Below are 193,102 nucleotides of genomic sequence, written 5' to 3' on the forward strand. Positions count from 1 at the left end.
CGCCTTGTATTCGCCGAAATACTTCGTGATCGCTGCCGTCAGCGACGTCTTGCCATGGTCGACGTGGCCGATCGTGCCAATGTTAACGTGCGGCTTATTGCGCTCAAATTTGCTCTTTGCCATGGGGTCAAGTTTCCTGTGATCAATGAGAATGCACCATACCGGCGGCGCCGGTTTGGGGAGGCGTTTAAGGGTTTCGGGCGGAATGCGCAAGACTTAATTATTTTGCGCGCCGTAAGGCCCTTTGGGGCCTGATGATGCCTATGTGGGGATGATGGCACCCAATTCCAATGCCCGTCACGCCAAATGCGGAAATGGGGCCGAATCAGCGACTTACCGGAAGCGCTTAAAGCAGAGCGATAACGTAACAAGGTATTGGGAGCTTTTTGATGGAGCGGGTAGCGGGAATCGAACCCGCGTATTCAGCTTGGAAGGCTGCTGCTCTACCATTGAGCTATACCCGCGGGTCAAGATCCGTCTGACAGAATGGTGGAGGGAGTTGGATTTGAACCAACGTAGGCTGAGCCAACGGATTTACAGTCCGTCCCCTTTAACCACTCGGGCATCCCTCCATTATTCTGTCGGGATCAAGCGACCAAGCTTTGCAGATCGAAGTGTTGTTTGCCGGGGCAAGTCAGCCCTTCAATCTGCGCCGGGTATATGACGGTCCCGTTTCATCCTGTCAACACAGCGCCTCAGAAAAAGTTGGGAAAATCGCGATAAAGATCGCCAGCGGCCGATTTCGCTAAAAACGGTTCCACGCGAACCGCATCATCAGTATAAGACAGACATGAGCAAAGATAATCCGGGCGATAAGAACGCCAAAGACACCCATTACGCCACTCTTCGCCGCGCGCATCGCGATGGCAAACGCGAACGCGGCGAAATTCCGACACCTGTGCAGGACAAGCGCAAGAGAAGCGCTGCACCAGACTGGAAGGCGCCGCAATTGGCACCAGACCAGGTGCTGCTTTACGGCATCCACACGGTGCGCGCAGCGCTCGACAATCCCGAGCGCAAGATCACCAAGCTTTCGGTGACGCAGAATGCGCTGGTGCGCCTGGAAACCGGTCCGGTCGAAGAACTTGGATTTCCGGTGGAAATCGTCACCCCGCAGGACCTAGACAAGATTCTCGGGCCTGATGCCATCCACCAGGGTGCGATGCTGGAAACCGTTCCCCTGCCCGTCCGCCGTCTTTCGGCGTTGAATGACAGTCCGCTGATTCTCGTGCTGGACCAGGTGACCGATCCGCACAATGTCGGCGCCATCATGCGGTCCGCCGTTGCCTTCGATGCCGGCGCAGTGATCACCACGCAGCGTCACAGCCCAACCGAATCAGGCGTCATGGCCAAATCGGCCTCCGGCGCGCTGGAAATGATCCCCTATATCCAGATCACCAACCTCGCCGACGCGCTGGAAGAGTTGCACAAGCTCGGCTTCGTCTCGATCGGCCTTGATTCGGACGCACCAGCACCACTCGAGCAGACGCTCACCGGCGCCAAGATTGCACTCGTTCTCGGTGCAGAGGGCAAGGGATTGCGGCAGAAGACACGCGACACCGTGAATGCGCTGGCGCGACTCGATATGCCGGGAGCCATCAAATCGCTGAATGTGTCAAATGCTGCAGCGATCGCCATGTATGCCGCGCGCGGCCATCTGGCCAAAGCCTGAGCGGCTACTGCGTCAAAGACATGATGCCAATCGATAACCGGGCTTCGGGACAACCATCCCGAAGCTTGCGCCATGTGGTGACATTGAGCTCCATTTCACAACGCGCCAGATAGGCGACGTCGCCGACGCGAATGCAGGCTGTCTGTCCAAGTTCGAGTTTCGAACCGTCACGATTCCTGCAGGTGCATTGCGCATCAGGCGGGGCTGAAAGCGGCGCAGCCGTAGAGGTTCCGGCAACGACCGAAACAAGCGCTGCCATCACAAGAGCCGGAACGCTTTTCATAAGCAGAGTGTAATACAAAAATACCGGCCGTCCAGCCCGCCGGACGTCTATAGCGCTTCGCGCTCGCTCAGGCCTTCTTCAGGAACTCCGTGCGCAACACCAGGCCCTTGATCTTGGCATGACGGCATTCAACCTCGTCCGGGTCTCCCGTCAGGTGAATGCCCTTGATCATCGTTCCGCGCTTCAAGGTCTCGGACGTGCCCTTCACCTTGAGGTCCTTGATCAGAGTGACATTGTCTCCCTCGATGAGAATCGTTCCGTTGCTGTCCCTGACATCCGTCATTTGCCATTCCAATCTGTATTCTGCCGCCCGAAGCCGCGTGTTCCGGGCTCTATCTCCTCACGGCAGATGTGTCCAGCTTGCGTTGCAACACGCCAAAACAGGTCACGAAAAAGCCGGGCGCGAGTGCCCGGCTCTCCAATCACACTGACAAAGCCAGATGATCAGGCGGCGATATCGAAATGTCCGCGGCCGGCAATGGCCTTTTCTGCCTCAGCGATCGCCGCATCCTTCGAGTCCGGGCTGATGGCCAGGCCTTCGGCACGAACGAACTCGATATCGGTGATGCCGATGAAGCCGAATACCGTGCTCAGATAGGTTTCCTGGTGATCCATGGCACTGATCGGGGACGCGCCGGAGTAATGGCCACCACGGGTCGAGGCAACGATCACCTTCTTGCCTTTGGCAAGGCCTTCGACGCCTGCCTCGGTGTAGCGGAAGGTGGTTCCGGCCACGAGAATGCGGTCGATCCAGGTCTTCAGCTGGCTCGGAATTGCAAAATTGTACATCGGCGCGCCGATAACGACGACATCGGCAGCGAGGAATTCGTTGAGCGAAGCGCGGCCGGCATCGAGCTCGGACACCAGCGTCGCATCGAGACCTTCCGGATTGGCGGAAGCCGCCATCAGGTGGGACCCATTGAGGTGGGCAAGCGGAGCAGCGGCGAGATCGCGGTAGGTGACGCTATCGCTTGGGCGCTCAGCCTTGATCCGTGCAACGATCGATGCCGTCAGGCGACGTGAAACGGAGTGATCTCCGAGAATGCCGGAGTCGATATGAAGAATATTCATGGTGGGCACCTTCATGTGCTTGTGTGGCGTTTGGGTGCATCACATATGAATTTAAAACAATCGGCCGATAAGTCGCCCCTTTTTCGACAAGCCGTTTCCTGATAGAAACAATGAAAGCCAGTCATCGATGAAACTGAAGGTGTGACATGCAGGACCTGAATGATCTCGCGCTGTTTGCGGCGGTGGTGAAATACAAGGGGTTTTCCGCGGCTGCCCGCGTTCTCAATGTCCCCAAATCCAAGCTCAGCAAGCATGTGGCGCGGCTGGAGCAGCAACTCGATGTCCGCCTTCTCGAACGCTCGACCCGCAAGCTGCGGGTGACAGAGATCGGACAGGCCTTCTATGAGCGCTGCGAAACGATCCTGTCCGGTGTGGAGGCTGCCGAAGCGGTGGTCGCTGCCGCAAAGAGCGAGCCGGCCGGTGTCGTGCGCCTCGCATGCCCGATCGGGTTCACACCCATGGTCGCAGCCATCCTGCCCGCGTTCCACCGGCGTTATCCGGGTGTCCGCCTGCTGATCACCGCCACCAATCGCCGCATCGATCTGGTCGAGGAACGCATCGACATTGCGCTGCGAGCACGCGACCAGCTTGATACCGACAACAACCTGATCATTCGCAAGCTGGGCGAAGCGCGCCAGTTTCTCGTGGCAAGCCCGGCTCTGATGGCGCGGATAGGCAATGTCACGATTGATACCCTGGGCACCATGCCGACGCTGTCGATGAACGAGCAGCATCTTTCCGATACTTGGCATTTAAACCACACCGATGGCGCCACACGCGACATCAGCCATCAACCCATTATCGGCTGCGGTGATTTCGGCATTCTCGAACGGGCTGCCATCGAAGGCGTTGGTATTGCGCTTCTACCGGATCATCTTTGCGGACGGGGGATCAGGACCGGCGTGCTGGTCCCGGTGCTGCCGGAATGGTGTTCGAACGCCACCATCGCCCATTTGGTCTTCACGTCGCGCCATGGCATGCTGCCGTCGGTCCGCGCGCTCATCGACTTTCTTGCCGACAATCTGCCAAGCGCAATGTCCCGTTGCACGGAAATCGACCCCAGCCCGGCAATGCTGGACGCTGCAGAATAACACCAGAGACACCCCGGCAGGCAAATACGCGCAGCGTCAGGTTCAAGCGTACCGAAAAGCCGAATCGGTGAAAACGAAACCAGCCGGTATCTGCGCCAACACCTTGTCCACAGCCTGCCGAACAAAAGGCCGTTGCCAGCAAATATCGGCCTTGCAGCGCAAATCATTTGCGGGACGACGAAAAAGCGGCGGAAAGTCTGCATTTTTGCTTTACACACGATCAGAATATGCTAATTCCCTGCCGCAAGTGCTGCCCTTATAGCTCAGTTGGTAGAGCACCTGATTTGTAATCAGGGGGTCTCGGGTTCGAATCCTGATGGGGGCACCATTTTTTTTCATAAATTCAAATTCTCATTTATCGAATGTTTAGACACACTGTCTGGAGATTTTCTCCGGTGAGTCGGCGCATTCGGAGGATTTGCACGCCGTAACCTGGAATCAGATCGCCGCAAGTCTATATGCACTCGACATCCCGCGGGAATGAGCTTGAACGCCGAAGCGACAAGGCCCGGCGCGAAATGAGGAATGACAAGCATGATGGCAGACGTTCTGGCGGCAAGCGGTGGCGTGAAGCAGGTAATTTGCATCAATTGGGGCACGAAATACGGCGCGCCGTTCATCAATCGGCTCTACGCAATGGTGGCCCGTAACATCACCCCTCCCTTCACCTTCACCTGCTTCACCGACAATCGGGATGGTCTGCATCCGGAAATTCTCCTGGAGGACTTGCCGCCGCTGGACATCGAAAAGATGCCGGTCAAGACCAAAGGCATCTGGCCGAAGGCGCGCCTCTGGGGTCCGAAACTGGGCAACCTCAGCGGCCCGGTCCTATTTCTCGACCTCGACCTCGTGATCGTCGGCTCCCTGGATTCTTTCTTCGAAGCCGGTGGGCCAGATGACGTGATGATCGCCCGGAACCAGACCACGCCATTCGAGCGCCTCGGCCAGACGTCTCTGTTCCGGTTTCCGGTCGGAAAGCTTGTTCCCCTGCTGGAAAAATTCCGCGCCGACCCGCAAGGCGTCGCTGACAAATATCAATTTGAACAACGGTTTGTTACTCGCAATGCTCCCGGTGGGGTCAAATTCTTCCCGCGCCGCTGGGTCCTGCATTTCAAGCAGGACTGTCGCTGGCCGATCCCGCTGAACTATTTCCTGGTACCCCGCCTGCCCTCGAATTCCAAGGTCATCCTGTTTCCCCGCAACTTTTTCCCGCAGCATGCGATTGACGGTCAGTTCGGCATTAGAGGACGTCCAGCGAAACCACTCGATCACATTCTTGGCTTGTTTGACCCCGCCCAGCGAAAGGGAAACGAGCCGTTCAAATACCTGCGCCAATATATTCTCCCAACACCGTGGGTCGCCGACCATTGGCGGGAATGAGGTTCGATCCTCCCTTCCCCGCGATGTTCTTTTGTGCATGATAATGTCTGTATTCTCTCAAGCGGCGCCTTCTGTCGGACGCTCGAATGAACCATATTCGGGGCCTTTCCGCAGGAAACGACCCTTTTTATAAAGCAGACAGGCATTTCATGGCTCGCACGTTCAACACCATCGCCTTTGCCGCTTCCGCCACCGACGAAGCACAGGCGGCGGAGACGGAATTGATCGCTCTCTACGGCCAGGAAGATCCGGAGGAAGCGGATGTAATCGTGGCACTCGGTGGCGATGGATTCATGCTGCAGACGCTCCACAAGACGATGAATTCCGGCAAGCTGATCTACGGCATGAACCGCGGCTCGATCGGCTTTCTGATGAACCGCTACAGCACGGAAAATCTTCACAAGCGGCTGGCGGATGCCGTTGAAAATACATTCCGGCCGCTGGAAATGCAGACCATTGATGCCGACGGCAACAGTTTCAAGGCGCTGGCGATCAACGAGGTCTATCTCTTTCGCCAGTCCTATCAGGCAGCCAAGCTAAGAGTGGCCGTCGATGATCGCGTAAGGCTGGAGGAGCTCGTCTGCGACGGCGTGCTGCTCTCCACGCCCGCCGGCTCAACGGCTTATAATCTCTCTGCCCATGGCCCGATCCTGCCGCTCGAGGCCCCGCTCCTAGCCTTGACGCCGGTCAGCCCTTTCCGGCCACGACGGTGGCGCGGCGCACTGCTGCCCAACAAGGTCACCGTCGACATCACCATTCTTGAGCCGGAAAAACGGCCGGTCAACGCGGTTGCCGATCATGTCGAGGTGAAGTCGGTGGTTCAGGTGCGGATCGCCGAATCGGAAAACATCACTGCGCATATTCTGTCAGATCCTGATTATTCCTGGTCAGACCGTATCCTTGCGGAACAGTTTTCCAACTAGAAGCTGCAGCCGCCCTCGCCGCTCCCTGCCGCAATGCTTTGATTTCGAATCGATTTCAGCCAAAAATTGTGGCAGAGTTAAGCGTGCCTTGATGCCCCAAACGGATCGAAGCAACAGAGCATCCAGCTTTTCACACGAGTTTACCTAAGGCGAAGACGATGCTCCCTAACCGACGTTTCCGCGTGCTTTCGCTTGAGCGGGGGCTGCTGCTACAACCGCAAAGGTTTGAGGTCCAGCCGCGTGCCGCCTCGCTTTTCGTTCAGTCCCTGACTGCGCTTATTCTGATGCTGCCTCTTGTTGCGGGATCACCTGCCCGCGCGGACGAGACTGTCCTGATGCCGTCCAACATCATTTTCGTGACGAGTACGGGGTACTGGGAGGAAAGCGGCGATCCATTGGCAGTCCTGGATCCAAAGGTTGGCACGACAGCAGGCAATCAACCGGCAACGGTACCGCTGGCTCAGCGGGGTTATTACAAGCTCGTTGCGGTGCGTCAGCCCGAGGGCAACGCCCACATCTTCCTGCAGCAGGTGGCGCTGGATGCCGCAGGACCCAAGGTGGTGTCATCAGCGGAGCTCGAGGAGTTTTCCGCTATGAAGGCCTATGTCACGGATATCAGACCGGAAACGTCAGATGGCGTCGCAGCCCAACCAGGGCTATTCGCTACGGTCTATCTGAAGACCGATCCGGCAGCCGGCGAACCTGAGACCTGGACCGTGCTGATCGACGACATCGGCGACATTAAGGTCGAGCGGGAAACAAACTGACGGCTTGAAAGCAGTTCAAAAGAAAAGCCGGGCGATCGGTGCCCGGCTTTTGAATTTTCAGAACATCTGAGAACCCGGCTTACGCCAGATCGTCGACCACGGCATCGGCGCCGCCATTGACGCGGTGGGCGAGCGCCGCTTCCATGAACTGGTTCAGGTCACCATCCAACACATCGTCGGGCGCTGTGCTGGAAACTCCGGTGCGCATGTCCTTGACCAGCTGGTAGGGTTGCAGCACGTAGGAGCGGATCTGGTGTCCCCAGCCGATATCGCTCTTTGACGCCGCTTCGATATTGGCCGCGTCTTCGCGCTTCTTCAATTCGGCTTCATAGAGGCGGGCGCGCAGCATGTCCCAGGCCTTGGCCTTGTTCTTGTGCTGCGAACGCTCCTGCTGGCACTGCACAACGATACCGGACGGCATATGCGTGATGCGCACGGCCGAGTCGGTGGTGTTGACGTGCTGGCCGCCGGCGCCGGACGAACGGTAGGTGTCGATGCGGCAATCGCTTTCGTTGATATCGATCTGGATCGAATCATCGATGACCGGATAGACCCAGATCGACGAGAACGAGGTGTGGCGACGGGCATTGCTGTCGAACGGCGAAATGCGAACGAGGCGATGGACGCCCGATTCCGTCTTCAGCCAGCCATAGGCATTGTGCCCTTTGATCAGCAGCGTTGCCGACTTGATGCCTGCTTCTTCGCCATCATGAACTTCGAGCAGCTCGACCTTGTAGCCCTGGCGTTCGGCCCAGCGCGTGTACATGCGCAACAGGATATTCGCCCAGTCCTGGCTCTCGGTACCACCGGCACCGGAATGAACTTCAAGATAGGTGTCGTTGCTGTCGGCTTCGCCAGACAACATCGCCTCCACCTGGCGGCGGGCCGCCTCGGTACGCAAGACGCGCAACGCATCCTCGGCTTCCTTGATGATGTCAGCGTCGCCCTCTTCCTCACCCAATTCGATGAGATCGATGGCGTCCTGCATCTGCTGCTCGAAGGCGCGGACGCTACTGATACCATCATCGAGATGCTGGCGCTCGCGCATCAGCTTCTGGGCTTCGGCTGCATCATTCCAGAGGTTTGGATCCTCCGACTTGTTGTTCAACCAGTCCAGCCGTCTTACCGCCTGATCCCAGTCAAAGATGCCTCCTCAGCAGGCTTATGGCCTGCTTGATTTCGTCGACAATATTTTCGATTTCAGTCCGCATGGTTCCGCTTCTTGCGTTCGTATGGAATGTGCGCCGTGAATAGCGACGCCTGCCGCTTGTGTAAAGACCGGCAGGCGTCAGCAAAGTGGAAGGATGGGGTTAGAACAGCCCGCTGGAGCCGCGGTTGATGGCGTCGTTTGCCTGCGGCGAAGCCTTCAGGATCTCTTCCGGCGGGATATACTGGTCGGCGCCACCGATGACCGAGAAGGTATCAGCTGGACCGGTGCCGGGCTTGAAGGCTTCGATGATCGTATCCGGATCGCCTTCAGCGGCAGCCATACCAGTCTTGCGGCTGACCGGGATCAGGCTCATGCCTTCAGGAACAACGAACTTGCTCGGGCGCGTGCCCTGCGTTGCGGCTTGCATGAAATCGTTAAACACGGGAGCTGCAAGACCGCCACCGGTCGCACCGCGGCCAAGCGGCGCCGGGCTGTCGAAGCCAAGATAGAGGCCGGCGACCATGTCCGGTGTATAGCCAACGAACCAGGCGTCCTTTTCGTCATTGGTTGTCCCGGTCTTGCCGGCCACCGGACGATCCAACTTGATCTTGCCGGCAGCGGTGCCCCGGGAAATCACGCCCTCCATCATCGAGGTAATCTGATAGGCGGTCATCGGATCGAGGACCTGCTCGCGGTTGTCGGTGAGAACCGGCTCTTCCTGACCTTCCCAATCGGCAGCATTACAATTGTCGCAGGTCCGCTCTTCGTGACGGAAGATTGTCTTGCCGTAGCGGTCTTGAATGCGGTCGATCATCGATGGCTTGATCTGCTTGCCGCCGTTGGCAAGCACGGAATAGGCGGAGACCATGCGCAGCACCGTCGTTTCGCCTGAGCCGAGCGACATCGCCAGAACCGGCAGCATCTTGTCGTAGATGCCGAAACGTTCGGCATATTCGGCCACGAGGTTCATGCCCATATCGTTGGCAAGACGGACCGTCATCAGGTTACGCGACTTTTCGATGCCAAGGCGCAGCGTCGAGGGACCAGCCGAACCGCCGCCATAGTTTTCCGGACGCCAGACCTGACCGCCGGTGACGAGTTCGAACGGCGCATCGAGAATGACGGACGCGGGCGTATAGCCGTTGTCGAGCGCTGCCGCGTAGACGAAAGGCTTGAAAGAAGATCCCGGCTGACGCATCGCCTGCGTTGCGCGATTGAATTCCGACTGGCCGTAGGAAAAACCGCCTGCCATGGCGAGAACGCGCCCGGTATGCGGATCCATGGCGACAAGACCGCCCTGCACTTTCGGCGGCTGGCGCAGGCGGTATTCGCCCGATTCCGTTGTCGCTTCGACATAAACAACATCGCCCGGACCAACGACACCTTCCGGTGACTTTGCCGATTTGCGGTCGCCGGTCGAGGAACGGTAGGCCCATTGCATGTTCTTCGCTGTGATATGGCCGGTCAGGCGATCAGCGCCGACCTTGCCGCCCGCATCCTTTTCCGGCTGGATGCCGATATCGGCGCCGTTGCCATCGACGGCCAGAACGACTGCGAGTTTCCACTCGGGAACATCCGACAGCGCATTCAACTTGCCGAGCGGGTCGCCCCAGTCGCCACCGATCTCGATCGACTTCATCGGACCGTGGAAACCACGGCGCTCGTCATAGGAGACCAGTGCATTCTGCAGCGCCCGGCGGGCTTCCACCTGAATCCGCGGGTCGAGCGAGGTGCGAACGGAAAGACCGCCTTCATAGAGAGCGTTGTCGCCGTAGCGCTGGATGATCTGGCGGCGGACTTCCTCGGCGAAATAGTCTGACGCGAACAGATGCGATCCGCCACGGCGAACGCTGACGCCGAGCGGCTGCTTCTTGGCTTCCTCACCATCGCTCTTGGCGACGTAACCATTTTCGACCATGCGGTCGATGACCCAGTTGCGGCGCTCGATTGCGGCCGGGGCCTTGCGGAACGGATGATAGTTGGCCGGCCCCTTCGGCAGGGCTGCCAGATAGGCCGTTTCCGCAATGGTCAGTTCAGTCACCGACTTGTCGAAATAGGTCAGTGCCGCGCCAGCGATACCATAGGAGTTCAGGCCGAAGAAAATCTCGTTGAGATAGAGTTCGAGAATGCGGTCCTTGCTGTAGGCCTGCTCGATGCGGAACGACAGGATCGCTTCCTTGACCTTGCGGTCGATCGTCTGGTCGGCGGACAGAAGGAAGTTCTTGGCAACCTGCTGGGTAATGGTCGAGGCACCAACCGGACGGCGGCCAGAGCCGAAATTCTGCAGGTTGACGAAGATAGCGCGGCCAAGACCAGTGATGTCGACGCCCGGATGCTGGTAGAAATTCTTGTCTTCGGCCGAAATGAAGGCCGCCTTGACGCGATCGGGAATGGCCTGGATCGGCAGATAGAGGCGCCGCTCGCGGGCATATTCGGCCATCAGCGCACCGTTACCGGCATGAACGCGCGTCGTTACCGGCGGCGCATAGCTGTTGAGGACCTCATAGTCTGGCAGGTCCTTGGTCACATGGCCAAGATAGATGGCAGCCGCTGCGGCAACGCCGAGCACCAGAAATGCGCCAATACCGAAGAAATATCCAATCAGTCTGATCATCAGCCAGGTACCGGTATCCAGTTATCGTTTATCTATGCGGAGAACACGCTGCCGGTGGGCCTAACCCGCACCTTGCCCGAATGCAATCACGCCAACGAATTAAACAACGAATGAATAGCGTTCCGGATGGCCGGTGACGCTTCTCCACGCTGCATGTTTACGACTGGCCATCGTCTTTCAGATCACCCGCCGTGCAATTCAGGTTTCCGGATAGCGACCGGATTGTGAGGAAAATAGGGCTTGCGGCCGATTAAACACAGGTCATCCCCTTGAAAACGATATCGCTGTTACTCTGGCGACACAAATCACAAGAGCCACTCTTGCCAGTCCAAACCGCGGGCTAGCAACGGATGAAGCCCGTCCAAACCGTGGTCAACCGCCGTTTGCAACCGCCTCGCCGCGATAGCGGCGCACGGCAACGGCCAGCAGATCGGCAACCTTGCTGCGCCAAACCGGATCGACGAGGAGCTTTTCATCCTCCTTGTTGGACAAGAAACCCAGTTCCAGCAAGATAGATGGCACGTCCGGCGCCTGTAGCACACGGAATCCAGCATGGCGGTGGGGATTGTTGATCAGGTTGATCTGTCCCTCGAATGAAGAAACGACAGACCGTGCCAGGTTGACCGAGAACGCCTGCGTTTCGCGGCGCGTCAGATCGATCAGAATGTCGGCGACTTCAGCCGGTTCACTTTTGAATGTGACGCCAGCGATCTCGTCCGACAGATTTTCGCGTGCCGCGAGGTTGGCTGCCAGATGGTCGGAGGCCTTGTCGGAGATGGTATAGACGGTGGCGCCGCGAATATCGCGCTGCTTCAATGTATCGGCATGGATGGAGATGAACAGATTGGCGCCGTGCTGGCGGGCGACCTGCACGCGTTCCGGCAGCGACAGGAACTCATCCTTGTCGCGCGTCAGGAACGCCTTGACACCATTCTCCTTGTTGAGCGTCTCGACCAGCTGGGTGGCGAAGGCGAGCGTCACACTCTTTTCCTCCATCTTGGTCTCGCTGCCGATAGCGCCGGTATCGATACCGCCATGGCCTGCATCGACGGCAACGACAAATGCCCCTGGAGCTGCGGGCTCGACCAGGCGATCGGTTTTCGCAGCAGTGACGCTACCGGTCCACTTCTGCTCTTCGATCAGGCTGGAGAACCGCGCCTCGCTCACTTTTTCAGTATCGAGAATAAGGCGAAAGCCCTTCCCTTCTTCGTCTGGCTTGACGTCAGCGACAGTGACAGCGACGGGCTTGCTTGCCGTGAGCACGACACGAGCGCTGCCCGGTCCCATGGCTCCATAGCGAATTTCAGTGAACAGGCCACGCGCCTTCAAGTCGTCTGGCTTCAGGCCGAAGGATGTTTCCGGCAGATCGACGATGACGCGAGGCGGATTAGCAACATAGTGGACGAAGAATATCGGCTTGCGATCGAAATCGATCACGACCCTTGTGCGGGCATCGTCACCGGCGATCCGGGCGCCGTAGGCGAGCAAAGGTGCGTCGGCAGCATGAGCGACCGGCGCCGCAGAGACAAGTAAAAGGCCCAGCAGGCACCGTCGTATCATCGCTGACAGGATCAAATCCGCTCTTCCTTAGTTTCACACGCCAGCCGGAACCCCGTGGTAGCGTTTCCCGCCATCCGGTCCTGGCGTTTCATTTCGGGACATAGCCCTACACCTGGCGCGTTTCTGCCTGTAGCATCCATGACGTCATATGGTTAACTAAACCTTGCTTTCCCCACCCTTAAGATGCGCCGCCTCGCCTCTCCCACCACAGCTAAAGCGCATAAAGATGGCTGGAAACCGGCCCTCCCGCAGTACACACCCAGACAAGCGAATCAATCAATATTATGGCGGTTCCGGCTTTTCCCTTGCCATTGTGACATAGAAAACATAAAAGCCTTGCAGGGAGAAAGTGTTGACGGGATAGAATCGACGACCGGCAGCCAGAGGGTTTTTTAAGCCCTGGCGCCAGAGCGTGATCGGGACGGGTAATACCGCTTCAACGCAGATCACGTCTCGGACAAGCAGTCGCGCTTCATCCGCCGTCGCTCCACTTTTTCTTCGTATGCTGAATCGAGAAATTCCGGCGGTGGCCGGAGCGTTTATGGTGACGATCACCGCAGGCCCGTGACCGGGCACATTCATCGGGCTTCAGGGCCTACTACATTGGCATTCTTGTTTGGTCATTAACGTTGTCCCAGCAGTATCGGTCAGAAGTAAACAGGCCCCGGAACAGACTAGTTCCGGCTGCTGTCTGGCTGTTGGACGATCTCCCCAACCATACAGGAACATTCACATCCGGCGAAAAACCTGAGCTGCATGGAAAGTCTCTTCCGGGACGCTATTTTCCTGCCGTTTTCAAGGTGCGCCGAGGAGCACCACTTACATGGCAGAGAAAATGCTTATCGATGCGTCTCACGCTGAAGAGACGCGCGTCGTTGTCGTACGCGGAAACCGCATAGAAGAATTCGACTTCGAATCCGAACACAAGAAACAGATCCGCGGCAATATCTATCTCGCGAAAGTAACGCGCGTAGAGCCGTCGCTGCAGGCGGCCTTCGTCGATTACGGTGGCAACCGCCACGGCTTCCTGGCCTTCGCCGAAATCCACCCCGATTATTACCAGATCCCGCTCGCCGACCGGCAGGCCCTTCTGCGGCAGGAAGCCGAAGAAGCGCGCCGTGACGACGACATCGAGCATGTCGAAACCGGCACGGATCTCGGTCCTGATTCCGATGAGGAAACAGATGAGACGACTGTTGAAAACGTTGTCGAGATCATTGAGACGGCTGCCGAGCCGGTCGAGACAGTAGAAACAGCTGTCGCGGCTGAAGAAAAGCCGAAGGCAAAAGCCAAGCGCCCGCGCCGGACCAAAAAGGCTGCTGCCGCCGAAGCAGATGCAACCGTTGCTGACGGCGACGAAGGCAATGGCGGCGAAATGGCTGCCATGGTCGATACCGACAGCATTTCGGAAGACACCCGTGGCGGACGCCGTGGTCATGATGACGACGATGATGACGATGGTCATCACGAAGAAAAGGAAGTCATTGAATCCGTCGGCGCAGAAGACGCGATGGAAGAAGTGCCGGACCGCCAGGTCAACCGCCGCCCGCGCAAGCAGTATCGCATCCAGGAAGTCATCAAGCGCCGGCAGATCCTGCTCGTGCAGGTGGCCAAGGAAGAACGCGGCAACAAGGGCGCTGCCCTCACCACCTATCTGTCGCTGGCTGGCCGCTATTCGGTTCTGATGCCAAACACCGCGCGTGGCGGTGGCATTTCCCGCAAGATCACCAACCTGCCGGACCGCAAGCGTCTGAAGGAAATTGCCCGCGCGCTCGACGTGCCGCAGGGCATGGGCGTTATCCTGCGCACCGCCGGTGCCAACCGCACCAAGGTCGAAGTCAAGCGCGACTTCGAATATCTGATGCGCCTGTGGGAAAACGTCCGGACGCTGACCCTTTCTTCCACGGCCCCTTGCCTCGTCTATGAAGAAGGCAGCCTGATCAAGCGCTCGATCCGCGACCTTTACAACAAGGATATCAGCGAGATCATCGTTGCCGGTGAAGAAGGTTACAAGGAAGCCAAGGGCTTCATGAAGATGCTGATGCCGAGCCACGCCAAGGTGGTTCAGCCTTACCGCGACGTGCACCCGATCTTCTCGCGCTCGGGCATCGAAGCCCAGCTCGACCGGATGCTTGTACCGCAGGTGACGCTGAAGTCCGGTGGCTACATCATCATCAACCAGACCGAAGCGCTGGTGGCGATCGACGTCAACTCGGGCCGTTCGACCCGCGAACACTCGATCGAAGACACGGCACTTCAGACCAACCTTGAAGCTGCCGAAGAAGTGGCTCGCCAGTTGCGCCTCCGCGACTTGGCCGGTCTCGTGGTCGTCGACTTCATCGACATGGAAGAGAAGCGCAACAACCGCTCGGTTGAAAAGCGTCTGAAGGATCACCTGAAGAACGACCGCGCCCGCATCCAGGTTGGCCGTATCTCGCATTTCGGTCTGCTCGAAATGTCGCGCCAGCGCATTCGCGCTTCGGTGCTTGAATCGACGATGCAGGTTTGCTCGCATTGCAACGGTACGGGCCACGTCCGGTCGCAGTCCTCCGTTGCCCTGCATGTCCTGCGCGGCGTCGAGGAATATCTGCTGAAGAACACCACGCACAACATCACCGTGCGCACGACGCCGGATATCGCGCTCTACCTGCTCAACCACAAGCGCGGCACGATCATCGATTATGAAGAGCGCTTTGGCGTTCAGATCATCATCGAAGCGGACGCCCATGTCGGCGCCCAGCATTTCGCCATCGATCGCGGCGAAGCTGTCGAAAACCCGGTCAAGATCGAGCAGATCCTTCAGTTCGAGCCGGAAATCGATGAAGACGACGATATCATCATCGAAGAGGACATCGAGGACGAAGAAGAAGTCGTGGCAGAAGCCAAGCCGGAACGCACTGAGCGGGCCGAGCGCAGCGAACGGGCACCTGCCGAGCAGACTGACGAACAGGGCAACCGCAAGCGCAAGCGCCGCCGGCGCCGGCGTGGTGGCCGCCCGGGTGGCGATCAGGGTGCAGAAGCCGGTGCTACTTCCGAGGATACATCCGATGAGGATGGCGACGAGGACGAAGCCGATGACGTCGCTGCACAGGCCGCTGGCGAAGATGCACAGGATGCAGGCCTGAGCGAAGAAGAACGCCAGAAGCGCAAGCGCCGCCGTCGCGGCAAGCGTGGTGGCCGCCGTAATCGTCCGGACGAGGCAGAGGGTGAAAACCTGGAAGCTGACGGCGAAACCAATGGCGAAGACGTTTCGACGGTTGCGCCAGAAGCAGAAGCTGCCGAAGCCGTTGTTACCGCGGTTGCCGTCGAGGTCGTTGCTGAAGCCCCGGTTGTTGCCGCGGAAGAGGTAAAGCCCGCCAAGCCGAAGCGCAGCCGCAAGAAGGCTGTCGCTGCAGTCGAAGAGGCAGTTGCCGAACAAACTCCTGTAGCGACCGCCGATGCGGATGCTCAGGCTGCTGTCGAAGCAAAGCCGGAAGTGGTTGCCGTCGCAGAAGAGCCAGCTGTCGAAAAGGCAGCGGCAGACCTCGACGAAACGAAGCTGGAGGAGATCAAGCCAGTCCGCGCCAACCGCGATATCGAAACGATCGCCAGCGAACCGGTGATCAAGTCGTCATCCACCGTCCAGAAGGACGACGGCGACGCGGAGCCGGCAAAGCCCAAGAAGGGCGGCTGGTGGCAGAAGCGCGGCTTCTTCTGAGCCAAGACTGACACTTAAGAGATGAAAAACCGGCCAAGTGATTGGCCGGTTTTTTTCGTTTCAAGGCCTGTTCCATCCGTAACTGTGAAAATATCACGGCTGTAGCAGAGTGTGTTTCGCTGGACGAGATGGGCTCGCCCCGCATCTGCCAGAGGAGGCAATCATGCGACGTTTTCTGGTCGCAGCGGCTCTTGTCGCCATTCCCACGATTTCGCTTGCAACCCCATCACAAGCCGACGGTAGGAGCCGCCAGCGCTATAATGATTTTTATTACGGAAGATATGACACGGCCTTTGAACCTGTCTGTGTGGTCAAGACGGTTCGGACGACGGACGCGTACGGCAACCGCATCATCCAGAAGGTTCGCATCTGCCACTGAGGTCAGCGGTTTGACATGCGTTGCAGGCATGCGCGTTCGATGAGCGCGCATGAGACACCGTTTCCGCCGTAGACCCACCTGCCAATCGGATTCACGACCGTAACAGTTTGATTCCGGAAAGTCCTTTAACAGACTGAAATCGTTAAAGCGTCACGCCAACCAACGCGCGATGCGATCCATTGCATCAACCATATCCGCTTGCGCGCCCGCATAGGAAAACCGCATCGTGCGATGCCCCTCGAGCGGATCGAAATCGAGGCCCGGTGTTGCTGCAACACTGATCTCAGCCAGCATCTTGCGGGCAAAATCCATGCTGTCATTGGTGAAGCGGCTGACATCGGCATAGGCATAGAAGGCACCATCCATCGGCGAGGCGATGGAAAAGCCGATCTCCGGCAGGCGCTTCAGCAAGAGGTCGCGATTGGCGCTATAGGATGCCTTGTAGACATCCAGTTCGGCCTCGCAGCCGAGCGCTGCCTCTGCGGCGATCTGCGACAATTCCGGCGGCGAGATATAGAGGCTCTGGGCGATCCGCTCGAAGGCGCGAACTTTGGCTTCCGGCAAAACCATCCAGCCGATCCGCCAGCCGGTCATGCAATAATATTTCGAGAACGAGTTGATGATCACGGCCTCATCGGTGACTGCAAGCGCCGTCGTCTCGTCGCCTGCAAATGTCAGGCCGTGATAGATCTCGTCCGAGATGAAGGCGATGTCATTGTCATGGCAATAATCCGCCAAGGCCTTCAACCCCGCCCTGCCGGTGACCGTGCCTGTCGGGTTGGCCGGGCTGGCAAGCAAGACGCCGTTCAGCGGTTTGCCAGCTTTTACAGCGGCGGCTTCCAGGCTTTTCGGTGTCAGCGTAAAGCCGCTCTCGGCATCCGCTTCGACCTCAACCACGGTCAGTCCGAGGGCCGACAGAATGTTGCGGTAAGCCGGATAGCCCGGGCGGGCGATGGCAACACAATCGCCGGGATCAAACAGCGCCAGGAAAGCCAGATTGAAGCCCGCCGACGAGCCTGTCGTGACCGCGACGCGCTGCGGATCGATATCAATGCCGTAGCGGGACCGATAGTGGCGGGCGATGGCGATGCGCAGCGACATAGTTCCCAGCGCATCGGTATAGCCGAGACGGCCATGATCGAGCGCCGTTCGTGCGGCCTCCAGAGCCGCCTTCGGCGCGGGATGACTGGGCTGGCCCACGGCCATCGAGATCACCGGATAACCGGCCTCGCGGCGTTTGGTGGCCTCGGCCAGAACGTCCATGGCATGAAATGGCTCGACAGCGCTGCGAACGGAAAGGGGCTTCATCGGCACATCCTCGATATATTTGACGTGACAGGCATGTGCCCGATCGCAAAGGCCTTCACAAGTGCGCGAGCGCCGTATTTCCGCCGATTTTGCGGTTTCGTTTGGCGCCGCGCCACCCTATGGTCGGCGACGATATTCTGTTGTCCTTCAAACAAGTCTGTTGACGCGGCCTTAGCACTTGAACGACAGACTGCAGCAACGAAAGACAACGAGGACCATCATGGCATTCAACGCTCGCAAGATCATCGCAGCTTCGCTTATCCTTTTGACGGCGAGTGCTGCTGCCACTCCCGCAGCCTACGCGCTGGATGCCAAGCAGAAGCAGGAAATCGGCGATTTCATCAAGGAATACCTCGTCGCCAATCCGGAAGTCCTGCTCGAAGCCCAGAAATCGCTGAAGCAGAAGCAGGCCGACGAACAGTCGGCGCAGGCGCAGGCCGCCATCACCGGCAATGAAAAAGCGATCTTCCAGTCTGCCTACGACGTGACGCTCGGCAATCCGAATGGCGACGTCACCATCGTCGAGTTCTACGATTATAATTGCGGCTACTGCAAACGCGCTCTGTCCGACATGGAAACCATTCTGGAAAAGGACAAGAACGTCCGCTTCGTCCTGAAGGAACTGCCGATTCTCGGACCGGATTCGATGGCCGCACATAAGGTCAGCACCGCATTCCGCGCAATCGCGCCGGAAAAATACGGCGACTTCCACCGCGCCCTTTTGGGTGGTGAAGACCGCGCCAACGAAGAAACAGCAATGGCCGTTGCCACCGGTCTTGGCGTTGCCGAAGCCGATCTGCGCAAGAAGATGGCCGAGAACACCCAGGACGACGCCGTCAAGGAAGTCTACACACTTGCCAACGATCTCGGCATCACCGGCACGCCGTCCTATGTCATCGGCAAGGAAGCCGTCTATGGTGCCGTCGGCGCCGAAGAGATTGAAACTAAAGTCACCAATGTCCGTACCTGCGGCAAGACCGTCTGCTGAGCCCACTTTTGGCTAAAGCAGCACGTTATGGCTTGTGGACAAATGCCGAGGGGGGCCAAAGGGCTTTTCCTTGGCAGTCCGCCGGTCTATAGGTAGCGCTCGATTATCGGACCGGACCTCTTATGCCATCGACCATTTTCGTGCTGAACGGCCCCAACCTCAACGCGCTCGGAAAACGCGAGCCCGGTATTTATGGGGGGCAGACGCTGGCCGACATCGAGGCAATGTGCGTCGAGCATGGCAATGCACTGGGCCTCAACGTCGTTTGCCGTCAAAGCAACCACGAAGGCGACCTCATCGACTGGTTCCATGAGGCAGGCAGTGTGGCACAGGGCATCGCCATCAATGCCGGCGCCTATACCCATACATCGATCGCATTGCACGATGCGGCAAAGGCGATCGGCATTCCGGTCGTCGAAGTGCACCTGTCCAATGTTCACGCCCGCGAGGAATTCCGGCATAAATCGATGCTGGCACCAGCGGCGAAAGGCGTGATCTGCGGCTTTGGTGCCGACAGTTACATTCTTGCGCTCAATGCGCTAAAGACACTCACACAACACACGAAATAAAAAGAACACGAGGCTCCTATCATGGCTGACAAGAAACCCGGCATCGACCAGACGCTGATCCGCGATCTCGCCAACATCCTGAACGAAACCGATCTCACCGAAATCGAAGTGCAACAGGACGACCTGCGTATCCGCGTGTCGCGCGCCGGTACGCCGCAATACGTGTCCGCTCCGGTTCCGGTCGCCGCACCGGTCCAGGTCGCCTCCGCTGGCGTTTCCGCCGTCTCGGCTGCGGAAACAGCAAAGACCTCCAAGAACGCCCTCACCGCACCGATGGTCGGCACGGCCTATCTGTCGCCGGCTCCCGGTTCGCGCCCCTTCGTTGAAGTCGGCGCCACCGTCAAGGAAGGCCAGACCATCCTGATCATCGAAGCCATGAAGACGATGAACCAGATCCCGGCGCCCCGCTCCGGCAAGGTTACCCAAATCTTCGTTGAAGACGGCGCGCCGGTTGAGTACGGCGAAGCGCTTGTCATCATCGAATAGGCCGCGCAGATGATTTCAAAAATCCTCATCGCCAATCGCGGCGAAATCGCCCTTCGGGTGCTGCGTGCCTGCAAGGAACTCGGCATCGCCACCGTCGCCGTCCATTCGACCGCTGACGCCAATGCGATGCATGTGCGTCTTGCCGACGAAAGCGTCTGCATCGGTCCGCCGCCGTCGCGCGACAGCTATCTGAACATCCACCAGATCGTTGCTGCCTGCGAAATCACCGGCGCGGATGCCGTGCATCCGGGCTACGGCTTTCTGTCGGAAAATGCCAAGTTCGCCGATATTCTCGACGCGCATGGCATTACCTTTATCGGACCGACCGCCGACCACATCCGCATCATGGGTGACAAAATCACCGCGAAGGAAACCGCCAAGTCGCTTGGCATTCCGGTCGTTCCTGGTTCTGCCGGCGAAGTGAAGCCGGAGAACGCGCTGGAGATTGCCCGCGAAATCGGCTTCCCCGTGCTGATCAAGGCCACTGCCGGTGGTGGTGGGCGCGGTATGAAGGTCGCCAAGAACGAGGAAGAGCTCTCCGAGGCTGTGTCCACGGCCCGTTCCGAGGCGCTTGCCGCTTTCGGCAACGAAGCCGTCTACATGGAAAAGTATCTCAGCAAGCCGCGCCATATCGAAGTTCAGGTCGTCGGCGACGGTGAAGGCAATGCCATCCATCTCGGCGAACGCGACTGCTCTTTGCAGCGCCGTCACCAGAAGGTCTGGGAAGAAGCCAACTCGCCGGCACTCAATGTCGAGCAGCGGATGAAGATCGGCGAAATCTGCGCCGATGCCATGCGCAAGCTGAAATACCGCGGCGCCGGTACGATCGAGTTCCTCTACGAAAACGGCGAGTTCTTTTTCATCGAGATGAACACCCGCCTGCAGGTCGAGCATCCGATCACCGAAGCCATTACCGGCATCGATCTGGTGCATGAGCAGATCCGCGTCGCGTCCGGCGGTGGTCTGTCAGTGACGCAGGAAGAGGTCGTCTTTTCCGGCCATGCCATCGAATGCCGCATCAATGCCGAGGATCCGCGCACCTTCGTGCCGTCCCCCGGCACGATCACGCATTTCCATGCGCCCGGCGGTCTCGGTGTTCGCGTCGATTCAGGTGTCTATCAGGGCTACAAGATTCCGCCTTACTACGACAGCCTGATCGGCAAACTGATCGTGCATGGACGCACTCGCGTCGAATGCATGATGCGCCTGCGCCGCGTGCTCGATGAATTTGTCATCGACGGTATCAAGACGACCTTGCCTCTGTTCCAGGACCTGATCAACAATCAGGACATCGCCAACGGCGACTACGACATCCATTGGCTGGAAAACTACCTGGCCAAGTCGGCCGAATGAGGTTTTGAATGAAAGGGACCCGCAGCAGGCAGCCGGACATTACACCGGATTTGCTGTTGCGGGCCTATTCCATAGGCCTGTTCCCGATGGCCGACAGCGCTGATGATCCCGAACTGTTCTGGGTCGAGCCTGAATTGCGGGGCATCATCCCGCTCGACAATTTCCACGTCTCCAAAAGCCTTGCGAAGACAATCAAGCGCGCGCCTTTCGATATCCGTTATGACACGGCCTTCGAACAGGTGATGGAGGGCTGCGCCGCCCCTGCCCCGGATCGCCCCACCACCTGGATCAACGCAAAAATCCGCTCGCTCTATGCAACGCTGCACAGCATGGGCCATGCCCATTGTGTAGAAGCCTGGGAGGGTGATGAACTGGTCGGCGGCCTATACGGCGTTTCGCTTGGATCGGCCTTCTTCGGCGAAAGCATGTTTTCGCGCCGCACGGATGCCTCGAAGATTTGCCTCGTGCATCTGGTGCAGCGCCTTCGCAAACAGGGCTTTGTCCTGCTCGACACGCAATTCACCACCGAACATCTGAAAAACTTCGGCGCGATCGACGTGCCGAAAGCGCGATATGAAAAAATGCTGGCGCGCGCCATAGCAACAGTCCATCTGAGGTTCTAGACGCAAGCGCGTCGTCGGCTTACCGGATAGGGAATCTAAAAACCTATCGCAGCTTCATCACGCCCGCTTCGGTGGGGCTGAAACCGCAGTTGCGATAGAACGTGGCCAGATGTCCTTCGAAATCGACATGCAGCCACACGGCGCCCCGCTCGCGGGCAAGCGTCTCTGCCGCCTTTACCAGTCGGGTTGCGATGCCCTTGCGGCGTTTATGGGGATGCACGCAGGTATCCAGAATGAATGCGTGGATACCGCCGTCCCAGGCGACGTTGACGAAGCCGATCAGCTGCTCGTCGTCATAGGCGCCGACATGGGCAAGGCTGTGCGACAGAACACCTGAAAAATCTCTGGGCACGTGTTCGCCCCAGGCGGCGGCCCACAGCGTATTCATCTGGTCATTGGCGGGAAAGGGATCGGAGCGGAACTCTATGGTCAACGCGATCCTCGAAGCATTACTGCTTGGCCGCAGAATCCGGCGGCGGCAGGTCTGACTTCGCCTTGCAGCTGTTCAACCAGACGTCATAGACCGGATGCTCGACGGCGTTCAGGCCAGGGCTGTCGGCAAACATCCAGCCGGTGAAGATGCGGCGGATCTTGCGGTCGAGCGTGATCTCATCGACCTCGACAAACGTGTCGGTCTTCGGCGCTTCCGTGTCGTCACGGCTGTAACAGACGCGCGGCGTCACCTGCAGGGCGCCGAACTGGACGGTCTCGCCGATATAGACGTCAAAGGTGGTGATGCGGCCGGTGATCTTGTCGATACCCGAAAAGACGGCAACCGGATTGGTGATCCGTGCAGCCTGTGCCGATGCGATCATGGACAGAAACGAGGTACCGGCAATCGCGGCCAGCGCAGCAGCCGCAAACATCCGGCGCTTCTGAACTCGCTGATTTGAAACTACCATTAATGCCCGTCTCCCGCGCAATCCCGATCAAAGTGCCGGTATCAGGCGCTAAACATCAAATGTGGCCGAGACATGATGCCCGGGGTGCAATCAACAAGACAGGAAGGCCTGCTCGCCAATCGGTTCAGGAGCGCGGCGTCCAGGCATCATAGTCGCCCGTCACCCGCGGACGCTCGCCGGCAGCATTGATCGATCCCGGCGGCCGGTAGGCCTGCGCGGAACCGGTGCCGTTTGGCTGGTGCGGCTTCTGCCACTCGCGCGCCTTGTAGCTTTCGTCGGCCGGCGAAACGTCGGTGCGGTGATGCATCCAGCCGTGCCAGCCCGGAGGAATGGCGGAGGCATCGGCATAACCGTTATAGATTACCCAACGGCGGGTGCGGCCCTCGGAGTCCTTGCCGCCCTGATAGTAGACGTTGCCGGCCGCATCTTCACCGACCCGGGTGCCGAAGCGCCAGGTGTGAAAGCGGGTGCCGATCGTCTGTCCATTCCACCAGGTAAAAATCTGCAGCAGAGACTTCATGATGTCCGTCCTTGACCGCGCCAAAAGACTGCGCGGGATATCCTAGAGTGATGCTCCGCTTATGCCGCGCAGCCTGCCGATTGTCCAGCGATTCCGTTACGGCGCGGTTATTTCAACCGAATCTTGAAGCCAAGATGGGAGGGCTCGAACCCCACCCGCTCATAAAACCGGTGGGCATCCCGGCGCTCCTTGTTCGACGCCAGTTGCACTTTTGAAAAGCCTTGTGCGCGGGCCACATCGACGGCAAACCGCATCATCGCCTCGCCGATGCCTTTTCCACGCATGTCGGCACGGGTCTGAACGGCTTCGATCATCATGTTGGAGCTGCCCCGGCCGACAAGCGTTCTCAAAGCTGTTGTCTGGAACGTACCGACGACCTCGCCGTCCAATTGGGCGACATAGAGCGTTTCGTTCGGTGCAGCAATGATCTGCTCAAATGCCGCGAGATAATCAGGCAAAGCCTCAGGATCCGTCGTATCGCCATGACCGCCGACCGTATCGGAGGCGAACAGGGCGATAATGTCAGCAAGGTCTTTGCGGTTGGCCTGCCTGATAGACACGTTTAATCTGGGTGCGTGCATGTCTTCCGATTCCCGATTTCTGACCGTGGCTTGCCAGCGGATGAAGAAGGAAATGTGACAAAAGCGCGTGGCTGCACCCGGTCAAGCCTCAGTTCAGAGGCTTTTCCATGGCGATGGTCGCAATGCCCCAGGTCGCAGCACCTGCGCCCACCTTGGTGAAGCCGTGCGTTTCATAGAAAGCGATGGCCTTGGCGTTGTTCTCCTCGACCTCAACGCGCATCGTGCCCGCATAGGGAAAGCAGGTCTCAAGCTCGGCGAAGATGTCGCGTGCAATTCCCTGCCGCTGAAATTGCGGCAGGACATAAAGCTGGTGCAGCACGGCCGTTTCATGCAGCGTTTCTGACATGGATGCAAAGCCCATGCCGCCGATCATCTTGCCATCGTCGGCAACGAGAAATTCGCCGTTCTTGCGCTGAAGATTGGCCTTCAGCACCGCCACCGAATGCCATTTCGCGGTCATCTCGTTGATCTTGTCGGCACCGTACTGCACATCATAGGTCGCATGCGCGGTCTCACCCAGAAGCGCGCTGACTTTCGCCAGATCGCGCTCGGTGGCTGTGCGGACGAAGAACATCATTGAGCCCTTTTCAATAGCAATTCCGGACGGAAAACCGCCTCACATTTTTCCTGGAATTGCTCAGTCCTCGATGCCAAGCTTGGCCTTGACCAGTGCCTGTACAGCTTGCGGGTTGGCCTTGCCGCCGGTCGACTTGATTACCTGGCCGACGAACCAGCCTGCAAGCGACGGCTTGGCCTGGACCTTGGCGACCTGATCGGGGTTGGCAGCGATGATCTCGTCCACGGCCTTTTCGATGGCGCCGGTGTCGGTCACCTGCTTCATGCCGCGGCTTTCGACCAGTTCAGCCGGATCGCCACCTTCGCTCCAGACGATTTCGAAGAGATCCTTGGCAATCTTGCCCGAGATGACTTCCGACTTGATGAGGTCGAGAATGCCACCGAGCTGGGCGGGGGAAACCGGAGTCTCTTCAATGCCTTTGCCGGCTTTGTTCAAGGCGCCCAGGAGGTCGTTGATGACCCAGTTGGCGGCGATCTTGCCGTCGCGGCCAGCGGCAACGGCTTCGAAATAATCGGCAATCGCCTTTTCCGAGACAAGTACGGACGCGTCGTAGATCGACAGGCCGAGATCGCGTACGAAGCGCTCCTTCTTGTCGTCGGGCAATTCCGGCAGACTGGCCTTCAGCGCTTCGACGAAAGCATCGTCGAACTCGAGCGGCAGCAGATCCGGGTCCGGGAAATAGCGGTAGTCATGCGCATCTTCCTTGGAGCGCATCGAGCGGGTCTCGCCCTTGTTCGGATCGAACAGACGGGTCTCCTGATCGATGGAGCCGCCATCTTCGAGAATACCGATCTGGCGGCGGGCTTCGTATTCGATCGCCTGACCGATGAAGCGGATGGAGTTGACGTTCTTGATCTCGCAACGCGTACCGAAACCCTCGCCCGGGCGGCGCACGGAGACGTTGACGTCAGCGCGCATCGAGCCCTCGTCCATATTACCATCGCAGGTGCCGAGATAACGCACGATCGACCGCAGCTTGGTCACATAGGCCTTGGCTTCATCAGACGAGCGCATGTCCGGCTTCGAGACAATCTCCATCAGCGCCACGCCGGAACGATTGAGGTCGACATAGGACATGGTCGGGCTCTGGTCGTGCATCGACTTGCCGGCATCCTGTTCCAGATGCAGACGCTCGATGCCGATTTCGATATCCTCGAACTGGCCCTGACGATCCGGACCGACCGAAATCACGATCTTGCCTTCACCGACGATCGGGTCCTTGAACTGGGAGATCTGATATCCCTGCGGCAGGTCCGGATAGAAATAGTTCTTGCGGTCGAAGATCGAGCGCTTGTTGATCTGCGCCTTGAGGCCGAGACCCGTGCGCACGGCCTGGGCCACGCATTCCTCGTTGATCACGGGCAGCATGCCGGGCATCGCCGCATCGACCAGCGAAACGTTGGAGTTCGGTGCATTGCCGAATGTTGTCGAGGCACCCGAAAACAGCTTCGAATTGCTGGTCACCTGAGCATGGACTTCCAGGCCAATGATGACTTCCCAGTCGCCTGTGGCGCCCGGAATATAGCGTTTCGGTTCGGAGATGCGGACGTCGACGAGGGTCATGGAATGCTCTTCTGTAAGCTCGAATTCGTGTGTCTCTGGGTAGAACAAATGGCTTTGGGGTGCAAGGCTTGTCGCATTCAGCGCCGCGTATTGATGCCTAAGAGGCCGGCGTTTGCGATCTGTTCAAGTTTTTGCGACACTCTATCCGAATGACCATCTGTCTCACGCTCCTTGTCCTGTTTCTTGTTGTCAACATCGTGACGTTCTGCGTCTTCTGGTGGGACAAGACGGCTGCGCGCGATGGAGGGTGGCGCGTTGCCGAAAGCAAGCTTTTGAGCCTGGCGTTTTTCGGCGGTAGTCTCGGGGCATTTGCCGCCCAGCGCCTGTTGCGGCACAAAACCCGCAAGGAACCCTTCCGAACCCGGCTGACAGCAATCCTCATCCTGCACGCCGCCGTTGTCTCCGTTGGACTTCTGGCGTTGCCATGGGTGCTTGCCGGTTACATTTTCCACTCCTGACGCACGACAGACCGTTCGCTGGGTTTGCGAACCGCACGTTGCGACTTGACTCACGCAAAGATTCGTAACTATTATTATTACATGAAAAGAAACAGCCGCCTCTCCGCAGTGCTGCACGCGCTGCTGCATATGGCAGAACGCGAACGCCCGATGACATCGGACGAGCTCGCCCTCTGCCTCCAGACAAACCCCGTCGTCGTCCGGCGCACCATGGCCGGACTGCGCGAGGCGGGCCTTGTAACCTCCGGCCGTGGCCATGGCGGCGGTTGGACGCTTGTCCGGCCGCTGGAGGATGTCACCATGCGCGACATCTACACAGCCCTTGGCGAGCCGATGCTGTTCCAGATGGGCAATGCCACGGAAAGTCCGGGCTGCCTCGTCGAACAGGCCGTCAACCACGCGCTCGACGACGCCTTTCGCGATGCCGAAGCCATGTTGATCGCGCGCCTTGGCGAAGTGACGCTCGCCACGCTGGCAGACGATTTCAAGCGGCGCTTTGCCGAACACAGGGCCACGCTGAAACAGCCCGGCTAACATTCACATCAACACAATGTCCCTCGCCCAAATCCCTAAACGTTTCCGGAGGGCGGAGCTATGGAAGGAAAGACCATGCAACAGGATGCAGTCATCATCGGCGGCGGTTTTGCCGGACTGTCGGCCGCCTACATTCTCGCCCGCGCCCGGCGTCATGTGACGATCATCGACAGCGGCACGCCGCGCAATCGTTTTGCCGCACACTCCCACGGCGTACTGGCGCTCGACGGTAAATCCGGGCTGGAGATATTGGCCGATGCGCGGGCACAGCTCACCGCCTACCCCACGGTGACCTTCGTGGAGGGCGAGGCTCACGCGGCGGAAGGCACAATCGATGACTTCCATATTGGCGTTACCGGACACGGTTCGATTGCCGCCAGGCGGCTGCTTCTGGCCAGTGGCATCGAGGACCGCCTCCCCGATATTCCGGGCCTTGCCGAGCGTTGGGGGAAAACCGTTCTTCATTGCCCCTATTGCCATGGTTACGAAATCGGCGGCGGCCCGATCGGCGTTCTGGCGACACACCCGATGTCTGCGCATCAGGCAACCGTCGTTGCCGACTGGGGCGATGTCACGCTGTTCACCAACGCAATGCCTGAACCGGACGAGGCAACGCTAGCCCTTCTCGAAAGACGCAATGTCAGCCTCCAGCCGGGCGCGGTCAGCATGATCGAGACCGGCACCTGCGACAGGCTGCGGGTGCGGCTGGAGAATGGCCGGACCTTCGACGTCAAGGCGCTGTTCGTCGCCGCTGATCTGCATCTGCGCGGCACGATTGCCCAAAGCCTGGGCTGCGAGCTGCAGGACACGCCCGCTGGCAAGATCCTCACCACCGACGCCATCAAGGCGACCAGCATCCCCGGCGTCTATGCCGCCGGCGACAATGCCCGCGCCTTTGGCAATATCACGCTTGTGTCCGCCGATGGCGTCATGGCCGGTCTCGGCATGCATCAGTCATTGATGTTCACAGCACATTCTTGACGATGCGGTCATCCTTCGCATAAAAGCGACCGTCCTATGGAGTTTTGATGTTCTCGATATCTGAGATTGCCTGAAGGCCCTGCCTGCAAACGTCTTTTGCGGGCATGGGCCGGAAAACGAAGCCCTGACGTTCGACAGAACGGCAGACCCGTTTTCATGCGTTCAATCGAACGCTTTTCGGATCTCATCACAAATGGACATTTCACGCGAAGAACAGCGTATTCTACATCTTATGGCTCAAGGCGGCCGCATCGAAATCCTCCGCTCGGACGGCAAGGTGATCGACGAGGCCCGATGCTTCAGCCGCGACGGTTGGCTCTATCCCGGCTTCGGCCTTGATATGTTTCGCAAACTGAAGCGGAAGAAAGCGATCTCCTCCTCCGGCGGGAAACCGTACCGGATCACCCAACGCGGCCTCGTTCTCGTGCGCGCGCAGTTGAACAACCGCTAACGCGAAAACCGGCGAGACCGAATGAGCGGTCTCGCCGGTTTTTCATACTGGGAGTTCAGCTGTAAGGCCACCACTCAGAACCACTGCTGGTCCTTTGGGACTGCAGGCTCTGCAAACATTTTCGTCATACCGACCGATTCGACATCCCGGTCGAGCTTCGGCGCATAGGCTGTCGATAGCGAACTGATCGCATATCCGTGCTTGCGGAAAAAGCCAATGGCCGGGGCATTCTGTGCATGCGTCTTGATCACGGCGGCCTCAAAGCCGTCAGCCAGAATCCTGTGCTCCAGATCAGCAAGCAACGATGAGCCGAGGCCGTTTCGCTGCAGCGACGGCTCGATCCAGAGATCAGAGATCGCCCCGTCATTGTCCTCACGCGCCGCCCAGCCGGTAACGATGCCGCTGTTTTCGACGACACTCACCGAAAACCACCTGGATCTCAGAAAAGACAGGAAAGACAATTCGGCCACACGGCGCATGGCCTGCGCATCGGCCACGCCGGACACCGCTCTTTCCCAGGCATTCAGCCCGATTGCCGCCAGAACCGGAACTTCATTTTCGCGTGCAAGGCGGACGATCATCATGCAACGGATCCTTTCCGCTGCAAGTAGAGCATCACAGGAGCGGCTTTTCCAGACGCACCTTAATATGATCGAGGCCCAGCGACGGCGAAAAATCTGTACCTTGCCAGATCTCGCTAAAACCAAGTTTCTTGTAGAGAGAAAGTGCCGTTTCGTTGGATGCATCAGTCTCGATGCTTGCAACGCCCAGATTTTCAAAGCGCATCCGCGCAAGAAGCTCGCCGATCAGCACTGAACCGACCCCCTTGCCCTGCCAGCGCGGAGCAATCCAGATATCGGAGATGTAATCCCAGCCGCGTGAGCGGTCACCGGGATGTTCCCGGCTGTCGCGGGCACCCCAGCCGATAATCTCACCCGCCGCAACGGCCACCACGACTTCAGCGTCTGGCCGGCTGGCAAACGTCAGAAATGCATCTTCAACCCGCGTTTCGACAGCCGGGGCAAACCAGCTCTGGTGAATACGGTTCGATTTCCAGGCTTCAAATCCGATGCGTGCGACTGCCTCGGCGTCCGAGGCAGTCATGTCGCGAAGACGGAAACCCGTCTTTACCACCACTTGGCTGGCTGGAATTTTCCAGCAGCCTGCTCGATGACATACGCCGTCTTGAACAGCGTTTCCTCCTCGAACGGCTTACCGATCAGCTGCAGGCCGAGCGGCAGGCCCTTGTGGTCAAGACCGGCGGGAACGGCGATGCCCGGCAGGCCGGCCATGTTCACCGTCACCGTGAAGATGTCGTTCAGGTACATTTTCACCGGATCCGACGCCAGATCCTCATCGGCGATGCCGAAGGCAGAGGAAGGCGTGGCCGGTGTCAGGATCGCATCGACGCCGGCGTGGAACGCCAGTTCGAAGTCGCGCTTGATCAGCGTGCGAACCTTCTGGGCCTGCAGATAATAGGCGTCGTAGTAACCAGCCGACAGCACATAGGTGCCGATCATGATGCGGCGCTTGACCTCGGTACCGAAGCCTGCAGCGCGAGTTTTTTCGTACATGTCGGCAATGTCCTTGCCGTCGACGCGCAGGCCGTAGCGAACGCCGTCATAACGGGCAAGGTTGGACGAGGCTTCAGCCGGGGCGACGATGTAGTACGCCGGCAGCGCATATTTGGTGTGCGGCAGGCTGATATCGACGATCTCGGCACCGGCGTCCTTCAGCCAGGCAATGCCCTGCTGCCAAAGGGTTTCGATCTCTTCCGGCATGCCATCGACGCGATATTCCTTCGGAATGCCGATCTTCATGCCCTTCAGCGACTGGCCGAGCGAGGCTTCGTAATCAGGCACCGGCAAATCGACGGAGGTGGTGTCCTTGGCATCGACCGATGCCATCGACCTCAACAAGATGGCCGCATCACGCACATCGCGGGCGATCGGACCAGCCTGATCGAGCGACGATGCGAAGGCGACGATACCCCAGCGCGAGCAGCGGCCATAGGTCGGTTTGATGCCGACGGTGCCGGTGAAGGCTGCCGGCTGGCGGATCGAGCCGCCCGTGTCGGTCGCGGTAGCACCGGCGCAAAGGAATGCGGCAACGGCTGCGGCCGAACCGCCGGAAGAACCACCCGGCACCAGATCGAGGTTCGAGCCGGTGGCGCGCCAGGGGTTTTTCACCGGGCCGTAATAGGAGCTTTCGTTCGATGAGCCCATGGCGAACTCGTCCATGTTGAGTTTGCCGAGCATGACCGCGCCGTCGTTCCAGAGGTTCTGGGTGACGGTGGATTCGTAACGCGGCTTGAAGCCGTCGAGGATGTGGCTGCAGGCCTGGGTGTGAACACCCTCTGTGCCGAACAGGTCCTTGATCCCCAGCGGAATGCCTTCGAGCGCACCGGCGTTACCGGCGGCGATACGGGCATCCGATGCCTTGGCCATCTCGCGCGCCTTGTCCGGCGTGGTGACGACATAGGCATTCAGCGCACCATTGGCTGCGTCGATCGCACCGATATAGGCCTCGGTCAGTTCGACGGCAGAGATTTCCTTGGAGCTCAGCTTGGTGCGCGCTTCAGCGATGGTCAGGCGGGTCAGGTCGGTCATGGCAGGCTTTCAAAATCGGGTGCGTTCGGACGGCGGCAGCGGCAAGGCTTATTCGACAACCTTCGGGACGAGGAAGAAATTGCGATCCTCGTTCGGCGCATTGGCGACGATATCGTCGGCTTTATTGCCATCGGTCACGACATCGACGCGCTTCTTCATTGCCATCGGGGTCACGGATGTCATCGGCTCGACGCCATCGACATTGACCTCGGAAAGCTGCTCGACGAAGCCGAGGATGCCGTTCAATTCGCCGGTCATGCGCTGCGCTTCCTCTTCGGTGACGGCAATGCGGGCAAGGCGCGCGACGCGCTTTACGGTGGCGAGGTCTACGGACATGGGTGTCTCCGGTCTTCAAGGAACTTTCCCCCGCTATAATGGCCGGAGTGCTGCCACGCAACGGGGGAATGCACGCAGAGCCGCTTAGACGGCAACAATGCCACTGACTGCAGGTGCCTCGACCTTCGCCGATGCGCCGTCCATGCCGGTGATGAACAGGTCCGGCGTCTGGTCGATAATGCCGAACGAACCATAGTGACAGGGCATCACGGTTTTGAACTTGAAGAAACGCTGGCAGGCGAGTGCTGCCACGGCACCGCCCATGGTGAACCGGTCGCCGATCGGTACAAGACCGATTTCCGGCTGGTGCAGTTCGTGGATCAGCGCCATGTCGGAGAAGATGTCGGTATCGCCCATATGATAGAGCGTCGGCTCGTCCTCGAAATGCAATACTAGCCCGTTGGCACTCCCCAGCGAATGCGACACTCCGTCCTCGGTCAACTGCGCCGAGGAGTGCAGTGCATTGACGAAGGTGGTGGAAAAGCCGTCGAGATGGATCGTGCCCCCGGTATTGCCCATTTCGAGCGCCTGAACGCCTTTGGATCCCAGCCACGCCGCCAGATCGGCATTGGCAACGACGGTCGCACCGGTTTCCTTCGCCAGCGCAATCGTATCGCCGACATGATCGCCATGGCCGTGGGTCAATAGAATATGGGTCAGCCCGGCGGCGGCATCCTTACGGGATGATTCATCGAAGGATGGATTGCCGGTGAAGAATGGATCGATGAGGATTTTCGACTTGGCGGTTTCCAGATGGAACGCGGAATGTCCGAGCCACTTGATCTTCATGACAATACTCCTTGATTTACAGCGGGGATGCTTTGGCCGCAGGATGGGGATATGGATCACCCGAGTAATCCTAAAAGACCGAATCGGCAAATCACATGGCTGTTCTCAGCATCGAAGACCTCGCATCCACCCTCCTGCCCAGTCAGGCCATCGCAGGCCTTGATCTTGGCACCAAGACGATCGGCATTTCAGTATCTGATCTCGGACGCCGGTTCGCCACGCCGCGCGAGGTGATCAAGCGGGTCAAGTTCGGCCTCGACGCGCAGGCGCTGCTGGCCATGGCCGCCAAGGAGCGAATCGTCGCCTTCGTCATTGGTCTGCCGATCAATATGGATGGTTCGGCTGGTCCCCGGGCTCAGGCGACCAGGGCTTTCGTCCACAACATGGCGCAGAAGACGGATCTGCCGTTCATCTACTGGGACGAACGGCTATCGACCGTGGCGGCCGAGCGGGTGTTGATCGAGATGGATGTTTCCAGAAAGAAGCGGGCCGACCGGATCGATTCGGCGGCCGCCTCCTTCATTCTTCAGGGCGCGCTCGACAGGTTGGCATCTTTGGCGAAGGCTGCGGCACCGGAGTCGTCCTTCTGAACGGATGGAAAACGCTTGCTATACCAGGCGCGGATTTCACGGCGTTTGCGGTATGCGATGATCGCAAACACGATGAAACTGTCGAACACGATGGCGCGGGCGACCAGCGGAGGAATGGTTTCCGGCGGAATACCCAGCACGTTGCCATAGATCGCGAAGACGAGATCGTGCGCCTGCCGCGTCAGCATGAAAATGCCGAAACTCATGTCGTAATAGGAAAGACCGTACCAGCCGGTAAGCAGGATGACCGGGCAGGCCCAGAGGATCAGGAACCACTTCATGCTGTTCTCCCCTCAAGGAACGCGCCCTGCTTGAACTGTCCCGATAGCCAATCCAGAGCGAGCAAGCTCACGAGGATGACAGCCGGAACCGTCAGATCGAGCGCAAGGCTCGCAAAAAACATCGTCATGATGATGACCAAGCCAGTTCTCACCGAACGTGCTCCATTCCGCAAAGCGTTAACATTGTCTTGACGTCACTCTTGCCCGTTAACCCTGAGCGCGCAACGTAAACCATTTGTTAAGGTTAATTTCCGGGCGGCGCGGTTGCCGTGCTGTGGACAAGGGTCTATCGATGGGCTCCCCTCCTTCAGGCCTTCCTTCCCATGACGATCATCTTCGAAAGCATCCTGCCGATCTTCCTGCTCGTGTCACTGGGCGTCTGGCTCAAGCGCTCGCCGCTGGTTGATAATACGCTATGGGAAGGACTGGAGCAGCTCGGCTACTATATCCTGTTCCCCGCCCTGCTCTTCTCGACGCTGGCAACGGCCGACTTTGCCGGCATGAAAACGGATGCGACGGCACTGGCAACGATCGGCAGCATCACCCTGATGTCCGGCGCCCTTTTGTTGCTCTGGCCGCTGCTGCGCGCGCGTCACGTTTCGTCGGCAGCCTTCACGTCTATCTTCCAGACCTCTACGCGCTGGAACGGCTTCATGGCGCTGGCCATCGCGCAAAAACTCTATGGGCCGCTTGGGCTGAGCCTGACAGCGCTGGTGATGACCCTGATCATCATTCCGATCAATCTCTACAATATCGGCGTGCTCATCAGCTTCAACGGTGGACAGAAGGGACTGAAATTCTTCGCCTTCAAGATCGCCACCAACCCGCTGATCGTCGCTTCGGTCTTCGGTATTTTGCTGAATTTCTTTCAGTTGCCCGTCTATGGGCCGGTTCTGACCGCCGTCGAGATGCTGGCGAGTGCCTCGCTCAGCCTCGGGCTGGTCATGGTCGGTGCTGGTCTGAAGGTTTCGGACGCGCTGCGGCCGAGCATGGCCGCCTTGCTCGCGGTCTTTCTGAAACTGATCGTAATGCCGGTTTTCATGGTCGGCACCGCCTATCTGCTTGGCATTCGCGGCGATGCGTTGCTGGTGATCGCGCTTGGTGCCAGCGTGCCGACAGCCATGAACGGCTATCTGCTCGCCAAACAGATGGGCGGCGACGCGCCGCTCTATGCCGCCGTCGCCACCGTTCAGACGGTCGTGTCGTTCTTTACCATTCCGCTCGTCTTGACCGTGACCGGCTATATTGCTGCCGGGTAGAGCAGATCGACGATATAGGCGGAATCAAACCGCGAATCGAGCATGCCATAGGTCGAGCGCCAACCGGCCGCCAACCGCGACTCGAGGAACGCATCGGCAATCCGCCCGGCCCCCAGCCGGTAGAGTTCGGCAGCCGCAGCAGCCAGCGCCAGCTGTTCGACCAGCATGCGGGCAGCCCCCTCGTCACGCTCGCAGAGCGACGCTGCCGCTCGAAGCACATCGACAGTCTTTTTGGCGGATGGGCCAAGATCGCGGCTGATCACCTGGAACAGCAATTCAAACAGATCTTTGCCGCGTGTCAGGACCCTCAGAACGTCCAGCGCCATGACATTGCCGGAGCCTTCCCAAATTGCGTTGACCGGGGCCTCGCGATAATGCCGTGCGATCGGCCGCTCCTCGACATAACCGCTGCCGCCGATGCACTCCATCGCCTCGGCGATCAGCCCGGGCGCGATCTTGCAGCTCCAGTATTTGGCAACCGGCGTCATGATCCGCGCATAGGCCGCATCTTCAGCACTGTCGCGTGCCTTGTCGAAGGCTTCGGCAAGGCGGAACGACAATGCGCTGGCGGCGGCGACATCGAGCGCCATATCCGCAAGTACCCGCGTCATCATCGGCTGTGCCACCAGCGCTTTGCCGGAGACCTTGCGGCCGCGCACATGATGCACGGCTTCGGCCAGCGAGGCGCGCATCATGCCGGCGGAGGCCAGCGAGCAATCGAGGCGCGTCAGCGTCACCATGTCGAGGATGGTGCGGATGCCGGCATCAGGCGAACCGAGCACGAAGCCGAATGTATCGGAAAACTCGACCTCGGAAGATGCATTCGAGCGGTTGCCAAGCTTGTCCTTCAGACGCTGGAACCGCAGGCCATTGGCCGAACCGTCTTCCAGCAGACGCGGGACGAGGAAACAGCCGAGACCGTCGCGGGTCTGCGCCAGCATGACGAAGGCATCGCTCATCGGCGCCGACATGAACCACTTGTGGCCGTTCAGCCGATAGATCCCCTCGCCGACCCGTTCAGCCGTCGAGGTGTTGGCGCGCACATCCGTGCCGCCCTGCTTTTCCGTCATGCCCATGCCGATGGTCACAGACGCTTTCTGCATCCAGGGCCGGTTGGACGAATCATATTTCCGCGACAGAATCTTTGGCGCCCATTCTTTCTGGACGGCCGGAGACGCCGAGATCGCAGCCACGGAGGCGCTGGTCATGGTCAGCGGGCAGAGATGGCCGCATTCAAGCTGCGCCGTCAGGTAGAACCGCAACGCCCGCGCCTTGTGCGAGCGGCCCCGTTCATCGGCTATATTTTCCCAGGCAGACGCGTGCAGGCCCGATGTCACCGAACGGCGCATCAGGGCATGCCAGGCGGGATGGAATTCCACCTGATCAAGCCGCTCGCCGCGTGGCCCGTGGGTGCGCAGCTTCGGCACGCCCTCGTTGGCCATGCGCGCCAGATCCTGTGCCTCGGGCGAGGTCACATAGCGGCCGATCGTCTCGAAATCGTCGCGCAATGTACGCGGCATCGACGCGGCGATGTCGACCAGCAGCGGGTCGGAGCGGAAAGCATTGATCCCCGACCAGGGTTTCGGCTGGTTCAGATCGGCGAGTTTCTGTTCGGTACGGTTCAGAGTCATGTGGCGTTTCTAACCCAAGTCCGAATGCTTAGGAACAGCACCGGGACGGGATAAGCGCTGCTTCCCGCAACATTTTACGCAAGGTGCGCAATCGCCACAAAAGCCGGGGGATGTCACCGGTTTGCGCCGCCTCTGCCTTGCCGCGTCGCCCTGCAGTCATTATAGACCCACGCAACTTCACCAAATGAGGCGGCTTCCCCATGGATTTCTTTCCGCATCGCCACCTGCTCGGCATCAAAGGCCTGAACGAACAGGACATCACACTCCTGCTCGACCGGGCCGACGAAGCCGTCAAGATTTCGCGTCAGAGAGAAAAGAAGACCACGACGCTGCGCGGACTGACGCAGATCAACCTGTTCTTCGAAGCCTCGACCCGGACGCAAGCCTCCTTCGAACTCGCCGGAAAACGGCTTGGCGCCGACGTGATGAACATGTCGGTCAGCAATTCTTCGGTGAAAAAGGGCGAAACGCTGATCGATACGGCGATGACGCTGAACGCCATGCACCCGGATGTGCTGGTGGTGCGCCACGCGTCGGCCGGTGCCGCAGCCCTGCTCGCTCAAAAGGTTTCCTGCTCCGTCGTCAATGCCGGCGACGGCCAGCATGAACATCCAACACAGGCGCTGCTCGACGCGCTGACCATCCGCCGCGCCAAGGGCAAGCTGTCGCGCATCATCGTCGCCATCTGCGGCGACGTGCTGCATTCGCGTGTTGCCCGCTCCAATATCCTTCTCCTCAACCAGATGGGCGCCCGCGTCCGCGTGGTCGCTCCTGCAACTCTGCTCCCCTCCGGCATCGCCGACATGGGGGCGGAAGTCTATCATTCGATGGAAGAAGGCCTGAAGGACGCTGACGTGGTGATGATGCTGCGCCTGCAGCGCGAGCGCATGGCAGGCTCCTTCGTCCCGTCGGTGCGCGAATATTTCCGCTATTACGGCCTTGATGCCGAAAAACTGAAGGCGGCAAAGGAAGACGCACTCGTCATGCATCCCGGCCCGATGAACCGGGGCGTCGAGATCGCCTCGGAAATTGCCGACGGTCCGCAGAGCGTGATCGAGCAACAGGTTGAAATGGGGGTTGCCGTGCGCATGGCGGTCATGGAAACGCTTCTTCTCTCGCAGAACCAGGGGCCGCGCACATGAGCAACTCCGTCGTCCTGAAAAACCTGCGCATCATCGACCCCTCGCGCAATCTCGATGAAACCGGCGATATCATCGTCAAAAACGGCCTGATCGTTGCCGCCGGACAAGCAGCCCAGAACCAGGGAACTCCTGACGGTGCCGAGGTCAAGGACTGCAACGGCCTGCTCGCCGTTCCCGGCCTCGTCGATGCCCGCGTCTTCGTCGGCGAACCCGGCGGCGAATATCGCGAAACCATCGAATCCGCATCCCGCGCGGCAGCTGCCGGCGGCGTCACCTCGATCATCACCATGCCGGATACCGATCCCGTAATCGACGATATCGCGCTGGTGCAGTTCGTCCAGAAGACAGCGCGCGACAAGGCACTGATCAATGTCTATCCGGCAGCAGCGCTCACCAAACATCTCGACGGTGAAGAGATGACCGAGTTTGGCCTGTTGCGGGAAGCCGGTGCCGTCTGCTTCACAAATGGCCGCCGTCCGGTTCACGACACGCTCGTCCTTCGCCGCGCCATGACCTATGCCCGCGAATTCGGCGTGGTCATTTCACTGGAGACCCGCGACAAATATCTCGGTGCCGACGGCGTGATGAACGAGGGGCTGCTCGCCAGCTGGCTCGGCCTTTCCGGCGTCCCACGCGAAGCCGAAATCATTCCGCTGGAGCGCGACCTGCGCATCGCCGGGCTGACCAAGGGCGCCTATCATGCTGCAAAGATCTCGCTGCCGGAATCGGCCGAAGCGATCGCCACCGCCCGCAAGCGCGGCGCCAACGTCACCTGCGGCATCTCGATCAATCACCTGACATTGAACGAGAACGACATCGGCGAATACCGGACCTTCTTCAAGCTCTCGCCGCCCCTGCGCGGCGAAGACGATCGCGTCGCGATGGTTGAGGCGCTGGCCAATGGCACGATCGATATTATCGTTTCCTCGCACGATCCGCAGGACGTCGACACCAAGCGCCTGCCGTTTGCCGATGCCGCCGATGGTGCGATCGGGCTGGAGACCATGCTTGCGGCGGCTTTGCGCCTCCATCACAGCGGCACCGTGCCCCTGATGCGGTTGATCGACGCCATGTCGACCCGGCCGGCACAGATCTTCGGGCTTGATGCAGGCACGCTGAAACCGGGCGCCAAGGCGGACATCACGGTGATCGATCTCGAAGAGCCGTGGATTTTTGGAAAAGACTCCATCATATCCCGCTCGAAAAACACGCCGTTCGAAAATGCCCGCTTTACCGGCCGGGCCGTTCAAACCTATGTTGCGGGAAAACTGGTCCACGCCATCTAGGCGCCATGGACGACGGGAGGGGAACCGGTGGAACTTTTTGTCTGGCAACTCGGGCTGGCGCTGACAGCCGGTGCTGCGATCTTTGGCTACCTGCTCGGCTCCATCCCCTTTGGATTGATCCTCACCCGCATGGCCGGGCTGGGCGATGTGCGCAAGATCGGCTCTGGTAATATCGGAGCAACCAATGTGCTGCGCACCGGCAACAAGAAGCTTGCTGCCGCCACGCTGCTGCTTGATGCTCTGAAGGGAACTGCTGCGGCGGCAATCGCCTCACGCTGGGGCATCGAAGCCGGCATTGCTGCTGGCTTTGCAGCTTTCCTCGGTCACCTCTATCCCGTCTGGCTCGGTTTCAAAGGCGGCAAGGGCATTGCCACCTATATCGGCGTGCTGCTCGGGCTGGCACCCATCATGGTTCTGCTGTTCGCCGCAATCTGGCTGGCGATGGCCAAGATCACCCGTTACTCCTCCCTTTCAGCACTGGTTGCAACGCTTGTCGTTCCGGTTGTATTGTTGGCAACGGGCTATGGAAAGATCGGTCTGCTGTTCGCGGTGATGAGCATCATCACCTGGATCAAGCACCGGGCCAATATCCAGCGGCTCTTGGCCGGTACGGAAGGCCGGATCGGGGAAAAAGGATAGGGCAACATGTCGGACGGCGGCGCAGAAAGAAACGGGATTGCGCTTTCGGAACGACAAAAAATTGCCTGGCTGAGGCTGATCCGCAGTGACAATGTTGGTCCTGCGACCTTCCGCGATCTCATCAATCATTTCGGCTCGGCCGAAACCGCGCTCGACATGCTCCCGGAACTGTCGCGGCGCGGCGGCTCAACCCGTGCGATCCGCATCGCCTCTGTGGCTGAGGCGGAAAAAGAACTCATTGCCGCCCATCGGTTCGGCGCCCGTTTCATCGGCATCGGCGAGCCTGATTATCCCCCTGCCCTGCGCCAGATCGACGGCGCTCCGCCATTGCTGGCTGTCAAGGGCAACACGGCCATCGGCACGATCCCTTCCCTCGGTATTGTCGGTTCGCGCAATGCCTCGATCAGCGGCGCCAAATTCGCGGCGATGATCGCCCGCGACGTTGGACGCGCCGGTTACTCCATTATATCCGGACTTGCGCGCGGCATTGACACGGCAGCGCACCGCGCCAGCCTGGAGACGGGAACGATCGCAGCGCTGGCCGGTGGCTTGGACCAACCCTATCCTCCTGAAAACATCGGCTTGCTGGAGGAGATCACGCAGGGCAATGGCCTGGCCATCAGCGAAATGCCGTTCGGCTGGGAACCGCGTGCCCGTGACTTCCCGCGGCGCAATAGGTTGATTGCAGGCGTCAGCCTCGGGCTTGCCGTCGTTGAAGCCGCGTCCCGTTCAGGTTCTCTGATCACCGCACGCTATGCCGCCGATTTCGGCCGGTTGGTCTTTGCTGTGCCGGGCTCGCCGCTCGATCCACGCTGTCATGGCACCAATGGTCTTTTGAAGGACGGCGCGATCGTCACGACCGAGGCGCAGGACATCTTGCAGGCACTGGCGCCGCTTAGCCGTATTGATCTGTTTGCACCACCGCAGGCGGAGGAGCCGGGCGAACGCGATGTTGGGCCAATGGCACCGCCGCCGAGCGAGAACGATCGCGGACGGATCACCGATGCACTGGGGCCGACACCCGTCGAGATCGACGACATCATCCGGCACACCAGCCTTTCAGCCTCCGCCGTTTACCTGGTACTGCTAGAACTGGATCTTGCCGGCCGGCTTCACCGGCATCCCGGCGGTCTTGTTTCCCTCAACATTGGAGAATGACAGCTGCCGCTTGCCGGACAGGATATCGCCCGCCTCCACAAAGGCCATTTCGATCAGGTAGCACAGCATATCGGCCCCTTCGTTGGCGGCAACGCCGCGAAGTTCTCCGAGCATCTGCCGGATATAGGCGACCTTTTCGCGGGCCTGGGCTTCTTTCCTGCCGGCCCCGGTTGAATTCGGAATCATCGGTTTTCCCTGTGGTGTCTTCAAAATCCGCCCGTAGACAGGCACGTATTGGTCGAGCGGAACGCGATACAAAACCGATCAGTCGTGTCGGTTCCCACCTCAAGGCACGGGTCCAAAAGCATCGCTTTCTGCCTGTGCCCTGCGAGATCGAAACTACACTTCAAAGACGATATCGCATTTATCTTTAATTGCAATACACACGTAATCCCTTATAGGTTGCATAGCGTTGTGGTCGCTTATTTTGGGCGCAGCACTTGACCGCAGGCGAATCCCTGTCCATGTCGGGGCATCGATATTTCCCATTGTGCCGCCTCTCCCCGGCCTGGCACAGCTTTGAACGGTTGCTTTGAGAATATGACCATGAATGTCGTCGTCGTGGAATCGCCTTCAAAGGCGAAGACCATCAACAAGTATCTGGGTCCCGGCTACAAGGTGCTCGCTTCCTTCGGTCACGTTCGCGACCTACCGGCCAAGGATGGCTCGGTGCTTCCGGATGACGACTTTGCCATGCTGTGGGAAGTGGATACCAAATCCGCCAAGCACATGAAGGACATCAGCGATGCCCTGAAAACGGCTGACCGCCTCATTCTCGCAACCGACCCGGATCGCGAGGGAGAAGCGATTTCCTGGCACGTACTCGATCTACTGAACAAGAAGAAGCTGATCGGCTCAAAGCCCGTCCAGCGGGTCGTGTTCAACGCCATCACCAAGAAGGCCGTGCTCGACGCGATGGCCAATCCGCGTGATATCGATATTCCGCTGGTCGATGCCTATCTGGCGCGTCGGGCGCTCGATTATCTCGTCGGCTTCAACCTGTCGCCTGTGCTGTGGCGCAAGCTGCCTGGCGCCCGTTCGGCCGGCCGCGTGCAATCGGTGACACTGCGTCTTGTCTGCGACCGCGAATCGGAAATCGAGCGTTTCGTTTCCGAAGAATACTGGAATCTCTCGGCGCTGTTGAAGACACCGCGCGGTGATGAGTTCGAGGCGCGGCTGGTATCTGCCGCCGGCAACCGGCTGGCACCGCGCGCCGTGACCAATGGAGAAGACGCCGGCAAGCTGAAAGCTTTGCTGGAAGGTGCCGCCTATACGGTCGACAGCATCGAAGCCAAGCCGGTCAAGCGCAACCCTTCCCCGCCCTTCACCACCTCGACGCTGCAGCAGGCCGCTTCCTCCAAGCTCGGCTTTTCAGCATCACGCACCATGCAGGTTGCACAGAAGCTCTATGAAGGTATCGATATCGGCGGCGAGACCGTCGGTCTCATTACCTATATGCGTACCGACGGCGTTCAGATGGCAGCGGAAGCGATCGACGCTGCCCGCAGTGCCATCGGCGACCAGTTCGGCAGCCGCTATGTACCGGACAAGGCCCGTATCTACACGACCAAGGCCAAGAATGCCCAGGAAGCGCACGAGGCGATCCGGCCGACCGACTTCACCCGCATTCCCGACCATGTGCGCAAATTTCTCGATGCCGACCAGCTGCGTCTCTACGACCTGATCTGGAAGCGTGGCATCGCCAGCCAGATGGCATCGGCCGAAATCGAGCGCACCACCGCCGAGATCACCGCCGACAACAAGGGCGAGAAGGCCGGTCTGCGGGCTGTTGGCTCGGTTATCCGTTTCGACGGCTTTATTGCCGCCTATACCGACGCCAAGGAAGACGGCGAGCAGAGTGATGGCGACGACGAAGATGGCCGCCTGCCGGAAATCAACGCGCGCGAAAACCTCGCCAAGCAGAAGATCAACTCGAGCCAGCATTTCACCGAACCGCCGCCGCGCTATTCGGAAGCATCGCTGATCAAGAAGATGGAAGAGCTCGGCATCGGCCGCCCGTCCACCTATGCTGCGACGGTGACGACGCTTCTCGACCGCGAATACATTATCAACGACAAGCGCAAACTCATCCCCGAGGCCAAGGGCCGGCTGGTGACAGCGTTCCTGGAAAGCTTCTTTGCGCGTTATGTGGAATATGATTTCACGGCGTCGCTTGAGGAAAAGCTCGACCAGATTTCCGCTGGCGAACTGAACTGGAAAGATGTTCTTCGCGACTTCTGGAAGGACTTCTTCGCCCAGATCGAGGGTACCAAGGAACTGCGCGTTACCAACGTGCTCGACGCGCTCAACGAAGAATTGGCACCGCTGGTCTTCCCGAAGCGCGAGGACGGTAGCGATCCGCGCATCTGCCAAGTCTGTGGCACCGGCAAGCTGTCGCTGAAACTCGGCAAATACGGCGCCTTCGTCGGCTGCTCGAACTATCCGGAATGCAACTTCACCCGCCAGTTGTCCTCGGACAGCAATGGCGGCGACGAAGCTGCAGTTTCGAACGAGCCGCTGGCACTCGGCAAGGATCCGCATACGGGCGAGGAAATCACCCTGCGTTCCGGCCGTTTCGGACCCTATGTCCAGCGCGGCGATGGCAAGGAAGCCAAGCGCTCGAGCCTGCCCAAGGGCTGGACGCCAGCGACCGTCGATCATGAAAAGGCGCTGGCCCTTCTGTCGCTACCGCGTGATATCGGCGCGCATCCCGAAACCGGCAAGATGATCTCGTCCGGCCTTGGCCGCTATGGACCGTTCATCCTGCATGACGGCAAATATGCCAATGTCGAAAGCATCGAGGACGTGTTTTCCATCGGCCTCAACCGTGCCGTCTCCGTTCTTGCCGACAAGCAGGCAAAGGGACCGGGCGGACGCGGCGCTACAGCTGCTCCACTGAAGGAAGTGGGCGACCACCCGGATGGCGGACCGATTACCGTCAAGGACGGAAAATACGGTGCTTACGTCAACTGGGGTAAGGTCAATGCGACCCTGCCGAAGGGCAAGGACCCGGTATCGGTAACCCTGGAAGACGCGCTGCTGTTGATCGCCGAACGGATCGCCAAGGGCGGCATCAAGCCAGCCAAGGGCAAGGCAACCAAAGCCGCCGCCAAGCCGAAGGCCGCAGCCAAAACCGATACTGCAGCCGCCAAGTCAGCCAAGCCTAAAGCGGCTGCGAAACCGAAAGCCGCAGCAAAGCCGAAGACAGCTGCAAAAGCGAAGAAAGACTGAACGTGACCAGAAACCCGCGCGATCGAACCGAACGGCCCGGAAAACCCGCAGTCCGGATCGGACGCGCGGGCAAGAACGTCAGCATGCCGGCAGACGGCACCGTCATCATTCACGGCGCCGTGCCCCCACGCGACGTGCTGATGCGCTTCATTTCGGAAAATCCGGACAAGGCCTCCAAACGTGAGATCTACAAGGCTTTTGGCCTGAAGGGCGAAACCCGAATCGAGCTGAAATCCCTGCTGCGCGACATGGAACAGGACGGCCTCCTGGAAAAGAAGCGCAATTCACTGGTGCGGCCCGGTGCCCTGCCCCCCGTTACCGTTCTCGACATCACCACCCGCGACAAGGACGGCGAACTGATCGGCCGTCCAGCCGAATGGCCGGATGACGCGGGTGTTGCACCCGCCGTGTCGATCCGTCAGTCGAGCGTCGGCCAGTCCAAGGGCAAGATGCCCGTCGGCGGTATTGGCGACCGGGTACTAGCCAAGATTTTCCCGGCCAAGGATCGCGGCGGCCCGGCCTATACCGCGCGGATCATCAAGGTGCTCGACCGCAAGCGTAACAACAACGCTGCACTCGGCGTCTTCCGGGAAATGCCGGATGGCGGCGGGCGAATCATGCCGATCGAGAAGCGCGGCGAGGAAATGCAGGTCGATGCCGAGCATCAGGGACCGGCAAAGGACGGCGATCTCGTCGAAGTCGAAATCGTCCGCTCCGGCCGTTTTGGTCTCCCCCGCGCCGCGGTCAAGAACGTCATCGGATCGGTTGCCACCGAAAAAGCGATCTCGATGATCGCCATCCATGCCCACAGCATTCCCTATATTTTCCCCGACAGCGTGATCAAAGAAGCGGATGCGGCCGGTCCTGCAACCATGTCGCACCGCGAGGACTGGCGCTCGCTGCCGCTGATCACCATCGACCCTGCCGACGCCAAGGACCATGACGACGCGGTTCATGCCGAGCCCGACCCGTCGCCCGACAACGAAGGCGGCGTCATCGTCACCGTGGCGATCGCCGACGTCTGCTGGTATGTGCGGCCAAAATCAGCGCTCGACCAGGAAGCGGCCAAGCGCGGCAATTCCGTCTATTTCCCCGACCGCGTTGTGCCAATGCTGCCGGAGCGGATTTCCAACGAACTCTGCTCGTTGAAAGAAGGCGTCGACCGGCCGGCTCTGGCCGTGCGCATGCGGTTTTCGAAAGAAGGCCGCAAGGCTGGCCACACATTCCACCGCATCATGATGAAGAGTGCCGCCAAGCTCTCCTATAATCAGGCGCAGGCAGCGATCGACGGCAATCCCGATGATCAGACTGGGCCGCTGCTGGAGCCGATCCTGAAGCCGTTGTGGAACGCTTACGCTATCCTGACGCGCGGCCGAGACCGGCGCCAACCGCTCGAGCTCAACATGCCCGAACGCAAGATCGTGGTTAAGCCCGATGGAACCGTCGACCGCGTCCTCGTGCCGGACCGCCTCGATGCCCACAAGCTGATCGAGGAGATGATGATCCAGGCTAACGTCGCGGCTGCCGAGACGCTGGAGATCAAGCGTCAGCCGCTGGTCTACCGCGTCCACGATGCGCCGTCGCTCGCCAAGCAGGAGACGCTGCGCGAATTTTTGGCAACGCTCGACCTTTCGCTCGTCAAGGGCGGCAACCTGCGGTCCAATCATTTCAACGGCATTCTGTCGCAGGCCGTGGACAAGCCCTACGAGACCATGGTCAACGAGATGGTGCTGCGGTCGCAGAGCCAGGCGATCTACAGCCCGGAAAATATCGGCCATTTCGGCCTCAACCTGATGAAATATGCCCATTTCACCTCGCCGATCCGCCGCTACGCTGATCTGATCGTGCACCGCGCGCTGGTCGGTACGCTGGGTCTTGGCGAAGGCGGCATCACGCCGGCCGAGGAAGCAGCCCTCAACGATATCGCGGCTGAGATTTCCACCTTCGAGCGCCGGGCTATGGCCGCCGAACGCGATACGGTCGACAGGCTGATTGCCCATCATCTCAGCGGCAGGGTGAACGAGGAATTCGACGGACGCATATCAGGTGTGACCAAGGCGGGACTATTTGTCACTCTTCCGGCCTATGGTGCCGATGGGTTCGTGCCTATATCTACGCTTGGACGCGATTACTTCATCTACGACGAAGCCCATCAGGCCCTTTCCGGCGAAAAAACCGGACTTGGATATCGTCTTGGCGACCAGATCCGCGTCAAACTGGTGGAAGCCGTGCCGCTTGCTGGTGCGCTCCGCTTCGAGATGATCAGCGAAGGACGCAAGATGCCGACGGCAACGCGCTCCTTCCACAAGTCCGGCCGCCGGGATCACGGTGGCGCTCGCAAGATGCCGGGAACGCGACCACCGCGCGGCAAGCGATAAAGGATGTGAGGCTTTGCCTCGCGTCCGCAGATTGAGGATATGGACATGCAGGCAACTGGCAGCACTCCGGAAACAGTCCGCTTCGAGCAGACACGCGAAGCCGATCGTCCGGTTGGACAATCGATCAAGCGCGGGCTTTTGAACAAGTGCCCAGCCTGCGGCAGCGGCAAGCTGTTCGGCCGTTTCCTGAAGACCGTGCATGAATGCTCGGCCTGCGGTGAACAGCTCGACCAGCATCGCGCTGATGACTTTCCGCCCTATATCGTCGTCACCATCATGGGGCACGTCGTACTCGGCGGCTTCATGGCAACGGAAATGCTCCTGCCGATGTCCAACTGGGGCCACCTGGCAATCTGGGTCCCGATCACCATCATCGGCTCGCTCGCTATGATGCAGCCGGTCAAGGGCGGTGTTGTCGGCCTGCAATGGGCCCTGAAGATGCACGGCTTCGGCGAGCACGATGACGAACCGGCGGACGCGCTGCCGGTCACGGACCGGGCTGCGTGACCACCAGTAGTGACGGGCCGGTCAACGGCCCGCCCCTCGATAGCGGCAAAATGCGCTCGCCGCGGCCGCGCGATGCCGCCTCGATCATGCTGCTTGATCGTTCGCAGGCTCATGTGCGCGTGCTCGTCGGCCGCCGCAACAAGGCACATGTGTTCATGCCGGACCTGCATGTTTTTCCGGGCGGGCGCAGAGATCCCGGCGACCACAGGCTCGCTTTTCGCGGCGATATCCACCCAGCTGTGCTGGAGCGCCTGAAAGCCGGTTACAAGCACTCTGCCTCCGAAAGCAGGCTTCGCGCCATTGCGCTTGCGGCTGTTCGTGAACTGCACGAAGAGGCGAGCATCGCAGTCGGCAGCACAGACTGCGGAAACACTCCGTTACCTTTCCTTCCCGATCTGACAAACTTGCGCTATATGGCACGGGCGATTACGCCGCCGGGACATCCGCGCCGGTTCGACACCCATTTCTTCGCCCTGTTCACGGACGAGGCGGGCGTCAATCCGGACGATATCCGCGACAGCCGGGAGCTCGAAGATTTGAGATGGATTGATGTAGACGATGTTTCGGCGGTGCGGTTGCCGGACATTACCAAGATCATCCTTGGAGATTTGAGGGCAAACCTTCAATCCGACGCATCTCTACCCTTCGGGAGACCGGTACCGTTCTACTATATGCGTCATGGGCGATTTGTCCGCGACCTCCTTTAGGGAATTACTTTACATGTCACAGCCGCCGTCCGGCACGCCTGCGCCGGTTGAGGAAATACACTGGCCATCGCTGGTTGCCGCCATTGCCGCCATTTCGGCCGTTGGCATCGCGATCGGCCTCGGCCTGCCGCTGCTCAGCATTATCATGGAAAAGCGCGGCATCTCCTCGACGATGATCGGGCTCAACTCGGCCATGGCTGGCCTTGCCTCGATGGCGGCTGCGACGGTCACGGCCAAGATTGCCCACCGATTCGGCGTTGCCAACACGATGCTGCTCGCCATTGTCTTTGCCGCGATCAGCGCACTCGGCTTCTATTACATCGAAAATTTCTGGCTGTGGTTTCCTCTGCGCGTCGTCTTTCACGGCGCCATCACCGTGCTGTTTGTCCTTTCCGAGTTCTGGATCAACGCCACGGCGCCGCCAAGCCGCCGCGGGCTCGTTCTCGGCATCTATGGCACGGTCCTGTCGCTCGGATTTGCAACCGGCCCCCTGCTCTTCTCCATCCTCGGCAGCGAAGGGATCCTTCCGTTTGCCTTTGGTGCCAGCGTCATCCTGTTGGCGGCCATCCCGATCTTCCTTGCCCGCAATGAAAGCCCGGAACTCAACGAGAAGCCGGAGCTGCATTTCATGCGCTATGTGTTCCTGGTGCCCACCGCCACCGCCGCCGTCTTCATTTTCGGCGCAGTCGAATCGGGCGGCCTTTCGCTCTTTCCGATCTACGGCACCCGCAGCGGTTTCACCGAAGCGCAGGCAGCATTGCTTTTGACAGTGATGGGCATCGGCAATGTGATTTTTCAAATTCCGCTGGGCATGTTGTCGGACCGTATGAAGGACCGTCGCAACCTGCTGGCCCTGATGACCGTTGTTGGCTTAATCGGCGCGCTCTGTCTGCCCCTCCTGCAGGGCAACTGGTGGCTGATGGCGATCGTGCTGCTGTTCTGGGGCGGCAGCGTCTCAGGCCTTTATACGGTCGGCCTGAGCCATCTCGGCTCCCGCCTCACCGGCGCCGATCTTGCGGCCGCCAATGCCGCCTTCATCTTCTCCTATGCGGTGGGAACAGTTGCTGGTCCCCAAGCCATCGGCGCTGCCATGGATATTTCGGGGAATAACGGTTTTGCCTGGGCAATTGCCGGATTCTTCGGGCTTTATGTGCTACTTTCCGTGGTGAGAATCGTTTTCAATCCAAAACGGACTTGACTTTTCGGGCGCGATTTGTAGTTTCGCGCCAAGTTTGCCGGGACCCTTCCTCTGGAAGTCCGCGGCTTTGTTTTTTTATAAAGGCAGGACGACCATGGCGAAAGCTGCAAAAATCAAGATCAAGCTGCTGTCGACGGCCGACACAGGTACTTTCTACGTGACCTCGAAGAACAGCCGTACGAAGACGGACAAGATGTCCTTCACCAAGTACGACCCGGTCATCCGGAAGCACGTTGAATTCAAGGAAACCAAGATCAAGTAAGATCTGGTTCTCCTTGTGGAATTAGGAAGGCGCCGGCTGAAAAGCCTGGCGCCTTTTTCTTGTCGTTGATTTTGGTTCGTCCGGGACGATGATCTCACCGGGAAGAAGCCCAAAACAAAAAACGCCGTCCCCATGACAGGGACGGCGTTTTAATGGGCGTCGGCTGACCGCGACCGCGGCACGAGGAACCGCATTGGCAACAAATCAGCCGACAAACCCCACGACCCAGGAGATGCGGCGGACCTGACATCATGGGGTAACTGTTGAGAGTTTTTTCTCTCTTGGGCTGAGAGTTGACCAAAACTAAAAAAAAATCAATGCATTCTTAACTACGGCACAACACAACACGCAGGCATGGTTAATCTCACCACTCCCTAATATACTATCCGTCACCGTTTCCGCAGTCAGCCGATCCTCGAATGTAAATTTTTGTAAAGCAATATTATTGTTTCACAAATTTTCGAAATAGCAATGTGACAAGCCTCATTAAGCCACCGCACATATATAAACGTATGAATTTATTACTTTAAATCGATATCCATGGAATCTTGATGGACATTTTCCGATCCGACAGGGCAATATCTACCGGTTCACCTTGCTACCATCACACGAGCACAACCACGAAAGCACGCTTTCCGGTTAACTTCCGGCGCTAGATTGATCGCATTTTCTTTTCCTGTGGAAAACCTAGGGAAAGGCCGAAATCGCAGGCAGCTCCCGCTCACGCAGCGGCGGCAACCACCTGGTTACGGCCATTGTTCTTGGCCTGATAGAGCGCCATATCCGCGCGTTTCAACAGAGCCTCCGCCGTATCACCTTGCGGGTTCAGCGTCGCAATACCAAGCGACGCAGTTATCGACAGCGGCGTCCCGGAATTCGGCAGAGCAAAACTCCTGTCCTCGACAATACTGCGCAGGCGCTCAGCAATCGCTGCGGCCGCATCCGCCGATGTGTCCGGCATGACGACGACAAATTCCTCGCCGCCAAACCGGCAAGCAAGATCGGCGCCACGTACCGTGGAACGGACGCGATGGGCGAATTCACGCAGAACCTCGTCTCCGGCATCATGCCCATGAGTATCGTTGACGCTCTTGAAGCGATCGATATCGGTGATGCAGATCGATAGCGGGCGGCCGCGCGCCAGAGCACGGTCAATGAGCAGCTTCAGATGGTTGTCGAGATAGCGGCGGTTGTGCAGGCCGGTCAGCCCGTCCGTAACCGCCAGCTCTATGGTCTGCTTAACGCTGGCACGCAGCCGGTCATTGCAATGCTTGCGGCGGATTTGCGTCAGGCTACGGGCAACGAGCTCATTCGGGTCGACAGGTCGCATCAAATAGTCGGTAACGCCAAGATCGAGCGCCCGAACCACCATCTCGTCATGCCCCTGCTCGGCGATGATCAGGAGCGGAATGTAACGTGTGCGCTCCAGTGAGCGCAGCTGCGAGCAGAGCCGCAGCGGATCGTAATCGTCAAAATTCGAGTTGACGATGACCAGATCGAAACTGTTTTCAGCGGCCTCGAACAAGGCTGCCTGCGGGTCCGACATCGCCGTCACTTCGGCGACCGGCTTCAAGGCGCGGATGATGCGTTCCTGCGAGCTGCCTCTGCCATCGACAAGCAGGACATTACCAAACTCGTCCGGGCGGTCGGTCGAACTCAGATCCTGCAAGCCGACATTGTGGGCAGTTTCGGCGCGAAGCCGCAGTTCGTCGCTGACATTCTTCAGCCGAACCAGGCTTTTGACACGCGACATCAGTTGCAGATCGTTGACCGGCTTGGTCAGAAAATCATCGGCGCCGGCTTTCAGCCCCCTCACCCGGTCCGACGGCTGATCAAGAGCTGTCACCATCACGACGGGGATATGCGCGGTGCGCGGGTTCGACTTCAGCCGCTCGCACACTTCGAACCCGTCGATGCCCGGCATCATGATGTCGAGCAGGATGAGATCGACCGGGTGCTTCTCGCAGATTGCCAGAGCCTGATAGCCATCGGCCGCCGTCAGAACGTCAAAATACTCGGCCACAAGACGCGCCTCGAGCAACTTGACGTTGGCCGGTATGTCATCAACGACAAGGATCCGTGCAGTCATGCAATCTTTCCTGCCAATAAGCGCCTGAAACAGAAAGCCGGTTCAACTTTCATATTCGTTTCACGCGCAAGAATATCGTTGAGGGGCATTTTTGTCGAAAGCCCCTGGCGCCGCATCAGGCATCGCCCAAATAAGTTTTGATCGTTTCAATAAATTTCGGCACAGAGATCGGCTTGGAAACATACGCTTCGCAGCCCCCCTGCCGGATGCGCTCTTCGTCACCCTTCATCGCAAACGCCGTAACGGCGATGACCGGAATGACATGCAATTCGTCGTCTTCCTTCAGCCATTTGGTCACCTCGAGCCCGGAAACCTCCGGAAGCTGGATGTCCATAAGGATCAGGTCTGGCCGATGTTTTCGTGCAAGATCAAGGGCTTCCATACCATTTCTGGTTTGAATCGTCGTATACCCGGACGCCTCGATCAGGTCACGAAAGAGCTTCATGTTCAGCTCGTTGTCTTCAACAATCATAACCTGTTTGGGCATTTCGATCCCTTGATTTGCGGTTCCGGCTTGCATGGCCGTCGCATCGCTATAAGTTGCGGCACGGTTGGACTCATTCATCCCGGAAGCTTGAAGCTACAGTGATTTGGTTGAAAAACCGGTAATATTCCGTAGAAAATTACCGGAATGCGATAAGGACGAATGACAGTGACCCCATCCGAAGAAACAGCGATTGCCATCCTCGGCTGGCTTGCAAACGAGCCCGAATTGCTCGGACGTTTCCTGGCATTGACGGGCACCGATCCATCGTCCTTGCGCCATGCAGCAGCCGACCCCGGTTTTCTTGCCGGCGTCGTCGATTTCCTGATGGGCCATGAGCCGACGCTGCTGGCTTTTTGCGAGGCGACCGGCACGCGGCCCGAGGATGTGGTGCGCGCCCATGCCATGCTGTCTGGCCCGGACAATCCGGGAGATTTCTGACCGTGGCGGATACGCTTGATCTCGACCATATCCGGCTGACGGATCGCCCGTTGATCGTCTGCGATATCGACGAAGTGGTGCTCGAATTCCTCACGCCGTTTCGCAACTTCCTGCGCGCCTCGGGGCGTGATCTCTTGCCCCGCTCCTTCCGCCTGCATGGCAATGTCGTGGCGCTTGATACCGGTCTGCCAGTCGATGACGGCATGACGAGCGAACTGCTGGAGACATTCTTCCGGCTGCAGGACCAGTGGCAGACACCTGCCGATCTCGTCGTCGAGACCTTGGCCGGGCTTTCCGTCGATGCGGACATCATCTTCCTGACCGCGATGCCGCCGCGACATTCCGGCGTGCGCCGCTCGCTGCTTGACCGCCATGGCTTGAGCTACCCGCTGCTTGCCAGCGAAGAGCCCAAGGGGCCGATCATCAAGCGCTTGCACGAGGCCCGGGATGTGCCGCTGGTCTTCATCGATGATATCCTGCGCAATCTGCAGTCCGTTCAGACCCATACGCCGGATTGCCTGCTGATCAATCTGATGGCCAATGCAGAATTCCGTGCGCTGGCGCCAGATCCGGGCGATGGCATCACCAAGGCGGACAGCTGGACGGATGTGGCCACCATCATCCGCACGCATTTCCTGCGCTGAACGACAGGCGGAAAACCGATGCCGGGCAAAAATACCGCTGAAGATCACCTTTCCTGGGAAGGTCATCAAGATTGCCTTTCCATGCCTTGAGACTCGTCAGTTTAGGGCGTATCGTGAAAATGTTCAACTTTTGTTCTGATCGATGCAAACAGACGCGCAGCAACTTCCAGGGTTTTGCCGAGACTGCCTGACAGGCCAACCGGCCGGCATTCGCCGTTGCCGGGCCTGCGGCAGCCCGCGCCTGCTGTTCCACTCCGAACTCTATCAGCTGACGCTCGCCCATATCGATTGCGATGCCTTCTATGCCTCGGTGGAAAAACGCGACAATCCGGAGCTGGCCGACAAGCCGGTGATCATCGGCGGTGGCAAACGTGGCGTCGTCTCCACCGCCTGCTACATTGCACGTATCCACGGCGTGCGCTCCGCCATGCCGATGTTCAAGGCATTGGAGGCTTGTCCACAAGCCATCGTCATCAAGCCCGACATGGAGAAATATGTGCGGGTCGGACGGCAGGTGCGCACGTTGATGCAGGAGTTGACGCCACTGGTTCAGCCACTGTCGATTGATGAGGCGTTTCTGGAACTGAAAGGCACCGAGCGGCTGCACCACGATCCACCTGCCCGCACACTGGCAAAATTCGCCCGCCGGGTCGAACAGGAGATCGGCATTTCCGTTTCGGTCGGCCTGTCCTATTGCAAGTTCCTCGCCAAGGTGGCGTCCGACCTGCAAAAGCCGCGCGGCTTTTCCGTGATCGGGGCTGCAGAAGCGCTGGACTTTCTGAAAGACAGATCGGTGACACTGATCTGGGGCGTTGGCAAAGCCTTTGCAGCGACACTGGAGCGCGACGGCATCCGCACCATAGGCCAGTTGCAAACAATGGACGAAACAGACCTGATGAAGCGTTATGGCACGATGGGTCAGCGCCTCTATCGCCTGTCGCGCGGCCAGGACGAGCGCACCGTCGATATCGATGGCGAGGCCAAGAGCGTTTCCTCGGAGACAACCTTCAACGACGATCTCTGCAATTATGACGATCTGGTCACGCATCTGCGGCGGTTGAGCGAACAGGTGGCGCACCGGCTACGCAAGGCCGACATTGCCGGGCAGACCGTCGTGCTCAAGCTGAAGACCGCCGATTTCAAGAGCCGGACGCGCAACCGCCGCCTCGACAGCCCGACCCGGCTTGCCGACCGCATTTTCCGCACCGGCATGCAGCTTCTCGATAAGGAAACCGACGGCACGAAATTCCGTCTGATCGGCATCGGCGTCTCAGACCTGTCCAATCCCGATCTTGCCGATCCGCCGGATCTCGTCGACACGCAGGCAACCCGGCGCGCAGCGGCCGAAGCCGCAATCAATACGTTGCGCGACAAGTTTGGCAAGGCGACAGTCGAGACCGGCTATACATTTGGCAAAGGCCGGCGAAAGTAGCCGGCTTCACATTCCCGTGTTCGCGCATGACCGCAAAGTTTCCTTAAACCTCTCAGGTTAGGCTCATCCTGTGTTTCTTGTGTCCGGATGTTCCTATGGTTTTGCGTTTTACATTTGGCCTCGGCTTCGCCATTGCCCTGTCTGCCAGCGTCGCGTTTGCCGGCGAGCAGGCTCCCCTGCAGATCGTCGTGTCCAGGGATCAGCAATCGCTGGTGGTCTATGACGGTGATACGGTCGTTGCCACGTCCAATGTTTCGACGGGCAAGGCTGGACATTCGACGCCGACAGGCATTTTCTCGATCCTTGAAAAACGCCGGTTCCATAAATCGAACATCTATTCGAACGCACCGATGCCGTTCATGCAGCGGCTGACATGGTCAGGCATTGCGCTGCACGCCTCCAATCATGTTCCGAGCTACCCGGCTTCACATGGTTGCGTGCGGATGCCCGATGCCTTTGCCAAACAGCTGTTCAAGATGACCGGGCGCGGCCTGCACGTGCTGGTGTCTGACCGCCAGCTGACACCCGTCGCCATCTCCGATCCGTTCCTGTTCCAGCCCAAGGGCAAAGAGCCGGAACTGCTGTCGGACGCGACACTGCGGCCGAGTGTTTCGCAGATACAAACCCAGTCCGTCGAAGTTGCCACGATCGAGCCCACACCGGAAAAGCCGGTTGCCGCCGAGATGGAAAAGCTGCCGCCAATCCGGATGCTGATCACCCATCGCGGCACACGCGAAATCACGATGGATATCCAGAACCTGCTCGACGAGCTTGGTTATGCGGCCGGTCTAGCCGATGGATATGCCGGTGTTCAGACTGCCGATGCCATCAAAGCCTTCCAGGCCGCGGAGAAGCTGATTGTCGATGGCAAGCCGACCCCGGCCTTCATCGAAGCGCTTTATGCCAAGGCAGGCAAGGGCAAGCCACCGAACGGTCAGCTTCTGGTTCGCCGTGACTTCGAACCTCTGTTCGAAACGCCAGTGGTGATCGACAAGCCGGAAATCGCACTCGGCACGCATTTCTTCCAGTTTCAGGATATCGACGTTTCCACCGGCAAAGGCGCTTGGTTCGCCATGACGCTCGACAACGCGCTGTCCGGGCCGATGAAGAAACGCCTTGGAATCACCAGCGAAGAAGACCCGACTGCTTTCAATGCCGCCAACCGTACGCTGGACCGTATCACGGTGCCGGACGAGACGCGCCAGCGGATCGAGGAATTGCTCGCCGAAGGCTCGTCTCTCACCATCTCCGATATGGGGCTTGGCCAGGAAACGGGCGCCGGCACGGACTTCGTGACCGTCACACGAAGCCGATCGAAACCCTGAACAGCCCGGCGCTATACCAGTTCGATATCGATGACACCCGGCGCCGTCCGCAGCGCCGCAGCGATCTCGGGCGAGATCCGGTACCGCTCGTTCAACTCCACCTCAATCTCGCGTTGGCCGTTGTCTTTGATGACGATAAACGACACCAAACCATCACCACGCGTATTCAAATGCGTAGCCACGGAGCGCAACGGCCCTGCATCTCGGACATAGACGCGCAGCGCCTTCTGCATCTGCAGTGACCGTTCTTCCAGCGATTGCAGCGTCTGGATACGCATGCCGATGCCTTCCGGCCGCTCTTCGGCCTGCACCGTCATGACAAGCGATTTACCGGGCTCCAACAGATCGCGGTATTGATTGAGCGCTTCCGAAAACAGCACGGCCTCGAACTGGCCGGTCGAATCGGAAAAGGCGATGATGCCCATCTTGTTGCCGGTGCGAGTCTTGCGCTCCTGCTTCGAGGTTACTGTGCCTGCGAGCCGGCCGGCGGCGGCCCCTTTTTTCACCGACGCGGCGAAATCGGCGAAGGTCTGGACACGAATTTTGCTGAGCAGTTCGTTGTAGCTGTCCAGCGGGTGGGCGGACAGATAGAAACCCAGAACCTGAAACTCGCGATGCAGCTTTTCCGATGCCAGCCAGGGGGAATATGGTGGCAGGTTGATCTTTTCCGGCCCCGTCGCCGCACCCGCGCCGAACATGTCGCTCTGACCGCTGATCTTGTTGGCCTGGGCGATCTGTGCGAAGCCGAGAATACGGTCGAGACCACCCACCAGCTCCGCCCGGTCGTAGCCAAAGCAATCGAAGGCACCGGCGCAGATCAGGCTGTCGAACACCCGCCGGTTCAAAAGCTTCGGATCGATCCTGAGGCAGAAATCCTCAAGATCGGCGAAAGGCTCGTCACCGCGCACCTCGACGATATGATCGACGGCTGCTTCGCCAACGCCCTTGATGGCTGAGAGCGAATAGTAAATGCGGTTGTCGCCGGTCTCGAAACGGCGGAACGAGGTCTGTACCGATGGCGGGATGACCTCGATGCCGAGCCGCTTGGCATCCTGGCGAAAGTCGTTGATCTTGTCGGTGTTCGACATGTCGAGCGTCATCGACGCCGCGAGGAACTCGACCGGGAAATGCGCCTTTAGATAGGCGGTCTGGTAGGAGACGATGGCGTAGGCGGCGGCGTGCGACTTGTTGAAGCCGTAGTTGGCGAACTTGGCCAACAGATCGAAGATCAGGTCCGATTGCGGCTTCGAGACGCCGTTGTCGACGGCACCCGTGACGAAACGGGCCCGCTGCTTGTCCATCTCCTCCTTGATCTTCTTACCCATGGCGCGGCGCAGAAGGTCGGCTTCGCCGAGCGAATAGCCCGACAGAACCTGTGCGATCTGCATCACCTGTTCCTGGTAGACGATAACGCCCTGGGTTTCCTTCAACAGGTAATCGATCTTCGGATGGATCGATTCGATCTCTTCTTCGCCGTGCTTGCGGGCATTGTAGACCGGGATGTTTTCCATCGGGCCCGGTCGATAGAGCGCCACCAGCGCAATAATGTCCTCGATGCAGTCTGGCCGCATGCCGATCAGCGCCTTGCGCATGCCGGCACTTTCCACCTGGAACACGCCGACCGTGTCGCCCTTGGACAGCATCTCGTAGGTAGTCTGGTCATCGAGCGGCAGCGCTTCGAGCTTGACCTCGATATCGCGTTTTTTGATGAAATCCACCGCGACCTTCAACACCGTCAGCGTCTTAAGTCCGAGAAAGTCGAACTTGACGAGGCCGGCCTGCTCGACCCATTTCATATTGAACTGGGTAACCGGCATGTCGGAACGCGGATCGCGGTACATCGGCACCAGTTGCGACAGCGGCCGGTCGCCGATGACGATACCGGCGGCGTGGGTCGAGGCGTGGCGATAAAGCCCCTCGATCTTCTGGGCGATATCGAGCAGGCGGCCGATCACCGGCTCCTTGTCGACCTCTTCCTGAAAGCGCGGCTCTTCCTCGATCGCCTTGGCGAGCGTGGTCGGATTGGCGGGATTGTTCGGCACCATCTTGCAGATCTTGTCGACCTGGCCATAGGGCATTTCCAGCACGCGGCCGACGTCGCGCAAGGCGGCACGCGCCTGCAGCGATCCGAACGTGATGATCTGCGCCACCTGCTCGCGGCCATACTTGCGCTGCACGTAGCGGATCACCTCTTCGCGCCGGTCCTGGCAGAAGTCGATGTCGAAGTCGGGCATCGAGACGCGGTCGGGATTGAGGAAGCGTTCGAACAGCAAAGAAAAGCGCAAGGGGTCAACGTCCGTGATGGTCAGCGCATAGGCGACCAGCGAGCCTGCACCCGATCCGCGGCCCGGGCCGACCGGAATATCCTGAAGTTTTGCCCATTTGATGAAGTCGGCAACGATCAGGAAGTAGCCCGGAAACTTCATCTTCTCGATGACGGAGAGCTCGAAATCCAGACGCTCGCGGTAATCGGTTTCGGTATAGCCGGCCGAAAGCCCGAGCTTCCGCATCCGGTCTTCCAGCCCCTCGACGGCCTGGCGGCGTAGCTCTAGTTCCTCTGCACGCTCGGATTCCTGCGGATCGTCCGATGCACCGGTGAAACGAGGCAGGATCGGCCCACGCGTCTTCAGGACGAAGGAGCAGCGCTTGGCGACCTCTATGGTGTTTTCCAGCGCCTCCGGCAGATCGGCAAACAAGGCCGCCATGTCCTTGCGGCTCTTCAGATAATGATCCGGCGTCAACCGGAAGCGTGTGTCGTCTGAGACCATCGCATTGTGCGCCACCGCCATCAGCGCATCATGCGCCTCGAATTCGGCCGGAGACGGAAAGAATGGCTCGTTGGTTGCCACGATCGGCAGTTCGAGCTTGTAGGCGAGATCGACGACGCGGTTTTCGTGGCGGCGGTCATATTTGCCATGACGCTGAAGCTCGACATAGAGACGGTCGCCGAAGACATCCGCAAGCGCCTTCAGGCGCGTTTCCGCCAGTGCATGCTGCCCAGACTTCAAGGCCATGTCGACCGGCCCGCCCGAGGCACCGGTCAAGGCGATCAGTCCTTCCGCTCCACCTTCCTGCAGCCAGGACAGTGCAATGCGAACCGACTGGTTTCCTTCGCTGCCGAGATAGACCCGGCTGACGATATCGACGAGGCGGACATAGCCAGCATCTGTCGCCGCGATCAGAACGATCGCCGGGAGTTTTGCCAGATGCTGCGCGTGGCCACGCTTGTCGCCCTCGCCTTCATCCTCCATGTCGATCGACAGCTGGCAGCCAATCAGCGGCTGCAGGCCATCGTCCATGCATTTCTGCGAGAATTCCAGCGCGGCAAACAGATTGTTGGTATCGGCAATACCGATGGCCGGTTGGCCGTCGGCAACAGCTTTGCCGATGATCTTCTTGATCGGCAAAGCGCCTTCGAGAAGCGAAAAGGCGGAGTGCACCCGAAGATGAACGAACTGGGGAGATGCGCCGCCCTGAGCGGAACTATCCTGCCGCTTGCCGTTTACTGCATCTGCCATGGCACACCCCGATTCCCGTGAAGGCAGCAGGATATCCCGTTTCCGTCAGTAGATGTCTAGTTTTCATCCGCCACATGGCAGCATTTTCAAACCAGATCCACCTTGTCCACAGTCCAGCACTCCTTTCATTTTCGCGAGACGGCAAACGCGCAAAAATGACCGGCGGATTGCGCCGCTCTTACATCCCGATGACGATGATTGAAAAGCTGGCGATAAACATGGCGATGGAGGCCAAAGCGGCGAGATCACGAATGAAGTCAGTCATTGGTCGGCTCCCTTTTCCGTTATGTTCTTATAATGTTCTATTTATGTTCATGCGTCAAGTAGCAACGGCAAATCTTCGACCGGCGAGAAACGGAGATGGTAAACACTTTTCACCCAGCCTTGCGGCCCGGCAATCTGGCATCTGGACGCAGGCCGGGCCGCCGATTAGTCTGCGTCTCAAATGCAAATCAGGGGATGATTGATGAAGATGTCACTGGCCGTCATGACGGCATTACTGGGCCTGACTGCCTCCACAGCGCAGGCGGCGGAAACCATCGATCCGGGCCGCATTGTCTCCGCCGCGACAGGCGATTGGGACAAGGACGGCCGGTCAGACCTCGCCATGCTGGTGGCGCCGGCAGAGGGCATAGATGAAGATCACGCTGTTTATATCTATCTCAATGACGGCGATACTGACCGGTTGAAACTGAAGACCGTGGTGCCGAACAAGGTGTGGGGAGATCTGACCATGGCCGGGCGTGCGCCATCGATCACCGCTCTTGAGAACGGCTCGATCCTGATCACCACCCACAATGATTCCGTCGGCCGGGATCGCTGGGAACAGAAGCTGACGGTCGCCTATCGCAATTTCGACTTCGTCGTGGCCGGATATACCTACACGTCCTACGACACGCTCAACCCCGACAACTCCGCAGAATGCGATCTCAATGTGCTGACCGGCAAAGGAAAGAGCAGCGGCAAGCCCGTCGCCACAATGGGCGAAATCGTTCTACTCAAGGATTGGTCCGACGATCGCGGACAAACGGTCTGTGGTATCGACTAGCCACAAGCAGCCCGCCCTAAATGAGGCGGCGGCTGTTGGAACAATTCCAGCAAAAGTGCGTAGCGATTTTGCTGGAATTGCTCAGAAACAAAAGGATGGAGTGCTTTTTCGAGGCAGCCGTTAAAGCTCGACAACCTTGCCGTCCTCAATGGTGACGCGACGGTCCATGCGTGCTGCCAGTTCGTAATTGTGCGTGGCGATCATCGCCGCGAGGCCGGACTGGCGCACCAGCGCTTCCAATGCTTCGAAAACATAACCGGCGGTTTCGGGGTCGAGATTGCCGGTCGGCTCGTCGGCCAAGAGCACCAGTGGCGCATTGGCGACGGCGCGGGCAATGGCGACACGCTGCTGTTCGCCGCCGGACAGCTCCGATGGGCGATGCTCGGCGCGGTGGCCGATGCGCATATAATCCAGCAATGCTGCCGCACGTACCCGCGCCTCGGCCTTGTTGAGACCGGCGATCAGCTGCGGCATCATGATGTTTTCGATTGCCGTGAATTCGGGCAGCAGGTGATGGGCTTGATAGACAAAGCCGATTTCATTGCGGCGGATCGACGTGCGTTGCTCGTCACTGAGCGTACCGCAGGACTGCCCCTTGATCAGCACTTCACCTGCATCTGGCCGCTCAAGCAGGCCCGCTAAGTGCAGCAGTGTCGACTTGCCGGTGCCAGACGGCGCCACAAGCGCCACGGTCTGACCGCCAAACAGCGAAAAATCCGCGCCCTTCAGGATCGACAGAGTTTCGTCGCCCTGGCTGAAATGACGTTCGACGCCGGAAAGCTGCAATGCCACGCGCGCATTCATCGTGTCTGTAATCCCTCGTTATTCGTAGCGCAGAGCCTGAACCGGATCGAGGCGCGAAGCACGCCAGGCCGGAAAGATCGTGGCAAGAAAGGACAGGCCGATGGCCATGAGCACGACCGAAGTCGTTTCGCCCAGGTTCATATCGGCCGGAAGCTGGCTTAAGAAATAGAGTTCGGGATTGAACAAGGTCGTGCCCGACATCCAGGAGAAGAACTGGCGGATAGACTCGATGTTGAGACAGACCACAACCCCCAGAAGCACACCTGCGATGGTACCGACGATACCGATCGCCGCCCCTGTCATAAAGAATATCCGCATAATGGAACCTGATGAGGCGCCCATGGTGCGCATGATGGCGATGTCGCGCCCCTTGTCCTTCACCAGCATGATCAGGCCGGAGACGATGTTGAGCGCCGCCACCAGAATGATCAGCGTTAGGATCATGAACATGACGTTGCGCTCCACCTGAAGGGCGGAGAAGAAGGTCTTATTGCGGTCACGCCAGTCGCTGATCAGCACCGGCCGGCCGGCAGCATCCTCGATCGGCTGGCGCAAATCATCAACAGTGTCCGGATTGGTGACGAACAGTTCGATCGATTGGGCAATGCCCTCGGCGTTGAAATAGAGCTGGGCCTCTTCAAGCGGCATGAAGATGATAGAGGCATCATATTCCGACATGCCGATCTCGAAGATCGCCGACACGGTATAGGACTTGACCCGCGGCGTGACGCCCATCGGCGTGATATCGCCGTCCTGCGACACCAGCGTTATCGTCCCGCCAGCCGTGATTCCCAGTTGCTGGGCCATGCGCGAACCGATCGCGACACCGGTTCCAGCGGCATAACCGACGAGATCACCGGACTGGATATGATCGGAAATCGACTTCATCTTGACGAGATCGTCGGCACGCACGCCACGAACCAAGGCACCAGTGCTGGCTCCCCCTTGGCCGGAGGCCAGCGTCTGGCCTTCGATCATCGGGATTGCCATGGTCACGCCCTTGACGCCGGAAAACTTGGTCGCAAGGTCGGCATAGTTATCCAACGGCCCATCCAGCGGCTGGACGATCATATGACCATTGATGCCAAGGATTCGCGAAATCAACTCGGTGCGGAAACCGTTCATGACAGCCATGACGATGATCAGCGTTGCCACACCGAGCATGATGCCAATGAAAGAAAAGCCGGCGATCACCGAAATGAACGCTTCCTTGCGGCGCGAGCGCAGATAGCGCCAGGCCACCATGCGCTCGAATGTGGAAAACGGACGGCTCGACGGCGCCTTGGCGGTCGCTGCCTTTTCCTGTTCTAGCGTCGCAGCGCTCATTCCTTGGTCCCTTATTTCGAGGCTGTCAGCTTGTTGATGGCAGCCTCGATCGTCAATGTTTCGCGGGCGCCGGTCTTGCGGTCCTTGAGCTCGACCTCACCATTAGCGACCGAGCGCGGACCGGCAATGATCTGCACGGGAACCCCGATCAGGTCGGCAGTGGCAAACTTCGTGCCGGCGCGGTCGTCCTTGTCGTCATACAGTGTATCGAATCCTGCGTTGTTGAGTGCAGCATAGATGGTTTCGCACGCCGCGTCGCATGCTTCGTCGCCGGATTTCATGTTGATCACAACTGCATCGAATGGCGCGATCGAGGCCGGCCAGATGATGCCGTTCTCGTCATGCGAGGCTTCGATGATGGCGGGAACCAAGCGGGTCGGGCCAATGCCGTAGGAGCCCATGTGCACCGTGTGTTCCTTGCCGTCGGGGCCCTGAACCTTGGCGCCCATGGCTTCGGAATACTTGGTGCCGAAATAGAAGATGTGGCCGACTTCGATACCGCGTGCCGAAACCTTCGAAGCGTCATCGATAGCGTTAAATGCCGCTTCGTCATGCATCTCGGAGGTGGCGGCGTAGAGCGACGTCCACTTGTCAAAGATCGCCTTCATCGCGGCGGCATCCCAGAAATCCGTATCGTCGGATGGAATGTCGAAATCGAGGAAGTGCTTGTGGCAGAAGACTTCCGATTCACCGGTATCGGCAAGGATGATGAACTCGTGGCTGAGATCGCCACCGATCGGACCGGTATCAGCCCGCATCGGAATGGCGCGCAGGCCGAGCCGCGCAAAGGTGCGCAGATAGGAGGCGAACATGCGATTGTAGCTGTCCACCGCGCCTTCGCGGTTGAGATCGAAGGAATAGGCATCCTTCATCAGAAACTCGCGCGAACGCATGGTGCCGAAACGCGGACGGCGCTCGTCACGGAATTTCAGCTGGATATGATAGAGATTGAGCGGCAGGTCCTTGTAAGACTTGACGTAGGACCGGAATATGTCCGTGACCATTTCTTCGTTGGTCGGCCCATAGAGCATGTCGCGCTTGTTGCGATCCTTGATCCGCAGCATTTCGTCGCCATAGGCGTCGTAGCGGCCACTCTCCTGCCAGAGCTCGGCCGATTGCAGCGTCGGCATCAAAAGCTCAACGGCGCCGGCGCGGTTCTGTTCTTCCCGGATGATCTTGTTGACCTTGTCGAGAACCCGCTTTCCAAGTGGCAGCCATGTATAGATGCCCGCGGACTGCTGGCGCACCATGCCGGCACGCAGCATCAGCCGGTGCGAGACAATTTCCGCTTCCTTCGGGGTTTCCTTCAGAATGGGCATGAAAAAGCGGGACAGGCGCATGAACAGGTTCCAGAAGTTAAAAGCACTTCGCACTATCGTTGGATTCGGGCGAAATAACGTTGAGCCTGCAGGCCGCGCACGCACCAGGCGCACAAACCGGACACTGCCGTTTGACTGTTTGCCGCGATCATCCGGCCAGCTGATTCCAGAAGGGGATGCACCGCGCTCAAGCGTTCATAGACGCTTCGCGGCAGGAAGAAAACCCGTCATCTTCTTTGGCAGAACACGTGAAGGAGCAGTGGATTTCAAGACCGGGAAAAACAAAAATACCTGCGTCAAAAAGGCACGGTAGTAACAGGATTTTGACAGAAGTTGTCAACGGAAAAATTTTACTAGAGTGTAGCAAAAATGCAAAAAAATCGGATGACAACGCATAATGTTTGGGCTAGTTTTGGCCCACAAAAGAGGCAGGGAGATTAAATTCTTGTCGATTTCGCGGTCAAGTCTTGGGAGGATAAGATCTTAGGCGCGTTTACACGCAGCCACCGGTAACGGATAAGGATCACGCGATACTTTAAAGAACAAGGCTTTTAGCCTTGTTTTTTTTTGACTTTTATACTGGACGCATCGGCAGAAAATGCGATCGCGGCCTGAATCGCGGCAATTCTGTGGCGTCAATATCAGATTGCCCGCCCCGAAGCCGGGTAAGCCGCTGCTATCGCAGCCGCAGTAACACCGATCATCCCCTCAATAGAACTTCGGCGCAAATTGCGGGATTGAGTCCAGGCCGTAGCCCATACGGACCGAAAGAACATACCAGATGGCATGGATCACCGCAGCGAGCACCGAGGTCATCAGAAAGACCCAAAGGGCGCGAAACCGCGCAGGCGCACTTTCAACACTACCCGGCACGACTTCGTTCTCTTCCGCCTGCGTGCGCAGGCCGATCGGCAGAACAATGAACAGTGTCAGCCACCAGATGATGAAGTAGATCGCGAAGGTGGAAAAGATCGGCATGGTGGTCTCTCATTACGAAGGGAGATGGATGTCTCGCCTCTTGGCATTGCGCGCTGGAGCGACGTTATAGCGCTTTCGCATCTGCCCGACAAATACTGCGCCCGATAAATACCGGCGCGCGGTCTTCTGTCACACCTGTTCGAGTTCGATCAACGTGCCGAAGAAATCCTTCGGATGAAGAAACAGCACGGGCTTGCCGTGGGCGCCGATCTTCGGATTGCCATCCCCAAGCACCCTGCCCCCGGCGGCAACAAGGCTATCGCGCGCAGCCAGGATATCGTCAACCTCGTAGCAGATATGGTGCATACCGCCCGCGGGGTTTTTCGCAAGGAACGCCGCGATCGGCGATTCAGCGCCGATCGGCTCCAGCAGTTCGACCTTGGTATTCGCAAGCGTTACGAACACGACGTTGACGCCGTGTTCCGGCAATGTTTCCGGCTCGGTCACCGACGCCCCGAGCACCGACCGGTACCGCTCCGCCGCTTCGGCAAGATCCGGAACGGCAAGAGCGATATGGTTGACACGTCCAAGCATTGGAGCTGATCCCGGCTATCAGAGCTTGTTGATGAAGACGGTAACGACCGGCTTCTTACCCCAGACGTCATTGGCCGTGCCGCGGATAGCCCGGCGGACGGCTTCCGTCACCATGGCGATATCCTTGCGCTTGCCGCGCGGGATGCTTTCGACAGCACCCAGGACCGCATCATAAAGCGTGTCGTTCATGTCTTCGCCTTCGTCGTCGAACTCCGGCAGGCCGATTGGAACGACGATCGGATCAGCAGCGAAATCGTAGCGTGCGTCCAGAACCACATTGACTGCGACATGACCGGCAAAGGACAGCTTGCGGCGATCGCCGATCCCCATCTCCTCGAAATCACCGATCAGGCTGCCGTCCTTGTAGATGCGGCCGTGTGGCGCGGTGCCGATCACGGTTGCCGGTCCCGGCGCAAGGCGGAGAATGTCACCGTTGCGAACCCGTGGAACGGTCTTGATACCGGATTGCAGGCCAAGTTCGGCCTGCGCGCTCAGATGTGCCGCTTCACCATGCACGGGCACCAGCATCTGCGGGCGCGTCCACTGGTACATCTGCTGCAACTCGTTGCGGCGGGGATGGCCGGAAACGTGGACCAGCGCTTCATTATCGGTGACGATATGAATGCCCTGCTCGACGAGGCCGTTCTTGATATCGTTGATCGCCTTCTCGTTGCCGGGAATGGCGCGCGAGGAAAACACGACGGTATCGCCAGCAGTCAGCGCCACATTCCGCATCTCGTCGCGCGAGATCTTGGCGAGTGCAGCGCGGGATTCGCCCTGGCTGCCGGTCAAGATCACCACGACCTTGTCACGCGGGATATAGCCAAATTCGTCTTCGGCGATGAACGGGTTCAGCCCTTCCATCAACCCGACATCGCGGGCGACGTCGCAGACGCGTTTCATCGAGCTGCCCAGAAGCAGCACTTCGCGGCCGGCAGCAGCCGATGCCTTCGCAATCGAGCGGATGCGGCCGACATTCGACGAAAAGGTGGTGATGGCCACGCGACCCTTGGCGTTCTCAATGATCTTGGTGAGGCTGGTCGAAACTTCCTCCTCCGAAGGAGAGACACCATCACGCATCGCATTGGTGCTGTCGCACATCAGCGCCAGCACGCCCTCGTCGCCAACGGCACGGAACCGCGCTTCATCGGTGAAAGGCCCGAGCGACGGCGCGTGATCGATCTTCCAGTCGCCGGTGTGGACGACATTTCCCAGCGGCGTGCGAATGACCAGCGACATCGGCTCGGGAATCGAGTGGTTGACACCGACGGCTTCGATCTCGAAAGGCCCGACATTGATGCGGTCGCCTTCCTTGAAGATGGTGATCGGCACCTGGGCGCGGCTGCGCTCGTAGGAGCGTTTGGCTTCCAGCATGCCCGCCGTAAATGGCGAGGCATAAACCGGCACGTTCAGACCCGGCCACAGATCGGCCAGCGCGCCATAATGGTCTTCATGGGCGTGGGTGATGATGATGCCCTTGAGGTTCTTGCGCTCTTCGGCAAGGAACCGGATATCGGGCAGCACCAGGTCAACGCCGGGCAGATCGAGGCCCGGGAAGGTTACGCCGCAATCGACCATGATCCACTGGCGGTGGGCGGGCGAACCATAGCCGTAAAGGGCCAGGTTCATGCCGATTTCCCCCACTCCGCCCAGCGGCAGGAAGACGAGTTCGTCTTGTTTGCTCATTGATTGATTGCGCCTTATGTCACCCGAAATGGGGTCTATCCAAAAAATACATCGCCTGCGGCGATGCGTTGAACCGCGCCTGCTCCGAGATCGAGCATCAGCCGGCCGTCTTCATCTATGCCTTCGAACCGTCCGGAAAGCGAGCGATCCGGCAGGTTGACTGTAATCTTCTGGCCTATGCCGCCTGCCGCGGACCGCCATTGTGCGATAATCTCTGCGATGCCGTCGCCATGGTTCCAGGTGTTCAAAGCGTCGGCCATGCTGCGAAACAGATGGGCAAACAGTTCGTCCGGTGAAACGGCGGCACCTTCAGCCTGCAGGCTGGTCACAGGATAGAGCCCATGATCCGGCGCCAGCGCGACATTGATGCCGCAGCCGATCACCAGTGCATGATGCCCGTCCGGCAGCCCCTCGCCTTCCAGCAGGATACCGCAGCACTTCTTGCCTGCAATCAGAATATCGTTCGGCCATTTGATCGAGACCGGATTGGTCCCTGCCGGCATCACCGCCTGGATCGCGCGGTGGACTGCAACGGCGACCGCAAGCGGCAGCGATTGCAGTTTTGCCATTGGCGCCGGATCGATCAGCAAAAGCGAGGCGTAGAGATTGCCCGGTTCCGATGCCCAGCTGCGGCCACGCCGGCCACGGCCGGACATCTGCCGCGCTGCGGTGATCCAGTGAAGTCCCGGATCACCCGCACGCGCCCGGATCAGGCATTCCGTATTCGTCGATCCGACATCGCCAAGCGCCGTATGCCGGAAGTTATCGAGCGAAACCCTGCCGATCCGGTCCTGTCCTATCAAAAGAACGTCCGCGCTGCGACTTCGGCCGCAGTACCGATCGGTCCACCGATCAGAACATAGGCAAGAACGAACAGACCGGAAAGGCCGTAGACCAGACGCAGCACGCCGGACGGACGTGCAAACTCGCCCTTCGGATCATCGAACCACATCAGCTTGATGACGCGCAGATAATAGTAAGCACCGACGACGGAGGCGAGAACGCCGATGATTGCCAAGGCATAAAGATGCGCTTCGATTGCCGCCATGAACACGAAATACTTGGCAAAGAAGCCTGCCAGTGGCGGGATACCAGCCAGCGAGAACATCATCACCGTCAGGACCGACGCCATCAGCGGATTGGTCTGCGACAGGCCAGCGAGATCGTCGACGCTTTCGACGTGATTACCGTCTTTGCGCTTCATCGCCATGATGCAGGCAAAGGTGCCAAGCGTCATGACCACATAGACCAGCATATAGATCAATACGCCGCGCACACCGGCCATCGAACCGCTGGACAGACCGACGAGCGCATAGCCCATGTGGCCGATCGACGAATAGGCCATCAGCCGCTTGATGTTCTTCTGGCCGATAGCCGCAAACGAGCCGAGCAGCATTGAGGCAATCGAGATGAAGACGATGATCTGCTGCCAGTCGGTAACGATCGGCTCGAACGGCATGATCACCAGCCGGATCAACATCGCCATCGCAGCAACCTTCGGAGCGGCTGCGAAGAATGCCGTCACCGGGGTCGGTGCGCCCTCGTAAACGTCCGGCGTCCACATATGGAACGGAACCGCCGAAATCTTGAAGGCGACGCCCGCAAGAATGAAGACCAGACCGAAGACCAGGCCGAGCGAACGGCCCTCTGCCGACAGGGCGGCCGCGATGCCTTCAAAACCGGTATGCCCGGTGAAACCGTAGACCAGAGACATGCCATAGAGCAGCATGCCGGAGGACAGGGCGCCGAGGACGAAATATTTAAGACCCGCTTCTGTCGACCGCAGATTGTCGCGGTTCATCGCAGCGACGACGTAGAGTGCCAGCGACTGCAGTTCGAGTGCCAGATAGACCGAGATCAGGTCGTTGGCGGAAATCATCAGCAGCATGCCAAGCGTGGCCAGAACGATCAGAACCGGGAATTCGAACCGGTCGATACCGCTCGAACGCGCCTCGCCCGCCGCCATGATCAGCGCCACGATGGAGCCGAACAGCGTCAGAACCTTCATGAACTTGCCGAACGGATCGGAGAGGAAAGCGCCGTTATAGGCCTGACCGTCGCCGGTCTGCCAGACCAGCCAGACGCCGGAAACGGCGAGCAGGCCAACGGCAAGCCACGTCACCAGACCGGACGATTTCTCGCCGGAAAAGACGCCGATCATCAACAACACCATGGCGCCAACCGCAAGGATCAGCTCGGGCATCGACAGGTGCAGGCTCAGAAGGAATGTTTCAGTCGTCATTTCAATCCCGTCCTGTCGTCATTTCGCCGAAAGCGCAACATTTTGCGCTGCCTGCACGGCCGCAGTGTAGTTGTTGATAAGCACGTCCACCGAGGCTGCCGTCGCATCGAATACCGGAGCCGGATAGACCCCGAAGAAGATGGTCAGCACGATCAGCGGATAGAGCAGCGCCTTTTCACGGCCGGAGAGATCCAGCAGCGATTTCAGGCTGTCCTTGTCGAGTGTGCCGAAGATTACCCGGCGGTAGAGCCACAGAGCATAACACGCCGACAGGATAACGCCGGTGGTGGCGAAGAACGCAACCCAGGTGTTGGCCCGGAAGGCGCCGACCAGCACGGTGATTTCACCGACGAAGCCGGACGTGCCCGGAAGGCCGACATTGGCCATGGTGAAGATCATGAAGGCTACCGCGTATTTCGGCATGTTGTTGACGAGGCCGCCATAGGCACTGATCTCACGTGTGTGGGTACGGTCGTAGACCACGCCGACACAAAGGAAGAGTGCGCCGGACACGAGGCCGTGCGACAGCATCTGGAAGATCGCACCCTGCACGCCCTGCGTATTGGCGGCAAAGATACCCATGGTCACGTAGCCCATGTGGGCGACCGACGAATAGGCAATCAGCTTCTTGATGTCCGACTGCATCATCGCCACCAGCGAGGTGTAGATGATCGCGACGACTGAAAGCGTGAAGACGAAAGGTGCGAAATATTCAGACGCCAGCGGGAACATCGGCAGCGAGAAGCGCAGGAAGCCGTAGCCGCCGAGCTTCAGGAGAACCCCAGCCAGAATGACCGAGCCCGCCGTCGGCGCCTGAACGTGCGCGTCGGGAAGCCATGTATGGACCGGCCACATCGGCATCTTCACCGCGAACGAGGCGAAGAAGGCGAGCCATAGCCATGTCTGCATCTGGGCCGGGAACTGGTAGGCAAGCAATTCAGCGATATCGGTCGTGCCGGCCTGCCAGTACATCGCCATGATGGCGAGCAGCATCAGCACCGAGCCGAGCAGCGTGTAGAGGAAGAACTTGTAGGCTGCGTAGACGCGTTCCTTGCCACCCCAGACACCGATGATGATGAACATCGGGATCAGGCCAGCTTCGAAGAACACATAGAACAGCACGATATCGAGCGACACGAAGACGCCGATCATGAACACTTCCAACAGAAGGAAGGCGATCATGTACTGCTTCAGGCGCTTTTCGACGGAGACCCAGCTGGCCACGACGCAGAACGGCATCAGGAAAGCCGACAGCACGACGAACAGCATGGAAATGCCGTCGATGCCGAGATGATAGGAAATGCCGGTACCAAGCCAGGCATGCTTCTCGACCATCTGGAAGCCTGGGTTCGACTGATCGAAGCTCCACCAGATCCAGCAGGATACCAGGAAAGTAACAATCGTCGTCAGCAGCGAGATGTTCAGGATATTGCGGCGGCCGGAGGCGCTGTCTTCACGCGTCAAAAGCAGAAGAGCAACACCGACCAGCGGCAGGAAGGTGACCGCGGAGAGAATGGGCCAATCGGTCATCAGAAGGAGCTCCCGAGCATCATCCAGGTAACGAGCGCCGCAATGCCAATGAGCATCACGAATGCGTAGTGATAGAGGTAACCGGTCTGCAGACGAACGACACGGTCAGTCACGTCCATGACGCGAGCGGCAATGCCGTTCGGGCCATAGCCGTCGATGACGCGGCCATCACCTTCCTTCCAGAGGAAAGTACCAAGCCGTTTGGCCGGACGCACGAACAGGAAGTCGTAAAGTTCGTCGAAATACCACTTGTTGAGCAGGAACTGGTAGAGACCGCGGTGCTGCTCGGCCAGGTACTTCGGTGTCTCCGGCGAGCGGATATACATGTACCAAGCGGTGACGAAACCAAGGATCATGGCAATGAACGGGCTGAGTGCGACCCATGCCGGAACGTGATGGAATTCATCGACAAGCTCGTTGCCCGGCAGCGTGAACAATGCGCCCTGCCAGAACTCAGTATATTCATGGCCGTAGAAGTATCCCTCACCGAGGAAACCGGCAACCACTGCACCGAAAGCCAGGATGTAGAGCGGGACCAGCATGACTTGCGGCGATTCGTGCACGTGGTGCATGACCTCGTGGGACGCACGCGGCTTGCCGAAGAAGGTCAGGAACATCAGGCGCCACGAGTAGAAACTCGTGAACAGCGCCGCAATGACCAGAAGCGTGAAGGCGAAGCCGCCAACCGAGGAATGCGATGCGTAGGCCGCCTCGATGATCACGTCCTTGGAGAAGAAGCCAGCAAAACCAAACGACGTGAACGGAATCCCGACGCCGGTGATCGCCAAGGTGCCGATCAGCATCATGGTGAAGGTCACCTTGATGTGCGGACGCAGGCCGCCCATGTGGCGCATGTCCTGCTCACCATCGACGGCATGGATGACCGAGCCGGCGCATAGGAACAGCAGTGCCTTGAAGAAGGCGTGCGTGAACAGGTGGAAGATAGCAGCGCCATAGGCGCCTGTTCCGAGCGCCACGAACATGTAGCCGAGCTGCGAACAGGTCGAATAGGCGATAACGCGCTTGATATCGTTCTGGACGAGACCGACGGTCGCCGCGAAAAATGCGGTGATCGCGCCGATGACGGTGACGACCATCAGAGCCGTATGGGACAGTTCGAACAGCGGCGACATGCGGGCGACGAGGAAGACACCGGCAGTGACCATGGTCGCGGCGTGGATCAGCGCCGACACAGGCGTCGGGCCTTCCATGGCGTCCGGCAGCCAGGTGTGCAGCAGGAACTGCGCCGACTTGCCCATAGCGCCCATGAACAACAGCAAGCAGACGCCGGTGATCGCATGGGCCTTGTCGAGATGCATGCCGAACAAGTTGATGACGACTTCGCCACCTTCGACCGCGCCTTCGGCGGGCAGATAGCTGGCAGCAGCGGCAAAGATGGTTTCGAAGCTGATCGAGCCGAACAGGACGAAGACGCCGAAGATGCCGAGCGCAAAGCCAAAGTCACCGACGCGGTTGACGATGAACGCCTTCATTGCCGCAGCCGATGCCGATGGCTTCTTGTACCAGAAGCCGATCAGCAGATAGGACGCGAGACCCACGCCTTCCCAGCCGAAGAACATCTGCAACAGGTTGTCCGACGTCACCAGCATCAGCATGGCGAAGGTGAACAGCGACAGATAGGCAAAGAAGCGCGGCCGATGCGGATCGTGGTGCATGTAGCCGATCGAATACAGGTGAACCAGGCAGGACACCGTGTTGACGACGACGAACATGACGGCTGTCAGCGTATCGACCCGGAAGGCCCATTCGGCATCGAAGCTGCCGGACTGGATCCAGCGCATCACGGTAACCTTGATCAGCTCCGTCTCGCCAAGCGCGACGTGGAAGAAAACGACCCAGGACAGGACCGCGACAATAATCATGAATCCGGTTGTGACGTATTCCGAAGCCTTGGCACCGATCGAGGTGCCGAACAGGCCCGCGATCAGGAAGCCGATCAGCGGCAGGAAGACGATGGCTTGAATAATCGTATTCATTGGCCGCTCAGCCCTTCATCATGTTGACGTCTTCCACGGCGATGGAGCCGCGGTTACGGTAGAAGACGACGAGAATTGCAAGACCGATGGCAGCTTCCGCAGCCGCAACGGTCAGAATGAACAGGGCGAACACCTGGCCGGTGATGTCGTTCAGGAAGTGCGAGAACGCGACCATGTTGATGTTGACCGCCAGCAGAATGAGTTCCACCGACATCAGGATGATGATGACGTTCTTCCGGTTGAGGAAGATGCCGAAGACGCCCAGTATGAACAGGATGGCGCTGACGGTCAGATAGTGGGAAATACCGATTTCCATGATGTGTTCCTTGACCTCGCGTCCGTCTTAAAGGCCCTGCCCCGACTTCACCTTGACCACTTCAACAGCGGTCTTGGGCGAACGGGCAACCTGTGTGGGAATATCCTGGCGCTTGATGTTGTCGCGATGGCGCAACGTCAGAACGATGGCGCCGATCATGGCGACCAACAGAACCAGGCCGGCAATCTGGAAGAAGTAGACGTAGTGCGTATAGAGCACGTCGCCGAGCGCTGCCGTGTTGGTCCGATCCGTGATCGCCGGGATCGGCATCGAGATCGACTTGGCAATTTCCGGCGAGAACGAGCTGCCACCGACCACGATGATCAATTCAGCGGCAAGTACCAGGCCGATCAGCGCGCCGACCGGCGCATAGTCAAGCACGCCCGATCTCAGCTGCGTGAAGTCGATGTCGAGCATCATCACCACGAAGAGGAAGAGAACCGCAACCGCGCCGATATAAACGACCAGCAGGATCATCGCCAGGAACTCGGCGCCCGTCAGAAGAAACAGGCCAGCCGCGTTGAAGAACGTCAGGATCAGAAACAGCACGGAATAAACGGGGTTCCGCGCAGAAATCACCATGAACGCCGACGCAACCGCGACGAATGAAAAAAGATAGAAAAAAAGAGCCTGCAGACCCATGATCGGTGCCTTTTTCGTCTTCCCCGGGCAGGCATGGCCAAGAGCCATCCTTCCCACTGGCGCACCGGTCATGCCGGCCACGCCCAAGATCAGTGTAACGCCTGCCGCAAATGGCAGACGCAGTCCCCATGCAAAGTCTTACCGGTAAGGCGAGTCTATTGCGATGTTGCGGGCAATTTCGCGTTCCCAACGGTCGCCGTTGGAAAGCAGCCGGTCCTTGTCGTAGTAGAGCTCTTCGCGCGTCTCGGTGGCGAACTCGAAGTTCGGGCCTTCCACGATCGCGTCTACCGGACAGGCTTCCTGGCAGAAACCGCAATAGATGCACTTCACCATGTCGATGTCGTAACGGACCGTACGGCGCGTGCCATCGTTGCGGCGCGGGCCAGCTTCGATGGTAATCGCCTGGGCAGGACAGATCGCTTCGCACAGCTTGCAGGCGATGCAGCGTTCTTCGCCATTCGGATAACGGCGCAGAGCGTGTTCACCACGGAAGCGAGGGCTGACCGGCCCCTTTTCAAACGGATAGTTCAGCGTCGACTTCGGTGCGAAGAAATAGCGCATCGACAGGAAAAACGCGTTGACGAATTCCTTGAGGAACAGCGAACTGACGGCTTGCGACAGACTTGCCATCATCAACCTCCAAACGTGCCGGCCTGGGAGGCGCCGGCTGATTTTGCGAAACGGTGATCGGACATCAGGCCCACACCACCAGTTTCAACGTGACTGCAACAATAAAGACCATGGCGAGCGACAGCGGAAGGAAGACCTTCCAGCCGAGGCGCATCAGCTGGTCGTAGCGATAGCGAGGTACGAAGGCCTTCACCATGGCGAACATGAAGAACACCATCGAGGACTTCAGGATGAACCAGATGATGCCCGGAACCCAATTGAGGAACCATACATCGACCGGAGGCAGCCAGCCACCGAGGAACAGGATCGTCGTCAGCGCACACATCAGGCAGATGGCTGCGTATTCGCCGAGCATGAACATCATGTACGGGGTCGAGCCATATTCGACCATGAAGCCGGCGACCAGTTCCGATTCCGCTTCCACGAGGTCGAAGGGCGGACGGTTGGTTTCAGCGAGCGCCGAGATGAAGAAGATGATGAACATCGGGAACAGCGGCAGCCAGTACCAATCCAGGAAGGATCCTGGCAGGCCCATCATCGTTCCGAGACCATCGCGCTGTGAATCGACAATATCCGTCAGATTGAGCGAACCGGCGCAGAGCAGCACGGTGACGATGACGAAGCCGATCGAGACTTCGTAGGAGACCATCTGGGCCGCCGAACGCAGCGCCGAGAGGAACGGATACTTGGAGTTCGATGCCCAGCCGCCGATGATGACGCCGTAAACCTCTAGCGAGGAAATGGCGAAAACATAGAGAATGCCGACATTGATATTGGCCATGACCCAGTTGTCGTTGAGCGGGATAACCGCCCATGCTGCCAAGGCCAGCGTCACGGAAACCAGCGGCGCTAGCAGGAACAAAATTTTGTTCGAGCCGGCTGGAATGACCGGTTCCTTGAAGACGAACTTCAAAAGGTCGGCGAAGGACTGGAAAAGTCCCCACGGGCCTACCACATTCGGTCCACGGCGCATCTGCACCGCGGCCCAGATCTTGCGGTCAGCCAGCAGAATGTAGGCGATGAAGATCAGAAGCGCGACCAGTAGCAGCAGCGACTGGCCGATCATGATGGCCGTTGGCCAGACATAGGTCGAAATGAAAGCGTCCATTTTCGTCTTATTCCTTCGCGCTCATTCCGCCGCAGCTTTGAAATTGTTGCGTGCCAAAGCCGAACATTCGGCCATGACGGCAGATGCGCGTGCTATCGGGTTCGTCAAATAGAAGTCTTTGACCGGAGACGCAAACACCGATTTGCCCATCTCACCGGCTTTTTGTGCAAGTGCGGCAATTTCACCGCTTGCGCTCGTTGCAATCATGTCGATCGCAGCGAAATGCGGATGCGCCGCGTAGAGCTTGCCGCGCAATTCTGCAAGCGAATCAAACGGCAGCTTCTTGCCAAGCACGTCAGAAAGCGCGCGAATGATCGCCCAGTCCTCGCGGGCGTCGCCCGGTGCAAAGCCTGCACGGTTGCCCATCTGGACACGGCCTTCGGTGTTGACCCAGATACCGGACTTTTCGGTATAGGTCGCGCCCGGCAGCACAACGTCGGCGCCATGCGCACCTTCGTCGCCATGTGAACCGATATAGACGGTGAAGCCAGCGGTCTTGCCGGAGAAATCCATCTCGTCGGCGCCGAGCAGGAACAGAACGTCGGTTCCAGTCAACATCTCCGCGGCAGTCTTGCCCCCCTCACCCGGCACGAAGCCGAGATCGAGACCACCGACGCGCGACGCTGCTGTGTGGAGAACGGCAAAACCGTTCCAGTCTGCGGTCACTGCGCCAACGGCACCAGCGAGCTTGGCAGCGGCGGCCAGAACCGAAGCGCCGTTGCCGCCGGAGATCGCGCCTTGGCCGATGATGATCATCGGGCGCTCTGCCTTTTTCAAGACACTGAGGAACTTGCCTTTACCGCTGACCAGTTCGGCCAGCGAATCCGTGCCTGCACCGAGATACTCATAAGAGTAGCGCAGCTCAGCCTGTTCGCCGATCACACCGATCGGGAAATTGGCCATCCGGAACCGCTTGCGGATACGGGCGTTGAGAACTGACGCTTCAAAGCGCGGGTTCGAACCGATGATCAAAAGCGCATCGGCGTTTTCGATACCCTGGATCGTCGGGTTGAAGAGGTAGCTTGCACGGCCGAACGAAGGATCGAGCGCTGCGCCATCCTGACGGCAGTCGATATTCGTCGAACCCAGCGAGGAGATCAGTGCCTTCAGCGCGTACATTTCCTCGACGGAAGCCAGATCGCCCGCGATAGCGCCGATCTTGTCGCCGCTGGTCTTGGCAACAGCGCCCTTAATTGCCGCAAAAGCCTCGTTCCAGCTGGCGGGCTGCAGGCGTCCGTCCTTCTTCACATAGGGGCGGTCGAGACGCTGCGTCTTCAGGCCATCCCAGATGAAGCGGGTCTTGTCGGAGATCCACTCTTCGTTGATCTCTTCATTGACGCGCGGCATGACGCGCATGACTTCGCGGCCACGAGTATCGACGCGGATTGCCGAGCCGACGGCGTCCATGACGTCGATCGATTCGGTCTTACCGAGTTCCCACGGGCGGGCGTTGAAAGCGTAGGGCTTGGACGTCAGAGCGCCGACCGGGCAGAGATCGACCACATTGCCCTGAAGCTCCGACGTCATCGCCTGCTCGAGATAGGTGGTGATCTCGGCATCTTCGCCGCGGCCAATCAGGCCGAGTTCGGCAATACCGGCGACTTCAGTGGTGAAGCGGACGCAACGCGTGCAGTGAATGCAGCGGTTCATCACCGTGCTGACCAGCGGGCCGATATACTTGTCTTCGACAGCCCGCTTGTTTTCGGTGTAGCGGGTCGAATCGACGCCGAAGGCCATCGCCTGGTCCTGCAGGTCGCATTCGCCGCCCTGGTCACAAATCGGGCAGTCGAGCGGATGGTTGATCAGCAGGAACTCCATCACGCCTTCGCGGGCCTTTTTGACCATTGGCGTGGTCGTGAAGACTTCCGGTGCTTCGCCGTTCGGGCCGGGACGCAGGTCGCGCACACCCATGGCGCAGGAGGCTGCCGGTTTCGGCGGCCCTCCTTTCACCTCGATCAGACACATGCGGCAGTTTCCGGCGACCGACAGCCGCTCATGGAAACAGAAGCGCGGAACCTCAGCGCCGGCCTCTTCGCACGCCTGCAGCAGCGTGAAATGATCCGGGACCTCGATCTCTTTTCCGTCGACTTTCAGCTTTGCCATCTTCGCACTCAATCCTGTCGTTCATTCGCCAGCCAAAGCGGCGAACAGATATTATAAAGGCACGCTAACCTGTTGAACGAAAACCACCGGGCCTCGCTCGAAACTCAATCTCAGCCCTTCATCAGGGCCTTTGCCTGGGCGACCCAGCCGTCCCGCGCGATGCGACCACCAAAACCCAGCTGGTCGTCGATACGCTGCACGTCCTTATCGCTCCATAAAGCGACATCGGCATAACGCCGCACGCCCATTCCATTCAAAACCTGCTCCAGCTTCGGGCCGATGCCCGAAATCCGCTTCAAGTCGTCCGCCTGCGTTTCAACAACGCGGACGGTTTTGTGCAGCTTCGGCTTTTCAGCCTTCGCCGGAACAACCGAAACCGGTTCGTTCGCAACCGGCCTTGCCTTTATCGGCCGAGCCTTGCCCGGAGCCTTGGCGAGCGCCTTCGCCCCTGGTGCGGCCTTCGCCACAACAACCGGCTTCTCTACCGGTTCAACTGCCTTTACCGCCGGCTCTTCATCCGCCACGACGCCGGTCTTCTGCGCCGTATCGGCCAGCCCCTGCATCGCACCGAGCATGAAGCCGGCGATCTGGCTGGTCATACCAAAACCGATCGCCGTCACTGCTGCCATTGCTGCCGCCGGATGCTGCATCAGCGGATACAGCTCTACCTTTGGCATGTCCTTCAACCATTCGGCCATGCCGAACGGATCGTTGCTGGCCGGAGAACCGGTCGAGGTTCCGGCAGATCCTGCCTGTGTCCCCTTCCCCGTTTCGTTTTCCGGCCGAGCCATATCGTTTACTCCGCCGCGGCCAGCACCGCGCCATGCGATGATGAATTGCGGGTGTATTCGTCGATGCGTGCTTCCATCTCTGGACGGAAGTTGCGGATCAGGCCCTGGATCGGCCATGCGGCCGCGTCGCCGAGCGCGCAGATGGTGTGGCCTTCGACCTGCTTGGTGACATCGAACAGCATGTCGATTTCGCGCTTCTGGGCGCGTCCCTGAACCATGCGCTCCATGACGCGCATCATCCAGCCGGTGCCTTCACGGCACGGCGTGCACTGGCCGCAGCTCTCATGCTTGTAGAAAGCAGCGAGGCGCCAGATGGCCTTGATGATGTCGGTGGAGCGATCCATGACGATGATGGCGGCGGTACCGAACGACGACTTGACGTCGCGCATGCCGTCAAAGTCCATCGGTGCGTCAATGATGTCCTCGGCCTTGACCACCGGACAGGACGAACCGCCAGGGATGACGGCCAGAAGATTATCCCAGCCGCCGCGGATACCACCGCAATGGCGCTCGATCATCTCGCGGAACGGTGTGCCCATCGCGTCTTCGAAGGTGCACGGCTTGTTGACGTGACCGGAAACCATAAACAGCTTGGTGCCGACATTGTTCGGACGGCCGATAGCCGAGAACCAGGACGCACCACGGCGCAGGATGGTCGGGGCAACGGCGATCGATTCGACATTGTTGACCGTCGTCGGGCAGCCGTAGAGGCCCATATTGGCCGGGAACGGAGGCTTCAGGCGCGGCTGGCCCTTCTTGCCTTCGAGGCTTTCGAGAAGTGCTGTTTCCTCGCCGCAGATATAGGCACCGGCGCCGTGATGGACATAGATCTCCATGTCCCAGCCGAGCTTGTTGTTGATGCCGAGAAGACCGGCGTCATAGCATTCGTCGATCGCAGCCTGCAGCGCTTCGCGTTCGCGGACGTATTCGCCGCGCACGTAAATATAGGCAACATGTGCGCCCATGGCGAAGCTCGCGATCACGCAGCCTTCGATCAGCGTATGCGGATCGTGGCGCATGATGTCGCGGTCCTTGCAGGTACCGGGCTCCGATTCGTCGGCGTTGACGACGAGATAATGCGGGCGGCCGTCGCTTTCCTTCGGCATGAAGGACCACTTCAGACCTGTTGGGAAGCCGGCACCACCACGTCCACGAAGGCCGGAAGCCTTCATTTCGTTGATGATCCAGTCACGGCCCTTTTCCAGGATCTGCTTGGTGCCATCCCAGTGGCCACGGCCCATGGCGCCCTTGAGCGACTTGTCATGGATGCCGTAGATATTGGTAAAAATGCGATCTTTATCGTCGAGCATGGTTCACCTAACTTATCGCGGCTTCTTGCCGAAAACTTTGATGTATTCGGCTTCGCCGCCCTTGGCCAGCGCCTTGGCTTGCTTGACCCAATCGTCGCGTTCGATGCGGCCTTTGAAATTCAGATAGCCGTCCACCCACTCGCGCTCGGCCTTCTTCCAGCCCGCAACCTGCGTGAAGGTGAAGATGCCGAGTTCGTGCAGGGTGATTTCGATCTTCGGGCCAACGCCGGAGATCAGCTTCAGGTCATCCAGTGCATCCGGCTTTGCAATGCCTGCGGGACGGTTCTTGTCCTCGAGCGACGGCTTGGCCGCCGAAGCGGCTGGCTTGGCGCCGCCTTCAGCCTTGGTCTCGCCGGAAACCTTGTCGTTTGCAGCGGATTCGGACTTTGCCGTCACCGGCGTCTTCAAGGTCGGATCGGTTTCCGGAGTATCGGTCTTGGCACGCGCAGCGTTCGATGGCGGTACGCTGACGGCTGCGTCATCGCTGACCTTCTTGGCGCGCGGAGCGGTTGGCTTCTTTTCCGGGGTCGTCAATGTGCTGAGGCCACCGACTGGGGCCGAGAAGATACGGTCGATCTGCGGACCCGGCTTGACGTCGGCACCCTTGCCTGCGTCGAAACGGTCGATGATGTATTCCAGCTGCGGAACCGTGAGGTCTTCATAGGTATCCTTGAAGATCATCACCATCGGCGCGTTGACGCAGGTCCCCTGACACTCGACTTCTTCCCAGGACAGCGTGCCTGCTTCGTTCGGCGTCAGCGGATTGGGATGAATGCGTTTCTTGCAAAGACTGATCAGCTCTTCCGAGCCACGCAGCATGCACGGCGTCGTGCCGCAGACCTGAACGTGGGCGCGCGTGCCGACCGGCTTCAATTGGAACTGGGTGTAGAAGGTCGCGACCTCAAGGGCGCGGATATACGGCATGGTCAGCATGTCGGCGATGCTTTCGATCGCCGCCTTGGTGACCCAGCCATCCTGCTCCTGCGCGCGCATCAACAGCGGAATGACCGCCGATTGCTCGCGGCCCTTCGGATATTTCTTGATGGTGGCCTTGGCCCATACGGCGTTATCCTTGCTGAACGCAAAGGCCGCTGGCTGGACATTTTCTTCGGCTAGTCGACGAACGGACATTCTTCCCGCACCTTATCAGTTAATCGAACCGCACCGCGATGTCGTCAGGGTGACGAATTCGCAGGCATAGGCTGACTGGTCTTTTTGCAAAAATACGATGTAGCGCGTGCCGTTCGGCACTGCGGCCCTGATCTCATAACCCTGGCTCAGAAGCCTGCCCATGCCGCTGCCGGACGAACCGCTCATCGCAGGTTCATCGGACTTCGGGGCGGTTTCCTGCGCAAAAGCAGGAGCCGCAGCAAGCATCGAGGCCAAAAATGTCAGGGCCACCCTGCGCATCAACGATCAACCTCGCCGAACACGATATCAAGCGAGCCGAGAATAGCGGAAACGTCCGCCAGCTGGTGGCCGCGACAGATATAATCCATGGCCTGAAGATGGGCGTAGCCCGGCGCGCGGATCTTGCAGCGATACGGCTTGTTGGTGCCGTCGGAGATCAGATAGACGCCGAACTCGCCCTTCGGCGCTTCGACAGCCGCGTAAACCTCGCCCTCCGGCACGTGATAGCCTTCGGTATAGAGCTTGAAATGGTGGATCAAGGCTTCCATCGAGCGCTTCATCTCACCGCGCTTCGGCGGCACGATCTTGCCGTCGAGCGACGAGACCGGACCGACCTTGGCGTCGCCCAGCAAGCGATTGACGCACTGGCGCATGATCTTTGCGGACTCACGCATTTCGATCATGCGGATCAGGTAACGGTCGAAGCAGTCGCCGTTCTTGCCGATCGGGATATCGAAATCCATGTCGGCATAGCATTCATAGGGCTGTGACTTGCGCAGATCCCAAGGCGCACCCGAGCCACGAACCATCACACCGGAGAAACCCCAGGCCCAGGCATCGTCCAGCGTCACGACGCCGATATCCACGTTTCGCTGCTTGAAGATACGGTTGCCGGTGAGCAATTCGTCGATATCGTCAACGGTCTTCAGGAACGGATCGATCCACTTGCCTATGTCTTCGACCAGTTCGTGGGGCAGGTCCTGGTGGACGCCGCCCGGACGGAAATAGGCCGAGTGCATGCGCGCGCCGCAGGCCCGCTCATAAAACACCATCAGCTTTTCGCGCTCTTCAAAGCCCCAGAGCGGCGGCGTCAGCGCGCCGACGTCCATGGCCTGCGTCGTAACGTTGAGAAGATGCGACAGGATACGGCCGATTTCCGAATAGAGAACGCGGATCAGCTGGCCGCGGATCGGCACCTCGGTCGCGGTCAGTCTTTCGACAGCCAGCGCAAAGGCATGCTCCTGGTTCATCGGCGCGACGTAATCCAGCCGGTCAAAATAGGGCACGGCCTGCAAATAGGTCTTGGTCTCGATCAGCTTTTCAGTACCGCGATGCAACAGGCCGATATGCGGATCGACGCGTTCGACGATTTCGCCGTCGAGCTCCAGCACAAGACGCAACACGCCGTGCGCCGCCGGATGCTGCGGGCCGAAATTGATGTTAAAATTCCGGACGTTATGTTCGTTCATGCCGCTTGCTCCGAGCCGAAACACCTTCACGATAAGCGTAGGTGCCGGCCTTCCTTGTTCTTACTGCTTTGCCTTCTCGTCGCCAGGCAGAACGTAGTCCGTTCCTTCCCAGGGCGACATGAAGTCGAAGTTTCGGAATTCCTGCTTCAGTTCGACGGGCTCGTAGACGACACGCTTGACTTCGTCATTGTAGCGAACTTCGACGAAACCGGTCGTGGGGAAGTCCTTGCGCAGCGGATAGCCTTCAAAACCATAGTCGGTCAGGATGCGGCGCAGGTCCGGATGGCCGGTAAAGAGGATGCCATACATGTCGTAGGCTTCCCGCTCGAACCAGTCGGCGCCTGGATAGACGGCGCAGGCTGACGGCACCGGCTGATCTTCGCCGGTCGCGATCTTAATGCGGATGCGCAGGTTCTGCTTCGGCGACAGCATATGATAGACGACATCGAAACGATCCGGACGCTGCGGCCAGTCGACGCCGCAAATATCCGTAAAGTTGATGAAGCCGCAGCGGGCGTCATCCCGCAGGAATGTCAGCAGCGCAATCAGATTGTCCGCTGTGGACATCAGCGTTAGTTCGCCATAGCTGATGACGGCATCCGAAATCAAAGCGCCGCGTGTTTCGCGGATATAAGTAGCAAGTCCGTTCAGGGCTTCACTCATGTTCAGGTCCCCTGCCCTTACCGTTCGATCGTGCCTGTGCGGCGGATCTTCTTCTGCAGCAGCAGCACACCGTAGAGGAGCGCTTCTGCCGTGGGAGGACAGCCTGGCACATAGATATCGACCGGCACAACGCGGTCACAGCCGCGCACCACCGAATAAGAATAGTGATAGTAACCGCCGCCATTGGCGCAGGATCCCATCGAGATGACGTAGCGCGGCTCGGGCATCTGGTCATAGACCTTCCGCAGAGCCGGAGCCATCTTGTTGGTCAGCGTGCCAGCAACGATCATCACGTCGGACTGGCGCGGTGAGGCGCGCGGTGCAAAGCCGAAACGCTCGGCGTCGTAACGCGGCATCGACATCTGCATCATTTCGACGGCGCAGCAGGCCAGACCAAAGGTCATCCACATCAGCGAGCCGGTACGGGCCCAGTTGATCAGCTCGTCGGTCGAGGTGACCAGAAACCCCTTGTCGGCGAGCTCATTGTTGATCTCGCCGAAATACTTGTCATTGCTGCCGATAAGCTGGCCAGTCGAGGGATCGACGATCCCCTTCGGCTTAGGCGCAACGAGCGTCGTGCTGGATGTCAGTTCCATTCCAGCGCTCCCTTCTTCCATTCATAGATAAAGCCGATAGTCAGCACGCCGAGGAACGACATCATCGAGAAGAAGCCGAACCAGCCCATGTCCTTGAACGACACGGCCCAAGGAAACAGGAACGCCACTTCGAGGTCGAAGATGATGAAGAGAATCGACACGAGGTAGAATCGGATGTCGAATTTCATGCGGGCGTCGTCGAATGCGTTGAAGCCGCACTCATAGGCCGAAAGCTTTTCGTCGTCAGGCGCCTTGTGGGCGACGGCGAACGGCGCGATCAGCAGCGCGATGCCGATAACCAGCGAAATACCGATGAAAATCGCGATCGGAATGTAGGAGCCGAGAAGGTCTGTCATTGTATCCGTCCCTGCCTGCGAGGCGCGCTGGAGAAGCGCAAAACAAAGGCTCACAGGCCGAAAAATATGTTGCAACGCCAAAGTGGTTAGCGCAGCCAGCGCCGCTGTGCAAGCCTTCAGAACGGTTTTCACCCCCTTGTGTGGCGGGAATGAAGACCCGCCAAAAGCTACCATCTCCAGCAGGCAGGCGCAAATATCGCGGAATCCCGGCCGCCCCATGCAAGACAGGCCGCCAAGCCCTTGCGCGGCAACGCCGGGGACATATGGTCGCGCTGGCTAAAATCGATTTAAATCCGGCTGCGAAAAACCCGGAAGAGCGACACGGCGGCGCACCCGGCATACCGGCGGGAGCTGCAACAAGACTGCATGGCCCCTATCCGCCTTTTGCATGGGTAGCGATGCACACATGCCGTTGTGTCCGAAAAACCCGAGACCAAGAGCGAAACACCAAAGGCTGTCTTCAGCGCGATGTGCAACCCTGGCGGATAAGCGCAATCCTCGCGCAAGCTTCATTGGGTAATGTTCTGCTAATAGAGGGAGAGCTCATGGATGATATTCCCTGGCATGAAAGTGTTTCACTCGAACTGAACGACCGCCAAGACGTGATCACCGTCTCCAGCTCGCTGGAGGCAGCGGATCTCTTGCTCAACAAATGGCCGAAGAAACGCGGCCCCAGTTACAAGCTGGCGGTTATGACCTGCCTCGATTCCTTCCGCGGAAAACAACCACCCGAACTTGTCCGTCAGGATCTCATCGCAGCAGCGATCGAAGCGCATATCTATGTAAAGCCGCGCTCCATCAGCATCTCACAAGTTGACCGTCAACACATGTGAATGACCGCCGGATATCGGCCGCCACAGATACAAGCGTTTTGGCAATTGCCTGCAACGGAACAGAGGAAGGTCTGTGTGCCGTGAAAAAGATTGCGCATCATCGCTCTCCCCTCTTTGCGGGGATGAGACCACCAGCATTGCGGCACACACCGGATATCCTCGAACGCGACACATGGCGCGCTGGGCAGGCCGCCACATGCACGCCGCACACCGTGCGGATCAGCCAGCTGTGCGAGAGAGAACGCACCGGCGAATCCACACCACTGACGGCGGCAGGCCTGCATGACATGCTCTCTTTGACCTTCGGGCTGGATGAGGCAACAGTGCGCTTCGTCTGCAGTCAGACGGAGGACGCTGGCGCATGCGAGCTGCGCGATGAGTCGGGAACCTCGAGTTATCTGATCGAGAGAATCATGCACGCCTGATGCGGCAGGCATCAAAGCCCCTTGATTGACGCATGACACCCAGAAGACGGCAAGAACCGACCGGGACCAAAGGTCCCGTCGGCTTTCAAATCACACTTGCATTTGAAATCTTAGCGGAAAATGGCGCGAGTGACGGGGCTCGAACCCGCGACCTCCGGCGTGACAGGCCGGCACTCTAACCAACTGAGCTACACCCGCGCATTATGTTACAAAGTACCCGGACATAAGCAGAAACTGCTATTCTTGAAATGGCGCGAGTGACGGGGCTCGAACCCGCGACCTCCGGCGTGACAGGCCGGCACTCTAACCAACTGAGCTACACCCGCGCATTTCATTTCAAGTCGTCCGGATGTTTTTGCATCCGCTCGAACCGGCTTGCCGTTTCGATGAGCGGCTAACTACGAGGTTCGTCTTTGGGTGTCAAGCAGGTTTGGAGACAAAACAGTGACAGCCATCGAATTGTTTCCACAGGCATGAAAAAGCGTCCTCAAAAATCCAGGTGACTTGGCGAACCCTCTCCTCTTCCATCATATTTTGTCTCTTCAGCCCTCCCCTTTGCTGCCCATCGTGGACCTGAGAGTTTTCCACATCCGATTTACAGGCGGCGGCCAGCATTCATGGGACTTTGCAAAAAAATCAAAAAAATCTTCCATTCCGCTCTTGCGGTTTTCTGCCGATACGCATAGATCACGGCCACCGACGCGGCAGACATTGCTTCTGCTTCGCGAAGGGCGATTAGCTCAGTTGGTAGAGCGCCTCGTTTACACCGAGGATGTCGGCGGTTCGAGTCCGTCATCGCCCACCATTTTCTTTTTCCTGTAAAATCTGCTTCTAAATTACCTTCTCAAGTGTTTTTGCACGCTTCCTTAAACAGCGGCATTGAGGGCTCTTGCGATAGAGCCAATGCATTGCCATCTGTTTGCGAGCGAAACAGCCAGCCTCCATAGAATGGCAGGCCGGGACCGGCGATCAGGGCGTTGAGAGGGAAATATCACATGAGGACAGCAATTCTGGCAGCGATACTCGCTGCAGGTCTAACCGCCTGTAACGCAATACCGGAAATAAGCCCGATCCCCGGCAGCATCACCTATGGCGGCCAACCGGCGACCAAGCTGACCAAGGCCCCCGTCGGCAGCGTCGTGCATCACCAGCTGGATGATCAATACGGCAAACGTGCCGAGGAAACATATATTATCGAGCCTGATCGCTCATTGCGGCTGGTGCGCAGGCAGCAGATAGTCGACCCAAACTAAAGCGCCTCATTGTTAAACCCGCCCGCATCAGCGGACGGGTTTCATGCGTATAGACTAGACTTCTTCCTTTTTCCGAACCGGCGCCTTGCGCTTGGGCTCTTCCGGGGCATCCGGCGTATAGGGCTTTTCGCCCTTCGGGGTCGGTGCCAAAAGGTTTTTCAGAGCCGACAACCGGTCTTTCAACAACGGGCGAAAGCGCGTTGCGCGAAAAGGCATATCGGCGGCGCCATATCCCTCCGGACCATCGTCATTGCCCCTGTCGATTTCCGCAAGTTTCACGCCGATGAATTCGCCGTCGATGTAATGGCTGTAGGGGCCGACCCAGCGGATCGTATAAATCTGCCCTTTGCGGATGCCCTGATCGATCGAGACGTTCTTGAACTTGTCGTCGATACAGACGACCTTTTGTCCAACATGAAAATTGTTCATCGGCAAAACCCTTAAGCGGCAGTCTGTGGGCAAATGCCGCCGAGACCGTAAATCCTTATCGTCAAATAGCGGTGTTCAGCCGCCCATTGCAACGCGGAAACGGCAAGAATCACGTATCCCTGCCGCAGCTCGCTGCTGCCGGAACTCATTTCGTCTGATATTGCTCGTCGCTCACCAGCTCCATCCAGTCGACAGCCTTGCCGTCAAGTGCCTCCTGGATGGCGATGTGGGTCATGCCTGTCGTGGCTGTAGCACCGTGCCAGTGTTTTTCGCCCGGTGGGAACCAGATGGTGTCCCCTGCCCTGATTTCGCGAACCGGTTCGCCCCAGGCCTGGGCAAGGCCGCTGCCAGCAGTGACGATCAGCGTCTGGCCAAGCGGATGGGTGTGCCAGGCCGTGCGGGCACCCGCCTCGAAGGTGACCGACACACAGCGGATACGAGCCGGTTCGGGCGCGTCGTGTATCGGGTCCTGCCGGACACTGCCGGTAAAATAGTCTGCCGGCGGCCGAACCGACGGACGTGATCCACAGGCTTTAATCTCCATGGCGATAGGCTCCCTTGTGTTTGCCGCCAACGCAGCGGGCATGCTGAATGATGGACATAGCGTCTTTCAGCCTGATGTCTCCCCCTGCCTGTCCGGCAGGGGCATCCCAGCTCAGGCCCAACCTGCCATCGCAACGATCACAGCGTATGGATCGTCACGTCCGGGCAGGCCTTGCGGGCGATGTCGCAGAGATGCTGGTGGTGGGTCAGATAGATCACCTGTCCAACCCCGGCCATATCGGCCATCAGCGAGAAGGCGTGCTCTGCGCGTCCATCATCGAAGGTTTCCATGATGTCGTCAGCGATGAACGGCAGCGATTCGCGCGTTGCGGCAATCTCGTGATAACCGGCCATGCGCAGCGCCAGATAGAGCTGGAAGCGCGTGCCCTTGGACAAATCCCGCGCCAGTTTCGATCCGCCACCGGCTGCGTTGGCGATCAGGAACTCCTCGCCCTTCTCGGCCTGTGTCGTCAGTCCCTCGTAATCACCGCCGCTGATGACGCTGAAGGCCGTGGACGCGCGGCGCATCATGGCGCTGCGATGACGCTCGCGATACAGCCTGAGCGCCGTTTCACCGGCAAGGATGCCCATGCGCAGCCGCAGATAGGTCGTTGCCCGCTCCTCGATCTCCGCAAGCACCGTGCGGCGCTTTTCCTCGATATGCGCCGCTGCATCACCGCCACCGATGGCGGCCAGTGCTTTTTCGGCATCGCGTCGTTCCGCATGCAATTCAGCCCCGTCCCGGTCGGCCTGTTCCAGCCGGGACTGCAGGGCAGCCATTTCCAGGCGCAGTCCGTCCGTATCGACGGCGCTCAGCAGCATTTCCGCCTCGTCGGCGCGGCCAACGCCGAGCCGGGCTGCCAGATCGGCTTCAGCCTCGGCAATCCGTTCGCGCAGACGCTGCCGCGCCTTGACCGTTTCCAGATGCGCACCAACCTCCAGCAACGAGCTGCTTTCGAACAGATCCAGCATGCCGCGCTTCTGCGCATCGTGGCGTTCCTGCGATTCGCCCAACACGCGTCGTTCGGCGGTGCGTGCATCATTCTCGTCTGAAAGGCGCCGAAACAGCACGTCCTGCCGCTCGGCACCGGCCAGCCGGTCGCGAATCATCTGAATGGCAAGAAGGGGTTCGTCGGATGCTGCGATGGCAAGCTGACCTGAGAGCGTCTGGACAATGGCTGCGAGGGCCAGCTGGTCCTTTCGCATACCATCGATTCGGTGATCGAGATCCGCCTTGCGCTGGATGAGCTTGTCCAGATCCTGAAGGATGGTCAGGACAGGCACGATCTCCTGCGGCGACAAAGGCGCTGTCGCTTCAGCGAGCCAGGTGGCGCCAACGGATTCCTGCCAGAGCGCAACCCACTCTGCCATTTCCGCATCGGCTGACGACCACGCAGCCGTCCGCGTGCGCAGGACCGCCCCGGCCCGCTCAACCGCTTCCGCAGCCGTGGCATGCGTTCGATGGGCTGACTGCAGATCGGCGATGATGCGCTCGGCAAACGCGATGGCATCCTCAAGCCTCACGGGCATGCCCTTTGACACACCGCTGGCCTCCAGCGCCCGTGTCAGACGATCCATCGCCTTGGTTTCATCCGCCACGGCAAGCCGCGCATCCTGCCGCGCTGCGCGGAGCTGGTTACGAACCTCCAGAGCTGCCAGCCGTCGCGCAAGCCATGCCACCAGCTGATTCAGCTTGGTATCCTCGGGCATTCCGCAGGCAATCGCAGCCGTCGATATTTCCAAACGTAGCGCCGCAAGCCCGGCATGCGTTGCTTCATGCTGCTGGCGAAATGCCGAAAGCTTGCCGTTCCGCTCCGCGATCGACAGCGAAAGCCCCCTTGCCTGCGCAAGGTCCTGCGACCGCGCCAGCCTGAGCGCCGTCGCCTCATCGTCTCTCTTCAGCACCGTTTCGAAAGCACGCACGCTGTCGCCGTCCAATTGCCCCGCATGCGCCTGCCAGGCGCGGTCACGCTCCTGCCGCAGCGCCAAGGCGGCATCATCAGCGGCAAAGCCTCCCGTCCGCGTCAGCTCCAGAAGCTTCGCCTCGTCAGCCGCCGTCAACGCCGTTTCTTCGGCGATCCGCTCATCGAGCCGCTTCAGCTGTTCGCTCAAGGTTGTCCGCCGCGCCGTCCATTCAGCGAGATCGGTTTCTTCGGGGATAAAAATGGCTGCCAGGGTGTCCGCATCCAGTTGCGCGGGCAACAGCGTTGCAAGTTTGTCGGCCAGGAGGTCTTCCAGCGTGGCAATCTGACGGTTGGCCGTCTGTTGCCGCAGCAGGCAATCGTTCTGGCGCAGCATTCGCAGCAGATCGGTCAGTGGCGCCGAATCGGCGGCAAGCGGTGAGCCTTCCGAAGCAAGTGCCACCTGCCCCCTAATTGCCTCAGCATTTTCCGTCTCGGCAAGCGTCTTTTCCCTGTGGGCAGCAATCAACCGCTCGCTCAGAGCCGCATGTTTTTGCGCCAGATCCTGCAGGCGGCCGGTGACGGCGGCTGGCAGAATGAGCGTGGCGGCGTCAGGCACGTCAGCCCGGTCAAGGCGGCCAACGCGGACAGCAATGTCGGCGACGATCTTGGCGCGCTCGTCGAGGCGATTCGGCATATCGCTGGTCGCCGTCCTGTGGCGCGCTTCGAGACCGGAACTCTCAAGATCGCGGATATCGGCGGCCAGTGCCAGCACCGCTTCATCCCGCTCGATACCAGCGATTTCTGCGGCTCTCCGGTCAATGTCGCCGTCCAACTGGGCCAGGCGGGCATCGATTTCGGTTTCCTCGCGCTGCAATTGCGACAAAAGAGTATGCCAGGCGGCCGGTGGTTCCGGCAGATCCGCGAAACCGGCAAGCTCGGAGCGCAAACCGCGCAATCGCGCCAGAAGAGGCAGCGCCTCGATGCGGTCACGGGCATGATCGAGAGAAACGCGCAGCTCCGCCCGCGCCCTCACGGCAACGTCATGTCGCTCGGCAGCCACGTCACGCACCTTGCGCAGACCGGCAAATTCGCGGGCATTGATATCGATAGCGGCTTTTTCGTCCTTCAGCGCCTCAAGCTCAGCCTTCAATTCCGCCAGCTTATGTTTGCGGCCCTGCGGCTTGTAGAAGGCATCAGCCTGAGCCTTCAGGCCGGACAGGATGGCACTGCTGTCCGGCAGGCCGGAGCTGGCCGAAAACAACAGGGCACCGAGTTCGCCTTCACTCTTCAGGATGCTTTCGCCACCTTTTTCGATGCTGTCATCATCGAGCGAGAACATCATCTGGTAGGTTGCCCGGTCGATCGAACCGAGTGCCGCCGAAAACAGATTGTCCGGCAGGGGCTGGTCGTCGGGGCCGAGAAGCGAGTTCTGATTGCGTTTGACACGCGAAACCGCATGCACCCTGCCGCCGGTCTCGATGACACCACCAACACGCATCGTCGCGTAGGGATGCAGGAAGCCGTAGCCGCTCAGCCGCTCGATGCCGAACAGCAGATCGAGGAAAGCGGAAAACAGCGTCGATTTTCCAGCTTCGTTCGGGCCGTAGACAAGATGAAAATCCGCTTGCCCTGGGCGAGCCTCGCCAAAATCGAGGCTGCGTCCGGTGAATTTTCCATAGCGAAGCAGATCGAGACGGTTAAGGCGCATCAGCGGTCAACCTCCGCGCCATGCAGATAGGCGAGGACATCATCGCTACCGGCCAGCGCCATGGCCTCGGCCAAATCCCCGGCTGCCTGCTCATCACCTGCCAGACTTTCACGCAATTCGCGCGGCAGCTGCAGTAACAGTTCATCGAGCACGACACCCGCTTCCTGGCGAAAGGCGTGGGACGCCAGCACATCGGTGCGGATCAGGCTGGCCAGTTCTTCCACAGGATCGGGGCCGGTCAAGGCTATCCCCGCATCCATGCCCCGGCAATCGATATCGATCTTCTCGACCCAGCACCCGGTGAGGCCTGCGGCAAGATTGGTGATTTCGGCCAGCAGGAAATCGGGATCGCGGCGAAGTTTCCACGCGAGCGGCGTTAGACCTGTCAGCGCGATTCGGAGAATGAGATGGTCGGCACCCGCCTCACTTCGCAGCGACGACAGCGTTTCGCCCACCCTCTCCAGCATTTGGCGCCAGTCCTGCGCTCCGCTCAGATCGATGGTAACACGCTCGAACACCGCCTGTCCTATCTGATGCTCCCGGTATCCGAGCGACCCGTCGTCGCCGACAGTGACCAGTGTCACCGTCTTTGGCCCAGCCTCGTTGATATCGCGGCCCTGTGGCATGCCGGGCATGACGATCAACGGTGCCTCGGAGTGAACCTGGCGCATGTGAACATGACCGAGAGCCCAATAGTCGAAACCGTGCCGTGCAAGCTCGGCCACGCTGGTCGGCGCATAGGGATCATGCCCTGGTGTTCCGGCCAGGCTGGTGTGCAGCATGCCGATATTTACAGCATCGGCGACCGGCGGCTGGAAGGATGGCAACAGGCTCTCGGGCGCATGCGGATTGGCAAAGCTGATACCGTGGATATGGACGTCCCGCCCATCGCCGAGAGACTTGGCAAGCACCGGCTTCGCCCGGCCCGAAAACACATGCACATTGGCCGGGAATGTCAGCTCGCGGGTCATTGCCGACTGCGAATCGTGATTGCCACGGATGAGGAATACGCCGATCCCGGCCGTCTCCAACCGGCGCAACTCGCTCGACAGATAGAGCGCCGTGTTCATCGAGGTCTGCGACCCATCGTAGAGGTCGCCCACAATCAGCAGGGCATCGACACTCTCTGACAGACACAGGTCGACGATCCTGGCGAGTGCGGTCCGGGTCGCGCCGCGCACCAGCTCGGCAAGTTCCGGATTTTTCAACGCAAGACTGCGCAAGGGTGAATCGAGATGAAGGTCGGCGGTATGAACGAAGCGAAATGGCATAGCCGACCATGGCCTGCCGTCCGGCCTTGCGTCAATGCCGCGCGTGCCCTGCCAACGGGTCTATTCAGCCCTTTCAGCACAGCAACATTATTGGGGAGATGCGGGACCTTGGCGCAAGGGTCCCGAATTAGACTTGACTACACCGTCAACAATACCGTCATTTGACATGGCCCCTCATAATATCCATATGAAACATCATGAAATCCACATTCGAAGTCTCCGACAAGCTCTTTGAGCTTTACCATCGCGTCCACCGCCTCATCAACGAATCGATGACGGAGGAAGGCGTGTCGCTGGCGCGCAGCAAGTTCCTGTTTTTCCTGAGCAAGCTTGGCCCCTGTCGGTCGACCGATATCGCCGGGGCGCTGAATTTTGCACCACGGACGGTGACGGAAGCCATCGACGGGCTGGAGCGCGATAAGCTTGTCGTACGCAAGCCCGATCCAGAAGACCGCCGGGCCAAGATCGTCTCGATCACCGATGTCGGCCGCGTCGTTCTCGAAGCAGCCGAACACCCGCGAAAGCAGCTGATCGAGGAAATCTTCTCTGCACTCGACGATCAGCAGCTCGACCAGATGCACGATATCGTCAGCCGTCTGGTGGCCAAGGCGGATGAAATCCGCAAGCGCAAGGAAGCCGAAGGGGCGAACGAAACGGCCGCTCAGTAGCGTGCCTTTCGCCGGTCTTATCAGGTTAAATTAAAAAAGGCCGGAACATCATGTTCCGGCCTTTTCCGTTACCAGTAGAGAAGCGCTTACATCGCGTTCATCGTACCGATCGAGAAGAACAAGGTTTCGCCCGACGAGTCGTCAACGCCATCATTGTCGGTGACGACGAAGCCATTGCCGGCCGCATCGACGGTGAAGCCTTCAACCTTGTCGATGACGTAGCCGTTCAGTGCCTTGAGGTCGGGAATGAGGTCACGGACCTCTTCCTTTTTGACCACGGGCAGTGCGCCACCCAGCTTGGCCGGCTTCAGGTCGGCCAATGCTACGCGGTAGAGCTTCTTCAGCTTGGCAGCCTGACCGATCAGGTTGTCACGCTCGATGATATAGGCGTAGTCGCCATAGGCCGTGATTTCGGACAAGCCAACCCAGCCACTTTCCGTCTTTTCGAGCGGGTAGCGCACGGCGCCCCATTCTTTGGACGACGGCTTGTAGGAGACGAGCTTCACAAAACCCTTCTCGTCGTCGCCCCATTCGCGCTGAACGGCCATCCACAGCATCATGTCGTCGCCTTTGCCGACGCTGGTGATGCCTTCAAAGCCGAAGCGCTTCTCACCGGCACGCAGCTCGGCGGGAATGGCGATTTCCTTTTCGATCTCGCCCTTCTTGTTCACGTGGATGATCGCGTGGCTATAGAGCTTGTCGGCGTCACCTTCATTGGCGAGCCAGAAGCCGCCCTCACCGTCTGGCGTCAGGCCTTCACTGTCGAGCTTCTGGGCCGCGGCGCCATTGCGCGTGATGCGCAGGGCATCGACGATCTTCGCAGGCTTTGCGGTAGCGTCGATCGTGAAGATCGTCGGCTGCGACGCGTAGAACGAATCGTTGACCGCATAGAGCATGCCCGGCTTGTCCTTGACAGGAGCGAGACCCGAAAGCGCGCCAAAGCCGATCAGTTCGCCGTCCTTCTCGGTGGAGACGATCTGCGGATAGGCGGGTACGCCTTCCGCACGTTCATAGATCATGACGTGCGAGCGACCGCCGCCGTCTTCCACGAGGTCGGCTTCGTTGGCAGTGACGAACAGGTTGCGGCTTGGAATGGCAACGGCGCCTTCCGGAGCGATACCCGAGGGCAGGAGCTGAAGAAGCTCAGGCTCGGCACCGGTGTCCTTGAACACGCCGACGATAGACGCGCGCTCGGCAAGCACGAAGAACAGGTTGTCATCACCGAACTTGGCTGCTTCCAGGCCTTCCGGTTCGACACCCTTCTTGTTGCGCTTGTCCGGGTAGTGGCCGATCTTGGCGATCTCGCGCTCGAAAGCAGCACCGTTTTCGTAAAGAACCTTGCCGGTCTTGTCGAAGATGGTGAAGCCGCGTGCGCCGCCCTTCCAGTCGCCTTCATTGGCGACGACGAGACGGTTGTCGTCCAGCCACTTAACAGCGTCAGGCTCGCGGGCGACATCCTTCATCTCGCCGGTGAACTTCAGCGCGCCGTCCTTCTTGGTATCGATGCCTTCGAGGCTGACAGTACCGGCCGAGAAGTGCGACTTCACGGCGCCGGTCTTGCCGTCGACGATGACGACATAGTTGTTTTCCTGAAGGGTAACTGCAACCTCATCGAGGCTGTTGAAGGAAACGAACTCCGGTTCCGGATCATCACCAGCAACGTCGGCAAGTCCGGTCAGCGTGACGTGCTTGATCGAACCGCAATCGACAACGCCGTCCTTGAGCGAAAGGAGGACCAGATCACCAGCCGGCATCTGCGGGATGGCACCGTCGTTGACCTCTTCATCACGCTCGTTCTCGATGGCGATCGCAGCGAGGGTCTTGTCCTTGTTGAGGGCGATCGAATCAGGCTGGCCGCCGAGGTCGCATGTCGTGTCGATGGCCTTTGAAGCGAGATCGACCTGAGCAAGCATGCCCGACGGCTTGACGAAGCTTTCGCGGGTGTTGATCGCCACGAGCGCCTTGCCGGCAGCGAAAGTGACCGAGGTTGGCTCGCCGTCGAAAGCAACGGAACCACCGGCCTTCGGGGCCTTTGCATCGGTAATGTCAATGAAACCGATCGCCTTGTTCGGGCTGTCGGAATAGACGAGCGTATTGCCGTCCTCGCTGGCGGCGACAATTTCAGCCGAGGTCACGGAGTTCTTGTCAGTGCCCTCAGGCAGATTGTCGGCGACGGCGAACGAGGCAATACGATTAAATACGGGTTCTGCGCTGACGGCCGACACGGTCGAAGCAGCGAGCACGGCAGCGAGTGCTGCGGTGAGCGAAAATGTCTTCACGGGATGTCCCTCCTGATCAATGAATACGGAGGGGTTTTGATCGCGCAGTGTAACACCCGCATGACAGCCAGCGTATATTAGACAACAGCAAGGCGAGAGACAAAAGCCATAGACTCAAACGAAAAGAGGCCCGGGAAAACCCGGGCCTCAAATCAACCTGCTATCGAACCGTTGGCGTCTTCGCCACGGTGCTGCAGACGAAACATGAAACTTAGTTCACGGCGTCCTTGAGACCCTTACCGGCCGAGAACTTCGGCACGTTACGGGCAGGGATATCGACTTCTGCGCCGGTGGACGGGTTACGACCCTTAGATGCTTCGCGGCGGCTGACCGAAAAGTTGCCGAAGCCAACGAGGCGAACGTCGCCGCCGTTCTTCAGTTCTGCCTGGATAACGTCGAAGATTGCATCAACTGCAGAAGATGCATCTGTCTTCGAGAGTCCGGCCTTCTCGGCAACTGCGGACACGAGCTCATTCTTGTTCATGTTTCCACCCCTTTCAATACTGGTTCGAAACGACTCAATTTTCAAGCCGGGAGCAGCATACGCGCGACCCCCGCCTTGGCAAACCCAATCGCTCCGAATCCCATGGAATGCAAGGCTTTGCGGGAGGTTTTACATAAAAAAGACCGGCAAAAATGCCGGTCTTCCACTGTTTCCGTTCCAAATCAGTGCACAACCTGCGGCAGGCACCAGTTCGAACTCAAGTCAAGTCCAAACGACACCGGCCCGAAAATCGGAATGATTTTCGGGCCGGTGCGTAGAGACAAAGTCTAGTGCGTTCTTTGTGCGTCCATAAAGACGCACGGCGCGTTAGTGGGCAATCGACGCGCCGGCATCATCGGCCGGATCGGCTGCCGCAATCGGCACGGCCTGCTTGGCAGGATCCCATTCGATTGCCACCGGAACCCGCAACAGAGCGTGCTGCAGAACCTCGCCAATATGCGAGACCGGAACGATCTCCATATTGTTCTTCACGTTGTCCGGAATATCCGCCAGATCCTTGGCGTTTTCTTCCGGGATCAGCACCTTCTTGATGCCACCGCGAAGGGCTGCGAGCAGCTTTTCTTTCAGGCCACCGATCGGCAGGACACGGCCGCGCAGGGTGATTTCACCCGTCATCGCCACATCCTTGTTGACGGCAATACCGGTCATGATCGACACGATCGCGGTTGCCATGGCCACACCGGCGGACGGACCGTCCTTCGGCGTCGCGCCTTCCGGCACGTGCACATGGATATCGCTCTTGTCGAACAGTGGCGGCTCGATGCCGAAGTCGATCGCACGCGAGCGGACATAGGATGCCGCAGCCGAAATCGATTCCTTCATCACGTCGCGCAGGTTACCGGTCACCGTCATGCGGCCCTTGCCGGGCATCATGACGCCTTCGATCGTCAGAAGCTCACCACCAACTTCCGTCCAGGCGAGACCAGTGACGACACCGACCTGGTCGGTGCGTTCGGCTTCGCCGTGGCGATAGCGTGGAACACCAAGATAGTCGTTGATGTTCTCGGCAGTCACTTCAACCTTGTCGGTGCGACCCTTCAGGATTTCCGTGACGGCCTTGCGGGCAACCTTCATCAGCTCGCGCTCAAGGCTACGCACACCGGCTTCGCGGGTGTAGGTCTGGATGATCGCCGACAAGGCACCGTCGGTGATCGAGAACTCCTTCGGCTGAAGCGCGTGGTCGGCAATCGCCTTCGGCAAAAGGTGCCGCTTGGCAATTTCCAGCTTTTCTTCTTCCGTGTAGCCGGCAATCCGGATCACTTCCATGCGGTCCATCAACGGTGCAGGGATGTTAAGCGTGTTTGCCGTGGTGATGAACATCACGTTCGAGAGATCGTATTCGACCTCCAGATAGTGGTCCATGAACGTCGAGTTCTGTTCTGGATCCAAAACCTCCAGGAGAGCCGATGACGGGTCGCCGCGGAAATCCTGGCCCATCTTGTCGATTTCATCGAGCAGGAAGAGCGGGTTGGACTTCTTTGCCTTCTTCATCGACTGGATGACCTTGCCGGGCATCGAACCGATATAAGTGCGGCGGTGACCGCGGATTTCGGCTTCGTCACGGACGCCGCCGAGTGCCATGCGGATATATTCGCGGCCGGTCGCCTTGGCGATCGACTTGGCAAGCGAGGTCTTGCCGACGCCTGGAGGACCGACGAGGCACAGGATCGGCCCCTTGATCTTCTGCGAACGCGCCTGGACCGCCAGATACTCGATGATCCGTTCCTTGACCTTGTCGAGGCCGAAGTGATCCAGCTCCAGCACCTTTTCGGCGTGGTTGAGATCGGTCTTGACCTTGGACTTTTTGCTCCACGGAATGCCGAGCAGCCAATCCAGATAGTTGCGCACGACGGTGGCTTCCGCCGACATCGGGCTCATCTGGCGCAGCTTCTTGACTTCCGCGTCGGCCTTTTCACGGGCTTCCTTGGAGAGCTTGGTCTTGGTGATGCGGTCTTCCAGCTCGGCCATCTCGTCGCGGCCTTCCTCGCCGTCGCCGAGTTCCTTCTGGATCGCCTTCATCTGTTCGTTCAGGTAATATTCGCGCTGGGTCTTTTCCATCTGGCGCTTGACGCGCGAGCGGATGCGCTTCTCGACCTGCAAAACCGAGATTTCGCCTTCCATGAAGCCGAGCGCCTTTTCAAGGCGCAGCTTGACGCTGGTCGTCTCAAGCATTTCCTGCTTTTCGACGATCTTGATGGAGAGATGCGATGCAACAGTATCGGCCAACTTCGAATAATCTTCGATCTGGCTGGCGGCGCCGACGACTTCCGGGGAAATCTTCTTGTTGAGCTTCACATAGCTCTCGAATTCCGACACCACGGAACGGCTCAGCGCTTCGACCTCGATCGGATCTTCTTCCGGCTCGGAAAGCGGATGTGCCATTGCTTCATAAAATTCTTCGCGGCCGGTATAGCCGTCGATCTCGGCGCGCGCGCGACCTTCGACCAGAACCTTGACGGTCCCGTCGGGCAGCTTCAGGAGCTGCAGCACATTGGCAATGGTGCCGATCTGATAGATCGCAGCCGGTTCCGGATCATCGTCGCTGGCATTGATCTGGGTGGCAAGCATGATCTGCTTGTCGGTGCCCATGACTTCTTCCAGCGCGCGGATCGACTTTTCACGGCCAACAAACAGCGGCACGATCATGTGCGGGAACACCACGATGTCGCGCAGCGGCAGCACCGGATAGGTCGCGCTCTCGATTGCCGGAGACGTTTTGCTCGTCATGTCATTTCCTTTCCGTCCCGTTTCCGGGCCCGTTACCCGAAGCGTTCAAGGGCGCTTCCGGTCCTCATTCTTTCCACTGTCAGGTGGAGTGTGTGACGTCTGTTTTCAACCCTTTGCCGACTACCGATCTGGGAGGCAGCGTAGCCGGATAGTAAACGGCATCTGACTGTTGCGAGCCTTGCCGCGGGAGTTAACGCACACGCTTCGTGCCGGGACACATCGACACAGAATCGTTACATAATCGCGTTGTTGACCGCTTTTAGCAATCGCTGATTCTCTCGAATTTTCATTCAGCGGCTACCTCCAGCGATCAAGCTTTCTGCAGCTGGATATCCGCAAAATATGCAGGGCAGACCTGCACTTATTGCTTATGCGCGCCCTGCCCGGCAGGCACGGACCAAGCCTTTCAGCATATTTTCGCATAAAAAAGGCCCGCACATGGCGGGCCTCTTTGAAAGATACCGATCCGATCAAGCCGAAACGTTGGCCTTTTCCTCGGAACGTTCCGAGTAGATGTAGAGCGGACGGGCCGAACCCTTGACCACCTCGTCGGAGATGACAACTTCGCGAACGCCTTCCAGCGTCGGCAATTCGAACATCGTGTCGAGCAGGATCTTTTCCATGATCGAACGCAGGCCGCGAGCACCGGTCTTGCGGATGATGGCACGCTTGGCGATTTCGCGCAGCGCATCCTCGTGGAACGTCAGTTCAACGTCTTCCATCTCGAACAGGCGCTGGTACTGCTTGATCAGTGCGTTCTTCGGTTCCGACAGGATCTGGATCAGGGCCGGCTCATCGAGATCCTCGAGCGTCGCCAGGACTGGCAGACGGCCGATGAATTCAGGGATGAGACCGAATTTTACCAGATCTTCCGGCTCCAGTTCGCGCAGGACTTCGCCGACGCGACGATCTTCCGGAGACTTCACCGAAGCGCCGAAGCCGATCGAGGTCTTTTCGCCGCGCGCCGAAATGATCTTGTCGAGACCGGCAAACGCGCCGCCGCAGATGAACAGGATGTTGGTCGTATCAACCTGCAGGAACTCCTGCTGCGGATGCTTGCGGCCACCCTGCGGAGGAACGGATGCGACCGTGCCTTCCATGATCTTCAGCAGTGCCTGCTGCACGCCCTCGCCCGAAACATCGCGGGTGATCGACGGATTGTCGGACTTGCGCGAGATCTTGTCGACTTCGTCGATATAGACGATGCCGCGCTGCGCACGCTCGACGTTATAGTCCGCCGACTGCAGGAGCTTCAGGATGATGTTCTCGACGTCTTCGCCGACATAACCGGCTTCGGTGAGCGTCGTGGCATCCGCCATAGTGAACGGCACGTCGATGATACGGGCGAGCGTCTGCGCAAGATAGGTCTTGCCGCAGCCGGTCGGTCCGACGAGCATGATGTTCGACTTTGCAAGCTCGATGTCGCTTCCCTTAGCGGAATGCGCCAGACGCTTGTAGTGATTGTGGACGGCAACCGACAGGATGCGCTTGGCCTGTTGCTGGCCAATGACGTATTCGTCGAGAACCTTGATGATCTCCTGAGGCGTCGGAACGCCATCGCGGGACTTGACCATCGATGTCTTGTTCTCTTCGCGGATGATGTCCATGCAGAGTTCGACGCATTCATCGCAGATGAACACTGTCGGTCCAGCAATCAGCTTGCGGACCTCGTGCTGGCTCTTTCCGCAGAAGGAGCAGTATAGGGTATTCTTGGAGTCACCGCCGTTGCTACCGCTGACCTTGCTCATATCACTTTCCTTCCAGCACGCCGGACACCCCTTGCAAGGTGAAACGGACTACTCAACCCGCTCCGCACATTTTCCGCGTTCATGCGCAAAATGACGGCGCCTTCGGGAGTACGAACCGGCTTCAAACAACCATGTTTGATGTCCGGCAGCAACGAATCTCCCACCGAATACCGAATGCTAGGACTTCAAACTTCAACATAGCATTAACGGTCGATATTAACGGCTTTGGCCTGCGGATAAAGCCCTATGAGAGTTACAATTGTGTCACAAATGCATCTATCCGCACACAAAAGCTTGATTTCATGCCTCAGCAGCAGCTTCCATGGCCTCACGTGACGTGATGACCTTGTCAAGGACACCCCAGCTCATCGCTTCATCAGCAGTCATGAAGTGGTCACGATCAAGCGTCTGTTCAACCTCTTCCAAGGTCCGGCCAGTGTGCTTGACGTAAACTTCGTTCAGCCGGCGCTTCATTTTCAGAATGTCGCGGGCATGCCGTTCGATGTCGGACGCCTGGCCTTGGAAACCGCCCGATGGCTGGTGAACCATGATGCGGGCGTTCGGCGTGGCAAAGCGCATGTCCTTGTGGCCGGCGGCCAGAAGCAGCGAGCCCATGGAGGCGGCCTGACCGATGCACAGCGTCGAAACGGCAGGCTTGATGAACTGCATCGTGTCGTAGATCGCCATGCCGGCGGTGACGACGCCACCCGGCGAATTGATGTAGAGGGCGATTTCCTTCTTCGGGTTTTCAGCTTCCAGGAAGAGCAGCTGGGCGCAGATCAGCGTCGCCATGTGATCTTCGACTGGACCCGTCAAAAAGATGATGCGCTCTTTCAGGAGACGCGAAAAGATATCGTAGGAGCGCTCGCCGCGATTGGTCTGTTCAACGACCATCGGCACCAGAGCCATAGCGGTATCAACGGGATTTCTCATGTCAAACCTTTGTCTATCTGGCGCGCAAACCCTTTTGCACACCGGGAATCATCGGGAATATCTCTTGTCCATACATAGAGTGTCCAAGTACCCGACTTCAAGTCGCGAAGTCTTCATAACGTTAATACCCGTTCCGGGCCGGAACGTTGCCACGCAAAGCATCCAGGTGATCCTTTAGCGGCTTCTAACTGTCAGGATAGAGGCAATCGGCCATTTCTCCTTTTCCACACAGGCTTTGGAGCATTCTGAGTGAAAAATCGGTAAATGCGGATCAAAGTTGCGATTCGATCGGCAGAACACCAATGACGCCAGCAATCAGGCGGCGCCAGAAACCGGCTTCCGGCTCGCGGCGAAGGACCCGCGCTTCATCGCCTTCGCGGTCATGCCAGCACAGACGTCCCTTTTCGAGCGACAGACGGAAGCTGTTTTCAGGACTGGTTTCCGCGTCAAAAATCGCCTCGACCTCCCTCACCAGAGCAGGGTGGGTAAAGAGCACCCCCATTTCCGTATTCAGGGATGCCGAGCGGGGATCGAAATTCATCGAGCCGACAAAGCCGGTTTTACCATCGACGGTGAATGCCTTGGTATGCAGACTGGCGCCCCGCGAGCCGAACAGCGACATCCGCTGCGGATCGCCGAATTCGTGCGTTGCCTTCAGTTCGAACAGGACCGCCCCGCCCCTCAGCAGAGCCTTGCGGTAGTTTGCGTAGGCGCCGTGAACGGCAGCAACGTCGGTGGCAGCCAGAGAATTGGTCAGCACTTCGACCTTGACCTGCCGCTGCACCAGCCGCGCGATTTCGGCGATGCCCTGTGTACCGGGGATAAAATAGGGTGAAATCACCCGGACACCATGCTGCGCCGATGTCAGGGCCGGCATCAACTCGCGCATGACCCAGTTGTTGCGTTTCTGCAGAAACGCTTTTTCCGGTGGATCCGACACCAGCATGGCTGCGCTCGTCCAATGCAGCACGGCGTTGCCCGGCAAGAGGACGCCATCCGGTATCATCTTATCGACATGAGCCAGGTAATGCCGGCCGCCTGACGTCGCCGCGATTGTTTCCAGCTTGGCTCTGAACGCCGGCAAATAGTGCGCACGCGGCGTGCGCAGCGCGCCGATCGGCACGACGACAGGGCTGTTCCAGTAGCGATCGAAGACAACGGATGCTTCGTCGGCGACGGGGCCTAGCATCCAGACATCGAGATCGCGAAAATTCGATTGTTCATCCGCATCGAAATAAGCGTCGCCGATATTGCGGCCGCCAGCGATCACCAGGCGGCCATCGGCAATCCATTGCTTGTTGTGCATGCGCCGCGTGGCACGGAAAGGCCGCATCATCATTTCCAAGCCGCGCTTTAAACGATCGGTGCGCGCCCGGCTTGGATTGAACAGCCGAACCTCAATATTGTCATGACCATCCAGCGCCAGACACATGCGGTCGTGCAGGCCGGCATTGATATCATCGAGCAGGAGCCGCACCCGGACGCCGCGATCGGCCGCAGCCAACACTTCGCGGATCAGCATCCGTCCAGTCAGATCGTTCTTCCAGTAGTAGTACTGCAGATCGAGGCTACGGCCCGCCCTGCGCGCCGATACGGCCCTCAGCGCAAAAGCAGCCATGTTATCGGAGATCAGCGAAATTCCGTTGAGGCCGGTGTGTTCCTCCAGAAGAGGCGCGGCCAGCCGGTCAAGTTCCGTCTCGCCGTCCTGCGGCTGAAGGGCAGACGAGGCCGGTCCCTGAAGATGACGTCCGAAACGGCCATAGGCATAGACGGCAACCAGCGCCAACAGAGCGGACACAGAAGCGGACAGAGCGACGATATGGGCACGCATGCTAAGACGACCTGCTGGTCATGGTTGAGCGGCAGAAACCGCTTCGATCGGATTTCCCCCGCCGAGCGCAGCCTTGAGATCGATATAGGCCTTGATCGGCAGATGATCGGAGGCCACGCGGGACAATGGCGTGTTGTGTACCTCGACGGCAGTGACCAGATTGTGCGGGCTCCCCATCACCCGGTCGAGTGCCAGAAGCGGGAAACGCGACGGAAAACTCGGCACGGCCGTTGCGGCGTGATCGAAGATGGGGCTGAGCGAACTCAGCGCCGAGCGGCGGCCCATCCGCCACTCGTTGAGATCGCCAATCAACAGGGTCGGCCGCTCGTCCGCCTCGCTGATGGCGGCAAGGATCGCCTCCGCCTGACGGGCACGCGAATGCCTGAGCAGACCGAAATGCGCGGCAACGATCCGCAACGGTCCCGCCTTCAAATCGAGATCAACCACCAGCGCACCGCGCGGTTCGACACCGGGCAGCTTCAATTGATGAACCTTGGCGACGGCGCCCTCGCGCAACAGAAGCACATTGCCGTGCCAGCCGTGCCCTTTGGCGGAGAAGGCGGCGATCGGTACTGCGATCAAATGACAGTCGCGGTGAAGCCGCTCCAGATCGAGCAGCCCCGCCCGTTCGCCAAAACGCTGATCGGCTTCCTGCAGGGCAATGATATCGGCACCGATTTCGCTGATCACGTCGGTAGTGCGGCCGGGGTCGAAACGCTTATCGGTGCCGACGCATTTATGGATGTTGTACGAGGCGATCACAGTATCGCCACGCTCGCCTGCCGGATCCCTGCCCGCGAGCGACACACGCTTTCCGCGGATAGCGGCCAGAATGCCCCCTGACAGGCTGGTATGCGACGAAGCCATAGTCTCTCTCTGGTCGTTGCCGTTCATCATCCAAGACATAGACATGTCGCACCGCAAGGCAAGACGATATCCGGTATATGCGCGCTTTTCGCAGCCTGAGCCTCGATTTTTCCAGGTAGGGAAAACGTGTGCCCGCAAGACAATCTCCTTGTCGCGCGCACCATACTGACCATAAATCAGCACCGTAGACCGCCGTTTCATCCAGTGAGAATGCAAAATGCCCGCAGCTTCAGCCATTTCCATCACGCCCGCGACCCGCACCGCCAGTATCGACGTTCGAAATCCCGGTTTTTACAGAAACCCACTGGCCACTTACGCCGCCCTGCATGCGCAATGTCCGTCGTTCTTCTGGGAAGAGCAGCAGCAATGGTATTTCGCGGGTTATGACCATGTGAACAGCCTTTTGCGCGACCGCCGCTTCGGCCGGCAGATCCTGCATGTGGCAACCCGAGAGGAACTGGGTCTGCCCGAACCCAAGCAGCATCTGGCGGATTTCGACCGGCTGGAGGCCAATTCCCTGCTCGAGCTTGAGCCGCCGGCGCACACCCGGCTGCGCACACTGATCAACCGCGCCTTCGTCTCGCGCCAAATCGAACAGTTGAAACCCGAAATCGCAGCCCTGTCCCATTCCCTCATCGATGGGTTCGAGAAGGATGGGCAGGTTGAGCTTCTGAAAGCTTATGCCGAGATCGTTCCGGTCACAGTGATCGCCCGGATGCTCGGCGTGCCGGTGGAGATGGCGCCAAAACTGCTCGACTGGTCGCATCGCATGGTCAAGATGTACGTGTTCAATCCGACGGTTGAGACCGAGCACGACGCCAACCGAGCCTCGGCAGAGTTCGCCGATTACCTAAAGGACATTATCGACTGGAAGCGCCAAAATCCTGCCGATGACCTTTTGACCCACATGATCACCACCGAGAAGGACGGCGAGCGACTGTCCGACGACGAGCTGATATCGACGGCAGTGCTGCTGCTCAATGCCGGACATGAGGCCACCGTGCATCAGCTTGGCAACGCCGTGCGTACCCTTCTTGAAACCGGCACATCGGCAAAAGAGGTGTTGTCCAACGACACCTCAACCGAACGCACCATCGAAGAAACGATGCGCTACGCCGCTCCGCTCCACATCTTCCAGCGTTACGCCCTGTCCGACATCGAGCTTGAAGACGGTATCAGCCTGAAAAAGGGCGACAAGATCGGCCTTCTGCTGGGAGCAGCCAATGTCGATCCGAAGAAATTCTCCGATCCCCTCGCCTTCCGTCCAGACAGGAACGAAGGCGCGCATGTGTCATTCGGCGCTGGCGTGCATTTCTGTATCGGTGCGCCGCTGGCAAGGCTGGAACTGAAACTGTCGTTGCCGATCCTGTTCGAGCGCCTCCCCGGCCTGCGGCTCACGAGCGAACCACAGGTCAAGGACAGCTATCATTTCCACGGGCTGGAGCGGCTGGATCTTGAATGGTAGCCAGGACGGCGCGGCTTTCACGCCGCGCCTGATCGGTTTTTACTCTGGAAAATCCGCAGCTTCGGTGACGTCGGCCCAGGCTTCGAAATCGCGGCGCAGCATCTCGATCTTGGCCCGGCCACCCGCCAGCGCCGCTTTGCCCAGCAAGAGGCGCAACGGCGGTTTTTCAGCCTCGACGGCCTTGATGATAGCTTTCACTGCACGCTCCGGATCGCCCGCCTGCTTGCCACTGCGTTCGCGAATGACCGAGGCATTCTTGCCGGCAGTGTCGCGGTAGTCGTCGATCGTCTGCGGCGCTTCGTTGGCAGAGCGTCCGGCCCAGTCGGTTCGAAAGCCGCTTGGCTCGACCAGAAGAACCTTGATGCCGAGCGGTGCCGTTTCGAGAGACAGAGCCTCGGACAGGCCTTCGACGGCGAACTTTGTGGCGTTGTAGAAGCCGACGGCCGGTCCGCCTCGAATGCCGCCGATCGAGGATATGTTGACGACAGTGCCGGAATGCTGTCTGCGCATGGCAGGCAAGACTGCCCTGGTCATCGCCGCAAGGCCCCAGACATTGATTTCGAACATGCGCCGGACTTCATCCAGCTCGCTTTCCTCGACCGAACCGAAATAACCGATGCCGGCATTGTTGACGAGTACGTCGATGCGGCCGAAACGGGCCAGCGCTGCCTTGACCGCCGCGTCGACCTCTTCAGGCTTGGTGACATCGAGCTTCAAGGCCAAAGCCTTGTCTTCGTTGCCCTTGACGAGATCTTCGACCTGCGCCGGATTGCGGGCGGTGACGACGGTCGGATAGCCCAGCGACAAGGTCTGCTGTGCCAGTTCGCGGCCAAAACCGGTTGAACATCCGGTGATGAACCAGACGGGTTTGTCGGCTTGAGACATTGGATTTCTCCTAACGATGGAAGTGACGGCGAGCGCCGTCCTTGAGGTAACCTCCATCGGATATAGGAAGACTAAACCCGAGTGACATAGTCCTTGCGAGTCGTTTCAATCACTTCCCAGGTTCCCTTGAAGCCGGGTCTGAGGATCATGCTGTCGCCGGCCTTCAAATGCGTCTCGGCACCGCCGTCTTCGGTAACGACCGAGACCCCGGACAGGACGTGGAAATATTCCCATTCATCATAGGAAATGCGCCATTTGCCCGGCGTTGCCTCCCAGATCCCGGCATAGACGCCGCCTTCGGCTTCCTCGAAATTCCAGGTGCGGAATTTTGGTGTGCCGGAAATCAGCCGGTCCGCTGCCGGGGCGCCTGCTTCTGGCTCGAGAGACGCCGGGTCAAATATTAGCGCGTGGGTCATGGATGCTCCGCATGGGCAAAAAGAAATGGCCGGCGAACCGGCCATTTCTGGATGAATCAGGCTTTCGCCAGCGACTGTTCGAGATCGGCGATGATGTCGGCGACATCCTCGATACCGACCGACAGGCGAACGACTTCCGGGCCAGCGCCCGCCGCCGTCTGCTGCTCCGGCGTCAACTGCCGGTGCGTCGTCGAGGCAGGGTGAATGACCAGCGAGCGCGTATCGCCGATATTGGCCAGATGCGAGACCATTTCCAGGCCTTCGACAAAACGCTTTCCAGCTTCGTAACCGTCCTTCAGACCGAAGGTGAAAACGGCACCGGCGCCGCGCTTGGAATATTTCTGCTGCAGTGTGTGGTTGGCATCGCTTTCGAGGCCCGCGTACTTCACCCACGCAACCTTGTCATGGCTGCTGAGCCACGTGGCAACGGCCAGCGCATTGTCGCAATGACGTTGCATCCTGAGCGGCAGCGTCTCGATGCCGGTCAGAAGCAGGAAAGCGTTGAAGGGCGAGATCGCCGGTCCGAAATCGCGCAGGCCAAGGACCCGGCAAGCGATCGCGAAGGCGAAATTGCCGAAGGTGGCATGCAGAACCATGCCGGCATATTCCGGGCGCGGTTCCGAGAGGATCGGATATTTGCCGGACTTCGACCAATCGAACGTGCCACCATCAACGATCACGCCGCCCATCGAATTGCCGTGGCCGCCCATGAACTTGGTCAGCGAATGCACGATGATATCGGCACCGTGCTCGATCGGCTGGATCAGGTAAGGCGTTGCCATCGTGTTATCGACGATTAGCGGCAGGCCATGCTTCTTGGCAACGGCGGAAATGGCCGCGATATCGACGAAAGTGCCGCCCGGATTGGCCAGGCTCTCGATGAAGATCGCCTTGGTGCGGTCATCGATCTGGCTTTCAAACGAGGCGATATCGTTGGTATCCACCCAGCGCACCTGCCAGTCAAAAGACTTGAAGGCATTGCCGAACTGGTTGACCGAGCCGCCATAGAGCTGCCGGGCCGCCAGGAAATTGTCGCCGGGGCTCATGATCGCGTGGAACACCAGAAGCTGCGCCGCATGGCCGGAGGCGACAGCCAGCGCTGCCGTACCGCCTTCAAGTGCTGCGACGCGCTCTTCGAGCACCGCCTGGGTCGGGTTCATGATTCGGGTATAGATATTGCCGAAAGCCTGCAGGCCAAACAGCGAGGCGGCGTGATCGGTATCATTGAAAACGAAGCTGGTCGTCTGGTAGATCGGCGTTGCCCGCGCGCCCGTGGTGGGATCGGGCGCCGCGCCTGCATGGACCGCGAGTGTGTTGAAACCGGGTTTGTTCGTCATGGATGTGTCCTCCCTTGATCAAGTTCGGCGCACTATTTCAGAGGCAATAGCCCAAGGTCAAAGACTGTTTTGCCTCTTTTGCACGTCCAGCAGGTAAGGAATTCCAAAACCGGATGCGCCCTGAATGAAATTCAGCCGACCAGCCGCGGATACTCGATTGCCGGGCAGCGATCCATCACCACCTGAATGCCGTTTTCCTCAGCCTTTGCCGCAGCTTGGTCGTCGCGCACGGCCAATTGCGCCCAGATGAATTTCGGCCGGGTTTTCAGGGCTAGGATTTCATCGACCAGTGCCGGAAGTGCGTCCGCGGCACGGAACACATCGACCATGTCGATCGGCTCGGGTATATCGGCAAGCCGCGCATAGACCGTCTGGCCATGGATTTCCTTGCCAGCCTGCCCCGGATTGACCGGAAAGACCGTGTAGCCCTTGCGCAGCAGAAATGCCATGACCCGGTGGCTCGGCCGCTCCACATTGGGCGATGCGCCCACGAGCGCTATGGTTTTCGTCGAGCGCAGAATATCGGCGAGGTAGTAGTCCGGATATACATCATGATTCATCGTCGAATTCCGCGCTTTAAAATCTTTGGGTCGATAATTGGGACGGCATTCCCGTCTGTCAATCGATCATGTTCGGCTCGCATGTAAATTCCGGGGAGACAACGGTTGCCGTGTGACCAAATCTGGCCTTCAGTCAAAATCGGATTGCTTTTCAAGATTCCTCGCAGCAAAACTCGACCATTGCGCCGTCTACTGTTTCGATCCTCCGTCTTCTCGCATCCCTCAAAGGTTTCCCGTGCCTCTCGACGTCATCGCTCTCGTTCTGTTCGGAGCGCTTCTGCATGCGACCTGGAATGCACTGGTCAAAGCCGGAACGGAAAAGTCGCTTGATGCAGCGATGATCGCGCTGGGTGCAGCGGTCGTTGCCCTGCCCTTCATTCCTTTCATGCCGCTGCCGCATCCGGATGCCTGGCCGTTTATTCTGGTATCGGCTGTCTTTCAGTTCGCCTATTTCCAGCTTGTCGCTGCCGCCTACCGTGCCGGCGATATCGGCCTTGTCTATCCGCTGATGCGCGGTGTGGCGCCGTTGCTGGTGGCAGCGGCAAGCGGCGCCCTGATTGGAGAAAAACTATCGAACGGCGCCCTGGCCGGCGTGCTGACCATCTCGGTGGGGGTGCTGACCCTCGCCTTCGAGGCACGCAAAGGCGGCAAACGCGCCATTCTTCTGGCACTTGCCAATGCCGTCGTCATCGCCAGTTACACCTTTGTCGATGGCATCGGCGCGAGGCTGGCGCTTAACCCGATTTCCTACACATTATGGATGGCGCTTCTGCCGCCGGTGCTGCTGTTTTCATGGGCTTTTGCCAAGCGCGGCTTCGCCCCCGTCCTCTTTCACGTGCGCCATCAATGGTGGCGCGGGCTGATCGGCGGTGGCGGATCAATTGGCGCCTATGGCCTAGCGCTCTGGGCGATGACGAAAGCCCCGGTCGCGACTGTGGCGGCGCTACGCGAAACATCGATCCTGTTTGCCATCGTCATCTCGATCGTCTTTCTGAAAGAACGCGTCAGCATCTTCCGCATCGCCGCCGCCTGCCTGATCGCGCTCGGCGCGCTGATGCTGAAGCTTGCTTGAGAAATGCATTGAAATGCCTTATGTACAAGGTAACGTACAGAGGACCAGTCATGAACGTCATCAGCCTCTCCGAACTTCGCGCCAATATGGCAAAGCATTTTGATAGGGTCGAACAAGATCACGACGAGCTCATCGTGACGCGGCAGAACCGCGAACCGATGGTCGTTATGTCGCTCAGCGATTTCGAAAGCTGGAAGGAGACGATGTACCTTACGGCCAACCCGACCAACAAGGAACGCCTGCTGCGGTCCATTGCCGAACTTAATGAGGGTAAAGGGATTGAAGTCGATTTCGACGCGCTTTTGTCCAGCAAATGAAAATTCAGTTTTCGCAGGATGCCTGGGAAGACCTACAGCACTGGATCGCTGCCGACGAGAAAATCCTGCAAAAAATTCTGAACCTGCTTAAGGAGTGCCAACGCACGCCATTTTCAGGAACCGGTAAGCCGGAACCTCTGCGAAATGAGCTCAAGGGCTGGTGGTCTCGCCGGATCTCGCAGGAGCATCGACTTGTCTACCGGGTTTCAGGCACGGATAAAAACCAGACGCTTGAAATCGCGGCTTGCCGAAATCACTATTCCTGACCTGAATCTTTCTTCCACTCCGGCGTCCGCTTGCCGAGAACCGCGTCGATCCCCTCCTGCGCGTCCGACTTCAGCAGATTCTCCACCATCACGCCGGTGGCGAAATCATAGGCCTCGGTGATGCTCATCTCCGCCTGCTGATAGAATGCCCGCTTGCCGATCCGTAGCGCCTGCGGTGATTTCGAGGCGATGACGGCGGCATATTTGTTGACCACCTGCTGCAGATACTGCTTTGGCACGATGCGATTGACGAGACCGAAATCCTTGGCGGTCGAGGCATCGATGGTTTCGCCGGTCAACAGCATTTCCATCGCCTGCTTGGGATGGGCGGCGCGCGAGACGGCGACCATCGGTGTCGAACAGAAAAGCCCGATATTGACGCCGGGCGTGCAGAAGGTCGAACTATCGGTGCAGATCGCCAGATCGCAGCTTGCGACCAGCTGGCAACCGGCGGCCGTTGCAAGGCCATCGATTTCAGCGATCACCGGCTGCGGAAGCTGGTTGATCTTCAGCATCAGATCAGCGCAGAGCCGCAAGGATGTTTCGAAGAAGGCCCTGCCATTGTCGCCATCGGCGCGATGCGCGGTCATTTCCTTCAGGTCATGGCCTGCGGAAAACAGCGCGCCAGAGGCGGCGAGGATCACCACCCGGATATCATCAGACTGGGCAGCAGCGTCGAGTTCGGCGTGCAGAGCCTCCATCACGGCAATCGAAAGTGTGTTGGCCGGAGGATTGTTCAGCGTCAACCGCAGCACATTGCCCGACACCTCGCGCAGCACCGGGCCGCGGGATTCTTCCTTGTGCAGGGGAACGATATCCGCCATCTGTCTTCTCCTCTGTCTGACCTGTCGTCTTTGTCTGATCTGTTGTCACGGCTTGCCCGGATCAGCGTTTGGTACGCTGCCGCACGTAGCGTTTCAAGCTGCCATGACGCAGCTAGGACTTTCGTCCGGCTTGCTCCCATGACCCGCTGGCCTCTAAAAGGCCTTTAAACCGGGAGTGAAACATGCCGTTGGAACCGATCCTCACCGTCGCCGATCTCAATCACTTCCTCGAAACGGATTTTTCCGAGGTGCATACCGACGGCAAGATCTTCGAGGTCATCGCCACTGGCCCCGGCTTTGCGACAATGCGGCTCGATCCCCAGCAAAAGCATCTGCGCCCCGGCGGTACCGTCTCCGGACCGACGCTGTTCGCGCTGGCCGATGTCACGGCCTATATCACGCTGCTGGCTCATATCGGTCCGGTGGCGTTGGCGGTCACCACCAACCTCAACATCAGCTTCCTGAGAAAACCCAAGCTCGGGCCGCTGCAATGCACCTGCCGAATCCTGAAGCTCGGCAAGCGGCTGGCCGTGCTCGACGCTGCAATTTCAGAGCTTGATGGCGCTGAACTGGTCGCGCACGCCACCGCCACCTATTCGATTCCGCCGAGATAAATTGTGGTATTAAAATACCACAACACTAACATCATGTTTTATAACGATATTTTTTCAGATCGATCAAAACGGCAATCTTGACCGCATTTCACGGTTTGCGTATAAGCCGCACCAGATCGCGGTCCTTAGGGGCCGCTTTCATTTTTGGCTGGCTGAACGCCTGCCAAATTCAAGCAACAAGAAACGCCCGGCGGCAACGTATCGGGTTCAAACGAAAGAGTTTTAACATGTCAACCTTCGTTCAGAAGCCTGCAGAGGTGGAGAAGAAGTGGATCCTCATCGATGCCGAAGGCCTCGTTGTTGGTCGCGTCGCTTCCCTTATCGCCAACATCCTGCGCGGCAAGAATAAAGTCACCTACACCCCTCACGTTGACGATGGTGACAATGTCATCGTGATCAACGCCGAGAAGGCTGTCCTGACCGGCAAGAAGTACACCGACAAGAAGTACTACTGGCACACCGGTTACCCGGGCGGCATCAAGGAGCGCACCGCGCGCCAGATCATCGAAGGCCGCTTCCCGGAGCGCGTTCTCGAAAAGGCTGTCGAGCGCATGGTTCCGCGTGGCCCGCTTGGCCGTCGCCAGATGAAGAACCTGCGCGTATACGCCGGTACCAATCATCCGCATGAAGCACAGCAGCCGACCGTCCTCGACGTCGCCGCGCTGAACAGCAAGAACACAAGGAGCGCCTAATCGTGGCTGATCTCTCTTCTCTGAAAGACCTCGGCACGGCGACTGAAGCAACTGCTTCAGCTCCGGTTCATGTCCGCAAGGTCGATGCCCAGGGCCGCTCCTACGCGACCGGCAAGCGCAAGAACGCCGTTGCCCGCGTTTGGGTCAAGCCGGGCTCCGGCAAGATCACTGTCAACGGCAAGGAATTTGCGGCTTATTTCGCACGTCCGGTTCTGCAGATGATCCTGCGCCAGCCGATCTTCGCAGCTGCCCGTGATGGTCAGTTCGACATCGATGCAACGGTTGCAGGCGGCGGTCTTTCCGGCCAGGCCGGTGCCGTTCGTCACGGTATCTCGAAGGCTCTCACCTACTTCGAACCGGGCCTGCGCTCGGTCCTGAAGAAGGGTGGCTTCCTGACCCGCGACAGCCGCGTTGTCGAGCGTAAGAAGTACGGTAAGGCCAAGGCCCGCCGTTCGTTCCAGTTCTCGAAGCGTTAATCGTTTCCAGGATTTCGATTTGGAAAAGGCGGGCTTGTCCCGCCTTTTTCTTTGCCTATTTTTTTGCGCGTGCCGCTCCACCAAAACCGCTGCTCACGTTTGAGCGGCATCCCCTAGAGCGGCAGTTCCGTAGAAAACTTGAGTTCGCGCAGCACGAAGCTCGACACCACAGTGCGCACATGCGGGTTGCGCATCAGGTAGCGCGTCATGAACGCCTCGTAGCTCTCCACATCGCTCGCCCGGATTTTCAGCATGTAGTCGAACGCGCCGGAGAGCGCATAACATTCCATGATCTCCGGCCGCTCCAGCACGACCGCAGCAAACGAGGCGACCGCCTCTTCATGATGATCTTCCAGTGTCACATGCGCGATGACGCAAAGTTTCAGATCGAGTTTGCCGGGATCAAGCAGCGTCACGCGCTTGCGGATAACCCCGTCCGCTTCCAGCTCCTGGATCTTGCGCCATGCCGAGCTCTGCGACATGCCGGCCTTCTCCGCTAACTCCGCCAGCGATAGGCTGCCATCGGCCTGGACAAGCTGCAAAAGCTTGCGATGAAAATTCCCAGATTCTTTCATTTTTTTCTAGGTCTCCGAAAAATCCTTCCAAGATTATGAGGAATACCAGCACGAAAGAAAGAAAAATCCTCCGATCCCGGAGCATAATTGCAAGGAAACACGCATCTGGGAGGATCGAACCAATGACCAAGGAAAGCAGCTACTCCGCGAAATTGCCCGGGCCAGATGGCCTCTATGCATACACGGCGGAGGAAGACGCTATCTGGGGCGAACTCTACCAGCGCCAGATGAAGCTGCTCGCCAACATGGCCTGCCAGGAATATCTGGATGGGGTAAAAACCCTTGGGCTACGACCAGACAAGGTGCCGCAACTTCTCGATGTCGACCGCCGCCTGCACGAAACCACAGGCTTCGGCGTCGAAGGTGTGCCCGCGCTCATTCCGCCCTCGCGATTCTACGAGCTGCTGAGCCAGGGCAAGTTCCCGCTGGCGACATTCCTGCGCCGCCGCGAGCATATCGACTATATCGAGGAACCGGACCTGTTCCACGAGGTGTTCGGTCACTGCCCGCTTCTCACCAACCAGAGCTATGCCAATTTCGTCCGTCAGTTCGGCGAAGCCGCCGTCGGTCTGGGCAAGGGTTATTCCTGGCATCTGTTCCGCATCTTCTGGTTCACGGTGGAATTTGGGCTGATCAACACGCCACAAGGCCGCCGCTGCTTCGGCGCAGGCATCGTCTCGTCGCCGAGCGAAGCCAAGGCCGCCATGGACGGCACAGCCTGCGAGTTCCGGCCGTTCGATCTGATGAGTGTGCTCAGGACCCCCTACCGCATCGATATCGTCCAGCCGATCTATTACGTCATCGACAGCTTTGCCGATCTTGAAACGATCGTCGCTGAGGATATCGGCGTGATGATCGAAAAGGCAAAGTCGCTCGGTGATTTCGCACCGACTTACGAAGCCAAGGCATCATGAGAGAAGGCATCGTGAAAGACGGATTGCGATAATCCGGGTCTTGCCTTCCAGCCGCCGATTGTTCAACGTCTCGTCACGCAACTGACGAGACGGATCATGGCCAACAAAACGATCGACCACGCGATTACCGCCACCTCGCTGAAAAGTGCTGCGACAGACCCGACCCATGCCGGCATCCTGTCCTTCATGCGGCGGAAATACAGCAAGAGCCTGAAAGGCGTCGACGCCGTTGTCTGGGGCATCCCATTCGACGCAGCGACGTCCAATCGTCCTGGAGCCCGTTTCGGGCCGCAGGCGATCCGCCGTGCCTCCGCCATCTTCGACAATGATCCGCAATACCCGTTCGACCGCGATCTGTTTGCGGACATGGCGACGATCGACTATGGCGACTGCCTGCTCGACTATGGCAATCACGGCAAGACCCCGGCAACCATCGAGCGCGAAGCGGCCAAGATCCTCAAGAGTGGCGCCTTCCTGCTGACACTGGGCGGCGATCATTTCGTCACCCTGCCGTTGTTGCGCGCTCATGCCGCCATGCACGGCCCGCTTGCCCTCGTCCAGTTCGATGCACATCAGGATACCTGGGCCGATGAAAAGGGCCGTATCGACCATGGCTCCTTTGTCGGCCGCGCCGCCCGCGAAGGGCTGATCGATACCGCAGCCTCCATTCAACTTGGCATCCGCACCCATGCGCCCGACGATTGCGGCATCCGCATTCTCTATGGCTACGACCTTGAGGAAATGAGCGCCGGCGAGATCGCCGACGTGATCCTGCACCATGTCGGCGACCGCCCGGCCTATCTCACCTTCGATATCGACTGCCTCGATCCCGCCTATGCTCCCGGCACAGGGACGCCGGTCGCAGGCGGCCCGTCCTCGGCAAAGATCCTGTCGGTGATCCGCAAGCTCGGCGCGCTCGTCATCAAGGGCGCCGATGTTGTCGAGGTGGCTCCGGCCTATGACCATGCCGATGTCACCGCCATTGCGGGCTCCACCATCGCGATGTATATGCTCGGCCTTCATGCAGAACAGCTGGCGGAGCGACGCGGCTAACGACCGCCACCGCCCTGTTGTCAAACTGATTCAATTGCATGCCAAAGTGATTCCGCAAGACCAGACAATCCCTTGGCAGGACAGGATAAAACCATGAAACCGAAGATCTTCATCGATGGCGAACACGGCACCACGGGCCTGCAGATCCGCAGCCGGATGGCTGGCCGTTCGGATGTGGAATTGCTGTCAATTCCGGAAGCGGAACGCCGCAACGCCGCCATTCGCGAAGATCTCCTGAACAGCGCCGATGTCGCCATCCTCTGCCTGCCCGACGATGCCTCCAAACAGGCCGTCTCGATGCTCGAAGGCAACAACAAGGTGCGCATCATCGACACCTCGACGGCCTATCGCATTGCGCCGGACTGGGCCTATGGCTTTGCCGAAATGGATGCGGCGCAGGCAGAGAAGATCCGTGATGCCCGCCTCGTCGCCAATCCCGGCTGCTACCCGACCGGCGCCATCGGCCTGATCCGGCCGCTGCGTCAGGCGGGTATCCTGCCGCAAAGCTATCCGATCACGGTCAACGCGGTCTCCGGTTATACCGGCGGTGGCAAGCAGATGATTGCGCAGATGGAAGATCCGGCCAATCCGGATCCGATCGATTCACCGAATTTCCTCTACGGCCTGACGCTCAAGCACAAGCATGTGCCGGAGATGCAGACCCATAGCATGCTCGATCGCGCACCAATTTTCGCGCCCTCCGTCGGCCGCTTCCCGCAGGGCATGATCGTCCAGGTGCCGCTGTTCCTTGATCAGCTGAACAATGGCGCGACGCTGGAAACCATCCACGCAGTATTGGTTGCCCATTATGCCGGACAGTCGATTGTCGAAGTCGTGCCGCTGGACGTCAGTGCGAAGCTGTCGCGTGTCGATGCCGTCGAACTTGCCGGCAAGGACACGATGAAGCTATTCGTCTTCGGCTCGACCGGTGGCGACCAGGTCAATCTCGTTGCGCTGCTCGACAATCTCGGCAAGGGAGCCTCGGGCGCTGCTGTTCAGAATATGGATCTCATGCTGTCGGCGTGACATGACCAATCGTGCGGGACGTCAAAGCCCCGATCCGGGCGTGCGAAAAGGCTTTTGAACTGACATGGGCGATACCGGCTTCTTCGCGACCCTTCTGGCAAGGCTCGCCATCGCGCTGCCGGAGCATGGCCTCTATGTGCTGCTTGCTTGCACCTTCATCGCCGGTCTCGCCCGCGGCTTTTCCGGCTTTGGTGCCGCTCTCATCCTGATTCCCATCGGCGGCTCCATCCTTGGGCCGAAGATCATTTCACCGGTTCTTCTGGTCATCGATACGATCGCGGCAGCCGGTATGCTGCCCGCCGCGTGGCGCGCGGCCAACCGGCGCGAGGTGTTCACCATGGCATCCGGCGCCCTGATCGGCGTTCCGCTCGGCACGGCGGCTCTGGCATATGCCGATCCGCTCATCCTGCGCTGGGCGATCACCGTCGTCTCGGCTGTCCTGCTTATCCTCTTGATCTCCGGCTGGCGTTATCACGGCCAGCCCCGGGCGCCGCTGACCGCCGGAGTGGGCGGCATTGCCGGGATCTTTAGCGGAGCCGCACAGCTGGGCGGCCCGCCCGTCGTTGCCTACTGGCTGAGCGGTGCCAGCGACGTGCTGGTCATCCGCTCCAACATCATGCTGTATTTCGCGATTTCCTCAGCACTGACAGCCGTCAGCTATCTCGTCGGCGGGCTGTTCGTCGAGCAGATCTTTGCACTGACGCTGATCATCCTGCCGCTCTATGCCGGCGGGCTTTACATGGGCTCGCGCCTGTTCGGCTTCGCCAGACCGCCAACGTTCCGCACCATCTGCTACGTGCTGATCGGTGCATCCGCCATTCTCGGCATGCCCGCCCTCGACGGGCTGCTGCGCTGATCAGCCCCGCACTTCGATTTCCAGCGGGCGCGGATATTCACCGGTAAACGCCCGCCAGTGGGCGACGGCAAAGCCAAGAACGATGAGCGCGCCACCCTGATGCGCCACGCCCCAGCCGACCGGCACCTGCAACAGCAGCGTCATGATGCCAATCATCGCCTGGATGGTCACCAGCCCGAACAGCAGAACCGAGCGCCGTGCATGCGTCGTATCCGGTGCGTTGCGCAGGGAGGCGATCATGTGCATCAAAACGAAGGCGAACAGCACATAGGCACCGACCCGGTGGACAAACTGCACGGTCTTCGGGTTTTCAAACAGATTGAGCCAGGCGGGCTGCTGGATGAACAGGTCGGACGGAACGACAGAACCGTCCATCAGCGGCCAGGTGTTGTAGCTGAGGCCCGCATCGAGACCTGCGACCAGGGCGCCGAGATAGATCTGGAACAATGCCATGCAGGCGATGATCACGGCCATCTTCTTCGAGCTTTTCGTCGGCGCCGGATCGTTGGCATGCGGTGCCAGTCCCCTGCCGATCCAGATGCAGGAGACGAAGATAAGACAGGCAATGATGAGATGGGTTGCCAGCCGGTACTGGCTGACTTCGGTGCGGTCGGCGAGACCGGACGAGACCATCCACCAGCCGATGAACCCCTGAAACCCACCCAGCGCCAGAATGCCGACCAGCGGCAGCTTCAGCCGAGGCTCGATCTGTCCGCGAATCCAGAAGAAGGCCAGCGGCAACGCGAAGATCAGACCGATCGAGCGGGCCAGCAGCCGGTGCGCCCATTCCCACCAGAAGATGGTCTTGAAGCCTTCCACGGTCATGTCGCTGTTGATCTGCTCATATTGCGGGATCTGCTTGTAGAGCTCGAATTCCTCCTGCCATTCGGCAGCGCTCAGCGGCGGGATGACACCATGGATCGGCTTCCACTGGGTGATCGACAGGCCGGATTCCGTCAGCCGCGTCGCGCCGCCGACAAGGACAAGCCCGAACAGCACCAAAACGACGATACCCAGCCAGATCCTGATCTGCGTCCGATTGCGGCTGACCGTGCCGATCTCGCTCATAAGACGCTGTTCCGTTGCCAAATTCGTGCTTGCCATCGAGGCCTCCACTTATCCAAACACACAGGTACCGCCGGGAGGCGGAGATTTGTCTGAAGACCTGCGCATCAAAAGCGTTGATTTGCACCAGAGCAGCATGCAAAACAAGGCTTACCCCTTTGCGGCATGCCGTCGCGGCAATTTGTCCGGCGAAACCTGCCAACCGGAAAGACCTGAATGCCTGTACGCCTGAGAAAACTGATCGGCACCGTCCTGATCATCATCCTCGTCATCGTCTATGCGCTGGCGGCCACCACCTTTGCTTCACTCCTGCTCGGCACGTCGCCGTGGTGGATACATCTGGCCTATTTCTTCTTCACCGGCCTGTTGTGGATTCTTCCCGCCATGCTGATCATCAAGTGGATGGAAAAGCCCGCAAAACCACGCGGAACCGAGGGATGAACGCATGAAGATCGCAGTGATCGCCGATATTCACGGCAATGACCTCGCGCTTGAAGCCGTGCTTGCCGATATCGCGGCTGAGGGCATCGACGATGTGGTCAATCTCGGCGATCACCTGAGCGGCCCGATGAATGCGGGTCGCACGGCCGACATCCTGATGGCGCGCGATTTTCCGTCGATCCGGGGCAATCACGATCGCTGGCTGGTCAGCCTCGCCCCCGCGAAGATGGGCCTTTCCGACAGAATGGCGCATGCCGAGCTGCAGGCGCACCATTTCGACTGGCTGCGCTCCCTGCCCGCAACACTGGTCCACAGACAGGAGCTCTTTCTCTGCCATGCGACGCCGCAGGACGATCTCACCTATTGGCTGGAAGACCTGACGGCCGAGGGCGTAGTGCACATGTCCGGACGAAAGCGGATCGAAGGTTTTGCGGACGGGATAGATTTTCCCGTCATCCTGTGCGGCCACACCCATATTCCGCGTGCCGTGCGGCTCACCGGCGGCCGGCTGCTCGTCAATCCCGGCAGCGTCGGCTGCCCCGGCTATGACGATGACGAACCGGTGTTCCACAAGGTGGAAACCGGCTCGCCGGACGCATCCTACGCCATCCTTGAAAAAACGCGGGATCGTTGGAACGTCGCCTTCCGGCGCGTAGCCTACGATCATATGGCTATGTCGAACCTTGCGCGCTCGCGCGGCCGCGACACGTGGGCGAACGCGCTCGCGACCGGCTGGCTCAGCAACTAGACCGCTTTTTCGAGCACTTCGATATCAGCGCCGGTGATCGCGGCAATGTGTCGAGTGACCTTCTCGACCGGCCAGTTCCACCAGCCAATTGCCAGGAGGCGCTCTACGATATCGTCGCTGAAACGTTGTTTCACTATCCGTCGGGGGTTGCCGGCTACCACGCTATAGGGCGGAACATCCTTGGCAACGACCGCGTGGGCGCCGATGATCGCGCCGTCACCGATCGTCACGCCCGGCATGATCGTGGCCTTGGTTCCGATCCAGACATCATTTCCAACCGTGGTATCGCCACGGTATCCGCTCGCATATCCGGCTGGATCGAAACCGTCGCGCCATGCGCCGGGAAAGATGCCGAAGGGATAGGTCGAAAAACCCTGCATCGCATGATTGGCACCGTTCATAATGAACGTCACGCCTTCGGCCAGCGCGCAGTAACGGCCGATTTCAAGCCGGTCGCCGATGAAATCGTAGTGGTAGAGGACGCATTTTTCCTCGAAATGCTCCGGCCCGGCCGGATCGTCGTAATAGCTGAAATCGCCAGCGCTGATCAGCGGCGAACGCACGATATTCTTGAGAAAACCGATGCGCGGGAATGTAGCGACGGGGGTGACCGCACCGGAATCCGGCACGTCTTGAAGGTCTGGCATGGGGAAACTCCACCTGTATGTCCAACAATCGTGGTGACATAGAGCGGTCTGGAAACGCGCGCGACTGCCGCGAATTGTCCAAACCTTGTTCAGTGGCGCATCGGTCTCTCCATGAAAACAGATGCTCGAAATAGCAGGGATCGCCCCGGAAATCCAGTTTTCCGTTTCCCGTGATCGCCTGATGACCCCGGCTGGGCCGTTTTATCCATTCGGTAACTGCATTTGAGGAAATCCGGGACGGCACGCCCAGTGTCCGTCCCATTTAAATGAAATTAGGGGCATGCTTGATCTAGATGAGACGTCATCCCGTTACCGGAACAGCAAGCGATCATGACTGACCTTGACTTCAACATGATGCCCGTGAGCAAGGCTTCCCGCCATATCCGGCATCAGCCGCACGACCAGACGCGCGATATTGCGCTTGCCGAGGGGCTGACGCTAAGCGTGCACGTCGACATGCGGGCGCTGGAAGCGGATTGGCGCGCGCTGGAGGCTTCCCCCGCCACATCCCTTCATCAGAGTTTTGACTGGTGCGCTGCCTGGGCTGCGACCCATGCCAACCAGTTGCTGCTGGTGCGTGGCCGGATCGGCCAGAAGACGGTGTTCATCCTGCCACTGGAGTTGGTTCGCGGCCGGCTGTTCCGCACAGCGCGGTTCATCGGCTCGCCGCACAGCAACATCAATACCGGGCTGTTCGCTGCCGACTTCGATCCGCTTACCTGCACGACGCTGGCTGCAGAGTTGATTGCCGACCTGTCAGCCAAGCTGTCGCGCGTCGCCGATATTGTGACGCTGGAGAAGATGCCGTTTGACTGGCATGGAACGCGCCATCCCCTCGCCTCGCTTCCGGCTGTTCGCAACCAGAATGCGTCGTTCCAGTTGCCGCTCCTTGAAAACTTCGAAGCCACGCTGGCTCAGATCAACGCCAAGCGGCGGCGCAAGAAGTTTCGCGTTTCGGAAAAGCGGCTGGAAGCATTGGGTGGCTACGAGCACGTTGTTGCCACGACTTGCGCGGAACGGCGCCAGATACTGGATCTGTTCTTCGAGCAGAAAGCCATCCGCTTCAAGGCACTCGGCCTGCCCAACGTTTTCCAGGACGAGGAAACGCAGGCGTTCTTCCATGCGCTCGCAGCCGTGGAATCGACCCATCAAGGCCAGCCGCTCGAACTCAATGCGATCCGTTTGCGCGGACAAGAGAATGGCCGCATTGTCGCCATTGCCGGACTGTCACGCAAGGGCGACCACGTCATCTGCCAGTTCGGATCGATCGACGAGGATATTGCCGCAGACGCCAGCCCGGGTGAGCTTTTGTTCTATCTGATGATCCAAAAATACAATGCCGAAGGGGTTACCCTGTTTGATTTCGGCATCGGTGATCAAGCCTACAAGCGCTCGTGGTGCACGGTCGAGACTGTCCAGCGCGATATCGTCCTGCCGTTGACGCTGCGCGGGCGGTTGGCGGCATCGATGCATCGTGCCGCTGTTCGGCTCAAGTCTGCTATCAAGAAGAACAGGAAGGCCTATGCCTTCGTGCAACGGATGCGCCAGCGCCACCAGAACCCAGGCGATACCACCACATCGGAAACGGGCGGCGACTGATCAAGCCGCCTGGCGGCCTGAACTTCCCGGCTGCGGATAGCCAGTTCCCGTCATCAGCACGATCTCGCCAAAGCCAGCTTCGCCAAAACCGGTGATGAGCTCGATGATTTCCTCGTTGCCGACAGCCGGCGCCGAAATGATGATCTTCGTGTCCCGTGCGCGCGTTACCTTGCCGATCGCATTGACGTCGGCAGGCCCGCATTCGATCAAAACCGTGTCGTAGGCATTCGAGAGCGCGTCGATGATCATCTGCAGCCGCTCGATCCCGCGCATGGCGAGTACCGGATCGGCGTCTCCCTGCGGAATGATGTGTGCGTCCGAAAGCCGGTCCGCATGGATGGTTTCCGTGAAGGGAACTTCGCCCATCAGCAGGTTGGTGATACCGGCAAGACCCGCCGTCTGGGTCATCAGTTGCGTCGGGCAAGCCGAGCCGGTCAGGTCGATCAGGACGATCTTGCGCCCCTCCTCCGCCACCAGCCGTGCCAGTGCTACAGCATTCACCGAACCCTCGTCGCCCGCAGGCGACACAGAGATCGCAACGCGCACATCGTCAGCGCTCAGATGGTCGGCAACCGAGGCAATCGAAAAATCGTCTTCCTCCGGCTCGGGGAGTTCCACTTTAACAGGTGCAGGCGCGACTGCCGTTGCAATGACGGGTTCCCGGGGAACAATGGGCTCAGCCTGCGCATGCGCAAGGCGGGTCGCGGTTTGCGGCACCGGCTGGATTTCCAATGGCTGGATTTCCAATTGCTCTTCGTCAAACATCTCCTCGTCCCGGCGGCCAACCGGGCGCAAAGCCCGGCCACTGAACAGTTCGGAGAGCATGATGACGACGGAGCTGACGAGGAAGCTGGCAAAGGCAGCGACAATGGTGATCGGCAGGACTTTGGGGAAGCTGACTTCGGTCGGCTCGACCGCCTGCGAAATGACGCGTGCATCGGCCGGGGCCGCATTTTCGCCGCTGCGCGACGTCGCTTCGCGGTAGCGCGCCAGGTAGGTTTCCAGGAGCTGCCGCTGCGCTGTTGCTTCCCGCTCCAAGGCCCGCAAGCCGACTTCGTCCTCGCCGGCCTTGGCCGAATTCGCCTTCAGCGTATTGAGCTGCGCTATCAGCTGACGCTCCCGCAACTGCGAAACATTCGCTTCATTTTCGAGGCTGCCCAGGATTTTCTTGGTTTCGCTCAGGATTTGCGCCCGTATTCCCTGAAGCTGGGATTTCAGTCCCTTCAGGCGCGGATGCCCGTCAAGCAGAGTGGTCGACAAATCGGCAATCTGGCCCTGGATGTTGGATTCAGTTTCCTTCAGCCGCTGGATCATCGGTGAAGCGACGACGTCATTCAACGTATCGACTGCCCGGCCGCTGGCAAGCGCCGTGCGCACGTTTTCCGATCGAGCTTCGGCGTTGGCACGCTCGCCACGCACGCGGGCAAGCTCAGTCGAAATGTCATTCAGCTGTTTGGTCGCGAACGTGCCGCCGGTTTCACCAGTCAAAAGCAGATCGGACGACGCACGATAGTCGGCAACCTTGGCCTCAGCCTCACGCACCTTCTCGCGCAGATTGGCAATTTCCGGTTCCAGCCAGCGGCTTGCCTCCGAATTGGAATCAAGCTTGGCGCCGCTTTGCAGCGACAGGAAGACCTTGGCCATCGCATTTGGGATCGCGGCCGCCAGCTTCGGGTCTTCCGAAGTGAACTGCATTGCGATAACCCGCGATTTTTCAACCTGATAGACCTGCAGCTTCTTCTGGAATTCCTTCAGAACGCGCTCTTCGGGTGGAAGGTCAAGCGGGTTCTTCTTGATGCCGAGCATCACCAGAATATCGGAAATCGCCGACGGGTTGGTGGTCGGATCAAACTCCGGCAATTCGTACAGTTTCATCTCGCGGGCGACCTGCTTGATCAGATCGGCCGAGCGCAACACCTGCACCTGGCTGGAAATGCCGGATTCGTCGAACGGGCTATCGGCCGTCTGCGACTGCACCTGGTTGGCACCACTGAATTCCGCCTGGCGTGATTCAATCAGAAGCCGCGCCTCGCCCTGATATTCCGGGCTCATCAGGTTGGCACCGATAAAGGCAAAGCCGGCGAACGCCACTGTTGCCAACAGCACCCTGCCCCGCCGTCGCCAAATGGCGCGGAAAAGCCCACCGAGATCAATATCTACATCTTGATGACCATCGTTGACGCCCGACATGCGCTTTACCCCGAACCTTCATAACTCCGCGCCACCGTAAACAAACATGGTAACGCAACAGTTAATGAGGCTGGAGCCGCCAGACTGGCGCACCATGAGTGCAGAGACGTCCAACATGCCGCCAAACGCGAATTTCTTCGCGGCCTTTACCGGCTATTAACCCTAACGGATTGATAACATCAGGCATGACATGGTTTCTGGAACGCGAGAGCCCAATGACGTCCGCACGATTGAAAACAGGCCCAGCCTTGGCCGCACTCTCGCTGTGCCTTGCAATTTCAGGATGCAGCAGCTACCAGCCGGCGCCCAAAGCCTTCCATGAGGCGACCATCCAGCCCTATCGTGTCGATAGCGGCGACAAATTGCGCATCAGTGTTTTCGAACAGGCAGGTCTCACCGGCAGCTACACCGTCGATCAGGCTGGCTACGTCGCCTTCCCGCTGATCGGTGCTGTGCCGTCGCGCGGACATACCCTGCCCGAAATGGAAAAGGCCATCGCCGGCAAGCTGCGCCAGGGATACTTGCGCGATCCGGACGTGACCATCGAGGTCGATCGTTACCGCTCCGTCTTCATCATGGGCGAAGTTGGTCAGGCCGGGCAATATTCCTATGTGCCGGGCATGAGTGTCCAGAACGCCATTGCGGTAGCCGGCGGTTACTCGCCACGTGCCAACCAGGCCAATGTCGACGTCACCCGCAAGATCAACGGCCGCGTGCTCACAGGCCGCGTCTCGATCTCCGATCCGATCATGGCCGGCGACACGATCTATGTCCGTGAGCGGCTGTTCTGACAGCATGCGTGACCTCCAGCCGCTGCGCATCATTCACTGTTTCAGGTCGCCGATTGGCGGAATTTTCCGCCATGTGCGCGATCTGGCAGAAGCGCATGCGCGGGAAGGCCATGAGGTCGGTATCGTCTGCGACAGCACCACGGGCGGAAGCTACGAAGACGCGCTTTTCGACGAGATAAGGCCATTTCTGGCGCTGGGTCTTGTCCGGCTGCCGATCCGCCGGTCCGTCGGCCCTTCAGATCTGGCCGCACTGTGGAGAAGTTACAAGGAAATTAGAAGTTTGCAGCCGGATATCCTGCACGGTCATGGCGCCAAAGGCGGCGCCCTCGCCCGGATTATCGGCTCAGCCTTGCGGGTGAACAAGTATTGCGTAGCCCGCCTTTATTCGCCGCATGGCGGTAGCCTACATTACTGCAGAACGAAGCCGGCGGGGAAAATCGTGTTCCTGCTCGAGCGTCTTCAGGAATATCTGACGGACGCCATCGTGTTCGTTTGCGATTTCGAGCGCAAGACCTACGAAGACAAAATCGGCAAGCCCCATATCCGTAGCGAACGCATCTACAACGGTATCGACGATCGTGATTTCGAAACTGTCTATGCCCGTCCCGATGCGGTGGATTTCCTCTACATCGGGATGCTGCGCGATCTGAAGGGACCGGATCTCTTCATCGATGCCTTTGCCAGGACAGAGCGAAATATCGGAAGACCCCTTGCTGCCATGATGATCGGCGATGGTCCGCAAAAAGAGGAATACGAACAGATGATGCTGGAACGCGGCCTTGGCCGCCGTATCCAGATGCTGCCGGCGATGAAGGCGCGCGATGCCTTCGCCTTCACCCGCAACGTCGTCGTGCCGTCGCGCGCCGAATCCATGCCCTACATCGTTCTGGAGGCCCTGGCCGCCCGCAAGCCGGTGATCGCCTCTCGCGTGGGGGGCATTCCGGAGATTCTCGGCACTGAAAGTGCTGCCCTTGCCACGCCCAACGATGCGCAGTCTCTTGCCGATGTCATGACCGCTGCAATGACGCAAAAGGACTGGGCGGCAAAAGTGATGCCTGAAGCGGACGCCTTCAAGGCTGCCTTTGCAACCTCGACGATGTCCGCCAGCCTCATGCGGCTCTACCGGCAGCTTGTACCGGAAAAGGCCAGCGAACGAGAAACATCCCCCAGAAACCCGTAAACGTTTCTTAGGGGCTTTCTGCTATCCCGGAGGGACACAATGGCCCGGGCGGATATCATGAACCAGATCGACAAGCCGGAATCTTTCGACACCGACGCATTGCGCAAGAAGATTGCCGAGATCCGGACCATTGCGCCCAGCGAAAAACGGGACGACGAGCCGAAACGTGAACTCAACCCGCTTGCACGCAAGATCGCGGCGCAGTTCCGCACCGATACCTATTCTCCCAATATGATCATCGGTCTGATGCGGCTGCTCGAATTCACCGCACTGTTTGCCATCGGCTATGCCATCCACATGCTCTACGTCGCACCGCCGCTGGAGGAAATGCTTGGCTATTGCGGACTGATCGCCGGCGGCTCGGCGTTGACCGTGATGTTCCTGCAGCTTTGCGACGGATATCAGGTGCCGACGCTGCGCTCCGCCGCACGGGCCATACCGCGGCTGATCGGCTGCTGGACACTGGCGTTCGCCTCGATGACGCTGGTACTGTTCCTGCTCAAAACCGGCGAGAGTTTTTCCCGCCTCTCCTTCGGTGGCTGGTATGTGCTTGGCGCGGTCTTCCTGCTGGCGGAACGCGCCTTCATCGCGTTCTCCATTCGGCGTTGGGCCCGGAACGGCATCATGGAACGCCGTGCCGTCATCGTCGGCGGTGGCCAGCGGGCCAAGGACCTGATCCGCTCTCTCGAACAGCAGACAGACAACGATATCCGCATCTGCGGCATCTTCGATGACCGTGACGAACGCCGTTCACCCGAGATCATCGCCGGCTACCCGAAACTCGGCACGGTTGCCGAACTGGTCGATTTCGCCCGCCTCACACGAATCGACATCCTGATCATCGCCTTGCCGCTATCGGCGGAGACACGCATTCTCGAACTCTTGAAACAGCTCTGGATCCTGCCGGCCGATATCCGCCTTGCCGCCCATGCCAACAATCTGCGGTTCCGTCCACGCAGCTATTCGCATGTCGGTCAGGTGCCGATGCTCGACATTTTCGACAAGCCGATCGCCGACTGGGATTCGGTTGCCAAGCGCATCTTCGACGTGTTCTTCAGCATCGTCGCACTGGTTCTTCTCTGGCCGGTGTTCATCGGCGCTGCAATCGCCGTAAAGGTCAGTTCGCCGGGCCCGATCATCTTCAAGCAGAAGCGCCACGGCTTCAACAACGAGACGATCGACGTCTACAAGTTCCGCTCGATGTATACCAACATGAGCGACCCGACGGCACGCAATGCTGTCACCAAGGGCGATCCGCGCGTCACGGCTGTCGGGCGCTTCCTGCGCAAGTCGTCGATCGACGAACTGCCGCAAATTTTCAACGTGCTCAGGGGCCAGTTGTCGCTGGTTGGGCCGCGTCCGCATGCCGTTCTGGCCCAAACCGCCGATCGCACCTATTCCGACGTCGTCGAAGGTTATTTTGCCCGCCACCGCGTCAAGCCTGGTGTCACCGGCTGGGCGCAGATCAACGGCTGGCGCGGCGAAGTCGATAATGACGACAAGATCAGATTCCGCACCGCCTTCGACCTTTACTATATCGAGAACTGGTCATTGTGGCTGGACCTGAAAATCCTGTTCCTGACGCCGATCCGGCTTCTCAATACGGAAAATGCCTATTGAGCACGCCAACCGCCACGTCTGCTGCAGGCTTTCGCCCGCAAATGGCTGCCGTCGCCATCCTCGGCTCGGCAATGGTGACGTTTGGCGTCTTCCTGTCGGGTTTCGTCATTGCTGAGCCTGCTCCCTACGAGGTCTTCATGGCCGCCCTGATTGGGGTGTGGTTTATATTCGGCCTGAAAATCTCTCGCTCGGTTGCCCCGCTTTTGGCTTTGCTCATCCTGTTCATGACCGGCGGTATTCTCTCCCTGACCGTCATGAGCGACCTTGCCACCGCACCGATGTACATCGCGGTGTCCGGCTTCCTCTGCCTCACCTCGGTTTTTTACGCCGCCATCATCGAAGCCCGCCATGAACGGCTGAAGCTGATCTTCGATGCCTGGGTCGCCGCCGGCGTCATCACTTCCCTTTTGGGCATTCTCGGCTATTTCGGCGCCATCCCCGGGGCTGCGAACTTTACGCTCTACGACCGCGCCAAGGGCGCCTTCCAGGACCCCAACGTCTTCGGCCCGTTTCTGGTCGCGCCTTCGCTGTACTTGATGTACCGGCTGCTGACCGAGCGCATAACCACGGCCCCCATCAGGGGCATCGCCATTATGATCATGGCGCTGGGGTTGTTTCTCTCGTTCTCGCGGGCCGCCTGGGCACTTTATCTGTTTTGCGCCTGCGCTCTCGTCCTCGTCATGCTTCTCAAGGAACGGACTGGCGCATTCCGCCTGAAAATTCTCGTGTTGGCCTTGGTCGGCGTCGTGATGATGGTCGCTACACTGGCGATCGCCTTGCAGATACCAAAGGTCGCCGATCTGTTTTCCAGCCGAGCCCAGCTCGAACAGGATTACGATGCGGGCCATCTCGGCCGTTTCGACCGCCACAAGATCGGCTTCCTGATGTCGATGGAAAAGCCGCTCGGTATCGGCCCGATGGTGTTCAGCACCATGTTTCCCGAGGACGAGCACAATATCTGGCTGAAATCCCTGACCTCCTACGGTTGGTTGGGCTTCGTCTCCTACGTCACGCTGATCATTTGGACGGTATCGATGGGCTTTCGCTTCCTGCTGCTCGACCGTCCCTGGCAGCCCTATCTGATGATCGCTTGGATTGTGCTGATCGGTCACGCGGCCATCGGCAATGTCATCGATACCGATCACTGGCGGCATTTTTTCCTGCTGCTGGGTATCATCTGGGGCTGCGGTGCGCTGGAATATCGTCACAGGCGCGGCCTCAAAAGAGGCCAAGTGCGCCGCCCCTCCCCGGCGCCAACGCTGCGTTAACGTCAAGCCTGTACACAGAGGATAACGGACCGGCTCCATATCGAGGCCGGCGGCGGATTGTCAGAATGAATATCGACCCCTCCATCCCCGAGGCTGAAAACGGCCTGCGCATCCTCCTGGTGCTTGAACCGAGCGGCGGCGGATCAGGCCGGCATTTCCTCGATCTTTGCCGTGGATTGCAGGAACGCGGCCACCATGTCGAAGCGGTCTATTCACCGCTCAGGGCAGAAGACGCCTTCGTGCGCGAATTGAAATCCCTGGCCCTGCCTGCCGTGCACGCCGTCGCCATGAAGCGCTCCCCCGGCTTGTCCGACATCGCCGCCCATCGCGCGTTGCGCCGCATCATCAACGGCGGCACGCCATTCGACATCATCCACGGCCACAGCTCCAAGGCGGGCGCACTGACCCGCCTGCGCCTTCCCGGCTTCCATGCGCCGCGCGTCTACACCCCGCATGCGTTCCGCACCATGGACCCGACGCTCGGCAGGCTCGGGCGGCTGATTTTCGGCAGCATCGAAACCATCCTTGCCAAGCTGTTTACCGATCACCTGATCTGCGTGTCCGACGACGAATATGCCCACGCCCTGTCGCTCGGCATGCCCGCCCGCAAATTGTCCGTCATCATCAACGGCGTGGCGCCGCCGCCGCTCGACATGGCAAACACCGTGCGAGCAAGTTTTGGCATTGCAGCCGATACGTTCGTCTTCGGTTTCGTCGGCCGGCTATCGTATCAAAAAGCGCCCGAGCGTCTGATCGAGGCCTTTCGCAATGCCGCCGCAAGATTGCCCAGCGCCGAACTGATCATGGTCGGATCCGGAGATCTCGAACCGGAAGTCCGCACAGCCATTGCCGAAAGCGGCCTCCAGAAGCGCATTCGCCTGACCTCCGCCTTCACCGGCCCGCAGGCCGTTCCCGCCTTTGATGTGCTGGTCATGCCGAGCCGCTATGAAGCGATGTCCTATGTCATGCTGGAGGCGGCAGCATCGGGAAAACCGATCGTGTCGACCGATGTCGGCGGCGCCTCGACCGCGATCGACAAGGACAGAAGTGGCCTGATCGTGGCCAATGACGGCGACACTACCAAACTCGCCAACGCCATGGTGGAAAGTGCCGATCCGAGCCGGCATCGCCAGCTCACAGAGGCAGCACTCGCTCGGATGTCGAGTTTCTCCATGGGACAGATGATCGACAAAACCGAGGCCGTCTACCGGCAGCTCGTTGCCACGAGGTAAGCTGCCAGACGTTCCCGGCGGTTTTCTGTCATGGCCGCAGGCCCAGACATCACTCACACGCAAATTCAAGGTGTTGAGCGGCCGTCAGCCGCTCAACAGACGGCAACAATCACCCCTGCGCGCACCAGCTCTGCTTGCCGCCGGAGGTGTGCCGGGCGAGCCCCTCGGAAACCAGCATATCGCCGATCGATCGCCCCTGCCCGACCGTGACTTGAACGTCGGAACCGGACACGGAGGCCAGCTGAACGCCGCCGGTATTGAGGATTTCCCAAAGCCGCTTTTTTGCCAGCGAACCGAGCTTGCGCTCGTTATCGCATTTCGCCTGCTTGATACGCGGAGCCTGGATGCCGGATATCTGGACTTTGCGGCGCCCGTACCAGAACGTCCCGCCATCGACGACGCAGTTTTCCAGCGTTTCGGTGCAGAAATAGAAGGTTCCCGGCTTGCGTCCGGTTGGAAGACCGGCGGCCGGCCCCAATGCTGCCTGCTCCACAGGACGCGTGCCTGGCATAGCAAGGGCAGGCATCGTGAGCTCCGGCTTTGCCGAGGCCTGCGTTTTCTCCACGCGTCTTTCCGGAACAGTCTGTTTTTCCACGGACCGCGGCTTGCCGATCGATGCCGTATAGAACGGAGCCGCGATCGGCAGGATCTGCGCCCGGTGTTCGTAGCCAAGGACCGCGCTCACCGACAGCACGCCAGCCAGATACCACGGCCACATGCTTGTCTTTGTCTGATTTCGGCCCGTACGCCGCTTCTGGCCTTTTCTGACCGCCGCTTTTGCCATCACCCTATCCCCGATTCGCCAGCGCATTATCAGGGCAAGGCATTGCCGAAAACTTTAAGCATCGTGAAATTTCAGCACTAAGGGTGAGATTGCACCGTATCGTGGGAGGACGAATGGTACCGCCGCTTTTTCCGGCGTTTTACGCCATTTTCCAAAATCAGCACTTGCGCGCCACCCCCCGATTATATACGGCTCTCTTCGGTTCGGAGCGTAGCGCAGCCCGGTAGCGCACTTGACTGGGGGTCAAGGGGTCGTGGGTTCGTTATACGGGGTCATGATTTGTGTTCATCGCTCGAACAGAAACGTCGTACGGAGTGTAGCGCAGCCCGGTAGCGCACTTGACTGGGGGTCAAGGGGTCGTGGGTTCGAATCCCGCCACTCCGACGTTTTCTTCAAATACTTCAACAGCTTACCACTGCTGCTTCGCCCAACAAAGAGAGTGGGAGAATAGGCTCTCAGCGAAGAAAGCCGAACCTCTCCAATTTTCGGGCGAAATATGGAAGTCCAATTGTCTCATTATTATCTGTAATCTCGTTTGGTGTTCAATGTATTGAAAGCACTGAATTCCTACGTCGATTTTATTCACACAACGCAATCTAGTGTGAACAGATGAACACCTTTTTTCCATGGTGAACGCCGTTCGCCAAACGCGAATGAACAGCATGCACTCCTCTACCAGATAAGTATCCGGCCAAGGCGGATGCCTTTAGAAGATAAGGCTAATCCAGCGCAGCCTAGTTCGAGGCTGAGTCAGCCTTATCTTCTAAAAAACAAAAAAGACGGTCGAAAGGCCGACATTTTCCGGTTTCGCCGGATTGGACGCGACCACAGACCGGGCTTGTTCAGTTTCAGCGTGGTCAAAAGACTTCATCTAACAGATTAGGTACAGGGCCTTTTGCTCAAAGCGGGCGGCCTTTTTTCGCTCGACAGCGGTTTCTTCTTCAACAAGAAGATTTCCCTCTGCGCCTCAGTGAGTTGCGTCGCGATTGTTTCAACGGCCAGCTCTGCCGCTTTCTTTTCTCGTCTGAACTGGACCATCTGCTGTTGTGCATTTTGCGCAGTTCTAGTCTCAGTTTGTGGCTCGTCTCTACCCAGCACCGCATCTCTGACAGATGGATATTCAGAGTCTTTGGTTCCGATTAGCGTTCGAGAGTGCCCAGCTTACAAGGCAACACTCGATATATTTACCTTGAGCTTGCCCCTCAGCTTGGCTGCAACGAGCGTCGGGTGTGTCCCTCGCCAGCCTTAATTCGCTCGACAGCTTCAAAGAAGTCTTTCTCAAAATCCGCTTGGCTCATAGCATAGGTGCCTCCCGTTTCTACAGTTGGCAGCCTTTCAAAACAGCCTTCGAGAAGATGACGACGGCACAATTCCGTCCGCACGTCCAAGCTAATAAGCCGAGATGATCTCGCCCATTGGGTTCTCCTGATAATGATGGTGTGGTTGTGCGGTTCGGAACATGAACCGATGAGACGCGTTCAGTATCACATGGATTTAGACTGGCAATATATTCAGAACAATTTTGACTGGCTGGGCCACATCGCGGAATCTTTGTGCATTTCCGCCGTTGCTACAGCTCTCGGCCTTGTGCTCTTCATGCGCCGTACAGCCCTGATCATCGGACTAGTTTTTGCCTCTGGACATTTTCACGGCCAGGAGAAGCGTGATTTTGAGGTGTCCGTCCAAATGCACCCACCACACCTCGAAGCCTACGAGATGTGGAAATGGCAATGAGATCAAGCAACCGATTTTTGGCCGGTCACTATCATGATATTGAGGCTTCTATTGATCGCGGTCAGATACAAAAGCGCGCCGCACCTTCAATAGCTTATTGAAAAAACCGCGGCGGCCTACTTCCTTCGGCTGGGGCTTTGCTTCCATATTCGCTAGCTTCCATTCGAGGCCGCCGATGTGGTAGCTGCCGGCGATTTTCTCGTTCAGTATGTCCGAGACAATAAGATCGGCGATGTCCCGAAATGTCGTCAGTGACTTTTTCGCGATGTTCGGCAGATCCTGCCTGGCAAAAAGGTCGATGTGATCCCCAAACCGGCGACCGACATAGAAGGCATTCGTCAGGTAGTGCACAAACCCTGTCGAGTAGATCGGCGCTTTACTATCGGCAGTCTTGATGCCGAAAAGAGTCATGTTGCCGTTGCCTGTCCATACGGCATGAAATGGGATATTCCGACGATTGAAGAAATCCAGCACTGCTGCGCTTTCATTGCCGCTCGGACGATAATCTCCCCCGGAGAAATCGCCGACCCCTGACACACCGTCAGATGCCACCATCGACCCTGGCGACCATTTAGTGACTGTGGACTCCAAAGCGCTCATTGAGGAGTTATAAAGATCGGTATCAAGGAACATTAACGCAATGCGGCGCTCCAATACCGGCAGAGTATCGGAAAATAGTCCTTTCTCCCATAACACCGCGGAAGGAACACCGGCGGCGGCTAAGTTTGACTGAACTTCGTCAAGCCGCCCGGCGAACTGGTTTTTTTGCCAGAAACCGCTAACGTCAGCCTCGGGCAATCCGGCGAATGTGTCGGCTGCAATCGCTTTTCTGCCGAGATAATTGGCCACATGACTCATGCATGTGAGACTTCCGCCTTTGAAAACGCCACACTCCAGGTAGTCGCCCTCGACCCCATTTTTCGCGAGGGTGTAGAACGCAAGAGCGAGAGGCAATACACCGTATCCGGCCCACCCTCCTGGCCTAGCTTCAGCGTCCTTGTGGTCACCTTCGGCTTTAACATTGACGTTAAAATAGATCTCAATCTCCCGAAACTGCGCAAGCATGGTGCTAACGAAATCGATATATTCTGTCGCTTCGGGCGAGATTGATGACGCGTACTTGTGAAGGAAGTACGCGTCCACGAACGAGATTTGGCGTCCACCTTCGGCACATTCCACATATCCGGTAGCTGAAAGCGGCGGGATTTTCGGGTATTCAGAGGAATAAAATTGGTTCAAATCATTGACCAAAAGCGACGGGATCATGGCGTCCTCATGCGTTCTTTGCCTCACTGGTCCATCTTATCACTATTGATCGCCGCTATTGTCAACTTCGACTTGCCCGCGCCCTAGGCATCGTGGTTAGGTGACATGCAGCAACGCTTATATGAAGGATCGAACCATGTGGTTCACCATTGTTGAGTTGTCGACAGCTAGTCTAGCTGTACGTGGATCACGGCACGCAATGCGCCAAAGTATGCAACCAAAAAACAGTAGATTCCAGAGGTGCGAATATGAGAGACAGATCAAAGCTTTTCGCGAACCGCAGCCATAATCGATATTGGTGGTACCGTCTAAAGGACAGCCAATACCTCCCGCCTATTTTCCAGAACTTGTCAGATCAGGAATGGGAGATCCTGAACGACTGGTTCTATGACACAGAACAGAAGTTCACAGCCCAGGCGAAATTGGCGTTCCCGGGTTTTCCTTCATGGCCGGTCTAATCGGCGGGAATGGCATCAAGCGTGTCGTTCAGTGCGGTCACTATGTTGGCTTCTCATCCCTTATGTTCGGTTTTCTGATGCGCAGTATGGGGCAGCAATGTTCCGTGTACAGCGTCGATATCGACCAATCAGTGACTGACTACACTAACAGCTGGCTTGACCGAGCCGAGCTCACAAAATACGTAAAACTGGCCGTCAACGATTCTGCGGCTGCAAATAATGTATCCGATGCCGCAGCATGGCTGGGCGGCGCACCTCAGATGGTACTAATCGATAGTTCCCATCAATACGCCCACACGCTTCGGGAGCTAGATCTATGGTACGATCATCTAGCTCCAGGCGGGTTTCTTCTCATGCACGACGTCAGCATTTTCGCACAACAGTATGATGCTGACAAAGCCGGCGGCGTGATGTCCGCTGTAAACGAATGGTGCCAACGGAGGCAGATTCAGCCGATGCTGATCAATCGTTTCGCTCAGGACGGAATAGATGCAAACGATCTCGTCTATAAAGACGGTTGCGGTATGGGAATTATCCAGAAATCATGGAGCTGACAGAATGAAACTTGCATGGACAATCCCAGAGGCACAGGGTCGAACATGCCGAATTGCTGGCGAGCCTTGAAAGTACCGACGCTTCCATTGATTTGGAAGCAACTCGTGCGAGAATTGCATACTTATAGCGACATTATGCTGTAAACCTCTCTGCGGATCGGCCGCCTCCTGCCGTGCGCACACTTCGGCGCATTGCAGGAGCATACGCGCGGGCAGCATTACGTCGTTTGAATACAACGCTCAACTGAAGAGAGAGGTTGCTCGGCTCGTCCGAACAGTTTCGAGGGTTTCGCTAAGTGGATTTCCGCCTTGATTATGCTGTGACCATTATTGGTGTCAGCGCGTTGAAATAAGTCTGATCCAGCGTTTGCCGCTCAAGGGATGAATGTCGGCGCCGGGTGTTGTAGAAAGTCAGATACCGACTGATGCCTATTCGCGCCTCCCACGCGCTTCTATAGGCGTGGAGATAGACGCCCTTATATTTGATCAATCTCCAGAGCCGCTCGACGACGACGTTGTCCCGCCATGCACCCTTGCCATCCATCGAGATGGCGATCTCGGCTTTCTTCAGCACGGCCGTAAAGTCGATGGAGGTGAACTGCGAACCTTGATCGGTGTTGCCGCGACAATGCTGTGCGTTGGGCCGGGATTTCAGGTTTGCCATAACCGGCGAGCGCTTCCTCCACTGCTTCAATAAAGAAAGCTCCTTCCATCGTGATCGACAACCGCCGCGACAGGACCCGGCGGCTCAACCGGTCCACGACGGCGCAGAGATAGACGAAGCCCCGCGCCATCGGAACATGCGTTATATCCAGACCTGATTTGGTCTGGTGACTGCCAGTTTACGCAGGAAATAGGGGGAAACCTTGTGGCCAGGTGTTGGTTTCGACGTGTTGGGACGGCGGTAGATCGCCTCGATGCCCATCCTCTTCATCAGCGTGGCGACGTGAAGACGGCCTGTGACAAACTCTTCCGCCTTCAAAAGCCCCTGCGACATGCGGCTTCCGGCGAATGGGTGGTCGAGGTGCAGTCGTCGATCCCCGAGCGAATGCGTAGGAGCCAGGCCGCCCTCAGACACAGGACGGGGCAGATAGTAGACGCTGCCTCCGCCGAAGCCGAGAAGTTTCACTTGTCGCACGACGGACAATTTATGCTTGCGATTGATCATGTCTTTCCACTCAGCATCCGGCCTTGCCGGGCGCACCGGACAAAAAAACGTTCTCCAGTGTCAGCTCGCTTATTTTGGCGTGAAGCGTTGTGATCTCGACGGCTGGTGTCGTCGCTCCGGTCCAGGTTTCGCCACCAAAAATGCCCGTCGCCCCCTCAAGGAGTTGGTCTTTCAACTGCTTGATCTGATTGGCGTGGACGTCGAACTGCTGGGACATTTCCACCAGCGTCTGCTCATCACGGATCGCGGCAACGCCACCTTCGCCTCGAAAGCCAGAGTATACTTCCGGCGCGGTCGTCTCGTCATGGTCTCTCCTGTCTCCGCATCTGAGCCAAAATCAGGCAGAATTTCCACTTATCCCGGCTGTTCAGACGAACCGAGCCACCTCTCTTGTTCCCGGGAAACAGGATACGGCACTTCTGAATCCTGCAATCGTCCCTCGGCACCACCGACTTTTCTGACACGGCTAGTGCTCTCTGCAGGCACAGTGCAACGCCTGCCACCTTGTGTCACCTGATATGCGCATTGCCCGCCAAAACGTTCGCAACTAAACAGTTCGATCCCATATAAAGTTCGAATCCCGCCGCTCCGACCATTTTCTTCTTGATATCCCTGTCATATCGCCCCGCCGCACATCGCGGCGGTTGGGCTTGGTTGCGCCGTTCAATGAACGGAAACATCGGTCTCCGGTTCTTCCAGGAAAGATTCAATACCGTCGCGCTCGACGGTGGCCAAAAACTCCTCGAAGGCTTCCTTGTCCGTTGCAAACGGCTCTTCCCAGACAGTCAGCCCCTCCTCCTGATCGATCACCTCCAGCGTCCATCCGTCGGTACTGCCTTCCTTGCGGAAGATATCGACGAGCACGGTGATATCGTCTTCGGTGAATTCACCGGAAAAATCGGAATGTTCGAGCTTCTGCTTCTTCGTCATGGTCATCATGCCTGTTTCGTGTTGGTGACTGCGGCGGTGAGCCGGCCTCTGGAGCGTTCGCGCGTGGCGCTGCCCTCAAGCCGCTTGGTAGCCTCCTTGATTTCGAGCGGCGCGAAAAGAGCACGGTATTCCGGCCTTGTCATCATCGCCTCCATCGAGAGTTCTGTTTTCTTGGCCTCGATCAGCCGTTCCAGACCGGTCGTGCCGGGCTTGAACACAAGCTCCCTGGCTGCCTCGACGCCGCCCTTCAGGATGACGAGCCGGCGAAATAGGACCGGCCGGAAGCCGATCGCAGCGCAATGATCGTAGAGCGCCAGCATCTCGCCGTGAAATTTCGCCTGCAGGGTCTTGCTCATATCTTTCTTTTCTCAATCGCACGACGGACATATGGCGATGCCGGCCAGTTGCGCCAAGAGCCTGTTTACCGGATCGCTGCGACGCCCAAAAGACCGCCATCGACACCAGGCGCACAAAGCCGTCAGTCCTGAACCGCAATCTCGGCTTCGGCTGCGGCCGCCAGAAAGGCTTTTCGCGCGTCTTCCGCCGGGCGTTTGCCTTCAACAACCTCAGCGCAGATCTCGAGCGCCCGGTCCAGCGCCGGCGCATCCTCCAGCGGCCAGTCCTCGATCATCGCCCAGGATGCCTCGGTGGTGTTGGAGATCGTCACGTATTTGTCCGGCCCTTCCAGGGCGAGCGTCACGCTTTTTGTCCAGGGTTTTTCCATTGTCTCGCCTTGCTCAGAATTCCGTCGGGGTTCCTACCATGAACGCCATGGCGGCACGAGGGGAAAGCAGTGGCAAAAATCGGCCGTTACGATACCGCAGAGGTCAGCGCACCTGATCGAGCAGCCGCTTGCATTCGAGAAGATCGTAGAGCGCCTCCTGCAGCAGCGCCCTGTCCTCCTTACCGACGGATGTCTTGCCGATGGAGATTTCCGGCGTCTCGTCATTGCCGCCAACGAAAGAGAAAAACCGGCGGCTGGCCGGCGCCTTGGCGCGGCCGACGATCTGGTCCTCGTCGGGATTGCCGATCTTCGGCTGGACCTGCTCCTCGATATTGGCCGCGGCAAGCGCTTCGACGGTGGCGAGATCGCCGCTGGCGATTGCCGCGACGAACTTGTTGCCGTTCATTTTCAGGAGTTTCTGGACGCCCTTGATCGTATAGCCGTGATCATAGAGCAGGTGACGGATGCCCTTGAGCAGGTCGACGTCTTCCGGCCGGTAATACCGCCGGCCGCCGCCTCGCTTCATCGGCTTGATCTGCAGGAAGCGCGTTTCCCAGAACCTCAGCACATGCTGCGGCAGGTCGAGATCGTCGGCCACTTCACTGATGGTGCGAAATGCATCCGGGCTCTTGTCCATGTCTTCCCCCATTCCGCGTCGAAACGTCCGGCGCCGTGCCGCAGGCTATCACCAGCGGTCACTTATTTCCGTCCATGCGAATGATTACACGAATCGTGCGCATTTCAACGGCTTATGGACGTGTTTTCAACCACTTTAATGATGGGACGTGGATTTAGGCGGCCGGGGATTGCGGTTTCAACTTAGCCTTGCGCTGGAGATGCGCCTTGAGCACGCGCTGCTTCAGCACGTTGGATGCCTTGAACGTCATGACGCGGCGGGGAGAAATCGGTACTTCCTCGCCGGTTTTCGGGTTTCGCCCGATGCGCTCGTTCTTGTCTCGAACCTGAAACGTTGCGAAGGAAGAAAGCTTGACGCTTTCACCCCGCACGATGGCGTTACAGATTTCATCAATCACGGTCTCGACCAATTCTGCCGATTCCGTTCGGGAAAGACCGACCTTGCGAAAAACCGATTCGGCCAGGTCTGCTCGTGTCACCGTTTTTCCGCTCATCTTCCCCCACCGATTTTCTTGAAATATCGATTAGCCCGGAAAGAGTATTGCCCTTGTCCATTCCGGTCAAGCGTCTGCACCATATCACATTTTTTTACCAGCGCAGCAGTACGGAACCCCAGGTAAAGCCGCCCCCCATCGCCTCAAGCAGAACGAGATCACCCTTTTTGATACGTCCGTCGGACGCAGCGACATTCAGCGCCAGCGGAATGGAGGCTGCCGAGGTGTTGCCGTGAAGATCGACGGTCACCACTACTTTTTCAAGCGGAATGCCGAGCTTCTTGGCCGAACCGTCGATGATCCGGCGATTGGCCTGATGCGGCACCAGCCAGTCGAGATCGTCGGCTGTCGTGCCGGTCGCTTCGAACGCGGCCTCGATCACGTCGGTGATCATGCCGACAGCATGCTTGAAGACCTCGCGGCCCTCCATGCGCAAATGGCCAACCGTGCCGGTGGTCGAGGGACCGCCGTCGACATAGAGTTTTTCCTTGTGGGCGCCATCTGAGCGCAGCTGCGCGGTCAGGACGCCGCGATCAGCCGTCGTGCCACTGCCTTCCTGGGCTTCCAGGATCAACGCGCCAGCGCCATCGCCGAACAGCACGCAGGTCGTGCGGTCGTTCCAGTCGAGAATGCGTGAAAAGGTTTCGGCACCGATGACCAGCACCCGCTTGGCGAGCCCGCCGCGGATATAGGCATCGGCGGTGGTCACGGCAAAGATGAAGCCGGAACAGACGGCCTGCAGATCGAAGGCTGCGCCGTGATGCATGCCGAGGCGGTTCTGGATATTGACAGCGGTTGCCGGAAACGTGTTGTCGGGTGTCGAGGTCGCAACGATGATCACATCGATATCGGCCGGCGTCAGGCCAGCATTGGCAAGCGCCGCACGCGCGGCCCCTTCGCCGAGTGACGCAGTGGTTTCCCCCTCGCCCGCGATGTAGCGTTGGCGAATACCGGTCCGCTGCACGATCCATTCATCGGTCGTGTCGACCTTGTCTTCCATTTCGCGATTGGTCATCACCCGCTGCGGGAGCGATGCCCCGAAACCGCGAACCACAGAACGGATCATGCTTTTCAAACCTCGTCTGCCGTGCCGGTCGCTGCACCTTCGGAAGGGCGCGAGGCATGGTATTTTTGCAAATCGTTTTCAATCTTGGCCTTCAGGCCATTGCGGACCATGTCGTAACCAACGTCAATGGCGGCTGCGAAACCTTCCGCGTCCGTTCCTCCATGGCTCTTGATCACGACACCATTAAGGCCGAGGAAGACGCCACCGTTCACCTTTCGCGGGTCCATCTTTTCGCGCAGCCGGTCAAAGGCGCCCTTGGCGAGAATATAGCCGATCTTGGCAAGCAGCGTCCGCGACATCGCCGCGCGTAGATATTCGGCGATCTGGCGGGCCGTACCCTCGGCAGTCTTGAGCGCGATATTGCCGGAAAAACCTTCAGTCACCACCACATCGACTGTACCACGGCCGATATCGTCACCTTCGACGAAGCCGAAATAGTCAATACTGTCGATGCCGGCTTCGCGCAGCAGGCGGCCTGCTTCCTTGACCTGTTCCTGGCCCTTCATCTCTTCGACGCCGACATTAAGCAAGCCAAGCGTCGGGCGCTCAACCTCGAACAAAGCACGCGCCATGGCGCCGCCCATCAGTGCAAAATCCATCAATTGTTGCGCATCGGCACCGATCGTCGCACCGACGTCCAGCACGATGCTCTCGCCCTTCAGCGTCGGCCAGATCGCCGCAATGGCAGGGCGCTGAATGCCCTGCATCATCCGCAGACAGAACACCGACATCGCCATCAGCGCGCCGGTATTGCCCGCCGAGACCACGACATCGGCCTCACCTTTGTTGACGGCCTCGATCGCCTGCCACATGCTCGCCTTGCCGCGGCCGCGCCGGAGCGCCTGGCTTGGCTTCTCGTCCATGGCGATTGCCAGTTCGGACGCATGAAACGTGCTGTTGGCCTTCAGCTTGGGATATTTTTCCAAAAGGGGGACGCATTGATCTTCAAGCCCGTACAGCGCAAAACGGATATCGGGATGCCGTTCAAGCGCCTTGGCGGCGCCCGGAATGACGACCTGCGGACCGAAGTCGCCGCCCATCACATCAAGAGAAATTCTGACCACGCGTGCCCTATCCTTTTTTCCTGCCACACTGCATGTTTCATTCCGGCGCAATCAGGTTGGGCGATGGAGACACACGTGTTTTCATAACGTTTGAGACGTAACGGCCCCGCTGACGGGACAAAACGGCCCAACGGGCTGGATTTCGGCCAAAATACCGTTTTTCGCTGTTGTGACAACCGATTTATGCCACGTATCGCCGTTCACTCAGTCCTTTTTCCAATCCTTGAGGGCAGCGAAGGGATTGGGGCGGACATCGTCTTTTTCGCTACTTTCGATCCGCTCGCCAAAGCTTACCCCCGCTTTTCGCGGATAGGGATCGATGGCGAGTGCTGCATGTTCCGTAACGGTGATGCCGACATCGATGGTATCGCCTGTAAACATGTCGGGAAGATCGGGGCCTTCCGGATCGAGAATCATCTCGCCGCTATCGTTGGCGGCGATCCGCGCAAGCCGTGACCCTTCCGGCACGAAGATCGCTTCGACGGGTTCATCGATGTCCGATTCCACCGGCTCAAGCGTCACCACGCAGGCCTGGACGATCCGGGCCTTGACCCGGCCCTTGATCTTGACGCCATCCCTTTTCCAGCGCGCGATCTGCAGCTCGGCTGCGAGCGACTGTACTTCCAACACGCCCCATAGTTCCTGCAACGCCTTGCGCTCGGCTTCATTCGCCTCAAGGCGAACCGTCACGGCATTGGCAGAGATATTGCCGACCTTGACCGGATAGGAAAACGCGGGTTTTTCGTCATGGTTCATCGTCTGGTCCTTTCGGGCGGCAATACCGCCCAAGATAGTGCTTCGGCCTGCGCAGCTCTGACGTCACGTCTCTCGGACGGATATCAGGCGGCCGCTTGCAGCAGGTCGATCCGGCCGGTTTCTACGACATCCTCGCCCTCAAGCGCAAGCTGGGCTTCGGCAGCCAGCAGATAGTCGGCAAGACCCTGCATCGACAGCGCCTGATCGTCCGTCTGCGGATGGAAATTACGCTTCAGGGCCGCAGCCAGCTCATCACGGTCCCGGCGCTCCAAGGCCGCAGCATAACTTTCAAGCCGGCCGTAGAACATCGAGGCGAATTTCTTCATGCGCTTGGGCACGCCGACATCGCCAACGCCGAGTTCGCGGATCGAATGGTCGACATCCTGAAAGAACGCGTCGATAATCTCCTGCGCGATCTCCTGGCCGGCGCGCTGCGAACCGCGCGTGCGGCGGAAGTAAAGGATCAGCGACGCCGACAGCATCTCGAAACGGCCCATCACTGTGTCGGGCACGTCAAGGTCTGTATAGAGATACGGACGGCGGGCGGCGGCGGTCAAAAGCGCGTATTGGCGCTTAACGATGGCCGCATTGCCGTTTTTTTTTCCGAACAGTCCGAATATCATCATAAAGCCCAAGTTTGCCTGCTTCAAAATGCGTCAGCCCGCGCATCCTGTTATTGCATGATTGCCGAAGCTGGTTTACCGAAGCAGGCACGAAATGCAATGGCGCATCTGCCAGCGTTACCTTGAGGGAGATGTCGTTGACGAAACGGTATTTCAGGTCAGACATGAAATTTCTGAACAACGTCGCTTTTACATTGGCAATTTGCGTAACCACCCTTTCCGGCTGTAAAACAGCCGATATGCTGAACACCAGCGAAACCATCAATCAGGGCTATGTGGTCGATAACGAGACGCTGGCGCTGGCGCCGGTCGGCTCCAGCCGCGAACAGGTGCTCCTGTCGCTGGGAACGCCATCGACGACGGCAACGTTCGACAATGAGGTGTTCTACTATATCTCCCAGAAGCGTCAGCGCCCGGTCGCCTTCATGAAGCCGAAGCTGGTCGATCAGAGCGTGCTTGCCGTCTATTTCGACAAGGACGGCGTTGTCTCGCAGCTGGCGCATTACACGCTGCAGGACGGCAAGGTCTTCGACACGATTTCCCGTACCACGCCAACCGGCGGCAAGGAAATGACCTTCCTCGGCCAGCTGCTGACCGGCAACGGTATCGGCAAGAGCATGGCGAAATCAGTGCTCGGCAACGCCAACAACCAATAATCGCTGCCGCAACCGAGTTGTGTGCAGGGACCATAAAAAACCCGCCGGAGATGCTCCGGCGGGTTTTTCTTTGCCTGTTGTTATGTCGGCTTGCGGCGTCACCATGGATGCCGCAAGCCGACGTTCCTGTCCTATCCTGCGAGAACGGCCAGAAGCAGAAGCGCGACGATGTTAGTGATCTTGATCGCCGGATTGACGGCGGGACCAGCGGTATCCTTGTAGGGATCGCCGACCGTATCGCCAGTCACGGAGGCTTTGTGGGCTTCTGATCCCTTCAGGTGGCGGGTGCCATCCTTGTCGACGAAACCGTCTTCAAAGCTCTTCTTGGCATTGTCCCAGGCGCCACCGCCCGAGGTCATCGAGATGGCGACGAAGATGCCGTTGACGATAACGCCGAGAAGCGAGGCGCCAAGCGCTGCAAAGGCCGAAGCTTTCGAGCCAGAGATCAAAAGTACGCCGAAGTAGACGACGATTGGCGCCAGCACCGGCAACAGCGACGGCACGATCATTTCGCGGATCGCTGCCTTGGTCAGCATGTCCACGGCGCGGCCGTAATCCGGCCGGTCGGTGCCTGCCATGATGCCCGGCTTCTCACGAAACTGCCGCCGTACTTCCTCCACCACGGCACTGGCCGCACGGCCAACGGCCGTCATGGCGATACCACCGAACAGGTAAGGAATAAGACCGCCGAAAATCAGGCCGGCGACGACATAGGGATTGGACAGATCGAACGAGATCGTCCCGACGTCGGCGAAGTACGGATACTTGTCGCCATTGGCAACGAAGTATTTGAGGTCGTTCGAGTAAGCCGCAAACAGCACCAGTGCACCGAGACCAGCGGAACCGATCGCATAACCCTTGGTCACTGCCTTGGTCGTATTGCCAACCGCGTCAAGTGCGTCAGTCGACTTGCGGACTTCCGGCGGAAGTCCGGCCATTTCGGCGATGCCGCCGGCATTGTCGGTGACCGGACCGAAGGCATCAAGAGCCACGATCATGCCGGCAATGCCGAGCATGGCTGTCACAGCGATACCGGTGCCGAACAGGCCTGCCAGCTGGTAGGTCGAGATAATGCCGCCGACGATGACGATAGCCGGAAGTGCTGTCGATTCCAGCGACACGGCGAGCCCCTGGATGACGTTGGTGCCGTGGCCGCTGACGGAGGCCTGGGCGATGGAATTGACCGGGCGCTTGTTGGTGCCGGTATAGTACTCGGTGATGACAACAATCAGTGCGGTAACGACAAGACCGAGAATACCGCAGATGAACAGGTTGGTGCCGGTAATATCCTTGCCCTCGACGGTGCCGATGGAGCCCCAGCCGATGGTCAGAGATGTGGCAATGGCAAGACCGATGATCGACAACATGCCAGTGACGATCAGGCCCTTGTAGAGCGCCCCCATGATCGAGCCGTTCGCGCCAAGCTTGACGAAAAACGCACCGATGATCGAGGTGATGATGCAGGCACCGCAAATGGCTAGCGGATAGCTCATGACTAGGCTGAGATTGGCACCGCCGGCAAAGAAGATGGCGGCAAGAACCATGGTGGCGACGATCGAGACCGCATAGGTCTCGAACAGGTCGGCCGCCATGCCGGCGCAGTCGCCGACGTTGTCGCCGACGTTATCTGCGATGGTGGCGGGGTTGCGGGGATCGTCTTCCGGAATGCCGGCTTCAACCTTGCCGACGAGATCGCCGCCGACATCGGCCCCCTTGGTGAAAATGCCGCCGCCGAGACGGGCGAAGATCGAGATCAGCGATGCGCCGAAACCGAGCGACACCAAAGCGTCGATCACGTCACGCGAGCCCACTGCAAGCCCAAGGCCTGCCGTGAGGATAAGGTAGTAGATGGTGACGCCGAGCAGGGCGAGACCTGCAACCAGCATGCCGGTGATCGCACCGGACTTGAAAGCGATATCGAGACCTGCCGCAAGACTGACGGAGGACGCCTGCGCCGTGCGGACATTGGCGCGGACAGACACGTGCATGCCGATAAAACCGGCCATACCCGACAGAACTGCGCCGATCAGGAAGCCGATGGCGGCTGTCACGGAGAGAAGAACCCAGGCACCGACAAAGACGACGGCACCGACGATGGCAATGGTCATATATTGACGTGTGAGATAGGCCTGCGCCCCCTCGCGTATGAAGCCTGCAATCTCTTGCATGCGGGCATTGCCCTGATCGGCAGACAGCACCGATTGCGTCGCCCAGATGGCATAGACCACCGAAAGCAACCCGCATGCGATAACGCCCAGAAGTATGGTCATTTCGCAATTTCCTCCATTTAGCCTGCGGGCTCACTCCGTTCCGCCGGCCCCAAAAAAGCGCAGCAGACCAAGCCTCCTCTTCAAGCATGGGCCGCATACGTGGCTGCAGAGTGCTGTGGCGAATCGGGATCGTCAAGCCGCGAAAACCGGAAAAACCCACGTTTTTCGGTATGTTGGCGGCGACTTACAGGTGTGGAATACCGCTTTGGGAGATAAATCTCAGACTGTGCGCCGCCTTTCGGCGACAAACAGCGAAATAAGCAGCAAAAGGCAGAATGCCGTGACCGGCCAGACGGCCGCGCTCAGCATATCCCAGCCATAGGCGGTCAGCACCTTACCGGAACCGAAAGAGGCAAGTGCCACCGCGCTGAACAGGATGATATCGTGGAACCCCTGCACCTTGTCGGCTTCCTGGGGGCGGTAGCTTGAAGCGACAATGGCGGTCGAACCGATGAAACCAAAATTCCATCCGGCTCCAAGCAGGATCAGAGCGCCCCAGAAATTCCAGAGCTCAACTCCCGCATGGGCGACCAGCGCGCAGAGCATCAGAATGACCAGTCCGCAGGCGACCACCCTCTCCGCCCCATAACGGCTGACCAGCATTCCGGTGAAGAAGCTCGGCGCAAACATCGCCAGCACATGCCACTGGATGCCAAGCGTCGCCAGGTCCTGAGAGAAGCCGCAGCCAACGACCATGGCGATCGGCGCACCGGTCATCATGAAGGTCATCAGCGCATAGGTGGAGATGCCGCAGACCATGCCGGTGATGAAGCGCTGGTTCAGCACGATCTCGTGCAGCGGGCGGATGGGACCCATGGATACCGCGCCGGAGGCCGGACGCAGATCCGGCAGCCGCAGGAAGGCAAGGATGGCGATCGCCGCAAGGCAAGTGGGAACCAGCGCGATGAAAGCGCCGGCAAAGAACACTGGCGCCAACATATCCTTGGTCAGGATAACCAGTTGCGGCCCGAGCACGGCGGATATCACGCCGCCTGCAAGTATCCAGGAAATCGCGCGCGGCTTGTAGTGCCGGGGGGACGCATCGGCGGCGGCGAACCGCAGCTTCTGGGTAAAGCCACCGGCAATGCCTGAAATGCACAAGCCGAGCGCAAACAGCCAGAAGTCGCTTTGAAACAAAGCATAGGCGGCAACCAGACCACCGCCAGCACCGAGAAGAGCACCGACCATAAAGGCAGCCTTGCGGCCAAGCAATCGCGACATGGCGGCGACGAACACCGCTCCGAGCGCCACACCGACGTTGAAGCCGGTCAGTGGTGCTGTCGCCAGCGACTTGTCGTCACCCAGCAGCTGATAGCCGGCAACGCCGCCGACGGAAAAAACAATCGGTCCGATGGTGCCGAGAATGGCTTGAGCCGCCGTCAACAGATAGACATTGCGGCGGGCGCCGTGCAGTTCATGAACCATGCCCTGCACCTTGCCTGCCTGCCCTGTCATTGCGTGACCTTACTTCTTGACGTCGGTTCTGATAGTGCGGGCGATCCGGTCGAGCACGGCATTGACGAGCTTCGGTTCGTCCTGTTCGAAGAAGGCCTTGGCGATCTCGACATATTCGGTCACGATGACCGCAACCGGGACGTCCTTGCGTTCGCGCAGCTCGAACGTGCCGGCGCGCAGGATGGCGCGAACGGTCGAATCGAGACGCGACAGCGCCCAGTCGTCCTGAAGCGCAGTGCCGATCAGCGGATCGAGCAAACGCTGATCGCGTACGACGCCGGCAACGATCGAGCGAAACCACGAGGCATCCGCCTTCAGGTAGGTATCGCCGTCAATTTCCTGGCCGAGCCGGTGGGTTTCGTATTCTGCGACGATCTCGAGCACGCCAGTGCCGCCGACATCCATCTGGTAGAGCGCCTGAACGGCGGCAAGACGGGCTGCACCGCGCTGGTTTGCCTGCTTGATCGGCTGGTCGCCCGGCGGATTGGTAGGAATATCGCTCACTGTTCGCCGCCCAGCTTGACCTTCAGGTCAATCATGGTCAGCGCAGCGCGGGCTGCGAAGCCGCCCTTGTCGCCTTCGCTCTTTTTCGCACGGGCCCAAGCCTGCGCGTCGTTTTCGACGGTCAGGATGCCGTTGCCGATTGCAAGGCTCTCACTGACAGCAAGATCCATCAGCGCGCGCGAAGATTCGTTCGAGACGATGTCGAAGTGGTACGTTTCGCCGCGAATGACCATGCCGAGTGCGACGAAACCGTCATACTCGGTGGCGCCATTGTCGATGCCGTCGAGCGCCATGGCGATCGCCGCTGGGATTTCCAGCGCGCCAGGAACGGTCACGACGTCGTAGGTTACACCGGCATCCTTGAGCGCCGATGTGGCACCATCGAGCAAGGCGTCAGCCATATCGTCATAGAAACGCGCTTCCACAATCAGAATATGTGGTTTTTCGGTATCGGACATTAGTCACCTGTCTGAAATTGGGGGCCGGACATCTCCAGCGCAGGCGGCGGTCAAACCACGCTCTAGCCCCGTTGGCAAGCATTTTTCGCTGCAGGTCTGGATTTGGCGGGACGTTTGACCATCGCTACATGCGGAACACCTGAAATTGCCACCATCTTTTCAATCCGATGGCACCTCTGTACAAGTTTGCCCCAAGAGGAGAAAAACATGACACGGCCATCAAAACCTATCATCAATCCCGCCGAACTTGAACTGGAACATTGGCAGGAAGGCACATTCTTCGAATCCCGCGATGCGTCTTTCGGCGAAGATCTTGGCCTGACGGACCTCGGCATTGGCTATAGCGAACTGCCCCCGGGGAAATCAGGCTGCCCGTTCCACAATCACCATATCGAAGAAGAGCTGTTCATCATCATCAGCGGTGAAGGTGAATATCGCTTCGGCCCGGATCGTTACCCGGTAAAGCCCGGCGACGTGCTCGGCGCTCCCGCCGGTGGACCGGAGACCGCGCACCATCTGATCAATACCGGAACCGTCCCCCTCACCTATCTTTCCATTTCGGCCAATGCGAAGGCCGAAATCTGCGAATACCCGGATTCGGGCAAGTTCCTCGCCAAGTCGCGGGCCACCCCGGGCGGCAAGCCTGTCTTCCGCTTCCTCGGCCGGCAAGACAGTGCCGTCGATTATTGGGACGGCGAGCCGGGAATCTGATCGAATACCGCAATCATCATTTTAAACGGACTGAACAGCCCATGCACAGTGTTCCCACCATCGAAACCGAACGTCTGATCCTGCGCCCCTATCGCCGCGACGACTTTACCGCCTATGCCGCGCTTTTTGCCGATCCTGAAGTCACCCGCTTCGTCGGCGGCATCCCGTTTTCGCGCGAACAGGCCTGGACGCGTTTCCTGCGCCAGATCGGCATGTGGCACCATTTCGGCTTCGGCTTTCTGGTCTTGCAGGATCGCGAAACCGGCCAGTTCATCGGCGAAGCCGGCTTTCACGATCTGCACCGTGGCATCACCCCTTCGGTCGAAGGCACGATGGAAACCGGCTGGGCGCTCTCGCCCCGCTCGCATGGCCAGGGTCTCGCGACAGAGGCTGTCTCGGCGGCCTTGAAATGGGGCGATCAGCAATTTCCGTCAATGAAGAAGACCTGCATCATCGACATCGGCAACCTCGCTTCGCTGAGGGTAGCCTCCAAACTGCAGTTCAAGGAAACCGGCCGCACAACCTATCATGGGGCGAATGTGATTTTGCTGGAGCGCTGACGTGTCCGTAACGCTGTCTCAGCGGCAAAACAGTGTCGGCGTGTACATCGATCCGCTCCCGGTCATCCGGAGCGGATCGCGCGACGACGAATGGGGATGGTTTCTGGAAACTACTCGGCCTTCGCTACCGGAAACTCTGCCAGCCTGGCAGCGTAGCGCGCCATCGTGTCGACTTCGAAATTGACGAAATCACCCGCCTTGCGCTGTCCCCAGGTCGTCACGTCAAGCGAATGACGGATCAAAAGCACATCGAAATCCGTACCATTGACGGCATTGACCGTCAGGGATGTGCCATCCAGAGCGATGGAGCCCTTCGGGGCCACGAATTTTGCCAGATGTTCCGGCGCGCGCAGGCGAAAACGGGTCGCCTCACCTTCTGCCTCGACGGAGAGGATTTCTGCCTTGCCGTCGACGTGGCCGGAGACCAGATGGCCGCCCAGTTCATCACCGATCTTCAGCGAGCGTTCCAGATTGATCTTCTGGCTGGCCGTCCACGACGAAATCGTCGTCAGCCGCAACGCCTCTTCCCAGGCCTCGACCTCGAACCACCGGCCGTTGGCGCCCTCTTCTGGCAGGGTCGTGACCGTCAGGCAGACGCCGGAACATGCAATCGAGGCGCCGATGTCGATACCTTTGGGATCGTAAGCGGTTGCGATGCGCAGCTTGATGCCCTCGTCGAGGGGCGTGATGGTTTCGACGGTGCCGATATCGGTGATAATGCCGGTGAACATCAATGGGTTCTTTCGTATTCGTAGGTGTCGAGAAGGTCGTCGCCAAATGTGTCTGTTCGCCGATGGACGAATCCCACCGGAATCAGCTTCCGGTCAAGTGGGGATGGCACCCCCTCCTCGCCAAGAGTGAGCGGCGCAGTAAACAGAAGAATCCGGTCGACCAAACCGTCATTGAGAAATTGCTGTGCCGTGCGTGCGCCGCCTTCGACCAGAAGCGAGGACACCCCGCGCGTTGCCAGAGCCGCCAGCAAATCGGCCGGCGCCTTCTGGTCGCAGACCACGACCTCGACACCGGCCGCCTCCAGCGCATGCTGGCGCCCTAAAAAGGCAATCGAACCATCAGTCTCACCGGTCACGATCAGGACCGGAACGGCACGCGCCGTCTGTGCCAGCTTCGAGGTGACTGGCAGATTGAGATCACCGTCGATGACGATGCGCAACGGCGAGCGATGCTCAAGTCCGGGGATGCGGGCGGTCAATTCCGGATCGTCGGCAATCGCCGTACCGATGCCGACAAGGATAGCATCGGTCTCAGCCCGCAGCCGATGGACGATGTCCCGCGCCGGCGCGCCGGTGATGCTCACCTGCCCCTGCCCTTTGATGCCAATCATGCCATCGGCGGAAACGGCAAGCTTCAGAGTCACATACGGCCGGTTGTTGCGCTTACGCATGAGGTACCCCTCAAGCTCGCGCTCCCCCTCTTCTTCCAGCACACCGGTGACGACCTCGATGCCGGCATCACGCAGCATTTCCAGCCCATGTCCCGAAACGCGCTTATCCGGATCGACCACAGCGACGACGACACGGGCAATACCGGCTGCGATCAGCGCGCTCGCGCAGGGCGGCGTCTTGCCGTGGTGGGAACAGGGTTCGAGCGTCACATAAGCCGTAGCGCCACGCGCGGCCTCTCCGGCGGCGGCCAAGGCCTGCGTTTCCGCATGCGGCCTGCCGCTCTTTGCCGTGACGGCACTGCCGACGATTTTCGGGCCATCGCCATCATTGCGAACGATGACGCAGCCGACGGACGGGTTGGAGCCGGTAGCCCCGAGATGCTGGTGTGCGAGGCGCAGCGCCTCAGCCATAAACCGCTCGTCTTCCGCCATTTGCGCCATATCGATGCCCATCCCTCACCTTGCAAACGTCAAACGCCGCCCTATCGGGCGGCGCAGGTCTTGGCATCCATCAAGCGCCGGGGTCGCGCGCGATCTTGGCGCTGATCTCGGCGATTACCTTCTCGAAATCATCCGCGTGGGAGAAATCGCGATAGACCGAGGCATAGCGGACAAAGGCAACGTCATCGAGACTTTTCAAAGCCTCAAGCACCTGCAAGCCGATTTCCTCCGACGGAATTTCCGTTTCGCCGGAGCTTTCCAGCCGCCGGACGATGCCCGACACCGCACGTTCGATCCGGTCGCGATCGATCGGCCGCTTGCGCAGCGCGATCTCGAACGACCGCAACAGCTTGTCGCGGTCGAACGGCGCCTTGCGGCCGGTCTTCTTCAGGATCATCAGCTCTCTGAGCTGCACCCTTTCGAAGGTCGTGAAGCGGCCGCCGCAATCCGGGCAGATGCGCCGGCGGCGGATGGCGGCGCCGTCCTCTGCAGGACGGCTATCCTTCACCTGGCTGTCTTCCGATCCGCAATAGGGGCAGCGCATTCCGGCTCCTTGATGAGAGGCTTGGTATTACAGGTACGGGTACATCGGGAAACGGTCGGTCAACTTGACCACCTTTTCACGCACACCGGCCTCAACAGCAGCATTGCCCTCGTCGGAATTGGCGACCTTCAGGCCATCGAGCACGTCGACGATCAGGTTGCCGATTTCGCGGAAGTCAGCTTCCTTGAAGCCGCGCGTCGTGCCGGCCGGTGTGCCGAGGCGAACACCGGAGGTGACAAACGGCTTTTCCGGATCGAACGGGATACCGTTCTTGTTGCAGGTGATGTAGCCGCGGCCAAGCGCTGCTTCCGCCCGCTTGCCGGTGGCGTTCTTCTTGCGAAGGTCGACCAGCATCAGATGGTTGTCGGTGCCGCCGGAAACGATGTCGAGACCACCGGCAACCAGCGTTTCGGACAATGCCTTGGCGTTCTTGACGACCTGTGCCGCATAGTCCTGGAACTCAGGCTGCAGCGCCTCACCGAAGGCAACGGCCTTGGCGGCGATGATGTGCATCAGGGGACCGCCCTGAAGACCGGGGAAAACGGCCGAATTGAACTTCTTTGCCAGATCCTCGTCATTGGTGAGGATGACACCGCCGCGCGGGCCGCGCAGCGACTTGTGCGTCGTGGTGGTCGCAACATGGCAATGCGGGAACGGCGACGGATGCTGGTTACCAGCAACGAGACCGGCAATGTGGGCCATGTCGACCATCAGGTAAGCACCGACTTCGTCGGCGATCTCGCGGAAACGCTTCCAGTCCCAGATACGGGAGTATGCCGTGCCGCCGGCGATGATCAGCTTCGGCTTGTGCGTGCGGGCCTTTTCGGCAACCGCGTCCATGTCGAGCAGGTTGTCGCCTTCGCGTACGCCGTAGGAAACGACGTTGAACCACTTGCCGGACATGTTGACCGGCGAACCGTGCGTCAGGTGACCGCCCGAATTGAGGTCGAGCCCCATGAACGTGTCGCCGGGCTGCAGCAGCGCCAGGAACACGGCCTGGTTCATCTGCGAGCCGGAGTTCGGCTGAACGTTGGCGAAGTTGACGCCAAACAGCTTCTTGGCGCGCTCTATGGCCAGTTCTTCAGCGATGTCGACGAACTGGCAGCCGCCGTAATAGCGCTTGCCCGGATAGCCTTCGGCATACTTGTTCGTCATGATCGAGCCCTGCGCTTCCAGAACGGCGCGCGAGACGATGTTTTCAGAGGCGATCAATTCGATCTCGTGGCGCTGGCGGCCCAGCTCCTTGCCAATCGCACCGAAAATCTCCGGGTCGGTATCGGCAAGCGTACGGGTGAAGAAAACATCGGGGTTGACGAGGGAAGCGCTCATTCTCAAAGCTCCTTAAGAGGCGGTGGCACGGTGTTTACCGTCCTCGCATGGCAAGGGCAATACGGGCTGTGCGATTTGCGCCATTTCCCCCATTTGCCGCGCCTCAGATACGACAGCGATCGGAAACGAAAAAGGCCGCCTTTGGGCGGCCTTCGCTGAGAAAATGCTGGCGGACTTATTGCGGCAGGTTGTCGCGCTCGACCGAACCGGCGGCTTGCTCGACACCGGTGGTGGTCTGCAGCGCCAATTCCTGCTCGCCGTCCATCTCGTAGATGTCGTCGCGGAACTGTACGATGCCGTCGGTGGCAGCCCAGGCTGTAATGTACTTGAAATAGACTGGAACTTCGACTGCCAGCTTGATGGGCGAGTTCTGGCCGGCACGGATCGTCGCCTCGATCTGCTGACGCGACCAGCCGGGCGTGTCACGCAGCAGCCAGGTTGTCAGGTCGCGCACGTTCTGGACGCGTACGCAGCCGGACGATTCGAAACGGGCGAGCTTGTTGAACAGGCCCTGCTGCGGCGTGTCGTGCATGTATTCGTTGTTCGGGTTGTGGAAGTTGATCTTCGTCGAAGCCATGGCGTTGGTCTTGCCCGGATCCTGGCGGAACGTCAGGTTCGGTGCCTTCTCGGCATTCCAGTCGATCGTTTCCGGAGAAACCTCGTTGCCCTTGCCGTCGATCAGGCGGATGGAATTCTTCTTCAGATATTCCGGATCCTTGCGCATCAAAGGAACGATGTCCTTCTCGACGATCGAGCGCGGAGATGTCCAATACGGATTGAGGATAACCTCGTAGATCTTCGAGTTGATAATGTGCGTCTGGCGGCTGATACGGCCAACAACGGCCGTGTGACGTGTCGCGACGCGGCCATTTTCAACGGCCTCGATATAGGCTGCCGGAATATTGACCAGCACATAGCGCTCGCCAAGATCGCCCGACATCGACTGCAGGCGCACGATGTTGGTGTTCAACTGACCGAGGCGCACATCCGCAGCAATGTTCAGTGCCTTGACCGAATATTCGCCAAGCACGCCGTCGGCCGGAAGGCCGTGACGGGCCTGGAAGCGCTTGACCGCGCCATCGACATAGCTGTCGAAAGAATTGGAGATACCGGCCGAGCGCGGAAGGTCACCCGAAATGATCAGGCGCTGGCGGAGCGCCTGCACCGACGGATCGGAGACGCCCATTTCCAAGCGAACCGACGAATTGACCTGCGGCCAGCCGCCGGCCGAAACGATCTGCTGGTACTGGCCAACGGCGTTCTGGGTATTGGCAAGCGTGTCCATGCCAAAGATCGGCGTGTTGGATACGACGGCCGTTGCGCTACGCGAAGCCTTGGCGTCGAACTGATCGTCCCAGGCGCCGCGGCGCGGTGCATTGATGATTTCGTCGAGCGCGTCCTGCGCAAATGCGCCGCCGGCGAATGTTGCAGCGCCGAAAGCCGCCGCCGAAGCAAGGAAGCCACGACGCGAAAGTGCATCAATTCCGGGTTTTTTCGACATAATTCCTACCATCCAATGCTGCTACGCAAAACGCAGAGCTATCACGAACACGGTTAACAAACGTAAACTATACTTGCAGGTCCCTGCCCGCCGTTCACATTTGTGAGATCACGAACGCAACTTGCGGCCAGTCGCCCATCGGCAACAGAAGCAACGCAGAACCCGCATTCTCGTGCATCGTCGCTGTCACAGTAATATGGCCAATTCGTGTCACTTTGCGTCCACCCTAACCAATGAATGGATCAAGATCCGATGGCACGGAGTTTGGGCAACACCATAGGTTCCTTCACCCCGCGATCAACGAAATCCTCCATGCAACGGTGGGTCGCCGCCGCGCAACCGGCCACACCAAAATTCAACTTTTAAGTTTAAATTTATTTGCAACACATACTTTACGTTGAAAAACGAATGTGAGTTAATAAGCCCTAAATCACATGCCTTTGCTTTCCGGGGGAGATGCAAAATGGTTCTGGCTTTTCGGCTCTATGGCAATTTTCACTGGCCACCGCATCCGGACATCGGCAAGCTGTCCGACAATACGCGCGACGGCGTCGTCGAAATCCACTACCTCGAAAAGGAAACAGCAGGAACCTTCCGGCCTGTGCTGCGCTGGACTCCGCGCGAAAATTTTTTGCCGTCGAGCCCACTCCCGAAAGTCGAGCACACCCTGTTCGATTTCACCGTTGAAGACGCCGTTGCTCAGTTCAAACCCGACGAAGACAATGCGATCTGGATCGATGCCGGAAAATACACCGCCAACACTGACTGGCTGGCATTTCGTGGGGCATTTCTGATCGACCAATACAGGGCGGCCGATCCGAAACAGGAAGCAGCGCTCGATCTGCGGTGGCCGCTGGTCCGGTCCTGCTCCTATGCACCCGGCCACAAGGTCTTCTCCGGGCTGGATGTCGGCCGACGCCATGGCCCGCGTTATTGCGTGAACCTGCATTTGCCCTTGCCGGTGCGGCGCTCGACGCTGCTGTCGGGCAGTAACGTCGATCCGAGCGCGTTTCCGTTCTGCGCGGTCTACGAGCCCGGCAAAAAAAGCCCCTTCAACACGATTCTCAATTTTACCACGCTCGTCGGCGGCTGGATTGAAGGCGATTCCGTCGACACATCAGTCAAGCCAGTATCCAAGACCTCCTTCGTGTTCAGTGATGCCAAATACCCGAGCGGAGCGTCCCTCGGATCATTCGGATTTTCGGCTCGTGGAACCCCCTCCCAAGGCGGTTTTGCCATTTACGGCGGCGCGCAAAAATCAACAACGATCAATGCTGCAGAATTCTGGCCCGCAAACGCCCGGCCGTTCATGCAGGATATCCTCGGCCGCTTTGGCTTTTCGATCGATCCTTCTTCTGCCGAATGGCCAACCCTGAAAACCGGGGACACGACCGCCGAACGCAGCCTCCGCTTTGTAAAAGAAGGATCCGACGCGAGAAAACCGGCCTTCATCTATCGTATCGCCATCTCGGCAGGTAAGGGCGCGCCAAGCTCCGCCGACGATATCAAGAAGAGCGGCAATGTCCTCAGCCTTCGGCTTTCGAAGGAAACCGGCGGATGGATCAAGACCGCCGATGCGCTGTATGTCGATTGCAAACTGACATGGGACATAGCCGATCACGCCCCCCTCCACGGACGGGACATGTGGAACGACGACGCTCAACGCTGGTCGCCGAGAATACATCTCAGTTTTCACTGGAAGAACGAGATCCCAACCGGTGAAAATCTTGGCGGTAGCCCGGCGACTGTCGGAGACCTCGATTTCGGACTGTTACGCCATGCGGCCCATACGTTCAGGCAAACACGCGAGGCGCTGAAGCCGGCCGAGGCCGGGCAACCGCGCTCCATTCTTCCGGACCTTCAGGCGGATGGTGAGCAGACCGTCAGGTTCACCCTCAACAGCTCTCCGATGCGGGTTTCATCAAGAACGGGAGTAAGACAGAGGCCGATACCGGGCTGATTACCTGGGGGCGGCCGCCGGGAACAGGAGCAGCAGAAACACCCTTCATCCGGCCACGCCTGCGGCTCTCACTCGCCCGGCTGAGCGACCTCATCCAGGGCTCGGACGACACGGCAGGGCTTGGGGACAACACGCTCAAGCTGATCGCCACAAACCTGACCTTCTTCAACGAACAGACGCCCTCCACGAAAGTCAATCTGGTTCTGTCCTGCGATGATAGCTGGACGACGGCGCGAAGCAACGAAATCGCCGATGGCGAGCCCTTTTTTGCGTCCTATGTCGTGGAAGTCCTGCCACCGCGCAAGGCATGGTCCGGACGGCTTTCGTCGTTAAGGTTCGATCTGAGCCCGGTCGAAGGATCGCTGCCGGCACGACCCGACGAACTGACCCGAACCTACCTGCGCGCCGGTGGCCCGGGTACACGCGAAGCAATGGGCGATGGCGCTCCTCCCGTCAGCCTGGCATCGGGCCGGATCGCCGCCTCGATCCACCTCGTTCTGGCCGTCACCGACGTCAAGCCGGTCAGCGTCGATGTTTCACGAGGGGACCGGTCGGGGCGTCCAGCACCGCTTCTCATCCCCCATAATGCCGCCACCGGCACAGAAGGCAGTCCGTCCGGCTACCGGTATTGGCTGAGTGTCAGCGAAACCGTCGCGCCAACCCTGGACCGGTGGATTGAGGCCGATATCTACGAAAGCGCGCCGGACGCCGGTGAAAAGAGCTATGTCGTGCTGTCGCAGGAGCCCTTCTCGCTGTTTCGCTACAGCCATAGGCCCATCAGCGACCTCGGCGATGTCGGCTCGGCATCAGTCGCCTATTACTCCGGCGACGACCGGATTTGGCAATACCGCAAGGTTGCCGATCACTACCATTACATCCTGCCGCCGCAAGCCGTCGGCGAGAGTGCCGACAAACCGCGCCGTCTGGAAATCCACGACCTCAACAGCCCCAACACGAAGGACCCGTCCGATGCGTGGCGACCCTATATCGAGGGATCAGAAGCCAGCCTGAAACGCCGGGCGGTGGAGTTTCGTCTGACCCCGTCAACCGAATTCTGGATTCGCCCGAGCGATGTCGAGCGCGGCTATTTCATGCCGGAATCCAGCAGCCACGACATTTTCCGCCAGCGCGGCGAATATGGTCTGGGTGCTGCGCTGGCCTTCCTGCGCGGCGAATTTCTCTACGGACTTTCGGTCGGGATCGATGTCTCAAAGGGAGATGCGATATCCCGCCAAGCGCGTGTCGCAGAGATTGAAGCATTGACCGGCCGGATGACTGGCCCGGCCCGGGATGTCGATGCCGTCAATGACCTCACGGCACGGTGGAATGCGCTAGCGCGCGCAGTCGCCCGGCGGCCGGAACGGCTGGAAATCTGGGCACGCGATCCAGACTCGACCATCGACTTCACCCCGGCCCGGTTTGCCGGTGGTGTCACCTACGCTTTGCGCGGCACAGCGCTTCATCGGCCGCCTTTGGCGAAGCTCGAAAAGCCTCATGATCATGGGCTTTGGCCAAGGGTCGGCCGACCCACACCGGTCACCGGAGATATGGACGAGACAAGCAGGCAGGATCGCAGCACGCCGCGCAGCCATCCGCAGGGTCTGAGCGGCGGCGCCCTGTGGCCGGTGGAATCAATAAACCTTTTCAACTACCTGCTGGAGAGACCTGAATCGAGCGGCGGTACGATCGAAGCCATCGCCCTATCGCCGAGCGGCGGCGATGCGACGCAGAACGCCGCCTTCCTCGGCGGCATCGTCACCATCATCAGCGAGACCCGCAACGGCCATGTTGAGCGGCAGAAGGTGGAAGTGCTCGGCCGCATCGGCGCCTTCTGGCACCGGGCCAAGCATGTCGTCGTCTACGAGCGCACCGTCAACGCGTCTGCGCAGTTCGCGCCCAAGTTTGACGAGGACGAGCACCGTACCCGCTCGCGCCGGCCGATCCTGCGCAAGGTCCGGGAGTATATCGAACTTCTGGAGCCAGAGCGCAGCTATCCGGATTTTGCGGAAGCAGCACCACGTTCTGCCGGCTTCCTGGAGCGGCTGCGCTTCAACTCCAAAATCATCAATGTCGACAGCGCGTGGGGCAGCGAGGTCGGTGACTTCGGCTGGAAAATTCCGCTGTGGAACATGATGAGCGCCCGTGAGCGCCCTCAGGTCTATCCGATGCCGGACATTGCCTTTGTCAGCACGGCCGAGGGCGACGGCGACAATCCTGTGGTTTCTCAGGAATGCCTCGATACCGACAACCTGTTCTTCTTCTCCGATTTCAAAGCAGAGACCAGCAACACCAATGCCTGGCGGCCGTATCTCGATATCGACTATGCCAACATGCCCGTTGCCATGGCAATTGCCGCCAGCGCCGATCCAAAGCCCGTGGATTCGCCCAACGCCGGCCATCGCCGCCGCGCGGTAAGCCGCGTCCTGCCTGGCGTGCGGCGCTTCACCTGGCGGCTGGCGCCTGCCGCCCAAAAGACCACGATCAATGCACGCCGCGCTGGAAAGCCTGTTTATGTCGGGCTCGACAGCGTCAGCTTCATGCGCGCCGTTCACACCGCCACGGCACAAAAGACATTGCCGCAGGATTTGACCGACGTGACGGGAAACGCCGGGATCCTGCGCGATGATGTGGAGGAGCTGGGAGCGATCAAGGCTTTGGAGTATTGGCAGGCCGATGGAACCGGGGGCCTTCCAGCCACCGCCGATTACTCTGCCGCGATCGGCCAGCTGGTCGAGCGGATCAGAAACAAGGACAGTGCCGGAGTCGAGGCCGCGCTGAAAGTCCTCGATAGCCGGTGGACATTGGGCGGTCTCGTTGAAACCCTCAAGAAGGAAATCCCGCTAGCCGCCGGCGGTGGCGCGAGCGTGTTTGCCAAGCTCAAGCTGTACGCCGGAACTCCGGGCGATGGTGAAAGACACTGCGCGAGGCTGAAATCCGATGCGGCGGGGATGATCAGGCGCAAGGAGATGCTGCTTGCCACCGCCATTTCCGACTGGGTGGCAGATATCGACCGAAATTTGCCGGCGCTTGTCATCGATGGAAAGCCGCTCACGACGAAGACGCAGGCGATCGAGGGGCTGACCGGCCTGCTTGTTTCCCATCTGCGCCCAATCTTCGCTAACGCGTCTCAGGATGTCGGCAATGCCGGGCAAAGTGCCGAAAAAGCCAAATCCATCCTTGCCGGTATCGATATGGAGATCGAAGCGATCCATGCCCGCGCCCGGCAGCGGCTCGAACAGTTCTCGGCCGGTTACGACCGGGAAAAGCCTTGGTCGGCGGAACGGCGCCGCGCGTTCTGTTCCGGCCTACAGGCCTGCGTCAGCAACATCGCCGGCGATATCGCGGCAGCCGTGGACGAGGCCCGCCAACGCTTTGCCGCCGAACTGTCTGGCGCAGGCCAGGCGATCGGTGGCCACCTGTCAAAATCACTGCGCAAGCTTACCGGTACCCCTCAAAGCACGCTTGCAGGTGCCGGAACGGTAGCGGACAGCATGTCCCTGCTGTTCGACCAACTGACCAAAGCGGTCAACGCCCTGTCTGCGAACGCAGGAACAGGCCAGCTAGATGTCACCATAGCCACCATCACCACGATCAACGGACAGATCAAAGCCGAGCCGGGCATCAGCCAAAAACTGCGGGACGATGCCATCAATGCGCTCGACGCGCTGCTCACGGCCGCCAATCATGCAAAGTCACGGATCACGGAAATCCGCGCACGACTGGCCAAAGCAAACGCACTGACGGACGAAACGGTCGGCGACTTTGCTGCCGTCATCGCCGGTCTGATCGCCGAAGTGTCGGCTCTCGTCAAAACGCTTTCCGACAAAACCGACGACATTGCGCTCATTGCAAAAGCCTTTTCCGATGAGGGTTTCGATGCCATCGCGACGGCTTTTTCCACGTTGTGGCCCGATATTGCCAAAACTGTGGGTCTGGTATCGAAATGGCTCGACGATGACCTGTTGAAGATGACCCAACCGGTCGATTTCCTAGTTGCGTCAACTGCCAAACGCCTGAACTTGGCGATTGCCGCCGTTGCTGGAAACCTGCACGACACCATGGCAGCGGCCGGGTCTTTCATCGCCGACGTCGAGAATGGGTTCAAAGCGGCCCAGCAAGCGCTTGCACCGGGGAAGCTTCTCGAAACCGTCGTGGGCGAAAAAGCGATCAAGCCGGCACTGGTTCTGCTGCTCGCCCCCATAGAGGAAGACCTTTCGACAAGGCCCGGCGCCTTGACGGCAATCCACGACCGGTTGACCGAATTAAGCACCGCTGTTGTCACGATTGTCCGCACGATTACTGCTGACACGCTGGGTGCTCTCGAAGAGGTCACCGCAGCCTGCCAGGCCGTGGTTGAAGGCGTCGATGATGCGAAGGCCTATCTGTCCCAATTTTCAACGGGCTTCAGTTCGTATATCGGCGGCAAGCTGGACGCTGTTCAGGCGCAGTATGCACCGCTCGTCGATAGCATCACCCAGTCGCTCGAGGAATTGAGTTCCAAGGCGGATACGCTCATCTCGGCCGTCAACGCCTTCGATTGTTCGCTGCGCAGCCTGCACAACAATCTGTCCCGCTCGGTGGAAACCGCGCGGATGTATGGCGACCGCGTGTTTGACGCTGCCAGCCAGCTAACCAATGGCGATGCCATGGCGTTGCCATCCAATCTTCTCAAACTTTACTCGGCGGTCAGCTCTGCACCCGAGATCGCTGCGTTGAAAGCCGATATCGACCGAATCCGCTCCGGTTTCGACGATGTCACCGATATCATCGACACCACCGAGGCGAGCGCCCTGTTCAACCGGTTCGGTGACGAGTTGAAGGCGCTCGGCCTCGACATGCCGTTCGACAAGATCACCGACCGGCTTCAGCTGAAGGACCTGAAACTCAAGAACTTTGCCGGGATGGACCTTGAACATCTTTTTCAGGGCCAGCCAATGGGGGCCGAGCTCTGCGAGGGCGTGCGGGTCAGCCATGATTTCGACAAGGCCCAGGCCCGTGCCTGGGTGCAGATCGATATCGACGCCCGGATCCGTGGACGCCGGACACTCTTCTCCCTCGGCGTCTTTCTGGTCGACTTCGTCGACATGCACCTGACCGGGCGGGTCAGGCTGGAAGCATCCAAAGACGAGGACAGGATCAGCCAAACAGGCTTCAGCCGCATCGAGACCACGATCGATCTCATCGCCGGCGGCCAGTCCATCGTGAAGTTCGAACAGTTCGGCCTGAATTTCACCCGTGAAAAGGGCCTCAACGTCGAATTCGACCCGAAGAACATCCGTCTCAACCCCGCCTTCAAGTTCATCCAGGATTTCCTGTCGACGCTGTTTCCGGACGAGGCGGGCGGCCTGAAGATCGTCAAGCAGGACAATATCCCCGTCGGTATCGAACATGATTTCGTCGTCCCGCCGATGACGTTCAATGCTGGCACCAGCGGCGTCTGCAACCTTTGCATCGAGAACCACTTCAAGCTGCTCGCCTTTCCGGACTTCCTTTTGGCCAACCGCTTCAACCTGTCGACCATCGAGCGGCCATTCATCTTCTCCATCTTCGTCATCGGCGGCACGGGCTATATCCAGATCGACGCGGAATACCGGCCGTTCGACAGCCAATTGATGGTCAGCGTCGAGGCAGGAGCCGGCGGTTCAGCGGCCCTTGCCTTCGCGGTCGGTCCCTTTGTCGGCCAGGTGTTCATCACGCTTTCCGGCGTCATGACCTATCGCAAGATGATCGGAAAATCCGGCGGCGGGCTATCGTTGGCGGTGGTGGTGGTCATTGCCGGTCAGGTGGAAGTTTGCGGCATGGTGTCGGTCGGCATCACGCTGATGCTGCGTCTGAGCTACCGCGACAACGGACAGGTCGATGGCCAGGGCAGTCTGGCAGTCAGCATCCGCATCTCCCGCTTCTTCACGATCAACGCGCACGCCAATGTCAATTACACGCTTCGCGGCGGCAAATCGGAGACTTCGGTCAGCAGCGGCGTCAGCGGCGAGGTCAACGACGCCAAACTCAAAGAGAAGATTGACAAAGCCAAACAGGCCGTCGAGCAACTTCAGAAGGCGAGCAACTAGTCATGACGCTGAAGCCCTCCATCATCCACTGCCTCTTTGACGCCGAGCCAGACACATTTCATCCGGCCGACCCGGCCTTGAAAACCCTCGCCGTCAATCTCGGCTTTGAATGCCGCACCGATATCCCTTGCAGCGCCATTGTTGCGGCGGCGAACGGCGCTCAACAGAAACAGGATGAACTCAAGACGGATGAAACCGCAGCGAGAGACATGTTCGCCCAATTCGCCGTAGCCGCTCAACAGGTCCAGTTCCACCTTTACCACGCAAATCTGGACGTGCCGGCGATCTGCTCCCTCGACTACATCGGCACCATCACCCAACAGATATCCGATAGCAAAGCGCCTGATGCCGCTGAGGATATTTCTGTATGGCTCGAAAAGTCGGCACCGCCGGGAACCCCTATACGCCATTACTGGACGACGCCCGATGCCGTCGATGCAGACACACCGATAGAGGCGACCACAGCACCCGCCACCTACCGGCTGCGCGCCGCGCATGCCTGGAACGCACCGGTGGCACACCGGCTTTGGCTCACCCATATCCTGCAGATCGAGGGGATCGCCGACGGTAAGATTTACGTCGTACTGCCGTCTTTCGCCGGACCTGTTCCGCCACCCATACTGACCGGAACGCAGCAAGGCGCGCTGTGGGATTTCGCCTATGACGCCGGCGGCGGCCTTGGCCAAACGATCGGCCGGACAGAAACCCTCGAAGCGCCGACCGCCTTTACGATCATCCCGCAGGATATCAACGGGTTTCTGACTGCTGACGGCTATCTCAAAGTCGATCCGGAAGCCGAAAGCCTCTGGCGCATTACCCAATGGTTCGAAGCACGCGCCGCTTCACTGATGGCACCGGCCATGGCACTCGCTGGGCCAGGCGCCGGTGGAGGTTCGAAGGACGACGCAGACTTCGAGGCCTTGTTTCAATGGCATTACGGCAGCGAGAAGCCCCCCATCCTCACCATCCTCGCGCCCGCCGCCGCATGGTTGACCGTCGCCAGCCTCGGTGCCGCACTCGACCCCATCATTATCGGCCTGATGAAACCGGTGTCGGGCAGCAGGGCAATGGGCGATATCCTTGCGCCGTTGATCCTCAACCTTTTCGAGCGTTATCAGAAAGATCTCGCCGGGACCTTCGCATTGCCGGAAGACAGCTATGCCTTTGCCAAACTTACCGGCCTTCTGCGCAACACTTTGTCGCTACACAACCCACTAATGCGTACGGCAGCCGATATGGCCGATGCCGATGTGCGCGCCGCGTTCTGCGAAAGCCTGAAACGGGTTCACGGCTTGCAGCCCACCGGGCCGGAAACACCGCTTGAACTCCAGCTTCTCAACCTGCTCCTGGCCTCATTCGCCAGCGGCACAGCTGTCTCCCGCGATGAAAAGCTGCGGCGAGACATCAACGGCAATGGACAGGCGATCCTGCGCCGGGCGTTGGCGGACGCCGAGCAGCGGTTACAGGATGAAGCAGGCGCCGAGACGGCGATCATCCGACTGCTCGAAGCGACCGAAAAATCAGAAGACGGCGGCAAAACACGAACCGGGCTGCCGGCCCTGTTTGCCGGTGCCTACGCAGAAAGCGTCGGACGCCCCGGCGATGCAGCGCTGCTGAACGCAGTCGCCGCGTCCTTCGCTTCGGCCTGGCGCTCCTATCGCATTCTGCTTGATGGCCCATTCAACGGTGCCGAAGCCGTGCGGCGCGATGCAGCAAGCGAATTCACCAAGGCTTTGCTCCGGTTTGTCGAGGAGCACAAACAGACGGGGCTCCCGTCAGTTCAGCAGTTGATCACCATAGCCACCGGCACCGACTATTTTGCCGAGCGCTTGCTGCGGCCGGATGCCGATCCAAAGAACTCGCAACCGTTTTCCAGCTGCTTCCATGTCATCGCGGATTGCCTCGTCAGAGTTCCGTTTCCCGGCGTTTGGCCGGACGGCATCACCCCGGTGACACCAGCACAGCTTCTGCCCTTCTTCCGAGCAAGCTACCGGGCGTCGCTTGCGCCGATGGCGGAGCTGGCCACCCCTTCCAGCCGCTTCATTCCCGATCACGCACCATCGCCGCTGCCGATCCAGATCGCGGCCAATATCGATGGTGAAGAAATCGATGCGTTTTCCAGCCATTTCAATGGGATTGCGGTGGCCATCCGCCGGATCGATACCGGGACGGGAACCGACCCCTGGGCGCATGCGAGCCTCGCCGAACTGACATGGCCCTTGCCGCCGAAGGCAAGCAATGACCAAGCAGAACCGACCATCCCAGCCGCACTTCATCCGCTGCTTCCTGCGACAAGCGACGGGCGCGGCCCGATGTTCATCCACTATGAAGGTCTGCCGTTCGCAGCGACAACATTCCGCAACACGGCGGCGCAAGCGATCGTCTCGACACCTGAAGCCTATGCATCATTTTACGGATATGGCGCCCACAATGCCAAACTGTCCGGCTTTGCCGCAGTCCCGCGCCTGGCCTATGGCCGGGACTTCGAAAGCTTCAGCTTCGTCACAACCAATGCCGGCTCCTTACCGCTGGCACTGCAGGCGGACCTACCCTGGATGCCGAAGGCGGATTTCGGGCCTCCGGCCGCTGGTGGCAAGCCGGATCCGACGCTGGTCACCACGACGTCCAATCAGCGCCGCACCGCCATCGGCCAGATGGCCGTCAACGAGATACCTGCAGCCAGCGGTCCCCGCCGGATCGCCGTGCCGATAGACGGCGTGGTTCCGCTGGCCGATGACTATCCGCGCACCGTCATCGCCGCGTTTGCCGGCAGTCCCGGTGTCCGCGACATTTTTCGAGACCGCGATGGCGGCGGTACCCTCGCGATCCCAACACTGATCAGCAAGCCGATAGATTACCGGGTCAGCGGCACGATCATCACCGGCAAGCCGGCAAGGCTCGTTGTCCGGCTTTTCGATGCCGCACCGGTGGGGCCGGATGACGACGGTATTGCCGAGGCCACATTGATCTTCCCGGAATAGTTCGATTTCAGCGCCATCGACACAATCGTCTTTTCGCTGAGATCGCTAAAGGCAGGTACGCCGGCGCAACAGCGGCAAATCACCATCGACTGCGGCAAGGCCACCACTAAGGCAGTGTTGACCACGGCGAAGGATATCACTGCCGGCTGGATACGGCTGACAGTCGAATCCGACGATGCGTCCTCTCTCAGCTTTGCCGTCACGGAGGATATCAAACCACATGACGTTGGCGCCCCATTGCTGTTGCTGGCTCCCAACGAAACGCCGTGGAAGGAACCATTGCGCCGCGGCGTGACCGTTCAGGTGGATACACCACGCGTCGGTTATCTCGATTTCGAGCGGTGGTTCGCCAATCCCAGCCTGCGCGACGCGGTCTTGGACGCGACATCGGCTGAAAATCTGCGGCGGGCCCTCCTGACCGCCTATGTCCTGCGCGATGCCGACGAAAGCCTGTCGCGCGCGCTCGACCGCCTGCCCGACCCCGCCTTCGAAGCCGTGCGCCTGGAACTGGCCGTGTCCGATCAGCTCCACGACGGTTCTCACGCTGCTCAGGCTCTTGTGCTGCCGTTCGGCTTCAACCAGACGATGGCAACAATTCTCGACACTCTGGCCACCCACGGAAAGGAGCAATGGAGTCCGCAGGCTCTGCATGCCAAGTTGTTTACCCCGATCGAACGCGCCTTCCGGTTCTCGATCGACATCGCATCAGATGCCTGGGGGCTATCGAAAGCGATAGGATTACAGGCCAGCATTCCGGCCGGAACCATTGCCCGGCTGTCAATGGACGTGCTGGTTCCCTCGGGATATTTTGAGGCATCAGGCACACATCCCGCCGTCTTTCATGCAGGATTGAAGCAGCATGCAGCGCGGCAAATCGCGCGCCCTGGCTCCAAGGAGCCATTTTACGCCTATCCTTCCGCAGCGATCCGGATCGAAACCATGCTGGATGGCATGCACGCGCTCGATACAGGAAAGGATGGGGAACGCGGCAAGCCCGCCATCCAGCTTGCCGCCGACATGATCGCCGTACGGCCGATCGATCGATCCCGGCGGTACGATTTGCAAACACGGGCCGAACTACCCGGCATCGACCAACAAAGCCGCGCTCTGCAGTGGCGGCTTCTCAGCGAAATCGATGTGACGACCCAGCGCTGGCGCCCGAGCGGCCGACCGATCTACAATCACATTGCACCGCTGGATTTTCGCGACGAGGATGCGTTTTCTCATCAACCGCAATCTGCAACGTTCGCCATGCCGCTCAAAGAAGTGCCGACGAGGGAATCCGGCATGGAACCTCAATACCCCCTCTCCCGCTTCGAGCAGGAAGCGTTTTTCAACCGCCCCAATATCGATTCCCAGACAGTGACGCAGCGCCTGCTGCCGCTGCCGGCAGTGACGCTCCTTGAGCAGCATTTCTGGGATGCGCCGTCCGCGACCTATTTCCGCCACCGCTTCACCTTGCGCTCCCGCTATGCCGGTGCTCTGAAGGACATCGCCAACCGCGAGGTCAAGGCGTGGATCACCGACAGAAGACTCCGCACCCGGGCTGCGGAGGCGTGGACCCTGCGCGTCGCCATGCTGGCGGATCTTTCGCGTCTGCTTCTGACCCGGCCCCAGCAACGCGCCCTCATACCCCTGACCAGCGCGCCCCGTGATGACGCCCAGTTGCCGGGCGCACCGCCGGTGCTTGCCATTCTGCAGGAGCCGCCTTTTTCGCGCGGCGGTCTGGCCGACCGGGTGGTCGCCGAGATCAAAACCGGCTTCGGTTACGGCTTTGCCAAAGACGATACGCCCGTTGAAATCCTCGATTCGCGCAAGGAGATCGGCCCTGATCCGCGCCTCAGCTACCATGCCATCGATGAAAAAGCCGCCCTCGGACTGGCGCTCAACGCAGAAGGTCCGATGGGACTGACCTTCGACGCAGTCAATGCGCCAGCGCCCGCCTTTGCCAATTCGATGTTCTCGCTCTCGCCGGTCAGCCTGAACGGCATCGAGCAGAACCTTGAGGAGCATTTCCTCGGCATCTCGATGCGTCGCTATATCGACCCGAACTGGACGATCGAGAACAGAGCCCAAAACCTGTCGGAGCTCGATGCCGGGCGATGCTGGTGGATCGACAGCGACATCGCGCTTACACCAACAAGCCTGCTCAGCTACATGGCTGATGGCGTTGACGTGCCAGTGCTTGCGCTCGACATCGACGGCGATGACTTTGTCATCAAGACCAGCAAAGCGGCTGTCGATGGCGGCAACGCTAGTTCAAATGAAAAAGATGTCGACAGCGCCCGCTGGAACCGCACGTTTTCCGATCGTCTGGCAATTCTTCACCAGCCCATCGCCCCCGATCGTTATTCGGCATCGGTGTTCGTTTTGCCTAACGAAGAACAGGGCAATGTCGCGCTTGGCCGCAGCAACGCCCCGCTTCTCGTCTGCAATATCGAATGGGGCCTGCCGAAAGAGACAAACCCCATCGCGCTGCCCCTGAAAGCCCTTGGCGTGAAGGCGCGTTCAACCATGGCCAGCGCACCGACCTTTCTCGCCTGGACACGCACCGCCCGCAACTTCGACACCGTACACACGCCGCTAGGCGCCTCTCCAGCGCAACAGCAAGTGCCGATACGCGAGCTTCTTGCCAAACTCGACACGACAACATCGATGCTGAGCTTCGATCGCAGCGGCATAGGGGAGCGCACCTGGCTCTGCGGCTCGACCTTTGCAAAACCGTTTCCGCTGCATGTGCAGCGGCATCTCGCCGTCTTGACCACCGGTTACCTGCAGGAGCCCGGCCGCCCGGTCGAGCAATACAGCCGCTCTGCACTGCTTGTCGGTAAATCGTCGGCGGCACTGACCGGGATAACGGGCGAACAGGAGGATTGCGTCCGTATCATCGAATTCGAAACCCCGGCGTCAATCCTGTGCGGATCAGATGTGAGCGTGCCCGAAACCTATCGGAGGGCCTATTTTGATCTCATCTCCACCGGCTTCAAGACCAGCGACGGCGCCGCCTCGGCGCGGCTGTTCTTCCGGTTTTCGGGACCTCCCGCGCATCTACAAAATTTCGGCCGGCTGACACTCTATCTGCGTTTTCTGGAAAACAGCACCACTCCGCATGAAATTCCCATCGACTTGAATGCCCCCTCCGGCGAAGTTTTCGTCACCGCTGTCGAACTGTTCATTGAAAGAACAGCTGTGGCTAAAAAATTGACGTACCGGGCGGCTCTATTGTTTTCCAACGGTGAAACAGTCCGGCTAAAATCGCTCGCCCCGAAAATCCCCGACGAACTCGGTCTGCTTGCAGCCGGCAACGACAATCCCGGCTTCTTCCTTGACATAAAAGCCGACGGCGGCACCGGCGAGTTCTGGGCGGATGTTTCGCTGCTGCATTCGCCCGGCCCGGCCTTCACATCGCATTTCGACTTCAACTGGCTGTTTTCAGAAGCGGGCGGCAGTGGACCGGCACTCGATGTCACGCCTGCCCGGCTCAACCAGATGGTCGAAGCCCAGGCCCGCGTCGTCTCAGTGTCGCCGCCGATCCCGATCAAGCCACCTGACGGCTGAAGCAACCGACATTTACGAAGCTCAGGCTTTACCAATCCAACTCAATCAAAGGAGAGGAACATGGCTTTTACAATCTACGTTAAAAACGACGGCGATACCGCGACAGTCCGCATCTTCCAGAGGATCAACAACAACGAGTCAAAAAACCTCTACGAAGATGTCATAGAAGCAGGCACTCAAGTGCCCGTGCAGGCGCTGAAAACCGATGATGATGATGACGAGCGCGGCGAGTTCATCTGGGAACATAAAGGGTCAGGGCTGACAGGCCAGCAATATGTAAAGGCAGATGAAGAATTGCGTGTGAGATAACCGCGGCACCTTCCCGAAAGGCGATGCCTTGCTCAAACGCGCGAACGGGTGCGTCTTTGCGCACCCGTCGGCAATCATCACAGTCTTTCGCGATGGTCTTCGCGCTTAGAGCTTGTAGAGCATCGTGTCGTTCCAGAAGCGGTCGAGGCGCTGCAGGAGCTTGTTCATCTGGCCGAACTCGTCGGTGCCGATGCCGCCGACCTTCTGGATCGAGCCGATATGGCGTTCATAGAGCTTGGCGACCGTTTCGGCGATCTCCTGGCCCTCTTCCGTCAGGCTGATACGGACCGAACGGCGGTCAACGCGCGAGCGCTGGTGATTGATGAAGCCGAGATCAACCAGCTTTTTAACATTGTATGATACGTTGGAGCCGAGATAGTAACCGCGCGAGCGCAGTTCACCGGCCGTCAGTTCCGAATTGCCGATGTTGAAGAGGAGAAGTGCCTGGACGGCGTTGACATCGGAGCGGCCCGACCGGTCGAATTCGTCCTTGACGACGTCGAGCAGACGACGGTGCAAACGTTCAACCAGGTGGAGGGATTCCATGTAGAGCGAACGGATCGCATCTTCGTGGGGATCTTTGATGGCAACGGCCTGTGGCTTCATTTTGGTGTTCATGATGACTGCCTCACTGTTTTGTTTGGCGGTGTATGTTTCTCTTCCCGCCTTGAGGTAGACACTATCGAATACGTATAAAATTCTACTTAAACACCAGCCTTAACAGCGCCTTACTATCCACAGCCCTTGTGTCACGGTAAATCAATTCTTGCAGCCCGCGCCTGCTTGGCCCGCTGATAGAAGATCACGGCCCGGAAAAGCACGAAGGTGACGGCCACTGCGGCGTGCAGAATGACGATCAGCGGCTTGGCCCCGAAGATCTGCGGATAGACCGCAAACATGACGATTTCCGCACCTGCCGCAACCAGCCAGATGACGGGTCCCCACGAGACCAGAAGCCACAATCCGAGTGCAGCCACAGGGTAGATGACGGCAAGCGCCGTCGCGGCCACCCGCCATGGCACCGGCAAGAGATCGAACCGCCCGCCGCCGCCGAACGAGAACCCGATCAGCATCGCCCAATAGTTCAGACCGAACCAGAAACACGACACCGCTACCAGCCGCAGGAACAATCCGAACAGCGTTTCGGTCAGCGACAGTTTGGGGATTTTGACAGAATCAAGGGCCATGGCGGCGAAGATAGGTCGCTAGCGAGCGCTTTGCCAGACGGATATTTCTCCGCGACCGGCCCCACATCGAACATGGCGCTACAATGCGCAGCAGCCATCTCCTGCAGAAAGACACAACAACACAGATATCGGCACGCCGGTGGCAGACTACCGTGTCAGCGGCGGGCAATCCGGTACAAGGCGGCAACCACGCCGATCCCGAGAAGCGGCCAGCCGGACCAGAAAATCCCATGCCATGTCAGAATATTGATCCCGGCAACGCCGAGGCCAATGACCCCAAGGGTCGAGAGGATCCGGTCGAACCGATTCTGAATGGTGACCCAGACCAGTGCCGAAAGCACGGCCAGCCCCAATACAGGCCAGGCAGACCAGAAAACACCCTGCCATGACATGGTATTGATGGCGAGCAGCACGGCCACCGCCAGCGCGGCCAGCCAAAACATCGGGCGGGTGAGCGCCGCCAGCTTTTGCATCGCTGGCGCAGAATTGGCCTGCGTATGCGGGCCTGCATCCGCATCGGCCTTAAACTCGGAGTGAGGCGTCGCAGCGGCCGGCGGCACTGCCTCGACCTCGCCGATGCGAACCGCATAGCTCGGCACCGCGTCGGCGATATTCTTGACCGCCAGCGGTCCGAGAAAATCGAAGCTGACCGCCACCTTGTTGCGAACCTGATCGTAGACCGTATTGGAGATCACGATCCCGCCAGCCGTGGCCGAGGCTTGCAGGCGCGCGGCAATATTGACGCCGTCGCCGTAGAGATCGTCGCCATCGACGATCACGTCGCCGAGATTGATGCCGATGCGAAACTGCATGCGCGCATCAGCTGGTCGTAGCGCGTTCTCGCCAGCCAGCTCATTTTGAACGTCCATTGCAGCACGCAGACATTCCACGACGCTGGGGAATTCAGCGATGACACCATCGCCCCAGGTATTGATCACCCTGCCGCCATGCGCGCCGATCAGGCGGGACATCGCATCGCGATACCGCTTGAGCATCGCCAGCGTGCCTTCCTCGTCCTCCCCCATCAGCCGCGTATAGTCCTGCACGTCAGCGCAAAAAATCGTCGTCAGCTTGCGTTGCGTCTCGCTCATGATTCCCCCACAGCTCCCCAAACCAGGCTATCGCGGTTGCCTTCATAAGGATATGGGGATTGCAACCTGCAGGAAAAACCCCTCAGCCAGCGCATACAGCGGAACACGCCCGGGAGCATGCACCGCACGTATATAATCCCGGTTGCGGGCCGTTCGGCCGCATCTGAGGCCAGTCTGGCGCCGGAAAAAAGATTTCTGAATTAACAAAGTTAATTGTGAGCAGGCGCGGATTGAGAAATCATTTGATAGCCCGGCCGCTTGGCAGTCTGACCGGGCACGCAAGACCTTGAACACTTGGCCTCTCCTCTCACGGAGAGGCCCTTTCAAGATCCGGGCCAACAGGTCTCAGCATTGGCGGTTTGGCTTCCGCACTATGCCCCAATGCCACGCCTATCAAACGGCATGTAGAAAGGGGCCCCACACACAGGGAGCCCCCTTTTTCGATTGCCGGCACTTACTTCGTGTAGACGATCTTCCCGCCATTGGCCGCCGTCTGGATGCCGATGACATTTTCCAGCTGCACGTTTTTCGCGACCAGCGTCGCCATCAGGGCCGGATCGTTCTGTATCTCAGTCTGAGCCTTGGTGATCGATTCGGGCGACGGATTGCGATAGGTCGCAGGAATGGACGACGTGTCCGTATTGGCGTTGCTTTCCTCGCCAACATTGACGATCGTGATCATGTCGTCAGCCATCATCGGGGTCGTCGAGCTTGTGGTCTGCGCATAGGCATAACCACTCAGCGTTGTTGCGGAAAGGGCAGCCGCCAGGGCAAGTTTGACAACAGTGTTCATGGTCTTCTCCTCTGGTTCGGAGGCCTCTCACCGCTTATCGATGATTTGCATCAGGCACTCCGCAAGACGAGGTCAAAACCAGAGACGGGCGAAATAGTTCCGTAGCGATGACCATTTCGTGACGTACCGTCGTGGCTCCCGGAGGCGAATTGAGCGCGCGATATCCCGCTTGCGCCGGGATTGCCTGAACTCCCTTCACGGATGATGAAAAGCCGCACCCCAATCATTTTCCTTTGATCCTCGCCCATGATAAACCGCGACGAGATAGGACCAAGCTGACGAAAGACGACCGCCATGACCGACAAGACCGATACCGTTGACCACATTACCGGCCACCGCCGCATGCGCCGTAACCGCAAGGCCGACTGGAGCCGGCGGATGGTGCAGGAAAACCGGCTGACGGTCGATGATCTGATCTGGCCGATCTTCGTGGTTCCGGGCTCCGGCATCGTCGAGCCAATCGACGCCATGCCCGGCGTCAACCGGATGAGCGTCGACAAGGCTGTGGAGGCGGCGAAGCTCGCCGCAGATCTCGGCATCCCGGCGCTAGCGACTTTCCCCAACGTCGACATCTCCCTGCGCGATGAAACCGGCTCCAACAGCCTTGCCGCCAACAACCTGATCAACGAGACGACGCGGGCCATCAAAAAAGCCGTGCCGAATATCGGCGTTATCACCGACGTGGCGCTCGACCCGTTCACCAGCCATGGCCATGACGGCATCCTGCGCGACGGTGAGATCGTCAATGACGAGACGGTGGCGCAGATCGCCAGGGCTGCCATCCTTCAGGCCGATGCCGGTGCCGACATCATCGCCCCATCCGACATGATGGACGGTCGCGTCGGTGCGATCCGCCGGGCACTGGATGCAGCCGGGCACCAGAATGTCGGCATCATGGCCTATGCCACCAAATTCGCCTCGGCCTTCTATGGCCCTTACCGTGAAGCGATCGGCACCAGCGGCCTGCTCAAGGGCGACAAGAAGACCTATTACATCGATCCGGCCAACGGCACCGAGGCCATGCGTGACGCCGCCCTTGACGTCGAGGAAGGCGCGGACATGCTGATGGTCAAGCCTGGTCTGCCCTATCTCGATATCTGCTGGCGGATGAAGGAGAGCTTTGGCCTGCCGGTCTTTGCCTATCAGGTCTCTGGCGAGTATTCGCAGATCAAGGCCGCAGCCGCCAATGGCTGGATCGACGGCGAACGCGTCATGCTGGAAACCCTGCTTGCCTTCAAGCGCGCCGGCTGCGACGGCATCCTCAGCTATTTCGCTGTCGATGTAGCCCGTATCCTGGCCAAACGGTAAAGCCTGGTTTGACCAAACAAATTGCAAACATCGCGCGCTCCTAGACGGGCGCGCGAAAAACTCTGACCCGGTTGCGGCCGGCATCCTTTGCCCTGTAGAGCGCAGCGTCGGTCTGGACGACGATCTCGCTCCACGCCAGACGGGCGCCACCCGCCACGCCAAAACTCGCCGTCACGGTCAGCATCTCGCCATCTGGACCCTCGAGCGGGCAATTCTCGATCGCCTTCCTGAGTTTTCGCGCCACACAGGCCGCTTCGGCCAGCGATCCACTTTCCAGCAGCAGTGCGAATTCTTCACCGCCGAAGCGGGCCAGGGAACCGGAGGAGCCGACGAATTGCCGCATGAGTTCGGCGATAGCGCGCAAAACTGTGTCGCCGAAGGGATGGCCGTAGCGGTCGTTGATCGATTTGAAATGATCGATATCCAGAAGAATGAGATATCGCGCCCCGTCCACCGCCATGGCCGCGACACGGTCCTCCAGCGCACGACGGTTGAGAAGGCCCGTCAGTCCGTCGGTTGTGGCAAGGATTTCGAGCTGTCGCGTCAGCAGCGCACGCTCGCCAAGCCGCTGCGACAGAATGCCGATGGCGCCGTAGAGCCGCCTGATTTCCTGAACCTCGCCCGGAGCGGAACCGAGATTAGCGGGGCGTTCGTCGGCAAGCGCAATAACGGCCTGCGCGCCTCTCAGCAACGGCCGCAGGATATAGACCTGAACGGCTGCGACGAGACCAAGCACCAGCATCAGAAGCACGGCCGTGGTCAGTCCGTTGCGATAGAGACCCACCAGCGCTTCCCGCTCCGCGGTCTCGAACTGGCCGGCAATCTCAGTCAGGTAGATATTTCTCAATTCGCCGAGTGGCTGCATCAGGGCGACATAGCGCTGCGTGAGGCCCACACCATCAAGGGAGAACTGGCCGTTCCTTTTGCCCAGAGCCATTTGCTCGTCGATCAGCGCAAGGCCCTGCCGCATGAAGGTGTCGTCCGCCTCCTGACACTTCAGCCGGATCGGATCTGATACCGGCAAGGCAGAGCGTGGGCCGATCAGATCCCAGACTTCGAGTAGCCTGCCGCGTGCGGCGTTGCTTGCCGCTATATCCTGCGGCGTCAAGGCGATCCCCGCTGCCATCGGCGCAATCAAATAGGATCCCAACCGCCCGGCGTATTCCCGCAGATCAGTAAGCGCGATGCCCTGCAGGACGATCGCAGCAAGATCCGAATCCCGTCTCAGGATTTCTCCGCTCTGCCACTCGATGATCCTCCGGTAGGAATCCCTGGCATCAAACATTGCGCCAATGGCCGCGCGGATCTCCTCGTAGCGTCTGGAGTGGCGCGGCTTTTGTCCAATCGCCTCAATCAGGGCACGAGCGGCGGCAAGCCGAACGCGAACCACGTCGATCATCGGATTCGGAATGTCGCGCCGCTCAAGCACAGCCAGCGCCACGTCGGTGCTGGTGACGAAACCACGCCATTTCAGCAGTTCCTCAGCCCTTTTGGCATCGGATGCGGTCATCAGGCTGTTGGCTGGCCCTCTCTCGGCCGAGATGAGGTTTGCTGCATCGAAAATGGCCGTGAACTGGCGCATGCTTTCTGCGCCAGCTTGCGCCTTGCGAAAAGCGACGATCGAAGCCGAAATCGTCGATGTTGCAAGCAGCAGCGTGCAGATGACAGCCAGCAGCGCCATAAACCAGAGACGGCCCCGAAGACCGCCGAACCGGCCGGTATTGGTATCTGCATAAAGGCGGAGAGGCATGGGGAAGAACCGGAGGGCTGCGGATACATGGCTGCTATTCGACAAACCGGTCGGGAACCAGTGTCTTTTAGGAAGACGAGCGTCCCAGATTTGCAGTGCAGCATCAGCGTTAGCATATCCACATGAACGCAGACTGAAAATCCGGCCACACTGTTCCCCCGCCGATGGGTTGCCGCCAGCAAGTAGAGAGCCTATGCCGGCGCACCGTCAACCGTGAGAGATTTGCCGGTCTGATGATTTGCATTTTTGCTGCCACTTCCCATATCAGGAAGAGAACTGGAGACACCGATATGAGCGTGCAGGACGAAAATCTTAGAATTCCAAGCAATGACTGGCGGGCCTATCAGGGTGTGCTCAGCCGTCGTATCATGGCGTTCATCATCGACTATGCCATCGTCGGGCTTCTCTGGATTCCCGCCGCCGTCGTCGTGTTCTTCCTCGGAATCCTGACATTCGGCCTCGGTTTCTTCCTTTATCCCGTGCTCTTTGCCGGTCTCGCCATGCTGTATTTCGGCATGACGGTGGGCGGCCCGAAGCAGGCTTCGCCCGGCATGAGCATGATGGGGCTGGCAATTGCCCGCACCGACGGACGGCCGATGGATTTTCTCACCGCCATCGTTCATCTGGTGATCTTCTGGATCGCCAACGCGATCCTGACGCCGCTGGTGCTGCTTGTCGGCCTGTTCACCGACCGCGGCCGCCTTCTGCACGACCTGCTGATCGGCACGGTGACGGTGCGCCGCGACGTCTATTGATTCGCCTGACGTGCGATGGGATGATTGTTAGTTCCGTCGCCGTCATGCTGCCGATCGTCTAAAATCGACAGGTTTACTGCTTCGTAACGCGACAGTTCAAAAAGTCGCGATTGACCTTTTCTAATCTTGCGCCATGCTAATGTTATCCAAGCGGCCAGGAAGAGCGATCTCCGCACGATATGAACACGCAAACTACACCGTCTCCACAATTCTACCTGACCGCGCCGGCAACCTGCCCGTATCTGCCGCAGGAGATGGAGCGGAAGGTGTTTACCCATATGGTGGGTGAACGGGCACCTGAACTGAACGATCTCCTCACCCAGGGCGGTTTCCGCCGCTCGCAGAATATCGCCTACCGGCCGGCCTGCGAAAGCTGCCGGGCCTGCGTTTCGGTGCGCATCATCGCCGGCGAATTTGCGCCAACCCGCTCGATGCGGCGTATCCTGGCGTTGAATAGCGACGTTGTCTCGACGGAATACCCGGCAGAGCCCTCCAGCGAACAGTACAGCCTGTTTCGCCGCTATCTCGACCATCGCCACCAGAAGGGCGGGATGTCCGACATGTCTGTGCTCGATTATGCGATGATGGTCGAGGATACCCACGTCAACACCAAGATCATCGAATACCGGCTCAAAGTCGAAGGCGACGGTATTGGACTGGCGAAAGGACCGCTGATCTCGGCTGCACTCACTGACAAGATGGGTGACGGCCTGTCGATGGTCTATTCCTATTTCGATCCTGATCTGGCCGATCGTTCGCTCGGCACCTTCATGATTCTCGATCACATCCGCAAAGTGAAGGAACGTGGCCTGCCGCACGTTTATCTTGGCTATTGGGTCAAGGGATCGCGCAAAATGGACTATAAAACAAAGTTTCTGCCGCAGGAGCACCTTATGGCCCCGGGCTGGGAGCGCTATACAGGGTAAAGCGCAGCCACCTGACAGGACGAAATCTTGAGTGAAGCCATCGATGCCGCCCACCACCGCCGCGGACTTCTCATCACCGGCCTTGGCGGTCTTGCCCTTTCCTTCGACATTCCACTGATCCGTTCCGCCGATGGCGAAGTCTGGTCGCTGCTGGCCCTACGCAGCCTCTGCACCTTCGTTGTCGCGCTGATCGCCTGGGTCGTTCTCAACAAATTTCTCGGCCGGAAGATCGCCTTGGTCCCCGGCAAGGCCGGACTGCTCGCCGGCCTGTTCTATGGGCTCGGCTCCTTCACCTTCCTGCTGTCCGTCTTCAACACCGCGACAGCAAACGTTGTCTTCATCGTTGCCTTCACCTCGATGTTCGCGGCCATCCTCTCCTGGGTCTTTCTCAAAGAACGTCCCTCCAACGCGACGCTGGTGACGATGGCCGTCATGGTGTTTGGCGTCGGGCTGATCGTTCAGGACGGATTGAAGAGCGGCAATTTCTTCGGCGATGCGATGGCAGTCTGCTCCGCTTTGATGCTCGCCTCAGCCATCACCGTCAGCCGTGCCAGCGGCAAGGACATGGGGCTGGTGCCATTGGCCACCGCGATCTTCCCCGCCATCATCGGCTACCTGCTATCGCCAGCCGAAGGCCTTGCAATCGCCAATCCCGGCTGGATCATGTTCGACGGCCTGATCATGATCCCGCTCGCCTTCTTCTGCCTCGCCACCGGCCCGCGCTACCTATCGGCGCCTGAAGTCGGCATGTTCTACCTGCTCGAAACCATCCTGGCTCCACTGTGGATCTGGATCGTTTTCCTGGAAGTCCCAACCTCTCAGACACTCGCCGGCGGTGCGGTGCTGATATTGGCGCTGGTCGGACATTCGGTCTGGCAGATGCGGCAAAAATCCGTTGTCGCGGTTCCCCCACCGCTTCATTGAGAATAATTGCGCTTCGGATCACCCGATGTTATAACTCAATTATAACATCGGAGATTTCTCATGAACCTCACCATTCGTAAGATTGGCAACTCTGAGGGCATTATCATTCCCAAGGAAGTCCTTGATCGCCTTGGGTTGAAGGCCGGCGATGAGTTTCAGCTGAAGGAAACCGGGAGCACTCTGGAGCTTGCACCGCAGAAAGACGACCTCGCAGAACAGTTGCGAGCGGCCAGGATTGGTATGAAAAAATACCATGTCGCGCTACGTGAATTGGCGAAATGAGTTCCATAAAATGGCTGTCACGCGAGGCCATCCAGATCATACATCACGAACAGATACTGGAACACGGCGGCTTACCGGGTCTGAAGGATGCTAACGCACTCGAATCTGCTTTGGCTCGCCCACTTAATAAAGCAGCATACGGCGAGGATGATATACATGTCTTCGCCGCCGCTTACCTTTATGGCATAGTCCGGAACCATGGATTTTCCGATGGCAACAAGAGGACGGGCTGGCTCGCAGCGTTTACCTTCCTGCTGATCAATGGCCTGCTTATAGAAGCTGAGCAAGCAGACGTGATAGCGTTTGTATTATCCGTCGCTGCCGGAGAGATTGACGAGGCGGGCACGGCACAATTCCTGCGAGATTACACCGTGCCGTTTGATTTGTGACGGCTGTAAAATTTCACCAATTGCAACGGCTACCCGTTCATCACCCCGTAAACTTGCCGCTCCTCGGGAAGCCCTTCGGCACCACCCTGCCCGCCGTGGCCCGATCGGCGAGCCATTCAGCCAATTCGTCTTTGCTCTTGGTGAAGCTGCGGCCGGCGCTGTCCGCCCATGTGAGGCCGTCTGCAATGGTGAAGCAGCGCATATCGGATATACCGCCGTCCTTGTAGCGCTGCAGGCGCACGCCCTTGCCGCGGCCCATTTCCGGAATCTGCACCAGCGGGAAGACCAGCATCTTGCGGTTTTCGCCGACGATGGCGACATGATCACCCTTGACCGGAATGACCAGCTTGGCCTCGTCTGGCATGGCGACGTTCATGATCTGCTTGCCCTTGCGGGTGTTGGCAGCCATATCCCCCTCCAGCACCACGAAGCCGTTGCCGGCAGCCGACGAAATCAGCAACTTGCGGGCGGGATCGTGGACGAACGCGGTCAGCACGTCCTGGTCGTTTTCCATGTCGACGATGATGCGCAAAGGTTCGCCATGGCCTCGTCCGCCCGGCAGCTTGTCGCCGCCCAGCGTATAGGCCTTGCCGCCAGTGGTGACGACGAGGATACGGTCGGTGGTCGAGGCCGGGAACGACAGCTTCAGGCCGTCGCCTTCCTTGAACTGCAACGTCGAGACATCGGAAATATGGCCCTTCAGCGCGCGTATCCAGCCCTTTTCAGAGATGACGACGGTGATCGGCTCCTTCTCGATCATCGCCTGCTGGATCGCTTCCAGATCGGCTTCAGGCGCATTGGAGAACATTGTGCGGCGGCGGCCGATCTCGGTGGCCTTGGCGAACTTCTTCTTCACCTCGCCGATTTCCCAGGCAACGGTCTGCCACTGTTTCTCGTCGGACGCCAAAAGTGTCTCGATTTCCGCCTTCTCCTTCGACAGGGCGTCGAATTCGGTGCGGATCTCGAACTCTTCCAGCTTGCGCAGAGAACGCAGGCGCATGTTGAGGATCGATTCGGCCTGCAGGTCAGTGAGCGTGAAACGCTCCATCAAGGCGGGCTTGGGCTCGTCTTCCTCGCGGATGATCCGGATGACTTCATCCAGATTGAGATATGCGATGAGGTACCCGCCGAGGATTTCAAGACGGCGGTCGATTGCAGCCAGCCGGAAGCGCGAGCGGCGCTGCAGCACTTCACGGCGATGGTCCAGCCATTCCAGCAGGACCTCGTTCAACGCCATCACCTTGGGAACGCGGCCCATGGACAGCACGTTCATGTTGAGCGGAATGCGGTTTTCCAGTTCCGACAGCTTGAACAGCGATTCCATCAGGATGGTCGGATCGACCGAACGGCTCTTCGGCACCAGCACGAGGCGGACATCTTCGGCCGATTCGTCGCGCACGTCTTCCAGGAGCGGCAGCTTGCGGGCAATCAGCAGTTCGGCGATCTTTTCGATCAGCCGCGACTTCTGCACCTGGAAGGGAATTTCGGTGATGATGATCTGGTACCCGCCACGGCCGGTATCCTCGACTTCCCATTTGGCGCGGACGCGAAAACCGCCGCGGCCGGTCTTGTAGGCCTCGATGATGCTCTCGCGGCTATCGATGATGATACCTCCGGTCGGGAGGTCCGGCCCTTCGATGCCGCCCCGCTCCGGATTGTTCGGATCGAGCATCAGCTCTTCGATCGTCGCGGCCGGATTCTTGATCAGGTGCAGCGCCGCGTCGCAGAGTTCGTGCGCGTTGTGCGGCGGGATCGAGGTCGCCATGCCCACGGCGATACCGGAGGCACCGTTGGCCAGAAGATTTGGGAAGGCGCCGGGCATGACGACCGGCTCCTGATCTTCCTCATTGTAGGTCGGACGAAAATCCACCGCGTCCTGTTCGATGCCTTCAAGCAGAAGGCTCGCCACATCGGTCATACGGGCTTCGGTGTACCGGTATGCGGCAGCACTGTCGCCGTCGATATTGCCGAAGTTACCCTGGCCATCGACAATCGGATAACGCTGCGAGAAATCCTGCGCCAGGCGTACCAACGCATCATAGACCGACTGGTCGCCATGCGGGTGGAACTTACCGATAACGTCACCGACAATACGGGCGCATTTCTTGAACGACGAATTGGAGCGTATCCCCATTTCGCTCATCGCATGAATGATGCGGCGGTGCACCGGCTTCAGGCCGTCGCGCACATCGGGCAGAGCCCGGTGCATGATGGTCGACAGCGCATAGGCAAGATAGCGCTCTTCCAGCGCCGCCTTGAGGTCAACCGGCAGAATGTGATCGTCTCCGCCCGACGGCGGCAAAAGGCTTTGTCCCATGAATTCTTGCTACCGCAACAAACCCTGAACGGCAAGGATTGCAGGGCATTGCGCTGTGGAGAACCCCCGCGTGACGCCGTCGATGCGTGGCCTCAGGTTAAAAGCTCGCAAGCTCTCCGTCTGACACCAAATAGGGCGGCAACTGCAGCATCCACCGAATCAACACTTGCACCGCGCACCTAAAAACACGCCTGAATTGTGAGAATTGTTTACAAGGTTGCGGGTTCACCTCGCATTTGGCTTGCCTGGAAAGTACTCCAGGATGCATGAAATGGCGTTCCACGAACAATTTTCGTCCCAAAATCGGATAGCGGCACGAAACATGACGCAGCGAAGCAATTCGAATATATTTCGGCCTTAATCCGTATTAGAAATGCCCACGAAATTAGACCTTTACTTAGACCTTTCCAACGAGGAACCACTCCATGATGCCTACCCGCAATCTCCGTCTGATGCTGGCGAGCGCCGCTTTTATCGGCCTTTCCGCTCCGGCCTTCGCGCTCGATGGCGCGGACCTCGTCACCAAGCTGAACGCTGCCTATGCAGCCAACGGCGCGACCGTTGCCTATGAGAAAGTTGCCGTCGATGGCACGACCGTGACGCTCACGGGCGTCAGCGTCAAATCCACGGCTGCTCCCGGCAAGGATTTCAAGATTGGCGACGTGACGCTCGAGGGCGTCGAGGAAACCGACGGCGGCGGCTACTATGCCGAAACTGTCACGCTGCCGGATGTCGACATCAAGGAAGCCGAAGCTGCTGTCACGGCCAAGGACATCACCATCGGTGGCCTCTCCATCCCCGGCAATCCGGCAGGCGGCACGATCAATGATATCGTCCTTTACGAATCCGCAGGCACCGGCCCGGTGACGGTCACCGCCAAGGGCAAGCAGGTATTTTCGATGGACGAATCGGAAGCCAACCTGACGAAGCAGGAAAGCGACGCCGGTTTCGATTTTGACGCGACGTTCTCCGGCATCAAGGCCGACCTTTCCGACGTCGAGGACGCCAAGTCGAAGGATGCGATCGAAAAGCTCGGCCTGAAAAACCTTGCCGGCGAAATGACGATGAAGGGCAGCTGGGAATTGGCCACAGGCAATGTCTCGCTCGAGGAATATGCCTTTGACTTCGCCAATGTCGGCCGCCTTGCGCTCTCCCTGGACATTTCCGGCTACACGCTGGACTTCATGAAGTCGGTCCAGGAAGCCATGAAGGCCGCCGAAGCCAACCCGAACAAGGAAGAAGCCAACCAGGCCATGGGCCTGTCGATGATGGGCCTGATCCAGCAGCTGACTTTCAACAATGCTTCCATCCGCTTCGACGATGCGACGATCACCAAGCGCGTTCTTGATTATATCGGCTCCCAACAGGGCATGTCCGGCGATCAGCTGGCGCAGTCGCTGAAGGGCATGGTTCCCTTGATGATGGCGCAGCTCAATGTTCCGGAACTGCAGAACCAGGTCTCCACGGCCGTCAACAGCTATCTAGATGCACCCAAGAGCCTGACAATTGCCGCCGAGCCTGCCAGCCCGGTTCCCTTCCCGATGATCATCGGTGCCGCCATGGGCGCTCCAAACACGGTCCCGAGCGTGCTCGGCGTCAAGGTCACAGCAAACGATTGATCGTTTCGCTGACCTCAAGATTGAAAAGGCCCAGCGTTTGCGCGCCGGGCCTTTTCTGTTTCCGCTCAAATCCTGGATCAGGCTTGAACGGGTTTCCGTCCAACCCCGGACCAATCGATATTGCGGGTCGAGAACATCGTCGCCGCGATGGTGACGAAGGAGATCAGGGCGCCAGCCAGCAGTGCATATTCGTCTTCGCGCAGGATCAGGTACATGACCGCATAGGCAAGCCCCAGCGCGAAGGCGAGGATCGCGCCGCGCCGTGTACTGCCTGTAACTGAGCCAACATAGCTGGAGATCAATCCGGCGGTCGCAAGCGACGCCAGCAAATAGGCAATCTCGAAGCCGGTATGTTCGGCGAGCGCCAGAAGCAGGACATAGAACACCACCAGAGCAAGTCCGGTCAGCACATACTGGATCCAGTGAACCTTGCGGGCGCTCTTGATCTCCAGGATGAAGACCGCGAGGAAAACCACCGAGAAGAAGCCGACCGAATATTTCAGTGTCCGGGCGACGACCTGATAGAACTTGACCGGTTCGACCATGTTGACCGTCATCAGGCTGTTCGACAACGGCAGGACGGAACCGGAGACCACGCGATCGACACCGCGAGCGAGATAGGGGATTGTCCACCTCGCCGAAAACCCCGTGCCGTCGATCGATTTTTCCTCGGGCAGGAACAGTCCTTCGAAACCGGGATGCGGCCAGTTGGCTTGCACAGCGAGATGCGTCGTCTGACCGGCTGGAGCGACGGCAAAGCTACCGGAACCGTTGAGCGAGAGATCCACCGAGAAGCCGAACCCGCTTTCGACAAGCGCCCGGCCGATGGGACGGTTCACCCCCGATTCCAGTCTTGCAGGAGAGCCGTATGGTTCCACTGAGCCCAGCGCCAGCGTCGAGATCGCCTTCATACCGGGGTCGAACGGCATGAGCGGCCCGCTGTCAATACTCACACCGGCATCGGAGCGGATGCCGGTGATATCGGCGATGCTCATTACCAGCATCGCCCGGTCGAGATCGGGCTTGCCCTCGATCTGCTTGAGGTCGTCGATCATGCCCGAAGCAAACTTGCCGGTGATGGCGATCTTGGCGTTGTAGACTGGCAGGGTATAGATCGAGAGCTTGCGTTCTTCGGTCGAAAGCTTCGAATCCACGCTCAGGGTTTCCGGCATCAGCAACGCCCATTCAGTGACCGTCTGCCAGACAATGCGGCCATCGACCGTCTGGTTGCGGTTGACCTCGAAGGGAACGGCAACATAGGGGCCGTTGAGAACCTGCGACCCTCCCCAGCCGTTGGCGATACGGGATGAGACTTCCTCGGCCCGGCGGCCCCGCTCCTCAACAAGCCCCCAGACCAGCAGCGTCGGAATCAGCAGCGCCATCGAGATGAACCCGATCATGATGAACTTGACGCCGGGTGATGACAGGACGGTGCGAAACGATCCTGGCTGCGTGGTGCTATCGGATTGAAAAATTGCTTGGCTATCGCCGGAACTGTCTTCCGGACGTAAATCACTATCGGCCATGTCCAAACCCCCAGACATTGAAACCGGCGGAAATGTGCCGGCACCACTATCGTTAAGAGTGCATTAAGGCCGATTGCGCGCGAAATATCGCCGCTTTGTGGGTGGTTTTCGGGCAAATTGCGGATACGAAAAACCCGGCGATCTGGATCGCCGGGTTGATCAAATCCAATCGGAAGAGGACTGGTTTATTTAGTCTTTCTTCAGCGGCGGGATGACCCGCAGCGACAGTTCCAGCAGCTGCTTCGGCATGGCCGGAGCCGGTGCGTTCATCAACAGGTCCTGCGCCTGCTGGTTCATCGGGAACAGCGTGATTTCGCGCAGGTTTTTAGCTCCGAGCAGAAGCATGACGACGCGGTCGATACCGAAGGCGCAGCCACCGTGCGGAGGTGCACCATACTGGAAGGCGCGGTACATGCCGCCAAAACGCTCTTCAACGTCGGTCTGGCTGAGGCCGACCAACTCAAACGCCTTGACCATCAGTTCCGGCGACTGGTTACGGATCGAACCCGAGGCGATTTCGAAGCCGTTGCAGACTGCGTCATACTGATAGGCCTTGATCGTCAGCGGATCCTGGGTCTGCAGCGCCTCAAGACCGCCCTGCGGCATCGAGAAGGGGTTATGGGCGAAATCGACCTTCTTGTCTTCCTCGCTCCATTCGTAGAACGGGAAGTCGATGATCCAGCACAGCTCGAAGCGCTCGCGGTCGACGAGGTTCAGGTCCTCGCCTGCCTTGGTGCGGGCTTCGCCTGCGAACTTGTAGAACTTCGACGGCTCACCGGCGACGAAGAAGCAGGCATCGCCAGCTTCGAGGCCGAGCTGGGTGCGAACCGCATCGGTGCGCTCTTCGCCGATATTCTTGGCAAGCGGACCGGAGCCGGCAGTCTTGCCGTCTTCGTCCTTCCAGAAGATGTAGCCAAGGCCGGGCTGGCCGGTAGACTGTGCCCAGGCATTCATACGGTCGCAGAAGGCGCGCGAGCCACCGGTCTTGGCCGGGATCGCCCAGACTTCAACCTTCGGGTTGGCGGCGATCATGCCGGCGAATATCTTGAAGCCGGAACCGGCAAAATGTTCGGTGACATTTTCCATGACGATCGGGTTGCGCAGGTCCGGCTTGTCGGAGCCGTATTTGCGGATGGCTTCGTCATAGGGGATGCGCGGCCATTCCTTGGTGACCGGCTTGCCTTCGGCAAACTGCTCGAACACGCTGGTCATGATCGGCGCCATCGTATCCCAGACGTCTTCCTGGGTAACGAAGCTCATTTCGAGGTCGAGCTGGTAGAATTCGCCCGGCAGACGGTCAGCGCGCGGGTCTTCATCGCGGAAGCACGGGGCGATCTGGAAGTAGCGGTCGAAACCGGCCACCATCAAAAGCTGCTTGTACTGCTGCGGTGCCTGCGGCAGCGCAAAGAACGTGCCGGGATGAATACGGCTCGGCACGAGGAAGTCGCGTGCGCCTTCCGGCGAAGATGCCGTCAGGATCGGGGTCGAATATTCAGCAAAGCCGGCCGAGTTCATGCGCGAACGCATGTCGGAAATGATCTGGCTGCGCTTGACGATGTTCTTGTGCAGCGTTTCGCGGCGCAGATCGAGGAAGCGATACTTCAGGCGGATGTCTTCCGGATAGTCCGGCTCGCCGAAAACCGGCAGCGGCAGTTCCTTGGAAGCGGAGAGCACTTCGATCTCGTGGGCGTAAAGTTCGATCTCGCCGGTCGCCATATGCTTGTTGACGGTCTCGTCCGAGCGCGCCTTCACAGTGCCGTCGATGCGGATGACCCATTCGCCGCGTACCGTCTCGGCGGCCTTGAAGGCCGGTGAGTCGGGATCGACGACGATCTGCGTCATGCCGTAATGATCGCGAAGATCGATGAACAGCAGGCCGCCATGGTCGCGAACGCGGTGGACCCAGCCGGAGATACGGACAGTCTGTCCGACATCGGTTTTGCGGAGAGCGGCACAAGTGTGGCTGCGGTAACGGTGCATGATATTATCCTGGAACCAAGGGGCCGCGCGGCCACGCAAAAGCGCGCTGCGGCAGCGTCAAAATCGGGCGGAAAAGCGCATGACGAGGCCGATTTGTCAAGGCCGGGGACAGATTCAACGGCCGTACCATCGCTGTTGAGCCCGGCAATCCGGCTGCTCGCCCAGAACAATCATCCGCCTGCGATGGACTGTTGAATAACATTCTCCTCATTCGGAGTTATGGGAAAAACCAGCCCGCCCTGACCATCGACAGCAGGAGTGAATGACCAGTTTTCACATTGATGTGTCACGGCTGTGTCACGATCGCTTGCTTGAGAGCGGTGTTCTTGAGTGTTTTGAAGGAATTTCAGCTTAGCATCAATACAAGCGATACAGTACGTTACAGAAGGGATGCACAATCCCTGCCATGAAATGGATGATGATCGTTGGGAACAGGAATCATGACCGTCTCGCCAAGTCTTCTCGCGCTGGCCACGCCCAAGGAAAGCGGCACGCTTTTCTCCCGCGAGCAACTTTATTTCATCCTGTCGGCGCTGCCTGACCCGGCCTTCATCCTGACGCGTAGTGGCCGCTATGCTGCGTTGTTCGGTGGATCCGATCATCGGTATTACCATGATGGCCGTTCCCTCGTCGGTCAGAGCGTGTTCGACGTTCTGGCTGACGACAAGGCACAATGGTTTGCCGGAGAAATCCAGTACGCGCTGGAATCCGGTGTCCTGCACATCGTTGAATACAGCCTTTCCGGCAGCGACGTGAAGGGCTTGAAGGATACAGGGCCTGATCATCCCATCTGGTTCGAAGGGCGCATACAGGCGCTCGATTTTCCAGTCGAGGGAGAAGATGCGGTGGTCTGGGTTGCCAGCAACATCACCGAAAAGAACGTTATCGAAACCCAATTGCGCCTGCAGAGCGAAACGGATGCCCTGACAGGGCTTTTCAACCGGCGAAAGCTGATGGACGTTCTCGACGCTCATTTTGAACGATTTCACCAGAACGATCAGCCCACCGTCGCACTGATGTTCGATGTCGATAATTTCAAGCGTGTCAACGACGCGTATGGTCACCCTGTTGGCGACAGGGTTCTCGTCTCGATCGCCAATGTGTGTCGAGAGGTCCTGCGCGGCACCGATTTCGCCGCGCGCATCGGCGGTGACGAGTTTGTCATCCTGATGCCATCGATGCGGCTTGCCCATGGCCAAATCACCGCCGATCGCCTGCGCCAGCGCATCTCGGCCGGGCTGGCAGAAACGCTCGGCCATTCCATTGCGATCAGTGGCGGCATCAGCGAATTCTCCCCCGCCGACAGGACGTGCACCGATATCCTGAAACGTGCTGATGATGGTCTCTACCGTTCAAAGCGGGCCGGCCGCAATCAGATCACCTGCGTTTGAAGCGCAACTCCTCAATTTGCCAAAATCTCTCTCAAACGACAAAAATAGGCAAAGTCCGCCCTGTCTTCACACATGCCGGAGCGTTACACAGGCAACTGGCACTCAAAACGTCATCGAGTCGCCGCGAAATCCGGAATTGTCATGTCGCAGCTTCGCCCCCTCATCCCTCTGCTCATCACCGCCGGCATCCTGATTGGCGGCAACGGGCTGCAGGGGACCTATATTTCGTTGCGCGCCTTGCAGGAGGGCTTTTCGACATCGCTGATCGGTCTTGTCGGCACCGGCTACAATATCGGCTTTGCCATTGGCTGCATCTATGTGACGCGCATCCTGCGCTCGATTGGCCATATCCGGACATTCTCGGCGATGGCGGCGATTGCGTCGGCGGCCTCGCTTGCCATGGTGCTTTTGATCGATCCCTGGTTCTGGTTCCTGATGCGATTGATTGCCGGCATCTGCTTTGCCAGCCTCTTCGCCACTGTCGAAAGCTGGCTGAATGCCCGGGTCAACAATTCTAACCGCGCCCGTACGCTGTCGATCTACCGGCTGGTCGATCTCGGTTCGGTCACAGCTGCGCAATACCTGATCCCGACCGTCGGCATCGATGGTTTCCAGCTGTTTGTCATCGTCTCCATTGCGCTGACCTTGTCGCTGGTGCCAATCTCCTTTGCCGACCGCTCCAGCCCCGGCGCGCCAGAGGCAATCAAGTTCGATATCAAGGCGCTGTGGAATATCTCGCCACTCGCCACGATCGGCTGCATTGTCGTCGGCCTGACCAATTCCACCTTCCGCTCGCTTGGCCCCATCTATGCCGAGGGCATCGGCCTGTCGATCACCGCCATTGCCACCTTCATGAGCGTCGGCATCATCGGCGGCGTGGTGCTGCAATATCCGCTGGGCCTCTACTCCGACCGCTTGGACCGGCGGCTGATTATCCTGTTTGCCACGTTCGGCTCGCTGCTCGCCGGGCTTTTTCTCGCCTTCTACGCTGGCAGCGACGAATGGCTGAATTTCATCGGCATCTTCATCTTTGGCGCCTTTGCCATGCCGCTCTATTCGCTCTGTTCGGCCCATGCCAATGACCACGCCGCTGAGGGCCAACACGCATTGGTCTCGGCCGGCATGCTGTTCTTCTGGTCGTGCGGCGCCATTATCGGACCGCTGTTTGCCTCCTTCATGCTGGATATCTTTGGGCCTCAGGCGCTGTTCATCTATACCGCCGCAGTCCTTGCCGCCTTCATGCTCTACACCCTGCAGCGCATGACGGCCCGAGGTGCTGTGCCTGCCGGCGAACGCTCGATGCGGTTTCGCAACCTTTTGCGCACCTCCTCCTTCTTCAACAAGCTGGCGGCAAGACCCGAGGACAAGAAGTAAGGGCTCGGCAGCTGCGGCAAGATGCGCGCAAATGCCAATTGCTGAACATCGTCATCAAGTTTAAACGGGGACATCTCAATTCCGGAATTATGCCCATGCCGATCATCAGCCGCCGCACACTTCTGAAAGGATCGGCTGCAGCCGCAGCCTCCTTCGCCATCGGCGGTGGGCTTGCAGCCCGTAATGGCATTGCAGCCCCGGCACCGCTGCTGCTCAAGGCCCAGTTTACCGAGGCAAAACTGGCCAGTGACGGCATCACTCCGAAGATCATGACGTACGGGACCAGCGAGACGCCCGCGGCCGGCATGCCGCCGGTGATCCGCATGAAAAAGGGAGAGCGCTTCGCCGCACGGCTGGTGAATGCGCTGGACGAACCGACGACGGTCCATTGGCATGGCCTGCGCATTGTCAACGCCATGGACGGCGTGCCGGAAATGACCCAGCCTTACGTCTATCCCGGCGATGGTTTTGACTATGCCTTCACGCCGCCGGATGCCGGCACCTTCTGGTATCATCCGCATTGCAATACGCTGACCCAGATGGGCCATGGGCTCACCGGCGTGATCGTCGTCGAGGATCCCACTGATCCGGTGTTCGACGCCGAGATCGTGCTCAACCTGCGCGACTGGAGGCTCGGCACCGGCGGCGCCTTCATCGCACCGTTCAAGCCGCGTGATGCAGCGCGTGGTGGAACCTATGGCACAATCCGCACCACCAACTGGACGCAGGCACCGAGCTACGACGCACCGGCAGGCGGCCTCGTGCGTATCCGGATCGCCGCCACCGACGTGACGCGGATCTATTCGCTTGCCGCGGAAGGCGCACCCGCTTTGGTAATGGCACTCGACGGCAATCCGGTCGAGGCCCCCTACCCGCTGGAGCTTCTGGACTTCGGCCCGGGCCAGCGCGTCGAACTCGTCGTCCGCATGCCGGATGATGAAGGCACCGAGGTCAAGCTCGGCAATTTCCGCGGCTCCAGCCCCTTCACGGTTGCGACCCTGCGTGCGACCGGCACCTCGCTGAAGCGCGATATCCGCGATGTGAAGCCGCTAGCGGTCAATCCGATCGCCGAAGCCGATCTATCAACGGCCGAGCGCATCCCGCTCGATTTCACCGCAACGGCCGAACATGCGCCGGTTCCCAGCATCTGCGGCACCATTGGCTACACATTCTGGGCAATCAACAAAGTGCCGTGGCAGGGCGATACGCCGGATCCCGGAGCGCCGGTTTCCGAGTTGAAACTCGGCAAGAGCTATGTGCTTCAGGTCAGGAACCGCACCCCGCATGCGCACCCGATCCACCTGCACGGCCTGAGCTTCCGCATCCTCAGTTCGAACAAACGAACCATCCTGCCCCCACCGACGGACACAATCCTGCTACTGCCGGACGAGCAGGCCGAACTCGGTCTCGTCGCCGATAATCCCGGCGACTGGCTGCTCCATTGCCATATCATCGAGCACCAGAAGACCGGAATGTCGGGATATTTCCGCGTCGTTTGAGCTTTTTTCGTTGTGGCACCGGGCGCGAAGGGATACATCGGGTGAGTTTTAACGGCCGCATTTCCGCCACAGTGATTGAAGTTTGATGATCGAGACAACCGCCGAACTTGCCGCAGCCTGCGAAACGCTGGCCAGCGGGGAATACCTGACGATCGATACGGAATTTCTCCGCGAGACGACCTTCTGGCCGCAACTGTGCCTGATCCAGATGGCTGGACCGGACATTGCGGTCATCGTCGATCCGATGGCCAAGGATATCGACCTTGCGCCGTTCTTCGAGCTGATGGCCAATACCAGCGTCGTCAAGGTGTTCCATGCGGCCCGCCAGGACATCGAAATCATCTATAATCTTGGCAAGCTGATCCCGCATCCGATCTTCGATACGCAGGTTGCTGCCATGGTCTGCGGCTTCGGCGATAGCGTTTCCTATGATCAGCTGGTCAGCCGGATCAAGAACGTCCATATCGACAAGTCCTCGCGCTTCACCGACTGGAGCCGTCGGCCCTTGTCTGAGAAGCAGCTCGACTACGCGCTTGCCGACGTCACCCATCTGCGCGATGTCTACCTGCACCTGAAGACCGAGCTTGAGCGCGAAGGCCGCTCGCTGTGGCTGACTGAGGAAATGGCAATCCTCGAAGCCAAGGAAACATATGACATCCACCCGGATGACGCCTGGCAGCGCTTGAAGATGAGGCTGAAGAAGCCGATCGAACTGGCCGTCCTGCAGAAGGTTGCCGCCTGGCGCGAACGTGAGGCACGCAGCCGCAACGTCCCGCGCGGCCGTATCCTCAAGGATGACGGTCTCTACGAGATCGCCCAGCAGCAGCCAAAGGATGTGGATGCGCTTTCCCGTCTGCGCACTATTCCCAAGGGCTGGGAGCGCTCTGCAGCAGGCACGGCGATCCTCGAAGCGGTCAACGCAGCGCTTGAATTGCCGAAGGCCGACATGCCGAAGCTGCCGCGCCAGAACCAGGCAGCCGAAGGCGCCCAGGCCGCCACCGAAATGCTCAAGGTGCTGTTGAAGCTGATTGCGGAAAAGCAGGGCGTCGCCGCCAAGATCATCGCCAATAGCGAGGATCTCGATCGAATCGCCTCCGAAGGCCCGAAGGCCGATGTTGGCGCCTTGAAAGGCTGGCGGCGCGAACTGTTCGGCGACACCGCGCTGAAGCTGATCAACGGCGAAGTTGCTCTGCGTTTCGTCGATCGCAAGATCGAAGCCGTCGAGCTTTAAGACACTCCACTAGGGGTGCATCTTTGCACCCTTGGTGATCTTGTCGGCGATCTTCTTGTCGGCGTGGAGCGCGATACCGACAACCTTCGCATCGTCAGGGCCGAACCGGGCAAACACCTCGCGATTGGCTGCATCGTTGCCGGTCGAAAACATCTCCTCGACATAGAGCGAGGTCTTCACCTCGCGTTCCAGCGCCCGGCGATGGATGGTGCCGATAGTCTTTTCGTCGGCGGACAGCACGATGACCGGCTGGATGCTCAAGGGATTGTAGACGTTGCCATCGGCATCGCGGTAGACTTCGCCGATAATGCCGGGCTTGTCGGCAACAATGCCGCTGGTCAGGAACGCGGTCACGTTCAGCTTTTGCCAGACGGCCAGATCCTCGCGCAGCACGATTGCAAATTTGGTATCGAACATGAATGCCAACTCCACTTTAGGAAACAGGACGCTTGCAGCGCCCGGCGCTTCCATAGCCCGTAGCCGCGGCGATGATCTTGAACGTTTGTGCGCGCCGGCTTTGACGGACAGCATCAAAGTCGCCCCCGTCTCCAGCGGCATAGAGCGGATCGAAGCCAATTTTCACGGCAATGCCTTCGAACCGCATCGCCACGACACCTATGCACTCGGCCTGACACTTCAGGGCGTGCAGGCCTTCCGCTATCGCGGCATCGTTCGCTACAGCCAGCCCGGCAATATCATCGTGCTGCATCCGGACGAGGTTCATGACGGCGGCGCCGGGACGGAAGAAGGCCTGCGCTACCGGATGATGTATCTGCCACCAGAAATGCTGATCGAGGCTCTGGGAGAACGCCGCCGTGGCCTGCCCTTTGTCCCCTCACCCGTAATTGCCGACCGGGCTTTTGCCGCCAACCTTTCGGAAGTCATGCAGGACCTCGACGGCGAGATCGATGGGTTGCAGATCGACGGCGTGCTGACCGGGATCGCCGACGCACTGGTGCGGCATGCAGACAACCCAGGTACCGCGTCCAGCCGGAAATACGACCACGCGGCCATCCGGCGCGCCTGTGATTACCTGCAAGCACATTCGGACCAGCAGATCGGCTCCGGCGAACTCGAGGATGTCAGCGGCCTCGACCGATTCTCTCTTGCCCGGCAGTTCCGCGCCAGCCTTGGTACCAGCCCGCATCGGTATCTGGTAATGCGCCGGCTTGAAAAGGCGCGCGGGATGATCGGTAGCGGCCGGAGCCTTGTCGATATCGCGCTCGAAACCGGGTTTTCGGATCAGGCGCATTTTACCCGGCATTTCAAGAGGACCCATGGTATGACACCAGGCCGCTGGGCAAACCTATGTTACAGGACGTGACACCGCCACAGAGCGTTACACGAAATACCTTGACCGATAGCCCCCAAGGGAAACAATGCCGTCGAGCCTCCGAGGTGGAGCGGAGCTGATTCATGAGAGAAATATCCCCGACAGAGAACTGGCTATTGATCACACTCGGCATGGCGTTGAGCGGGGTGATCTATGGCCTGATCGCCTTTCCCGGCGAACCGCTGATCATCGGCGCGGTCTTTGCCGTGTTCATGGGGGTGCCAATGATAGCTTTCGAGCGCCGGATTCTGTTCCGTCCGCTCTACAGGCGGATCGAGCGGCTTCCGACATTCGCCTATATCCTCGTGGCATTGGTGATCTACGAGATACTGATGAGCGTTGGTTATGCGGCGGCGGCGCTTCTGATGTGGTCGCTGCGGTTTATCGAGCCGGAATCGCTGACAGACATTCTCGTCATGCCATTCCATGTCTTCCTCTACGCGCTGGCTGTCTGCGCATTGATCGTGTTCATCCTGCGTGTGCGCGACCTGCTCGGCCGTCAGGTCTTCACCAGCATGCTGATCAGCCGTTACCGGCGGCCGGTGAAGGAGGAGCGTGTCTTCCTGTTCATCGACCTCGCCGATTCGACAGCCTTTGCCGAAAAGCATGGCGACCTGCGCGCGCAGGAATATCTGAAAGCCCTGTTTGCCGCTTTTGCCGAACCTGTCCGGCGGCACAAGGGTGCGATCGACGATTATGTCGGCGATGCGGCGATCATCACATGGCCGCTGGAGAGAGGCGTCAAATTTGCGCGCTGCGTTCGCTGCGTCTTCGATATCCTCGACGATATCGAAGCCAATGCAGCCACCTGGCGCAAAAACTTCGGCCAGGCGCCCCGGCTGCGGGCGGCCCTGCACGGCGGCTTCATCATCACTGCGGAAATCGGCGTCGATCACCACAAGATCACTTTCTTTGGCGATACGGTGAACACCACCGCACGGCTGGAATCCCTGTGCAAATCTCTGGGCAGACAAGTGCTGATCTCGACCGAACTCGCGCAACGGATCAAACTGCCGGAGACCATCGAAATCGAGGATCTCGGCGATCATGCCGTCAAGGGCCGCGGCCAGGTACTCGGCGTCATGGCTTTGAAACAACAGGAAAAGGTCGAGATGGCTCCGGCTTTCGACCTGCGGGCAGACCTGAGTCATTGTGCACTCCTTCTCTAAGTATCTGTAAACATTGGAAGCGTCTCCGCGTCAGCAATGCGACACGGGCGGCCCTTCCGGGCTATCGCGGCTTGGACCGCCGCAGAAGCGAGGTCGCTGGCCCGGATTTGATACGGCGCGCCAGGGACCACCTGTTCGGCAGCCAACACCTTTGCCTTGATCAAGTAGCGTATCCGATGGTTGGTCACGCCAAGGGCCGCCGCGGCCTCGGTCATGGTCAGCCAATTGCCGTCCTTCTCGGCTGA

180 protein-coding genes, 7 tRNA genes and 2 pseudogenes are annotated in these 193,102 nt (G+C 59.2%); 83 read left to right on the forward strand and 106 right to left on the reverse strand.

Annotated elements, in window-relative coordinates:
- The 3 genes from R6X40_RS26730 to R6X40_RS26740 form a co-directional block, all read right to left on the reverse strand.
- The coding region (locus R6X40_RS26730; protein ID WP_234617910.1) for a GTP-binding protein at positions 1-123 on the reverse strand (123 nt) is incomplete at its 3' end.
- A 267-nt stretch (positions 124-390) separates the two neighbouring features.
- Positions 391-464, reverse strand: a tRNA-Gly gene (locus tag R6X40_RS26735).
- 23 nt (positions 465-487) lie between these two features.
- Positions 488-572: transfer RNA gene (locus R6X40_RS26740), tRNA-Tyr, on the reverse strand.
- Positions 573-790: 218 nt separating this feature from the next.
- Here R6X40_RS26740 and rlmB point away from each other — a divergent pair.
- Complete coding sequence (gene rlmB / locus R6X40_RS26745) at positions 791-1,672, forward strand: 23S rRNA (guanosine(2251)-2'-O)-methyltransferase RlmB (protein WP_318417665.1); 882 nt, start codon at positions 791-793, stop codon at positions 1,670-1,672.
- Positions 1,673-1,676: 4 nt separating this feature from the next.
- Here the strand turns inward: rlmB and R6X40_RS26750 are convergent, their stop codons facing one another.
- From R6X40_RS26750 to R6X40_RS26760, 3 genes are all read right to left on the reverse strand, one after another.
- On the reverse strand, positions 1,677-1,955 hold the full coding sequence (locus R6X40_RS26750) for a hypothetical protein (RefSeq protein WP_318417667.1): 279 nt from the start codon (positions 1,953-1,955) through the stop codon (positions 1,677-1,679).
- 67 nt (positions 1,956-2,022) lie between these two features.
- Entirely contained in the window at positions 2,023-2,238 is a 216-nt protein-coding gene (locus R6X40_RS26755; RefSeq protein ID WP_113314010.1) for an alkylphosphonate utilization protein, read from the reverse strand.
- A 161-nt stretch (positions 2,239-2,399) separates the two neighbouring features.
- Positions 2,400-3,026, reverse strand: a complete 627-nt coding sequence (locus tag R6X40_RS26760) for an FMN-dependent NADH-azoreductase (protein ID WP_318417670.1) — start codon at positions 3,024-3,026, stop codon at positions 2,400-2,402.
- Positions 3,027-3,172: 146 nt separating this feature from the next.
- Between R6X40_RS26760 and R6X40_RS26765 the strand changes: the two genes are divergently transcribed.
- The 5 genes from R6X40_RS26765 (at position 3,173) to R6X40_RS26785 (ending at position 7,187) form a co-directional block, all read left to right on the forward strand.
- Positions 3,173-4,117 (forward strand): LysR family transcriptional regulator, encoded by a 945-nt coding sequence (locus tag R6X40_RS26765; RefSeq protein ID WP_318417671.1) that lies wholly within the window; start codon positions 3,173-3,175, stop codon positions 4,115-4,117.
- A 252-nt stretch (positions 4,118-4,369) separates the two neighbouring features.
- A tRNA-Thr gene (locus R6X40_RS26770) sits at positions 4,370-4,445 on the forward strand.
- Positions 4,446-4,651: 206 nt separating this feature from the next.
- Positions 4,652-5,497, forward strand: coding sequence for a glycosyl transferase (locus tag R6X40_RS26775; RefSeq protein WP_318417673.1), 846 nt, complete (start codon positions 4,652-4,654; stop codon positions 5,495-5,497).
- A 149-nt stretch (positions 5,498-5,646) separates the two neighbouring features.
- Complete coding sequence (locus tag R6X40_RS26780) at positions 5,647-6,420, forward strand: NAD kinase (RefSeq protein ID WP_318417675.1); 774 nt, start codon at positions 5,647-5,649, stop codon at positions 6,418-6,420.
- Positions 6,421-6,704: 284 nt separating this feature from the next.
- On the forward strand, positions 6,705-7,187 hold the full coding sequence (locus R6X40_RS26785; protein WP_318417931.1) for a hypothetical protein: 483 nt from the start codon (positions 6,705-6,707) through the stop codon (positions 7,185-7,187).
- Between the two features lie 79 nt (positions 7,188-7,266).
- On the opposite strand, the gene prfB is transcribed toward R6X40_RS26785, so the two are convergent.
- The 4 genes from prfB to R6X40_RS26805 form a co-directional block, all read right to left on the reverse strand.
- Positions 7,267-8,398, reverse strand: a protein-coding gene (prfB, locus tag R6X40_RS26790; RefSeq protein ID WP_318417677.1) for a peptide chain release factor 2 whose coding sequence is annotated in 2 segments (ribosomal slippage) — positions 7,267-8,328 and positions 8,330-8,398 — 1,131 coding nt in all. Because the reading frame shifts where the segments join, the coding sequence is not laid out codon by codon here.
- A 99-nt stretch (positions 8,399-8,497) separates the two neighbouring features.
- Positions 8,498-10,951 (reverse strand): penicillin-binding protein 1A, encoded by a 2,454-nt coding sequence (locus R6X40_RS26795; RefSeq protein WP_318417679.1) that lies wholly within the window; start codon positions 10,949-10,951, stop codon positions 8,498-8,500.
- A 372-nt stretch (positions 10,952-11,323) separates the two neighbouring features.
- Positions 11,324-12,511, reverse strand: coding sequence for an N-acetylmuramoyl-L-alanine amidase (locus R6X40_RS26800; protein ID WP_412178474.1), 1,188 nt, complete (start codon positions 12,509-12,511; stop codon positions 11,324-11,326).
- Between the two features lie 282 nt (positions 12,512-12,793).
- Positions 12,794-13,093 (reverse strand): hypothetical protein, encoded by a 300-nt coding sequence (locus R6X40_RS26805; RefSeq protein ID WP_318417681.1) that lies wholly within the window; start codon positions 13,091-13,093, stop codon positions 12,794-12,796.
- Positions 13,094-13,334: 241 nt separating this feature from the next.
- Between R6X40_RS26805 and R6X40_RS26810 the strand changes: the two genes are divergently transcribed.
- Positions 13,335-16,208, forward strand: coding sequence for a ribonuclease E/G (locus R6X40_RS26810; protein ID WP_318417682.1), 2,874 nt, complete (start codon positions 13,335-13,337; stop codon positions 16,206-16,208).
- 163 nt (positions 16,209-16,371) lie between these two features.
- The gene (locus R6X40_RS26815; protein ID WP_318417684.1) at positions 16,372-16,587 is read left to right on the forward strand and encodes a hypothetical protein; all 216 of its coding nucleotides are present in this window, start codon (positions 16,372-16,374) and stop codon (positions 16,585-16,587) included.
- A 150-nt stretch (positions 16,588-16,737) separates the two neighbouring features.
- Here the strand turns inward: R6X40_RS26815 and R6X40_RS26820 are convergent, their stop codons facing one another.
- On the reverse strand, positions 16,738-17,895 hold the full coding sequence (locus R6X40_RS26820) for a pyridoxal phosphate-dependent aminotransferase (RefSeq protein ID WP_318417686.1): 1,158 nt from the start codon (positions 17,893-17,895) through the stop codon (positions 16,738-16,740).
- Positions 17,896-18,115: 220 nt separating this feature from the next.
- Between R6X40_RS26820 and R6X40_RS26825 the strand changes: the two genes are divergently transcribed.
- The 5 genes from R6X40_RS26825 (at position 18,116) to aat (ending at position 21,914) form a co-directional block, all read left to right on the forward strand.
- Entirely contained in the window at positions 18,116-18,883 is a 768-nt protein-coding gene (locus R6X40_RS26825) for a DsbA family protein (RefSeq protein ID WP_318417688.1), read from the forward strand.
- Positions 18,884-19,005: 122 nt separating this feature from the next.
- Complete coding sequence (aroQ, locus tag R6X40_RS26830; protein WP_318417690.1) at positions 19,006-19,452, forward strand: type II 3-dehydroquinate dehydratase; 447 nt, start codon at positions 19,006-19,008, stop codon at positions 19,450-19,452.
- 21 nt (positions 19,453-19,473) lie between these two features.
- Positions 19,474-19,938 (forward strand): acetyl-CoA carboxylase biotin carboxyl carrier protein, encoded by a 465-nt coding sequence (gene accB, locus R6X40_RS26835; protein ID WP_318417691.1) that lies wholly within the window; start codon positions 19,474-19,476, stop codon positions 19,936-19,938.
- Between the two features lie 9 nt (positions 19,939-19,947).
- On the forward strand, positions 19,948-21,291 hold the full coding sequence (gene accC / locus R6X40_RS26840; RefSeq protein WP_318417692.1) for an acetyl-CoA carboxylase biotin carboxylase subunit: 1,344 nt from the start codon (positions 19,948-19,950) through the stop codon (positions 21,289-21,291).
- An 8-nt stretch (positions 21,292-21,299) separates the two neighbouring features.
- Complete coding sequence (aat, locus tag R6X40_RS26845; protein ID WP_318417693.1) at positions 21,300-21,914, forward strand: leucyl/phenylalanyl-tRNA--protein transferase; 615 nt, start codon at positions 21,300-21,302, stop codon at positions 21,912-21,914.
- Positions 21,915-21,957: 43 nt separating this feature from the next.
- Here the strand turns inward: aat and R6X40_RS26850 are convergent, their stop codons facing one another.
- The 6 genes from R6X40_RS26850 to gatB all read right to left on the reverse strand — a co-directional run bounded on the left by R6X40_RS26850 (position 21,958) and on the right by gatB (position 26,057).
- On the reverse strand, positions 21,958-22,302 hold the full coding sequence (locus tag R6X40_RS26850; RefSeq protein WP_318417934.1) for a GNAT family N-acetyltransferase: 345 nt from the start codon (positions 22,300-22,302) through the stop codon (positions 21,958-21,960).
- Between the two features lie 61 nt (positions 22,303-22,363).
- Entirely contained in the window at positions 22,364-22,780 is a 417-nt protein-coding gene (locus R6X40_RS26855) for a DUF2155 domain-containing protein (protein ID WP_318417694.1), read from the reverse strand.
- 160 nt (positions 22,781-22,940) lie between these two features.
- Positions 22,941-23,336 (reverse strand): NADH:ubiquinone oxidoreductase subunit NDUFA12, encoded by a 396-nt coding sequence (locus tag R6X40_RS26860; RefSeq protein ID WP_318417696.1) that lies wholly within the window; start codon positions 23,334-23,336, stop codon positions 22,941-22,943.
- A gap of 107 nt (positions 23,337-23,443) precedes the next feature.
- Complete coding sequence (locus tag R6X40_RS26865) at positions 23,444-23,917, reverse strand: GNAT family N-acetyltransferase (RefSeq protein ID WP_318417698.1); 474 nt, start codon at positions 23,915-23,917, stop codon at positions 23,444-23,446.
- A gap of 88 nt (positions 23,918-24,005) precedes the next feature.
- Positions 24,006-24,491: a GNAT family N-acetyltransferase gene (locus R6X40_RS26870; protein WP_318417936.1), complete on the reverse strand. Its 486-nt coding sequence runs from the start codon at positions 24,489-24,491 to the stop codon at positions 24,006-24,008.
- A gap of 63 nt (positions 24,492-24,554) precedes the next feature.
- Complete coding sequence (gene gatB / locus R6X40_RS26875; protein WP_318417700.1) at positions 24,555-26,057, reverse strand: Asp-tRNA(Asn)/Glu-tRNA(Gln) amidotransferase subunit GatB; 1,503 nt, start codon at positions 26,055-26,057, stop codon at positions 24,555-24,557.
- Positions 26,058-26,206: 149 nt separating this feature from the next.
- On the opposite strand from gatB, the gene R6X40_RS26880 reads away from it, so the two are divergent.
- From R6X40_RS26880 to R6X40_RS26895, 4 genes are all read left to right on the forward strand, one after another.
- The gene (locus R6X40_RS26880) at positions 26,207-26,515 is read left to right on the forward strand and encodes a DUF1294 domain-containing protein (protein ID WP_318417702.1); all 309 of its coding nucleotides are present in this window, start codon (positions 26,207-26,209) and stop codon (positions 26,513-26,515) included.
- Positions 26,516-26,596: 81 nt separating this feature from the next.
- On the forward strand, positions 26,597-27,049 hold the full coding sequence (locus R6X40_RS26885; protein ID WP_318417704.1) for an Rrf2 family transcriptional regulator: 453 nt from the start codon (positions 26,597-26,599) through the stop codon (positions 27,047-27,049).
- Positions 27,050-27,124: 75 nt separating this feature from the next.
- A complete protein-coding gene (locus tag R6X40_RS26890; protein WP_318417706.1) occupies positions 27,125-28,030 on the forward strand; it encodes an NAD(P)/FAD-dependent oxidoreductase in 906 nt (301 codons plus the stop codon).
- Positions 28,031-28,223: 193 nt separating this feature from the next.
- Positions 28,224-28,481, forward strand: coding sequence for a YjhX family toxin (locus R6X40_RS26895; RefSeq protein WP_318417708.1), 258 nt, complete (start codon positions 28,224-28,226; stop codon positions 28,479-28,481).
- Between the two features lie 74 nt (positions 28,482-28,555).
- Here the strand turns inward: R6X40_RS26895 and R6X40_RS26900 are convergent, their stop codons facing one another.
- The 5 genes from R6X40_RS26900 to R6X40_RS26920 all read right to left on the reverse strand — a co-directional run bounded on the left by R6X40_RS26900 (position 28,556) and on the right by R6X40_RS26920 (position 32,215).
- Positions 28,556-29,065: a GNAT family N-acetyltransferase gene (locus tag R6X40_RS26900; RefSeq protein WP_318417710.1), complete on the reverse strand. Its 510-nt coding sequence runs from the start codon at positions 29,063-29,065 to the stop codon at positions 28,556-28,558.
- Positions 29,066-29,096: 31 nt separating this feature from the next.
- Positions 29,097-29,585 (reverse strand): GNAT family N-acetyltransferase, encoded by a 489-nt coding sequence (locus tag R6X40_RS26905; RefSeq protein ID WP_318417712.1) that lies wholly within the window; start codon positions 29,583-29,585, stop codon positions 29,097-29,099.
- 23 nt (positions 29,586-29,608) lie between these two features.
- A complete protein-coding gene (gene gatA, locus R6X40_RS26910; protein ID WP_318417714.1) occupies positions 29,609-31,090 on the reverse strand; it encodes an Asp-tRNA(Asn)/Glu-tRNA(Gln) amidotransferase subunit GatA in 1,482 nt (493 codons plus the stop codon).
- 48 nt (positions 31,091-31,138) lie between these two features.
- Positions 31,139-31,426, reverse strand: a complete 288-nt coding sequence (gene gatC, locus R6X40_RS26915) for an Asp-tRNA(Asn)/Glu-tRNA(Gln) amidotransferase subunit GatC (protein ID WP_318417715.1) — start codon at positions 31,424-31,426, stop codon at positions 31,139-31,141.
- A gap of 84 nt (positions 31,427-31,510) precedes the next feature.
- Positions 31,511-32,215: a metal-dependent hydrolase gene (locus tag R6X40_RS26920; protein WP_318417716.1), complete on the reverse strand. Its 705-nt coding sequence runs from the start codon at positions 32,213-32,215 to the stop codon at positions 31,511-31,513.
- A 95-nt stretch (positions 32,216-32,310) separates the two neighbouring features.
- Between R6X40_RS26920 and ruvX the strand changes: the two genes are divergently transcribed.
- Positions 32,311-32,805, forward strand: coding sequence for a Holliday junction resolvase RuvX (ruvX, locus tag R6X40_RS26925; RefSeq protein ID WP_318417718.1), 495 nt, complete (start codon positions 32,311-32,313; stop codon positions 32,803-32,805).
- Here ruvX and R6X40_RS26930 read toward each other — a convergent pair.
- Entirely contained in the window at positions 32,742-33,086 is a 345-nt protein-coding gene (locus tag R6X40_RS26930; protein WP_318417720.1) for a DUF6105 family protein, read from the reverse strand. The two genes, ruvX and R6X40_RS26930, sit on opposite strands and share 64 nt — an antisense overlap.
- A complete protein-coding gene (locus R6X40_RS26935) occupies positions 33,083-33,238 on the reverse strand; it encodes a hypothetical protein (RefSeq protein WP_318417722.1) in 156 nt (51 codons plus the stop codon). Before R6X40_RS26935 ends, R6X40_RS26930 begins: the two co-directional genes overlap by 4 nt.
- 171 nt (positions 33,239-33,409) lie before the next feature.
- On the opposite strand from R6X40_RS26935, the gene R6X40_RS26940 reads away from it, so the two are divergent.
- Positions 33,410-34,345: an AEC family transporter gene (locus tag R6X40_RS26940; RefSeq protein ID WP_318417724.1), complete on the forward strand. Its 936-nt coding sequence runs from the start codon at positions 33,410-33,412 to the stop codon at positions 34,343-34,345.
- Here R6X40_RS26940 and R6X40_RS26945 read toward each other — a convergent pair.
- A complete protein-coding gene (locus tag R6X40_RS26945; protein WP_318417726.1) occupies positions 34,327-35,976 on the reverse strand; it encodes an acyl-CoA dehydrogenase family protein in 1,650 nt (549 codons plus the stop codon). The genes R6X40_RS26940 and R6X40_RS26945 overlap by 19 nt on opposite strands.
- Before the next feature lie 200 nt (positions 35,977-36,176).
- Here R6X40_RS26945 and R6X40_RS26950 point away from each other — a divergent pair, with 200 nt between their 5' ends.
- Genes R6X40_RS26950 through dprA form a run of 4 tightly spaced genes read left to right on the forward strand, consistent with a single transcriptional unit; the run spans position 36,177 to position 40,201 of the window.
- A complete protein-coding gene (locus R6X40_RS26950; protein WP_318417728.1) occupies positions 36,177-37,118 on the forward strand; it encodes an aspartate carbamoyltransferase catalytic subunit in 942 nt (313 codons plus the stop codon).
- Positions 37,115-38,404, forward strand: coding sequence for a dihydroorotase (locus R6X40_RS26955; RefSeq protein ID WP_318417730.1), 1,290 nt, complete (start codon positions 37,115-37,117; stop codon positions 38,402-38,404). Before R6X40_RS26950 ends, R6X40_RS26955 begins: the two co-directional genes overlap by 4 nt.
- A 27-nt stretch (positions 38,405-38,431) precedes the next feature.
- Positions 38,432-39,043 carry a glycerol-3-phosphate 1-O-acyltransferase PlsY gene (gene plsY / locus R6X40_RS26960; RefSeq protein WP_318417732.1) on the forward strand — a complete coding sequence of 204 codons (612 nt, stop codon included), beginning with the start codon at positions 38,432-38,434 and terminating at the stop codon, positions 39,041-39,043.
- A gap of 6 nt (positions 39,044-39,049) precedes the next feature.
- Positions 39,050-40,201 carry a DNA-processing protein DprA gene (gene dprA / locus R6X40_RS26965; protein ID WP_318417734.1) on the forward strand — a complete coding sequence of 384 codons (1,152 nt, stop codon included), beginning with the start codon at positions 39,050-39,052 and terminating at the stop codon, positions 40,199-40,201.
- On the opposite strand, the gene R6X40_RS26970 is transcribed toward dprA, so the two are convergent.
- Positions 40,130-40,387, reverse strand: a complete 258-nt coding sequence (locus R6X40_RS26970) for a hypothetical protein (RefSeq protein WP_318417736.1) — start codon at positions 40,385-40,387, stop codon at positions 40,130-40,132. The two genes, dprA and R6X40_RS26970, sit on opposite strands and share 72 nt — an antisense overlap.
- 360 nt (positions 40,388-40,747) lie before the next feature.
- Between R6X40_RS26970 and topA the strand changes: the two genes are divergently transcribed.
- The 6 genes from topA to rpmG all read left to right on the forward strand — a co-directional run bounded on the left by topA (position 40,748) and on the right by rpmG (position 48,484).
- Positions 40,748-43,432 carry a type I DNA topoisomerase gene (gene topA / locus R6X40_RS26975; protein WP_318417737.1) on the forward strand — a complete coding sequence of 895 codons (2,685 nt, stop codon included), beginning with the start codon at positions 40,748-40,750 and terminating at the stop codon, positions 43,430-43,432.
- A 2-nt stretch (positions 43,433-43,434) separates the two neighbouring features.
- Complete coding sequence (rnr, locus tag R6X40_RS26980; RefSeq protein WP_318417738.1) at positions 43,435-45,810, forward strand: ribonuclease R; 2,376 nt, start codon at positions 43,435-43,437, stop codon at positions 45,808-45,810.
- Between the two features lie 45 nt (positions 45,811-45,855).
- The gene (locus R6X40_RS26985) at positions 45,856-46,317 is read left to right on the forward strand and encodes a DUF983 domain-containing protein (RefSeq protein WP_318417740.1); all 462 of its coding nucleotides are present in this window, start codon (positions 45,856-45,858) and stop codon (positions 46,315-46,317) included.
- A gap of 50 nt (positions 46,318-46,367) precedes the next feature.
- The gene (locus tag R6X40_RS26990; RefSeq protein WP_318417937.1) at positions 46,368-47,024 is read left to right on the forward strand and encodes an NUDIX hydrolase; all 657 of its coding nucleotides are present in this window, start codon (positions 46,368-46,370) and stop codon (positions 47,022-47,024) included.
- A gap of 13 nt (positions 47,025-47,037) precedes the next feature.
- A complete protein-coding gene (locus R6X40_RS26995; protein ID WP_318417742.1) occupies positions 47,038-48,222 on the forward strand; it encodes an MFS transporter in 1,185 nt (394 codons plus the stop codon).
- Between the two features lie 94 nt (positions 48,223-48,316).
- Entirely contained in the window at positions 48,317-48,484 is a 168-nt protein-coding gene (rpmG, locus tag R6X40_RS27000; RefSeq protein ID WP_113314447.1) for a 50S ribosomal protein L33, read from the forward strand.
- Between the two features lie 721 nt (positions 48,485-49,205).
- On the opposite strand, the gene R6X40_RS27005 is transcribed toward rpmG, so the two are convergent.
- Positions 49,206-50,573: a PleD family two-component system response regulator gene (locus R6X40_RS27005; RefSeq protein WP_318417745.1), complete on the reverse strand. Its 1,368-nt coding sequence runs from the start codon at positions 50,571-50,573 to the stop codon at positions 49,206-49,208.
- A 115-nt stretch (positions 50,574-50,688) separates the two neighbouring features.
- The gene (locus R6X40_RS27010) at positions 50,689-51,060 is read right to left on the reverse strand and encodes a response regulator (protein WP_003547430.1); all 372 of its coding nucleotides are present in this window, start codon (positions 51,058-51,060) and stop codon (positions 50,689-50,691) included.
- A gap of 159 nt (positions 51,061-51,219) precedes the next feature.
- Here R6X40_RS27010 and R6X40_RS27015 point away from each other — a divergent pair, with 159 nt between their 5' ends.
- The 4 genes from R6X40_RS27015 to R6X40_RS27030 all read left to right on the forward strand — a co-directional run bounded on the left by R6X40_RS27015 (position 51,220) and on the right by R6X40_RS27030 (position 54,899).
- Complete coding sequence (locus R6X40_RS27015; protein WP_412178472.1) at positions 51,220-51,498, forward strand: DUF3572 domain-containing protein; 279 nt, start codon at positions 51,220-51,222, stop codon at positions 51,496-51,498.
- Positions 51,499-51,500: 2 nt separating this feature from the next.
- On the forward strand, positions 51,501-52,142 hold the full coding sequence (locus R6X40_RS27020; RefSeq protein ID WP_318417749.1) for a hypothetical protein: 642 nt from the start codon (positions 51,501-51,503) through the stop codon (positions 52,140-52,142).
- Between the two features lie 142 nt (positions 52,143-52,284).
- A complete protein-coding gene (locus R6X40_RS27025; protein WP_318417750.1) occupies positions 52,285-53,574 on the forward strand; it encodes a DNA polymerase IV in 1,290 nt (429 codons plus the stop codon).
- Positions 53,575-53,675: 101 nt separating this feature from the next.
- Complete coding sequence (locus R6X40_RS27030) at positions 53,676-54,899, forward strand: L,D-transpeptidase family protein (RefSeq protein WP_318417939.1); 1,224 nt, start codon at positions 53,676-53,678, stop codon at positions 54,897-54,899.
- An 11-nt stretch (positions 54,900-54,910) separates the two neighbouring features.
- On the opposite strand, the gene dnaE is transcribed toward R6X40_RS27030, so the two are convergent.
- Positions 54,911-58,417, reverse strand: a complete 3,507-nt coding sequence (gene dnaE, locus R6X40_RS27035; protein ID WP_318417752.1) for a DNA polymerase III subunit alpha — start codon at positions 58,415-58,417, stop codon at positions 54,911-54,913.
- A 74-nt stretch (positions 58,418-58,491) separates the two neighbouring features.
- On the opposite strand from dnaE, the gene R6X40_RS27040 reads away from it, so the two are divergent.
- Both R6X40_RS27040 and R6X40_RS27045 read left to right on the forward strand, forming a co-directional pair.
- On the forward strand, positions 58,492-58,884 hold the full coding sequence (locus tag R6X40_RS27040; RefSeq protein ID WP_318417753.1) for a hypothetical protein: 393 nt from the start codon (positions 58,492-58,494) through the stop codon (positions 58,882-58,884).
- Entirely contained in the window at positions 58,884-59,465 is a 582-nt protein-coding gene (locus R6X40_RS27045; protein WP_318417755.1) for a hypothetical protein, read from the forward strand. The genes R6X40_RS27040 and R6X40_RS27045 overlap by 1 nt, the downstream gene beginning before the upstream one ends.
- A 120-nt stretch (positions 59,466-59,585) precedes the next feature.
- Here R6X40_RS27045 and R6X40_RS27050 read toward each other — a convergent pair whose 3' ends face one another.
- The 23 genes from R6X40_RS27050 to R6X40_RS27160 form a co-directional block, all read right to left on the reverse strand.
- Positions 59,586-60,269 carry an ABC transporter ATP-binding protein gene (locus R6X40_RS27050; RefSeq protein ID WP_318417757.1) on the reverse strand — a complete coding sequence of 228 codons (684 nt, stop codon included), beginning with the start codon at positions 60,267-60,269 and terminating at the stop codon, positions 59,586-59,588.
- Between the two features lie 18 nt (positions 60,270-60,287).
- Positions 60,288-61,595, reverse strand: coding sequence for a lipoprotein-releasing ABC transporter permease subunit (locus R6X40_RS27055; protein ID WP_318417759.1), 1,308 nt, complete (start codon positions 61,593-61,595; stop codon positions 60,288-60,290).
- 11 nt (positions 61,596-61,606) lie between these two features.
- Positions 61,607-62,935 carry a proline--tRNA ligase gene (gene proS / locus R6X40_RS27060; protein ID WP_318417761.1) on the reverse strand — a complete coding sequence of 443 codons (1,329 nt, stop codon included), beginning with the start codon at positions 62,933-62,935 and terminating at the stop codon, positions 61,607-61,609.
- 687 nt (positions 62,936-63,622) lie between these two features.
- Entirely contained in the window at positions 63,623-63,892 is a 270-nt protein-coding gene (locus R6X40_RS27065) for a DUF1467 family protein (RefSeq protein ID WP_318417763.1), read from the reverse strand.
- A 129-nt stretch (positions 63,893-64,021) separates the two neighbouring features.
- On the reverse strand, positions 64,022-64,426 hold the full coding sequence (mce, locus tag R6X40_RS27070; protein WP_318417765.1) for a methylmalonyl-CoA epimerase: 405 nt from the start codon (positions 64,424-64,426) through the stop codon (positions 64,022-64,024).
- 18 nt (positions 64,427-64,444) lie between these two features.
- Entirely contained in the window at positions 64,445-66,112 is a 1,668-nt protein-coding gene (locus tag R6X40_RS27075) for a ribonuclease J (RefSeq protein WP_318417766.1), read from the reverse strand.
- Between the two features lie 35 nt (positions 66,113-66,147).
- The gene (locus tag R6X40_RS27080) at positions 66,148-66,912 is read right to left on the reverse strand and encodes a biotin--[acetyl-CoA-carboxylase] ligase (protein WP_318417941.1); all 765 of its coding nucleotides are present in this window, start codon (positions 66,910-66,912) and stop codon (positions 66,148-66,150) included.
- Positions 66,912-68,354, reverse strand: a complete 1,443-nt coding sequence (nuoN, locus tag R6X40_RS27085) for an NADH-quinone oxidoreductase subunit NuoN (RefSeq protein WP_318417768.1) — start codon at positions 68,352-68,354, stop codon at positions 66,912-66,914. Before nuoN ends, R6X40_RS27080 begins: the two co-directional genes overlap by 1 nt.
- Positions 68,355-68,372: 18 nt before the next feature.
- Entirely contained in the window at positions 68,373-69,884 is a 1,512-nt protein-coding gene (locus R6X40_RS27090; RefSeq protein WP_318417769.1) for an NADH-quinone oxidoreductase subunit M, read from the reverse strand.
- On the reverse strand, positions 69,884-71,881 hold the full coding sequence (gene nuoL / locus R6X40_RS27095; protein ID WP_318417770.1) for an NADH-quinone oxidoreductase subunit L: 1,998 nt from the start codon (positions 71,879-71,881) through the stop codon (positions 69,884-69,886). Before nuoL ends, R6X40_RS27090 begins: the two co-directional genes overlap by 1 nt.
- Positions 71,882-71,888: 7 nt before the next feature.
- Positions 71,889-72,197 carry an NADH-quinone oxidoreductase subunit NuoK gene (nuoK, locus tag R6X40_RS27100; protein WP_318417772.1) on the reverse strand — a complete coding sequence of 103 codons (309 nt, stop codon included), beginning with the start codon at positions 72,195-72,197 and terminating at the stop codon, positions 71,889-71,891.
- A gap of 27 nt (positions 72,198-72,224) precedes the next feature.
- A complete protein-coding gene (locus R6X40_RS27105; protein WP_318417942.1) occupies positions 72,225-72,839 on the reverse strand; it encodes an NADH-quinone oxidoreductase subunit J in 615 nt (204 codons plus the stop codon).
- A 138-nt stretch (positions 72,840-72,977) separates the two neighbouring features.
- On the reverse strand, positions 72,978-73,469 hold the full coding sequence (gene nuoI / locus R6X40_RS27110) for an NADH-quinone oxidoreductase subunit NuoI (protein ID WP_037107770.1): 492 nt from the start codon (positions 73,467-73,469) through the stop codon (positions 72,978-72,980).
- A gap of 64 nt (positions 73,470-73,533) precedes the next feature.
- Positions 73,534-74,577: an NADH-quinone oxidoreductase subunit NuoH gene (gene nuoH, locus R6X40_RS27115; protein ID WP_318417774.1), complete on the reverse strand. Its 1,044-nt coding sequence runs from the start codon at positions 74,575-74,577 to the stop codon at positions 73,534-73,536.
- A gap of 21 nt (positions 74,578-74,598) precedes the next feature.
- Positions 74,599-76,680 carry an NADH-quinone oxidoreductase subunit NuoG gene (gene nuoG / locus R6X40_RS27120; RefSeq protein ID WP_318417776.1) on the reverse strand — a complete coding sequence of 694 codons (2,082 nt, stop codon included), beginning with the start codon at positions 76,678-76,680 and terminating at the stop codon, positions 74,599-74,601.
- 110 nt (positions 76,681-76,790) lie between these two features.
- Positions 76,791-77,471, reverse strand: coding sequence for a hypothetical protein (locus tag R6X40_RS27125; protein WP_318417777.1), 681 nt, complete (start codon positions 77,469-77,471; stop codon positions 76,791-76,793).
- Positions 77,472-77,476: 5 nt separating this feature from the next.
- Positions 77,477-78,781, reverse strand: coding sequence for an NADH-quinone oxidoreductase subunit NuoF (gene nuoF, locus R6X40_RS27130; protein ID WP_318417779.1), 1,305 nt, complete (start codon positions 78,779-78,781; stop codon positions 77,477-77,479).
- 12 nt (positions 78,782-78,793) lie between these two features.
- Entirely contained in the window at positions 78,794-79,912 is a 1,119-nt protein-coding gene (locus R6X40_RS27135; protein WP_318417780.1) for an NADH-quinone oxidoreductase subunit E, read from the reverse strand.
- 15 nt (positions 79,913-79,927) lie between these two features.
- Complete coding sequence (locus R6X40_RS27140; protein ID WP_318417782.1) at positions 79,928-80,191, reverse strand: hypothetical protein; 264 nt, start codon at positions 80,189-80,191, stop codon at positions 79,928-79,930.
- Positions 80,191-81,381, reverse strand: coding sequence for an NADH-quinone oxidoreductase subunit D (locus tag R6X40_RS27145; protein ID WP_318417784.1), 1,191 nt, complete (start codon positions 81,379-81,381; stop codon positions 80,191-80,193). The genes R6X40_RS27140 and R6X40_RS27145 overlap by 1 nt, the downstream gene beginning before the upstream one ends.
- 60 nt (positions 81,382-81,441) lie before the next feature.
- The gene (locus R6X40_RS27150) at positions 81,442-82,044 is read right to left on the reverse strand and encodes an NADH-quinone oxidoreductase subunit C (protein ID WP_318417785.1); all 603 of its coding nucleotides are present in this window, start codon (positions 82,042-82,044) and stop codon (positions 81,442-81,444) included.
- Between the two features lie 17 nt (positions 82,045-82,061).
- Entirely contained in the window at positions 82,062-82,640 is a 579-nt protein-coding gene (locus tag R6X40_RS27155) for a NuoB/complex I 20 kDa subunit family protein (protein WP_037107732.1), read from the reverse strand.
- Positions 82,631-82,996: an NADH-quinone oxidoreductase subunit A gene (locus tag R6X40_RS27160; protein ID WP_318417787.1), complete on the reverse strand. Its 366-nt coding sequence runs from the start codon at positions 82,994-82,996 to the stop codon at positions 82,631-82,633. Before R6X40_RS27160 ends, R6X40_RS27155 begins: the two co-directional genes overlap by 10 nt.
- A gap of 545 nt (positions 82,997-83,541) precedes the next feature.
- Between R6X40_RS27160 and R6X40_RS27165 the strand changes: the two genes are divergently transcribed.
- Together R6X40_RS27165 and R6X40_RS27170 are read left to right on the forward strand one after the other, a co-directional pair.
- The gene (locus R6X40_RS27165) at positions 83,542-83,829 is read left to right on the forward strand and encodes a DUF982 domain-containing protein (RefSeq protein WP_318417789.1); all 288 of its coding nucleotides are present in this window, start codon (positions 83,542-83,544) and stop codon (positions 83,827-83,829) included.
- Between the two features lie 80 nt (positions 83,830-83,909).
- Positions 83,910-84,254: a hypothetical protein gene (locus R6X40_RS27170; RefSeq protein ID WP_318417790.1), complete on the forward strand. Its 345-nt coding sequence runs from the start codon at positions 83,910-83,912 to the stop codon at positions 84,252-84,254.
- Between the two features lie 121 nt (positions 84,255-84,375).
- Here R6X40_RS27170 and R6X40_RS27175 read toward each other — a convergent pair.
- Positions 84,376-84,452, reverse strand: a tRNA-Asp gene (locus R6X40_RS27175).
- Positions 84,453-84,503: 51 nt separating this feature from the next.
- Positions 84,504-84,580: transfer RNA gene (locus R6X40_RS27180), tRNA-Asp, on the reverse strand.
- A 403-nt stretch (positions 84,581-84,983) separates the two neighbouring features.
- On the opposite strand from R6X40_RS27180, the gene R6X40_RS27185 reads away from it, so the two are divergent.
- Positions 84,984-85,059 (forward strand) — tRNA-Val (locus R6X40_RS27185).
- Positions 85,060-85,249: 190 nt separating this feature from the next.
- Complete coding sequence (locus R6X40_RS27190) at positions 85,250-85,507, forward strand: hypothetical protein (RefSeq protein WP_318417792.1); 258 nt, start codon at positions 85,250-85,252, stop codon at positions 85,505-85,507.
- A gap of 54 nt (positions 85,508-85,561) precedes the next feature.
- Here the strand turns inward: R6X40_RS27190 and R6X40_RS27195 are convergent, their stop codons facing one another.
- The 4 genes from R6X40_RS27195 to R6X40_RS27210 form a co-directional block, all read right to left on the reverse strand.
- The gene (locus tag R6X40_RS27195; protein ID WP_318417793.1) at positions 85,562-85,936 is read right to left on the reverse strand and encodes a CAP-Gly domain protein; all 375 of its coding nucleotides are present in this window, start codon (positions 85,934-85,936) and stop codon (positions 85,562-85,564) included.
- A gap of 145 nt (positions 85,937-86,081) precedes the next feature.
- A complete protein-coding gene (locus R6X40_RS27200) occupies positions 86,082-86,480 on the reverse strand; it encodes a cupin domain-containing protein (RefSeq protein ID WP_318417795.1) in 399 nt (132 codons plus the stop codon).
- Between the two features lie 137 nt (positions 86,481-86,617).
- Positions 86,618-90,091: an ATP-binding protein gene (locus R6X40_RS27205; protein WP_318417796.1), complete on the reverse strand. Its 3,474-nt coding sequence runs from the start codon at positions 90,089-90,091 to the stop codon at positions 86,618-86,620.
- Entirely contained in the window at positions 90,091-91,362 is a 1,272-nt protein-coding gene (locus R6X40_RS27210) for an exonuclease SbcCD subunit D (RefSeq protein WP_318417798.1), read from the reverse strand. The genes R6X40_RS27205 and R6X40_RS27210 overlap by 1 nt, the downstream gene beginning before the upstream one ends.
- 197 nt (positions 91,363-91,559) lie before the next feature.
- On the opposite strand from R6X40_RS27210, the gene R6X40_RS27215 reads away from it, so the two are divergent.
- Entirely contained in the window at positions 91,560-92,030 is a 471-nt protein-coding gene (locus R6X40_RS27215; RefSeq protein WP_318417800.1) for a MarR family winged helix-turn-helix transcriptional regulator, read from the forward strand.
- An 86-nt stretch (positions 92,031-92,116) separates the two neighbouring features.
- On the opposite strand, the gene R6X40_RS27220 is transcribed toward R6X40_RS27215, so the two are convergent.
- The 7 genes from R6X40_RS27220 to R6X40_RS27250 form a co-directional block, all read right to left on the reverse strand.
- Positions 92,117-94,309: an esterase-like activity of phytase family protein gene (locus R6X40_RS27220; RefSeq protein ID WP_318417802.1), complete on the reverse strand. Its 2,193-nt coding sequence runs from the start codon at positions 94,307-94,309 to the stop codon at positions 92,117-92,119.
- Positions 94,310-94,520: 211 nt separating this feature from the next.
- Positions 94,521-94,793 (reverse strand): DNA-binding protein HupB, encoded by a 273-nt coding sequence (hupB, locus tag R6X40_RS27225; protein WP_037107702.1) that lies wholly within the window; start codon positions 94,791-94,793, stop codon positions 94,521-94,523.
- Between the two features lie 327 nt (positions 94,794-95,120).
- Entirely contained in the window at positions 95,121-97,541 is a 2,421-nt protein-coding gene (gene lon, locus R6X40_RS27230) for an endopeptidase La (RefSeq protein ID WP_318417803.1), read from the reverse strand.
- A 470-nt stretch (positions 97,542-98,011) separates the two neighbouring features.
- Positions 98,012-99,289 carry an ATP-dependent Clp protease ATP-binding subunit ClpX gene (gene clpX / locus R6X40_RS27235; protein ID WP_068953387.1) on the reverse strand — a complete coding sequence of 426 codons (1,278 nt, stop codon included), beginning with the start codon at positions 99,287-99,289 and terminating at the stop codon, positions 98,012-98,014.
- 300 nt (positions 99,290-99,589) lie between these two features.
- Entirely contained in the window at positions 99,590-100,222 is a 633-nt protein-coding gene (gene clpP, locus R6X40_RS27240; protein ID WP_318417806.1) for an ATP-dependent Clp endopeptidase proteolytic subunit ClpP, read from the reverse strand.
- Positions 100,223-100,493: 271 nt separating this feature from the next.
- The gene (locus tag R6X40_RS27245; protein WP_318417807.1) at positions 100,494-102,053 is read right to left on the reverse strand and encodes a phospholipase D family protein; all 1,560 of its coding nucleotides are present in this window, start codon (positions 102,051-102,053) and stop codon (positions 100,494-100,496) included.
- 18 nt (positions 102,054-102,071) lie between these two features.
- A complete protein-coding gene (locus R6X40_RS27250) occupies positions 102,072-102,920 on the reverse strand; it encodes an endonuclease/exonuclease/phosphatase family protein (protein WP_318417808.1) in 849 nt (282 codons plus the stop codon).
- A gap of 217 nt (positions 102,921-103,137) precedes the next feature.
- Between R6X40_RS27250 and R6X40_RS27255 the strand changes: the two genes are divergently transcribed.
- Positions 103,138-104,385 (forward strand): cytochrome P450, encoded by a 1,248-nt coding sequence (locus tag R6X40_RS27255; RefSeq protein WP_318417809.1) that lies wholly within the window; start codon positions 103,138-103,140, stop codon positions 104,383-104,385.
- Positions 104,386-104,424: 39 nt separating this feature from the next.
- On the opposite strand, the gene R6X40_RS27260 is transcribed toward R6X40_RS27255, so the two are convergent.
- From R6X40_RS27260 to R6X40_RS27275, 4 genes are all read right to left on the reverse strand, one after another.
- The gene (locus tag R6X40_RS27260; RefSeq protein ID WP_318417811.1) at positions 104,425-105,270 is read right to left on the reverse strand and encodes an oxidoreductase; all 846 of its coding nucleotides are present in this window, start codon (positions 105,268-105,270) and stop codon (positions 104,425-104,427) included.
- A 71-nt stretch (positions 105,271-105,341) separates the two neighbouring features.
- A complete protein-coding gene (locus tag R6X40_RS27265; protein WP_318417812.1) occupies positions 105,342-105,686 on the reverse strand; it encodes a cupin domain-containing protein in 345 nt (114 codons plus the stop codon).
- A 56-nt stretch (positions 105,687-105,742) separates the two neighbouring features.
- A complete protein-coding gene (locus R6X40_RS27270) occupies positions 105,743-107,023 on the reverse strand; it encodes an O-acetylhomoserine aminocarboxypropyltransferase (RefSeq protein ID WP_318417814.1) in 1,281 nt (426 codons plus the stop codon).
- Positions 107,024-107,154: 131 nt separating this feature from the next.
- The gene (locus tag R6X40_RS27275; RefSeq protein ID WP_318417816.1) at positions 107,155-107,583 is read right to left on the reverse strand and encodes a CoA-binding protein; all 429 of its coding nucleotides are present in this window, start codon (positions 107,581-107,583) and stop codon (positions 107,155-107,157) included.
- A 235-nt stretch (positions 107,584-107,818) separates the two neighbouring features.
- Here R6X40_RS27275 and R6X40_RS27280 point away from each other — a divergent pair, with 235 nt between their 5' ends.
- From R6X40_RS27280 to R6X40_RS27290, 3 genes are read left to right on the forward strand one after another with little or no spacing between them, the layout of a single operon-like run.
- Entirely contained in the window at positions 107,819-108,655 is an 837-nt protein-coding gene (locus R6X40_RS27280) for an EamA family transporter (RefSeq protein WP_318417818.1), read from the forward strand.
- Positions 108,656-108,705: 50 nt separating this feature from the next.
- Entirely contained in the window at positions 108,706-108,972 is a 267-nt protein-coding gene (locus R6X40_RS27285; RefSeq protein ID WP_318417819.1) for a type II toxin-antitoxin system prevent-host-death family antitoxin, read from the forward strand.
- Positions 108,969-109,238: a Txe/YoeB family addiction module toxin gene (locus R6X40_RS27290; protein WP_318417820.1), complete on the forward strand. Its 270-nt coding sequence runs from the start codon at positions 108,969-108,971 to the stop codon at positions 109,236-109,238. The genes R6X40_RS27285 and R6X40_RS27290 overlap by 4 nt, the downstream gene beginning before the upstream one ends.
- On the opposite strand, the gene R6X40_RS27295 is transcribed toward R6X40_RS27290, so the two are convergent.
- Positions 109,229-110,062, reverse strand: coding sequence for an enoyl-CoA hydratase (locus R6X40_RS27295; RefSeq protein WP_318417822.1), 834 nt, complete (start codon positions 110,060-110,062; stop codon positions 109,229-109,231). The two genes, R6X40_RS27290 and R6X40_RS27295, sit on opposite strands and share 10 nt — an antisense overlap.
- 182 nt (positions 110,063-110,244) lie before the next feature.
- Here R6X40_RS27295 and R6X40_RS27300 point away from each other — a divergent pair, with 182 nt between their 5' ends.
- The 3 genes from R6X40_RS27300 to rpsI all read left to right on the forward strand — a co-directional run bounded on the left by R6X40_RS27300 (position 110,245) and on the right by rpsI (position 111,844).
- Positions 110,245-110,676 (forward strand): PaaI family thioesterase, encoded by a 432-nt coding sequence (locus R6X40_RS27300; protein WP_318417824.1) that lies wholly within the window; start codon positions 110,245-110,247, stop codon positions 110,674-110,676.
- Positions 110,677-110,903: 227 nt separating this feature from the next.
- Complete coding sequence (gene rplM, locus R6X40_RS27305) at positions 110,904-111,368, forward strand: 50S ribosomal protein L13 (RefSeq protein ID WP_318417826.1); 465 nt, start codon at positions 110,904-110,906, stop codon at positions 111,366-111,368.
- A 2-nt stretch (positions 111,369-111,370) separates the two neighbouring features.
- Positions 111,371-111,844 carry a 30S ribosomal protein S9 gene (gene rpsI, locus R6X40_RS27310; RefSeq protein ID WP_318417827.1) on the forward strand — a complete coding sequence of 158 codons (474 nt, stop codon included), beginning with the start codon at positions 111,371-111,373 and terminating at the stop codon, positions 111,842-111,844.
- A 113-nt stretch (positions 111,845-111,957) separates the two neighbouring features.
- Here the strand turns inward: rpsI and R6X40_RS27315 are convergent, their stop codons facing one another.
- Entirely contained in the window at positions 111,958-112,419 is a 462-nt protein-coding gene (locus tag R6X40_RS27315; RefSeq protein ID WP_318417828.1) for an Lrp/AsnC family transcriptional regulator, read from the reverse strand.
- A gap of 122 nt (positions 112,420-112,541) precedes the next feature.
- Between R6X40_RS27315 and R6X40_RS27320 the strand changes: the two genes are divergently transcribed.
- The 4 genes from R6X40_RS27320 to R6X40_RS27335 all read left to right on the forward strand — a co-directional run bounded on the left by R6X40_RS27320 (position 112,542) and on the right by R6X40_RS27335 (position 116,268).
- A complete protein-coding gene (locus R6X40_RS27320) occupies positions 112,542-113,333 on the forward strand; it encodes a phenylalanine 4-monooxygenase (protein ID WP_318417830.1) in 792 nt (263 codons plus the stop codon).
- A gap of 96 nt (positions 113,334-113,429) precedes the next feature.
- Positions 113,430-114,386 carry an agmatinase gene (gene speB, locus R6X40_RS27325; protein WP_318417832.1) on the forward strand — a complete coding sequence of 319 codons (957 nt, stop codon included), beginning with the start codon at positions 113,430-113,432 and terminating at the stop codon, positions 114,384-114,386.
- A gap of 93 nt (positions 114,387-114,479) precedes the next feature.
- Complete coding sequence (gene argC / locus R6X40_RS27330; RefSeq protein WP_318417833.1) at positions 114,480-115,412, forward strand: N-acetyl-gamma-glutamyl-phosphate reductase; 933 nt, start codon at positions 114,480-114,482, stop codon at positions 115,410-115,412.
- A 64-nt stretch (positions 115,413-115,476) separates the two neighbouring features.
- Positions 115,477-116,268: a sulfite exporter TauE/SafE family protein gene (locus R6X40_RS27335; RefSeq protein WP_318417835.1), complete on the forward strand. Its 792-nt coding sequence runs from the start codon at positions 115,477-115,479 to the stop codon at positions 116,266-116,268.
- Here the strand turns inward: R6X40_RS27335 and R6X40_RS27340 are convergent, their stop codons facing one another.
- The gene (locus R6X40_RS27340) at positions 116,269-117,372 is read right to left on the reverse strand and encodes a COX15/CtaA family protein (RefSeq protein ID WP_318417836.1); all 1,104 of its coding nucleotides are present in this window, start codon (positions 117,370-117,372) and stop codon (positions 116,269-116,271) included.
- A gap of 177 nt (positions 117,373-117,549) precedes the next feature.
- On the opposite strand from R6X40_RS27340, the gene R6X40_RS27345 reads away from it, so the two are divergent.
- Positions 117,550-117,774 carry a DUF2842 domain-containing protein gene (locus R6X40_RS27345; protein ID WP_318417837.1) on the forward strand — a complete coding sequence of 75 codons (225 nt, stop codon included), beginning with the start codon at positions 117,550-117,552 and terminating at the stop codon, positions 117,772-117,774.
- A gap of 4 nt (positions 117,775-117,778) precedes the next feature.
- Positions 117,779-118,522 carry a metallophosphoesterase family protein gene (locus R6X40_RS27350; RefSeq protein ID WP_318417839.1) on the forward strand — a complete coding sequence of 248 codons (744 nt, stop codon included), beginning with the start codon at positions 117,779-117,781 and terminating at the stop codon, positions 118,520-118,522.
- On the opposite strand, the gene R6X40_RS27355 is transcribed toward R6X40_RS27350, so the two are convergent.
- Entirely contained in the window at positions 118,519-119,169 is a 651-nt protein-coding gene (locus tag R6X40_RS27355; protein WP_318417841.1) for a CatB-related O-acetyltransferase, read from the reverse strand. The two genes, R6X40_RS27350 and R6X40_RS27355, sit on opposite strands and share 4 nt — an antisense overlap.
- Positions 119,170-119,496: 327 nt before the next feature.
- On the opposite strand from R6X40_RS27355, the gene R6X40_RS27360 reads away from it, so the two are divergent.
- Entirely contained in the window at positions 119,497-120,768 is a 1,272-nt protein-coding gene (locus tag R6X40_RS27360; protein ID WP_412178475.1) for a GNAT family N-acetyltransferase, read from the forward strand.
- Here R6X40_RS27360 and R6X40_RS27365 read toward each other — a convergent pair whose 3' ends face one another.
- Positions 120,769-122,958, reverse strand: a complete 2,190-nt coding sequence (locus R6X40_RS27365; RefSeq protein WP_318417845.1) for an exopolysaccharide transport family protein — start codon at positions 122,956-122,958, stop codon at positions 120,769-120,771.
- A 215-nt stretch (positions 122,959-123,173) separates the two neighbouring features.
- On the opposite strand from R6X40_RS27365, the gene R6X40_RS27370 reads away from it, so the two are divergent.
- The 5 genes from R6X40_RS27370 (at position 123,174) to R6X40_RS27390 (ending at position 129,049) form a co-directional block, all read left to right on the forward strand.
- Positions 123,174-123,749 (forward strand): polysaccharide biosynthesis/export family protein, encoded by a 576-nt coding sequence (locus R6X40_RS27370; protein ID WP_318417846.1) that lies wholly within the window; start codon positions 123,174-123,176, stop codon positions 123,747-123,749.
- A 4-nt stretch (positions 123,750-123,753) separates the two neighbouring features.
- Positions 123,754-124,929, forward strand: coding sequence for a glycosyltransferase family 4 protein (locus R6X40_RS27375; RefSeq protein WP_318417848.1), 1,176 nt, complete (start codon positions 123,754-123,756; stop codon positions 124,927-124,929).
- Between the two features lie 57 nt (positions 124,930-124,986).
- Positions 124,987-126,549 (forward strand): undecaprenyl-phosphate glucose phosphotransferase, encoded by a 1,563-nt coding sequence (locus tag R6X40_RS27380; RefSeq protein WP_318417945.1) that lies wholly within the window; start codon positions 124,987-124,989, stop codon positions 126,547-126,549.
- Entirely contained in the window at positions 126,546-127,817 is a 1,272-nt protein-coding gene (locus R6X40_RS27385) for an O-antigen ligase family protein (protein WP_412178473.1), read from the forward strand. The genes R6X40_RS27380 and R6X40_RS27385 overlap by 4 nt, the downstream gene beginning before the upstream one ends.
- A gap of 65 nt (positions 127,818-127,882) precedes the next feature.
- Positions 127,883-129,049, forward strand: a complete 1,167-nt coding sequence (locus R6X40_RS27390) for a glycosyltransferase family 4 protein (protein ID WP_318417850.1) — start codon at positions 127,883-127,885, stop codon at positions 129,047-129,049.
- 109 nt (positions 129,050-129,158) lie between these two features.
- Here R6X40_RS27390 and R6X40_RS27395 read toward each other — a convergent pair whose 3' ends face one another.
- Positions 129,159-129,833 (reverse strand): hypothetical protein, encoded by a 675-nt coding sequence (locus R6X40_RS27395; protein WP_318417851.1) that lies wholly within the window; start codon positions 129,831-129,833, stop codon positions 129,159-129,161.
- Between the two features lie 310 nt (positions 129,834-130,143).
- On the opposite strand from R6X40_RS27395, the gene R6X40_RS27400 reads away from it, so the two are divergent.
- A tRNA-Pro gene (locus R6X40_RS27400) sits at positions 130,144-130,217 on the forward strand.
- 1,083 nt (positions 130,218-131,300) lie between these two features.
- Positions 131,301-131,567 (forward strand): hypothetical protein, encoded by a 267-nt coding sequence (locus R6X40_RS27405; protein WP_318417853.1) that lies wholly within the window; start codon positions 131,301-131,303, stop codon positions 131,565-131,567.
- 48 nt (positions 131,568-131,615) lie between these two features.
- Here R6X40_RS27405 and R6X40_RS27410 read toward each other — a convergent pair whose 3' ends face one another.
- Positions 131,616-132,833, reverse strand: coding sequence for a TylF/MycF/NovP-related O-methyltransferase (locus tag R6X40_RS27410; protein WP_318417855.1), 1,218 nt, complete (start codon positions 132,831-132,833; stop codon positions 131,616-131,618).
- Between the two features lie 445 nt (positions 132,834-133,278).
- Between R6X40_RS27410 and R6X40_RS27415 the strand changes: the two genes are divergently transcribed.
- Positions 133,279-133,845, forward strand: a complete 567-nt coding sequence (locus R6X40_RS27415; protein WP_318417857.1) for a class I SAM-dependent methyltransferase — start codon at positions 133,279-133,281, stop codon at positions 133,843-133,845.
- Positions 133,846-134,158: 313 nt separating this feature from the next.
- Here R6X40_RS27415 and R6X40_RS27420 read toward each other — a convergent pair.
- From R6X40_RS27420 to R6X40_RS27470, 11 genes and pseudogenes are all read right to left on the reverse strand, one after another.
- A pseudogene (locus R6X40_RS27420) lies at positions 134,159-135,319 on the reverse strand (IS3 family transposase).
- A gap of 357 nt (positions 135,320-135,676) precedes the next feature.
- Positions 135,677-135,943, reverse strand: a complete 267-nt coding sequence (locus R6X40_RS27425) for a hypothetical protein (protein WP_318417950.1) — start codon at positions 135,941-135,943, stop codon at positions 135,677-135,679.
- A gap of 5 nt (positions 135,944-135,948) precedes the next feature.
- Positions 135,949-136,299 carry a hypothetical protein gene (locus R6X40_RS27430; protein ID WP_318417858.1) on the reverse strand — a complete coding sequence of 117 codons (351 nt, stop codon included), beginning with the start codon at positions 136,297-136,299 and terminating at the stop codon, positions 135,949-135,951.
- A 122-nt stretch (positions 136,300-136,421) separates the two neighbouring features.
- Positions 136,422-136,667, reverse strand: coding sequence for a DUF982 domain-containing protein (locus R6X40_RS27435; protein ID WP_318417859.1), 246 nt, complete (start codon positions 136,665-136,667; stop codon positions 136,422-136,424).
- 103 nt (positions 136,668-136,770) lie between these two features.
- Positions 136,771-137,304 carry a MerR family transcriptional regulator gene (locus R6X40_RS27440; RefSeq protein ID WP_318417861.1) on the reverse strand — a complete coding sequence of 178 codons (534 nt, stop codon included), beginning with the start codon at positions 137,302-137,304 and terminating at the stop codon, positions 136,771-136,773.
- Between the two features lie 154 nt (positions 137,305-137,458).
- Positions 137,459-137,797 carry an integration host factor subunit alpha gene (locus R6X40_RS27445; RefSeq protein ID WP_113316049.1) on the reverse strand — a complete coding sequence of 113 codons (339 nt, stop codon included), beginning with the start codon at positions 137,795-137,797 and terminating at the stop codon, positions 137,459-137,461.
- Between the two features lie 94 nt (positions 137,798-137,891).
- Positions 137,892-138,863, reverse strand: a complete 972-nt coding sequence (locus R6X40_RS27450; RefSeq protein ID WP_318417864.1) for a beta-ketoacyl-ACP synthase III — start codon at positions 138,861-138,863, stop codon at positions 137,892-137,894.
- Positions 138,864-138,868: 5 nt separating this feature from the next.
- Positions 138,869-139,927, reverse strand: coding sequence for a phosphate acyltransferase PlsX (gene plsX / locus R6X40_RS27455; protein WP_318417866.1), 1,059 nt, complete (start codon positions 139,925-139,927; stop codon positions 138,869-138,871).
- A gap of 204 nt (positions 139,928-140,131) precedes the next feature.
- Positions 140,132-140,683, reverse strand: a complete 552-nt coding sequence (locus R6X40_RS27460; protein ID WP_318417868.1) for a DUF177 domain-containing protein — start codon at positions 140,681-140,683, stop codon at positions 140,132-140,134.
- A gap of 83 nt (positions 140,684-140,766) precedes the next feature.
- A complete protein-coding gene (locus R6X40_RS27465; protein ID WP_318417951.1) occupies positions 140,767-141,306 on the reverse strand; it encodes a ubiquinol-cytochrome C chaperone family protein in 540 nt (179 codons plus the stop codon).
- Positions 141,257-141,472 carry a hypothetical protein gene (locus tag R6X40_RS27470; protein WP_318417958.1) on the reverse strand — a complete coding sequence of 72 codons (216 nt, stop codon included), beginning with the start codon at positions 141,470-141,472 and terminating at the stop codon, positions 141,257-141,259. Before R6X40_RS27470 ends, R6X40_RS27465 begins: the two co-directional genes overlap by 50 nt.
- On the opposite strand from R6X40_RS27470, the gene R6X40_RS27475 reads away from it, so the two are divergent.
- Positions 141,438-141,962 (forward strand): outer membrane protein assembly factor BamE, encoded by a 525-nt coding sequence (locus R6X40_RS27475; protein WP_318417870.1) that lies wholly within the window; start codon positions 141,438-141,440, stop codon positions 141,960-141,962. The two genes, R6X40_RS27470 and R6X40_RS27475, sit on opposite strands and share 35 nt — an antisense overlap.
- A gap of 131 nt (positions 141,963-142,093) precedes the next feature.
- Here R6X40_RS27475 and R6X40_RS27480 read toward each other — a convergent pair whose 3' ends face one another.
- The 4 genes from R6X40_RS27480 to ribH form a co-directional block, all read right to left on the reverse strand.
- Complete coding sequence (locus R6X40_RS27480; RefSeq protein ID WP_318417872.1) at positions 142,094-144,232, reverse strand: sodium-translocating pyrophosphatase; 2,139 nt, start codon at positions 144,230-144,232, stop codon at positions 142,094-142,096.
- 219 nt (positions 144,233-144,451) lie between these two features.
- Positions 144,452-145,687, reverse strand: a complete 1,236-nt coding sequence (locus R6X40_RS27485; RefSeq protein ID WP_318417874.1) for an MFS transporter — start codon at positions 145,685-145,687, stop codon at positions 144,452-144,454.
- Positions 145,688-145,696: 9 nt separating this feature from the next.
- Positions 145,697-146,182, reverse strand: coding sequence for a transcription antitermination factor NusB (gene nusB, locus R6X40_RS27490; protein ID WP_318417954.1), 486 nt, complete (start codon positions 146,180-146,182; stop codon positions 145,697-145,699).
- 5 nt (positions 146,183-146,187) lie between these two features.
- Positions 146,188-146,649, reverse strand: a complete 462-nt coding sequence (ribH, locus tag R6X40_RS27495) for a 6,7-dimethyl-8-ribityllumazine synthase (protein ID WP_318417876.1) — start codon at positions 146,647-146,649, stop codon at positions 146,188-146,190.
- Between the two features lie 207 nt (positions 146,650-146,856).
- On the opposite strand from ribH, the gene R6X40_RS27500 reads away from it, so the two are divergent.
- On the forward strand, positions 146,857-147,360 hold the full coding sequence (locus R6X40_RS27500) for a cupin domain-containing protein (RefSeq protein ID WP_318417877.1): 504 nt from the start codon (positions 146,857-146,859) through the stop codon (positions 147,358-147,360).
- Between the two features lie 41 nt (positions 147,361-147,401).
- Positions 147,402-147,920, forward strand: a complete 519-nt coding sequence (locus R6X40_RS27505) for a GNAT family N-acetyltransferase (protein ID WP_318417879.1) — start codon at positions 147,402-147,404, stop codon at positions 147,918-147,920.
- Between the two features lie 110 nt (positions 147,921-148,030).
- Here the strand turns inward: R6X40_RS27505 and R6X40_RS27510 are convergent, their stop codons facing one another.
- From R6X40_RS27510 to R6X40_RS27530, 5 genes are all read right to left on the reverse strand, one after another.
- Positions 148,031-148,651 (reverse strand): riboflavin synthase, encoded by a 621-nt coding sequence (locus tag R6X40_RS27510; RefSeq protein WP_318417880.1) that lies wholly within the window; start codon positions 148,649-148,651, stop codon positions 148,031-148,033.
- Positions 148,651-149,763 (reverse strand): bifunctional diaminohydroxyphosphoribosylaminopyrimidine deaminase/5-amino-6-(5-phosphoribosylamino)uracil reductase RibD, encoded by a 1,113-nt coding sequence (gene ribD, locus R6X40_RS27515; protein WP_318417956.1) that lies wholly within the window; start codon positions 149,761-149,763, stop codon positions 148,651-148,653. The genes R6X40_RS27510 and ribD overlap by 1 nt, the downstream gene beginning before the upstream one ends.
- Before the next feature lie 70 nt (positions 149,764-149,833).
- The gene (gene nrdR / locus R6X40_RS27520; RefSeq protein WP_318417881.1) at positions 149,834-150,307 is read right to left on the reverse strand and encodes a transcriptional regulator NrdR; all 474 of its coding nucleotides are present in this window, start codon (positions 150,305-150,307) and stop codon (positions 149,834-149,836) included.
- A 27-nt stretch (positions 150,308-150,334) separates the two neighbouring features.
- The gene (gene glyA, locus R6X40_RS27525) at positions 150,335-151,636 is read right to left on the reverse strand and encodes a serine hydroxymethyltransferase (RefSeq protein ID WP_318417883.1); all 1,302 of its coding nucleotides are present in this window, start codon (positions 151,634-151,636) and stop codon (positions 150,335-150,337) included.
- Positions 151,637-151,811: 175 nt separating this feature from the next.
- Positions 151,812-153,137, reverse strand: a complete 1,326-nt coding sequence (locus tag R6X40_RS27530; protein WP_318417884.1) for a L,D-transpeptidase family protein — start codon at positions 153,135-153,137, stop codon at positions 151,812-151,814.
- 463 nt (positions 153,138-153,600) lie between these two features.
- Between R6X40_RS27530 and R6X40_RS27535 the strand changes: the two genes are divergently transcribed.
- The 5 genes from R6X40_RS27535 to R6X40_RS27555 all read left to right on the forward strand — a co-directional run bounded on the left by R6X40_RS27535 (position 153,601) and on the right by R6X40_RS27555 (position 168,013).
- On the forward strand, positions 153,601-155,097 hold the full coding sequence (locus R6X40_RS27535; RefSeq protein WP_318417886.1) for a hypothetical protein: 1,497 nt from the start codon (positions 153,601-153,603) through the stop codon (positions 155,095-155,097).
- A 281-nt stretch (positions 155,098-155,378) separates the two neighbouring features.
- Positions 155,379-161,165, forward strand: coding sequence for a hypothetical protein (locus R6X40_RS27540; protein ID WP_318417888.1), 5,787 nt, complete (start codon positions 155,379-155,381; stop codon positions 161,163-161,165).
- A 2-nt stretch (positions 161,166-161,167) separates the two neighbouring features.
- A complete protein-coding gene (locus tag R6X40_RS27545) occupies positions 161,168-164,146 on the forward strand; it encodes a hypothetical protein (protein WP_318417889.1) in 2,979 nt (992 codons plus the stop codon).
- 117 nt (positions 164,147-164,263) lie between these two features.
- Positions 164,264-167,704, forward strand: coding sequence for a hypothetical protein (locus R6X40_RS27550; RefSeq protein WP_318417890.1), 3,441 nt, complete (start codon positions 164,264-164,266; stop codon positions 167,702-167,704).
- A 60-nt stretch (positions 167,705-167,764) separates the two neighbouring features.
- Complete coding sequence (locus tag R6X40_RS27555; RefSeq protein WP_318417892.1) at positions 167,765-168,013, forward strand: hypothetical protein; 249 nt, start codon at positions 167,765-167,767, stop codon at positions 168,011-168,013.
- A gap of 105 nt (positions 168,014-168,118) precedes the next feature.
- On the opposite strand, the gene ldtR is transcribed toward R6X40_RS27555, so the two are convergent.
- The 4 genes from ldtR to R6X40_RS27575 all read right to left on the reverse strand — a co-directional run bounded on the left by ldtR (position 168,119) and on the right by R6X40_RS27575 (position 171,084).
- On the reverse strand, positions 168,119-168,631 hold the full coding sequence (gene ldtR, locus R6X40_RS27560) for a transcriptional regulator LdtR (RefSeq protein WP_318417893.1): 513 nt from the start codon (positions 168,629-168,631) through the stop codon (positions 168,119-168,121).
- A 131-nt stretch (positions 168,632-168,762) separates the two neighbouring features.
- Complete coding sequence (locus tag R6X40_RS27565; RefSeq protein ID WP_318417894.1) at positions 168,763-169,200, reverse strand: DUF6163 family protein; 438 nt, start codon at positions 169,198-169,200, stop codon at positions 168,763-168,765.
- A gap of 155 nt (positions 169,201-169,355) precedes the next feature.
- Entirely contained in the window at positions 169,356-170,291 is a 936-nt protein-coding gene (locus R6X40_RS27570; RefSeq protein WP_318417895.1) for an adenylate/guanylate cyclase domain-containing protein, read from the reverse strand.
- 454 nt (positions 170,292-170,745) lie between these two features.
- Positions 170,746-171,084: a hypothetical protein gene (locus R6X40_RS27575; RefSeq protein WP_318417897.1), complete on the reverse strand. Its 339-nt coding sequence runs from the start codon at positions 171,082-171,084 to the stop codon at positions 170,746-170,748.
- A gap of 294 nt (positions 171,085-171,378) precedes the next feature.
- Here R6X40_RS27575 and hemB point away from each other — a divergent pair, with 294 nt between their 5' ends.
- Positions 171,379-172,392: a porphobilinogen synthase gene (hemB, locus tag R6X40_RS27580; protein WP_318417899.1), complete on the forward strand. Its 1,014-nt coding sequence runs from the start codon at positions 171,379-171,381 to the stop codon at positions 172,390-172,392.
- 40 nt (positions 172,393-172,432) lie between these two features.
- Here hemB and R6X40_RS27585 read toward each other — a convergent pair whose 3' ends face one another.
- Positions 172,433-174,142 (reverse strand): GGDEF domain-containing protein, encoded by a 1,710-nt coding sequence (locus R6X40_RS27585; RefSeq protein ID WP_318417901.1) that lies wholly within the window; start codon positions 174,140-174,142, stop codon positions 172,433-172,435.
- Between the two features lie 290 nt (positions 174,143-174,432).
- On the opposite strand from R6X40_RS27585, the gene R6X40_RS27590 reads away from it, so the two are divergent.
- The 5 genes from R6X40_RS27590 to R6X40_RS27610 all read left to right on the forward strand — a co-directional run bounded on the left by R6X40_RS27590 (position 174,433) and on the right by R6X40_RS27610 (position 177,418).
- Positions 174,433-174,897 (forward strand): RDD family protein, encoded by a 465-nt coding sequence (locus R6X40_RS27590; RefSeq protein WP_318417902.1) that lies wholly within the window; start codon positions 174,433-174,435, stop codon positions 174,895-174,897.
- 179 nt (positions 174,898-175,076) lie between these two features.
- Positions 175,077-175,823, forward strand: coding sequence for an arginyltransferase (locus R6X40_RS27595; protein WP_318417904.1), 747 nt, complete (start codon positions 175,077-175,079; stop codon positions 175,821-175,823).
- A gap of 27 nt (positions 175,824-175,850) precedes the next feature.
- Positions 175,851-176,747, forward strand: coding sequence for a DMT family transporter (locus R6X40_RS27600; protein WP_318417906.1), 897 nt, complete (start codon positions 175,851-175,853; stop codon positions 176,745-176,747).
- Between the two features lie 60 nt (positions 176,748-176,807).
- Complete coding sequence (locus R6X40_RS27605) at positions 176,808-177,029, forward strand: AbrB/MazE/SpoVT family DNA-binding domain-containing protein (RefSeq protein ID WP_318417908.1); 222 nt, start codon at positions 176,808-176,810, stop codon at positions 177,027-177,029.
- On the forward strand, positions 177,026-177,418 hold the full coding sequence (locus R6X40_RS27610; protein ID WP_318417909.1) for a type II toxin-antitoxin system death-on-curing family toxin: 393 nt from the start codon (positions 177,026-177,028) through the stop codon (positions 177,416-177,418). Before R6X40_RS27605 ends, R6X40_RS27610 begins: the two co-directional genes overlap by 4 nt.
- A 40-nt stretch (positions 177,419-177,458) precedes the next feature.
- Here R6X40_RS27610 and parC read toward each other — a convergent pair whose 3' ends face one another.
- Entirely contained in the window at positions 177,459-179,735 is a 2,277-nt protein-coding gene (gene parC / locus R6X40_RS27615; RefSeq protein ID WP_318417911.1) for a DNA topoisomerase IV subunit A, read from the reverse strand.
- A 425-nt stretch (positions 179,736-180,160) separates the two neighbouring features.
- Here parC and R6X40_RS27620 point away from each other — a divergent pair, with 425 nt between their 5' ends.
- Entirely contained in the window at positions 180,161-181,354 is a 1,194-nt protein-coding gene (locus R6X40_RS27620; RefSeq protein ID WP_318417912.1) for a hypothetical protein, read from the forward strand.
- Positions 181,355-181,431: 77 nt separating this feature from the next.
- On the opposite strand, the gene creD is transcribed toward R6X40_RS27620, so the two are convergent.
- On the reverse strand, positions 181,432-182,880 hold the full coding sequence (gene creD, locus R6X40_RS27625) for a cell envelope integrity protein CreD (RefSeq protein ID WP_318417914.1): 1,449 nt from the start codon (positions 182,878-182,880) through the stop codon (positions 181,432-181,434).
- A 189-nt stretch (positions 182,881-183,069) separates the two neighbouring features.
- Entirely contained in the window at positions 183,070-184,860 is a 1,791-nt protein-coding gene (aspS, locus tag R6X40_RS27630) for an aspartate--tRNA ligase (protein ID WP_318417915.1), read from the reverse strand.
- A 440-nt stretch (positions 184,861-185,300) separates the two neighbouring features.
- Between aspS and R6X40_RS27635 the strand changes: the two genes are divergently transcribed.
- From R6X40_RS27635 to rnd, 4 genes are all read left to right on the forward strand, one after another.
- Positions 185,301-186,251, forward strand: coding sequence for a diguanylate cyclase (locus R6X40_RS27635; protein WP_318417917.1), 951 nt, complete (start codon positions 185,301-185,303; stop codon positions 186,249-186,251).
- 141 nt (positions 186,252-186,392) lie between these two features.
- Positions 186,393-187,625 carry an MFS transporter gene (locus tag R6X40_RS27640; protein ID WP_318417919.1) on the forward strand — a complete coding sequence of 411 codons (1,233 nt, stop codon included), beginning with the start codon at positions 186,393-186,395 and terminating at the stop codon, positions 187,623-187,625.
- Positions 187,626-187,720: 95 nt separating this feature from the next.
- Complete coding sequence (locus R6X40_RS27645) at positions 187,721-189,124, forward strand: multicopper oxidase family protein (RefSeq protein ID WP_318417921.1); 1,404 nt, start codon at positions 187,721-187,723, stop codon at positions 189,122-189,124.
- A gap of 85 nt (positions 189,125-189,209) precedes the next feature.
- Positions 189,210-190,355, forward strand: a complete 1,146-nt coding sequence (gene rnd, locus R6X40_RS27650; protein WP_318417922.1) for a ribonuclease D — start codon at positions 189,210-189,212, stop codon at positions 190,353-190,355.
- A gap of 9 nt (positions 190,356-190,364) precedes the next feature.
- Here the strand turns inward: rnd and R6X40_RS27655 are convergent, their stop codons facing one another.
- On the reverse strand, positions 190,365-190,772 hold the full coding sequence (locus R6X40_RS27655) for a DUF2000 family protein (RefSeq protein WP_318417923.1): 408 nt from the start codon (positions 190,770-190,772) through the stop codon (positions 190,365-190,367).
- Between R6X40_RS27655 and R6X40_RS27660 the strand changes: the two genes are divergently transcribed.
- Together R6X40_RS27660 and R6X40_RS27665 are read left to right on the forward strand one after the other, a co-directional pair.
- Entirely contained in the window at positions 190,771-191,679 is a 909-nt protein-coding gene (locus tag R6X40_RS27660; RefSeq protein ID WP_318417925.1) for an AraC family transcriptional regulator, read from the forward strand. The two genes, R6X40_RS27655 and R6X40_RS27660, sit on opposite strands and share 2 nt — an antisense overlap.
- Before the next feature lie 92 nt (positions 191,680-191,771).
- Entirely contained in the window at positions 191,772-192,857 is a 1,086-nt protein-coding gene (locus R6X40_RS27665; protein ID WP_318417927.1) for an adenylate/guanylate cyclase domain-containing protein, read from the forward strand.
- On the opposite strand, the pseudogene R6X40_RS27670 reads toward R6X40_RS27665, so the two are convergent.
- Positions 192,854-193,102: pseudogene (locus R6X40_RS27670) on the reverse strand (serine recombinase); the annotation flags it as partial. The gene R6X40_RS27665 and the pseudogene R6X40_RS27670 overlap by 4 nt on opposite strands.

It is taken from the genome of Rhizobium sp. PL01 (assembly GCF_033447125.1).
In the GTDB taxonomy this organism is placed as follows: Bacteria; Pseudomonadota; Alphaproteobacteria; order Rhizobiales; family Rhizobiaceae; genus Pararhizobium.

Excerpts from the sequence above, each read along its gene's own strand:
- rlmB (WP_318417665.1), top strand. The coding sequence starts at position 791 with ATGAGCAAAGATAATCCGGGCGATAAGAACGCCAAAGACACCCATTAC.
- R6X40_RS26750 (WP_318417667.1), bottom strand. The coding sequence starts at position 1,955 with ATGAAAAGCGTTCCGGCTCTTGTGATGGCAGCGCTTGTTTCGGTCGTT.
- R6X40_RS26755 (WP_113314010.1), bottom strand. The coding sequence starts at position 2,238 with ATGACGGATGTCAGGGACAGCAACGGAACGATTCTCATCGAGGGAGAC.
- R6X40_RS26760 (WP_318417670.1), bottom strand. The coding sequence starts at position 3,026 with ATGAATATTCTTCATATCGACTCCGGCATTCTCGGAGATCACTCCGTT.
- R6X40_RS26765 (WP_318417671.1), top strand. The coding sequence starts at position 3,173 with ATGCAGGACCTGAATGATCTCGCGCTGTTTGCGGCGGTGGTGAAATAC.
- R6X40_RS26775 (WP_318417673.1), top strand. The coding sequence starts at position 4,652 with ATGATGGCAGACGTTCTGGCGGCAAGCGGTGGCGTGAAGCAGGTAATT.
- R6X40_RS26780 (WP_318417675.1), top strand. The coding sequence starts at position 5,647 with ATGGCTCGCACGTTCAACACCATCGCCTTTGCCGCTTCCGCCACCGAC.
- R6X40_RS26785 (WP_318417931.1), top strand. The coding sequence starts at position 6,705 with ATGCTGCCTCTTGTTGCGGGATCACCTGCCCGCGCGGACGAGACTGTC.
- R6X40_RS26795 (WP_318417679.1), bottom strand. The coding sequence starts at position 10,951 with ATGATCAGACTGATTGGATATTTCTTCGGTATTGGCGCATTTCTGGTG.
- R6X40_RS26800 (WP_412178474.1), bottom strand. The coding sequence starts at position 12,511 with ATGATACGACGGTGCCTGCTGGGCCTTTTACTTGTCTCTGCGGCGCCG.
- R6X40_RS26805 (WP_318417681.1), bottom strand. The coding sequence starts at position 13,093 with ATGAATGTGCCCGGTCACGGGCCTGCGGTGATCGTCACCATAAACGCT.
- R6X40_RS26810 (WP_318417682.1), top strand. The coding sequence starts at position 13,335 with ATGGCAGAGAAAATGCTTATCGATGCGTCTCACGCTGAAGAGACGCGC.
- R6X40_RS26815 (WP_318417684.1), top strand. The coding sequence starts at position 16,372 with ATGCGACGTTTTCTGGTCGCAGCGGCTCTTGTCGCCATTCCCACGATT.
- R6X40_RS26820 (WP_318417686.1), bottom strand. The coding sequence starts at position 17,895 with ATGAAGCCCCTTTCCGTTCGCAGCGCTGTCGAGCCATTTCATGCCATG.
- R6X40_RS26825 (WP_318417688.1), top strand. The coding sequence starts at position 18,116 with ATGGCATTCAACGCTCGCAAGATCATCGCAGCTTCGCTTATCCTTTTG.
- aroQ (WP_318417690.1), top strand. The coding sequence starts at position 19,006 with ATGCCATCGACCATTTTCGTGCTGAACGGCCCCAACCTCAACGCGCTC.
- accB (WP_318417691.1), top strand. The coding sequence starts at position 19,474 with ATGGCTGACAAGAAACCCGGCATCGACCAGACGCTGATCCGCGATCTC.
- accC (WP_318417692.1), top strand. The coding sequence starts at position 19,948 with ATGATTTCAAAAATCCTCATCGCCAATCGCGGCGAAATCGCCCTTCGG.
- aat (WP_318417693.1), top strand. The coding sequence starts at position 21,300 with ATGAAAGGGACCCGCAGCAGGCAGCCGGACATTACACCGGATTTGCTG.
- R6X40_RS26850 (WP_318417934.1), bottom strand. The coding sequence starts at position 22,302 with ATGAATACGCTGTGGGCCGCCGCCTGGGGCGAACACGTGCCCAGAGAT.
- R6X40_RS26855 (WP_318417694.1), bottom strand. The coding sequence starts at position 22,780 with ATGTTTGCGGCTGCTGCGCTGGCCGCGATTGCCGGTACCTCGTTTCTG.
- R6X40_RS26860 (WP_318417696.1), bottom strand. The coding sequence starts at position 23,336 with ATGAAGTCTCTGCTGCAGATTTTTACCTGGTGGAATGGACAGACGATC.
- R6X40_RS26865 (WP_318417698.1), bottom strand. The coding sequence starts at position 23,917 with ATGCACGCACCCAGATTAAACGTGTCTATCAGGCAGGCCAACCGCAAA.
- R6X40_RS26870 (WP_318417936.1), bottom strand. The coding sequence starts at position 24,491 with ATGTTCTTCGTCCGCACAGCCACCGAGCGCGATCTGGCGAAAGTCAGC.
- gatB (WP_318417700.1), bottom strand. The coding sequence starts at position 26,057 with ATGACCCTCGTCGACGTCCGCATCTCCGAACCGAAACGCTATATTCCG.
- R6X40_RS26880 (WP_318417702.1), top strand. The coding sequence starts at position 26,207 with ATGACCATCTGTCTCACGCTCCTTGTCCTGTTTCTTGTTGTCAACATC.
- R6X40_RS26885 (WP_318417704.1), top strand. The coding sequence starts at position 26,597 with ATGAAAAGAAACAGCCGCCTCTCCGCAGTGCTGCACGCGCTGCTGCAT.
- R6X40_RS26890 (WP_318417706.1), top strand. The coding sequence starts at position 27,125 with ATGCAACAGGATGCAGTCATCATCGGCGGCGGTTTTGCCGGACTGTCG.
- R6X40_RS26895 (WP_318417708.1), top strand. The coding sequence starts at position 28,224 with ATGGACATTTCACGCGAAGAACAGCGTATTCTACATCTTATGGCTCAA.
- R6X40_RS26900 (WP_318417710.1), bottom strand. The coding sequence starts at position 29,065 with ATGATGATCGTCCGCCTTGCACGCGAAAATGAAGTTCCGGTTCTGGCG.
- R6X40_RS26905 (WP_318417712.1), bottom strand. The coding sequence starts at position 29,585 with ATGACTGCCTCGGACGCCGAGGCAGTCGCACGCATCGGATTTGAAGCC.
- gatA (WP_318417714.1), bottom strand. The coding sequence starts at position 31,090 with ATGACCGACCTGACCCGCCTGACCATCGCTGAAGCGCGCACCAAGCTG.
- gatC (WP_318417715.1), bottom strand. The coding sequence starts at position 31,426 with ATGTCCGTAGACCTCGCCACCGTAAAGCGCGTCGCGCGCCTTGCCCGC.
- R6X40_RS26920 (WP_318417716.1), bottom strand. The coding sequence starts at position 32,215 with ATGAAGATCAAGTGGCTCGGACATTCCGCGTTCCATCTGGAAACCGCC.
- ruvX (WP_318417718.1), top strand. The coding sequence starts at position 32,311 with ATGGCTGTTCTCAGCATCGAAGACCTCGCATCCACCCTCCTGCCCAGT.
- R6X40_RS26930 (WP_318417720.1), bottom strand. The coding sequence starts at position 33,086 with ATGAAGTGGTTCCTGATCCTCTGGGCCTGCCCGGTCATCCTGCTTACC.
- R6X40_RS26940 (WP_318417724.1), top strand. The coding sequence starts at position 33,410 with ATGACGATCATCTTCGAAAGCATCCTGCCGATCTTCCTGCTCGTGTCA.
- R6X40_RS26945 (WP_318417726.1), bottom strand. The coding sequence starts at position 35,976 with ATGACTCTGAACCGTACCGAACAGAAACTCGCCGATCTGAACCAGCCG.
- R6X40_RS26950 (WP_318417728.1), top strand. The coding sequence starts at position 36,177 with ATGGATTTCTTTCCGCATCGCCACCTGCTCGGCATCAAAGGCCTGAAC.
- R6X40_RS26955 (WP_318417730.1), top strand. The coding sequence starts at position 37,115 with ATGAGCAACTCCGTCGTCCTGAAAAACCTGCGCATCATCGACCCCTCG.
- dprA (WP_318417734.1), top strand. The coding sequence starts at position 39,050 with ATGTCGGACGGCGGCGCAGAAAGAAACGGGATTGCGCTTTCGGAACGA.
- R6X40_RS26970 (WP_318417736.1), bottom strand. The coding sequence starts at position 40,387 with ATGATTCCGAATTCAACCGGGGCCGGCAGGAAAGAAGCCCAGGCCCGC.
- topA (WP_318417737.1), top strand. The coding sequence starts at position 40,748 with ATGAATGTCGTCGTCGTGGAATCGCCTTCAAAGGCGAAGACCATCAAC.
- R6X40_RS26985 (WP_318417740.1), top strand. The coding sequence starts at position 45,856 with ATGCAGGCAACTGGCAGCACTCCGGAAACAGTCCGCTTCGAGCAGACA.
- R6X40_RS26990 (WP_318417937.1), top strand. The coding sequence starts at position 46,368 with ATGCGCTCGCCGCGGCCGCGCGATGCCGCCTCGATCATGCTGCTTGAT.
- R6X40_RS26995 (WP_318417742.1), top strand. The coding sequence starts at position 47,038 with ATGTCACAGCCGCCGTCCGGCACGCCTGCGCCGGTTGAGGAAATACAC.
- rpmG (WP_113314447.1), top strand. The coding sequence starts at position 48,317 with ATGGCGAAAGCTGCAAAAATCAAGATCAAGCTGCTGTCGACGGCCGAC.
- R6X40_RS27005 (WP_318417745.1), bottom strand. The coding sequence starts at position 50,573 with ATGACTGCACGGATCCTTGTCGTTGATGACATACCGGCCAACGTCAAG.
- R6X40_RS27010 (WP_003547430.1), bottom strand. The coding sequence starts at position 51,060 with ATGCCCAAACAGGTTATGATTGTTGAAGACAACGAGCTGAACATGAAG.
- R6X40_RS27015 (WP_412178472.1), top strand. The coding sequence starts at position 51,220 with ATGACAGTGACCCCATCCGAAGAAACAGCGATTGCCATCCTCGGCTGG.
- R6X40_RS27025 (WP_318417750.1), top strand. The coding sequence starts at position 52,285 with ATGCAAACAGACGCGCAGCAACTTCCAGGGTTTTGCCGAGACTGCCTG.
- dnaE (WP_318417752.1), bottom strand. The coding sequence starts at position 58,417 with ATGGCAGATGCAGTAAACGGCAAGCGGCAGGATAGTTCCGCTCAGGGC.
- R6X40_RS27040 (WP_318417753.1), top strand. The coding sequence starts at position 58,492 with ATGGCAGCATTTTCAAACCAGATCCACCTTGTCCACAGTCCAGCACTC.
- R6X40_RS27045 (WP_318417755.1), top strand. The coding sequence starts at position 58,884 with ATGAAGATGTCACTGGCCGTCATGACGGCATTACTGGGCCTGACTGCC.
- R6X40_RS27050 (WP_318417757.1), bottom strand. The coding sequence starts at position 60,269 with ATGAATGCGCGCGTGGCATTGCAGCTTTCCGGCGTCGAACGTCATTTC.
- R6X40_RS27055 (WP_318417759.1), bottom strand. The coding sequence starts at position 61,595 with ATGAGCGCTGCGACGCTAGAACAGGAAAAGGCAGCGACCGCCAAGGCG.
- proS (WP_318417761.1), bottom strand. The coding sequence starts at position 62,935 with ATGCGCCTGTCCCGCTTTTTCATGCCCATTCTGAAGGAAACCCCGAAG.
- R6X40_RS27065 (WP_318417763.1), bottom strand. The coding sequence starts at position 63,892 with ATGCCGATCTTTTCCACCTTCGCGATCTACTTCATCATCTGGTGGCTG.
- mce (WP_318417765.1), bottom strand. The coding sequence starts at position 64,426 with ATGCTTGGACGTGTCAACCATATCGCTCTTGCCGTTCCGGATCTTGCC.
- R6X40_RS27075 (WP_318417766.1), bottom strand. The coding sequence starts at position 66,112 with ATGAGCAAACAAGACGAACTCGTCTTCCTGCCGCTGGGCGGAGTGGGG.
- nuoN (WP_318417768.1), bottom strand. The coding sequence starts at position 68,354 with ATGACGACTGAAACATTCCTTCTGAGCCTGCACCTGTCGATGCCCGAG.
- R6X40_RS27090 (WP_318417769.1), bottom strand. The coding sequence starts at position 69,884 with ATGACCGATTGGCCCATTCTCTCCGCGGTCACCTTCCTGCCGCTGGTC.
- nuoL (WP_318417770.1), bottom strand. The coding sequence starts at position 71,881 with ATGAATACGATTATTCAAGCCATCGTCTTCCTGCCGCTGATCGGCTTC.
- nuoK (WP_318417772.1), bottom strand. The coding sequence starts at position 72,197 with ATGGAAATCGGTATTTCCCACTATCTGACCGTCAGCGCCATCCTGTTC.
- R6X40_RS27105 (WP_318417942.1), bottom strand. The coding sequence starts at position 72,839 with ATGGGTCTGCAGGCTCTTTTTTTCTATCTTTTTTCATTCGTCGCGGTT.
- nuoI (WP_037107770.1), bottom strand. The coding sequence starts at position 73,469 with ATGGCAAGTCTGTCGCAAGCCGTCAGTTCGCTGTTCCTCAAGGAATTC.
- nuoH (WP_318417774.1), bottom strand. The coding sequence starts at position 74,577 with ATGGACGCTTTCATTTCGACCTATGTCTGGCCAACGGCCATCATGATC.
- nuoG (WP_318417776.1), bottom strand. The coding sequence starts at position 76,680 with ATGGCAAAGCTGAAAGTCGACGGAAAAGAGATCGAGGTCCCGGATCAT.
- R6X40_RS27125 (WP_318417777.1), bottom strand. The coding sequence starts at position 77,471 with ATGGCTCGGCCGGAAAACGAAACGGGGAAGGGGACACAGGCAGGATCT.
- nuoF (WP_318417779.1), bottom strand. The coding sequence starts at position 78,781 with ATGCTCGACGATAAAGATCGCATTTTTACCAATATCTACGGCATCCAT.
- R6X40_RS27135 (WP_318417780.1), bottom strand. The coding sequence starts at position 79,912 with ATGTCCGTTCGTCGACTAGCCGAAGAAAATGTCCAGCCAGCGGCCTTT.
- R6X40_RS27140 (WP_318417782.1), bottom strand. The coding sequence starts at position 80,191 with ATGCGCAGGGTGGCCCTGACATTTTTGGCCTCGATGCTTGCTGCGGCT.
- R6X40_RS27145 (WP_318417784.1), bottom strand. The coding sequence starts at position 81,381 with ATGAACGAACATAACGTCCGGAATTTTAACATCAATTTCGGCCCGCAG.
- R6X40_RS27150 (WP_318417785.1), bottom strand. The coding sequence starts at position 82,044 with ATGAGTGAAGCCCTGAACGGACTTGCTACTTATATCCGCGAAACACGC.
- R6X40_RS27155 (WP_037107732.1), bottom strand. The coding sequence starts at position 82,640 with ATGGAACTGACATCCAGCACGACGCTCGTTGCGCCTAAGCCGAAGGGG.
- R6X40_RS27160 (WP_318417787.1), bottom strand. The coding sequence starts at position 82,996 with ATGACAGACCTTCTCGGCTCCTACATTCCGATCGCGATTTTCATCGGT.
- R6X40_RS27165 (WP_318417789.1), top strand. The coding sequence starts at position 83,542 with ATGGATGATATTCCCTGGCATGAAAGTGTTTCACTCGAACTGAACGAC.
- R6X40_RS27190 (WP_318417792.1), top strand. The coding sequence starts at position 85,250 with ATGAGGACAGCAATTCTGGCAGCGATACTCGCTGCAGGTCTAACCGCC.
- R6X40_RS27195 (WP_318417793.1), bottom strand. The coding sequence starts at position 85,936 with ATGAACAATTTTCATGTTGGACAAAAGGTCGTCTGTATCGACGACAAG.
- R6X40_RS27200 (WP_318417795.1), bottom strand. The coding sequence starts at position 86,480 with ATGGAGATTAAAGCCTGTGGATCACGTCCGTCGGTTCGGCCGCCGGCA.
- R6X40_RS27205 (WP_318417796.1), bottom strand. The coding sequence starts at position 90,091 with ATGCGCCTTAACCGTCTCGATCTGCTTCGCTATGGAAAATTCACCGGA.
- R6X40_RS27210 (WP_318417798.1), bottom strand. The coding sequence starts at position 91,362 with ATGCCATTTCGCTTCGTTCATACCGCCGACCTTCATCTCGATTCACCC.
- R6X40_RS27215 (WP_318417800.1), top strand. The coding sequence starts at position 91,560 with ATGAAATCCACATTCGAAGTCTCCGACAAGCTCTTTGAGCTTTACCAT.
- hupB (WP_037107702.1), bottom strand. The coding sequence starts at position 94,793 with ATGAACAAGAATGAGCTCGTGTCCGCAGTTGCCGAGAAGGCCGGACTC.
- lon (WP_318417803.1), bottom strand. The coding sequence starts at position 97,541 with ATGACGAGCAAAACGTCTCCGGCAATCGAGAGCGCGACCTATCCGGTG.
- clpX (WP_068953387.1), bottom strand. The coding sequence starts at position 99,289 with ATGAGCAAGGTCAGCGGTAGCAACGGCGGTGACTCCAAGAATACCCTA.
- clpP (WP_318417806.1), bottom strand. The coding sequence starts at position 100,222 with ATGAGAAATCCCGTTGATACCGCTATGGCTCTGGTGCCGATGGTCGTT.
- R6X40_RS27245 (WP_318417807.1), bottom strand. The coding sequence starts at position 102,053 with ATGCGTGCCCATATCGTCGCTCTGTCCGCTTCTGTGTCCGCTCTGTTG.
- R6X40_RS27250 (WP_318417808.1), bottom strand. The coding sequence starts at position 102,920 with ATGGCTTCGTCGCATACCAGCCTGTCAGGGGGCATTCTGGCCGCTATC.
- R6X40_RS27255 (WP_318417809.1), top strand. The coding sequence starts at position 103,138 with ATGCCCGCAGCTTCAGCCATTTCCATCACGCCCGCGACCCGCACCGCC.
- R6X40_RS27260 (WP_318417811.1), bottom strand. The coding sequence starts at position 105,270 with ATGTCTCAAGCCGACAAACCCGTCTGGTTCATCACCGGATGTTCAACC.
- R6X40_RS27265 (WP_318417812.1), bottom strand. The coding sequence starts at position 105,686 with ATGACCCACGCGCTAATATTTGACCCGGCGTCTCTCGAGCCAGAAGCA.
- R6X40_RS27270 (WP_318417814.1), bottom strand. The coding sequence starts at position 107,023 with ATGACGAACAAACCCGGTTTCAACACACTCGCGGTCCATGCAGGCGCG.
- R6X40_RS27275 (WP_318417816.1), bottom strand. The coding sequence starts at position 107,583 with ATGAATCATGATGTATATCCGGACTACTACCTCGCCGATATTCTGCGC.
- R6X40_RS27285 (WP_318417819.1), top strand. The coding sequence starts at position 108,706 with ATGAACGTCATCAGCCTCTCCGAACTTCGCGCCAATATGGCAAAGCAT.
- R6X40_RS27290 (WP_318417820.1), top strand. The coding sequence starts at position 108,969 with ATGAAAATTCAGTTTTCGCAGGATGCCTGGGAAGACCTACAGCACTGG.
- R6X40_RS27295 (WP_318417822.1), bottom strand. The coding sequence starts at position 110,062 with ATGGCGGATATCGTTCCCCTGCACAAGGAAGAATCCCGCGGCCCGGTG.
- R6X40_RS27300 (WP_318417824.1), top strand. The coding sequence starts at position 110,245 with ATGCCGTTGGAACCGATCCTCACCGTCGCCGATCTCAATCACTTCCTC.
- rplM (WP_318417826.1), top strand. The coding sequence starts at position 110,904 with ATGTCAACCTTCGTTCAGAAGCCTGCAGAGGTGGAGAAGAAGTGGATC.
- R6X40_RS27315 (WP_318417828.1), bottom strand. The coding sequence starts at position 112,419 with ATGAAAGAATCTGGGAATTTTCATCGCAAGCTTTTGCAGCTTGTCCAG.
- R6X40_RS27320 (WP_318417830.1), top strand. The coding sequence starts at position 112,542 with ATGACCAAGGAAAGCAGCTACTCCGCGAAATTGCCCGGGCCAGATGGC.
- speB (WP_318417832.1), top strand. The coding sequence starts at position 113,430 with ATGGCCAACAAAACGATCGACCACGCGATTACCGCCACCTCGCTGAAA.
- argC (WP_318417833.1), top strand. The coding sequence starts at position 114,480 with ATGAAACCGAAGATCTTCATCGATGGCGAACACGGCACCACGGGCCTG.
- R6X40_RS27335 (WP_318417835.1), top strand. The coding sequence starts at position 115,477 with ATGGGCGATACCGGCTTCTTCGCGACCCTTCTGGCAAGGCTCGCCATC.
- R6X40_RS27340 (WP_318417836.1), bottom strand. The coding sequence starts at position 117,372 with ATGGCAAGCACGAATTTGGCAACGGAACAGCGTCTTATGAGCGAGATC.
- R6X40_RS27345 (WP_318417837.1), top strand. The coding sequence starts at position 117,550 with ATGCCTGTACGCCTGAGAAAACTGATCGGCACCGTCCTGATCATCATC.
- R6X40_RS27350 (WP_318417839.1), top strand. The coding sequence starts at position 117,779 with ATGAAGATCGCAGTGATCGCCGATATTCACGGCAATGACCTCGCGCTT.
- R6X40_RS27355 (WP_318417841.1), bottom strand. The coding sequence starts at position 119,169 with ATGCCAGACCTTCAAGACGTGCCGGATTCCGGTGCGGTCACCCCCGTC.
- R6X40_RS27365 (WP_318417845.1), bottom strand. The coding sequence starts at position 122,958 with ATGTCGGGCGTCAACGATGGTCATCAAGATGTAGATATTGATCTCGGT.
- R6X40_RS27370 (WP_318417846.1), top strand. The coding sequence starts at position 123,174 with ATGACGTCCGCACGATTGAAAACAGGCCCAGCCTTGGCCGCACTCTCG.
- R6X40_RS27375 (WP_318417848.1), top strand. The coding sequence starts at position 123,754 with ATGCGTGACCTCCAGCCGCTGCGCATCATTCACTGTTTCAGGTCGCCG.
- R6X40_RS27380 (WP_318417945.1), top strand. The coding sequence starts at position 124,987 with ATGAACCAGATCGACAAGCCGGAATCTTTCGACACCGACGCATTGCGC.
- R6X40_RS27390 (WP_318417850.1), top strand. The coding sequence starts at position 127,883 with ATGAATATCGACCCCTCCATCCCCGAGGCTGAAAACGGCCTGCGCATC.
- R6X40_RS27395 (WP_318417851.1), bottom strand. The coding sequence starts at position 129,833 with ATGGCAAAAGCGGCGGTCAGAAAAGGCCAGAAGCGGCGTACGGGCCGA.
- R6X40_RS27405 (WP_318417853.1), top strand. The coding sequence starts at position 131,301 with ATGAGACGCGTTCAGTATCACATGGATTTAGACTGGCAATATATTCAG.
- R6X40_RS27410 (WP_318417855.1), bottom strand. The coding sequence starts at position 132,833 with ATGATCCCGTCGCTTTTGGTCAATGATTTGAACCAATTTTATTCCTCT.
- R6X40_RS27415 (WP_318417857.1), top strand. The coding sequence starts at position 133,279 with ATGGCCGGTCTAATCGGCGGGAATGGCATCAAGCGTGTCGTTCAGTGC.
- R6X40_RS27425 (WP_318417950.1), bottom strand. The coding sequence starts at position 135,943 with ATGACGAAGAAGCAGAAGCTCGAACATTCCGATTTTTCCGGTGAATTC.
- R6X40_RS27430 (WP_318417858.1), bottom strand. The coding sequence starts at position 136,299 with ATGAGCAAGACCCTGCAGGCGAAATTTCACGGCGAGATGCTGGCGCTC.
- R6X40_RS27435 (WP_318417859.1), bottom strand. The coding sequence starts at position 136,667 with ATGGAAAAACCCTGGACAAAAAGCGTGACGCTCGCCCTGGAAGGGCCG.
- R6X40_RS27440 (WP_318417861.1), bottom strand. The coding sequence starts at position 137,304 with ATGGACAAGAGCCCGGATGCATTTCGCACCATCAGTGAAGTGGCCGAC.
- R6X40_RS27445 (WP_113316049.1), bottom strand. The coding sequence starts at position 137,797 with ATGAGCGGAAAAACGGTGACACGAGCAGACCTGGCCGAATCGGTTTTT.
- R6X40_RS27450 (WP_318417864.1), bottom strand. The coding sequence starts at position 138,863 with ATGATCCGTTCTGTGGTTCGCGGTTTCGGGGCATCGCTCCCGCAGCGG.
- R6X40_RS27460 (WP_318417868.1), bottom strand. The coding sequence starts at position 140,683 with ATGAACCATGACGAAAAACCCGCGTTTTCCTATCCGGTCAAGGTCGGC.
- R6X40_RS27465 (WP_318417951.1), bottom strand. The coding sequence starts at position 141,306 with ATGATATTCGGACTGTTCGGAAAAAAAAACGGCAATGCGGCCATCGTT.
- R6X40_RS27475 (WP_318417870.1), top strand. The coding sequence starts at position 141,438 with ATGTCGTTGACGAAACGGTATTTCAGGTCAGACATGAAATTTCTGAAC.
- R6X40_RS27470 (WP_318417958.1), bottom strand. The coding sequence starts at position 141,472 with ATGTCTGACCTGAAATACCGTTTCGTCAACGACATCTCCCTCAAGGTA.
- R6X40_RS27480 (WP_318417872.1), bottom strand. The coding sequence starts at position 144,232 with ATGACCATACTTCTGGGCGTTATCGCATGCGGGTTGCTTTCGGTGGTC.
- R6X40_RS27485 (WP_318417874.1), bottom strand. The coding sequence starts at position 145,687 with ATGACAGGGCAGGCAGGCAAGGTGCAGGGCATGGTTCATGAACTGCAC.
- ribH (WP_318417876.1), bottom strand. The coding sequence starts at position 146,649 with ATGTCCGATACCGAAAAACCACATATTCTGATTGTGGAAGCGCGTTTC.
- R6X40_RS27500 (WP_318417877.1), top strand. The coding sequence starts at position 146,857 with ATGACACGGCCATCAAAACCTATCATCAATCCCGCCGAACTTGAACTG.
- R6X40_RS27505 (WP_318417879.1), top strand. The coding sequence starts at position 147,402 with ATGCACAGTGTTCCCACCATCGAAACCGAACGTCTGATCCTGCGCCCC.
- R6X40_RS27510 (WP_318417880.1), bottom strand. The coding sequence starts at position 148,651 with ATGTTCACCGGCATTATCACCGATATCGGCACCGTCGAAACCATCACG.
- ribD (WP_318417956.1), bottom strand. The coding sequence starts at position 149,763 with ATGGCGCAAATGGCGGAAGACGAGCGGTTTATGGCTGAGGCGCTGCGC.
- nrdR (WP_318417881.1), bottom strand. The coding sequence starts at position 150,307 with ATGCGCTGCCCCTATTGCGGATCGGAAGACAGCCAGGTGAAGGATAGC.
- glyA (WP_318417883.1), bottom strand. The coding sequence starts at position 151,636 with ATGAGCGCTTCCCTCGTCAACCCCGATGTTTTCTTCACCCGTACGCTT.
- R6X40_RS27530 (WP_318417884.1), bottom strand. The coding sequence starts at position 153,137 with ATGTCGAAAAAACCCGGAATTGATGCACTTTCGCGTCGTGGCTTCCTT.
- R6X40_RS27535 (WP_318417886.1), top strand. The coding sequence starts at position 153,601 with ATGGTTCTGGCTTTTCGGCTCTATGGCAATTTTCACTGGCCACCGCAT.
- R6X40_RS27545 (WP_318417889.1), top strand. The coding sequence starts at position 161,168 with ATGACGCTGAAGCCCTCCATCATCCACTGCCTCTTTGACGCCGAGCCA.
- R6X40_RS27555 (WP_318417892.1), top strand. The coding sequence starts at position 167,765 with ATGGCTTTTACAATCTACGTTAAAAACGACGGCGATACCGCGACAGTC.
- ldtR (WP_318417893.1), bottom strand. The coding sequence starts at position 168,631 with ATGAACACCAAAATGAAGCCACAGGCCGTTGCCATCAAAGATCCCCAC.
- R6X40_RS27565 (WP_318417894.1), bottom strand. The coding sequence starts at position 169,200 with ATGGCCCTTGATTCTGTCAAAATCCCCAAACTGTCGCTGACCGAAACG.
- R6X40_RS27570 (WP_318417895.1), bottom strand. The coding sequence starts at position 170,291 with ATGAGCGAGACGCAACGCAAGCTGACGACGATTTTTTGCGCTGACGTG.
- R6X40_RS27575 (WP_318417897.1), bottom strand. The coding sequence starts at position 171,084 with ATGAACACTGTTGTCAAACTTGCCCTGGCGGCTGCCCTTTCCGCAACA.
- hemB (WP_318417899.1), top strand. The coding sequence starts at position 171,379 with ATGACCGACAAGACCGATACCGTTGACCACATTACCGGCCACCGCCGC.
- R6X40_RS27585 (WP_318417901.1), bottom strand. The coding sequence starts at position 174,142 with ATGCCTCTCCGCCTTTATGCAGATACCAATACCGGCCGGTTCGGCGGT.
- R6X40_RS27590 (WP_318417902.1), top strand. The coding sequence starts at position 174,433 with ATGAGCGTGCAGGACGAAAATCTTAGAATTCCAAGCAATGACTGGCGG.
- R6X40_RS27595 (WP_318417904.1), top strand. The coding sequence starts at position 175,077 with ATGAACACGCAAACTACACCGTCTCCACAATTCTACCTGACCGCGCCG.
- R6X40_RS27605 (WP_318417908.1), top strand. The coding sequence starts at position 176,808 with ATGAACCTCACCATTCGTAAGATTGGCAACTCTGAGGGCATTATCATT.
- R6X40_RS27610 (WP_318417909.1), top strand. The coding sequence starts at position 177,026 with ATGAGTTCCATAAAATGGCTGTCACGCGAGGCCATCCAGATCATACAT.
- parC (WP_318417911.1), bottom strand. The coding sequence starts at position 179,735 with ATGGGACAAAGCCTTTTGCCGCCGTCGGGCGGAGACGATCACATTCTG.
- R6X40_RS27620 (WP_318417912.1), top strand. The coding sequence starts at position 180,161 with ATGATGCCTACCCGCAATCTCCGTCTGATGCTGGCGAGCGCCGCTTTT.
- creD (WP_318417914.1), bottom strand. The coding sequence starts at position 182,880 with ATGGCCGATAGTGATTTACGTCCGGAAGACAGTTCCGGCGATAGCCAA.
- aspS (WP_318417915.1), bottom strand. The coding sequence starts at position 184,860 with ATGCACCGTTACCGCAGCCACACTTGTGCCGCTCTCCGCAAAACCGAT.
- R6X40_RS27635 (WP_318417917.1), top strand. The coding sequence starts at position 185,301 with ATGACCGTCTCGCCAAGTCTTCTCGCGCTGGCCACGCCCAAGGAAAGC.
- R6X40_RS27640 (WP_318417919.1), top strand. The coding sequence starts at position 186,393 with ATGTCGCAGCTTCGCCCCCTCATCCCTCTGCTCATCACCGCCGGCATC.
- R6X40_RS27645 (WP_318417921.1), top strand. The coding sequence starts at position 187,721 with ATGCCGATCATCAGCCGCCGCACACTTCTGAAAGGATCGGCTGCAGCC.
- rnd (WP_318417922.1), top strand. The coding sequence starts at position 189,210 with ATGATCGAGACAACCGCCGAACTTGCCGCAGCCTGCGAAACGCTGGCC.
- R6X40_RS27660 (WP_318417925.1), top strand. The coding sequence starts at position 190,771 with ATGAATGCCAACTCCACTTTAGGAAACAGGACGCTTGCAGCGCCCGGC.
- R6X40_RS27655 (WP_318417923.1), bottom strand. The coding sequence starts at position 190,772 with ATGTTCGATACCAAATTTGCAATCGTGCTGCGCGAGGATCTGGCCGTC.
- R6X40_RS27665 (WP_318417927.1), top strand. The coding sequence starts at position 191,772 with ATGAGAGAAATATCCCCGACAGAGAACTGGCTATTGATCACACTCGGC.